This is a genomic window from Thalassospira sp. (assembly GCF_048059015.1).
Classification (GTDB): Bacteria; Pseudomonadota; Alphaproteobacteria; order Rhodospirillales; family Thalassospiraceae; genus Thalassospira.
On sequence record NZ_JBLLNT010000002.1, the window covers coordinates 400,748 to 602,500 of the forward strand.

166 protein-coding genes, 1 tRNA gene, 2 pseudogenes and 1 riboswitch (1 of these 170 running past the window's edge) are annotated in these 201,753 nt (G+C 53.6%); of the genes and pseudogenes, 111 read left to right on the forward strand and 58 right to left on the reverse strand.

The window, feature by feature from the left end; genetic code table 11:
- The 8 genes from ACMZ66_RS02580 to ACMZ66_RS02615 form a co-directional block, all read right to left on the reverse strand.
- Window positions 1-109, reverse strand: partial view of an alpha-E domain-containing protein gene (locus tag ACMZ66_RS02580; RefSeq protein ID WP_416934123.1) — the start only. Its footprint begins 839 nt before the window's first position; the window shows 109 of its 948 coding nt (coding positions 1-109); it begins with the start codon at window positions 107-109; its stop codon lies beyond the left edge, outside the window.
- Between the two features lie 17 nt (window positions 110-126).
- Window positions 127-1,530: a circularly permuted type 2 ATP-grasp protein gene (locus ACMZ66_RS02585; protein ID WP_416934125.1), complete on the reverse strand. Its 1,404-nt coding sequence runs from the start codon at window positions 1,528-1,530 to the stop codon at window positions 127-129.
- 176 nt (window positions 1,531-1,706) lie between these two features.
- Window positions 1,707-2,468 (reverse strand): precorrin-4 C(11)-methyltransferase, encoded by a 762-nt coding sequence (gene cobM, locus ACMZ66_RS02590; protein ID WP_416934127.1) that lies wholly within the window; start codon window positions 2,466-2,468, stop codon window positions 1,707-1,709.
- Window positions 2,468-4,417, reverse strand: coding sequence for a precorrin-3B C(17)-methyltransferase (gene cobJ, locus ACMZ66_RS02595; RefSeq protein ID WP_416934129.1), 1,950 nt, complete (start codon window positions 4,415-4,417; stop codon window positions 2,468-2,470). Before cobJ ends, cobM begins: the two co-directional genes overlap by 1 nt.
- A complete protein-coding gene (cobI, locus tag ACMZ66_RS02600) occupies window positions 4,414-5,151 on the reverse strand; it encodes a precorrin-2 C(20)-methyltransferase (protein WP_416934131.1) in 738 nt (245 codons plus the stop codon). The genes cobJ and cobI overlap by 4 nt, the downstream gene beginning before the upstream one ends.
- The gene (cbiE, locus tag ACMZ66_RS02605; RefSeq protein ID WP_416934133.1) at window positions 5,148-6,401 is read right to left on the reverse strand and encodes a precorrin-6y C5,15-methyltransferase (decarboxylating) subunit CbiE; all 1,254 of its coding nucleotides are present in this window, start codon (window positions 6,399-6,401) and stop codon (window positions 5,148-5,150) included. The genes cobI and cbiE overlap by 4 nt, the downstream gene beginning before the upstream one ends.
- A complete protein-coding gene (locus ACMZ66_RS02610; RefSeq protein WP_416934135.1) occupies window positions 6,398-7,081 on the reverse strand; it encodes a precorrin-8X methylmutase in 684 nt (227 codons plus the stop codon). The genes cbiE and ACMZ66_RS02610 overlap by 4 nt, the downstream gene beginning before the upstream one ends.
- Window positions 7,082-7,114: 33 nt before the next feature.
- Window positions 7,115-8,167 carry a sirohydrochlorin chelatase gene (locus ACMZ66_RS02615; protein ID WP_416934137.1) on the reverse strand — a complete coding sequence of 351 codons (1,053 nt, stop codon included), beginning with the start codon at window positions 8,165-8,167 and terminating at the stop codon, window positions 7,115-7,117.
- A 385-nt stretch (window positions 8,168-8,552) separates the two neighbouring features.
- Between ACMZ66_RS02615 and cbiB the strand changes: the two genes are divergently transcribed.
- On the forward strand, window positions 8,553-9,608 hold the full coding sequence (gene cbiB, locus ACMZ66_RS02620; RefSeq protein ID WP_416934139.1) for an adenosylcobinamide-phosphate synthase CbiB: 1,056 nt from the start codon (window positions 8,553-8,555) through the stop codon (window positions 9,606-9,608).
- Entirely contained in the window at window positions 9,605-10,225 is a 621-nt protein-coding gene (locus tag ACMZ66_RS02625; RefSeq protein WP_416934141.1) for a nucleotidyltransferase family protein, read from the forward strand. The genes cbiB and ACMZ66_RS02625 overlap by 4 nt, the downstream gene beginning before the upstream one ends.
- A 17-nt stretch (window positions 10,226-10,242) precedes the next feature.
- Here ACMZ66_RS02625 and rfaE1 read toward each other — a convergent pair whose 3' ends face one another.
- On the reverse strand, window positions 10,243-11,715 hold the full coding sequence (gene rfaE1 / locus ACMZ66_RS02630) for a D-glycero-beta-D-manno-heptose-7-phosphate kinase (protein WP_416934143.1): 1,473 nt from the start codon (window positions 11,713-11,715) through the stop codon (window positions 10,243-10,245).
- 58 nt (window positions 11,716-11,773) lie between these two features.
- Window positions 11,774-12,358, reverse strand: a complete 585-nt coding sequence (locus tag ACMZ66_RS02635) for a D-sedoheptulose 7-phosphate isomerase (protein ID WP_416934145.1) — start codon at window positions 12,356-12,358, stop codon at window positions 11,774-11,776.
- A gap of 340 nt (window positions 12,359-12,698) precedes the next feature.
- Between ACMZ66_RS02635 and ACMZ66_RS02640 the strand changes: the two genes are divergently transcribed.
- Window positions 12,699-13,928 carry a hypothetical protein gene (locus tag ACMZ66_RS02640; RefSeq protein WP_416934147.1) on the forward strand — a complete coding sequence of 410 codons (1,230 nt, stop codon included), beginning with the start codon at window positions 12,699-12,701 and terminating at the stop codon, window positions 13,926-13,928.
- A 46-nt stretch (window positions 13,929-13,974) separates the two neighbouring features.
- On the opposite strand, the gene cobT is transcribed toward ACMZ66_RS02640, so the two are convergent.
- Complete coding sequence (gene cobT / locus ACMZ66_RS02645; protein ID WP_416934602.1) at window positions 13,975-15,003, reverse strand: nicotinate-nucleotide--dimethylbenzimidazole phosphoribosyltransferase; 1,029 nt, start codon at window positions 15,001-15,003, stop codon at window positions 13,975-13,977.
- 252 nt (window positions 15,004-15,255) lie between these two features.
- Here cobT and cobS point away from each other — a divergent pair, with 252 nt between their 5' ends.
- Together cobS and ACMZ66_RS02655 are read left to right on the forward strand one after the other, a co-directional pair.
- Window positions 15,256-16,089 carry an adenosylcobinamide-GDP ribazoletransferase gene (gene cobS, locus ACMZ66_RS02650; RefSeq protein WP_416934149.1) on the forward strand — a complete coding sequence of 278 codons (834 nt, stop codon included), beginning with the start codon at window positions 15,256-15,258 and terminating at the stop codon, window positions 16,087-16,089.
- Window positions 16,090-16,161: 72 nt separating this feature from the next.
- Window positions 16,162-16,773, forward strand: coding sequence for a histidine phosphatase family protein (locus ACMZ66_RS02655; RefSeq protein ID WP_416934150.1), 612 nt, complete (start codon window positions 16,162-16,164; stop codon window positions 16,771-16,773).
- A gap of 94 nt (window positions 16,774-16,867) precedes the next feature.
- On the opposite strand, the gene ACMZ66_RS02660 is transcribed toward ACMZ66_RS02655, so the two are convergent.
- Complete coding sequence (locus tag ACMZ66_RS02660) at window positions 16,868-17,542, reverse strand: hypothetical protein (RefSeq protein ID WP_416934152.1); 675 nt, start codon at window positions 17,540-17,542, stop codon at window positions 16,868-16,870.
- 238 nt (window positions 17,543-17,780) lie between these two features.
- Window positions 17,781-17,976: riboswitch (cobalamin riboswitch) on the forward strand.
- A gap of 56 nt (window positions 17,977-18,032) precedes the next feature.
- On the opposite strand from ACMZ66_RS02660, the gene cobU reads away from it, so the two are divergent.
- The 9 genes from cobU to ACMZ66_RS02705 all read left to right on the forward strand — a co-directional run bounded on the left by cobU (window position 18,033) and on the right by ACMZ66_RS02705 (window position 29,325).
- Window positions 18,033-18,560, forward strand: coding sequence for a bifunctional adenosylcobinamide kinase/adenosylcobinamide-phosphate guanylyltransferase (gene cobU, locus ACMZ66_RS02665; protein ID WP_416934154.1), 528 nt, complete (start codon window positions 18,033-18,035; stop codon window positions 18,558-18,560).
- Window positions 18,561-18,594: 34 nt separating this feature from the next.
- Window positions 18,595-19,635 carry a cobalamin biosynthesis protein CobW gene (cobW, locus tag ACMZ66_RS02670; protein WP_416934156.1) on the forward strand — a complete coding sequence of 347 codons (1,041 nt, stop codon included), beginning with the start codon at window positions 18,595-18,597 and terminating at the stop codon, window positions 19,633-19,635.
- A gap of 99 nt (window positions 19,636-19,734) precedes the next feature.
- On the forward strand, window positions 19,735-23,505 hold the full coding sequence (gene cobN, locus ACMZ66_RS02675; RefSeq protein ID WP_416934158.1) for a cobaltochelatase subunit CobN: 3,771 nt from the start codon (window positions 19,735-19,737) through the stop codon (window positions 23,503-23,505).
- A gap of 179 nt (window positions 23,506-23,684) precedes the next feature.
- Window positions 23,685-24,383 carry a hypothetical protein gene (locus ACMZ66_RS02680; RefSeq protein WP_416934160.1) on the forward strand — a complete coding sequence of 233 codons (699 nt, stop codon included), beginning with the start codon at window positions 23,685-23,687 and terminating at the stop codon, window positions 24,381-24,383.
- A gap of 150 nt (window positions 24,384-24,533) precedes the next feature.
- Window positions 24,534-25,346 carry an endo alpha-1,4 polygalactosaminidase gene (locus tag ACMZ66_RS02685; protein WP_416934162.1) on the forward strand — a complete coding sequence of 271 codons (813 nt, stop codon included), beginning with the start codon at window positions 24,534-24,536 and terminating at the stop codon, window positions 25,344-25,346.
- A 53-nt stretch (window positions 25,347-25,399) separates the two neighbouring features.
- On the forward strand, window positions 25,400-26,026 hold the full coding sequence (gene cobO, locus ACMZ66_RS02690; RefSeq protein WP_416934164.1) for a cob(I)yrinic acid a,c-diamide adenosyltransferase: 627 nt from the start codon (window positions 25,400-25,402) through the stop codon (window positions 26,024-26,026).
- Window positions 26,027-26,088: 62 nt separating this feature from the next.
- Window positions 26,089-27,624, forward strand: coding sequence for a cobyric acid synthase (locus ACMZ66_RS02695; protein ID WP_416934166.1), 1,536 nt, complete (start codon window positions 26,089-26,091; stop codon window positions 27,622-27,624).
- Between the two features lie 217 nt (window positions 27,625-27,841).
- The gene (locus ACMZ66_RS02700; protein ID WP_416934168.1) at window positions 27,842-28,516 is read left to right on the forward strand and encodes a glutathione S-transferase family protein; all 675 of its coding nucleotides are present in this window, start codon (window positions 27,842-27,844) and stop codon (window positions 28,514-28,516) included.
- On the forward strand, window positions 28,513-29,325 hold the full coding sequence (locus ACMZ66_RS02705; protein ID WP_416934170.1) for a class I SAM-dependent methyltransferase: 813 nt from the start codon (window positions 28,513-28,515) through the stop codon (window positions 29,323-29,325). Before ACMZ66_RS02700 ends, ACMZ66_RS02705 begins: the two co-directional genes overlap by 4 nt.
- A gap of 43 nt (window positions 29,326-29,368) precedes the next feature.
- Here ACMZ66_RS02705 and ACMZ66_RS02710 read toward each other — a convergent pair whose 3' ends face one another.
- Window positions 29,369-30,451 carry a substrate-binding domain-containing protein gene (locus tag ACMZ66_RS02710; protein ID WP_416934172.1) on the reverse strand — a complete coding sequence of 361 codons (1,083 nt, stop codon included), beginning with the start codon at window positions 30,449-30,451 and terminating at the stop codon, window positions 29,369-29,371.
- Window positions 30,452-30,485: 34 nt separating this feature from the next.
- The gene (locus ACMZ66_RS02715) at window positions 30,486-31,310 is read right to left on the reverse strand and encodes a tetratricopeptide repeat protein (RefSeq protein ID WP_416934174.1); all 825 of its coding nucleotides are present in this window, start codon (window positions 31,308-31,310) and stop codon (window positions 30,486-30,488) included.
- A 234-nt stretch (window positions 31,311-31,544) separates the two neighbouring features.
- On the opposite strand from ACMZ66_RS02715, the gene ACMZ66_RS02720 reads away from it, so the two are divergent.
- Both ACMZ66_RS02720 and ACMZ66_RS02725 read left to right on the forward strand, forming a co-directional pair.
- On the forward strand, window positions 31,545-32,450 hold the full coding sequence (locus ACMZ66_RS02720) for an SDR family oxidoreductase (RefSeq protein ID WP_416934176.1): 906 nt from the start codon (window positions 31,545-31,547) through the stop codon (window positions 32,448-32,450).
- A 215-nt stretch (window positions 32,451-32,665) separates the two neighbouring features.
- On the forward strand, window positions 32,666-33,673 hold the full coding sequence (locus ACMZ66_RS02725; protein ID WP_416934178.1) for a complex I NDUFA9 subunit family protein: 1,008 nt from the start codon (window positions 32,666-32,668) through the stop codon (window positions 33,671-33,673).
- 79 nt (window positions 33,674-33,752) lie between these two features.
- On the opposite strand, the gene ACMZ66_RS02730 is transcribed toward ACMZ66_RS02725, so the two are convergent.
- From ACMZ66_RS02730 to ACMZ66_RS02740, 3 genes are all read right to left on the reverse strand, one after another.
- Window positions 33,753-35,900 (reverse strand): methyl-accepting chemotaxis protein, encoded by a 2,148-nt coding sequence (locus tag ACMZ66_RS02730; protein WP_416934180.1) that lies wholly within the window; start codon window positions 35,898-35,900, stop codon window positions 33,753-33,755.
- A gap of 152 nt (window positions 35,901-36,052) precedes the next feature.
- Window positions 36,053-36,838: a cobalt-precorrin-6A reductase gene (locus ACMZ66_RS02735; protein ID WP_416934182.1), complete on the reverse strand. Its 786-nt coding sequence runs from the start codon at window positions 36,836-36,838 to the stop codon at window positions 36,053-36,055.
- 74 nt (window positions 36,839-36,912) lie between these two features.
- Complete coding sequence (locus tag ACMZ66_RS02740) at window positions 36,913-38,034, reverse strand: cobalt-precorrin-5B (C(1))-methyltransferase (protein WP_416934184.1); 1,122 nt, start codon at window positions 38,032-38,034, stop codon at window positions 36,913-36,915.
- 248 nt (window positions 38,035-38,282) lie between these two features.
- On the opposite strand from ACMZ66_RS02740, the gene cobA reads away from it, so the two are divergent.
- The 7 genes from cobA (at window position 38,283) to ACMZ66_RS02775 (ending at window position 45,870) form a co-directional block, all read left to right on the forward strand.
- Window positions 38,283-39,146: a uroporphyrinogen-III C-methyltransferase gene (gene cobA / locus ACMZ66_RS02745; protein WP_416934186.1), complete on the forward strand. Its 864-nt coding sequence runs from the start codon at window positions 38,283-38,285 to the stop codon at window positions 39,144-39,146.
- A 116-nt stretch (window positions 39,147-39,262) separates the two neighbouring features.
- Complete coding sequence (locus tag ACMZ66_RS02750) at window positions 39,263-40,039, forward strand: sulfite exporter TauE/SafE family protein (protein ID WP_416934188.1); 777 nt, start codon at window positions 39,263-39,265, stop codon at window positions 40,037-40,039.
- Window positions 40,040-40,214: 175 nt separating this feature from the next.
- A complete protein-coding gene (locus tag ACMZ66_RS02755; RefSeq protein ID WP_416934189.1) occupies window positions 40,215-40,829 on the forward strand; it encodes an SCO family protein in 615 nt (204 codons plus the stop codon).
- 78 nt (window positions 40,830-40,907) lie between these two features.
- Window positions 40,908-42,242, forward strand: a complete 1,335-nt coding sequence (locus tag ACMZ66_RS02760; RefSeq protein ID WP_416934191.1) for a cobyrinate a,c-diamide synthase — start codon at window positions 40,908-40,910, stop codon at window positions 42,240-42,242.
- A gap of 88 nt (window positions 42,243-42,330) precedes the next feature.
- On the forward strand, window positions 42,331-42,795 hold the full coding sequence (locus tag ACMZ66_RS02765) for a YcgN family cysteine cluster protein (RefSeq protein ID WP_416934193.1): 465 nt from the start codon (window positions 42,331-42,333) through the stop codon (window positions 42,793-42,795).
- Window positions 42,796-43,426: 631 nt separating this feature from the next.
- Complete coding sequence (locus ACMZ66_RS02770) at window positions 43,427-44,917, forward strand: PAS domain S-box protein (protein ID WP_416934195.1); 1,491 nt, start codon at window positions 43,427-43,429, stop codon at window positions 44,915-44,917.
- Window positions 44,918-45,117: 200 nt separating this feature from the next.
- Window positions 45,118-45,870: an MBL fold metallo-hydrolase gene (locus ACMZ66_RS02775; RefSeq protein ID WP_416934197.1), complete on the forward strand. Its 753-nt coding sequence runs from the start codon at window positions 45,118-45,120 to the stop codon at window positions 45,868-45,870.
- A 21-nt stretch (window positions 45,871-45,891) separates the two neighbouring features.
- Here the strand turns inward: ACMZ66_RS02775 and ACMZ66_RS02780 are convergent, their stop codons facing one another.
- The 4 genes from ACMZ66_RS02780 to ACMZ66_RS02795 all read right to left on the reverse strand — a co-directional run bounded on the left by ACMZ66_RS02780 (window position 45,892) and on the right by ACMZ66_RS02795 (window position 49,481).
- Entirely contained in the window at window positions 45,892-46,629 is a 738-nt protein-coding gene (locus ACMZ66_RS02780) for an alpha/beta fold hydrolase (RefSeq protein WP_416934604.1), read from the reverse strand.
- A 173-nt stretch (window positions 46,630-46,802) separates the two neighbouring features.
- On the reverse strand, window positions 46,803-47,069 hold the full coding sequence (locus ACMZ66_RS02785) for a DUF1150 family protein (protein WP_416934199.1): 267 nt from the start codon (window positions 47,067-47,069) through the stop codon (window positions 46,803-46,805).
- A 16-nt stretch (window positions 47,070-47,085) separates the two neighbouring features.
- Entirely contained in the window at window positions 47,086-47,562 is a 477-nt protein-coding gene (locus ACMZ66_RS02790; RefSeq protein WP_416934201.1) for an Hsp20 family protein, read from the reverse strand.
- A gap of 248 nt (window positions 47,563-47,810) precedes the next feature.
- Window positions 47,811-49,481 carry an adenylate/guanylate cyclase domain-containing protein gene (locus ACMZ66_RS02795; protein WP_416934202.1) on the reverse strand — a complete coding sequence of 557 codons (1,671 nt, stop codon included), beginning with the start codon at window positions 49,479-49,481 and terminating at the stop codon, window positions 47,811-47,813.
- Between the two features lie 133 nt (window positions 49,482-49,614).
- On the opposite strand from ACMZ66_RS02795, the gene ACMZ66_RS02800 reads away from it, so the two are divergent.
- On the forward strand, window positions 49,615-50,595 hold the full coding sequence (locus ACMZ66_RS02800) for a carbon-nitrogen hydrolase family protein (protein WP_416934204.1): 981 nt from the start codon (window positions 49,615-49,617) through the stop codon (window positions 50,593-50,595).
- A gap of 36 nt (window positions 50,596-50,631) precedes the next feature.
- Here the strand turns inward: ACMZ66_RS02800 and ACMZ66_RS02805 are convergent, their stop codons facing one another.
- From ACMZ66_RS02805 to ACMZ66_RS02815, 3 genes are all read right to left on the reverse strand, one after another.
- Window positions 50,632-51,357, reverse strand: coding sequence for a glutamine amidotransferase-related protein (locus ACMZ66_RS02805; protein WP_416934206.1), 726 nt, complete (start codon window positions 51,355-51,357; stop codon window positions 50,632-50,634).
- A 200-nt stretch (window positions 51,358-51,557) separates the two neighbouring features.
- The gene (locus ACMZ66_RS02810) at window positions 51,558-51,986 is read right to left on the reverse strand and encodes a DUF6691 family protein (RefSeq protein ID WP_416934208.1); all 429 of its coding nucleotides are present in this window, start codon (window positions 51,984-51,986) and stop codon (window positions 51,558-51,560) included.
- A complete protein-coding gene (locus ACMZ66_RS02815) occupies window positions 51,983-52,420 on the reverse strand; it encodes a YeeE/YedE family protein (RefSeq protein ID WP_416934210.1) in 438 nt (145 codons plus the stop codon). Before ACMZ66_RS02815 ends, ACMZ66_RS02810 begins: the two co-directional genes overlap by 4 nt.
- 350 nt (window positions 52,421-52,770) lie before the next feature.
- Here ACMZ66_RS02815 and ACMZ66_RS02820 point away from each other — a divergent pair, with 350 nt between their 5' ends.
- From ACMZ66_RS02820 to ACMZ66_RS02855, 8 genes are all read left to right on the forward strand, one after another.
- Window positions 52,771-53,871, forward strand: coding sequence for an ABC transporter substrate-binding protein (locus ACMZ66_RS02820; RefSeq protein WP_416934212.1), 1,101 nt, complete (start codon window positions 52,771-52,773; stop codon window positions 53,869-53,871).
- A gap of 12 nt (window positions 53,872-53,883) precedes the next feature.
- Window positions 53,884-54,927 carry a FecCD family ABC transporter permease gene (locus ACMZ66_RS02825; protein WP_416934214.1) on the forward strand — a complete coding sequence of 348 codons (1,044 nt, stop codon included), beginning with the start codon at window positions 53,884-53,886 and terminating at the stop codon, window positions 54,925-54,927.
- A 3-nt stretch (window positions 54,928-54,930) separates the two neighbouring features.
- The gene (locus ACMZ66_RS02830) at window positions 54,931-55,677 is read left to right on the forward strand and encodes an ABC transporter ATP-binding protein (RefSeq protein ID WP_416934216.1); all 747 of its coding nucleotides are present in this window, start codon (window positions 54,931-54,933) and stop codon (window positions 55,675-55,677) included.
- A gap of 29 nt (window positions 55,678-55,706) precedes the next feature.
- Window positions 55,707-56,360, forward strand: a complete 654-nt coding sequence (locus ACMZ66_RS02835; RefSeq protein WP_416934218.1) for a hypothetical protein — start codon at window positions 55,707-55,709, stop codon at window positions 56,358-56,360.
- Entirely contained in the window at window positions 56,357-57,010 is a 654-nt protein-coding gene (locus ACMZ66_RS02840; RefSeq protein ID WP_416934220.1) for a hypothetical protein, read from the forward strand. Before ACMZ66_RS02835 ends, ACMZ66_RS02840 begins: the two co-directional genes overlap by 4 nt.
- A gap of 146 nt (window positions 57,011-57,156) precedes the next feature.
- Window positions 57,157-58,131 carry a methyltransferase domain-containing protein gene (locus tag ACMZ66_RS02845; RefSeq protein ID WP_416934222.1) on the forward strand — a complete coding sequence of 325 codons (975 nt, stop codon included), beginning with the start codon at window positions 57,157-57,159 and terminating at the stop codon, window positions 58,129-58,131.
- 134 nt (window positions 58,132-58,265) lie between these two features.
- Entirely contained in the window at window positions 58,266-58,886 is a 621-nt protein-coding gene (locus tag ACMZ66_RS02850) for a hypothetical protein (protein ID WP_416934224.1), read from the forward strand.
- Window positions 58,886-59,242 (forward strand): VanZ family protein, encoded by a 357-nt coding sequence (locus ACMZ66_RS02855; protein ID WP_416934606.1) that lies wholly within the window; start codon window positions 58,886-58,888, stop codon window positions 59,240-59,242. Before ACMZ66_RS02850 ends, ACMZ66_RS02855 begins: the two co-directional genes overlap by 1 nt.
- A gap of 49 nt (window positions 59,243-59,291) precedes the next feature.
- Here ACMZ66_RS02855 and ACMZ66_RS02860 read toward each other — a convergent pair whose 3' ends face one another.
- The 3 genes from ACMZ66_RS02860 to ACMZ66_RS02870 all read right to left on the reverse strand — a co-directional run bounded on the left by ACMZ66_RS02860 (window position 59,292) and on the right by ACMZ66_RS02870 (window position 60,426).
- Window positions 59,292-59,756, reverse strand: coding sequence for a YtoQ family protein (locus tag ACMZ66_RS02860; RefSeq protein ID WP_416934226.1), 465 nt, complete (start codon window positions 59,754-59,756; stop codon window positions 59,292-59,294).
- A gap of 191 nt (window positions 59,757-59,947) precedes the next feature.
- A tRNA-Ala gene (locus ACMZ66_RS02865) sits at window positions 59,948-60,023 on the reverse strand.
- A 97-nt stretch (window positions 60,024-60,120) separates the two neighbouring features.
- The gene (locus ACMZ66_RS02870) at window positions 60,121-60,426 is read right to left on the reverse strand and encodes an FYDLN acid domain-containing protein (protein ID WP_416934228.1); all 306 of its coding nucleotides are present in this window, start codon (window positions 60,424-60,426) and stop codon (window positions 60,121-60,123) included.
- A 419-nt stretch (window positions 60,427-60,845) separates the two neighbouring features.
- On the opposite strand from ACMZ66_RS02870, the gene aroA reads away from it, so the two are divergent.
- From aroA to ACMZ66_RS02910, 8 genes are all read left to right on the forward strand, one after another.
- Window positions 60,846-62,189 carry a 3-phosphoshikimate 1-carboxyvinyltransferase gene (aroA, locus tag ACMZ66_RS02875; protein ID WP_416934229.1) on the forward strand — a complete coding sequence of 448 codons (1,344 nt, stop codon included), beginning with the start codon at window positions 60,846-60,848 and terminating at the stop codon, window positions 62,187-62,189.
- Between the two features lie 88 nt (window positions 62,190-62,277).
- Window positions 62,278-62,922 carry a (d)CMP kinase gene (cmk, locus tag ACMZ66_RS02880; RefSeq protein WP_416934231.1) on the forward strand — a complete coding sequence of 215 codons (645 nt, stop codon included), beginning with the start codon at window positions 62,278-62,280 and terminating at the stop codon, window positions 62,920-62,922.
- 235 nt (window positions 62,923-63,157) lie between these two features.
- Window positions 63,158-64,861, forward strand: coding sequence for a 30S ribosomal protein S1 (gene rpsA, locus ACMZ66_RS02885; RefSeq protein ID WP_416934233.1), 1,704 nt, complete (start codon window positions 63,158-63,160; stop codon window positions 64,859-64,861).
- Window positions 64,862-65,277: 416 nt separating this feature from the next.
- Complete coding sequence (gene sppA / locus ACMZ66_RS02890) at window positions 65,278-66,201, forward strand: signal peptide peptidase SppA (protein ID WP_416934235.1); 924 nt, start codon at window positions 65,278-65,280, stop codon at window positions 66,199-66,201.
- 71 nt (window positions 66,202-66,272) lie between these two features.
- Window positions 66,273-66,548 carry an integration host factor subunit beta gene (gene ihfB / locus ACMZ66_RS02895; protein WP_044830114.1) on the forward strand — a complete coding sequence of 92 codons (276 nt, stop codon included), beginning with the start codon at window positions 66,273-66,275 and terminating at the stop codon, window positions 66,546-66,548.
- A gap of 229 nt (window positions 66,549-66,777) precedes the next feature.
- Window positions 66,778-67,080 (forward strand): LapA family protein, encoded by a 303-nt coding sequence (locus tag ACMZ66_RS02900; protein WP_416934237.1) that lies wholly within the window; start codon window positions 66,778-66,780, stop codon window positions 67,078-67,080.
- 216 nt (window positions 67,081-67,296) lie between these two features.
- Window positions 67,297-68,019, forward strand: a complete 723-nt coding sequence (gene pyrF / locus ACMZ66_RS02905) for an orotidine-5'-phosphate decarboxylase (protein WP_416934239.1) — start codon at window positions 67,297-67,299, stop codon at window positions 68,017-68,019.
- A gap of 255 nt (window positions 68,020-68,274) precedes the next feature.
- A complete protein-coding gene (locus ACMZ66_RS02910; RefSeq protein ID WP_416934241.1) occupies window positions 68,275-69,483 on the forward strand; it encodes an MFS transporter in 1,209 nt (402 codons plus the stop codon).
- Window positions 69,484-69,567: 84 nt separating this feature from the next.
- On the opposite strand, the gene ACMZ66_RS02915 is transcribed toward ACMZ66_RS02910, so the two are convergent.
- A complete protein-coding gene (locus ACMZ66_RS02915) occupies window positions 69,568-70,371 on the reverse strand; it encodes a TSUP family transporter (RefSeq protein WP_416934243.1) in 804 nt (267 codons plus the stop codon).
- A 206-nt stretch (window positions 70,372-70,577) separates the two neighbouring features.
- Between ACMZ66_RS02915 and ACMZ66_RS02920 the strand changes: the two genes are divergently transcribed.
- The 9 genes and pseudogenes from ACMZ66_RS02920 (at window position 70,578) to ACMZ66_RS02960 (ending at window position 82,582) form a co-directional block, all read left to right on the forward strand.
- A complete protein-coding gene (locus tag ACMZ66_RS02920) occupies window positions 70,578-71,762 on the forward strand; it encodes a YHYH protein (protein WP_416934245.1) in 1,185 nt (394 codons plus the stop codon).
- 70 nt (window positions 71,763-71,832) lie between these two features.
- Window positions 71,833-72,673, forward strand: a pseudogene (gene mutM, locus ACMZ66_RS02925) (bifunctional DNA-formamidopyrimidine glycosylase/DNA-(apurinic or apyrimidinic site) lyase).
- A 153-nt stretch (window positions 72,674-72,826) separates the two neighbouring features.
- Window positions 72,827-73,603 (forward strand): enoyl-CoA hydratase, encoded by a 777-nt coding sequence (locus ACMZ66_RS02930; RefSeq protein ID WP_416934247.1) that lies wholly within the window; start codon window positions 72,827-72,829, stop codon window positions 73,601-73,603.
- A gap of 186 nt (window positions 73,604-73,789) precedes the next feature.
- The gene (gene rpsT, locus ACMZ66_RS02935) at window positions 73,790-74,050 is read left to right on the forward strand and encodes a 30S ribosomal protein S20 (RefSeq protein WP_416934249.1); all 261 of its coding nucleotides are present in this window, start codon (window positions 73,790-73,792) and stop codon (window positions 74,048-74,050) included.
- 413 nt (window positions 74,051-74,463) lie between these two features.
- Window positions 74,464-75,972, forward strand: coding sequence for a chromosomal replication initiator protein DnaA (gene dnaA, locus ACMZ66_RS02940; RefSeq protein WP_416934251.1), 1,509 nt, complete (start codon window positions 74,464-74,466; stop codon window positions 75,970-75,972).
- Between the two features lie 324 nt (window positions 75,973-76,296).
- The gene (gene dnaN / locus ACMZ66_RS02945) at window positions 76,297-77,415 is read left to right on the forward strand and encodes a DNA polymerase III subunit beta (protein WP_416934253.1); all 1,119 of its coding nucleotides are present in this window, start codon (window positions 76,297-76,299) and stop codon (window positions 77,413-77,415) included.
- A gap of 64 nt (window positions 77,416-77,479) precedes the next feature.
- Window positions 77,480-78,640 (forward strand): DNA replication/repair protein RecF, encoded by a 1,161-nt coding sequence (gene recF, locus ACMZ66_RS02950; RefSeq protein ID WP_416934608.1) that lies wholly within the window; start codon window positions 77,480-77,482, stop codon window positions 78,638-78,640.
- A 19-nt stretch (window positions 78,641-78,659) separates the two neighbouring features.
- The gene (gyrB, locus tag ACMZ66_RS02955; RefSeq protein WP_416934255.1) at window positions 78,660-81,116 is read left to right on the forward strand and encodes a DNA topoisomerase (ATP-hydrolyzing) subunit B; all 2,457 of its coding nucleotides are present in this window, start codon (window positions 78,660-78,662) and stop codon (window positions 81,114-81,116) included.
- Between the two features lie 359 nt (window positions 81,117-81,475).
- Entirely contained in the window at window positions 81,476-82,582 is a 1,107-nt protein-coding gene (locus ACMZ66_RS02960; RefSeq protein ID WP_416934257.1) for a Fic family protein, read from the forward strand.
- A 2-nt stretch (window positions 82,583-82,584) separates the two neighbouring features.
- On the opposite strand, the gene ACMZ66_RS02965 is transcribed toward ACMZ66_RS02960, so the two are convergent.
- A complete protein-coding gene (locus ACMZ66_RS02965; RefSeq protein ID WP_416934259.1) occupies window positions 82,585-83,721 on the reverse strand; it encodes a hypothetical protein in 1,137 nt (378 codons plus the stop codon).
- Between the two features lie 84 nt (window positions 83,722-83,805).
- Here ACMZ66_RS02965 and ACMZ66_RS02970 point away from each other — a divergent pair, with 84 nt between their 5' ends.
- From ACMZ66_RS02970 to ACMZ66_RS03035, 14 genes are all read left to right on the forward strand, one after another.
- Window positions 83,806-84,324, forward strand: coding sequence for a TnsA endonuclease N-terminal domain-containing protein (locus tag ACMZ66_RS02970; protein WP_416934261.1), 519 nt, complete (start codon window positions 83,806-83,808; stop codon window positions 84,322-84,324).
- Window positions 84,324-86,336, forward strand: coding sequence for a Mu transposase C-terminal domain-containing protein (locus ACMZ66_RS02975; RefSeq protein ID WP_416934263.1), 2,013 nt, complete (start codon window positions 84,324-84,326; stop codon window positions 86,334-86,336). The genes ACMZ66_RS02970 and ACMZ66_RS02975 overlap by 1 nt, the downstream gene beginning before the upstream one ends.
- On the forward strand, window positions 86,333-87,346 hold the full coding sequence (locus ACMZ66_RS02980; protein WP_416934265.1) for a TniB family NTP-binding protein: 1,014 nt from the start codon (window positions 86,333-86,335) through the stop codon (window positions 87,344-87,346). The genes ACMZ66_RS02975 and ACMZ66_RS02980 overlap by 4 nt, the downstream gene beginning before the upstream one ends.
- A 5-nt stretch (window positions 87,347-87,351) precedes the next feature.
- On the forward strand, window positions 87,352-89,217 hold the full coding sequence (locus ACMZ66_RS02985) for a helix-turn-helix domain-containing protein (protein ID WP_416934267.1): 1,866 nt from the start codon (window positions 87,352-87,354) through the stop codon (window positions 89,215-89,217).
- A 412-nt stretch (window positions 89,218-89,629) separates the two neighbouring features.
- Window positions 89,630-94,957: a DEAD/DEAH box helicase gene (locus tag ACMZ66_RS02990; protein WP_416934269.1), complete on the forward strand. Its 5,328-nt coding sequence runs from the start codon at window positions 89,630-89,632 to the stop codon at window positions 94,955-94,957.
- On the forward strand, window positions 94,954-95,571 hold the full coding sequence (locus tag ACMZ66_RS02995; protein ID WP_416934271.1) for a hypothetical protein: 618 nt from the start codon (window positions 94,954-94,956) through the stop codon (window positions 95,569-95,571). Before ACMZ66_RS02990 ends, ACMZ66_RS02995 begins: the two co-directional genes overlap by 4 nt.
- 454 nt (window positions 95,572-96,025) lie before the next feature.
- On the forward strand, window positions 96,026-97,363 hold the full coding sequence (locus ACMZ66_RS03000; protein WP_416934273.1) for an ABC transporter substrate-binding protein: 1,338 nt from the start codon (window positions 96,026-96,028) through the stop codon (window positions 97,361-97,363).
- Window positions 97,360-99,369: an ATP-binding protein gene (locus tag ACMZ66_RS03005; protein ID WP_416934275.1), complete on the forward strand. Its 2,010-nt coding sequence runs from the start codon at window positions 97,360-97,362 to the stop codon at window positions 99,367-99,369. The genes ACMZ66_RS03000 and ACMZ66_RS03005 overlap by 4 nt, the downstream gene beginning before the upstream one ends.
- Window positions 99,366-100,724, forward strand: coding sequence for a sigma-54-dependent transcriptional regulator (locus ACMZ66_RS03010; RefSeq protein WP_416934277.1), 1,359 nt, complete (start codon window positions 99,366-99,368; stop codon window positions 100,722-100,724). The genes ACMZ66_RS03005 and ACMZ66_RS03010 overlap by 4 nt, the downstream gene beginning before the upstream one ends.
- 205 nt (window positions 100,725-100,929) lie before the next feature.
- Entirely contained in the window at window positions 100,930-102,285 is a 1,356-nt protein-coding gene (locus tag ACMZ66_RS03015; protein ID WP_416934279.1) for an ABC transporter substrate-binding protein, read from the forward strand.
- 152 nt (window positions 102,286-102,437) lie between these two features.
- Window positions 102,438-104,165 (forward strand): ABC transporter permease, encoded by a 1,728-nt coding sequence (locus ACMZ66_RS03020; protein WP_416934281.1) that lies wholly within the window; start codon window positions 102,438-102,440, stop codon window positions 104,163-104,165.
- A complete protein-coding gene (locus ACMZ66_RS03025; RefSeq protein WP_416934283.1) occupies window positions 104,162-105,061 on the forward strand; it encodes an ABC transporter ATP-binding protein in 900 nt (299 codons plus the stop codon). The genes ACMZ66_RS03020 and ACMZ66_RS03025 overlap by 4 nt, the downstream gene beginning before the upstream one ends.
- 11 nt (window positions 105,062-105,072) lie before the next feature.
- Window positions 105,073-105,285 carry a TOBE domain-containing protein gene (locus ACMZ66_RS03030; RefSeq protein WP_416934610.1) on the forward strand — a complete coding sequence of 71 codons (213 nt, stop codon included), beginning with the start codon at window positions 105,073-105,075 and terminating at the stop codon, window positions 105,283-105,285.
- A 77-nt stretch (window positions 105,286-105,362) separates the two neighbouring features.
- Window positions 105,363-106,031: a histidine phosphatase family protein gene (locus ACMZ66_RS03035; protein WP_416934285.1), complete on the forward strand. Its 669-nt coding sequence runs from the start codon at window positions 105,363-105,365 to the stop codon at window positions 106,029-106,031.
- Window positions 106,032-106,100: 69 nt separating this feature from the next.
- Here the strand turns inward: ACMZ66_RS03035 and ACMZ66_RS03040 are convergent, their stop codons facing one another.
- The 3 genes from ACMZ66_RS03040 to ACMZ66_RS03050 form a co-directional block, all read right to left on the reverse strand.
- Complete coding sequence (locus ACMZ66_RS03040; protein WP_416934287.1) at window positions 106,101-107,036, reverse strand: pirin family protein; 936 nt, start codon at window positions 107,034-107,036, stop codon at window positions 106,101-106,103.
- Between the two features lie 149 nt (window positions 107,037-107,185).
- Window positions 107,186-108,394: a glycosyltransferase gene (locus tag ACMZ66_RS03045; protein ID WP_416934289.1), complete on the reverse strand. Its 1,209-nt coding sequence runs from the start codon at window positions 108,392-108,394 to the stop codon at window positions 107,186-107,188.
- The gene (locus ACMZ66_RS03050; protein WP_416934291.1) at window positions 108,391-108,891 is read right to left on the reverse strand and encodes a MarR family winged helix-turn-helix transcriptional regulator; all 501 of its coding nucleotides are present in this window, start codon (window positions 108,889-108,891) and stop codon (window positions 108,391-108,393) included. The genes ACMZ66_RS03045 and ACMZ66_RS03050 overlap by 4 nt, the downstream gene beginning before the upstream one ends.
- A gap of 328 nt (window positions 108,892-109,219) precedes the next feature.
- Between ACMZ66_RS03050 and ACMZ66_RS03055 the strand changes: the two genes are divergently transcribed.
- The 19 genes from ACMZ66_RS03055 (at window position 109,220) to ACMZ66_RS03145 (ending at window position 138,602) form a co-directional block, all read left to right on the forward strand.
- Window positions 109,220-111,034 (forward strand): type I secretion system permease/ATPase, encoded by a 1,815-nt coding sequence (locus ACMZ66_RS03055; RefSeq protein WP_416934293.1) that lies wholly within the window; start codon window positions 109,220-109,222, stop codon window positions 111,032-111,034.
- A complete protein-coding gene (locus ACMZ66_RS03060; RefSeq protein ID WP_416934295.1) occupies window positions 111,031-112,413 on the forward strand; it encodes an HlyD family type I secretion periplasmic adaptor subunit in 1,383 nt (460 codons plus the stop codon). The genes ACMZ66_RS03055 and ACMZ66_RS03060 overlap by 4 nt, the downstream gene beginning before the upstream one ends.
- A 334-nt stretch (window positions 112,414-112,747) precedes the next feature.
- Entirely contained in the window at window positions 112,748-113,542 is a 795-nt protein-coding gene (locus tag ACMZ66_RS03065) for a calcium-binding protein (protein ID WP_416934297.1), read from the forward strand.
- Window positions 113,543-113,612: 70 nt separating this feature from the next.
- Window positions 113,613-115,853, forward strand: a complete 2,241-nt coding sequence (locus ACMZ66_RS03070) for a glycosyltransferase family 2 protein (protein ID WP_416934299.1) — start codon at window positions 113,613-113,615, stop codon at window positions 115,851-115,853.
- Complete coding sequence (locus ACMZ66_RS03075; protein WP_416934301.1) at window positions 115,850-116,695, forward strand: class I SAM-dependent methyltransferase; 846 nt, start codon at window positions 115,850-115,852, stop codon at window positions 116,693-116,695. The genes ACMZ66_RS03070 and ACMZ66_RS03075 overlap by 4 nt, the downstream gene beginning before the upstream one ends.
- Window positions 116,692-117,954, forward strand: coding sequence for a glycosyltransferase family 4 protein (locus ACMZ66_RS03080; RefSeq protein ID WP_416934303.1), 1,263 nt, complete (start codon window positions 116,692-116,694; stop codon window positions 117,952-117,954). Before ACMZ66_RS03075 ends, ACMZ66_RS03080 begins: the two co-directional genes overlap by 4 nt.
- Window positions 117,955-117,974: 20 nt before the next feature.
- Window positions 117,975-118,760 carry a hypothetical protein gene (locus ACMZ66_RS03085; RefSeq protein WP_416934305.1) on the forward strand — a complete coding sequence of 262 codons (786 nt, stop codon included), beginning with the start codon at window positions 117,975-117,977 and terminating at the stop codon, window positions 118,758-118,760.
- Between the two features lie 67 nt (window positions 118,761-118,827).
- Entirely contained in the window at window positions 118,828-121,026 is a 2,199-nt protein-coding gene (locus tag ACMZ66_RS03090; protein WP_416934307.1) for a glycosyltransferase family 2 protein, read from the forward strand.
- On the forward strand, window positions 121,013-122,335 hold the full coding sequence (locus tag ACMZ66_RS03095; RefSeq protein WP_416934309.1) for a glycosyltransferase family 4 protein: 1,323 nt from the start codon (window positions 121,013-121,015) through the stop codon (window positions 122,333-122,335). The genes ACMZ66_RS03090 and ACMZ66_RS03095 overlap by 14 nt, the downstream gene beginning before the upstream one ends.
- Window positions 122,336-122,373: 38 nt before the next feature.
- Window positions 122,374-123,564 carry a polysaccharide pyruvyl transferase family protein gene (locus ACMZ66_RS03100; protein WP_416934311.1) on the forward strand — a complete coding sequence of 397 codons (1,191 nt, stop codon included), beginning with the start codon at window positions 122,374-122,376 and terminating at the stop codon, window positions 123,562-123,564.
- Between the two features lie 108 nt (window positions 123,565-123,672).
- The gene (gene galE, locus ACMZ66_RS03105) at window positions 123,673-124,668 is read left to right on the forward strand and encodes a UDP-glucose 4-epimerase GalE (protein WP_416934313.1); all 996 of its coding nucleotides are present in this window, start codon (window positions 123,673-123,675) and stop codon (window positions 124,666-124,668) included.
- A 98-nt stretch (window positions 124,669-124,766) separates the two neighbouring features.
- On the forward strand, window positions 124,767-125,513 hold the full coding sequence (locus ACMZ66_RS03110; RefSeq protein ID WP_416934315.1) for a polysaccharide pyruvyl transferase family protein: 747 nt from the start codon (window positions 124,767-124,769) through the stop codon (window positions 125,511-125,513).
- 21 nt (window positions 125,514-125,534) lie between these two features.
- On the forward strand, window positions 125,535-125,972 hold the full coding sequence (locus ACMZ66_RS03115) for a hypothetical protein (protein ID WP_416934317.1): 438 nt from the start codon (window positions 125,535-125,537) through the stop codon (window positions 125,970-125,972).
- A gap of 90 nt (window positions 125,973-126,062) precedes the next feature.
- Window positions 126,063-127,256, forward strand: coding sequence for a hypothetical protein (locus ACMZ66_RS03120; RefSeq protein WP_416934319.1), 1,194 nt, complete (start codon window positions 126,063-126,065; stop codon window positions 127,254-127,256).
- A gap of 5 nt (window positions 127,257-127,261) precedes the next feature.
- A complete protein-coding gene (gene rfbC / locus ACMZ66_RS03125; protein ID WP_416934320.1) occupies window positions 127,262-127,903 on the forward strand; it encodes a dTDP-4-dehydrorhamnose 3,5-epimerase in 642 nt (213 codons plus the stop codon).
- Between the two features lie 249 nt (window positions 127,904-128,152).
- Complete coding sequence (locus tag ACMZ66_RS03130) at window positions 128,153-130,357, forward strand: peptidase domain-containing ABC transporter (RefSeq protein WP_416934322.1); 2,205 nt, start codon at window positions 128,153-128,155, stop codon at window positions 130,355-130,357.
- On the forward strand, window positions 130,354-131,676 hold the full coding sequence (locus ACMZ66_RS03135; protein ID WP_416934324.1) for an HlyD family type I secretion periplasmic adaptor subunit: 1,323 nt from the start codon (window positions 130,354-130,356) through the stop codon (window positions 131,674-131,676). The genes ACMZ66_RS03130 and ACMZ66_RS03135 overlap by 4 nt, the downstream gene beginning before the upstream one ends.
- Before the next feature lie 65 nt (window positions 131,677-131,741).
- The gene (locus ACMZ66_RS03140) at window positions 131,742-132,239 is read left to right on the forward strand and encodes a hypothetical protein (RefSeq protein ID WP_416934326.1); all 498 of its coding nucleotides are present in this window, start codon (window positions 131,742-131,744) and stop codon (window positions 132,237-132,239) included.
- Window positions 132,240-132,512: 273 nt separating this feature from the next.
- On the forward strand, window positions 132,513-138,602 hold the full coding sequence (locus ACMZ66_RS03145) for a cadherin-like domain-containing protein (protein WP_416934328.1): 6,090 nt from the start codon (window positions 132,513-132,515) through the stop codon (window positions 138,600-138,602).
- Between the two features lie 81 nt (window positions 138,603-138,683).
- Here the strand turns inward: ACMZ66_RS03145 and ACMZ66_RS03150 are convergent, their stop codons facing one another.
- On the reverse strand, window positions 138,684-139,886 hold the full coding sequence (locus tag ACMZ66_RS03150) for an aminopeptidase P family protein (protein WP_416934331.1): 1,203 nt from the start codon (window positions 139,884-139,886) through the stop codon (window positions 138,684-138,686).
- Window positions 139,887-140,227: 341 nt separating this feature from the next.
- Here ACMZ66_RS03150 and ACMZ66_RS03155 point away from each other — a divergent pair, with 341 nt between their 5' ends.
- The 3 genes from ACMZ66_RS03155 to ACMZ66_RS03165 all read left to right on the forward strand — a co-directional run bounded on the left by ACMZ66_RS03155 (window position 140,228) and on the right by ACMZ66_RS03165 (window position 144,587).
- Window positions 140,228-141,553: a transglycosylase domain-containing protein gene (locus tag ACMZ66_RS03155; protein ID WP_416934333.1), complete on the forward strand. Its 1,326-nt coding sequence runs from the start codon at window positions 140,228-140,230 to the stop codon at window positions 141,551-141,553.
- Between the two features lie 9 nt (window positions 141,554-141,562).
- Window positions 141,563-142,144 (forward strand): hypothetical protein, encoded by a 582-nt coding sequence (locus ACMZ66_RS03160; protein ID WP_416934335.1) that lies wholly within the window; start codon window positions 141,563-141,565, stop codon window positions 142,142-142,144.
- Between the two features lie 439 nt (window positions 142,145-142,583).
- Window positions 142,584-144,587 carry a transglycosylase domain-containing protein gene (locus tag ACMZ66_RS03165; RefSeq protein ID WP_416934337.1) on the forward strand — a complete coding sequence of 668 codons (2,004 nt, stop codon included), beginning with the start codon at window positions 142,584-142,586 and terminating at the stop codon, window positions 144,585-144,587.
- Here the strand turns inward: ACMZ66_RS03165 and ACMZ66_RS03170 are convergent.
- Window positions 144,550-144,765, reverse strand: a complete 216-nt coding sequence (locus tag ACMZ66_RS03170; RefSeq protein ID WP_416934612.1) for a hypothetical protein — start codon at window positions 144,763-144,765, stop codon at window positions 144,550-144,552. The two genes, ACMZ66_RS03165 and ACMZ66_RS03170, sit on opposite strands and share 38 nt — an antisense overlap.
- On the opposite strand from ACMZ66_RS03170, the gene ACMZ66_RS03175 reads away from it, so the two are divergent.
- Window positions 144,670-144,888 (forward strand): hypothetical protein, encoded by a 219-nt coding sequence (locus tag ACMZ66_RS03175; protein WP_416934339.1) that lies wholly within the window; start codon window positions 144,670-144,672, stop codon window positions 144,886-144,888. The two genes, ACMZ66_RS03170 and ACMZ66_RS03175, sit on opposite strands and share 96 nt — an antisense overlap.
- A gap of 493 nt (window positions 144,889-145,381) precedes the next feature.
- On the forward strand, window positions 145,382-146,134 hold the full coding sequence (locus ACMZ66_RS03180) for a hypothetical protein (protein ID WP_416934341.1): 753 nt from the start codon (window positions 145,382-145,384) through the stop codon (window positions 146,132-146,134).
- Between the two features lie 470 nt (window positions 146,135-146,604).
- On the opposite strand, the gene argE is transcribed toward ACMZ66_RS03180, so the two are convergent.
- From argE to ACMZ66_RS03200, 4 genes are all read right to left on the reverse strand, one after another.
- Window positions 146,605-147,783, reverse strand: a complete 1,179-nt coding sequence (argE, locus tag ACMZ66_RS03185) for an acetylornithine deacetylase (protein WP_416934343.1) — start codon at window positions 147,781-147,783, stop codon at window positions 146,605-146,607.
- Window positions 147,784-148,072: 289 nt separating this feature from the next.
- Window positions 148,073-149,575, reverse strand: coding sequence for a tripartite tricarboxylate transporter permease (locus ACMZ66_RS03190; RefSeq protein ID WP_416934345.1), 1,503 nt, complete (start codon window positions 149,573-149,575; stop codon window positions 148,073-148,075).
- Between the two features lie 17 nt (window positions 149,576-149,592).
- On the reverse strand, window positions 149,593-150,132 hold the full coding sequence (locus ACMZ66_RS03195) for a tripartite tricarboxylate transporter TctB family protein (RefSeq protein ID WP_416934347.1): 540 nt from the start codon (window positions 150,130-150,132) through the stop codon (window positions 149,593-149,595).
- A 50-nt stretch (window positions 150,133-150,182) separates the two neighbouring features.
- On the reverse strand, window positions 150,183-151,172 hold the full coding sequence (locus tag ACMZ66_RS03200) for a Bug family tripartite tricarboxylate transporter substrate binding protein (protein WP_416934349.1): 990 nt from the start codon (window positions 151,170-151,172) through the stop codon (window positions 150,183-150,185).
- A 194-nt stretch (window positions 151,173-151,366) separates the two neighbouring features.
- On the opposite strand from ACMZ66_RS03200, the gene ACMZ66_RS03205 reads away from it, so the two are divergent.
- Window positions 151,367-152,272 (forward strand): LysR family transcriptional regulator, encoded by a 906-nt coding sequence (locus ACMZ66_RS03205; protein ID WP_416934351.1) that lies wholly within the window; start codon window positions 151,367-151,369, stop codon window positions 152,270-152,272.
- A 6-nt stretch (window positions 152,273-152,278) separates the two neighbouring features.
- Here the strand turns inward: ACMZ66_RS03205 and ACMZ66_RS03210 are convergent, their stop codons facing one another.
- Both ACMZ66_RS03210 and ACMZ66_RS03215 read right to left on the reverse strand, forming a co-directional pair.
- On the reverse strand, window positions 152,279-152,911 hold the full coding sequence (locus tag ACMZ66_RS03210; RefSeq protein WP_416934353.1) for a LysE family translocator: 633 nt from the start codon (window positions 152,909-152,911) through the stop codon (window positions 152,279-152,281).
- A 36-nt stretch (window positions 152,912-152,947) separates the two neighbouring features.
- On the reverse strand, window positions 152,948-153,664 hold the full coding sequence (locus ACMZ66_RS03215) for a M48 family metallopeptidase (RefSeq protein WP_416934355.1): 717 nt from the start codon (window positions 153,662-153,664) through the stop codon (window positions 152,948-152,950).
- 287 nt (window positions 153,665-153,951) lie between these two features.
- On the opposite strand from ACMZ66_RS03215, the gene ACMZ66_RS03220 reads away from it, so the two are divergent.
- A complete protein-coding gene (locus ACMZ66_RS03220) occupies window positions 153,952-155,172 on the forward strand; it encodes an argininosuccinate synthase (protein ID WP_416934357.1) in 1,221 nt (406 codons plus the stop codon).
- Window positions 155,173-155,519: 347 nt separating this feature from the next.
- On the forward strand, window positions 155,520-156,266 hold the full coding sequence (gene truA / locus ACMZ66_RS03225; protein ID WP_416934359.1) for a tRNA pseudouridine(38-40) synthase TruA: 747 nt from the start codon (window positions 155,520-155,522) through the stop codon (window positions 156,264-156,266).
- Here truA and ACMZ66_RS03230 read toward each other — a convergent pair.
- Entirely contained in the window at window positions 156,260-156,700 is a 441-nt protein-coding gene (locus ACMZ66_RS03230) for a MarR family winged helix-turn-helix transcriptional regulator (RefSeq protein WP_416934361.1), read from the reverse strand. The genes truA and ACMZ66_RS03230 overlap by 7 nt on opposite strands.
- A gap of 110 nt (window positions 156,701-156,810) precedes the next feature.
- On the opposite strand from ACMZ66_RS03230, the gene ACMZ66_RS03235 reads away from it, so the two are divergent.
- Both ACMZ66_RS03235 and ACMZ66_RS03240 read left to right on the forward strand, forming a co-directional pair.
- Window positions 156,811-157,281 carry a hypothetical protein gene (locus ACMZ66_RS03235; RefSeq protein WP_416934363.1) on the forward strand — a complete coding sequence of 157 codons (471 nt, stop codon included), beginning with the start codon at window positions 156,811-156,813 and terminating at the stop codon, window positions 157,279-157,281.
- Window positions 157,282-157,742: 461 nt separating this feature from the next.
- On the forward strand, window positions 157,743-159,446 hold the full coding sequence (locus ACMZ66_RS03240) for a methyl-accepting chemotaxis protein (protein ID WP_416934365.1): 1,704 nt from the start codon (window positions 157,743-157,745) through the stop codon (window positions 159,444-159,446).
- A 54-nt stretch (window positions 159,447-159,500) separates the two neighbouring features.
- Here the strand turns inward: ACMZ66_RS03240 and ACMZ66_RS03245 are convergent, their stop codons facing one another.
- The 4 genes from ACMZ66_RS03245 to ACMZ66_RS03260 form a co-directional block, all read right to left on the reverse strand.
- Window positions 159,501-160,226, reverse strand: a complete 726-nt coding sequence (locus tag ACMZ66_RS03245) for an LrgB family protein (RefSeq protein ID WP_416934367.1) — start codon at window positions 160,224-160,226, stop codon at window positions 159,501-159,503.
- The gene (locus ACMZ66_RS03250; protein ID WP_416934369.1) at window positions 160,223-160,591 is read right to left on the reverse strand and encodes a CidA/LrgA family protein; all 369 of its coding nucleotides are present in this window, start codon (window positions 160,589-160,591) and stop codon (window positions 160,223-160,225) included. Before ACMZ66_RS03250 ends, ACMZ66_RS03245 begins: the two co-directional genes overlap by 4 nt.
- Window positions 160,592-160,812: 221 nt before the next feature.
- Window positions 160,813-161,148 carry an arsenate reductase (glutaredoxin) gene (gene arsC / locus ACMZ66_RS03255; protein ID WP_416934371.1) on the reverse strand — a complete coding sequence of 112 codons (336 nt, stop codon included), beginning with the start codon at window positions 161,146-161,148 and terminating at the stop codon, window positions 160,813-160,815.
- A 58-nt stretch (window positions 161,149-161,206) separates the two neighbouring features.
- Window positions 161,207-161,914: a regulatory protein RecX gene (locus tag ACMZ66_RS03260; RefSeq protein ID WP_416934372.1), complete on the reverse strand. Its 708-nt coding sequence runs from the start codon at window positions 161,912-161,914 to the stop codon at window positions 161,207-161,209.
- A gap of 94 nt (window positions 161,915-162,008) precedes the next feature.
- Here ACMZ66_RS03260 and ACMZ66_RS03265 point away from each other — a divergent pair, with 94 nt between their 5' ends.
- The 5 genes from ACMZ66_RS03265 (at window position 162,009) to ACMZ66_RS03285 (ending at window position 167,032) form a co-directional block, all read left to right on the forward strand.
- Complete coding sequence (locus tag ACMZ66_RS03265) at window positions 162,009-162,818, forward strand: ABC transporter permease (protein WP_416934374.1); 810 nt, start codon at window positions 162,009-162,011, stop codon at window positions 162,816-162,818.
- Window positions 162,819-163,078: 260 nt separating this feature from the next.
- Window positions 163,079-164,236, forward strand: coding sequence for an aspartate aminotransferase family protein (locus ACMZ66_RS03270; protein ID WP_416934613.1), 1,158 nt, complete (start codon window positions 163,079-163,081; stop codon window positions 164,234-164,236).
- A gap of 23 nt (window positions 164,237-164,259) precedes the next feature.
- Complete coding sequence (gene argF / locus ACMZ66_RS03275) at window positions 164,260-165,177, forward strand: ornithine carbamoyltransferase (RefSeq protein WP_416934376.1); 918 nt, start codon at window positions 164,260-164,262, stop codon at window positions 165,175-165,177.
- A gap of 143 nt (window positions 165,178-165,320) precedes the next feature.
- Complete coding sequence (locus ACMZ66_RS03280; RefSeq protein ID WP_416934378.1) at window positions 165,321-166,292, forward strand: Hsp33 family molecular chaperone HslO; 972 nt, start codon at window positions 165,321-165,323, stop codon at window positions 166,290-166,292.
- A gap of 143 nt (window positions 166,293-166,435) precedes the next feature.
- Window positions 166,436-167,032 (forward strand): hypothetical protein, encoded by a 597-nt coding sequence (locus ACMZ66_RS03285; RefSeq protein WP_416934380.1) that lies wholly within the window; start codon window positions 166,436-166,438, stop codon window positions 167,030-167,032.
- A gap of 84 nt (window positions 167,033-167,116) precedes the next feature.
- Here the strand turns inward: ACMZ66_RS03285 and ACMZ66_RS03290 are convergent, their stop codons facing one another.
- The 5 genes from ACMZ66_RS03290 to acs all read right to left on the reverse strand — a co-directional run bounded on the left by ACMZ66_RS03290 (window position 167,117) and on the right by acs (window position 176,561).
- Window positions 167,117-167,971, reverse strand: a complete 855-nt coding sequence (locus ACMZ66_RS03290; protein WP_416934382.1) for a universal stress protein — start codon at window positions 167,969-167,971, stop codon at window positions 167,117-167,119.
- A 30-nt stretch (window positions 167,972-168,001) separates the two neighbouring features.
- Window positions 168,002-169,492 (reverse strand): SulP family inorganic anion transporter, encoded by a 1,491-nt coding sequence (locus tag ACMZ66_RS03295; protein WP_416934384.1) that lies wholly within the window; start codon window positions 169,490-169,492, stop codon window positions 168,002-168,004.
- A 319-nt stretch (window positions 169,493-169,811) separates the two neighbouring features.
- The gene (locus ACMZ66_RS03300; protein WP_416934387.1) at window positions 169,812-171,980 is read right to left on the reverse strand and encodes a methyl-accepting chemotaxis protein; all 2,169 of its coding nucleotides are present in this window, start codon (window positions 171,978-171,980) and stop codon (window positions 169,812-169,814) included.
- Window positions 171,981-172,259: 279 nt separating this feature from the next.
- Entirely contained in the window at window positions 172,260-174,425 is a 2,166-nt protein-coding gene (locus ACMZ66_RS03305; RefSeq protein ID WP_416934388.1) for a methyl-accepting chemotaxis protein, read from the reverse strand.
- Between the two features lie 192 nt (window positions 174,426-174,617).
- Window positions 174,618-176,561: an acetate--CoA ligase gene (gene acs, locus ACMZ66_RS03310; RefSeq protein ID WP_416934390.1), complete on the reverse strand. Its 1,944-nt coding sequence runs from the start codon at window positions 176,559-176,561 to the stop codon at window positions 174,618-174,620.
- A gap of 500 nt (window positions 176,562-177,061) precedes the next feature.
- On the opposite strand from acs, the gene rmuC reads away from it, so the two are divergent.
- Window positions 177,062-178,594: a DNA recombination protein RmuC gene (rmuC, locus tag ACMZ66_RS03315; RefSeq protein WP_416934392.1), complete on the forward strand. Its 1,533-nt coding sequence runs from the start codon at window positions 177,062-177,064 to the stop codon at window positions 178,592-178,594.
- Window positions 178,595-178,709: 115 nt separating this feature from the next.
- Window positions 178,710-179,228: a peptide deformylase gene (gene def / locus ACMZ66_RS03320; protein ID WP_416934394.1), complete on the forward strand. Its 519-nt coding sequence runs from the start codon at window positions 178,710-178,712 to the stop codon at window positions 179,226-179,228.
- A 161-nt stretch (window positions 179,229-179,389) separates the two neighbouring features.
- On the opposite strand, the gene ACMZ66_RS03325 is transcribed toward def, so the two are convergent.
- Window positions 179,390-180,307, reverse strand: coding sequence for a methyltransferase type 12 (locus ACMZ66_RS03325; protein WP_416934396.1), 918 nt, complete (start codon window positions 180,305-180,307; stop codon window positions 179,390-179,392).
- A gap of 29 nt (window positions 180,308-180,336) precedes the next feature.
- Here ACMZ66_RS03325 and fmt point away from each other — a divergent pair, with 29 nt between their 5' ends.
- The gene (fmt, locus tag ACMZ66_RS03330) at window positions 180,337-181,263 is read left to right on the forward strand and encodes a methionyl-tRNA formyltransferase (RefSeq protein ID WP_416934398.1); all 927 of its coding nucleotides are present in this window, start codon (window positions 180,337-180,339) and stop codon (window positions 181,261-181,263) included.
- Entirely contained in the window at window positions 181,263-181,817 is a 555-nt protein-coding gene (locus tag ACMZ66_RS03335) for a GNAT family N-acetyltransferase (RefSeq protein ID WP_416934400.1), read from the forward strand. The genes fmt and ACMZ66_RS03335 overlap by 1 nt, the downstream gene beginning before the upstream one ends.
- A 1-nt stretch (window position 181,818) precedes the next feature.
- On the opposite strand, the gene ACMZ66_RS03340 is transcribed toward ACMZ66_RS03335, so the two are convergent.
- Window positions 181,819-182,808, reverse strand: coding sequence for a LysR family transcriptional regulator (locus ACMZ66_RS03340; protein WP_416934402.1), 990 nt, complete (start codon window positions 182,806-182,808; stop codon window positions 181,819-181,821).
- 139 nt (window positions 182,809-182,947) lie between these two features.
- On the opposite strand from ACMZ66_RS03340, the gene ACMZ66_RS03345 reads away from it, so the two are divergent.
- Together ACMZ66_RS03345 and ACMZ66_RS03350 are read left to right on the forward strand one after the other, a co-directional pair.
- Window positions 182,948-183,130 carry a hypothetical protein gene (locus ACMZ66_RS03345; RefSeq protein WP_416934404.1) on the forward strand — a complete coding sequence of 61 codons (183 nt, stop codon included), beginning with the start codon at window positions 182,948-182,950 and terminating at the stop codon, window positions 183,128-183,130.
- Window positions 183,131-183,883: 753 nt separating this feature from the next.
- On the forward strand, window positions 183,884-184,267 hold the full coding sequence (locus ACMZ66_RS03350) for a hypothetical protein (protein WP_416934406.1): 384 nt from the start codon (window positions 183,884-183,886) through the stop codon (window positions 184,265-184,267).
- Between the two features lie 345 nt (window positions 184,268-184,612).
- On the opposite strand, the gene ACMZ66_RS03355 is transcribed toward ACMZ66_RS03350, so the two are convergent.
- From ACMZ66_RS03355 to ACMZ66_RS03380, 6 genes are all read right to left on the reverse strand, one after another.
- A complete protein-coding gene (locus ACMZ66_RS03355; protein ID WP_416934408.1) occupies window positions 184,613-185,899 on the reverse strand; it encodes an MFS transporter in 1,287 nt (428 codons plus the stop codon).
- 158 nt (window positions 185,900-186,057) lie between these two features.
- Window positions 186,058-188,073 (reverse strand): TRAP transporter permease, encoded by a 2,016-nt coding sequence (locus ACMZ66_RS03360; RefSeq protein ID WP_416934410.1) that lies wholly within the window; start codon window positions 188,071-188,073, stop codon window positions 186,058-186,060.
- A gap of 5 nt (window positions 188,074-188,078) precedes the next feature.
- Window positions 188,079-188,555 carry a DUF1850 domain-containing protein gene (locus ACMZ66_RS03365; protein ID WP_416934412.1) on the reverse strand — a complete coding sequence of 159 codons (477 nt, stop codon included), beginning with the start codon at window positions 188,553-188,555 and terminating at the stop codon, window positions 188,079-188,081.
- Window positions 188,556-188,581: 26 nt separating this feature from the next.
- A complete protein-coding gene (locus tag ACMZ66_RS03370; protein WP_416934414.1) occupies window positions 188,582-189,547 on the reverse strand; it encodes a TAXI family TRAP transporter solute-binding subunit in 966 nt (321 codons plus the stop codon).
- A 555-nt stretch (window positions 189,548-190,102) separates the two neighbouring features.
- Window positions 190,103-191,500: a sigma-54-dependent transcriptional regulator gene (locus ACMZ66_RS03375; RefSeq protein ID WP_416934416.1), complete on the reverse strand. Its 1,398-nt coding sequence runs from the start codon at window positions 191,498-191,500 to the stop codon at window positions 190,103-190,105.
- A gap of 2 nt (window positions 191,501-191,502) precedes the next feature.
- Window positions 191,503-193,269 carry an ATP-binding protein gene (locus tag ACMZ66_RS03380; protein ID WP_416934418.1) on the reverse strand — a complete coding sequence of 589 codons (1,767 nt, stop codon included), beginning with the start codon at window positions 193,267-193,269 and terminating at the stop codon, window positions 191,503-191,505.
- Window positions 193,270-193,524: 255 nt separating this feature from the next.
- On the opposite strand from ACMZ66_RS03380, the gene ACMZ66_RS03385 reads away from it, so the two are divergent.
- From ACMZ66_RS03385 to ahcY, 8 genes and pseudogenes are all read left to right on the forward strand, one after another.
- Complete coding sequence (locus ACMZ66_RS03385; protein WP_416934420.1) at window positions 193,525-194,241, forward strand: response regulator transcription factor; 717 nt, start codon at window positions 193,525-193,527, stop codon at window positions 194,239-194,241.
- 100 nt (window positions 194,242-194,341) lie between these two features.
- The gene (locus tag ACMZ66_RS03390) at window positions 194,342-195,991 is read left to right on the forward strand and encodes a stimulus-sensing domain-containing protein (RefSeq protein WP_416934422.1); all 1,650 of its coding nucleotides are present in this window, start codon (window positions 194,342-194,344) and stop codon (window positions 195,989-195,991) included.
- 56 nt (window positions 195,992-196,047) lie between these two features.
- Entirely contained in the window at window positions 196,048-196,530 is a 483-nt protein-coding gene (locus ACMZ66_RS03395) for an HPr kinase/phosphorylase (protein ID WP_416934424.1), read from the forward strand.
- A gap of 179 nt (window positions 196,531-196,709) precedes the next feature.
- Window positions 196,710-197,471: an RNase adapter RapZ gene (gene rapZ / locus ACMZ66_RS03400; protein WP_416934426.1), complete on the forward strand. Its 762-nt coding sequence runs from the start codon at window positions 196,710-196,712 to the stop codon at window positions 197,469-197,471.
- Between the two features lie 18 nt (window positions 197,472-197,489).
- Window positions 197,490-197,894, forward strand: a complete 405-nt coding sequence (locus ACMZ66_RS03405; protein WP_416934428.1) for a PTS sugar transporter subunit IIA — start codon at window positions 197,490-197,492, stop codon at window positions 197,892-197,894.
- Window positions 197,895-197,958: 64 nt separating this feature from the next.
- Window positions 197,959-198,234 (forward strand): HPr family phosphocarrier protein, encoded by a 276-nt coding sequence (locus tag ACMZ66_RS03410; RefSeq protein WP_416934430.1) that lies wholly within the window; start codon window positions 197,959-197,961, stop codon window positions 198,232-198,234.
- Between the two features lie 66 nt (window positions 198,235-198,300).
- On the forward strand, window positions 198,301-200,097 hold the full coding sequence (gene ptsP / locus ACMZ66_RS03415; protein WP_416934431.1) for a phosphoenolpyruvate--protein phosphotransferase: 1,797 nt from the start codon (window positions 198,301-198,303) through the stop codon (window positions 200,095-200,097).
- Between the two features lie 257 nt (window positions 200,098-200,354).
- Window positions 200,355-201,651, forward strand: a pseudogene (gene ahcY / locus ACMZ66_RS03420) (adenosylhomocysteinase).
- Window positions 201,652-201,753: the final 102 nt, after the last annotated feature.

The following is a 201,753-nucleotide window of genomic DNA, read 5'->3' on the forward strand; positions in this document are numbered from 1 at the left end:
CAGGCATCAGGGCCATGCGATAGCCCATCTCCATCAGGCGGGCCATGTTTTCGGCCCGTTCAACATATCTCGACAGCCAGAAAAGGTTGTCTGCAGTACGACTAAGCATCTCTCAACCCTTTCCTATCAATCACTCATGATCCAGGTGTCCTTGACCCCGCCGCCCTGCGACGAGTTCACGACAAGCGACCCTTCACGCATGGCAACACGCGTAAGCCCACCCGGTGTCAGGCGAACGTCATCGCCAACAAGACAGAATGGTCGGAAATCAACGTGGCGTGGCGCGATGCCGCTTTCAACGAAGGTCGGGCATGCCGAAAGTGCTAGCGTCGGCTGGGCGATGAAATCACCCGGATCGGCCTTGATGCGCTGAGCATAGGCGACCTGCTCTGCCTTGGTCGATGCCGGTCCAACCAGCATGCCATAGCCGCCAGAACCATGGACTTCCTTGACCACCAGCTCTCCCAGATGTTCGAGAACATATTTCAGATCATCAGGCTTGCCGCATTTCCAGGTTGGAACGTTGTTCAGGATCGGTTCCTGACCCAGATAGAAACGGATCATGTCGGGCACATAGGTATAAACCGCCTTGTCATCGGCGACACCGGCACCCGGGGCCGAGCAGATGGCAACGCCGCCTGACCGATACACATTCATCAGGCCCGGAACACCCAGAACCGAGTCAGATCGGAAACAAAGCGGATCGATATAGGCATCATCGATACGGCGATAAATCACATCCACCCGTGCAGGGCCGCGCGTGGTGCGCATATAGACGCGGTCCTTATCCACAAACAGGTCCTGACCTTCGACAAGCTCGACACCCATCTGATCAGCAAGGAAGGAATGTTCGTAATAGGCGCTGTTCATGGCACCAGGTGTGAGAACCACAATATTGGGTTCGCGGTCACATTTGGGCGGCGCGATGCTTTTGAGCGTCTTGAGAAGCATATCCGGATAGCTTTCGACCGGCTCAATCCGCAGGCTTCTGAAAAGCTCCGGGAACATGCGCATCATGATTTCGCGGTTCTCAAGCATGTATGAAACACCTGATGGCGTCCTGCAGTTATCTTCAAGAACATAGAAATCTTCGGGTCCGGTACGGACGATATCAACACCGACAATGTGGCTATAAACCTTGCGCGGTGGGTCAATGCCAATCACGGCTGGTTCGAACGCATCGTTCTTGAACACCAGATCGGCCGGGATGATACCCGCCTTGATGATTTCGGCATTGTGATAGACGTCGTACAGGAAGGTATTGAGTGCGCGGGCGCGCTGTTTGACACCGCGATCAAGTTTGCGCCATTCGGCTGCTGTGAAAATTCGGGGAATCAGATCGAAAGGAATAAGTCGTTCAGGGTCTCCGCCTTCGCCGTAGACGGCAAATGTAATTCCAATTTTGCGGAATAGTGTTTCGGCTTCAAGGCGCTTTTGTTCGAGGACCTCGGGGCCGCTTGCTTCCATCCAGTCAACCAGTGCGCGATAAGGTTCGCGTACCTGGTCGTCCATTCTCATCTCGTTGAACATGCATACTCCCCTTAATTACCCTTTGATTAAAGGCGTCCGTATAGGGGGTGGTCAAGGATGTTCACGGTTGAATTGGCAGATTTTTCAGCAAATTGCTGATCTGCTGAAAAAATAAACTTGGCGATAAGGTGGTTTGTACAAAAAACGGGCGGAGTTTGATCTCCGCCCGTTTTGAATTACGCCTTGGCCGGTCGCAGCACGTGGGTGTGATCGGCGGCATAAAGCCTAGAGTCGGTGAAATCCTTCCGTCCGAACACCTCGCCGACCATGATCAGGGCTGTCCGCGTGATACCACTTCCTTTGACCTTGGCGCGGATATCGCCAAGGGTGCCAAAGATATATTGCTGGTCTGGCCAGGTCGCACGATAGGCAATCACAACCGGGCAGTCTTCGCCGTAATGCGGCGTCAGATCACGCACCACATTGGCCAGATTGTTGATCGACAGATGCACTGCCAGCGTCGCACGCGATTTGCCAAGTTCGGCAAGGCTTTCGCCTTCTGGCATGCTTGAAGACCGCATGGCGGTCCGGGTCAGGATCACCGTCTGTGAAATGTCAGGCAGGGTCAGTTCCGCCCCGATTTCAGCTGCGGTCGCCGCATAGGCGGAAACACCAGGCGTGATGTCATAGGGAATGCCCAGATCATCCAGACGGCGGATCTGTTCGGCAACTGCGCCATAGATCGACGGATCACCCGAATGCACGCGGGCAACATCCTGGCCTTTGGCGTGGGCGGCCTCGATCTCGGCGATGATTTCTTCAAGGTTCATCGGGGCCGTATCGATCACGCGCGCACCTTCTGGCGCACTTGTGACGATTTCTTCGGGTACCAACGATCCGGCATAGAGGCAGACCGGGCATTTTTCGATCAGGCGCAGGCCGCGCACGGTGATTAGGTCCGGTGCGCCGGGACCGGCGCCAATGAAATGAACGGTCATTATTCTGCCCCGTCTTTTTTGGAGGTGTCGTTTTTGGTGGTGTCGGTGCTGCTGTGAACCGGGGCTTTCGCCGCATCCGGCCCCTTTTTGGCGTAGCCGCGCGGGGTGTAGACCCATTCGTTCTCGCCGCGCGTGATGTGGCGGCTGTTGCTTGATCCGACCAGAACCGTGGTCAGCATATCGACCATATCGACTTCTAGTTTCGAGAGCGGAACGACTGTGATTTCCTCATCCGGACGGCCAAGTTGGCGACCAAGAACAACTGGCGTATCTTCATTGCGATGTTCCAGCAGGATATCGCGCGCTTTGGCCAGCAAATCACGGCGACGCTTGGAGACCGGGTTATAGAACGCGATGACAAAGTCGCCTTCGGCGGCTGATTTCAGACGGCGCAGGATGTCTTCGCGCGGTGTCAAAAGGTCAGACAGCGAAATCGCACAGAAATCATGACCCAGCGGGGCACCAATGCGCGATGCAGCGGCCTGAAGGGCGGAAATACCCGGCGATACCTGAACTGCGACCCGGTTCCAGTCAGCGCGGTCTTCACGATCAAGCAATTCGAACACAAGTGTCGCCAGCGCGTAGATGCCTGCATCACCCGATCCGATCAGGGCAACGTCCTTGCCGGTTGCGGCCAGTTCCAGTGCATGACGAGCACGGGCCTCTTCGGCACCCAGATCGGAATGGTGGCAATCCTTGCCATCGATCAATGGGCCCAGAAGATCAAGATACATCTGATAGCCAACGATATCGGATGCGCGGCCAATGAGCGCGGTGGCCTCTGGGCTGCGCCAGCCAATCTGACCCGGACCAATGCCAACAATTGACAATCTGCCTTGTGCCTTGCCGATGGTTTCTGGCGTGATGTCATCTTGGGACAGGGCAATCGCACAGGTAGATTTCTTGGTCTTGTGCTTGGGCACGATCAGCTTGCCGTTTGGCCCGACCGTTGCCAATGCCGCACCCTCGGCCACCCCATGGCAGCCGGTTTCGGCAAAGACGACGTCTGATGGCGTGACCAAACGGTCTGCTTCGGCCTCAAGGGTTGGCGCATCAAAGAAGCGGGCCGGAACGCCCAAACGACGGGCAAGCTCATGCACGGCTGCTTCGTCGGCTTTAAGTTCGATCGAGCTCACACAGGCAATTGCCTTGGGGCTCAGGCACTGACCAGCAAGCGTTTCCATCACCAGATCATAAAGATCATCAACCGGGCAGCCCCGTTCGCAGCCAACACCCAGTGCCAGAACCGGCGGGTGATAGGTAATCGCTGTTTCGGCTGCGTCACTGATGGCGTCGTCATTTGCACCTTCGCGCGCGGTCGCCGTGATCAGAATGGTGCCGTCTTCAGATTGCGCAATGGCACTGTTGGTCAGCCATGCAGCGGACCCTGCTTCGATCTCAATCCGGGCCGTTGCGCCAGCCAATAGGGCGGCCGTCGCCGGTTTGACGGTGTCAGGCGTACCAAGTTTCCAGCCAGCTGGCGGCTCATCAAGTGCCAGACCCAGCATCGCATCACCCGGTGTGGTGATGGCGGCATTGCCACCAAGTCGTTCAGCCAGATCGCGTGCCAAACGGTTGCCACCATGATGCCCACCCAAAAGCGGGATGAAGTTATCGCCTGCTTCGTCAACGGCAATGACGGCTGCATCCTGCCACTTGCCAGCCAAAAGCGGCGCAAGGGCGCGGATCAGGATGCCAGCAGCACAGACACCAATGATGACATGGTCCGATGAGAAAGTTTGTTGCAGATGCGCAATGGTGTCGTCAAAGGCGACATCAACATCATTGATCGAAACGCGCGTGCGCAGGCCATGCACCGATGCGCCCTGAAGGCTCGATGCGATCTTGCGCGCAGTCGGAAGGGCGCGTTGCGTGAGGCAGATGACCGCAATCGGGGCAATCGGATTGGTCGGCAAGGCCGGGCTATCTTGGGTGTTCTGGGCGGTCATCGCCATGCGTCTCCGCGACGGTGGATCAGGATCATGGAAAAATACGGGGCCTTGGCGTCTTCTGGCAATTCACCAAGCGGCACCATCTTTTGGGTTTCAAGCGTCGCACGTTCGATATAGCGCGCCCGATCTGTCAGGCCGAGTTCGTTGATCACGCCGCGCACCTTTGCGAAATGACGACCCAGTTTGATGATGGCTGCAGCATCGGTTTTGGCCAACTGTTCACGCAGACGATCTGCATCAAGCGGGCCCGGAATGACTTGCAAAACATCGTTCTTGGCAGCCAGCGGTGCGCCAAGCTGCGCAGCACAGGCCATCATGGAACTGACGCCCGGAACGGTTTTGACCGGATATCCGGCTTCGGCCAGACGGCCAAACAGATACATGAAGCTGCCATAGAAGAACGGGTCGCCTTCGCACAGCACGGCAACGGTTTTTCCATCGGCCAGATGTTTGCCAATTTCGATGGCTGCCGCGTCATAGATCGGATCGGCGGGCTTGCCCATTTCGATGCGAATGGCAATTTCAATCCGGCCTTCGGGGATGTGCGGATCAACGATCTGACGGGCAAGGCTTACGCCATCTTCGAGCGCTGGATAGGCAATTACATCAGCCTTTTGGAGGATGTTATAGGCCTTTAGCGTGATCAGATCGGGTTCACCCGGCCCAATACCAAGACCATAGGCCGTTCCGGGAACCGGAAGGCGCTCTGCGGTCAATTCCGCACTGCTCATGCTTTAACTCCGAGGTAATGGGTCACCGGGGCCAAGTTGCTCCAGCCCTTGAAATTGCCGCGCGGCACCAGTCGGGAAACCGACAGGCGCGACAGGGTGCCACCCATTTTATTATAGAAACGTAACAATTTTTCTTCGCCTTCCAGCGTCACCGTATTGGCAACCAGCCGACCATGGATCGGCAGCAGTTCCCAACAGGCTTCGAGCAGGCCTTCATTGGTGATGCCCCCACCGATGAAAATCGCATCAGGCTTTGGCAGCCGATCCGCAAAGGAAAGCGCTTCTTCGATGGACTTCTGTTCGATGGCAAGGGTCGGGACGCCAAGACGAATGGCGTTTTTCTTGATCATCACGCAGCGTTCGGCATCGCGTTCAATCGCAACAGCACGTCCGCCCATGCGTTTCCATTCAATCGAAATTGATCCGCAACCCGCACCCAGATCCCAAAGCACACCGCCATCAAACGGGGCAAGTGACGCCAAAGTCTGCGCGCGGATTTCCGATTTCGTAATCATGCCATCATGAATGAACGCATCATCGGGAAGACCTGGCCCCTTTGGCAAAAGCTTGGCATTTGGCCCAGCTTCCAGATCAATCATGATCAGGTTCAATGGATCGACCGATTTGACATCGGGCATTGATGTTGCTGTGGACTGCCAGGTGCGTGCTGTTTGCGTCGTAATGCGTTCTTCCGGCCCGCCAAGACGTTCGCACACCGACATGCGGCTTTGATCAAATCCGGCTTCACACAGCATCACTGCGACCAGCGCCGGGGTTGAGCCATCAGCACTCAGCGCGATCAGTTTGCCATGTGGGCGCAGATGGGCGCGCAGCGTTTCGGGATCGCGGCCATGAAGCGTGATGACATCGCATTCGGCCAAGGGCCAACCAAGCCGTGATGCCGCCAATGAAATGCTTGATGGCGCCGGGATTGCGTATATCGGATCGGTTCCGAAATATTTAATCAGTGTGTTGCCCACGCCGAAATACATCGGATCACCACTGGCCAGAACCACCGGGTTCTTATCAAGGCAATCTTCGATCAGCGGCAGATTGGCCTCAAAAGGCGTAATCCATTTGTTTTGGGTGGCCGTGTTTGATCCGGGCAGCATCGCGATATGGCGGGTACCGCCAAAGATGATGCTGGCATTTTCAAGGATCTTTTGTGCCATTGGAGACAGGCCGTCATAGCCGTCTTCACCAATGCCAATCACCGTGATGCGTCCCTTGATCGGGGCCTGTTCGTTCATGATGCACCCCCGGATTTGCGATCACGCGTGCCATCGGGTGTGGTTTCATCATCACGTGCAAGCCTAGCCAATGCGTTGACTGTGGCAGCCGTAACCGCACTGCCGCCAAATCGACCACGCAGGGTGACGAACGGAATGCCGTTGGCATGTTCGATCAGGGCATCCTTGCTTTCAGCGGCCCCGACAAAGCCAACCGGCATACCGATAATGAGGGCAGGCTTCGCCAAGCGACCTTCATGGATGGCTTCGAGCAAATGGAACAGTGCCGTTGGCGCATTGCCGATGGAGATTATTGCACCTTCGATATGATCTTCCCATGCCTCAACCGCGGCGGCAGAGCGAGTGGTTTCCATACGGGCGGCGAGATCGTGGGTATTGCCGTCATTTAACGTGCAAAGAACCGCGTTTTCATTAGGAAGCAGGCGGCTGATGATGCCATGGCGCACCATCTCTGCGTCGCACAGGATTGGTTTTCCGGCGCGAAGGGCGTTGGAAGCTTTTGCGACAACATCACCGCCAAAGGCGATCTGATCGGCCATTTCGACCATGCCACATGCATGAATGATGCGCACGGCAACCGGGCGTTCGTCATCTGAAAAGCGCGCAAGGTTTGCCTCAGCCTCGATCGTGGCAAAGCTTTTGGCGTAGATTTCCTGCGGGTCACGCAGATAGTCAAACATTGCCGCGCCTTTCAGAGGGTCGGGGTCGACTGGTCAGGAACCGGTCGATTTGTTCGCATCGCCATGATCGTGGGAATGGCTGTGTCCATGGTCATGGCTGTGATCGTGACTATGACCGTGATCGTGGCTGTGGCCATGATGATGACCATGACCATGACCATGACCGTGGTGATGGTGGCCGTGGCTATGCCCGTGGCTGTGACCATCGGTGCCAATGCCCATCACATGATGGTGGTGGCCAACCTGCGGGGTGCCAACATCGCCTTCATAACCAATGATCTGCTCGCGATATTTGCACAGCTGACAGTTCATGTTGTTGTCGCCGGTATCGATCTCGGCGAGACGTTCGGCAAAGCTTTCAAGCACCATCGGATGGTCCTTGAGATAGCCTGCCTTGATGAACTCGACATCGCCAAATTCAGCGGCAACTTCGTCGGTATGGCTATAGATGCGGTCGATCAGAATGCCGGCAAACAGGAAATACGGGAAAACGACAACGCGCTTGTAACCAAGCTTCATCGCTTCGCGCAGGCCCGCATTGACGCGCGGATGTGCAACGCCGGAATAGCTGATTTCGGTACGGCCAAAGCCCATGCCTTCTTGCAGCATGCGTGCGACTTTATAGACGTTCGAATTGGCGTCCGGATCGTTCGTACCGCGCCCAACAACCATCAGAAGCGTGTCCTTGCGATCGATGCTGTCATCAATATCGGCAATGGCTTCTTCGATGCGGTCTTTTGCAGCCATCAGAAGTTTGGGATCAATCGCCAGATCGCGACCGAACAGAACTTCGATATCCGGGTTTTCATGGGCGAAGTTGTTCACTTCGCTCGGCAGGTCATTTTTGACGTGGCCAGCGGCGAACAACATACCCGGAAGGGCATATATCTTTTTGTGGCCAAGCGCTTTGAGTTTTTCAAAGCCATCACGCAGGATCGGGTGAGCAAATTCGAGAAAGCCGCTTTCGACATCATAGTCGGCCAGGTGGGTCTGTTTCATCGTTTCAACCATGGCGTTGAACTGTGAAACCGCGCGTTCATCGCGCGAACCGTGACCGCAAATCATTACTGCGCCTTTGGGGGACATAAAAGGCTGCTCCTTTGTCTCTCTCTGATGGTGTTCTTCGCAATACGCGATCTGCGCGATTGCGGTACCCGATGCCACCCCCGTTTTCACCGATTGGCCTGCGGAATGCAAGCGGCAGGTAACAGAAGATGTATCGCAGGTGGCGTGGGGGGCGAAAATACTACTTATTGTGGGCGTGATGCCGCCCGATATCGAAGATGTAGTGGCAGGTGAAGTATCCTTTGACGTGGGTTTTGACGCAAATTGCCATCAAATGCGGGCAAACGCGAACCGGGCTTTCTTATTGTATGATAAAAATAAAAATCGTATGAAGTCTTCTAGCAAAGCAATCACGCCATGGCAAATCGTCATGTGGGATTAGGGACTTATCCAAAGCCCGGTCATAGTGATTGACGCGCCTGACTTTGCCGCGCACATTGCGCCAATGGACCTGTCATTTGCTGAATTTCTGATCCCGGTATCTGGTTTTTCCGGACCGCTATTCACGATACTTGTGCTTGCACTGGTGTCCGATTGGGTGTTTGGCGATTTCCCGTGGCTGTTTTCGCGCATTGGCCACCCGGTGGTCTGGGTTGGCAATCTGATCAGCTGGTTTGAAAAACGCCTGAACCGCCCGGAACGCAGTCCCAAGGACCTGATCCTGCGCGGTGCTGTGACCAGCTTAGCTGTCATAATCACCGCAGGTCTGTTTGGTGCATTCGTCCAGTTCATTTCCAGTTTCGGCGAAATCTTCCTTTTCTTTGAGATATTGGTCGTTGCGGTTCTCATCGCGCAGAAAGGGCTTTATCAGCATGTCAAAGCGGTTTCTGTCGCGCTGAAAAAGGATGGTCTTGCGGGCGGGCGGTATGCCGTTTCGATGATTGTCGGCCGGGACCCGGACAAACTTGATGAAGCCGGGGTCAGCCGCGCTGCCATTGAAAGCTGTGCCGAGAACTTCTCGGATGGGGTGGTTGCCCCGCTATTTTGGTATGTGCTGGCAGGACCGATTGGCATTTGCGCCTATAAGGCGATCAACACCCTAGATTCCATGATTGGCCATCGAAGCGAACGTTATTTGTATTTCGGGCGCTTTGCTGCACGGCTTGATGACGTTGTGAACTTCATTCCCGCAAGGATTTCGGGCGGGGTAATCTGCCTTGCCGCATTTCTTGGCGCAAAAACGAATGGCAGGGCCGCATGGCATACGATGCTGGCGGACGCCAAGAAACACAAATCACCCAATGCCGGTTGGCAAGAGGCCGCCTTTGCAGGCGCGCTTGATTTCTCGCTGGCAGGGCCGCGCCAATACGGGGATGAGATCGTTGATGATCCCTATATCGGAACGGGTCGGCGGGACCTTGATGCTGCGGATATTGATCGCGCACTTCGGCTTTTTGGCTTGGCTTGCCTGATCAATGCTGCCTGGCCGATTATCCTCAAGCTTCTTTGGGTCGGGGCATGAGTATCGGGCAAAAGCCAAGTGAACTTGCCCATGGCGCGCTTTTTCTCGATCACGCCCTAAAGAATGCCTTTAACCGCGAAATCCTTGATCGGGCAGAAAATCTTGGCTTTTCGGACTGGTGGCTGGCGGCAGGGTGTCTTGCCCAAACGGTGTGGAATATCCAGTCTGGCCGTGCGTCGGAGCATGGCATTCTTGACTATGACCTATTTTATTTCGATCCCGATACGTCATGGGCGACGGAGGATAAGGTCATCTCAAAAGGCACTGAGTTATTTGCCGATTTGCCCGTCACGGTCGAAATTCGCAATCAGGCCCGTGTGCCGATCTGGTATCCGGAGAAATTCGGGATAGAGTATGGTGTTGTGGCGGCGGCCAGTGACGGTATTGACCGCTTTGCCTATCAAACAACGGCGGTCGGGGTGCGCAAGGTGGATGCTGGCAGCTCAATTGATGCCTACCGCATCTATGCACCGTTCGGCTTGGACGCATTGATCAATCAGCGCATCGTGCCAAATACCCGTTTACCCATTCGCAGGGTCTATGAGCAAAAGGTCGCTCGCTGGAAGGAGATTTGGCCGGAATTGGACGTCTTACCTTGGCCAGAAGGTGATCGGTAAAGGTCCGAAAAAACGACCTAGTCCTTGTCTTTATTCATCCGGGCAATGGTGGAGGTGGTTGAAAAGCCATCTTCAAGATTGGCCAGCACGACCTTGCCGCCATAGCCATGGACGATTTCGGCACCGACAACCTTATCAATGGTGTAATCGGCACCCTTGACCAGAATGTCAGGCTTGATCGCTTCAATCAGGTTGATAGGCGTGTCTTCACCAAAAATGACCACACCGCTGACAGTTTCAAGTGATCCCAGAACGGCTGCACGGGCGGCTTCGGACTGTACCGGGCGACTTTCACCCTTGAGCCTCTTGACAGATGCATCGGAATTAAGCCCGACAATCAGGCGATCGCAATTGCCACGTGCTTGTTTCAGAAGGCTCAAATGACCCGGATGCAAGAGATCAAAGCATCCATTGGTAAAGCCGACCTTATACCCCTTGCGGCGCCAGCGTTCTGCGCGATCCACCATGCGATCAAGCGGCATCAGTTTGGCCTCACCAATCATCAGGTCATGATGATGCAGGGCCGAAACCAGCTCGTCCGGATAAACAATCGCTGTGCCGATTTTGCCAACGACGATGCCCGCTGCAACATTTGCAATGCGCGCGGCATCAGCAAGGCTTGAGCCGGCGGCAATTGCGGATGCAAGGCAGGCAACAACCGTGTCACCAGCACCGGACACATCAAATACTTCGCGCGCTTCGGTCGGCAGATGGATTGCGTCACCATCCTTGGTAACAAGGGTCATGCCGTCCTGGCTGCGCGTAAGCAGCACATTGTCGATCCCGCATTCGGTAATGATCTTTGTCGCAGCCGCAATTGCATCTTCATCGCTATTGACCGCAATCCCGGTTGCGGCCTGTGCTTCGGCACGGTTTGGCGTAACCACCGTGGCACCGCGATAGATGCTGTAATCGCTTCCTTTTGGGTCGACGATCACTGGCTTGCCGGCTTTGCGTGCGGCTGTGATGGCCGCAGCAACAACATCGGCATGCAAAACACCCTTGCCGTAATCCGACAAGATGATGGCTTCTACGTCTGGGGCCAGTTGGCCCGCGAGTGCTGACAGGTTGCTTATGGTTGCTACTGCGATGTCTGAAGTGGTTTCGTTGTCAGATCGCAACAATTGTTGGCCGCTCGCGATATAGCGGGTTTTAATGGTGGTTGGACGGTTGCGTTCGGTCTGGATATAGGGCTCAACACCCTTGTCATTAGCGACATATTCCATGACTTCGCGACCTGGAAGATCATCACCCACCAGCGACAGGAACTGCACAGAAGCACCCAACGCAGTAGCGTTGCGCGTGACGTTACCCGCACCACCGAGCATCGCGCTTTCGCGTTCGACCCGAATGACCGGGATCGGTGCTTCGGGCGAGATGCGATTGACCGAACCATAGACAAACCGATCAAGCATGACATCGCCAATGCACAGGACTTTGGCGTTGGTAAGCTGTTCTACCTGTCGGGCCAGATGGCTGAGGTCAGTCATGGTATCTTGTCTTCGTTCTGTCGTTTGGTTCTGCAGTGATTGGGTAACTTGAGTGCGATTACTTCTTGGTCAGGCCAAGGGTATGTTCCAGCGCACCAACCAGCATCTGCCCGATCTGGATATGCATTTCCTGAATGCGCGCCGTGGTGTTGCTTGGAACAATCATCAGCGGATTACACAGATCGACCATGTCACCACCCGTCTTGCCAGTCCAGCCGGTTGCAATCAGGCCCATTTCCCTGGCTTTGGCCAAACCAAGATTGACGTTCTTGCTGTTGCCTGACGTTGAAATGCCAATCGCAACGTCATCAGGGTTGCCAAGCGCTTCGATCTGGCGCGAAAACAAATGATCAAAACCGAAATCATTGCCGATCGCGGTCAATGCGGAGCTATCCGTGGTCAATGCAATTGCTGGCAGGGCGCGGCGATCATGGATGTAGCGTACCGTGAACTCGGTTGCGATATGCTGTGCATCGGCTGCTGATCCACCATTACCGAAAAGCAGCAGCTTGTTGCCGTCATTGAGCGCGTCTGTGCAAATCTCGACCAGTTCAATGAACGCGTCACGGGTCGCTTCGCGGGTTTTGTTCACCAGATCAAGATGCTCGTCAAACTCGGCATCGAAAAAGGCTTTGATATCCATTACGCGTCCAAATCCTGCAGTAAGTCGTGTTTGCGGTGCGCTCTTATTGGTTGGGTGAGAAGGTAAAGTTAACGCCATTGGTTACCAAAACGCGTTTGCGTCGCCACATGTCGTTTATAACCCTGTCACTCAGATATGAAATCGGGCTGAAACTAGCAGCTTGGTTGGCGGAAAGCTACGACTTATCTTTTTCGCATCATGGGCAAAATCAGACATTTTCGCGTTTGGTTTCAATATGCATGAATGCTAAATACATAACCTGTTAATTGACAGTCGCTAAGATCTGGCGGACAGGGTTTCAGTCTGATTCCGATAAAACAATAATCTGGTCATTGCATTTATGTCTGATAGCACACTTCCATCGCCCGAAGCCTTCCTGGTCGACTATGTGCGACGCCTTGAGCGGCGCAAGGAAGGCGTTGGTGCGATCCATGTGCATTTCTCAAAGCTTATGGCCTTTAACCGCCGCGATCATCATATCCGTACGGCGATTGCAGCGTTCGAGGAAATCGTGCCGGAAGTCACCGGGCGTATCTTTACGCTGTCCAACCAGGATCTGATCTTCATCTTTGATGCGGCCGAGATGGATGAGGTTAATGCCGTCATCTTCCGTCTGAAATTCCTGTTTAACGATGATCCCTTGATCAGCGATAACAAGGATGAAAGCGGTGCACCGGCGAATTTCACCGACTATTTTGATGTCGGGCAGCAATATAAAGAATTCCTGCACCTCACCCAGTTACTTGTGCGCTCGAACGCCAATCGTCCGCGCGTGGTAAGCAAGGCTGCCGAACGTCATAATGACCATCCGGAATTTGGTGATGATCGGGCGCCGCTGACGCCAAAGATTTTGGGGCGTATTGATGAATCACTGCGTCGTGCGGATCTATCCAACCTGATGCGGCGTCAGGCGATCTGTGCCGTGGTTGGTGATGCCAACCCGACACCGGTTTTCCACGAGCTGTTCATTTCGATCAAGGATCTGCAGGAAACGCTTCTGCCGGATGTGAATGTTCTGTCAAACCGCTGGCTGTTCCAGCATCTGACCGAAATTCTGGATCGCCGCATGTTGTCGCTTCTGACACGCAGCAACGATGCTTCGGTGACCGGCTCGGTCAGTATTAACTTGAATGTCTCGACACTTCTGTCGCCGGACTTCCTGACGTTTGATAGCAACGTTAAAGCAGGTCAGCGCGGGACGATTGTTCTGGAGCTGCAAAAGATCGACATCTTTGCCGATCTTGGTGCGTTCTTCTTTGCCCGTGATTTCTGCCGTGATCGCGGTTATCGCATCTGTATTGATGGCATCAGCCACCTGTCGCTTCCCTATATCAACCGCAACAAGCTTGGCGTTGATATGATCAAGATGATCTGGGATCCAGAAATGGAGAATATGGTTGAAGAGCATCGCGATGCCATGCGTGCAGCAGTTGCTGAATCCGGTGATACCCGTGTGATCCTGTGCCGTTGTGATGATGAACGGGCGATCAAGTTCGGTCATTCGATCAATATCACCATGTTCCAGGGCCGCCATGTCGAGCAGCTGATGAACGAGCGAACAAAGAAATAGCGCCGGGGTTCCAGCGCTATTTCTTACTCATCAAAACTCTTCGCACTTATTCTTTGCCGTCAATCCCGGCTTTCTCGAAGGTTGCCATGCCGTTGTGGCATTCAGCCGCCGCACGCAAAAGCGGGATGGCAAGGGCTGCACCCGATCCTTCGCCAAGACGCATGCCAAAATTGATCAAAGCCTGCTTGCCAAGCTTTTCAATCAAGCGGCGATGGCCGGGTTCGGCCGAAACATGCCCTACAAGGCAATGATCTAGGGCGTCTGGTCGAATGGCGGCAAGGACCGCCGCCGCTGCACAAGAGACATATCCGTCCAGAAGAACCGGGACATTTGAAAAGCGTGCGGCAAGGATCGCACCGGCCATAGCAGCAAGTTCACGCCCACCAACACAGCGCAAAACATCAAGTCCGTCATGCATCTGGTTTTTGTGCAAGATGATGGCATCGCCAACCACACGGGTTTTACGTGACAGGGTATCGTCATCAATGCCGGTGCCCCGTCCGGTCCAATCTGCAGCATCGCCACCATAAAGCGCATGAGAAATGGCTGCGGCCGAGGTGGTGTTGCCAATCCCCATTTCACCGGGCACAAAAAGATCAATTCCCTTTTCAATCGCACTCATGCCAAAGGCCATGGCTTCCGCGCAGCCTTCGTCATCCATCGCCGGTTCCTGGGTGAAATCGTTGGTCGGGATCTCAAGGGCGACTTCCATCACGCGCAGTTCGGCATCAACCGATTTGCAGATCTGATTGATCGCAGCCCCGCCATTGATGAAGTTTTCCACCATCTGCTGGTTCACGCTGGCCGGAAAAGCGGAAACACCTTGCGCGACGACACCATGGCTTCCGGCAAAAACAGTTACACGCGGACGCGACATGCGCGGGCGTGATGTGCCTTGCCAGCCTGCAAGCCAAAGACTGAAATCCTCAAGCCGTCCCAAAGACCCGGCAGGTTTGGTCAAGGTCGGTTCGCGTTCAATGACAGCGGCCCGGGCCTGCGCATCAGCAGCCGGAAGTTCGGCAAGAAGTGCCCGGATCTCATCAAGGTTTTGCGGCGGGTGCTTGGGATTGAACATCATGGTCTCCGGCTGGCGGCAATTTGTGTAAGGCGTCTTCCGCTTGGCTTCTGAGGATGTTGGGATTAGGTTCACAAGCCAGTTTTATGGGACGTTCCACCGACAAACGCCGCCTGGGTCAATCAAGCATGGCGCAAATTCGGTGAGGTGTAGCAGAAAATCGGCCCCAAACTAGGCTCATGCGCAACAGATTGCCAGTTCGAAAATCGGAATTTGATGGTGTCCGAAGATCATAACCAAAACGAAACAAACATGCAAAGCTCAGATGAGCATACCAAAAATACGTCGGCAAATGTCGATGAAGGTGGGCGCTATACCTATGCGGATGCTTCGCTGATTTCCGATTTTTGGCGGGCTATGGTGCTGCTCAGCCGGGTGCCCGTCCTTGATATCGATGATTTCCGGTCGGTGATGATCGCGCGTTCCGTTTGGACCTGGCCGCTTGTGGGCCTGTTGTTGGCGGGGTTGGCTTTGCTGCCAGCCATGCTGGTGCATTACCTGACCGATAATGCCTTGATCTTTGCGATTTTTGCGGTTGCCGGAATGGTGCTTTTGACCGGATCGATGCATGAAGACGGCATGGCCGATTGTGCTGATGGGTTTGGCGGTGGTGTCGGACGTGCCCGCAAACTTGAGATCATGCGCGATAGCCATATCGGCACCTATGGCGTGGTTGCCCTGATCTTGTGTGTTGGCTTGCGTTTGGTTGTTCTCAATGGGGCGGCAAGCATAGGTCAGGCGGCGATTGCGTTTTTGATCATGGCGATTATGTCACGCGCGGCGATGCCGTTTGTCATGCGTATCTTGCAGCCAGCGCGCGATAATGGCTTGGGCAAAGGGGCTGGACGACCCGGATGGGTCCCGATCCTTGCCGGGATCGCGATTGCTGCGGGCCTGTGTGTTGTGCTGGGCGGTGTTTTTGTGACTTTGGCCGTGATGCTTGGGGCTGCCATTGCGATTGCCTTGGTTTCACTGGTGGCAAGGTGGCAGATCGGCGGGCAGACAGGTGATGTGTTGGGGGCGACCCAACTATGTGCAGAGCTTTTCATCGGCATTGCATTTATCGCCATGATGAATGTGCTGTGATGCTATGATGCGTACCTGACGTCGCACATATTTACAGTCGCGCGTTATGGGTTGGGCCGTTTCGAGGATACCATGAAAAAAGTTGAAACAACCCGCTGGTGGCTGGTCCGCCATGCCCCCGTGATCAATCCTGAAAAGCTGGTCTATGGCCGAAGCGACATGCCAGCGGACCTGTCTGATGAAAAAGCCCTGCGTGCGCTTGCCCGGCATCTGCCGCGCGATGCTGTTTGGGTCACAAGCCACCTTTCGCGAACCCTTGATACCGCGCTAAGGCTTCAGGAACTTTTTGACGAAGATGTCACGCCCCAACGCGAAACCGGATTTGCCGAACAGCATTTCGGCGCGTGGGAGCTTCAACACTGGAACGACCTTCCCAAAGGTGAAACCACCCAATTCTGGACCGATTTTGCCCGACAACATCCACCCAATGGTGAGAGTTTCTCGGACGTTGTCGAGCGGGTCGGACCGCTGTTTAGCCGCCTGAACCGATATTGGGCGGGGCGCGATATTGTCGCCGTTATTCACGGCGGAACCGTGCGCGCAATCATGGCCAATGCGCTCGGCTTGTCGCTTGAAACCGCACTTTCGTTTCATGTCGACACCCTTGGCCTGACGAAACTTGAATATATTGATGGCGTGGATGAGCCGGGCTGGCGTGTGACAGCTGTTAATCAGCGTTTCTGATTGCGGATCGGCAGAAATGAAAACAGCATCAAACCGGTTTGGCTTGATGCTGTTAAATGTTGGTGGCCAAAGTACTCAAAAAAGCACTTAAGCGTCAGGCTGATTTCAGTTCAGCATTGGCGCTGACATCTTCCTGCGCATGTTCCGCAAGATAGCGGTCAACCATATCGGCCGTAACATCATGCTTTTCGCAAATCGCTGCGATATCTTGCAGATAAGCTTCGTAATACGGCACCGGTCGGCTGCGCGATTTGTTGCGCAGTTTTGCGACATTCGGGAAATCTGCTGCAAAGGACGTGTTTTCAATCACCTGAATGACATTGTCATCGATGATGGCCGCCGACATGCCGCGATATGTTTTGCCACAGGCTGAAAGCATCTTGCTGGCTGTCGGCACAGATATCCCCGGCTGTGCTAAAAGCTCGTTGAGTTCTTCTTCGCCAAAATCGCGGATCGTCATCAAGGTGATGAGGGTCGGCAGGTCACGCACCAAAAGCGACAGGGCATTTACCCGGATACCACGTGAATGGGACCAGATGATTGTCGCGATCACGCCCTTGGACGGATCAAGCGCGAAGATATTGCGAACGTCCCGACGGGCGAGCGTAATGTCGTCCTCGGTTGCGTATTCTTCCAGAAAGTTTTGAAAAGACCGGTCGGATGTCGTCAGGCGATCCAGCAGACCAAGCCACATGTCCTTACGCGAAGAAGTGATCCAGGTTGGTGTTTTCAGCTTTCGGATTTTTGGTAGTTGAGCACTAATTGCCATCTGATCTTGCAAAATTCCAATTTACCCCAAGAGTTTAGCGCCACAGATTTCTGCGGCCGACCGGGTTATGATTGTTATGTTCCCGGCGATCACGCCCGATGGCAGAGCGTCCTGCACGAATTCAAGCGTGATAATATGATGTTCTCTTAAATGACCCGCCCTCTCAAGCAGGCAATTCTTACAAATACTGACCTTCCGGTTAGGGTGCAGTGGCCGAACGGAGAATGGCCTTTGGCTTGGCAAACAAACCTGATACGTTCGCCAGACCGTTCGGTGATGGGAAATCGGTGCGATGCCGATGCTGCCCCCGCAACTGTATCGGGTTGGGCAATCTGGGTTTTTGCGATCTTGCAGAACCAGCCACCGGGAAACCGGGAAGGCAGATTGCTTTCATGCCCGCAGCCAGGAAACCAGCCGAAGGTGTCACTGCGAAAGCATGGTGGCGACGCAATCGGGCCTCGGTGGGAGGCCATGGCGAGGAATGTATGGGATGACCCAAACGATACGGCCTGCCGGGACGCATTTGATCTTGGGCGGTGCCAGATCCGGCAAAAGCAGATTTGCCGAAGACATCATCAATCAGGCCGGCGGCGGCTTCTATATCGCGACCGGGCGTGCCTGGGACGATGAAATGGCCAACCGGATCGACCTTCACAAACAATCACGTGGCAATCATTGGCAGACGATTGAAGAACCGCTTGAGCTTTGCGCGGCACTTCGAACCTGCAACACATCTGATGGCAAACCCGTTCTGGTCGATTGCCTGACCTTGTGGCTGACCAATCTGATGCTTGAAGACCGCGATATCGACGCCGAATTCACAGCCCTGTGCGAGCTTGTGCCAACACTGGACATTCCCATCCTTCTGGTGTCAAACGAGGTCGGTTTTGGAATTGTGCCGGAAAACGCGATGGCGCGTACCTTTCGCGATCACGCCGGACGCCTGCATCAACGTATTGCCGCATTGGCCGACCGGGTGACTTTGGTCGTCGCGGGCATTCCGATGCAGGTCAAATAGTAACATAAAGAATTGAATTTTAAGGAATTTAGAGATGGCACAATTGGGTAAAATCCCGGCAACCGTCATTACCGGTTTTCTGGGTGCCGGCAAAACGACTATGATCCGCAACATGCTGGAAAACGCCAATGGCAAACGCATCGCGCTGATCATCAACGAATTTGGTGATCTGGGTGTCGACCGCGGGATCATCAATGGCTGCGGCATCGAAGGCTGTGCGGAGGATGATGTGGTTGAACTGGCAAATGGTTGCATCTGCTGTACGGTGGCTGATGACTTCCTGCCAACCATTCAGGGCCTGATTGACCGTGAAACACCGCCTGATCATATCGTTATCGAAACATCTGGCCTGGCGCTGCCAAAGCCGCTGGTGAAGGCGTTTAACTGGCCTGAAGTTCGCTCGCGCGTGACGGTGGACGGTGTTGTGGCCGTTCTGGATGGCGCGGCCCTTCGTGATGGCTTGTTTGCCCATGATCATCATGCGGTTCAGGCCCAGCGCGAAGCCGATGAGAACCTTGATCACGAAAGCCCGCTTGAAGAACTGTTCGAAGAACAGCTTCTGTGCGCGGATATGGTCGTTTTGAACAAGACTGACCTTCTGAGCGATGAAGAACGCATCAAGGTCGAGGCGGATATCCGTGCCGAGCTGAAAAAGCCGTCGGTCAAGATTATCGCAACCGAGCATTCCCGCGTGGAAAACGCCATTCTGCTGGGCCTTGGTGCCGCAGCCGAAGATGATCTTGATAGCCGCCCAAGCCATCATGACGATGGTCACGAGCATGATCACGACGATTTCGACAGCTTTGTTGTGTCGCTTGATGCGATCAATGACCCCGAAGCACTGGAAAAGCGTCTGGTCAATGTTGTGCGTGAATTTGACGTTCTGCGCATCAAGGGCTTTTTGGATGTTCCGGGCAAACCAATGCGCCATGTGGTCCAGGGGGTTGGCGAACGTTTCCAGCGTTACTTTGACCGTCCGTGGTCGGATGGTGAAAGCCGCCGTTCAGAACTGGTCGTCATTGGCCTGCATGGCATTGACCGCGATGCAATCGAAGCGGCCATCAAGGCTGCTTGATCGCCTGCGCGATATTTAATCTGGAAATACCAAGATACCGGGTGGCGTAGGTCATCCGGTATCTTTGACTTTGAACGCATTTAAAATACGGAACACCCGATGCATTTACTCGCAGCCCAGCCCGGTATGGTGACAGATGGCAGTGAGGCCGTCGATCTTGGCCAACAGCCAGGCGACGTGGTCATTCTGTCTGCTGCCGAGTCCGAGCTTGCTTGTCTGGCCGGCGCGCAGACGCGCCTTGTCGATGCATTTGGTGATGATGTTCCGTCCCTTCGTTTGGCAAGCCTGCTTCAGCTTGGCCACAACATGTCGGTCGATCTGTATGTTGATGATGTGCTGTGTGATGCCAAATTCATCATTGTTCGTATCCTTGGCGGGCGCGGATATTGGGATTATGGCATCGAACAATTGGTCAGCCTTGCGCGATCCAGGGACATCCCATTGATCTTGTTGCCAGGCGATGATCAACCCGATGCGGAGCTTCTGTCGCTTTCAACGCTTAAAGGGGCCGAATATCAGAAAATCTGGCGCTACCTGATCGAAGGTGGTCCGAAAAATTCCGAGAATTTACTTCGTCTTATATACGAAAAGTTAAATGAACAAGTTAACTGGAACTGGGCACCAGCGGCACCACTGGTAAAAGCCGGGGGCTATTGGCCGGGAAAATCGCAAGCCGGGCTTGATGAAATCCGTGCCAATTGGGTTGAAAATCAACCGGTTACACCTATTCTTTTCTACCGATCGCTTGTGCAGGCGGCCAATCTTGATGTGATTGACGCACTGGTTGAAGAACTTGTTTCTAATAAACTGAATCCGCTGCCAATTTTTGTCGCAAGCCTCAAAGACCCGGTCGCAAGTGCGCTGGTCAGTGACTGGTTGGCGGAAACCAAGGCGGACCTGATCCTTAATACCACGGGATTTGCGCTTTCTGTTCCGGGATCGCAACGATTTGACGGGCCATTTGACGTTGTCGATGTACCAGTTTTTCAGGTGGTCCTCTCGGGCGGGAGCGAGGAGGCTTGGCGCGATGGTGTGAACGGGTTGGCTGCGCGTGATATTGCGATGAATGTGGCATTGCCTGAGGTCGATGGTCGCATCCTGTCGCGCGCGGTTTCGTTCAAGGGATCAGCAGGTAAGGATGACCTGACCCAGATTGATCTGGTGAAATACATCCCCGTGCGCGATCGCGTTGCCTTTACGGCCAAGCTCGCGGCCAATTGGGTCAAGCTGCGTACCGGGAAAGCCGATGCGCGCAAGGTCGCGATGGTCATGGCGAACTATCCCAACAAGGATGCGCGCCTTGGCAATGGGGTCGGGCTTGATACGCCAGCAGGCATGATTGAAACCCTGCGTGCCATGCAGGCTGAGGGTTATCAGATTGAAAACCTGCCTGATGATGGCGATGCGCTGATTGCCGCGGTCAAGGCTGGACCGACCAATGATTTCAAATCGCTTACGGGGCGTGAAATCCGGGTCACCTTGTCATTGGCGGACTATCAAGTGGCATTCGCTGGCTTGCCGAAATCGATCCGAGATCAGGTGATGGATGCCTGGGGTGATCCAACATCCGATCCGTTCTATTTGCCTGATCAGGATGCCATAGCACTTGCGATCCTGCCGATGGGCAATGTGGTGGTCGGGTTGCAGCCTGCACGTGGCTATAATATTGACCCGCTTGAAAGCTATCATTCGCCCGATCTGGTGCCGCCGCATAACTATTTTGCATTCTATATCTGGCTGCGCCATGTGTTTGGCGTCGATGCGATCATTCATTTTGGCAAGCACGGCAATATGGAATGGTTGCCGGGCAAGTCATTGGCGCTTTCTGCGGATTGTTTCCCCGAGGCGGTCTTTGGCCCGACCCCGCATTTTTATCCCTTTATCGTCAATGACCCGGGTGAAGGCACACAAGCCAAACGCCGTGCGCAGGCCGTGATCCTTGATCACTTAACCCCGCCTTTGACCCGAGCTGAAAGCTATGGCCCGCTTAAGGACCTCGAAGCGCTGGTGGATGAATATTACGACGCGGCGGCGGTTGATCCCCGGCGTCTGGTTATCCTGAAACGCGATATTCTTGAGCTTGCCATTCGCATCGGCCTTGATCGTGATTGCGGGATTGAAGCGGGTGAAGACGAAGAAAGCGCACTTGCCAAACTTGATAACTATCTCTGTGAGCTGAAAGAACTTCAGATCCGTGATGGCCTGCACATCTTTGGCAAGGCCCCTGAGGGCGATCTTTTGACCGACCTTCTGGTCGCACTGGCACGTTTGCCGCGCGGATCGGACACGGGGCCAAAAGCATCACTGCATCGCGCGATTGCCAAGGACATTCTGGGCGATCCTGCGTTTGATCCGCTTGATTGCGCCTTTGCTGAATTCTGGCCGGGTACCAAGCCCGAAATACTGGCGCATTATGATGGCGAAGATATCGGACCTTGGCGGACCACAGGCGATACGGTTGAACGGATCGAGCTTCTTGCGCGTGATCTGGTCAACGGCACGGTTAAGGCAGATCCGGGGTGGGGCGCGGTTTGTGATGTTATTTCCGATATCGAAACAAATATACGGCCGGCTGTAACTGGCTGCGGACCGGCCGAGATTTCCGGTATTTTGCGTGGCCTTGCGGGCAAGTTTGTCGAACCCGGCCCGTCTGGTGCACCGACCCGTGGACGGCCCGATGTCCTGCCAACCGGGCGCAATTTCTATTCCGTGGATACCCGTACTGTACCGACCCCGGCTGCCTGGCAGTTGGGCTGGAAATCGGCCGAACTGCTGCTTGAGCGCCACGTTCAGGATCACGGTGAATGGCCCAGTGCACTCGGCTTGTCGGTATGGGGCACCAGTAATATGCGGACGGGCGGCGATGACATTGCCCAGGCCCTTGCCCTGATGGGTGTTCGCCCGACCTGGGATAGCGCATCGCGCCGCGTGACAGGGTTTGAAATCATGCCGGCATCGGTTTTGGGCCGACCGCGCGTTGATGTCACCTTGCGCATATCGGGTTTCTTCCGCGATGCGTTTCCGGGTCTGATTGATCTGTTTGATAGCGCGGTGCGCGCTGTGTCCGAGCAAAGTGACGAGCCCGCTGACATCAACCCGATCGCAGCCCGTGTGGCGGCAGAGGCGCAAAAGCTTCGCGAAAGCGGATTGGATGCCGATCAGGCAACCCGTCAGGCCGGTTTTCGTGTTTTTGGCTCCAAACCCGGTGCCTATGGTGCCGGTCTGCAGGCGATGATTGATGAAAAGCTTTGGGAAGATGAAGATGATCTTGCCGATGCTTACCTCGCCTGGGGTAGTTACGCCTATGGCAATGGGGCAGAGGGCACAGCGGCCCGTAATTTGTTTGAAACCCGCTTGTCGAAGGTCGATGCGATTGTCCATAACCAGGATAACCGCGAACATGACCTTCTGGATTCCGATGATTACTATCAATTCGAAGGCGGAATGACATCTGCGGTACGCAGTCTGTCGGGCAAACAGCCGATAGTTTATCACAGTGATCATTCCCGCCCGGAAAGCCCGAAAATCAGAACCCTTGAAGAAGAAATCGCCCGTGTCGTGCGGGCGCGCGTGGTAAACCCCAAATGGATCAAGGGGGTAATGCGCCACGGCTATAAGGGCGCGTTTGAAATCGCTGCAACGGTTGATTATCTGTTTGCCTTTGCCGCGACGGCGCGCTGTGTCGCGGATCACCATTTTGATCTGGTGTATGACGCCTACCTTGATGATGCTGAGGTGCGCGACTTTATCGAAAATCACAATCCCGACGCGCTGCGCGATATTCGCGATCGATTGCGTGAAGCGATTGAACGCGGCCTGTGGCAGCCACGGCGCAACAGTGTCGCCAATGATCTGATTGATAAGGTGTAGCTCCGCCATAAGGCATTTGATTCACAAGAATTTTACTGCGGGAACAAACGGGGGAGTTGAAACGTTACGTTTTCGCACCATATCTCAATTAACCAACTGTTAAGAAGTTGTGAGGGACGGGGCACACCTTTCAGATCACCTGCCGGGAAGCAGGGTGATCAAGAAGATAGGAGGCCGCGATGGAGAAGACCAACGTTCGTTTGCCTGACTATTTGCAAACTCCCTTGCCTGCCCACAAAGGGCACGCAGAGATAATCGACTTCCTGCTTTCTGATTGCGATACGCCAGACTGGCTCCGTACCGATTTGCACGGCGAAGGCCGCTATCGTCCGGCCCGCGGTGCCATTCGCGCCGTCCTTGGCGTGCGTGAACGCTTTAATGGCGTGCATCGCCCGGTCACATTCGAAGAGTTTCATGATGGCATGACCGAACTCGCCCATCATCTACCGGGTCCGGATCAAACCAAATTTGAAATTGATGCCAAGGTGCGGATTTACTGGCGCTATCTGCAAGGGGTCGAACGTCAGGTCTGGCGCACGGCCGTTTCGGTTGCCCATCTCGCCCTTGATCATTTCCCGGTGGTTCGCGAATTCAAGGCCCTGATCGAACAGGTCGTGATCAGCCGTGACTGGCTTGAACGCCGTCTTGAAGTCGTCGAGCAAAGCTTCCAAAACCCGATCAATGCAAGCAATGACGCCGTACGCACAGCGCTGATGCGATTGCGCCGGATGTCACCCGGTGATCGGCTGCAACTGTTTAACAAGGCCCGCATGCGTCGCCCGGAACTGCGCAATATTGATATGCGCGAACCCGATAAATGGGCCGATCTTGTCACCGGTGATCTTGGTCTGTCACCGCGTGAAAGTGCGACGCTTTAGATTTGAGTTAGTGGGTGGGGGTACCGCCGTTTGGCGGTGGAAAGTGCGGTCATTGGGCCGCACTTTTCTTTTGTGCGTTTAGCTGGTTGTGTTGCTTCCATCCGCCGGGCACTCTTGGGTCATCGCCCTTAGAAATCCGGAAGGCCCACGATGCCCCGCACCATCTATTTGTCTTTAATCCTTGCTTTGATGGCGGGTCTTTTTGCATTTGGCGCCCCTGCGGCCGCGCAATCATCAAGCCCGACGCCCGTGCCGAGCGGCCCGTTTCACTGGCAATTGCAGGGCGAGATCGCCTTAAGCCCTGAGATCCGCGTGGTGGGTGCGGATTTATTTGAAACATCGGTTGATCAGGTGGCTGCTTGGCGTGCAAAGGGCATCTATCCGATTTGCTATATCAATGTTGGCGCGGTGGAAGAATGGCGCGATGACTTTGATCGCTTTCCGAACTCCGTGATTGGCAATGCCTATTGGGGGTGGGACGGGGAATATTGGCTTGATATCAGTCGCTTTGATCAGTTTGCCGATCTGATGACGGCCCGTTTTGATCTTTGCCGCGAAAAGGGGTTTCTGGGTATTGAGCCCGATAACATCGATGCCTTTGAAGCCGATCAAAGCAACAAGACCACCGGGTTTGATATCAAAAGGGACGATCAATTGGCCTATCTTGAATGGCTGATTGATCAGGCCCACGACCGGGGCCTTGCCATTGCTCAAAAAAACGTGGCGGAGCTCGTTCCTGACTTGGTTGGGCGGATGGATTTTGCCTTGCTTGAATCAGCACATCGTTTGGGTTTCATGGATGATTTCGATCCCTATGTGGCATTGGGGAAACCCGTCTTTGCGGTCGAGTATGTGGAAGAGGGTGCAAATCGCCAAAGCTTCTGCCCGAATGCGAAAAGTCATGGCTTTCAGGGCGTAATTGCGCAGATTGAACTCGATAAAACTCCGCAAAACTGCCCTTGATCCGGGCACTGATTTCGCCGCATTGTAAGCGCGCACTTCAAAGGGAAGAAACAATGACCGATAAAAGCCAGCCAGACGTCGATATCAACGCGCGCCATGATGAAAAAATGAAGAAAATCAAGGCCGCGCGCGACAAAATGATGGCCCAGAAGATCGATAAAAAGGGCCTGATCATTGTCCATACCGGCAAAGGCAAGGGCAAGTCTTCCTCGGCCTTTGGCATGGCGATGCGCTGTGTTGGTCACGACATGAAGGTCGGTGTGGTTCAGTTCATCAAGGGCGGCTGGGAAACCGGCGAGGCCAAGCTTTTGAAAAAGTTCCCCGATCTGTGTGAATTCCACGCAATGGGGGCAGGCTTTACCTGGGAAACCCAAAACCGTGCACAGGATGTCGCACTGGCGCGCGAAGCCTGGAACAAGGCATTGGAAATGCTGCGTGATCCAAGCTATTCGATGGTGATCCTGGATGAGATCAACATCGTCCTGCGCTATGACTTCCTGCCACTTGATGACGTTTTGGATGCGCTTGCCAACAAGCTTCCCGATCAGCATGTGGTCCTGACCGGTCGTAATGCGCCCGATACCCTGATTGAGGCCGCCGATCTGGTAACAGAGATGACCATGATCAAGCACCCGTTCCGCGAACAGGGCATTAAGGCGCAGATTGGCGTTGAATTCTGATCGGCCAAGTTGCTGAATTTTCTCTGCATTTGCGCCGATGACATGAAAGTTTCGATAAAGAAATGAAGACGCAAGCCGTCCCCGCCCTGATGTTGCAAGGTACCGGATCGGATGTCGGTAAATCCTTGCTGGTGGCGGGGCTTTGCCGGGCCTTTTCCCGGCGCGGCTTGCGTGTGCGTCCGTTCAAACCGCAAAACATGTCAAACAACGCTGCCGTCACCGATGATGGCGGTGAAATTGGCCGTGCCCAGGCGCTTCAGGCGCGCGCAGCCGGTGTGCCGACATCGGTGCATATGAACCCGGTTTTGCTCAAACCCCAAAGTGATATCGGCGCGCAGGTGGTGGTTCAGGGCAAGGTCCTGACCAGTGCTAAGGCGCGCGATTATTACCGCCTGAAACGCGATCTTTTGCCCAAGGTGATCGATAGTTTTGAGGTGATGGCAGCGGATGCTGACCTTGTTCTGGTCGAAGGGGCCGGATCACCCGCCGAAGTGAACCTGCGTGCATCCGATATTGCCAATATGGGCTTTGCCGAGGCCGCCAAGGTCCCCGTCATTCTGGTCGGCGACATTGATCGTGGCGGGGTGATTGCATCGATTGTTGGTACGCATGCGCTTTTATCAGACGGCGACCGCACCTGGCTTAAGGGCTATGTGATCAACAAGTTTCGCGGTGATGTGTCGCTGTTTGAAACGGCAACCGATATCATTGAAAAGACCTGCGATCTTAAAAGTTACGGTATCGCAACATACTGGCCGGGCGCGCAAAAACTGCCGGCTGAAGATGGTGTCGCACTGGAAAAAGCCGGGAAATATCAACGCGCTGATCTGAATGGCGCGCGGGCAATTATTCGTATCGCCGTGCCCCATCTGCCGCGCATTGCCAACTTTGATGATCTGGACCCGCTTGCAGCCGAGGATGATGTCGAACTTCTGGTGATCAAGCCGGGTCAAGTGATCCCGGCCGATTGTGATCTTGTGCTGCTGCCCGGATCAAAATCGACCATGGCCGATCTTCGGTTCTTGAAGGAACAGGGCTGGGACATAGATATCATTGCCCATCATCGACGCGGCGGGCGCGTCATGGGCATTTGCGGTGGTTATCAGATGCTGGGTCGTGTGGTTCACGACCCGGACGGGGTTGAAGGTGAACCGGGTTCCGAGGTTGCTCTTGGCCTTTTGGATGTTGAAACCGTCATGGCCGGGAACAAGCACCTGTCCAAAATTGACGGTGCGACGATCAACCCGGCGGGTGATGGTTCGGCTTACCTTGCTGCGGATATTCCGGTAACCGGCTATGAGATACATATGGGCCGGACTGATGGGCCGGATCGGGCGCGAAGCTGGCTTGATCTGGAGGGCGCGCCTGATGGGGCGATCAGTTCAGATGGTCTTGTGATGGGGTGCTATTTGCATGGGCTGTTTGGCAGTGATGCGTTTCGTCACGCGTTTTTGGCGACGATCAGTTCATCAGACAGAACGGCGAACACCCAGTTCGAAGCCGGAGTCGACGCAGCCCTTGATGAATTGGCCGATCATCTGGAAGCCTGCCTTGATCTTGATGGCATGCTGGAGCTGGCAAAAAGCCGGGGAAAATAGGCCACCCTTAAGGTTTCTGACAGCATCGCTGGTCAAAATCATGAAAATTGGGTCGCAAACACGCAGAAACCCTTTACTTGGGGCCGGTTGCGTGGTTTGACAGATTTTGCAATTCCGGTCCTGAAACGAACCGCGTGAATTGCTGTTTTGCGATTGTTTGCAGCGATGCAGATCGTCTTTGCAAAACGTTCATCCTTGGTCGGGTATCCTCACGTTTATGCGTCAGTTACATCATTTTTGGCTTTCACCATTTTCGCGCAAAGTGCGCCTGGTTCTTGCCGAGAAAAAACTAGATTTCGAACTCAAAGCCGAACCCGTTTGGGAGCGCCGCGACGATTTCCTGCTGCTTAATCCGGCGGGCGAAGTCCCTGTTCTTGAAGAAGAAGGCGGGCTGGTTCTGTGTGACTCGACAGTCATTTGCGAGTATCTCGACGAAGTCTATCCTGATGAGCCGAAACTGTTTGGTGCTGACGCCAAAGAACGTGCTGAAATCCGCCGCCTTGTCGCCTGGTTTGATGGCAAATTTAACCGCGAAGTGACCGAACATTTGTTGGGTGAGAAGCTTTTGAAACGCTTCTTCTCGACCGGAACGCCAGATACCAAGGTGCTGCGCGCCGGGCGCACCAATGCGGCCTATCATCTTGATTATATCGGCTGGCTGTTTGAACGCCGGAACTGGTTGGCGGGCGATCATTTGACCATGGCCGATCTGGCTGCTGCCGCGCAAGTATCGGTGATCGACTATATGGGCGATATCAACTGGTCAAAGCATCCGCGCGCCAAGGATTGGTATATGCGGGTCAAAAGCCGTCCGTCGATGCGCGATATTCTGGCCGACCGTCAGGCAAGCTTCCCGCCGTCAAGCCATTATGCCGAGCTGGATTTTGAATGACGAATTCATCCATCTCAGATGAATTCTATCCAGAAGGCGGTTTGAATGCCGCAAGTTACGATCTCCGCGCCGTATTAGACCGCAAACTCTTTGACGACCCCATTCCGTTCTATACCCGGATTGCCAAAAGCCTGGCATCAGAGTTGGGCGTGCTGGAGCTCGGCTGTGGTACAGGGCGCATCAGTGCGGCGATTGCCGAGTTGGGTATTGCTGTCGAAGGGCTTGATTTATCGCCAGCAATGCTGGATCAGGCGCGTGCGAACCATCCCGACATCACCTGGCATTCGGGCAATATGTGCGACTTTGATCTGGGGCGGCAGTTTGACCTTGTGATCATTCCGTTTCGCGGACTTCAGGAAGTCACCGATGCAGCGGATCAACGCCGCGCGCTTGAACGGGCCTTTGCCCATCTAAAACCGGGCGGGGCAATTGCACTGGATCTGATGGATCCTGATTTGCGTTATTGTCTGCCTGAAGGCGATCCAGAGTCTGTTGAACTGCCAATCTTTCTAATGCCTGATGGTGTGGGAAAACCGGGCAGTCGCTTGCGGATTACCGCGATGGAACGCACCAACGATCCCCTGACCCAGCGGTTCAGCGAACATTGGCGGTTTGAGGAAATCGATCCAGACAACCATGTCATCCGGGCGGAGGATTCCTGGCATCACCTGCGCTGGATCCATCGCAGTGAAATGCGCCTAATGCTGGAGGTCTGCGGATTTGTTTCGATAACGGAATTTTCGGACTTTCAGGGAAATCCGCCAAAATATGCCAGCAATCAGGTCTGGATGGCAAAACGGCCGGACTGATGCCCGGCCCTTCTTGATTTGGTATGGGGTCTAAACCGATGGATCAGTTGCCAGCAAACTTTGCCGCCTGAGACATGGTCTCACCGCGCTCGTCCGTCGTAAGTGGCACAAGGCCGTTATCAGCAAGCAAACCTTCCTCGCCAATCACGGCTTCTGACACATAGGTCGAGACGAAATTGCCAAGCGATCTGACCAGCTGCTGGTGATCGTCTTTGACATAAAGATAAAGCGCACGTGACGCCGGATAGCTGCCATCAAGAATGGTTTCATAATCCGGGGCAACGCCATTGACCGGAATACCCTGAAGCTTTTCACGGTTCCGCTCAAGATTGTTAAAGCCCATCACGCCATAAGACGTGGGGTCTTTTTCAAGCTTGCTGATCACCAGACGGTCGTTTTCACCTGCTTCGATATAGGCACCATCTTCACGAATGGTGCGGCACAGAAGACGGAAGCTGTCCGGATCGGATGCCTCAAGACTTGCGATATCCGAGAAGGTCGCACAGCCCTGATCCATCAAAAGCTGCCCCATCAGATCGCGCGTACCTGAGGTCGGTGGCGGACCGTAAACGCGGATTTTGATATCGGGCAGGGTCGGATCAACATCGGACCATTTTTCATTCGGGTTTGGCACACTTGCACCATTGATCGGAATGGTACGCGCCAAGGCTAGATACAGCTGACGGGCGGTGATTTCCATCGACGGTGCCTGACGCGATCCCAAAAGAACGATACCGTCATAGCCGATTTTGATTTCGCTGATATTGCGGACCGAGTTCGCCGCACAGATCGCGGTTTCCGAACCGGTAATAGGACGCGAAGCATCAACGATATCCGGGTACTGTTCGCCAATACCACCGCAGAACAGCTTAAAGCCGCCGCCAGAACCGGTGCTTTCAACAACCGGGGCCGGTTCACCCGTGGTCTTGGCATAATGTTCCGCGACCTTGGTGGTCAGCGGGAAGATGGTCGATGAACCGACAATCCTGATCTGATCGCGTGCCTGTGCAGCAGTCGTGGCTGCAAACGCGATCGACGCGGCAATGGCAGTCAAGGCAAGCGTGCGACGCATATTGTCCCCCAAAAGGTATCCGGTCATGACCCGGTCAAAAATTCTACCGCTCATATACAAGGAAACTCGTCACAGCGAACCCAAAAATCTAATTCTGGTTCGTATTCGGAGCGGTGCGAACATCCATCTTTTCTATATTCGCTTTTGCCGCATCAGCGACAGGGGTTCCGTTTGAAAGTTCTATGACATTTAACCAGTCTTGGCGCGCAAGGTCCTTATCCCCGGCAATCTGATGAAGTTTTCCACGTTCAAACAGGGCTTGGGGGTTTTGCGGTTCCTGACCAAGTGCGTTTTCAATATCACTCATCGCCAGATCATAGCTTTCAAGCATCCGCCAGGCCGATGCCCGGTAAATCAGCACATCTGGCTGATTGGGCACCAGATCAAGTGCCTTGTTAAGATCATCAATCGCTTCCCAATATTCCCCAGCCAGTCCCAGCGCCATCGCACGGTCGACCCAAAGCTGCGGGTTATTGGGCACCAATTCCAAGGCCCGGCTTTGATCGCGCCAGGCAAATTCAAGATTGTTGGCCATCATCCAGGCTTGGCCTGCCTGGGCCAGCATCCCGGCGACAACGCCCGGATCGGCTTTGCTATCCTTGGCCAATGCATCAAGGCGTGTTGCGGCCTCTTCATATTTGCCAAGCGAAATCAGGGCGAACGCGACACAATGACGTGCCGGTTCCCCGCCCCCCATATCGCGCCAGGCAATCGCGCTTTCAAACCCGTCTTCGGGTTTAAGCTGGGCGAGCTTGATGCAGTCACGATATTGCTGGCTTTCTTCTGCTGTCATGCCGCCGTTGCTATCAGATTGGGCATAAACATGCGGTGCGGCCCAGATGCTGACGATCCCGGCAATAAACAGCGAGGATGAAACACGTTTGAGCTGCGAAAGACCGCGAAGTGGTGACATGGTGCATAAAGCTCCGTTTTGGGCAAATTCAATCGCGCAAGCATAGGGCTGTTTGGATCAAAACCACTATGCAAGATTGCGCATATCAGGGAACAAACATCATGAAAACGGCAAGATAATGATAGTTGTTCCCGTCTTTTTGGCTTGGCTCTAACCCAAAAGGCTTTGTCTGGGCGGAGCGTGCCCGCTACTGTGCGCAAAACGACCATCAGTTTTGCGATTAAAGGTGCCTTGATGACCAATAAGCTGTTCTGTTTCGGATTGGGGTTTTCTGCACGTCTGGTTGCCGACCAGCTTCGCGAAGAAGGCTGGAAAATTGCCGGGACCACCCGAACCGCTGAAAAGGCCAAACAGCTTGCCGCCGACGGGATCGAACCCTTTATCTTTTCCGATGATCAGCCAATTTCTGACATCAAGGCTGCCCTTGATGGTGTCACCCATGTTTTGATTTCCGCCCCGCCCGGTGGGTTGGGAGACCCGGTGATCCATCACCATGGCGGTGATCTTGCAATCCTGCCTGAGGGCACCTGGATCGGCTATTTGTCGACCACGGGCGTCTATGGCGACCGGCAGGGTGCGGATGTCACCGAAGATGATGAATTGCTGCCAAGTGGCAAACGCGGCCGTCGTCGGGTTGCTGCGGAAAAGGCATGGTTTGACCTTGGCCGTCGTCACGGGCTTTGTGTGCAAAGTTTACGACTGGCGGGTATTTATGGTCCGGGACGCAATGCGCTTGAAACCGTTCGCTCGGGCCGCGCACGCCGCATTGTCAAACCCGGTCAGGTCTTCTCGCGCATTCATGTCGAAGACATTGCTCAGACCGTGCTGGCATCGATCAAGCAGCCCAATTGCGGAGCTGCCTATAATGTTTGTGATGATGATGCCGCCCCGCCACAGGATGTGATTGCTCATGCCTGCGGGCTTCTTGGCATTGATCCGCCGCCCGAACAGGATTTTGACAGCGCAACGCTAAGTCCGATGGCGGCCAGCTTCTATGATGATAATAAACGCGTTTCAAATACCCGGATTAAAGAAGAACTGGGTGTTAAACTGCGCTATCCGGATTATCGCGCCGGTTTGATGGCGCTTTATGATGAAATCTTGGCCAAACTGGAGGCCAAAGACGAGATTGTTGAATAAAACCGCATTGTTGACGGCAAACACGCGTCGTATATAACCCAAGTGCCTGCGGACAATCATATCGTCTTCTGTTTGGGCACCATATGATTGTCCACAGGATAACATTCCGATCGGGTCGGTTTTACTTTGTGTATGCATCGACCCAAAGCGCACCAGATGCCAAATGGTCAGTCGGATAATTCCGCAGATTTCTGACCGGCAAGGAGAGAGCAAGCATGGATCGTCGTATCGTAACCGTCTTTGGCGGCACCGGATTTGTCGGACGTCACATCGTCAAGCGTCTGCTTGAGCGTGACTTTATCGTTCGCGTCCCGACCCGCAGTTTTGAACGCGTCAAGAAGCTCAAGCCGATGGGCTATCTTGGACAGGTCGTTCCGGTTCACTGCGATGTTCGCAACGAAGACAGCATCAAGGGCGCGATTGAGGGTTCCGAAGCTGTCATCAACCTGCTTGGCATTCTCTATGAGCGCGGCAGCAGCAACTTCCTGAACATCCATGTTAAGGCCGCCAAGCGCATTGCCGAAGAAGCCAAGGCCTGTGGTGTGAAGACCTTCCTGCAGATGTCGGCACTTGGTGTGGATAAAAACGCCTCGGCCAATTATGCGACCTCGAAACTGGCTGGTGAGAAAGCTGTTCGTGAAGTCTTCCCGAATGCCGTGATCTTCCGTCCGTCGGTGATCTTTGGCCCGAATGACAACTTCCTGAACAAATTCGCCACCATGGCGCGTTTCTCGCCGGCATTGCCGGTGGTTGGTGCACCGGGTCTTCCGAAAGTCGACCTTGGCGAAGGCAAGATTGATCTGCATGGCGAAGGTGGCCCGAAATTCCAGCCGGTCTATGTTGGCGATGTCGCAGATGCGTTTGTCACCGCCCTTGTTGAGGGTAAATCTGCTGGCAAGACCTATGAGTTGGGTGGGCCGGAAACCTATTCCTTCATGGCGCTTTTGCAGGACATGCTGCGCATCACCCGTCAGCGCGCCATCCTGATGCCGGTTCCGTTCTGGCTGGCGTCGATCAAGGCGTTCTTCCTGCAGTTCCTGCCGGTCCCGCCACTGACCCCTGATCAGGTGCGTTTGCTGAAATCCGATAACGTGGTTTCCGAAGGCTCTGACGGCTTTGCCGAACTTGGCATTACGCCCAACAGCCTGGAAGCCATTGCACCGTCCTACCTCAAACGGTTCTGCCCGCCGCGCAAATCCGGCGAGTTCCGTCGTTTCGTCTAAGACGATTACACGACCAGAAATGAAAAAAGCCCCGCCAATAAACCGGCGGGGCTTTGCAGTTGGGAATATCGAGATCGGATTAGCCAGCGCGCACGCGCGAGACAAAGCCATTGGCTTCGTCCTGAAGACGGTGCGCCTTGGTCAGAAGTTCTTCAGCCGTCGCGCGGGCATTGCCCGACAGGTGCTGAACGGCTTCGGCAGAACGCGATACTTCGGTCATGTTGTCTGACACATCACGTACACCGCGTGCCGCTTCTTCCGAACCACTAGCGATCTCGGCCGTGGCCGAACCTTGCTGACGCATGGCAGCGGCAATTGAACTTGAAATGGTATCAACTTCGCCAATTGTGTTGGCGATGGCAGAAATCATTTCAACGGCTGCGGCACTGACAGTGCGCATCTCGTCGATCTGCTGGCTGATATCTTCGGTTGCGCGCTGGGTCTGGGTCGCAAGGTTTTTGACCTCGTTGGCGACAACGGCAAAGCCCTTGCCGGCATCTCCGGCGCGTGCGGCCTCGATGGTTGCGTTCAGCGCAAGCAGGTTGGTCTGATCGGCAATCGAGTTGATCAGTTCGATCACTTCGCCAATCTTGACTGCAGTGTCAGACAGCTGACGTACGGTTTCATCGGAACGACGTGCTTCGTCCACAGCCGAACGTGAGACTTCCTCAGCTTTGGAAACCTGGCGTTCGATTTCCGCGATTGAGGCAGACAGTTCTTCGGTCGCAGACGAGACCGAACTGACATTTTCCGACGCATTATGGGATGCGTTACTCACATCGGTCGCGCGGTTCATGTTTTCACCGGCATTGGATGCCATGGTGTCGACCGCATCGCGCATTTCAGTGATCTGGGTCAGAAGATCGGTGACCAGTCCATTGACCGAGCTTTCAAAACCATCGGCCATTTCAAGAAGGGCGGCACGGCGATTTTGTTCGGCGCGTTCTTCGTTGGCCTTGTTCTGGGCACGAAGTTCTTCTGCCTCAAGCGCGTTTTCGCGGAAGGTTTCAACCGCACGCGCCATCGCGGCAATCTCGTCAGTTCCGGTATCGGAAACCGGGGTACGCAGATCACCATTGGTCAGACGACCCATCGCACCATTCAGCCCGATCAAACGTGCCAGCAAGTTACGCTGAACATAAAGCCAGATGATCAGGATGGAGATGATGATCGCAGCGGCAGCCACGGCAAGCATCACAGTTTCAGCAAAAGCGATGGTCTGGCTGACACCGTCACTGGCGTGATCGATCTTTACGCGCATTTCCGTAAGAAGCTGATCAGCGGTTTCACCAATGCCTTCGGCAATCGTGGTGGTCTGCGCCAAAAGGTCGGCCAGAACGGCTTGCTGTTCAAGTTCGTGCTGACGCAGCGAGAACAGGTTTTTAGCGCTTTGCGGATCAAGACCCGCCTGCAGAACTTTGAAGCTTTCCTCGGAGCGGGCCTTAAGATCTTCGACCGGGATTTCGGCGATGCTGCCCTGCATCTGGGTGACCACCGGACCAGTCCAGAATTTGATGCGATCAAGCGCATCAATATCCGCAGCCGAGGTCGAAAGACGTGCAAGATCAGGGATCTTAAGCGCAAGGGCACGCAATTCGGACATGCTTTGCGCGGTCAGGGCATCTTCATCAAGAAGCTTGTCGAGAAGATCAAACATCTCGCCACTTTTGTCGTCCTTGCCAACCAGGCTATAAAGCTCACCGGCATTGTTGGTGAGTTCCATATTCGCATTGGTTGAAAGCTCGCGCGCGCTGATTTCAATCGCGTTGGTTGCCTTGATAACGTCTTCCAAAAGGGTATCAAGTTCACCACGCGCGGTGAAAAGGGTGCGCATTGTGTCTTCAAGACGACGGATATTGACGATCATGTTGCCGGTCTGTGCCGAAAACTGATTAAGAATCGCACCATCAACATCAAGCGATGCCAGACGGGCGATATGATCGTTCATCTGGTTTTCAACGGATTCCAGCTTCGAGGTTGCCGCCACAACTTCGTCATGGTTGGTCGCGTTTGAAACCGCGCGCGCAATCCGGATGACGGCATCACTGCTGGTGTAAAGTTCCTGACCCGTGACAAGGGCCGGGATTGCTTCTGCAGTAACAACCTGTTGCTGGGATTCAGTCAGTCGAAAAGAAAACACCGCCAATGCGGCGGCACAAACAGCAAGTAAAGCGATGGGGACAATCGCCGCCATCAGCCTACCGCGCAAACCAATGTTGCCGGTCATGATATTCCCACTCACGAAATGTTTTTTGGATTTGTGGATCGGGCGCCGATTAAGGCTGGCGCCTTCCCCTACGGCTTTGTGCCGTATTGGCGCGCATTATTGTCCCAAACCGTGAATTGGTCGAGTCATGTCTGCATTGCAAAATTGCGAAGTTAGTTTTGATCGAGAAACTTTTGAACGCTTTTAAGTATAATATCGCGCGATGATGCCTGAACCACCGGTTCTCCGCCCGGGCGTTCGATCATGATCACCGGGAGTCCAAGGTTTCGCGCGGCTTCGATCTTGGGGTATGTTGCATCCCCGCCGCTGTTTTTACAAACAATCACATCGATCTCGTGACGTTCCAGAAGCTCGGTCTCGCTTTCAACACTGAACGGGCCGCGCGCAAACAGCCATTCGCCATGCGCTAGATCGAACGGATCGCGCGGCGCATCGACTGTGCGCACCAGAAGCCAAGTCTTTTCAAGCCCTTCAAAGGCATGCAGGTTCTTTGCCCCGCTTGCGATCAGCGCACGGGTGCCTTGGTTTGGCAAGATGGATGCCGCTTCTTCGATGGAATGCACGATGATCCAGTTATCGCCTTCGAGCTGTTCCCAGGCCGGGCGATGATATTGAATGCAGGGCATGGCAACCGCGTGACAGGCCTGCGCAATATTGCCAGAGATTTGCGTGGCATAAGGATGGGTCGCATCAATCACCAGATCGATCTGCTCGGAATTGAAATGGGCAATGATGCCTTCTGGTCCACCAAACCCGCCAATCCGAACAGGCACACCATCGGGAAGGCTCGGTGCACTGGTGCGTCCGGCGAGTGATAGCTGCAGGCGGATATCGCGGCCAAATTCATGCATCAGGTCTTCTGCGATCCGATTTGCGTCCCCGGTACCACCGAAAATAAGAATATGTTTCGGACGTTTGGCAGGCCGGGAAAGTGACATGGGCAGAGTACCTTGTTGCTTATTTGTGGATTCATTTGGATCGATTGGTCCGCTTCCGGTTCGGAAGCTCTGGTCTAGGTCGGGTTGACCGGTTTGAATTGGTCAAAATCACCATAGCCGTGACGGGCAACAATGATGCCTTCGCGATCCGAGATCACGACTTCAATCGCGCTGGCCCCGTCAAGGGTCGCGCGGGCAGCTTCACAGGCCTGTCGGGCAATGGTGTCTGATATGTCAACGTTCGCCGCCTGACAAAGTTCCAGAACCTGTTTGGCGGTATTGGCCGTGCGGGTCTGATCGCAAAGGGATGTATCACCACCACTTTGTCCGACGGTTTCCGCCAATTTGTCGAAATCGACCTGTGATCTGCTGCTATGCAGATCCAGATGGCCTTGGGCAAGTTTGACCAGTTTGGCAAAGCCACCCGATATGCTGACAAATTCCACCGGGTTCTTGCGCAGATATTTCAACATGCCACCGACAAAGTCGCCCATATCCAGAACGGCTTCTTCGGGCAGGCCATAAAATGCCCTGATGGCGGCTTCGGATGTTTTGCCTGTGGCGCCGGCGACGTGGCGGCGTCCGGTCGCGCGTGCAACATCGACACCGCGATGAATGGAATAAATCCACGCCGAACAGCTAAACGGAATGACGATCCCCGTGGTGCCCAGAACCGACAACCCGCCGACAATCCCCAGCCGCCCGTTCCAGGTTTTGGCGGCAATTTCCTGACCACCGGGGATGGAAATCTCGATCTCGACATCGGGCGTCGCACCAAACTGATCGCAAAGTTCGGTGATCTGGCCAACCATCATTTCGCGGGGCTTGGGATTAATCGCGGCTTCACCCGGTGGCAAGGGCAGACCCGGTTTGGTGATGGTTCCAACCCCGTCACCGGCATGAAACGTGATGCCCGATCCCGGTTTGCCGATACGCACGGTCGATATGATTTCAGCACCATGGGTGACATCGGGGTCATCACCCGCATCCTTGATCACGCTGGCCCGTGCCCAGCCATCGCCCAGTTCGGCCTTGATCAGCTTAAATGACGGGGTTTCCCCGCGCGGAAGGGTAATGGTGACCGGATCGGGAAAATCACCAGACAGCAACGCCTGCCACGCAGCACGGGTCGCAGCGGTGGCGCAGGCCCCCGTTGTCCATCCCTTGCGCAGTGGTCCGTCCGGTTTTCTAGCCATCAGTTGATTTTTTCCTGTCAATCCTTGGGGTCAGCCCCTAGACCCTACCTATGGTGCCGGAATTGATGGTGCAGCGCATTGATCAATGCCGGAAATGCAATTAAACATCATTTTAAATGTTGTTTATAAATTAATACTAAATAATCTCGGAAATATGTTGGACGTATCGTTTGATTGCTGTTTAACATATCCTCTTGATGCGGTCCTGCACAGATGGACCGAAATTCATGGAATAGAAGTAGCGTAAGATGACGAAGCTTGGTGTTGATTTCCCGGTATTTGAGCCGGGCTGGGTATGGCTTGTGGGTGCGGGGCCGGGTGATCCCGGTTTGCTGACACTTCATGCCGTCAACGCCATGCAGCAGGCCGACGTCGTTGTCTATGATGCGCTGGTCGATGATCGTATCCTGAACCTTCTGCGTCCCGATGCCGAACGTGTTTATGCTGGTAAACGCGGTGGTCGTCCGTCTTCCAAACAGACCGATATTTCCCTTCAGCTGGTTGAACTGGCGCAAAAGGGCCTTCGTGTGCTGCGACTTAAGGGCGGTGATCCGTTTGTCTTTGGCCGCGGTGGCGAAGAAGGCATGACACTGGTTGAACATAACGTTCCGTTCCGCGTTGTGCCCGGGATCACGGCGGGTATCGCCGGTGCGGCCTATGCCGGTATTCCAACCACGCATCGTGATTGCAATTCATCGGTGACCTTTGTGACGGGTCACGGTTCAAGCGGTGAAGTGCCCGATAACATCAATTGGGCGGCACTGGCCAAGGGGGCGCCGGTGCTGGTCATGTATATGGCGATGAAGCATCTGCGTCGGATTTCGTCTGAACTGATGGCCAATGGTCGCGCAGGTGATGAGCCGCTTGCCGTGATCAATCAGGCGACCACGCCAGATCAGGGCATTCTGATTACGACCCTTGAAAAGGCAGCTGATGATGTTGAACGTGCCGGTGTTGAACCGCCTGCGATCTGCATTCTTGGCAAGGTGGTTGGGTTGCGTGACCGGTTAAACTGGCTGTCACCGCAAGATGACGTCAAATCGGTTCGCAATGTGCCGTTTGAACAGGTTCTTGATCTGATTTCGACCCCGTCTGATCCGCTTAAAGACTGATTGCCCATAGAATTCAGGTAATTCGTAAAATCCCCCCAACGGATTGATATATATCGTTGTCCGTCTGATGCCTACTTGTCACAATTGCGCATATCGAGTTTGGCGCAAGTTGGGTCATGGACGAACAACAGATATTGATCCGCATCCTTGAAAGCGGCTGGGCGCAATGCGCAGAAATCCTGCAGGACGATGGCGGGGTGCTTTTGACTGCGCTGATCGCGGGACTGGTCGGAAGCGTCACCCATTGTGTCGGTATGTGCGGACCGTTTGTGATCTCGCAAGTGACCAGCCGCATGGAAAAACTCCCGCTTGAGAAAATGAGCGAGCTGCGCCGCCTGACCGGTGCGGCGTTGCTACCCTATCAGTTTGGCCGTCTGACGACCTATTGCCTGCTTGGGGTAATGGCGGGCTATTTTGCCGACAGCATTAGTGTGTTGGCGCAGACCTTCTGGGTCGGGCCGGTTTTGCTGGTTCTGGCGGGGCTGTTTTTCCTTATTTTCGGGGTGATGGGATTGATGCCGCATCTGGGTGGCTTGCTGCCATCTACAGGTAAATCACGCTGGTGGAACCGGGTATTTGGCAATCATCTGCGTCCACTTTTTGCTGCACCATTTGGTCTTCGTGGGTATGGGCTGGGCGTGATGTTGGGCTTCATCCCTTGCGGGTTGGTCTATGGGGCGCTGGTCATGGCTGCTGCCACCGGGGCGCCGTTAAATGGTGGAATGGTGATGGTTGTGTTTGGGCTCGGCACGGTTCCGATGCTGTTTGTGACCGGTTTTCTTGGCCAATATGCCGCCCAGCGATTTCGCAGCCTGATGGTGCCGGTTGGACGGGGTCTTATGATCGTTAATGGTTTGATCCTGTTTGCATTGGCTGCGCAGGCATTGATGTGATGGCTGTAAATTCGGGCTGGCGAAATCACCATGAAATCATTGAATTATGGCCCGGTGTGAGCTTTCCCACAGCCAGTGGTCTTGCATGATTGCCATGGGCATTTATAGTGCCCGTGCAGTTTGGAATACTTAAAGATCGGTCCGATCAGACCGGCGATGTAACGAGGTAGGACGCGTGAGCAAAAAGACGCTTCTGGCAATTCTGGCAATTGCATTGGTTCTGGGTATCGGTTTGACCTATCGCCTGATGATGATGGGAACTGAGGCCCAATCAACCGGTTCAGCTGCCATTGGCGGCCCGTTTGAGCTGGTCAATCAGGATGGTAAAACCGTCACCCAGGAAGACTTCAAGGGCAAATATATGCTGACCTATTTCGGCTATACCTTCTGTCCGGACGTCTGCCCGACCGAACTTCAGGTGATGGGCAATGCGCTTGATATTATGCCAGAAGACGTCGCTAACGAAATCACGCCGGTTTTCTTCACAGTTGATCCGGAACGCGACACGGTCGAAGCCATTGCCGAATATGTTCCTTATTTCCATGACCGCATGGTCGGCTTGACCGGTACGGTTGCCCAGACATCGGCAGCGGCAAAGGCATTTCGCGTCTATTACGCCAAATCCATCCCGGAAGGCGAGCCAGACAATACTGATTCCTACCTGATGGATCATTCGTCGTTTGTGTATCTGATGGATCGGGACGGCAAGTTCGTGCGTCATTTCAACTATGGCACCAGCCCCGAAGACATGGCCAAGGGTGTGGTTGAAGCGATCAAAAAGAACGACTGACCAAACAACTTCCCATAATGATATGCTTGGCCCGCAAAGACATATTTGCGGGCCATTTCGCATTGGAGACCCTGTCACATGACAGCAAGCTTACCGGGCATCATCATTGCCGCCCCATCATCAAACAGCGGCAAAACCGTTGTGACTTTGGCACTGCTGCGCGTACTGACGCGTAAAGGTCATACCATTGCTGCGGCCAAAACCGGTCCGGACTATATCGATCCGGCATTTCAGGCCGCGGCGTGCCGGGCAAACTGCATCAATCTTGATCCATGGGCAATGCGTGCTGATCAGATCACTGCACTCGCATCCGCACATGCAGATGGCAAAGAATTCCTGATGTGCGAAGGCGTGATGGGCCTGTTTGATGGGGCCGCCAATGGCAGCGGATCAACGGCCGATCTTGCGGCACAGACCGGATGGCCGGTGGTGCTGGTTGTTGATGTAAAGGGTCAGTCGGCATCGGCCGCAGCACTGATTTCGGGCTTTGCCAATTTCCGAGATGACATCAATGTCGCGGGCGTGATCCTTAATAAGGTTGGCAGCACGCGCCATAGCCAGATGATCATTGATGCTTGCAAGACACATCTACCGGACTTGCCAATCCTGGGGGCGGTGCGCCGCAGCGAAGATCTGATCTTGCCCGAACGCCATCTTGGTCTGGTGCAGGCGGGCGAACATCCCGAACTGGATGCTTTCCTTGATCGTGCAGCGGATATCGTGGCCGAGGATGTTGATCTGGATGCGTTGATTGCACTTGCTGATGGTCTTGACGCGCAATCCGACAAGAAGTCGGGTACAGATTTGGATGTCGCTTCGATCAAACCATTGGGGCAGCATATTGCCGTTGCCCGTGATGCGGCCTTTGCCTTTGCCTATCCACATGTTCTGGATGGCTGGCGCCGTGCCGGGGCGACGATTTCGTTCTTTTCTCCGCTGGCGGACGAAGCACCGGATCGTGATTGCGATGCGATCTATCTGCCTGGCGGATATCCGGAGCTGCATGCCGAGACGCTGGCAAATGCACAGACATTCAAGGCTGCCATGCGTGATGCCGCTGCGCGCGATGTCGTGATTTACGGCGAATGCGGTGGCTATATGACCCTTGGGCGTGAGCTGACCGATGGGGCAGGCAAAACCCATGAAATGCTGGGGCTTCTGCCATTGGTAACGAGCTTTGCCACCCGCAGGCTGCATCTTGGTTATCGTGAGGCGAAATTTGGCATGCCAACGGCGTTTGGACCGGCGGGCATGAAGATGCGCGGGCATGAGTTCCATTACGCAACCACGCTTTCCGAAGACGGCATGCCGTTCTGTCGCATGACAACGGCGACCGGTGCGGATTTGGGGCCAGCGGGTCTGGTCGAAGGCAGTGTGTTTGGGTCTTTCTTCCACATGATCGCGCAGAGTTGAATTTGCGCGATCAGTCGTGACTTCGCCTGATGCATGGACTGTCATTAAGCTGTATCATTCGAAAATGACGGCCCGAATGAGAGAGACCATGACAAAAGAAGACACCGTCCGCATGCCAACCGATCGTTATTGGGAAACCAAGAAACTTGCGGAAATGACGCAGGATGAATGGGAAGCTTTATGTGATGGTTGTGGCAAATGCTGCCTGCACAAGCTTCAGGACGAGGATGACGGCTTTGTCTATTACACCTCGGTTGCGTGTGTCATGCTTGATTGCGAGACTTGCCGTTGCAAGGACTATCCCAATCGCACCCAGCACGTCCCCGATTGTGTTCAGCTTTCCAAGGAAAATGTCGAAACCTTGACCTGGATGCCGTCGACCTGTGCTTATCGCCTGTTGGCCGAGGGTAAAGGTCTTCCTACTTGGCATCCGCTGATCACGGGAACACCTGATTCAACCTTTATGGCAGGCATGTCGGTGCGGGGTATGGCAATCCCCGAAGAGGAAGCTCATCCAGATCTGACACGTTACATTGTCAAATGGCCTGCCTGATAATCAGGCATGATCGGTTGCAATCACCTCACAGTGACATCCATGGCGCGAATCCATTAGTGATTTCATGCTATGCTAAAGTAGTGGATTGCGCGTGATTGGTTGTCTGGATCTTTTTTGCTGACTTGTCTTCAAAAAGTTTGGGGCTTTGATCCCGCCCTTTGAGTTCTATTTAAGTTGTTGTTATAAAAATTAGAAAAACGACATCGTTAGATTGTCATCAAGGTATAGAAACCTATCTATGGTTTCTTTTGGGCTGACCAAAATTCATTTCTGTTGAACTATTCCGAAGTATATGCTCTTACTGCTGATCGGTTACTCAGGGGGAGGGTAATTGATCAGATTGGTCTGTGTGCGCACGGGTCTGCTGTGGGACGGAGTGGAATAAGCGGCTGGCCAAGTCAGTTGTTTCGGCGGATTGATATGCATTTGGGCAGCGATAAGCTGTTGCATTATCCGTAGTGAAAGCTTCCGATACATTGTTCGAACAATTTCGGGCGATGGTTGCATGTTTCTTATGTGCGATCCGGTGAAGCTATTGCGAAACACGTGACTGGTGTGCCCTGTTCGCGCTCCTGCAACGTAACGGGCGACAAGAAGCGAGCCCCGTTCAGAGCGGAAAGGTTTCGAAGTGAATTTCAAGTTCTTTAGTGGCGACGCCGCAGCACGCAGTGAACAGCAAGTTACTGCAGCACTCGGTCGGTCAATGGCGCGCATCGAATTTGACGTATCGGGAAATATCCTGAGTGCGAACGAGAACTTTGAAAAAGTCATGGGCTACAGGGCTCGTGACATCATTGGCAAACATCATTCGATGTTCGTGCCAGAAGAAATCATGCATTCGGATGAATATAAAGGTTTCTGGAAGAAGCTTGGCAATGGCGAGTTTCTGAGCGGCGCGTTCCCGCGCAAACGCCGCGATGGTGGCTTGCTGTGGCTTGAAGCAACCTATAACCCGGTTGTCGATGCGAATGGCAAGGTCATCAAGATTGTTAAATTCGCCAGCGACATTACCGCGCGCCGGAACGATCGCGCGCTTTTGCAAAGCGTATTTGATGCGATCAGCGCATCGCAGGCCGTGATCGAGTTCGATCTTGAAGGCAAGATCCTGAATGCGAACAAGAATTTCCTGTCCGTGATGGGCTATGACCTCGACGAGATCAAGGGCAAGCATCACAGCCTATTTGTGCCGGAAAAGCAGCGCAACTCATCGGAATATCGCACCTTCTGGCAGAACCTTAATCAGGGGCGTTTCCAGGCGGGTCAGTTCCAGCGCGTTGGCAAGGGCGGCAAGGAAGTCTGGATTGAGGCGACCTATAACCCGGTTCTCGATGCTGTTGGCAATCCGATCAAGATCATCAAGTTCGCGACCGACATCACCGAACAGACCAAGCTTCTGATCAATCTGAAACAGATGATTGATGGCAACTTTGCCGAGATCGAAGGCAATATTGGTGTTCTCAATGACCGCACCAGCAGCAGCGTTGGTGCATCTGAAAACACCATGGATCTGACGCGCAATGTTGCGGCTAGCACCGAACAAATGGCGGCATCTATTGCCGAGATTTCGCACAGCATGGCGAAGTCGCAGACCGAAACCGAACGTGCCTTTGAGCAAACCAGCAACGCCAATGAAATGACCCAGCGCATGACCGGTGTGGTCGATGAAATGGGCAGCATCGTCGAAGTCATTCGTGACATTGCAGGTCAGATTAACTTGCTGGCCCTGAACGCGACGATCGAAAGTGCACGTGCAGGTGAAGCAGGCAAAGGCTTTGCCGTTGTCGCCAACGAGGTCAAAAACCTTGCCAATCAGGCCGCCCGTGCGACCGAGCAGATCTCTAATGAGATTGCGGGCATTCAGTCGATCTCGACCGAAGTTGCCGGTGCGCTTGAAGTCATTCGTCGTTCCGTTGAAACGGTGCGCGATGATGCAACCAGCATTTCAGCGGCTGTGACGCAGCAAACGGCAGTGACCGACAATGTATCGGTCAGCATGCGCGATATGGCGTTCTCGGTTGAAGAACTGACTCGAAACCTTGAAGCGATCCGCGCGACAACCGATACGGTTGCATCCTCGATGGTGAAAACCCGTCAGGCAGCAGAAGTTCTTGCCCGATAGGCATCATCTGCGATCACATAACTGATACAGAAAACGGGGCGGAAACAGGGGTTTCTGCCCCGTTTTTCTTTTATGACATTTTGAAGATGTTCCAAGGCTCCATTTCGGAACCGCTTGCTTTGCGCGCGGTGAAATCGCAAGAATAGCGCCCTTGATAAACAGGATATGGCGACAGAAGTGACAAACGGGGCAGTGGGGCAATGACGAACGATCATTTGCGCATTGATGTTCTGGGGGTGGGCGAGGCGTTCGACCCGAACTTTGAAAATTCGTCAGTTGTGGTGACGGCAGATGGTTATCATCTGCTGATCGATTGTGGTGCGACGGTTGCGGGCGTTTTGATGGGCAAGTTCCCCGACCCTGATGCGATCGACGCGATCTATTTCACCCATATGCATCCCGACCATGTTTTCGGATTGGTGCCGGTGATGCTCAATTGGCGCGATGATGGACGCTCCAAGCCACTTCACATCCTGTGCAGTCCGCAGCTGCGCACCCATCTGGAAAAGCTGATGGAGCTTGGCTTTACCGGGCTTGGTTCGGCATGGCCGTTTACCATCATCTGGCATTCGATTGCCGATACTGATCAGATCGGCCCGTTTGAATGCAAATTTGCGCGTTCTGATCATAGTGTGCAGAACCATGCGATCTTGCTGCGCTATGAGAATAAGGGATTTGCCTATTCAGGTGATGGCAATGTCACCGCCGATACCGCAGCACTGTTTACCGGTGCTGATTTGGTGTTTCAGGAAACCTATCTGACCCGCCATGACCCGCAGCATGCCGCACATTGCGATCTGGAAACCGTGCTAAAGCTGGCATCAGACATGCCAGGTGCGCGGTTTTGGCTCTATCACGTCAAACGCGACGCCAGGGCCGAGATGTCAAATATCATTCAGGGAAATGAACAAGTCCGTATGGCAGTACCCGGCGAAGTGATCGAAATTCGCTAACGCGTTTCGGGGACGACAGGTTCATTTGTTCTCGAGATAGGGCCGCAGGCAATGCAATACTTGCTGTGGAACTGTCAGGTGCGGCAGATGACCACGAGATTCGATGATATGTAGCTCGGCGTGTGGCAGATGGGCCTGAAGGTATTCACCCACGGCCACAGGAACGGCCAGATCGTTTCGGGGCTGCATGATCACGGTCGGAACCGTAATATCAGGCAAGATGCTGCGATAATCTGATTCAAATATAAATTTTGCAGTTTGCAAGGCCACGGGCATGGGCATTTCAAGCAAGCCTGCGGCAAATTCCAAAACAAAGTCCGGAAATTCATCGCCGACAATCATCGGCGCAAAACCGTTTGCCCAGTTCTTGTAGCTGCCTTCCATCGCGGCAAACAAACCACTGAGGTCATTTTGCTCGAAACCACCATGGTAGCCGTCATCATTCAAATATCGTGGTGACGGGGCAATCATGAAGATGTGGGTAAACAGATCAGGTCGTCTTTGCGCGGCTATCAGGGCGACCATGCCGCTAACCGAATGCGTCAGAATGTCGCATTTCTTGACACCCTGTTCGTCGATCAGCGCCAGCAAATCGTCTGCATAGGATGAAATGGATGTATGGCGCTCGGGATCGAAATTTTCGACCCGGTTTGGTCCGGCACCAGCCAAGTCATAGACAGCGACATCATAATGGTTGAGCAGATCAGGCAACAGCAATCGCCAACTGCGATGGTCTGTGCCAAAGCCGTGCGATAACACCAAAAGACGGGCGTCTTTGCGTTTTGCCGAGTTGGGGATGATGCGCCAGTTGTGCAGCGTTACGTGACTGACGGGTGCCTCAATAGGCGTAAAGTTGGTCAACCAGGGTTACCCCAAAGTGCAAACCGATGAGCCCGCAATGCCGGGCATCATCGGTTGGCGGATACAGGGAATTAGTGAACGGCGCGCGGCTCCATGTCGTGCTGGCGGATCGCCGCATCAGCAACTGCCTGGCTTTCAAAAGACGCAATATGGGTGCCGTCGGCGGTAAAGACGCCATAGACCAGCTCGTCGCTGTCTTCTTCATTGTTGGGGACCTGCCGGATATAGGCGAAGTCATGAATGCCCAACATCGCGAAATCAACATTCGACAACAGGCCGGTATCCTTCGGGGCACGCTGGGTGACTTTGGCGTCGTGGTTCGCTGTGCGGTTTGTCATTTTAACCACTCCTTGCTTAGGCAGTGCCGTCTTCGTCTTCGACCTTCATATCGATGGTACGTGACGGAACAGCTTTTTTCTTGTTCGAGCCAATCGCAATTTCACGCACGACAGGTTCTGGCAGAGGTCTGTTCAAATCGACATGAAGCAGGCCGTTATCCAGATGGGCTCCAACAACTTCGATGCCCTCGGCAAGGACAAAGGAGCGTTGGAACTGGCGCGACGCGATACCGCGGTGGATATAGACACGTTCGCTGTCGTCCTCGGAGTGTTTACCGCGAATGATCAGCTGGTTGTCTTCTGTGGTTACCGACAAATCTTCTTCGGCAAATCCGGCGACTGCGACGGTGATGCGCAGCTTGTTTTCACCGATCTGCTCGATGTTATAGGGCGGATAGCCTTCGGCCTTGGTTTTCGAAACCTGATCCAGAACGCGTTCGATCTGATCAAAACCTAAAAGCAGCGGGCTGTTAAACATAGAAATCCGTGACATTTGCAGCACCTCCTCCGTCAGAGCGAGTGTGATTGGTATTCAGACCCCACGCATCATGCGTTTCGGGCATCCGTTTGTTCGACCCGAACCCTTCGGCACCGAACGTTTCATCTATACGAATAAATGTGGTTTTCCGCGCGATAGTCAAGAGTTGCCTGCGCCCTTGGGCTTGAGATGCCGCTATCATGTTGCTCTGCAAAACTTATGCACAGGAAACCCACAGCTACCTTTGACCGGATTGGCACGAGTCACCGCTTGCGCTGTGTAAGATCGGGCATTTTATCAAGCGCGTAATAAGCAACCGTCTGATCCTTGCCACGCAGCGCCACTTCATGAAGAACCGCGTTTTCCGGCAAGGGAATCGGGCCAAGATCAAACAGACCCTTGGATATCACCAATGGCACGCCGTGCCCCTTTGTCTGGGCTTCCAGGCGGGCTGTTGTGTTGATCGTATCGCCAATCGCGCTGATATTTTCGCGGCCGGGTGGGCCCATTTCACCAACGATTGCCTTGCCCATATGCATGCCAATACCGATGCGCAGCTGATGGGGAAGTTCGGATTTCAGATGTTCATTTAGGCCTTCGATCCGGCGCAGCATTTCTGCCGCCCCTTCGAAGGCCTCAAGGATGGTGCGATCTGTATCCTCGGTCTCGTGACCATAAAGCGCCATCAGCCCATCACCGGTGAACTGGGCGTAATAACCCCCGGTGCTGCGAAGGGCCTCGGTCATTTCGGCAAAGAACTGGTTTAAGATGAACAGCACGTCATAGGGCATCTTACGTTCGCCAAGCTTGGTCGAATCGCGCAAGTCGATAAAGACGCAGACAACCTGTCTTTCACTGCCGGACAATCCCCCTGGTCGGCGGCCATCGCGTGCGGTGGCGTTCGGCGGCATCAGCGGAGCGACCGCCAGATCATTTTGTGGTCTAATCTGACAGGCAAGACGCATGCCGCGCGGGGCCTGAATGCTTTTAAGTGCTGCGGCCTCAATCTGGCCGGGTGGGGCAAGTTGATCCAGACCCGACCCGCAATGCATGCGGCATGTGGTGCAACGTCCATGACCACCACAGACTGACGCCATCGGAATGCCTGCATCGCGCAAGGCTTCAAGGGCGGTGGCACCGGGCGGCACACGCACCGATCGACCATTGGGCAGGCTTAGCATCGGACCACGTTTGACCCGATCAATCGTCTGGCGGATCTGGCGCACACCAAATGGCGCAAGGGCCAGTGCAATCGTCATGATGGTCAGTGGCGTTAGCGCATTTTCATAGAAGCTGATCGCTGCCTGATTGACGTCGGCGGCCTCAAGAACGCCAAACACATATTTGCGCCCACCTTCCTCGGTGCGGCGAATGATTTCGGCTGCGGCTGCGGCATAACCCGCCAAGGCCAATGTCGGGATCAGGATGGCAAAGGTGCCCAACGCATTGCGCCATTTTGGATAGAACGGTTTAACGCGCAGCCAGAAATGAATGCCGATGCAACCATGCGCCCAGACGACGATGACCGAGACTGCCTGCAAGAACCCCTGAAACGGAATAAATACCGCCAGATCAAGCAGGACGCGCTCATATTCCGATGACACATCAAAGCCAAGTTCGATCACGCGCGTTGCGATGATATGGCGAAACAGCAAAAACGGAATACACAGCCCTAGTATCATCTGTGCCCATTCCGAGGTGCGCAGGCGCAAGGTACGGCGACTGGTCAAACGTGCGGTGGCCAGCAGGAAATGGACAATCAGTGATACCAGCAACAAGATTTCAAGTGGTGGGAATTGCCAGATCTCGGTCGTGAATTCGCTGAAATCGCTCATCAGTTCGGGGGAGACGATCCCGGCCGAATGGTTCAGCAAATGGATCAGGACATAGGCGAACAGTGTCAGTCCTGAATACAGTCGCAAGCTCTGAATCATTGTGTTCCGCCACGTTGCTGAAAATCTGTTTGCTGCGAATTGGTTGCGTGCTTAAGTGATCGCGACTTCACCTAACGACCGCCCCATTATGATGTCCAATCATAAACAAGTTATGTCAGGAATAGCGCCCCAAATGTCACACGCAGTAAATCCCAGCCCCTCTAAAGATCAACTTAACGTCGCAATCGCGCAAATTGCCCCGGTCTGGCTTGATCAGAAGGCCACCATCTCGAAAATCAAGGATGCGATTTCTGATGCCGCGGGCCAAGGCGCGCAGTTGGTCGGCTTTGGCGAAACGCTATTGCCGGGATATCCGTTCTGGATCGAACGCACCGATGGTGCGCGGTTTAACGATCCCACCCAGAAGGAGCTCCATGCGCTATATCTGGATCAGGCGATTGTTATTGAACGCGGTGATCTTGATGAAGTTTGCGCATTGGTGCGTGATCATTCGATTGCAGTGTATCTTGGCATTTATGAACGGCCGATGGATCGCGGTGGTCACAGCGGGTTCTGTTCACTGGTTTATATCGATCCGACCGGCGTGATTGGATCAGTCCATCGCAAATTGATGCCGACTTATGAAGAGCGCCTGACATGGTCACCCGGTGATGGCAATGGTTTGCGAACCCATGCGCTTGGTGCTTTTCGCGTTGGTGGTCTGAATTGCTGGGAAAACTGGATGCCGCTTGCGCGCACAGCACTTTATGCCGATGGCGAGGATTTCCATTTCGCCTGCTGGCCGGGTGGCGAGCGCAACACACAGATCACGCCGTTTCTGGCCCAAGAAGGCCGATCCTATGTGATGTCGGTATCAGGTCTGATGCGGGTGTCAGATTTCCCGCAATCAACCCCGCATCTTGATCGCATTCTTGCCGGGAACGGGGATAACGAGTTCTTGGCCAATGGTGGGTCCTGTCTGGTGGCACCGGATGGCAGTTACGTGATCGAACCGATTGTCGGGATCGAAGCGGTTAAAACCGCGACCATTGATCATGGTCTTGTGCGTCGGGAACGGCAGAATTTCGATCCGGTCGGGCATTATTCCCGCCCGGATATCCTGAAACTTGAAATTGACCGCCGTCGTCAAACGGCGGGCCGCTTTGTCGATTGATTTGATCGACCGGGTTGCGCGCGCCTGACCTATGGGTCAGGCGGCGTTTTTGACGCGCTTTTTGGTCAGGAATTTCACAAGCGACGTTGCGAAATCAGTGCTCGAAATCGGGGTTTCAAGCGATTCGACCGCCGTTGCATAGACGTCATCCGGGAACAGATCGTGACGGAGTTCCAGCAATGCTTCCTCGTAAGGACGCATGAATTCCGGGTGCGGCTGGATTGATGCAGCATTATCGCCATATTGCAGACCGGCATAGGGGCAGAAATCCGAGCTTGCCCAGACGGTCGCACCTTCGGGCAGTTCAACAACCTGATCCTGATGCAGGGCATTGATGCGGATGGTGGACGGGGTTCCCGCCAGCCAGTCACTGTTGCCGGCCGAGACTGCATATTCATGAACGCCAACGCCCCAGCCCTTGTCGGACTTGACCACTTTGCCGCCAAGTGCTGTGGCAAGGATCTGATGGCCAAAGCAGATGCCAAATACTGGCTGACCGGCACCGACGGCTTCGCGCAGGAATTCCTGAAGGCGGATCATCCAGGGCGCATTTTCATAAACGCCGTGTTTGGAGCCCATGATCACCCAGCCATCTGCTTCATTGATTGATGCAGGGAACTCATCTTGCAAGACGGTCCAGCTTTCAAACTCAAGACTTGGGTCGACATCGCCAAGGAGTTTTTCCAACATCTTTGGATAGCTTTTAAACTCTTCGCGAAGTTCTTCCGGTGCGAGCCCCGGTTCAAGAATGCCGATCTTCATGCAGAGACCTTTATAGACTTCAATGTGGCGCTGTAGCTCAGTTATGGGATTTTAACGCCAAAAACAAGCCCGGTGCTGCGAGAATTCACGCGATTTTTGACCGGAAATGCGAAACCGCCCGGCGGAATGCACGGGCGGTTGCACGGTCTGCGATCCTTGGGGTGTGGGACTACAAGGTCGCAGGCCACTGACGGGTGGCGTCAGCTATTCCAGTGTAATGCGCGTGCACCAGCCATTCCGGCCAGCATCGCGACAACAAAAAGAACCGTATCGGTCTGCCCAAAGGCGAGGGCACTTAATGCCGGGCCCGGGCAATACCCGACCAGACCCCATCCGGTGCCAAACAAGACGCCCCCAAGGATCAGGCGACGGTTGATCGCCTTATTGGTCGGAAGGCTCATGTCGCCGCCGCAAACGGCCTGGCTGCGATTCTTTGCGAATTGAAAGATCGGCATGGCCACTGCAAGACCACCGCCCATGACAAAGGCAAGGCTCGGGTCCCAGCCGCCATCGGCAATAGCCCAGATATCAAGGAAGCCAAGGACTTTCTGCGGATCAATCATGCTTGAAATATAAAGGCCTGCACCAAACAGGGTGCCGCAAATCAGGGATACCAAAATACGCATCATGCAACTCCCAATAGATGGCGGGTAATCAGAACGGTGATGAACCCCGCAGCCATGAAGGAAAGAGTCGCAACAAGCGAACGCAGTGAGAAACGTGACAGGCCGCAAATGCCATGGCCGCTGGTGCAGCCACTGCCGATCGTCGTGCCGATGCCGACAAGTAAGCCTGCCGCAATGATGACCGGAAGCGGACTGGTTACGACACTTTGGGCTTCAATCGACGTGCCAGACATCAAAAGAAGTGGGCCAATGATCAGGCCAAGAACGAATGCGATGCGCTCGATCATTGCCGATCCGTCTTTGGATGGTGACAAAAGACCACCGACGATACCGCTGATACCGGCAATACGGCCATTGAGCAGCAGGTAAAGGCCAGAGGCCAAACCAATAAGTCCGCCGCCAATCAGGGCGGAAACGGGCGTGAAGTTTTCCATCATAAAATCCGTAGTGAGATGATTTATATTAATTTATGCGAATAAACTGAATTTATCAACGAAAATCGTAACTTGGTGGGTGGTTTCTTGTAAATCGGTGCCGATGTGGACCTGCGCCAATCTGGCGATCCTAACGACAATCAAAGCCGCAAGTGTTGGTATAAATGGGGTTGCGGGATTAATGCCAAGGGCAAGTTTAACATAAAATCCATGTATTAATATATTGCCATAATGGGTGTTACGATATTGTTCTCATTAATGCGAATAATTATCAAAATAATTTGCATATGCGTGATGTCGGTGTTACCCCAGTCCGGACTACTCAAAAGTGTGGTTTAGGGGGAATTTGAACCATGAAGATTATCTGGCAAGAAATTGCCCGCCGCAGCCTGCCGATGCTCATGGCGTGTGGTCTCACCGCCATCGGGTCTCAGGCGCTGGCCGCAGACGGTGCTGTCAGCTTTGTCGATCAGTCTGATCGCGAAGTGACGCTCGACAAACCGGCAGAACGCGTTGCAACCATCCCGATCCCGGCGGCTTCGATGTTTGTTTCCCTTGATGGTGGAACCGATCGACTGGCCGCAATGCATAAGCTTTCCAAATCTGCTTTGCTTGAAGGTGTTCTGGGGGATTTCTTCCCGCAGTCCAAAGACGTTCCAAGTGACATCGTCGGCGAGGGCTTTATGCCAAACATCGAAAGCCTGCTTTCGGTGAACCCGGATCTGGTGTTCCAGTGGGCCCATCGGGGCGATGACATCATTGCACCGATCACCAATGCGGGTCTTAAAGTCGCGACCTTCCGTTATGGGACCGAGGAACTTGCACGTGGCTGGATCACCACCATGGGTGCGGTTATCGGCAATCCGGAAAAGGCAGAGCGCCTGATTGCATGGCGTGATGAGGTGATGGCCAAGATCAAGGCCAAAACGGATGGGATTGCGGACGCAGACAAGCCGCGTACCCTTTACTTCCTGCGCTTTAACTCCGAGCTCAAGGTTGCTGGCGAAGGCGCTTATAACAGCTTCTATATCGATCTTGCCGGTGGTCAGAACCCTGCCCTTGATGGTCCGACCTGGCAGGTTGTTGGTCCGGAGCAGATCCTAGAATGGAATCCGGAAGTCATTCTGTTGAACGGCTTTGAAAGTGATCTCAGCCCGCAGGATGTCTATGACAACCCGCTTCTGGTTGATGTTGCTGCGGTGAAGAACAAGCGCGTCTATCGCGTGCCGCTTGGCGGTTACCGTTGGGATCCGCCCAACCAGGAAAGCCCGCTAATGTGGATGTGGCTGTCACAGGTTCTGCATCCGGACCTGTTTGATTGGGATCTGCGCGCCGAGATCAAATCCGCTTATGAATGGATCTATGGTCAGGTGCCGAGCGATGAACAGATCGATGGCATCTTGCGCGTATCGCAAAATGGTAGCGCCGCCAACTACACGCCCTTTGTGAATTAAGAGGACGTGCAGATGACCAGCACAGTCGCAACAGCAACAGATAACCGGTTGAACAACCAACCCGTCCTTTGGGGGGCCTTGGTGGCGGGGACGCTTATTCTGGCATTAGGATCACTGGCAATCGGTCGTTATGACGTGCCGATTGAAAACGTGATCGGCATTCTGGCGCATCATGTCTTACCGATTGACGCCGAATGGAAAAATGTCGAACAGCGCGTGGTTGAACTGATCCGGATTCCACGCATGTTGCAGGCTGTGCTGGTCGGTGCTGCCTTGGCCTTAAGCGGTGCCGCCCTTCAGGGTGCGTTCCGCAACCCGCTGGTCGGGCCGCAGATTGTCGGCGTGTCATCGGGTGCGGCCCTTGGCGGGGCGACAGCGATTTTCTTGTCGCTCGGGACTTTTGCCGTGGTTGGCAGCGCCTTTGTCGTTGGCGTTCTTGCCATGGTGATTGTCTATCTGATTGCCCGGACGGAGGGTCGGGCGCCAATCCTGATGCTGGTGCTTTCAGGTGTGATCGTAAGTGCGTTTTGCACATCCATGACGTCCCTTGTGACCTTTTTCGCCAATCCCGAAGATAGCCTCCCGGCGATTGTCTATTGGCTGATGGGAAGCTTTGCGACCGCAAGCTATGACAAGGTCGGGATCCTTTGCATTGCACTTTTGCTGGCCGGTGTGCCGCTTCTGGCGCTGCGGTTTCGCATTAATGTCCTGTCGCTTGGCGATGAAGAGGCCGAAGCCCTTGGCATCAAGGTCGAACGCACGCGCTGGATTGCTTTGCTGGCGATTGCAGGTCTTGTTGCAGCATCTGTTTCGGTCAGTGGCATTGTTGGATGGGTCGGGCTGGTCGTGCCGCATTTTGCTCGCATGTTGTTTGGCCCGGATCATCGGCTTGTGCTGCCGGCATCCATGATCATGGGGGCGGCCTACATGCTGTTTATCGACAATATTGCCCGCACCCTGACGGCATCGGAAATTCCGTTGGGGGTTCTAACCGCGATTGTTGGTGCGCCGGTCTTTGGCTGGTTGCTGCGCCGAACCCGTGCGCGGGGGTGGTAATCCATGATCTGTGTTGAAAAGCTTGGTTTCAAACACCGTCTGCGTCCCAACTGGATTTTCCGCGATCACAGCCTGACGGTGGATCGGGGCGAAGTCGTCGCCGTCATCGGACCAAATGGCCGGGGTAAAACCACCCTGATCAAGACGATCCTAGGTTTGCATAAACCGGTCGAAGGATCAGTGCGCTTTGACGGGACGGTTGGCTATGTGCCGCAGAATACAGAGGCATCCTTTCCCTATTCCGTGCGCGACATGGTGGTGATGGGCCGTGCGCGGCACGTCAAAACGTTCGGATCGCCCGGTCGTGATGACTATCAAAAGGCCGATGCAGCTTTGGAACGGCTTGGTGTCGATCGGTTTGCCAACCGCCCGGTGACCGAACTTTCCGGCGGCGAGCGGCAATTGGTTTTGATTGCCCGTGCGCTTGTATCTGATTGTCAGATCATGGTGCTGGATGAGCCGGCATCGGCGCTTGATTTCAGGAACCAGCAGACAATCCTGACAGTGTTGCGCGATCTGGCCCGTGAGGATGGGATGACGGTCCTGTTTACCACGCATATGCCGCAACATGCCCAGGTCATTGCCGATCAGGTTTTGTTGATGCGCGATGTTGATCGCTATGACTTTGGCCCGGTCGACACGGTGCTGAGCGAAGAAAACCTCTCAACCCTTTATGGCATCGATATCCGATCCATCGATTTTGATCATCAGGGCCGCAGTCAGCAGGCGGTTGTGCCGGTATTCGTCTAACCAGAAAGTCCTCAGACGGGAATATGAACGTGCGCACAGAAAAAGACATCCTCGTTGCCTGTATCGGCCCGGACAAGATGGCGCCATCGCTGGCAGATCGCGCAAAGTTCGCACCGGTCATTTTTGAACGTGTTGATCAATACGAGCTGCCTGATTGTGACCTGTCGCGCTTTGCTGCCCTGTCGATCTCAATTCATGCCGATCAACGTTTTCTGCTGTCGCAGAAGGAGCAGATAGCTGCTTACCTTGCTCGCGGTGGTGTGGTGCTTTGGAGCGGCCCGATGGCCTATCCCGTGATTGATGGCGTTGGGACGTTTGAACCGCGCCCGGCTCGAAACCTGACCGGTTTGACCGTGACAAGACTGGTAGACCACCCATTGTTCGAAAGCGTGACCGGCGAAGATTTGACCTTCCGCCGTGGTGTTGCCGGTTTTTGGGGCAGAGGGCATAACCCGGCACCGGATGGTGCGATTTTGCTGAATGGCCTTGATCGTGATCCAATGTCTGCCCCGGTCGACTGGATTTGGGACCGACCAGAAGGCGGAACCGTCATCAGCCATGCGGGCAATGACTTCCTGACATTTGCCCAAGCCGGGAATGGCACGACAGCTGATCATCTGGCCCCGAACTTTGCCAAGTGGCTGATCAGCCATGTACATGCCAAGCAGGAGGAGCGGGTATGAACCTCCAATCTGCAAATGTGACCCGCCCCAAGCTGATCGCCCTTGATGGTGGCACGGGGTATCACAAGGCAACATTTGATGATCCGAAGATTGCCCGGTACATTGATGAGGTGATCTATATCCGCGACTTCTGCGATGATGACCTTGTTGATGCGGCGGGCCTTATCATTCCCTGCCGTACCCCGCCCGAAGTTGTTGTCCCGCATACGGAACGCATTCTGGGATTCCTCAAACGCGGTGGCATGGTGGTTGCCATGGGCGATACCGGACAAAATCAGTGGCTTCCGGATGTGTCATTGACATCGGTTGAAACCAATTTCTGGTGGTGGCTGGAACCGGGATCAGATCTTGGTCTTGAGATCGCCGATCAAAGCCATGACATGTTTGCCGAAATGGGAAAATCAGATGTCAGTTGGCATCTGCATGGGCTTTTTGACGTGCCCGAAGGGGCAAAGTCGCTTGTGGATTACCGTGACGGGCGTTCGGTCCTTTATGAAGATACGCAAAATTATGCCGGGCATCTGATCGTGACATCGCTTGATCCGATGTATCATCACGGGGCCTATTTCATGCCGGCGACGACCCGGTTTTTATACGGCTTCATCCCATGGATTCGTCGTACGCTCGACGCCAAAGCCGCTTTGTCATGAGACAAAATGCTTCGCTGCTTGTAGTGCGCTGAAATAGCGATATCTTATCTGTCTTGCCAAAGTCCGAATTTCAGAGGATATAGCATTATCTTTGGTTGTGGTTTCGGCTTGCTTGCCAAACCCCCTTTTCGGATTTCTATACATAGATGAGCAAAGATCGGCTTTCGGCCAGTCGGCGTCTTGATGTCGCATTGGCGTTGGTGTCGCAGGGTGATTATGTTGCCGCGATTGATGTCGCGCGTGCAGCATTGGCGGCAGATGGCGAATGGGACGAAGCCCATTTCACCTTGGGCGACATTTTTGAACGCGCCGGTGAAACCGAAAACGCCGTCGAAGCTTTCCGTCAGTATCTGATCCTTGATCCGGTTGACCGCATGGGGGCGGAAGTCCGCTTGACCCTGCTAGGCGCAGCAGCGATGCGTGATCGCCTGCCGCCGGACTATGTCAAAGCCCTGTTTGATGATTATGCGCCGCGCTTTGAAATCAGTTTGCGCGATCGTCTGGCCTATCGCGGGCCGGAATTGCTGCTTGAAGCGGTACGTGCCCACCTTTCTTCTGCGACCGGCCCGGTTGAGGTACTTGATCTTGGCTGTGGAACCGGTTTGGTCGGCGAAGTCTTTGCCGGTTACTTTGAAGCAATTGATGGCATTGATCTGTCACCGCGCATGATCAACCGTGCGCGTGCCAAGGGCATGTATCGCACGCTTGTTGCTGGTGACATCACCGATATGCCCGCAGAAATCGGGAATGACTACAGCTTTGTTATTGCTGCAGATGTTCTGAATTATCTCGGCGACCTCGCCCCGGCCCTTCGTGCGGCACATGCGCGCATGAAGCCCGGTGGTTTGATGGCCTTTAGCCTTGAACATGGCGAGGCCTTCCCGTTCGATCTTGGCCCCGGCCAGCGTTTCCGCCATCACCAGCGCGCCATTTCTGAATGGCTTGTTGAATGCGGGTTTGAACTGATCTCGGACGAGCTGGGTGTGCTGCGTCAGGAAAAAGGCAATCCGGTCGAAGGCCGCATCATGGTTGCCCGTGCAACTGATGGCCTATCGCAGCTTGCGGGCAAACTTATCTCGCAAAGCGACCCGGACCAGGCATCTGGTCAGACCCTGCATTAAGGTTGATTGACCCAGAACGCTCTTTTGCTGAACAGAACAGTGACAGTGCGCATTGATTGTTCAGGTGAAATCGGGTTTTCTGTCTTTTTGCCGGGTGCTTGACGTGCCCGGGGTTTCCCGGAGAGACGCATCAGATGTTCGCCCAATGGCGCGAATCGCTTCAACATTTCATGGATTGGTTTCTGCGCAAACGTGCAGAGATGCGGTTCTTCTTTGCCAAATTGTTCACCGTTTTCATCCTGATCAATTTGGGATGTTACTGGTGGGCATTGCTGACAACCTATCCTCATCTGCTCAACACTTGGAAAGGTGACGAATATATCCTGATGGGGTTCCCTGTTGCCGTAATGGGGGCGATGTTTGATGCGCTATCATTTTATGTGACTGTCGAAATCATTCGCCGGGCATTGGTCAGCAAGGGCAACATTCAGTTTGTCAGTTATCTGAGTGTCGATATCCTGATCGCAATTGTTGCTACCTTCTGGGTGCTGTTTGCATTCGTTGCATCGGGTTGGTTGGTCTCTCAGTTTCTAGATCGTCCGGAAACGATGACCTATCGCACGGACCTCTATGAAGGGCGGTTTTGGAAGGCACTCCAAGATCCGTTTGCGCCCGATAATCTGCGCAATATTTACTTTGGCATGATGATGGGCGCTTCGGCCTTGTTGCCAACCCTTTATCACTTCGGCTTAGCACTATTTTCAGCCCTGCGCTGGGTATTCGGGCGCTTCAAAGTGGCAGGGTCGCAATCGTGATGGTTTGGTTCAAGCGCGCCGCAGCCGTCGGATTTTGGGGCCTGATCCTTGTGATCGGGTTTTTGTCGCTCCAGCCAATTGAAAATCTGCCCGATGTTCAAATCTGGGATAAGATCCAGCATCTTGTAGCCTATGGGGCATTGGCAGGTTGCGGGCTTGTTGCCTACCCTAACCGTCATTGGCAGGTGATTGGCTTTACCATTGCCTATGGGATCGGCATCGAGTTTGCCCAAGGAGTGGTTCCCGGGCGCTTTCCCAGTTTTGGCGATGCAGTGGCAAACACATTGGGGGCGGTTATCGCCCTTTTGGTGATGCGTGTTGGCTCGGTTCGGCGTCTGATCCAGTCGGCGCCTTAGAAAAGTCGGGGTCCAAATTAGATGAACTCAGACCCCGTTTTCACAGATATCAGGCCTTTGGCATATCGCCGCGAATGATATAGGCCAGTGCCTGCACGACTTGTTCTGGCTCGCGCGCGACACCATTGGCTGCACCATCGACTTCCTTAAGTGCATGGTCGTGTTCGGTCGGGTGCAGGGTGATATAGGGGATGCCAAGGGCGGCTGCGTAACCTGCATCAAAGGCAGCATTCCACTGTTTGTATTTTTCGCCAAATCGAATGACGGCAAGATCGGAGCCTGACAGCAGGGTTTTGGTGCGCATGGCGTTGAGTTGTGCACCTTTGCGGTCATGCCAGAACTTGTTTTCCTCAGCCCCGAAAACGGCAACGCCGCAATCATCGGAATCTTCATGCATGGTGATCGGTGCCACCAGTTCGACCGGAAGGCCCGCTTCTTTCACCCCGGCGGCGATACGTTCGCGCCAATCGCTATGAATTTCACCCGATAGATAGACGGTCCAGACCTTGGTCATGTTTCTTTCCCTGTTTGATCATATTGATGGGGCTCATTGCCCATCGTGACGGTTTGATTTTGCATGTTAGTGCAACATTGACCGTGCCTCTACCGGCTGAGGTGATTTTTGATCAATCGGAGGGGTTTCTGGTCTGGCGCAGAAAGGGGCCTAAACGACAAAACCCGTTGCCAAAGGCAACGGGTTTTGAATGGTGGAGCTGATCAGGATCGAACTGACGACCTCTACAATGCCATTGTAGCGCTCTCCCAACTGAGCTACAGCCCCACTTTGTCCGCGTCGCAGGTTTCCAAGGAAAGCTCTGCGGCGCGGCGCATATTTAGAAGGTTCACCAAATGTTGGCAAGACCTATTTTCAAAATTTCTTAGCGATCATCGTCGTCTGATTCGACATGCTCGTAGACTTCGCCAAGATCATCGTCGTCTTCGCCGAGATCCGAGGCATCCTCGAGAATATCATCGTCCAGATCGCTATCGACATCATCATCAAGATCGCTGACGTCATCGATGTCTTCGTCTTCTTCCGGTGCCGGTTTGGCAACCGCGGCTTTCTTGACCTTTGTCACGCCATCAGGTGTAGCGCATTTCGGGCAAACAACCGGGGTACGGTTCAGATCGTAATACTTGGTACCACAGGCGAGGCAGTGACGTTTCTTACCGCGTGCTGACATTACGGCAAATCCTCTTAATTACCGTTATCATCGAGAAGTAAAGACTGTTCGTCGCAAGGTGCTGCAAAGCAGCGCATGACGTGATGTCTGAAAGGCCCAATTGCCATCTTGTTGTCGCCTTGTCAAAAGGAAATTGATCGTTTTTTCCGTGAAGCGCCTATAGAGCGAAATCTTGGTCACATTTACGCAATTTTGACGGTGAAATCCCGGATCATATCCGCGCAGATTTCCGTAGCGAAAACCCGTGTCAAAATTTGGGTTCGATACTGGTGCATGACAACCGCTTGTGCTAGAGCAGGATGCGGCGATTGAAAGGCTCCTGAGCGCCTGAAACCACGGCTGCCCGTTGCGCACCCGCGTTGCGGCTTTTTCAATCGATCCGAATGTGATGAAAAACAGTTACTGACAGGTATGGCTCCATGAGTGCTTCGCAGACCAAACGCCCGCTTGCTTCGGCCAAATCAGGGCCGCTTACGGGCGATATCCGGGTTCCGGGTGACAAATCAATTTCCCATCGCTCCCTGATGTTTGGCGGTCTGGCAATCGGCACGACCAAGGTCACCGGTCTGCTTGAAGGCGAAGACGTTCTGGCAACTGCAGATGCCATGCGCAAACTTGGCGCGACCGTGACCCGCGATGATGATGGTACATGGCATGTTACCGGTGTTGGCGTTGGCGCCCTTCGTGAGCCTGATAGCGTGATTGACATGGGCAATGCCGGGACCGGCATCCGTCTGATGGCGGGCATCGTTGCCACCCACCCGATCACGACTTTCTTTACCGGTGATGCGTCGCTGTGCAAGCGGCCGATGGGCCGTGTTGCCGATCCGCTGTCAGAATTTGGTGCGCAATTCATCACCCGTGATCGTGGCCGTCCGCCGATGGCCGTGATCGGAACCGATGAAGCAAAGCCGATTACTTATACCCTGCCGATGGCATCGGCACAGGTGAAGTCTGCTGTGATGCTGGCGGGGCTGAATACGACCGGCACCACCACCGTGATCGAACCGAAGCCATCGCGTGACCATACCGAACGCATGCTGCGTCACTTTGGCGTCGATGTTGATGTGAAGGTCAATGACGATGGTGGTCGCACCGTCAGCCTGACCGGTCCTGCGGAAATGAAGGCTGCGGACATTGTTGTTCCGACCGATCCGAGCTCGGCCGCATTCCCGATGGTTGCTGCCCTGATCAATCCGGACTCCGAGGTGACCATCCGTGACGTATGCCTTAACCCGCTGCGTACCGGCCTAATCACCACCCTGATTGAAATGGGTGGCGATATCACGATCACCAACGAGCGCGAAGAAGCTGGCGAAACCATCGGTGATCTGATTGTCACGGGCAAAAATCGCCTGAAGGGCATCGTCGTTCCGGCTGAACGTGCGCCGTCGATGATCGATGAATATCCGGTTTTGGCAGTTGCCGCGGCCTATGCCGAAGGCGAAACCCGCATGTGTGATCTTGAAGAACTGCGTGTGAAGGAATCGGATCGTCTGGCAGCTGTTGCCGCCGGTCTTGAGGCCAATGGCGTTATTCACCGCATCGAAGGTGATGATCTGATCGTGACCGGTGGTGTCGTTCCGGGTGGCGGGATCGTTGAAACCCACCTTGATCACCGTATTGCAATGTCGTTCCTGGTTCTGGGTCTTGGCGCAGAAAAGCCGGTTGCGGTTGATGATGCGCATCCGATTGCGACAAGCTTCCCGAATTTTGAGTCATTGATGGGTGACATGGGTGCAAATTTTGCGCTGTATTACTGATCGATTCACCCCAATATATACTCAAGGGTCCTGAGCCCCAGATCAGGCCATCAAGGCTTGGTCTCAATATCAACAGGGAGCGAAGCATATGATCATCGCCATTGATGGGCCGGCTGCGTCCGGCAAGGGGACTTTGGCGCGTCGAGTCGCGGACGCAATGAACTATGCCTACCTTGATACCGGTCTTCTTTATCGTGCCACCGGTGCGAAAGTTTTGGCCGAAAATGCAGATCCTTCTGACGAAGTAGTTGCCGTGCGCGCGGCAGAAAATCTGAGCGCCAATGATCTTGGCGGCGAAGAACTTCGCAGCGAAGAAGTTGGGACTGCTGCCTCAAAAGTTGCAGCGATTCCAAAGGTTCGCGAGGTTTTGCTTGATTTCCAGCGCAGCCTTGCAACCACCCCGCCAGACGGTCGTCGCGGCGCTGTTCTGGATGGTCGTGATATTGGAACGGTCGTTTGCCCGCAGGCCCCGATCAAGTTTTATCTGACGGCAAGTGTGGAAGAACGTGCAAACCGTCGGTTCAAACAGTTGCAGGAAAAAAATCCCGCTGCTATATACGAGCGCGTTCTTAAAGAGCTTGAAGAACGGGATGCCCGAGACAGTGCCCGCGATGTTGCACCGCTCACCATGGCAAAAGACGCAATCCATATCGATACGGATCGTCTGAATGCCAATGCAGTGTTCGACGCAGTCATGGCACATATTCGCACCCACATGGGTGAGAATGACTGATCAAAAGGCGTTTTAACCGTCAGGCGAAGAACGATTCCGAGGTGCCGGCCACATGGTCAGTCCCTAAGGTGAACGACTTGTGCGTTCACCTTTTCGTCTATGGAAGATACGTCTTCAAAAAGCGTCCGGAATTGGACAGAGACTGACAAATTGCCGCGATTTTGCGGTTTTAAGACCACCGGACACAACCGGTTGGCCAGAATATAATGACGATACTCGAAAGGAAGTCTGGTTTATGACCATCGCTGATGAAGCACTATTCTCGACCGGCGAAGATTTTGCCGCTCTGCTTGCTGAAACCCTCGGTTCTGAAGACGAAGGTTTCGTTGGCCGCGTAATGACCGGTACGGTCGTTAAGAAAACTGACGACGACGCAATCGTCGATGTCGGCCTGAAATCCGAAGGCCGCGTTCCGCTTAAAGAATTTGGCGCAGGCGAAGTAAACATTGGCGACACCGTTGATGTTTATGTCGACCGCTATGAAAACAAAGATGGCCTGATCGTTCTGTCGCGCGAAAAAGCGCGCCGCGAAGAAGCATGGGTTGAGCTGGAAAAACAGTTCTCCGATGGCAAACGCGTTGACGGCACCATCTTTGGTCGCGTTAAAGGCGGCTTCACTGTTGACCTGTCGGGCGCTGTTGCGTTCCTTCCGGGTTCCCAGGTTGATATCCGTCCGGTTCGTGACGTAACCCCGCTGATGAACAACCCGCAGCCGTTCCAGATCCTGAAAATGGATCGTTCGCGCGGTAACATCGTGGTTTCGCGTCGTGCAGTTCTCGAAGAGACCCGTGCAGAACAGCGTGCTGAGCTGATCCAGAACCTCCAGGAAGGTCAGGTTCTTGACGGCGTTGTCAAAAACATCACCGATTACGGCGCGTTCGTCGATCTCGGCGGCGTTGATGGCCTGCTGCACGTTACCGACATCGCTTGGAAACGCATCAACCATCCGTCTGAAGCACTTCAGATCGGCCAGACTGTTAAAGTTCAGGTTATCCGCTTCAACAGCGAAACCCAGCGTATCTCGCTTGGCATGAAGCAGCTTGAAGCTGATCCGTGGGAAGGTGTTGAAGCCAAATACCCGGTCGGTTCGAAATTCGAAGGTCGTGTCACCAACATCACCGATTACGGCGCATTCGTCGAACTCGAAGCTGGTGTCGAAGGCCTGGTCCACGTTTCCGAAATGTCCTGGACCAAGAAAAACATCCACCCGGGCAAAATCGTTTCGACCTCGCAGGAAGTCGAAGTCATGGTGCTCGACGTCGATGCACAGAAGCGTCGTATCTCGCTTGGTCTCAAGCAGTGCACCTCGAACCCGTGGGATGCATTCCTTGCAGCTCACCCGGTCGAGTCCGAGATCGAAGGCGAAGTCAAGAACATTACCGAATTCGGTCTGTTCATTGGCCTTCTGGGAGGTATCGACGGTATGGCTCACCTCTCGGACCTGTCATGGGACCGCGCTGGTGAAGAAGTCATCAAAGAATACAAAAAAGGCGACATCGTCAAAGCCAAGGTTCTTGACGTTGACGTTGAAAAAGAACGCATCTCGCTCGGCATCAAACAGCTTGCTGGCGATCCGTTCAAAGAAGCAGTTACCGGTATCAAGCGTGGCGAGACCGTCACCTGCGAGATCACCGAAGTTAACGATGGCGGCATCGAAGTTGCTGTTGGCGACACCGAATTGAAAGGCTTCATCCGTAAAGCTGAGCTGGCGCGTGAGCGTTCTGAGCAGCGTCCGGAGCGCTTCGCAGTTGGTGAGAAAGTTGACGCACGCGTTACCGCAATCGACGCCAAAACCCGTAAAGTTTCCCTCTCTGTCAAAGCTCTTGAAGTTGCTGACGAGAAGAAAGCAATGGCGGATTACGGCTCTGCTGACAGCGGTGCATCGCTCGGCGATATCCTCGGCGAAGCTCTGCGCAAAAAGCAGGAAGGCGGCGAATAAGCCACCCTCCGAAGAAATACAATCTGCAAGCTTGCAGATTGACGAGACGGGTCGCGCATTGCGCGGCCCGTTTTCTTTTGCGCGGATCAAACGCGCTGATGGGTTGTCACTGCGTGTTTCCTTGGCCCGGATGCCCGTCATTTGACGACTGTTTGTCGTTGTGGGCGATGCTGCCTTATTAGCGGTGTCTGCTTGGGCTATGTCGCGGATATTGCAGGGCAATATTGTATATCATCGGCCTTTTTGCCCCGATTTCTCTGCGATCCTGAAAATTATCGCCCATTTTCGCGAAAATTTTGATTTTAAACGCTTTTTGTTCTTGCCTTCTGGTCCGAGAAAAACCATTTGAAAAGGCAGGTTTAAGGGCATAGCCCCGCCTAAGTATTTGATTGAACAATTATAACCGGGACACCTTGATGGCGCTTGATGCCGATATCCTGCTTGATCGACGCCGATTGAAGAAATCCGTCTTTCGCTGGCGTGTGATCGCAGTGATTGCTGTACTGGCCGTGATCGTTATTGGTCTGGCTGGCACAGGGATCAAGGACGGTGTCATGGGCGGTCTTGGCCCGAAAGTTGTCGAGATCAATATTGAAGGCGTGATTGCCGAGGACCCCTATCTGCTTGAGGCGCTTGAGGCGATCGAAGATGACAGTGACGTCGTGGGCGTGATTGTCCATATCAACAGCCCGGGCGGCACGATGGTCGGTGGCGAGACGCTGTTTGAAGCGCTGCGCCGGATTGGCGAAACCCGCCCGATCGTTGCTGAAATGGGTACTGTGGCCGCGTCTGGCGGGTATATGACGGCAATTGCCGCCGATCACATCATTGCGCGCCGTGGCACGATCACCGGATCCATCGGCGTGATCTTCCAGTCGATGAATTTTAACGGCACATTGGAAAAGCTTGGCGTCGAACCGCTGACAGTGAAAAGCGGTCCGCTTAAAGCAGCACCCAATCCGTTCGAACCCATTGATGATGCTGCAAAAACGGCCATGCAGGGCCTGATTTCCGACATGTTTGACGTGTTTGTTGGCATGGTTGCGGAACGCCGCGATATGCCCGTGGACGCCGTACGTACCTTGGCAGATGGCCGTGTCTTTACCGGACAGCAGGCACTTGCCAATGGATTGATTGATGAAATTGGAGGCCGTCGTGAAGCCTTACGCTGGCTTGAAGATAAAGCTGGTGTCACGCCGGAAGCGGACGTCGTGCCGCTTGAAATTGAGTACCCGGAGGACGATTTGATGAGTGCACTTCTTGAGGGGAACCTTGGAAAAGTGCTGTCATCTGAGGGGCTTAAACTTGACGGTTTGCTGGCTGTCTGGCAACCTGAGTAAGAGTTACCCAAACATATAATCTAATTCGCGGTTGAGTGAGACTATCAGCACGAACAGGATGGGGCCTGGAAATGACGAAATCAGAATTGATTGCCCGGCTTGCTGAAATGAATCCGCATCTCTATCAGCGAGACGTCGAACGGATTGTTGCAACGATCTTTGACGAAATCACCGACGCGCTTGCCCGTGGAGACCGGGTCGAGCTTCGCGGATTTGGTGCTTTCTCTGTCAAACAGCGCGATGCGCGTGTTGGTCGCAACCCGCGTACGGGTGACGCTGTCCCCGTTGGCGAGAAAAAAGTTCCCTATTTCAAAACCGGCAAACAGCTCCGCGAGCGTTTGAACTGATTTCCTCCGCGTGATGGATTTCTGACCGACAAGCAGGCTTTCGCCAGCCCAAAAAATTGTTTCTACGATGACGCCACCGGGTTTATCCCCGAACACGTGTCACGGGCGTCTTGGCTTTTGCCTGCTTCTTGCCCCATACTAACGGTCTGATTATCAAACGTGACCTGTTGTCTGATCACGGTATCGAGCAATTCGCCTCTGATGCCGGATCTGGCACAAGGAGCTAAGAATGCGCTTCCTTTACTGGATTATCTCTATACCGCTGGCCGTTCTGATCGCGGTATTTGCCGTTTCCAACCGTACTGCGGTGACCCTTTCCTTGTGGCCGCTGCCTTATGAAGTCGACCTGCCGCTGTTTTTGCCAATCATGGTGGCATTGCTTCTTGGTCTTGGGATCGGTTTTGCCTTTGAATGGATGCTTCAGGGCAAACATCGTCGCGCAGCACGGCGCATGGATAGCGAACTTAAACGCATCAAAACCGACGATAGCACACCCAAGGCCGACCAAAAGGCACTTGGCCATAGCGGCTGAAATACACTGCTTAAATTAAGGGCTCCTGATTCAGGGGCCCTTTTCATTTTCCGCAGATTATTGCTTTGATCGGTTTGCGCATGGGCCCATGCAGTTAGCCAAGGTGATTTGGCGTTGGCCTTTGTGGATAAATCGGCTAAGCCATGTCCGGTCCGCAGTCACACTGGATGTGACAAAGCAGGGCCATGACCCAATGCCAGCCCGCCGGAGGACATCATGACCCAGACCCTTTCCCCGAAAGACCGCATCTTTTGCGCAATTGATACCACTGACCTTGATCACGCGATCAAGCTGGCATCAAGCCTGTCTGGTGTTATTGGCGGGGCAAAGCTTGGCAAGGAGTTCTTTGCGGCCCACGGCCCGCAAGGGGTCAAGGCAGTTGCCAAGGCTGGCATGCCGATCTTCCTGGACGTCAAATATCACGATATCCCAAACACGGTTGCCGGTGCCATTCGTGCGGTTACCCCGATGGGTCTTAAGATCGTAAACGTCCATGCCTCTGGCGGGATCGAGATGATGAAGCGCGCCGGTGATGCCGCACGCGAAGCCGCCGACAAGGCAGGCGTTGAAGTGCCTTGGGTGATTGCGGTGACCATCCTGACCAGCATGGATCAGGGTGATCTTGATGATGTTGGCCTGAAAGGCCCGATTGAAGACCGTGTCGTGAAACTGGCAGAGCTTACCAAAAAGGCCGGTCTTGATGGCGTTGTCTGCTCGGCCAAGGAGATCACCCCGGTCCGTAACGCGCTTGGTGCTGATTTCAAACTGATCACACCGGGTATCCGTCCGGCCTGGGCGGCAAGCGATGATCAGAAACGTATTGTCACTCCTGCTGATGCGGTTGCTATGGGCAGTGACGTTCTGGTCATTGGTCGTCCGATTACCAAGGCAGACGATCCGGTCGAAGCAGCAAAACGGATCGTGTCCGAGCTTTCCTGATCAGACGACGCAGCGCACCAAACCTTGCGCCAAAGCTTTCAAACCCGACCGTTCTGACACGGTCGGGTTTTGCGTTTCTGGCCGGGTGCAAGCTTTGACGCGAATGCATACAGCCATGCAGATTTCGCGATGGTTTTATGGTCCTGATTATCTGAGAATTGAATCGTTTCAAAAATTGGTGCATGATGCCTATCTCGCACATGCACAAAACAAGGATCGTTTGAACCGGTCCTTGTTGCTCAGGACATTTCTGACATGACAGTTACCGCCACCAGCCGGGGTTTCCTCGGTAATTTCCCGATTCTGGCACTTGCGCTGGCATCTTTTGGCATCGGAACCACCGAGTTTGTCATCATGGGTCTTCTGCCGGATGTGGCACTTGATCTTGGTGTCAGTATTCCTGATGCCGGTTTGCTTGTGACGGGCTATGCGCTTGGCGTGACCTTTGGGGCACCGTTCCTTGCGATTGCAACTGCACGGATGGATCGCAGACGTGCGCTTTTGCTGCTGATCTCGATCTTTATTCTCGGCAACTTCCTGTGCGCGATTGCGCCTGATTATTGGCTTTTGATGGCGGCCCGTGTCGTGACTGCATTTTGCCATGGTGCGTTCTTTGGTCTTGGTGCGGTTGTTGCCGCAAACCTTGTTCCGGCCCATAAGCGGGTGCAGGCAATTGCCCTGATGTTTTCGGGCCTAACCCTTGCCAACGTGTTGGGTGTGCCGTTTGGCACCGCGCTTGGTCAGGAACTGGGATGGCGGTCGACCTTCTGGGCGGTAGTTGCGATTGGCGTTCTTGCCGCGATTGCGCTTTATCTCGCCCTGCCGCGCAAGATTGCCGCATCGACCGGTAGCCTGCTTGCCGAAGCCAAATCACTTGGCAAGGTACAGGTCCTGTTTGCCATGCTGATTTCCGTTCTGGCATCGGCCAGCATGTTTAGCGTCTTTACCTATATCACCCCGATGCTTCAGGAAATCACCGGCATTTCCCCGCGTCAAGTGACCTATGTCCTGCTTCTGTTCGGGGTTGGTTTGACAGTGGGCAACTATATCGGCGGTCGTCTGGGCGATTGGCGTCTGATGCCTGCGATCATCATCGCCTTTGTCATGCTGATCGTGATCCTGGCCCTGTTTACGGAAACCCTGACCTCGATCATTCCGGCTGTTATCACGGTGATGCTTTGGGGTGTTGTCGCTTTTGCCCTTGTCTCCCCGCTTCAAATGCGTGTGGTCAATGAGGCGTCCGAAGCCCCCAATCTTGCCTCAACCCTGAACCAGGGTGCGTTTAACCTTGGCAATGCCGGGGGGGCCTGGTTTGGCGGTTTGGCAATCACGCATGGCGTTTCCTATCAGCATATCCCCTGGCTTGGTGCCGGGATTGCGGTTCTGGCCTTGCTGTTTACGGTCTGGAGCCACCTGCTTGATCGCGGTGATGAAGTCTTTGCTCAAGGCGGTGCCAGCGCCTGATCGGTGATGCCGCGAAATATGAAATACAAAACCCGTCAGCCATTCGGTTGACGGGTTTTCTTTTGCCTTCAGGCAAGCGTCTTGTTAGCCGATCCAGTGACGGACCTGATCAAAAGTCTGGCTGATGGTTGATCCATATTGATCAATGATCAGCTTGATCGAGATGGCAATTGAGGTCACGACAAGAAGCGGTCGGACAAGGCGTGCGCCAACCTTCATCACCAGATGCGATCCGATCTGTGCACCAACCAGTGCACCAACCGCCATCACCCCGCCAATCACCCAAACGACTTCGCCGCCGGCAATAAACATCACAAGCGATGCGAAGTTTGATGTGAAGTTCAAAACCTTGGTGTGTGCGGTTGCCTTGGTCATGTTGAAGCCAAGCAGGGCGACAAAGGCGATCGAAAAGAACGATCCGGTACCCGGACCAAAGAAGCCATCATAAAACCCGATGCCAAATCCGGCGGTAAAGGCAAAGGTGCCTTTGCTGATCAGCTGATGCGCATCAAGATCACCAACGCGTGGTGAAAACAGGAAGTAAAGCGCAATCAGGATCAAAAGACCCGGCAAGATCGTCATTAGGATGCCCGGATCAAGCATCTGCACCAAGACAGTACCAACTGCTGATCCGGCAAATGTCAGGACGATCGCCAAGACCATGTCACGCGGATGCACGTGACCCTTGCGGATAAAGTTCAGCGATGCGGTGAAACTGCCAAAACTTCCCTGAAGCTTGTTGGTGGCAAGTGCTTGCGCCGGGGTGAGACCCGCCCAAAGCAGGGCCGGAATGGTGATCAATCCGCCGCCGCCGGCAATGGCATCAATGCAGGCAGCAATGGCAGCTACCGCAAACAGGATCAATAAGAAATCAATTCCAAATTCCATGGGGTGGCTTTCATGGGTTTGGAAACCGCAAAGGTGGGGCAACGCGGTTTCAGTTTATATCGGCAGACAGATCGGATGGGCCGGACTGCCAGATCAATAGAATGTCGACATCATATTGCTTTGGCATAGCGCGTCCAGTCGAAGATGTGCCGCAACGCGCATGCGTGTTATGTTGTTGATCAAGGGACATATTCGGGGGAAGACGCATGCATGTGCTGTTTGTTGTGCTGGCATTGGTTTTATGGGGGCCGCCAGAAGCAAAGGCCCATGAGATCAAGACATGTAAATGTGATGAGGGTTGCTACACCGACGAGGTCAGCAATCTTGTTTGCAATCGTGACAAGGCGCGATTTTCCGCCAATGGTCTTCCCGATCCATCCCATCCGGTCATGACCGGTATTACCGCGAGTAATCAGCAATTTCCCGCCGCACATGATTTTGATTTTGAAATCATCCTGAACCCGACTTTGGCGGCAAAACCGACCCCGACCGAAGCAGGCCCGGCTGGTGTTGCGATCAATGGCGTGCCGATCTTTGATCCATCAACCCAGGGGCCGGTCAATGCCGCCACGGGCAAACGCCCGAGTGCCGCCGAAGCAGGCGAGCTTGATGAATGTGGTGGTCATGCCGGGCGTGGTGATGATTACCATTACCACATTGCGCCGAAATGCCTGATTGATGACCTTGGCAATCAGTGGGTCGATATCGACAAGAAGCCGGTTGGCTATGCCATGGATGGATTTCCGATCCTGGCGCTGGGCTGGTTTGATCCGGCTAATTCGGTCGAAGCCCTGCTTGATGCCTGCCGCGGCATGAAGGATGACAAGGGATCGTATTTCTACAATGTCGAAACCAAGCCGAGCTGGGATGTGTTGAATTGCCTGTCGGGCACACCGCGCGGCTTTGCCAAGGATCGCTGGACCCCGCGCAAGGATCGCACCGGGGCCGAAATTGTTGGATTGCCAATTCCTTTTGAAATCACATCAAGCAGTGCGGCTGCCTATGGCAATGATATGTGCCGGGTCATGACCGGTACTTTGCGCGGGGAACAGTTGCTGCAAACCAACGGCACGACCAAACGCATCAATGCCGAAGATGGCGCACTGTTTTATTGCAATCAGGCTTGTTATGGCCTGTTCTTTGAGGCGGATCGGAAATCGAACATTCGCGGTCGGGCGATCTATTACGATTACATCACCGATGGTTGCCCGTCCGGGTTCAATGCCGCATCGATTTCAACCTTTGCCCCCTACGAAGGACCTGCTCAAACCCGCAAGGGTCCCGCAGGAACCGGCAAGGGCGGACCCGGTGCCGGTCCAGGTGGCGGGGGAAATGGCGGTCCGGGCAATGGCCCGCCCCCAAACCCGAACGGTCCGCCACCGCGCAGTTGAAATTGATCCTTATTTTGCAGGGCAATCTGGTCTAGAAAGTGGAACGCATTCCTTTAGATGAGTTCCAGATATGCCTGAATTGCCTGAGGTCGAAACAGTTACCCGTGGTCTGACCCCCGTAATGGAAGGTCATATTGTGGATCATGTGGTGCAGCGCCGCCCGAATTTGCGGTTCCCGTTTCCAGACGGGTTTGTCGACCGAATGGCGGGACGTCGCATCAATCAGCTGACACGTCGGGCTAAATACATTCTGGGTCATCTTGATGATGGTCAGGTTTTGCTGATCCATCTGGGCATGTCCGGGCGCATGACCATCCATAATGATCCGGCTGTACCCGTTCCCGCACCTGAAAAGCACGATCACGTTGATTTCGTCATGCAGGGCGGGGCCGTTGTGCGGTTCAATGACCCAAGACGCTTTGGCGTGATTACCCTGATCGAAGCGGGCGAAGTTGCCAGCCACAAGATGCTGGCAGACATTGGTCCGGAACCGCTTGGCAATGCTTTTAATGCCGCGGTTTTGGCCGAGGGAAATCGCACGTCGCGCAAGCCCGATCAAAACCGTTTTGTTGGATCAGAAACTGGTTGCGGGTCTTGGCAATATATATGTCTGCGAAGCTCTGTTCCGGTCTGGTATTGCGCCCGATCGCCTGGCCAAGGACCTTAAGGCGGGCGAGATTGATCGACTGTATCGCGAGATTCGACTGGTTCTTGAAGATGCTATTGCGGCGGGCGGATCCAGCCTGAAGGACTATCGCCAAAGCAATGGCGAGCTTGGCTATTTCCAGCACAATTTCCGTGTCTATGGGCGCGAGGGCGAGGCCTGTGTGGCGGATGGTTGCGAAACCACCATTGAACGCATCGTTCAGGGCGGGCGTTCGACCTTCTTCTGCCCGACCTGCCAGAAATAGGCTGTGCGCCGCCAAGTTTGAGGTGGATTACCTTGGCTGTTACACGGTTGGTTGCGGGTCGTGGTTAAAATCGGTAAAACAGTATCAAAATATGGTTTCACGCAAATCGACCCGGTTTTCCATCGGGTTTGATGCGAAAAAAGGATCACACGCATGTCATACGAGAACATCATCGCCGAGAAGAAAGGCAATGTCGGGCTTATCACGCTCAATCGTCCCCAGGCGCTCAATGCGCTTTGCGAAGCACTGATTAATGATATCGGCGCGGCACTTGATGATTTCGAAACTGATGAAAACATCCGTGCGATTGTCATTACCGGATCGGAACGGGCCTTTGCGGCCGGGGCCGACATCAAGGAAATGGCCGACTACGACTATATGGATGTCTATAAGAACGACTTCATCACCAAAGGCTGGACCCGTGTGGCAAGCTGCCGCAAGCCGACCGTTGCCGCGGTCGCTGGATTCGCATTGGGTGGCGGCTGTGAAATGGCGATGATGTGCGACATCATGATTGCGGCAGACACCGCAAAGTTCGGTCAGCCGGAAATCACCATCGGTACCATACCCGGTGCGGGCGGTACCCAACGCCTGACGCGCGCGGTCGGCAAGGCCAAGGCAATGGAAATGTGCCTGACCGGTCGCATGATGGATGCCGAAGAAGCCGAGCGTTCCGGACTGGTGGCGCGAATCGTCCCGGCCAACTCGCTTTTGGATGAAGCCATGAAATTGGCGGAAAAGATCGCCTCCTTCTCGGGCCCGGTATCAATGAAGGTGAAGGAATCGGTCAACAAGGCCTATGAAATGACCCTGACCGAAGGCCTGATGTTTGAGCGTCGCGAGTTCCATTCGACCTTTGCACTCGAAGATCGGGCAGAAGGCATGAAAGCCTTCGCAGAAAAGAGAAAAGCTGATTTCAAGCACCGCTGATTGTGTGCTGATCGAGTTTAGTTGACCCCTGATTCCACCGATGCATATCTGCGTTGCAGCTCAATTAAGTCCTGACCCGCAGAAAATGAGGCATTCGGGCGGCATCGGGGGTTGACGAGGGTTTCGGACAGAGCTATAAGCCGCGCTCCGAATTACGTAACATTTGTTTTAAGAGACAGGTTCGCAATGGCTCACCATAAATCGGCCAAGAAGCGCATTCGCCGCAACGCCGCCCGTGCAGAAGTCAACGGTGCACGTATCGGTCGCATTCGTACCTTCGTTAAGAAGGTCGAGGCTGCGCTGAACGTTGGCGACAAAGATGCTGCTCTGGCTGCGATGAAAATCGCCGAGCCGGAAATGGCGCGCGGCGCACAGCTTGGCGTTCTGCACAAGAACACCGTAGCTCGCAAGGTTTCGCGTCTGACCGCTCGTATCAAAGCGATCTAATTTATCCCTTATGGGATGGCAAGTCGAAGGCCGCACCTTTGGTGCGGCCTTTTCGCTGCCCGGATTCCGGAGAATCACCTTTTGTTCTTTGATTCCGCGGGTGCAAGAAACCGCAGAAAATAAGGACCGTTTTGGTGCCGAAATCCTTTTAACGTTCTGTTAAAGATCGCCTTGCCTGATGTGGGTCGCATCAGTACAGTGTTTGGACTTCTCTGACCGCGCAAAGCGGTCCGTGACGAAGAACCAAAAAAACAAAAGGCGCGAGTACGCTTCCAAGATTTTGCGGAAGACCAGCGTGTTGATCACCAAGGTGACCAACGCGATAAAGTACTATTTTGTCTTTTGCAGTCTTGATTGTGTTGAGTTTGGGATAGCGGGGAAAGGTTCTTACAGTGCAGCACGCCGTGAGGGGAATGCAATCTACACTCGGTCAGGGGATGCCGGGTGAGCAGCAGGCAGCACTTGATGATCATGTCGTAGCAACTTGGCAAGTCGTTCGCGAAAAGCTGCGCGCCGAATTTGGCGCAACGGCATATCGCTATTGGCTTGAACCAGTTGCCTTGATCGGTGTTGAAGCCGGTGTTGCCCGTCTGGGTGCGCCGACCCGCGCTATGCGTGATTGGGTCACCCAGCACTATCTCGACCGTATCCAGGCCTTTTGGCACGCCGAAGACGCCAATGTTCATTTCGTAGAGATCAACATCATCTCCGTTTCGAGCGGTTCGGCTGCTTCTGCAACCAGCTCGGCTGCCCCAGCCGCAAATTCCCAGAGCGCTCATCCGTCCCAAGCCAAGCCGAGTTCCAAATCTGCGTCAGCTGAACATATCGCTGTTGCCGAAGCACCGTGCCAGCCGCAGGCATCGGGCCGCACTGCCATTGCCAGCATGTCTGATGATGGCATTTCCGCTGCCCTTGATCCGCGCTACACCTTTGATAACTTCGTGATCGGCAAACCGAACGAGTTTGCCTATGCCGCGGCACGCCGCTTGGCAGAGGCCGAATCGGTTCCGTTCAACCCGTTGTTCCTGTATGGCGGTGTTGGTCTTGGTAAAACCCACCTGATGCATGCGATTGCCTGGCATATCCGCCGAACCCAGCCGCACCGCACGGTGATTTACCTGTCGGCCGAAAAGTTCATGTATCGCTTCATTCGTGCGCTGCGCGACAAGAACACGGTTGATTTCAAGGATCAGTTCCGTTCGGTCGATGTTCTGATGGTCGATGATGTTCAGTTTATCTCGGGCAAGGATTCGACCCAGGAAGAATTCTTCCACACCTTCAATGCGTTGGTTGATCAGGGCCGTCAGATCATTGTCTCGGCCGATAAGTCGCCATCCGATCTTGAAGACATCGAAGAACGCCTGCGGTCGCGCCTGGGATCGGGCCTTGTGGCTGATATCCACGCAACCACCTATGAGCTGCGTCTTGGTATTCTCGAATCCAAGGCGGAGCGTCAGGGTGTTGAACTTCCGCAGCGTGTGATGGAATTCCTCGCTCACAAGATCACGGCCAATGTCCGTGAGCTTGAAGGCGCGCTTAACCGTGTGATTGCGCATTCGCAGCTGGTCGGTCGCGAGATCAGCCTTGAGATGGTTCAGGACGTCCTGCATGACGTTCTGCGCGCATCCGAACGCCGTGTGTCGATCGAAGAAATCCAGAAACGCGTGGCCGAGCATTTCAACATCAAGGTCTCGGACATGCATTCCGCCCGCCGTGCGCGCGCAGTTGCCCGTCCGCGTCAGGTGGCGATGTATCTGTCAAAACAGCTGACGACACATTCCCTGCCGGAAATTGGTCGCAAGTTTGGCGGGCGTGATCACACCACGGTCATGCATGCGGTGCGCAAAATCGAAGAACTGCACAGCTCCGATCCATCGCTTTCCGAAGACATCGATCTTCTGCGCCGGATGCTTGAAGGCTGATCTGATCGGTCTTTCGGTCGGGTAAATCTTATCGGGAATCCGCTAGTTCATTCGGCGGATTCCAGGTTGGTTTTGGCGCAAATTTCCCCCTGAAATGCATCAACAAAACCGCAAGTCGCGCAGGCTGCGCGGCTTTGCGCGTTTTTGGCGTGATTTGGTGTGGCAACTCCTTTTATTTGCTTGGGTTTAAGCCGTAAAAATCCTTCGGTTTCGTGGCATGCATGTTATAATGCGCGTTCCTCACCCGGAAGGGTGGGGGTCAGGTGAGAAAACTGATTAAAAAACAATTTGTTAAACGAATACTGACAGACGGATAGGACGGGCATGAAGCTGACCATCGAACGCGCGGCGCTGTTGAAATCGCTGACCCATGTTCAAAGTGTCGTTGAACGACGCAACACCATTCCAATTCTGTCCAATATTTTGCTCCGGGCAGAGAATGACCGCCTCTCGCTGACGGCAACGGACATGGATCTTGAAGTCATCGAGACCACCACGGCCGAAGTCTCCGAGGCAGGTGCAACCACCACGCCGGCTCACACCCTTTACGAGATCGTCCGTAAGCTTCCGGATGGCTCCCAGGTGCAGATCGCACTGGAACCGGGTGCAGGTCGTCTGACGCTTTCTGCGGGTCGTTCGAAGTTTAATCTGGCGGTTCTGCCGGTTGATGATTTCCCGGTTATGTCCGGTGGTGATCTTCCGGTCAGCTTCGGTCTTGCTGCTGCAGAACTGCGCGGCCTGATTGATCGTGCGGAATTCGCGATCTCGACCGAAGAAACCCGTTATTACCTCAACGGTATTTATTTCCATGCGACCGACGCTGAAGGCACAAAAATCCTTCGCGCTGTTGCGACCGACGGCCACCGTCTGGCGCGCGTCGAAGCGCCGCTTCCAGATGGTGCGGAAAACATGCCGGGCGTTATCGTTCCGCGCAAAACCATCGGCGAGTTGCGCAAGTTGATTGATGAAACCGGCGAAGCGGTTGATATCACCCTTTCGGATACCAAGATTCGCTTTGGCTTTGGCAATGCAGTTCTGACCTCGAAGCTGATCGATGGTACCTTCCCGGATTACGAACGCGTGATTCCGTCGGGCAATGACAAGACCCTTGATATCGAGTGCAAGGGATTTGCCGATGCGGTTGATCGTGTCTCTGCGATCTCGATTGAAAAATCACGTGCGGTCAAAGTGGTCCTGTCGGGCAATACCCTGACGCTTTCGGCATCCAGCCCGGAACACGGCACCGCGTCCGAGGAACTTGAAATCAATTACGATGCCGAAGATATCGAAATCGGCTTTAACTCGCGCTATCTGCTCGACATTGCCAAGCAGGTTAAGGGCGATACCCTGAACCTTCTGATGTCGGACGGATCAAGCCCGACCATTCTGCGCGATACCGATGACCTTTCGGCATTGTACGTTCTGATGCCGATGCGTGTTTGACGGTAAGCACGATCAAGCTGTGGCTGCTCTTGCCAATAACCTCATGCCAAAAGACGGGGCGTCGATGACAAACCGTCTTGCAGTTTCCCGTATCCAGCTCAGTGAATTTCGCTGTTACGAAAGCTTGCGGCTGTCGTTAAGCAGCGCCCCTGTGGTTCTTACCGGGCCAAATGGCGCCGGGAAAACCAACCTGCTCGAGGCGGTCTCGCTTCTGGCACCAGGCGGCGGGTTGCGTCGGGCAAAGCTTGGTGAAATTGCGCGCAATACGCCAGCAAAACCGAATGGCACACCACGTGCCTGGGCGGTTTCGGCTGAACTTGAAACACCTGATGGTGCCTTTCAGGTTGGAAGTGGCCTTGACCCAGCTGCCCTTGAACAGGGGCGTGAACGCCGTGCGGTCCGAATTGACGGGCAGGCGCAACGCGGTCAGGCGGCCTTGGGAAGGGTATGTGCAGCCGTTTGGTTGACACCGCAAATGGATCGACTGTTTTTGGATGGTCCATCGGCACGCAGGCGCTTTTTGGATCGACTGGTTTACGGCCTTGATCCCGATCACAGCAGCCGCGTTGCCGCCTACGAGCATTCCTTGCGCTCGCGCGCCAAGCTGCTCAAGGAAGGCAAGGGCGATGATAAATGGCTCGCCTCGATCGAAGATTCGATGGTGCGTCATGGCATTGCTGTTGCGGTTGCGCGCGCGGAATTGCTGGCGCGGCTGAGCCGTGCAGGAACAATGGCCATCGGGCCATTTCCGGCCGCGCGTCTTGCGCTTGCCGGTGACCTTGAAGAATGGCTGGAAACCTGTCCGGCGATCGAGGTCGAAGACAGAATGCGGGCTGCATTGCGTGATGGACGAAAACGCGATGCGACCTATGGCGGGGCAGTGGTTGGTCCGCAACGCAGCGATTTGCTGGTTTGGCACGATGCAAAGGGCCAGTCGGCAGATCAATGTTCCACCGGGGAACAGAAGGCGTTGTTGCTGTCGATCATCATGGCCAATACCCGCCTGCAAACAAAGGCACGCGGGGCTGGCCCGCTGCTGTTGCTTGACGAGGTGGTTGCGCATCTGGATGCAGAACGTCGCAAACACCTGTTTGACGAAATCGTGGCGCTTGGTGTCCAGGCCTGGATGACAGGTACGGACCGGGCGCTGTTTGAAGGTTTGGACGGTCGTGCGCAATTCTTCCGCGTGGAAGATGCCACATTGTCCCTGGAAACCACTCCGTGAATGCCGAGGTTGTGACGCTATGACCAACGAAACAGAAACTCCGAACACCGCCGAACCGGCGCAGGAGTACGGTGCAGAATCGATCAAGGTTCTCAAAGGCCTTGAAGCGGTCCGCAAACGTCCGGGCATGTATATCGGTGACACCGATGACGGAACCGGTTTGCACCACATGATCTATGAAGTCGTCGATAACGCGATCGACGAAGCGCTGGCCGGTCATTGCGACACGGTTTGGGTGCAGCTTAACGGCGACGGTTCGGCAACGATCCGCGATAACGGCCGTGGCATTCCGACCGACATGCACAAGGAAGAAGGCGTTTCCGCCGCCGAGGTCATCATGACCCAGCTGCATGCTGGCGGTAAGTTCGACCAGAACTCCTATAAGGTTTCCGGTGGTCTGCACGGCGTGGGTGTTTCGGTGGTGAACGCGCTCTCGACCCTGCTGAAACTGCGCATCTGGCGGAATGGCAAAGAACACTACATGGAGTTCTCCGGTGGTGATGCGATCAAGCCGCTCGAAGTTGTCGGCGATGCGCCGCTTACGGCCGATGGCACGCCGCTTTCGGGTACCGAAGTCACCTTCTATCCGGATGGAGAAATCTTTACCCAGCTCGAATTTGACCTGGCAACGCTTGAGCACCGCTTGCGTGAACTGGCCTTCCTGAACTCGGGCGTGATTCTGACGCTGCGCGACGAACGCCATGGCGAACCGGTTGAAACCAAGCTTCATTACGAAGGCGGTATTCGCGCCTTTGTCGAATATCTCGACCGTAACAAGGCACGCCAGATCGAAGAATCGATCAGCATCGAAGGCGAAAAAGACGGCATCACCGTTGAAGTTGCGCTTCAGTGGAACGACAGTTACCACGAACAGACCCTTTGCTTTACCAACAACATCCCGCAGCGTGATGGTGGGACGCATATGGCTGGCTTCCGCGCCGCCCTGACGCGTCAGATCAACAACTACGCGCAGGAAAGCGGTATCGCCAAAAAGGAAAAGGTTGCTCTTTCCGGTGATGACGCCCGTGAAGGCCTGTCATGCGTGATTTCGGTCAAGGTTCCCGATCCGAAATTCTCATCTCAGACCAAGGACAAACTGGTTTCGTCCGAAGTCCGTCCGGTTGTTGAAAACATCGTCAATGACAAGCTTGCCCAGTGGCTTGAAGAACACCCGGCCGATGCGCGCAAGATCGTCACCAAGGTGGTCGAAGCCGCATCCGCCCGTGAAGCGGCCCGTAAGGCGCGCGAACTGACGCGCCGTAAAGGTGCGCTTGATATCTCGTCCCTTCCGGGCAAGCTTGCCGATTGTCAGGAACGCGATGCGTCCAAAGCCGAACTGTTCATCGTGGAGGGTGATTCCGCAGGTGGTTCGGCCAAACAGGGTCGTGAACGTGGTTTCCAGGCGATCCTGCCGCTGCGTGGTAAGATCCTGAACGTCGAACGCGCGCGGTTCGATAAGATGCTCTCAAGCCAGGAAATCGGTACTCTGATCACGGCGATGGGGACCGGTATTGGTCGCGATGATTTCAACATCGAAAAGGCCCGCTACCACAAAATCATCATCATGACTGACGCCGACGTCGATGGTGCGCATATCCGAACCCTGCTTCTGACCTTCTTCTATCGTCAGATGCCCGAACTGGTCGAACGTGGCTATCTCTATATCGCGCAGCCGCCGCTCTATCGTGCAAAGCGCGGGAACTCGGTCCAGTACCTCAAAGACGACCGCGAGATGGAACAATACCTGACCGCGCAGGGCACCGAAGAAGCCGTTCTCACCCTTGCCGGTGGTCAGCAGCTTGCGGGCCCAGATCTGGTGCGTGTGGTTGAACTGTCGCGTAAGGCCAAAGGCCTTTTGGCACCGCTTTCCATCAAATTGCCGATCTCGGTTCTTGAACAGGCAACCCTTGCTGGCGCGCTGAACCCGGCATTGCTTGATGACGATGCAAAACGTCTTGAAGCAGCCCAGACGCTTGCCCAGCATCTTGATAGCCTTGAAGAAGATTTTGATCGCGGCTGGCATGGTGAAGCAACGCTTGATGAGATTGTTCTATGGCGCATGCTGCGCGGCGTTGAGCAGCGTCACGTGATTGATGGCAACATCCTGCGTTCGGCCGAGGCCCGCGCGATTGCCGGTATCCTTGGTGAACTGCGCGAGCTGTTTGAAAAAGGTGCGGAATTCGTTGCCAAGGACAAGACCTGGAAGATCAATGGTCCGGTCGATCTGGTCAACGCGGTCATGGAATTTGGCCGTCGCGGCATTTCTGTTCAGCGCTATAAAGGTCTGGGCGAAATGAACCCGGATCAGCTTTGGGAAACCACGCTGGACCCGAATGTGCGTTCGCTCCTGCAGGTTAAAGTCAATCATGCGGACGAGGCCGAAGAAGTCTTCTCGACCCTGATGGGTGACGTGGTTGAACCACGCCGCGACTTCATTCAGTCCAACGCGCTGAAGGTTGCGAACCTCGACGTTTAAGTATTCGCTCATTGTGTGAATTAACTCATAAAATTGGAAACGCGACGCATAATTTTAGAATCTGTGACGCATAAAATTAGAACGAGCGGAGCAAGTTCAAGTGAATGCTATGAATTCGCTCTGCTCGTACTTAACCGCTGAGATTTGTTGCATCTGGGCGTCTGGTTAAGTTAAAATCTCTCCAACAACACCCCCCACGCTTAGCCTGCAGTTCTTAGGAACTCAGTGATGCGCCTCTTGGGGGGTTATTTTTTGCCAAAATCGCGAGTTGTTTTGGGTTTTGCCTCTTCCATGAAATTTATTCACGTCATAATGTGAGCCGAATACGGTGATTAATCGGCTCACGAGGGGGTATTGTGATGGGCAAATGGAACTGGCAGCATGGCGACTGGCCCAACTTCACTTGGGACAGGCAGCAGATCCAGGCTCGCTTACCCTCTGTTTGTCATAAGCAGGGATACGTGGCAGGATTGGTCAACTCCCTGAACTGCACCCAAGCCTTAATCACCAAAGCACTCACTGAGAACATTGTTGCGTCTTTTACAATTGAGGGTGAGCGCCTCGATGCAAATGTTGTAACCGATGAAATCGAGCGCGGCTTTGATCAAACCATCTCTCCCGAAAAAGCCAAGAGTGTCGGTCTCCTAGAGGCAAACGCTGCTGCTTTGATATCAAACGTTTTTGATGAGCCGTCTGAAGGCCTTACTCGGCATCGGTTAGGGGTGTGGCAGCGCTGCATGTTCGAGAGGACGTACTCATCGACTCAAATCGGGCAGCCTGCAACATGGCGAACCGAAGATATCAACGTGGTTTCTGGTGGAAGCGGCGACCGGAGAATTCATTTCGAAGCTCCTGACGCATCACGCGTCGCAATTGAGATGGAAACATTCCTTACCTGGTTCGCTTCTAGCCGAGAAGCCAAAGAAATAGACCCTGTCTCACGTGCAGCTTTGGCACATTTGTGGTTCGTGACCGTGCATCCGTTCGATGACGGCAATGGCAGGAGCTCACGCGCTGTTGCTGATTTGGCACTGTTTCAGTCAGACAAAAATGCTGTCTTGTACCCAATGGCTCCTTACATTTTAGCCGACCGTGAGAACTATTACCGAGTGCTGCAGCGAACTCAGTCTTCCGGTTTGGACATAACGAAATGGATGGTTTGGTTTTTCAAAACTTTGGAAAATGCGCTCGATGGCGCAATAACGAGATTAAGCTGGAGTGTTGAAGCGAATAGCCTTGTGGCGATGCAGCCAGAAAATCGGCTTTCGACGCAACAAGTTAGAATTCTTGTGAAGATGCATGATGATCCGGATCAAACTGTCATAAGTGCATCACAATATGCTGCAATTAATAACGTCAGTAAGGCGACGGCTACACGTCACCTTACCGATCTAGTAGCCAAAGGCTATTTGCGTGTCTGTGGCGGAGGCGGGCGTTCCAGACGATACTGTTTGGCGAGCGTCTAGGCCTACACCATCCCGAAATCAGGAATGCCTTGGCGCATGATCTCGCGAAGGGTCAGAGAATAGCGGGATGGTCGGTTATCACCTTTAGGTCGACGGAGAACGCGAATGTCGCTGCTCCTCTCATCGACTTCGATGATGCCAACCTGATCAATCCCAAGAACATCGGTTGCGATGATAATATCTTCAGTTGACCATCGGAACGAGCTGGATCGGCAAAGCCATACATGCCGGAAAAAGCTGGAACGGTAGTCTATGTCTGACAAAAGGTTCTGGAATCCCAGCTTGTTTTTTAAAGGTGACCCGGTCAAGAACATGAAGCCGTCAACCAATTGCAGGGCGCCGTCTTCACTACAGCGAATTCCAACTGCATCAATGCTGACAAACTCGAATTCATACTTCTTGAAATAGATGCTGACATCCTCGCCCCCATACAATTGGGACTTGTGTTCATCAATCAATGCGAGTGCCTCTTTCCGGTGGAAGAAGCTTCTCGGCATTACGAACGGTGTGGATGACGACGACGAGTGCCTTCGGTTTGTTACTTCGCTGAGGATTTCTTTGATGCGAGTAACCGGGACGCGCTCGTTCCGCATCTTACCCAACAGTTCGATTGCAACATCTGCGTCAGCGCTGTGTATGCGCGCAAACAATTCAGCCGAGTGAAAATGACCCAGGACATCAAGCAAGTCATTTGGCTCGGCTGATTGCGGACCGAGAACTTCTTTCAATCTCGTCTTTTCCCGTTCAGCAATTGTAGTGCAGCGAATCAGCGTTGAGCGCATTCGTTGCAAGGCATTCCGGGTGTAGGCAGTTTTCTTTGCAAGCATCTCCCAGAACTGCTCTTTATTCGCAGCATATTGTTTGCCGACCGGCGTTTTTTCGATTTGGTTGATGATTGATGCGATCTGCGTCCACGGCATCCGACGGCCTCGGGCATCATCCAGTTCTTCAAGCAATTCATCGAAGGAATGAGCATTCATTGCAGAGTGTTTTCCATGCTTTAAAGTTCTTTCAATAACCAATAGCAGAAATTTTTTGATTGTGCAAAGTTGATTCGAGTCATAATATGCCACGAAGCATAACGTGGATTGTGAATGATGTTTGATCTCCATGCACAAAGAAGCCGCAAGATTGTCCATAGGACAACACATCGCGTCGTTGGACGCTCGCCAAGTTTAAAATCCAATCGGGTCGTCCACTGGGAATCCCAGTTGGAACGAGACATGATCCGATTGCTGGAGTTTGATCCGGCCGTTCTCTCATATCGGGAGCAACCTGAACCGCTGACGTATTACGAGGGTGGTAGAAAGCGTAAATACACTCCCGATTTTATTGCGGAAATGATCTCTGGCGTAACTGTGTTCGAAGTGAAGCCCAGTGATCAAGCCAACACCAGCCCACTAAGAGAGCGCCTCTTGGCTTTCAAAAAGCAGTATGCTGAGCAAGGCATAAGCTATCTCGTTATGACAGACCGAGAAATTCGAAAGGAGCCGCGCCTTTCAAATGTCATCAAGCTCTTACGCTACCAGAGAGAAATCGTCAGTGCTGAAAACAAGGATATCATCTTTGACGCTGTAGGCAGTGACGGTCAGACGCTGGGTGGATTGCAGCTGTATGTTCATAAGCAAGGCGTGCAGGTAACCCAGATATATGCACTCATTTCCCAAGGCATCCTTACCATTGATATCAACCAACCGATCAATGATCCCGATGCTCCGATCTATTTACGGAGTGCCTCATAATGGTCGCAGTCCGCATAGGCTTGGGTACTGAAATCTCAGTAGGTGAAACGATCTACGCCGTTCGTAGATGTTTGCACGGGGACATTCTGCAGCTTGAAGCCGAACACGATGGACATCTGGTGAAGTTACCAAGAACGGACTTGGCGTCATCCGTTGTCAATGGTGAGGCGTCGATCCTTGTTGGCGATCGCAATAAAATGATCGCTAAACAGCAAGATCTGAGTGCACTTACAGAGAAAGAGCAGGATGAACTTCGTCGACGATTAACTTACGTGAAATTGGTCGAAAAGCCGCAAGTTGTCGCCAGCGGTGTGGCTTTGATGAAAGCAAGTATTGAGCTTGGTTCAAGGCAACTCGGTGACCCAAAACCACCCTCCGTCGCAACCCTTTACAATTGGTGCAAGCTTTATCGACGATCAGGCGGAGATGCTGCATCGTTGGTACCGCAGTCAAAACATCGGGGAAACAGGAAACGGCGCTTTGGTCCTGAAGTCCTGGAAGTTCTTCAGAGCGTCATAAACGAGCGTTTCCTGGTTACCTCTAGACCCAGACCAACAGATGTTTATTCCGCTGTTGTGGTTGAGATTAACCGTTTGAATGCTCGTCGTTCACGTTTTGATCAACTGGCGGTCCCGACCCTTCGAACACTCTATCGTGAAATCGATAAACTCGAGCCCTACACCTTTCTCAAGGGACGGTATGGCAAATACATTGCTGAAAAGGAAACGCGACACGTGGGACAAGGTGCATTTTCTTCTCGTCCGCTTGAACGGGTCGAGATTGACCATACTTTGCTTGATATCATCGTATATGACCCTGAATTAGACATACCTCTGGGGCGACCGACGCTTACAATCGTCATTGATCATTTCTCGCGATTGCCACTTGGTTTTTACCTTGGCTTCGAGGCTCCAAGCACAGCCAGCGTCATGATGGCTCTTCGTAGTGCTATTGGCACCAAGGAATGGGTCAACGAGAAATATCCGGACATCGACGGAACATGGCCCTGTTACGGTGTACCTGAAATGTTGGTCACGGATAACGGCCCGGAGTTCCATTCCAAAGATCTGGAAGTAGCGTGCGCTCAGCTTGGGATTACCATCCAGCACAACAAAGTAAAGTCTCCATGGACAAAAGGTGTTGTGGAGCGAATTTTTGGCGAGATTAACCGATCTTTGTTGTGTGACGCTCCGGGCAAGACATTTCACAACAAGGACGCTCGTTCCGAGAATGATGCGGTTGGAGAGGCGAGTGTTCCTGTCGCAGTTCTTGAGCATGTGCTGTGCAAATGGATTGTCGAAGTTCATGCGAAACAAATGCACAGCGGTATTCAGGCGATACCGATGGAGCGATGGGTGGATGGTGTTGAGGATTATCCGCCAAGGCTCATTTCGGACCACGAGGACCTGAATGTCCTTCTTTCTTGCTTCAGAGAGGTTCGGAAAATTCATCCCAAAGGGATCGTCATCGAAGGCATTTGGTACAATTCCAGAAGGCTGACCGAGCTACGCAACAGCTCTCCGAAAGCTCTTCATGTGGATATGAAGCTTGACCCAACGAACCTGAGCAAAATCCACGTCCGAGATCCTCGGAACAATAACTATTTCGAAGTCCCGGCCCTTGATCAAAATTACACAGCAGGCTTGGGACTATGGCCGCACAAAATCTTGCGGAAACATCTGAGAGCGCTTGGATCACGTCAAGTCGATGTCTTGGAAAGAGCGACGGCGAAGGAACAAATTCATGCACTAATCCACGAAACGTCCAAGACGAAGAAGAGAAAGCGGACGACCAATGCAAAAATTGCACGCTTCCTGGAATCGTCAGGGATGGTGCTCAAGCAGGACAATGCTGAGATAACCAGTTTGGTCGAGCCAGAGGCGTCATATGAAATTTCCTTCGAACCGTTCTCGCCCAATGAAAACGAAGGGACTTGTGACGAATTTACCGAAGAAGACGACCTTCTTGCAGATGGCATGCTCAGAATTCAATCTGCTGGAAGGGATGAATGATGAACAGCTCAGTTGATCCAGCGAAGCTAACCGGAATCAAACAGGTCATGGATGATGTGCTCATTCGTCATCGCTCTTTTAAAACAGCGTTAGCACGCCTTGATGAATGTATGCAGTCTTTTACCGGATACGGTGAGCCGGTCTGTATGCTTCTTCATGGCCCTGCTGGCGTTGGAAAGTCGACGGTCGCGAAAGCCTTTTTGGCCGAGAATAATCCCTATGACGCTGATGACCGAAGGGTAATTCCAGTGCTGAATGCCGTTATCCCGGTGCCGGCAACCATGAAAAACATGGCGACTGAGCTTCTTGATAAGCTGGGGGATCCACTTTCAGACCGTGGCACACTTGAGCAACGCACCAAGAGGCTTCGCAAGCTCTTGAGCGAATGCAGAACCAAGCTGATTATATTGGATGAATTCCAGCATTTTATCGATCGGAAAAGTGATCGGGTCATTCTTGATGTTTCTGACTGGCTAAAGAATTTGATCTCCAACACATCAATCCCGGTGGTGTTGGTCGGGCTGCCATATTCGTTGAGTGTATTGTCTGCCAACGAACAATTGATGCGTCGCTTCAGCTACCAAACGGAGTTGTCGCCGTTTGATTGGGAAGACAAAGCAGACCGTTCTGAGTTCACAAAGATCCTAAACGCCATTGATGGCAAATTGGCTTCGGTCTTGGGGGGAAACAGTAACCTGAAGGACCAGAATGTCCGTTGCCATGCGGCGACAAAGGGCCTGATCTCACTGTTGATCAAGCTGATTTATGGTGCTGCTTATGAGGCAACCAAAGCTGGAGGCACCTCAATTACGCAACAGCACCTGGCGCAGGCCTTCAGGGCGCGCTTGGTGCCTGATCGGAAGGTACCTAATCCATTCCTTGATTCTTGGAAGGGTCAGAAAATAGACCCCCTTCCAGAAAGCCGTCACTTGCACATTGAGGGCTGCATAGCATCACTTCAACCAGTCTCGCGAAGCATGAAACTCAACGACACACTCTCAGCGCGGTGATTTGAATGAATTCCAACATTTCTTTACTGGTTCGACCGAAACCGGAACCTTCTGAGAGCTTTCGAGGCTTCTTGCTTCGTGTGTCATCAGCAAATGGTTATCATAACACTGGCTGGATGCTCAGATCGCTTGGGATCACGCCGCGTGCCGTATTACCCAAAGAAGATGTTGAGAGGCTGGCGCAGGCAATCGATGTTCCGCAGCGTGCGCTGTTTGAAAGGCAAAACAAGATTGTCGAACCGCGATGGACGCGTGTAGGTCACCATGATGTGCACATTTGCACCATCGAAAGGCGTTCATTTCGCTGCTGCCCTCAATGTATGCAAGACAATCCTCACCACCAGGTACTTTGGGACCTTAAACCTCTGACGGTATGTCCGAAACATCGCACCTATTTGATTGAGCGTTGCACGGAATGTGCTCGTCGTATCAGTTGGGGGCGTGAAAGTCTTACTCACTGCGATTGTGGTAAAGATTTAAGAACACTCAAATCCCGGTCAGCTCCGCCGCAAACGGTCGATTTCTGCAGATTGTTGGAAAAGCGATTTTGGGCGATATCAGCAGATAAAGCATGCGGTGTTCACCCTGAATTGCAGAAGTTGGATTTCACCGATCTCTTAAATTATGCGATGTTTCTTGCCGCTTACATTTCTGGTCGCGGTCGTGGAACAGGTCGTCAGTTGTTTTACAATCTGACATCAGATGCTTCGCATGAGGTTTTTGACCGGGTAGCCATCATTCTCTCTGACTGGCCGAACGCTTTTCATCATCTGCTTGACGATGTGCGGCAGTTTGCGGGCGCAGAACTTGAAAAACGTGTTGGTCTCGAAGCCGAGTTTAGGTCTCTCTATAAAAACCTGTTTCGCAACCAGCGTGAAGTCGAGCACCTGAACCTAATCCGGTCCGAGTTTGCCAACTACATTCAAAAGGAATGGTTCTCTGGATTTGTTGTGCCGACCAGTAAGCGGATGGGCGAAGAGTGGGTGCAAGATCAGTCTTTCGTTACTTTGGCGGAGGCTTCACGCCGACTTGGTATTCATCCAACTATCCTGAGACGAGATATTGCCGCGGGAATTCTGGTTGCAACCACCCGAGAGATGCAAAGCAGGTGTCTGCGTGTCTTGGAAGTCTCGGAGATTGAGCGTTACCGAAACGCGCGAGAGAACCTGCTGGGAACCGATGATGCTCAGGAACTGCTCGGAGTTTCCAAGCACCCACTCATGAAATTAGTGAACGCAGGCCTGATCAAAGCTGTCAAAGGGCCAAAGGTTGATAGTTCACAGCACTGGGCATTCAAGAAACAGGACATCGATGAATTAATTGCATCTTTGGCAAAGCAAGCGACCTATCGTCAGTTCACAGATGAGCCTGTGACTTTTACCAAAGCGCTGCGCCGTTGTACCGCCAAGGGGCTTTGTATCGTTGATCTGATCCAGGGAGTGCTCGGTGGAGAGTTGAAAGCGCTGAAGCGCTCGACACAAGTCATCAATCTCAAAGATCTGTTCTTTAATGACGCAGACTTCAGAGCCTTTCTTTACAATGAGAAACGGACGATCAAATGGGCCGTTACCATTCGTGAAGCGTCAAGGATGCTTGGGCTAAATGAAGAAGCAGCACGTGATCTCGTGCATAAGGGGTTCCTCGAAACAATCTCCGTCCCGGTAGATGGCCGTCTTCGCAGACAAGTTTCATTAGATGCGATTGAGCGGTTTAAGTCGACTTACGTTTCAGCTTCCTGTTTAGCCGCAAATAAGAATACTTCGGCAAGAACTGTCGTCGCCCAACTGCGGGAATTAGGGACCAACCCTGTTACCGGGCCAGCGATTGACGGAAGTCGTCAATACTTCTTCAGACGATCCGCTTCTGCATAAGACGATAGCTTTAGTGGATCGGTTGTGAGCGGAACCGACGCGAATTAATTGACTCTTCTTCAGTATGTGGCCAGTCTGATGACTGTGACGCAACGACAGTAGTGGTTGCCCACTTTCCGAAGCCCGCGCATGTCGCGGGCTTTCGTGCTTTCAGAATCTGTGCGTTTCAAGATATATGACAATGTTCCTAGTACCGGTTAAGTCGGACTTCCATCAGCGCCTAAATCGGTGATTCCTTCGCTCAGATTGAGTGAAGGAAAATTAAGTAACCTCATCATATCAAATCTATTGAGATGGTGATTCTGGAGCCATACAAGATAATTAGAGCGCAGACGCAAAGCCATGTTTGTAACTTCGAAGGCTAAGCGTGTATGGTGAATGAATACAATTTAGGCTATCGCCGGTGGAGAAGATGCAACTTCAAGATTTATTCGACTTGTACCGTGATACCGCTCGTACTGAGCGTGAAAAAGGCGACTATTTTGAGCGCTTGGTTCGCATCTTCCTAGAAAACGATGACATCCAAAAGCAATATTACTCCGAGGTCGTTCCCTACGCCGACTGGGCAAAGGCTCAAGGGTGGAAGGGTACTGATAGCGGTATCGATTTGGTGGCAACACTCTCGGATGGTTCCGGTTATGCAGCTATCCAGTGCAAGTTCTATGTGGCGGATCACGTCATCCAGAAGCCGAATATCGATAGCTTTATCTCCGCAGCATCTAACGAGCTTTTTTCGCGCCTGATTATCGCAGATACATCTCAAAAGGACTTTGGGAAAAATGCGAAAGAGACACTCGATAAGGTGTCAAAGGATTGGAACCGTATAGGCATCAACGAGTTGATGGCCAGTCGTATTGATTGGAGCCAATTCCTGCGAAACGGTGAAATCAGTCTAACAGATAAGAAGAACCCAAAAGATCACCAGCGCGAAGCCCTCAAAGCAGTCTTGGACGGGCTCAAAGAGGATGATCGCGGCAAACTAATCATGGCTTGCGGCACCGGTAAAACATTTACTGGCCTCATGATTGCCGAGAAAATTGGGGGTCCAGGAAAGCGTGTGCTTTTCATGGTCCCGTCGCTGGCTCTGATGTCTCAGACGGTGCGTGAATGGAAGAATGATTGCTCGGTCGATTTTACGGCTTTTTCAGCTTGTTCAGACATTAAAGTTGGTCGTAAAGCCGATGCTGACAGTCTCGATCTAAATGTTCATGATCTGGCATTTCCCGCCACGACTGATCCGCAGAGGCTCGCGCGCCAAGTAAATGACGCCAGTGCGGAGAAAATGACCGTCGTTTTCTCGACATATCATTCTATTGATGTTCTGACGCGTGCCCAGAAAACATTCGACCTACCGGAATTTGATCTGGTCATTTGCGATGAAGCGCATCGGACGACCGGTGTGACGCTAAAGGATGAAGATGACAGTAACTTTGTCCGTATCCACAACAATGACTATGTAGCCGCCAAAAAGCGCCTCTATATGACAGCGACACCCCGCATTTTCGGGGATGCAGCGCGGCGAAAAGCAGATGAGCATGACGCCGAACTGGCGTCTATGGATGATGAGACGAAATTCGGCAAAGACCTCTTTCATCGCGGCTTCGGTTGGGCGGTCGAAAACGACCTGCTGACCGATTACAAGGTTGTTGTTTTGGCCGTAGACGAAGGCTTGATTTCGACAACTATCCAAAATCGTCTCAAGGATGGTGCAGAGCTTACTCTTGATGACGCGACAAAAATCATTGGTTGCTATAAAGCGCTGACCAAATCGGATATGGCCGCGGATTTGGATTTTGATCCGAAGCCTATGAAGCGTGCACTCGCATTCTGTCAGACGATTGCCAAATCCAAAATCATTGAAGACGAGTTCGCGCAAGTCGTTGAGGAATATGCAAGTAATGAACAGATAGATAGTCCGTTTGGCCTGAACACTGAGGTCCGGCATATCGATGGTAGCTATAATGCCAGTGCACGTGAAGAGATGCTCAATTGGCTCAAAAATGATGCGGGTGATGATACTTGCCGTATATTGACCAATGCCAAGGTGCTCTCAGAAGGTGTTGATGTGCCTGCTCTTGACGCCATTATGTTTATGCACCCGCGCAAAAGCCAAATTGACGTCGTTCAATCCGTTGGGCGTGTCATGCGCAAAGACCCCAGCGGGCAAAAGAAGCTTGGCTATGTGATCCTGCCGGTTGCTATTCCGCCAAACACCAAACCAGAGGAAGCATTAAACGATAATGAGCGTTACAAGGTCGTCTGGCAAATCCTGAATGCTCTGCGTGCCCACGACGAACGTCTCGACGCTCGAATCAACCAAGCAAAAATTGGCGAGGATATCAGCGACAAGGTTGCGTTTTTGAGGGTTTCCTCTGAGACAGAATTAAAAGAGCTCACTGCTGTCGTTGATGACTTTGCTACGACCAAGAACCGTGATGGCAAAGGGAAAGCTGAAATCGGCAAACAGGGCCTTGAGCGTCGTCCGGGTGATGATCCTGTTCAAGGTGAGTTGGTCTTTGATGAATTCACCCGTGCCATCATGGCCAAGATCGTTGAAAAATGTGGAACCCGCGAATACTGGGATACTTGGGCCAAGGACATCGCCAAGATTGCCCAAACCCACATTACACGCATAACAACGATTGTTGCCAAGGAAGGGCCAGAGCGCAAAGCGTTCCTCGCCTTCCTTGAGGAACTGCAGGACGATCTGAACCCCGAAATTTCTGAGATCGCGGCAATCGAGATGCTGGCACAGCATCTCATTACCAAACCGGTCTTTGATGCGCTTTTCAAAGGTAGCCGGTTTACAAAGGAAAATCCGGTGTCTCGCGCGATGGAGACTGTTCTCGGCCAACTCCACGAACACAATCTGGAAAAAGAATCTGACAGTCTTGCAAAGTTCTATGCCAGTGTGGAGCGACGCGCAGCGGATGTAAAAACTGCGCATGGCCGCCAGACTCTGATCACCGAACTATATGACAAGTTTTTCCGCACGGCCTTTCCCGTTCTTACCGCGCGGCTTGGTATCGTATACACCCCGGTCGAAGTGGTGGATTTTATCATCCATTCAGTCAATGACGTACTCAAGGCTCAGTTTGGCCAGACTCTGGGTTCCAAGGGTGTTCATATCCTGGATCCCTTCACCGGCACCGGTACCTTCATTACCCGCCTGCTGCAATCGGGTCTGATCGCGCCCGACGAGTTGGAGCATAAATACAAGCACGAGATCCACGCCAACGAGATTGTTCTTCTGGCCTATTACATTGCCGCTGTGAATATCGAGACTGTTTATCACGAACTGGCTTTTGGCTCGTTAACCGCGAACGCCCCCTATGACCCGTTTGAGGGAATTCTGCTGACAGATACGTTCCAGATGTATGAGCAGGAACGCGATATGGTCGCTAATCTCCTGCCTGATAACTCGGAGCGTCGAACTAAACAGAAAGCGCTGGATATCCGCGTCATCATCGGCAATCCGCCATATTCGGCAGGGCAGTCCAGTGCCAATGATAATGCAGCCAACATCATTTATCCTCAATTGGACGCAGCGATCCGAGATAGCTATGTGGCAAATTCAAACGCTACTTTGAGCACGAAACTATACGACAGCTATATCCGTGCATTCCGCTGGGCCTCGGATCGGATCGGTGATGCTGGCGTTATGGCTTATGTGACCAATGCAGGATGGATTGATGGGAACTCCGCCGATGGGATGCGCAAATGTCTCGCCGAAGAGTTCAGCGATCTGTATGTCTTTCATCTGCGCGGAAACCAACGTACATCAGGCGAAACCTCACGCAAGGAAGGCGGAAAAATATTCGGATCGGGAAGCCGTGCACCGATTGCAATATCAGTGTTAGTAAAGAATCCAGATGCCACCGAGCATGGACGCATCCTCTTTCACGATATTGGCGACTATCTCAACCAGAAGCAAAAGCTGGCGATTATCCGGGACTTCGGTTCTGTTGAGGGCATTGCTATGGCCAAAGGCTGGAAAGAAATAACGCCTGACGAGAATAATGACTGGCTGGATCAGGCTGACTTTTCCTTCGAAAACTATGTTCAGATAGGGAATAAGAAAAAGGAGAACGGAGAGTTAGTTCTATTTGGTCTTTACTCTTTAGGTGTTTCGACCAACCGTGATGCTTGGTGCTTTAATGCATCAAAAGATCGGCTTTCATCCAATATCGCGAGAATGGTTGATTTCTATAACTCTGAGGTGACACGCTTCCAAAACATGGGTGGCGGTATAGCTCCTGATCAGTTTGTTACTTTGGACACAAAGAAAATTAGTTGGACAAGAGGATTGAGAAATCTCCTCAGTAGAAAAAGGCTGCTTAGTTTTTCAGAAGATCAGATTGTTGAGGCAGTTTATCGCCCATTTGAGAAATCGTGGCTCTACTTTGATCGGCAGATCATTGAAATGATTCTACAAAATCCCAAGTTCTTTCCATCGCCGGAAGTTGAAAATAGGATCATAAGCATAAAGGGCAATTGGCGTGGTGACGGTCAATTTGCATTGATGACCGACGCAATTTTGTGCAGCCAGCCAGACGGTGGCGCTCAGTGCTTCCCTCTATATCTATATGACGGCACCCAACCAGATGAGGGGCTCTTCGCCTCCTCAGGCGATCAGGAAAGTTGTTTCAGCCGCCGAGAGGCGGTCACTGATGAAGGCCTCTCGCATTTTCAAGCCGCCTATCCAGGCAAGGCTATCAGCAAAGAGGACTTGTTCTACTACATCTACGGCCTTATGCACTCACCCGACTACCGCGAGCGGTTCAAGAACAACCTCGCCAAACAGCTCCCTAGGATTCCAGCTGTGAAATCCTTTGCCGATTTCGCCGCCTTCCGTGATGCAGGTCGCGTACTTGGCGAGCTGCATGTGAATTTCGAGACAGTGGCACCTTACATGGTGACCTTCAAGGAAGGCGATCACCGTCTGATTCCCGAGGCTGAAGCCGAGCCGAAAAAATTCTATCGTGTTAAAAAGATGAAGTTTGGCGGCAAGGGCAAAGACAAGGACCGCACGACCGTCATCTACAATGAAAACATCACCATGCAGAACATTCCTCTGAAGGCCTATGACTATGTGGTCAACGGGAAGCCGGCTTTGGAATGGGTGATGGAACGCCAGGTTGTAAAAACTGATAAGGCAAGTGGGATTGTTAATGACGCCAATGATTATGCGAATGAAACTGTCGAGGACCCCGCCTATCCTTTGAAGCTGTTCCAGCGCGTTATTGCTGTCAGCCTTGAAACAATGAAGATTGTGAATGGTTTACCGAGTCTTGATATTGGTGACGACGAAGCTAGCAGTAAAGCCTTCGGGACCATTGATGAGCTTAAACAGGGTATCAGAACACATTGGGGTGAAGCAGACGCAGCAGTAGTTGCGATACGAATCATTGATGAGTTGAGTTCAAGGAAGCGACCGGAAGGCGATATCCTTACGGTCAGCGATATTCTTGAGATGCTGCAATCAAAAGAGCTCTCAGACGATATCATTGCCGCCCTGTCTATTCTTGCTCAATCCGAGTTTGCCGTCTTCAGCTCTGGCGGTGTGCTCGTCGATGAAGGTGGAAAACGTCACAGGCTTTCGCCAGAAGACTTCCAGGAGGTCCTCGACCGCGACACTGTCGTCCATCCGACAACCCGGGAGCAGCTCAAAGAAGCTTCAAAGCGGGTCGTACCGCTATTTGACTTAACGGCTGATATCTTCGGAGGCACAGTTCAATGAGCGAGATGACCATCAATGATCTGCGAGTTCTCTATTCGGGAACTCCTCAGGGAGCTCACTTGGATTTTGTTTTAGCTCAGAACCATCCTGCGAGAGTCACTGCCCTGCAAAAAAGTGTCGACTTTGCGTGCAATTATCTCGAGCAAGACAAGCATAAAAACCAAAAACTTGATGAAGATCAGCTTAGTTTGCAGATTTGCGCAATGCTGAGGATGGCAGGTTTTCAGGTGGCGCATGACAGAGATTTAGGTGGTCACCCCGACGTTGTTGTTGAAGGGAAGGATCTTTTCTTGTGGCTCGCTGAGGCCAAGAAGCACAGCAGTTATGAATGGCTCAATAAGGGGTTCAATCAGCTTTCAGCGCGCTATTCCACAGGCGTGCATGGGCAAGATCATGGTGAGATTCTTGTTTACTGTTATGTAAAAGATGCCAAGGCTATGCTTGCAAAGTGGCGCGATGAACTAAAGGGGAAGAACCCAAAAGTTACTACAGAAGACTCGCCATGCGGAAACCCGCTTCTGTTCTGCTCTAAACATAAACATGGCTCATCAGGTATGGATTTCCATGTAAGGCACAAAGCAATTGCACTCTACTGGGATCCGAAAGACAAATGACGTATAAAGCCAGAAGATCATAGGAGTGCCGTTCCTGATGTATTTCTATAAGCGCCTGATATAAAAGTTATTTTTACGGTTCTGAGAAATTCCAACGTTATTTGTCGTTTGATTTCAGCTTTATGTGTCAGAATTCCTCCAAATCACGGCTCTTTGGCTGTTTTCCATTCCAGTTTTATGCGTCAATTCACACATTGCGAACAGATACTTCATTTTGGAACCATGGCTGCGAGAAATTGCAGCCATGGTTTTTTATGAATATGGACGAATACCCAAGTTCAGCGACCCGTGCTTCAACACGGAAGCGTCAAAAAAGGTCGCCATGAAGCGGCTTCGTGAATAGTATCTGTTTGTCGGTTGGGTTTTACCCCGACCGTAAAATATAAAAACAAATACCAATTCGGGAGGCGCGGACAGCAGGCCCAATAGCCGCTATTCCGCGAAAAATAACGCAATGCGTTTGTGGCCAGCGATTTCGTCGCGCGTTGTGGTCCGACTGGTTGCCGGTATCGTGGCATTCGCGACTTACGGCAAGGCGGATGCGTGCGAACTGAGCATTCTGACGTCCTATCCGTCGTCATTTTACAAGCCGTTCATTGACCTTTTTGTCCAGCAAACGGGTACAATAGACGTATGTGTTCAGAACAAAAACACCATCGGCCTGATTTCCCATGTGCGCGAAAGTCGCCGACCGGTTCCTGATATTGTCTGGGCAAGTTCCCCCGTCGCATTCGAGCTTCTTGATCAGCACGGTGCCTTGGCCAAGTTTCCCCAAAAGGTATCCAAGCCGCTTGGAGTCAGTGGTATTCAGCCCGATGCTCCTGATGGATCACGGTTTGGTTTCGCACTTTCGACGATTGGTGTGATGTCAGAAGCTGAACAGCCGTTCGGAAATGGGCAATTCGAAATAGCTGATCTGGCGTCGCCACAATATTACGGTCTGCTCGGTATGAGCTCTCCGTCACGCAGTGGTACGACCCATCTTTTTGTCGAAAGCTTGTTACAGCAATACGGATGGAATGATGGTTGGGCATTGTTGTCGCAAATTGGTGGCAACTTGGCGACCGTCACTGCGCGCAGTTTTGGTGTGCGAGACGGCGTGGCGCGCAAACGGTTCCCTTACGGCATCGGGATTGATTTTTTGGCGCAGTCTGAATCGCAAGCCGGTGATGCCTTGTCGTTTCAATCATTTTCGCCAAGTTGGTATTTCCCGGCCAGTGTTGCGGTGACCGGGTTGGGTGCCCAAAATGCCAAATCCCTTGAATTCGTAGACTTTTTGCGTGGTGATCCTGCCCAGAAATTGCTGCTTCAGCCTGAGATCAAGCGTATTCCGATAGATCCAAGTCTATGGCCGCGGGCCGGATTTTCCCCGTCTGAAAACAGTCCTGCGCAGGGGCTTGATCTGAAATTGGCGGCACGTCGTATGGCGGTGGTTAATGCGCTTTATGATGACATGATCACGCACCGCTTGCTTGAACTCAGGAAGCTTTGGCAATCACTGCGTAGACTGGAAGCCTCCCCGGTCATAACCCAATCTGATGCGACGAGACCGTTGTTAAATGCCGTTCGGGATGCGCTCGAAGCGGTCCCTGTTGCCGCCTTCATGGCAAACGAGCACAGCTTTGAACGCGTATTTTCCGATGTCATTCCATCCGAAAATACTGTGGTTGGCAGGCTCCGGGTGCAAGACAGTTGGTCTAATGATTTCAGTCAGCGTTTCAAATCGGCCCGAGAGTTGATTGCGCGAATGGACTCGTTTCAAAGTCACCTTGATACGGGTGCTGTGAAATGAATTGGCGTCCGAGCAGTCTGAAATCCAAGCTGACTTTGTCGATCATCGTTATCGCCAGTGTCTCTGTCATGGCAACGGTGATTTCCAATCTGACCCTGGGCGGGGTCAGCCAGACGGTGGGCGACCTTGCATCGGAGAACCTTTCGGTTACGGCAACAAGTGCCCGTTTTGCCGAAATTGGCCAAGAGATCAGGGTTGATACCCCGCGTTTGGGAAGTGCCAATACCCAGTACGGTCGGCAAGAAGCTCTGAACAGCTTGGAAGGCCATTTCAGAGACCTGAAACAACTGAGTGACGAGCTTTCGATCTATGCGCCGGAGCTGACAGAAAAACTGACTGGCTTGCTTGATGCGCTGATGGGGAATGTCGAAAAACTTGATGCCAATGTCGCTGGCAGATTTACCATGCGAGACGATCTTGGCCGGCAAGTCTCAAGGATTAACAGGCTGCATAGCGACTTCTTGCTCGAAGTTGATCCCTTGCTGATTGACGCAAATTTTAACGTAACATCGGCTATTGATCGCAGCTTTGCTATCCCAGGGCAGGAAATACCGGCCGATGCTGTCGTCAATGAAGTTCGCTTCACCGAGGCTCTTGGCCGTTTGCATGCCGCCTGTAACCTGATTGTCGGTTTAATGTTGCGCGCTGTAGGTGAAGATGATTTCGGCGCGATTGAACAACTTCGGTTGCGTCTTTTGGAGAGCATTTCCGAGGCCAACGAAAATCTGCCTGCCTTGCAGCAAAACAGTAGTTCCATCACCCTGCTTCAGATTTGGCGTGAAATTGCGTCCTATGGGGACAGTCCACGTGACTTGCTCGAATTGAAGCTACGCGAAACAGCTTTACGCCGTCAGAATACCCAGCTTCAGAATGAAAGCGCCGTATTGCTCGAGGCCTTGGGCGGGCTTGTCGCCGATACCGTGCGTGAAAGTGGTCAGCGCACCGAAAACGTATCGCGCCAGATCAAACAGGAAGTGCGTAACGGGCAATTATTCGGGGTTTTGGCCGGTCTTGCCACTGTTGTGTTGCTGATCCTTTTTTCGGTGTTTTTTGTGCGCGGACAGTTGTTGCAACGATTGATGCGTGTCTTGTCTTCGATGCAGATCATTGCAGATGGTAATTTTGCGCACCGGGTTCTGGTCGATGGCAAAGACGAGATCGGGCAACTTGCTGATGCAGTGCGATTGTTCCGTCACAAGTCCCAGCAGCTCGAAACGCATGCCGAGGCCCTTCAGGGAACAAACAGCGAGTTGCGTCACGAAATCGCCCTGCGTCGTCAAGCCGAACAGGATTTGCGGGAAACTCAGGCAGAACTCCTGCAGGCAGCGAAATTGGCCGCGTTGGGACAGTTATCTGCAAGCATCGCCCATGAATTCAATCAGCCATTGGCTGCCCTTAGTTCCTATAACCACAATGCTGAACTCTATCTTGAGCGCGGCGAGATCGAAAAATGCCGCGAGAAACTGGTAGATATCGACAGGTTGGTAAAACGTCTCTCAAAGACGTCCAACCATCTGAAAAGCTTTGCGCGCCGTCCGCAAGAAGCCGTCACACGCCATAATGCGGTCGAGGTTCTTGAAAACGCATTGTCGCTTTTTGATGAACGTGTGACGCGCGACAATATCAAGGTTGCACGCGACTATCCAGATGGACCGGTTTATGTCCTTACCGACCCGGCAAAGCTTGAACAGGTGTTGGTAAATCTGATCAGTAACGCGATTGACGCGGTGGAAAGCCGGGATGATCCGGTCCTGCATCTGGTGATCAGCGAAACTGACCGCCGAGCGATCATTTCAGTGGCTGATAATGGCACCGGATTTGCTCAGGAAGTCAGTGACAAACTGTTCGAACCCTTCTTTACAACCAAACCACCAGGCAAGGGGTTAGGTCTTGGATTGTCGATCTCGTTCAATATTATTCGTGACCTTGGCGGCCGCTTGCAAGTCCTGCCGCAAGCCGGTGATCAGGGTGGGACGACCGCAACTGTGGAGCTGTTTAAAACGTGACCGATAACAGTGTAAAACCACCAGTCCTGTTGATTGATGATGAAGCTGAAATTCGTCGTGCATGGGAAGAGACCCTGCATCTGAATGACTTCACGCCATACTCCTTTGAAGACGGGGCGGCGGCAATTGCGACCCTTGCTGCTAATTGGCCAGGCGTGGTTCTGACCGATTTGCGGATGCCGGGTCTGGACGGTTTTGGTGTACTTGATGCTGTCAAACGTATTGATCCAAAGATCCCGGTTATCATTGTAACTGGCCACGGTGATATTCCGATGGCGACCAAGGCCGTCAAAGCCGGGGCTTATGATTTCATCGAGAAGCCGGCAGACCCGGATACATTGCTTGCCGTTATGGCGCGCGCAGCTGAACTGCGCAGATTGGTTCTGGAAAACCGGCGCCTTAGCCAAAGCAGTTCAGACGGCTATAAAATCGAAAACCACATTATGGGCAATCACCCAAAGATCGAACGGCTACGGGCGCAGATTGCCGTCGTGGCCGGGGCGGATGTAAATACTGTGATCTATGGGGAAACCGGCACCGGCAAGGAGCTTGTTGCCCGTGCACTACATGAGTTGGGGCCGCGTAAGGATGGACCGTTCATCGCGATTAACTGTGGTGCTCTGAACGAAAATCTTATTGCCAGCGAATTGTTTGGTCATGAAACCGGGGCATTTACCGGTGCAGACCGCCGCAGAATCGGTAAGCTTGAACAGGCTAGTGGCGGGACCCTTTTCCTTGATGAAATCGAAAGCATGCCCTTAGGTCAGCAAACTCAGCTGTTGCGTGCTTTACAAGGTCAGGTAATTGAACGACTTGGCGGAAAATCCCAAATCACGATTGATGTACGGGTCGTTGCTGCTGCCAAGGAAGATCTGGAACTGGCGTCCGAAGAAATGCGGTTCCGCGCCGACCTTTATTATCGGCTGGCAGTTGCATCCCTGACCATTCCGTCCCTGCGTGATCGCGGCGATGACATTGCACTATTGTTTGTGCATTACGTTACGAAGGCCTGTCGCAAACATGGTTTGACGATCCCGGAAATCAGCGAAATCAATCTTGATGATTTACGTGGAAAGCCTTGGCCGGGAAATGTGCGTGAACTTGTAAATGCGGCAGAACGTTATGCCTTGCAGCTGGAAAATGCTGGAATGGCCGCGGATCAGTGTGATGCGGCCGTCATGTCATTGCCAGACCAGATAGATGCGTTTGAGAAAAAGGTAATCGTATCCGCAATGCGACGTTGCCGTGGCCGTGTTCAGGAAACGGCCGATTACCTGTCGATCCCACGCAAGAAACTGTATCTGCGGATGCAGCACCATAATATCGATAAGCAAGCCTTTTCAGGCGGTGAATGATGGGTCGTTCGTGACACGTGATTTTTCACATATGTGTCAAAATTGACCCAATTCATTTTGTAATGCATGTCTGTATTTTCTAGTTATTGTTTTTATTTCAGTTAGTTAGTCAGGTTTCTCCTGATGCTGCCTTCTGGCACATGCGTTGCTCTTGTTTGGTTGCCGATCTTCGTCGGTCAATGAACAACCAAATAGGGAGGAACCAGTGTCCAAATTGGTTCAAAAGACTTTGCGTCATCTGGGGACAGGTGTTGCAATTGCGGCAATGCTTGCAACTGCGAGCGCACATGCTGCTGACGACAAGCTTGTGATTGTTACGTCCTTCCCGTCTGATCTGACGGACGTTTTCAAAAACGCCTTCATGAAGGAAAACCCTTCGATTTCTGTCGAGGTCGTCAATAAAAGTACGTCGTCTGGCGTGAAATACCTGATTGAAACGGCACAGAACAACCAGTCGGATATCTTCTGGGCATCAGCACCGGACGCGTTTGAAGTGCTGAAAGAAAACAGTCTTCTTGCGAAATACGAATCAGCCGTTGGCGGCGTTGCCAGCGAACTGAACGGTTATCCGATCAATGATCCGGATGGTTATTATTCCGGCTTCGCTTTGTCGGGTTATGGCTTCATGTGGAACGAACGTTACATGGATGCCTATAAACTTCCCGAGCCGACCGAATGGGAAGATTTGGCAAAGCCTGTTTATCACGGCCATGTTGGTATCTCTGCACCGTCGCGTTCCGGTACCACGCACCTGACCATTGAAACCATCCTTCAGGGTGAAGGTTGGGAAAAGGGATGGCAGACCATCCGTGATATTTCCGGCAATGCCAAGACCATCACCGAGCGCAGCTTTGGTGTCCCGGACGGGGTGAATAGCGGTTCATTTGGCATCGGTATTGTTATCGACTTCTTTGGTTTCTCGTCGATGGCATCGGGCTTCCCGGTTGATTTCCGCTATCCGAGTGTTACCGCACTTGTTCCGGCCAATATTGGTGTGATCAACAATGCTCCAAACAGCGCACCGGCACAGAAATTCATCGATTTCCTGATGTCGGAAACCGGTCAGGGCCTGTTGTTTGATCCGAAAATCATGCGTCTTCCGGTCAATCAGAGCGTTTATGCAAACGCACCCAAAGGTCTGCCGAACCCGTTTGATGGCAGCATCAAATCAGAAGTGCAGTTTGATACTGCGGTTTCGCAGGCTCGCTATAACGTTGTGAACTCGCTGTTTGACGTCATGGTTACCTATCGTCTGGAAGACCTGCGTGCTGCAGTGGTCGCGATTCAGGAAGCCGAAGCCGCACTGGCCGAGGGTGGTTCTGAAAATGCTGAAGCAACCAAGCTGATCACCGAAGCCAAAGCACTTCTTCATACCTTGCCGATCGATGAAGCCAAGGCAAATGATCCTGAATTTGCCGCGATCTTCAAAACCAAACGCAAGAAGAAGACCGACAAGGTCGAAGGCCGTCAGGCAGAAATCGAACAGGAATGGGATAACCAGATCGTTCAGAACTACCAGAAAGCAGCCGAACTCGCGAATACGGCACGCTTCATGTTCTGAGCTGCATTGACCTCCCTGGTATCATGTAATGTCACCTCGCAGCCGCTGGGGGTATGCGCGGGGCTTACATGATGCTCACCCTCCCTGCCAGAGAAACTCATCGCACGTTCCTCTCTGGCAGGGGCCTAATTTCCCGACATTGGAGAATATTCATGTCCTCCGCCGCTATTGCGCGACCGGTGCGTTTTTCTTCGCTTGGTCCATACATGGTCGCTGGGATTGTTGTCCTGTTCCTTGGGGCATTTCTTCTGGTGCCGGTCCTGAAGGTTATTCAGGTGGCATTCCAGGACCCCGCCAGCGGTTCTTTGACGCTGGTAAACTTCCAGGACTTCTTTAACAGTTCGCTTTTCCGCCAGTCCTTCTTCAACTCGGTCTATGTGTCGGGTATGTCCGTCGTGTTCGCGTCGGCATTTGCGCTACCGTTGGCCTATTTCACGACCCGTTTCAATTTCTCGGGTTCGGTGATTATCCAGACGCTTGCCTTCGTGCCCCTTATCATGCCGCCCTTCATCGGTGCGGTCGCCATGCAGTTGCTGTTTGGATCGAATGGCAGTGTCAATTTGTTGCTACGCGACTGGTTCGGGTTCGACATTCCCTTCATGGAAGGTCTGAATGGCGTCATCTTTGTGCAGTCCATTCACTATTTCCCGTTCATCCTGATCAACCTTAGCGCCAGCCTTCAGAACATCGACCGTTCGATGGAAGAGGCAGGCCAGATGCTGGGTTCAAGCGGCTTTCGTCTTTTCCGCCGCATCGTTTTCCCGCTGGCCATGCCCGGCTATATCGCCGGTGCGTCGCTTGTATTCGTCAAGGTATTTGACGATCTGGGAACACCGCTACTGCTCAACGTCAACACCATGCTGGCACCCCAGGCTTATTTGCGTATTTCGTCGATCGGTATCTCCGATCCGATGGGCTATGTGATTTCTTGTATCCTGATCGTCTTCTCGGTCTTTGCGATGTGGGTGGCATTCCTCGGGATGCGCGGCAAAGATTATTCCACCACGCAAAAAGGTGGCGGGGGGCTGTCAAAACGTGATCTTCGTTCGCACGAAGCGATCCTTTGCTATGTCGTGATCTTCTCGATCCTTGGTATTGTTTTGGCACCTCATCTGGGCTTGCTGTTGCTGTCCTTCGGGTCTGTCTGGTCCTTTAGCGTCCTGCCCGACAGCTTTACCACCAGCCATTATGGTACGGCCTTTACGTCTGCTTGGACCTTTATCAAAAACACGCTGATTTATGCCGGTCTTGCCGGGGTTATCGATATCGTCCTTGGCACAGCCATCGCCTATGTGGTGATGCGCACCAATGTGATTGGCCGTAAGTGGCTTGATTACCTGGCCGTGTCGGCCCTTGCCGTTCCGGGCGTTGTGCTTGGTATTGGTTATTTACGTGTGTTCTATGGCGTGAATATGCCTTTCACCGATCAACCGATGGCAACCTGGTGGGGGATCATTGTCATTGCCCTTGCCGTTCGTCGCCTTCCATACGCACTGCGTTCCTGTACAGCAGCCTTGCAGCAGGTTTCCCCATCTCTTGAAGAGGCATCCGAGAACCTTGGTGCGTCGAAATTTCGCACCGTGCGGCGCATCGTCGTGCCCTTGATGGCAAGCGGTCTGGTGGCAGGGTTTGTAACCAGTTTCTCGACAGCAGCCGTCGAACTGTCGGCAACCATCATGCTTGTCTCGACCGAAAATGATGCACCGTTGGCCTACGGTCTGTACCTGTTCATGCAATCTGCTGCCGGGCGTGGTCCGGGGGCGGCACTTGGCGTGATGGCCGTCATTATCGTCGGTCTGGCTACGTATCTTTCACATCGAATGGTTGATCGTGCGCGTCAGCAGCGCAGCAGCATGGAACGAGCGGAGGGCTCAGCATGACCATCACAACCAATCTTTCCAATAATCGTCGCGCGGAGGCCGACACCATGACGACCATGCAAACAACGCCGGTTCAGATCGATATTGAAAACCTCTCTCTATCCTTCGGCGATACCGAGGTTCTCAAAGGGGTAAACCTGGCCATTCGTCCGGGCGAGTTCTTTGCTTTCCTGGGTCCGTCAGGATCAGGAAAATCAACGCTTCTTCGGGCAATCGCAGGGTTTGGTCCGACCCCGAAAGGTCAAATCAAGCTTGACGGCCAGGACATTGTCGGGTCAGTGCCCTGGCAGCGAAATGTTGGCATGGTGTTTCAGAGCTATGCGCTCTGGCCGCATATGACTGTTGCCAAGAACGTTGCTTTTGGTCTTGAAGAACGCAAAGTGCCGGCATCGGAGATCGCACCGAAAGTGCGTGCCGCTCTAGAACTGGTGGGCATGGGCGACTATGCAGAACGGTTTCCGTCGCAACTTTCTGGTGGCCAGCAGCAGCGCGTTGCGCTGGCGCGCACAATCGTGGTTGAACCACGCGTCTTGTTGCTCGATGAGCCCCTTTCAAATCTGGACGCGAATTTGCGTGTTCAGATGCGTCAGGACTTGCTCAAACTGCAGCGCCGTCTGGGGATTACGACCATTTTCGTGACCCATGACCAGGAAGAGGCGAACACAATCTGTGACCGCATTGCAGTGATGGCCGATGGTGTTGTTCAGCAGATTGGTCGTCCAGACGAAGTTTATGACAACCCGGCAAACAGCTTTGTCGCCAAATTCCTTGGTACGGCAAATATCCTTGATGGGAAGGTCGTAAAGGAAGGCCAGGGCGTGCGTTTCGACTGTGGCGAGAGTTCAGGATTCCCGTTGCACAGGAAGAACAGGCGGGAACTGCAAGGCTGGTTGTAAGGCCGGAAAGTATCGAGTTTTGTGCCGAAACCTCAGACGAGACAGTCGTTGGTTCTGTTGTTTCCGCAGAGTTTCTTGGTGGCATGGTGCGGTATGCGGTTGATGTCGGGGGTCAGCAGCTTCTTGTTGATCAGCGACATACACGTGGCAAAAAACGCATGGAGAAAGGGGCGAAAGTGGCCTTGAAACTTGATCCCGAGCAGGCGGTTTTGATCCGCGATTAACTTTGCCACCGGGCTGCGCCGAATGTGGAGTGACATTTGGTGCAGCCCGGTTTCTCTGACGCTATGAGTTCGACATAATGAAAAAAAGCCATCCGACCATTTTGCTGATCCGTCATGGTGAAACGCAATGGAACGTTGAAGGTCGCCTGCAAGGGTGGCAAGACGCACCCCTGACATTGAACGGGTTTCGGCAAATCTGCGCCGTGGGCGAGAACTTGCGTAAGATCCACGGTGATCTGCGTAATGAAGGCGACATCGCTTACCACACCAGTACACTTGGTCGCGCACGTCAGACCGCTTCCATTCTTGCAGACATGTGGGCTGGCCGGTTTGACAAATTTGATGCCGACAGTGCGTTGGTAGAACGCAGTTATGGTGCGTGGGAAGGTCTGTCACTTGCCGAAGTGGCGAAACATCGCGCTGAAGAATTCGCGCTTCATCAGAATGATCCATGGAACTATCAGGTGCCAGGCGGCGAGTCTAAATCGCAGGTTTTGTTGCGCATCAAAACTTGGTTGAACGATCTCTCAATTAACAAAACCCATGTTGTCGTTACCCACAGTGGCTGTTTTCGCTTGATTCGCGGGTTGTACGCCGGGGCATCTCGGGAAGAGATGGATTGCTACCGCGAGCCCCAAACAACATCCTATCTGCTTCGGTCCGGCAAAAGCATCGAACTTACAATGCCAGAGATTTTGACCGAACAATTCAAGTTGAACGGCAATGCTCTCACGGTTCACATCTGATTCCGAACGCATGGGAAAAGGGCCAGAAGGCGCAATCAAAATCGCCTATGACCCTTTGAATATCGGGGTTTATTCCGGCAACGGAATAAACTCGTCCCGGTCATCGGGTGGTAAATCAAACTGGCCTTTGCCCCAATTGCCCGCGCGCCATTCTTCTTTGGCGGCATCAATACGCTCCTGGGATGATGCGACAAAGTTCCACCAGATATAGCGCGGGCCGTTAAAGGTTGCTCCGCCCAAGATCATCAAGCGCGCACCGGTTTCACCCGCTGCAATCGTGATCTTGTCACCCGGGCGGAAGACCATCATTTGTGCGGGGCCATATTCCTGACCCGCGACCGAGATTGATCCTTCAACAATGTAAATCCCGCGATCTTCATGATCATCTGGTAGTGGCAGGCGTTTGCCAGCGTCAAGCATCACATCAGCATAAAACGTTTCTGACATCATCTTGGCCGGGGCGACCATGCCATAGGCATTGCCAAGAATAAGCCGGACCGAAACGCCGTTATCTTCAAGGACCGGCAGGGTTTCCTTGCCGTGATGTTCAAAGCTCGGCGCGACATCTTCGAATTCTTCGGGAAGGGCGATCCAGGTTTGAATGCCAAACAGGCTGCTGGGGCCTTGGCGAGCTGCGGCAGAAGTTCGCTCGGAATGGGTGACACCGCGCCCGGCCACCATCCAGTTCAACTCGCCCGGGCGAATGACTTGATCGGCACCGGTGCTGTCCTTGTGATGAAAATCGCCCTGATACAGATAGGTGACCGTGCCAAGACCGATATGCGGATGCGGGCGGACATCAACGCCTTTTCCCGTCAAAAGCTCTGCCGGGCCCGCCTGATCAAAGAAGATGAATGGCCCGACCATCTGGCGTTTGGGTGCGGGCAATGCACGCCGCACCTCAAACCCGCCAAGATCACGTGCGCGCGGCACAATCAGGGTCTCGATTGCATCCATTCCAACATCATCGGGGCATCCGGGGTCGATCGAAGGGTTCCAGCTCATCCGTTTTTCCTTTTATCGGGCAGTCGATGGCAAAATCACGACGGCCTTACGGTGTTGCTTGTCGTTCAGTATCCGGGATCGAAGGTCATCAAATATGTAAATCTGTTGATATAAAACGATAACACGCAATGACCTGCCCATCTACCCAATCAGGCGGCGCGACCCTTTCCACGTGCCATACGCTCAAGCAAGCTGGTTTGCCGATCAAGGCACAGCCGAAGATCAAAGTGATTAAGGATGGTTTTACGCCCCTGTTCGCGTAAGGGGATCAGCGCGTCACGGTTCTCAAGGCAGAATGCCATCTTGGCGGCGAGTGCATCCGCATCCCAGAAATCGGTGAGGAACCCGTTATGCCGATCACGAATGATGTCATGGCAAGGCCCGGTGTCAGATGCGATCACCGGTGCACCACATGCCATGGCCTCAAGCACCGACCATGACAGCACGAACGGATATGTCAGATAAATATGCGTAGAGCTGATTTGATACAGCCGGATCAATTGATCATGTGGGATCTGTCCCAGAAAATGGATTCGTGATGGATCGATCTGCGTTTCGGCCATCATGACATCGCGCCAGGTTTGGCCATCCGTGCGCGGTTGGCCGTAACTGACGCCATCACCGCCTGCAATGACGATTTGGGCGTTGGGATGCTGTTGGCAAAGCTTTGCCGCTGCCCGCATAAAGGTTGGAAACCCGCGATAGGGTTCCAGATCGCGCGCGACATAGGTGATCACTTGATCGTTGGCGGTGAGTACCTGGCCGTCTGGCAGGGTCAGGCTGGCTTGCGGGTTGGGTTGGCATCGATGGGTGTCGATCCCGTCATGGCAAACGCCGATCTTGGCGTGATAGGCCGCCGGGAAGGCGGATTTCTGCCATCGGGTCGGGCTGATCGCCGCATCAAGTTGATCAAGGGTGGCCAGCTGTGCCGCATTTCGCAGGCGAAGCTGAGTGCGCTTGGCGAGTGTAACGTCTTCATCAGGTGCAAAGCCGACGTCACGGCCGGTCGCGTGATAATAATGTTCGCAATATCCGATCAAGGGTGTGTTGGGCAAAACATCGCGGGCAAACATCATGCTGCCCCAGCCAATATGGCCATAAACGATGTCAGGTGTGCCTTCTTCACGCACAAGGCTATCAAGCGTTTTGGCAGCTTTTAGTCCAACATCCTGATGATATTGGGCAAAGGGCATGGCCGGTGGCGGTGGGGTGACAGCTTGGCGCAGCGTTCGGATGCCGGGCAGTAGCACATTCATGGCTTCGCACAGAAACGATACCTGCCATCCGGCATTCGCCAGATGACAGGCAAGATGTACAAACTGTCCCGGTCCATGACGATGAACAAGGACAATCTTCATCGGCGGTTTCGGGCCTCCTGAACGGCGATGGCGCCGTTGATCGGAATGCCACCGTAACGCAGGGTTTGCGTCCAGAATTCTTCCAGCCTGCGTAAAGTGCGCAAAGCTGTTTCCATTTCCTGCTGGTCTTCAAGATTGCTGGTCAGGGCTTCGTGATATTCCTCGTGGAATTCATGTAATGCCTGACAAAGTTCATGGCCCTTTGCTGTTAGTTTCAGGCGTGCAGATCGCCTGTCGCGTGCCATGACCTGTCGTTCGACATAGCCAGATTCAGCAAGCTGTTTAAGATTGTAAGACGCGTTTGAGCCCATGTAATGGCCGCGATCCAAAAGGTCACGTACCGAGAGTTCATCTTCGCCGATGGTAAAAAGCAGCGCCACTTGCGCCGGGCTGATGTCATCCTTTCCGAGTCGGATAAGATCTACCCGTAACAAATCCGCAAACCGCCGATATATCCGTTCGACGGTATTTGCCAGTTCAAGATGAGTGACGGTCATAAGTTTCGATCCGTTATCTGGTCCCAAGCGAGAGTTGATGCCAAGGTGGGTTTGCCTAGACACAATTTTCGTGTTGGGGAAGATAACAAGACGTTGTTCTTGAACGATTTTTCCGAACGCCTCTTTCTTCCCGCAGTTTTGCTCGTTCTTCAGAAGTAATTCCAAAGTATTTTTATTTTTGAATTACTTCCATTGTTAATGTTTTTACATTGTCTAATCGTCAACATGAGATCGACATATTTGATTTTATTGTAGAGCATCATGTCATCGCAACTATGTGATTAGATTGCGGAAAAACTATGACTTTTGCTTAATTGGATGATTTTCGATGCAATTTCGCCGCAAAAAGCTGGCAAAACCGGTGGATTTGCCTGTGAATTCGACCGTGAATTCGAAAGAAGCCCGGCCCGAACTTGATGCAAGATCGGTCATTCGCGAGGCCCGCTTTACGTTCGTGCGCGGGCTCGGATGGGCCGGTGTCATGAGCGGCTTCATCAATATCCTTCAACTTACCGTGCCGCTGTTCATGCTTCAGGTGCATGACCGCGTGATCAACAGTCAAAGCACCGATACCCTGCTGTTGCTTCTGGTGATCGCGGTCTGTGCGATCATTCTGTATGGCATCCTTGATTTCGTGCGCGCGCTTGTCTTTCAGGAAATGGCAAAGTCGCTTTTGCGCCGGTTGAACCTGCCTGCAATTTCGGCAGCCATGCGTGTGGCACTTGAAAAAGGATCGCTGCACGGCACCCAGGTCCTGCGCGACCTTTCTGATCTGCGCAACTTCATCACCGGCACCACCATCGCCGCCCCGCTTGAAGCGATCTGGTCGCCGATCTTCCTGTTCGTGATGTTTGCGTTGCATCCCTATTACGGCATTGCCGGGCTGGTGGCGGTTCTGACCCTGATCGGGCTGAGCTTGCTGGGGGATCTGATGATACGCCAGGTCACCAAAGAAGGAACGGACGCCAATCTTCGCAATATCGGTGATATCGGATCGACGGTTTCAAACGCCGAAGTGATCGAGGCAATGGGCATGATGCCAGCCCTCGCCCTGCGCTGGCGTCAGGCACAAATCCACGCCAGCGAGTTGCTTGATGTCGGTAATATCCGCAGCAAGGGGATGTATTCCGTCACCCGGTCCGCTCGTTTTGGCATGCAGATCATTGTGCTGGCGATGGGGGCATACCTTGTGATCAAGGGTGAAACGACTCCGGGTGCGATGATCGGCGGGACCGTGATTATGGGTCGGTTGTTGCTGCCGTTTGATAATGTCACCCGCGATTGGCGGGCATGGGTCGGGGCGTTTTCGTCTTGGAAACGCATCCGCCTGATGCTTGAAGAAAGTCAGTCGGAACGTGAAATCAAGCCCACCCCGCGCTCCGAAGGACCGCTGATTGTCGATAATCTGGTTTATGCCGCACCGGGATCAAATGTACCGGTTCTGCGCGGCATCAGTTTCGAGCTCGCACCGGGTGACATCCTTGGCGTTGTCGGGCCATCGGCTGCGGGTAAATCGACCTTGTCACGGTTGCTGGTAGGGGCGTCGAAGCCCAATAACGGTGGCGTCTATCTTGATGGGCATAGTGCCTATCTGTGGGAACGCGGATCATTTGGCGACATGGTTGGCTATTTGCCACAATCGGTATCGCTTTTGAATGGCACCATACGCGACAATATCAGCCGCATGCGCGATGCAAATCCCCGCAAGGTGATCGAAGCCGCCCGTGCCGCGGGCGTTCATGAAATGATCGGGCGATTGCCACTCGGCTATGACACGCCGATTGGTGCTGGCCGACATACCCTGTCTGGCGGGCAGCAACAACGCATTGCGCTTGCGCGTGCGCTTTACGGCTGGCCAAGGCTTCTGGTTCTTGATGAACCCAACGCCAATCTGGATGCGGAGGGTGAGGCATCCCTGATCAGGGCTGTGCGTCAAGCGGCTGATTCTGGTGCCATGGTGGTTCTGATCGCGCACCGTCAAAGCATCATGCAATACGCGACCAAGCTTCTGGTCATGCAGGAAGGACGGGTTAAGCAGTTCGGGGAACGCACCGATGTGATCCGCAATCTGTCCAATGAAAATGACGACATCAAAAGTCTGCCTTCGGTCAAACGTAAGCAGGAAAACGGAGGTGCGGCATGACCCGTATCATTAACCTTGATGAAGGCGGTGTCGCGATCCCGCACGAAGAACCGCAGGTCGCCTGGCATCAGATCCTGTCTGAAGAACGCGAAGCATCGCGCCAAAGTCTGCGCAAACCGATCATGGCTGGGCTTGCTGTGATTATTCTGGGATTTGGCAGTTTTCTGACCTGGGCGTTTACCGCCGAGCTTGATAGTGCCGCTGTGGCGACCGGTTCGGTGATTGTCGATTCGAAAAAGAAGGTCGTTAACCACTTTGAAGGCGGCATCCTCAAAAAGCTTCTGGTCGAGGAGGGGGATAAAGTCACCACCGGTCAGGTGTTGGCGCTTCTCGACGGCACACGTAGCGAGTCGGAAATTGGCCAGTTACGCGGCGAGCGCTATGGCTTGATGGCCAAGCTTGCGCGATTGCGCGCTGAACAGCGTGGTCAGCAAAATATCGCCTTCTCGCAGGAATTGCTGGCAAGCGAGGAAGACTATGTTGCCGATATCCTAGCCGACGAGGAGCGTCTGTTTGGCAAACGCAACGAGGTCTATACAGCCAAACGTGACGCACAGGCCAAGCAGATCGAACAGTTCGAAGCCGAAGCACAGGCATTGGATTCCCAGATCAATGCCCGCACCCGGCAGGAAAAGCTGGTTGCCGAACAACTTCAAGGGATTCGCCAACTCGCCGACAAGGGCTTTGCCACAAGGACACAGTTGGTCGAGGTGGAAAATAACTGGTCAGATCTTGTCGGGGATATGGGCGAGTTCAAAGCCCAGAAAGCAGCAGCCCAGCAGCAAAAAGCCGAAGCCGAAATCAATTTGGCATCCATTGAAATGGAATGGCAAAGCGATATCGCGACCGAGATTCAGGAAGCGCAGCTTGCACTGAATGATGTTACCCAGCGTCTGCGCGCCAGCAGTGATGTTCTTGACCGGCTTGAGGTCAAGGCACCACAGGCCGGAACGGTTGCCAATATTCAGATCAGAACGCCCGGCGGGGTGATCAGCCCGGCCGAACCAATCATGGATATCATCCCCGAAGACGAACCGTTGGTGATTGAAGCCAGGATTAACCGGCAGGATATCGACTCGGTCCAGGTCGGATCAAAGGCGCAAATTCGTCTGACGGCCTATAGCCAGCGGCGATTGGCCCCTTTGAACGGTGAAGTGCGCTATGTCGCGGCCGACCAAACCGTAGATGAACAGCGCGATTCATCCTATTACATCGTGCGCGCCGCCATCGATCCGGCCGAGCTCGCAAAATATGACGATATTCATCTGCGGCCCGGCATGCCCGCCAACATTCTTGTTCTGAAAACACCGCGCAAGGCCATCGATTATCTGATCGATCCGATTGTTCAGAGCATGGATAAAGCCTTCCGCGAAGAGTGATTCCTCCCCCGCGTGATGCGGAACCAACTAAGGGTCGATCCCGGTTTTCTGCCGGATTGCCCCTTTTCTTTTCAAGTATAGATCAAATTTTGAAGTAAATAATAAGTAAAATAAAAACAGTATTATCTTAATATATGTAATGAATATCAAATTAGGTCATAATGTTGACAAAATAAAATCACAACAATACCCTCCAATGCATAAGTAAAAAAATGTAGGGTTTTCTGAGTGGCCGTTATCCGCGGGACTCAGAAGGTCCCGAGGGAACGGCCATCCTCTCGCGAGGGAAACATCCCCGCGATGTCAATAATGTTGGGACACGAAGGAGGATTACATGGCAACTCTCGAAGGCGGCGCCTTTGATGATGCGCTTCTCGGATCTCGTTTCAGTGACGTCATCTTTGGACGTGGCGGAGACGATACACTTTTCGGACAAGGTAATGACGACGTGCTGTTTGGCGAAGAAGGCGATGATGCCTTGTTCGGCGGATCGGGCGACGATGTTGCGCTTGGTGGCGAAGGTGATGATGTCCTGTTCGGTGGATCGGGTGACGATGCACTGATCGGGGGCGGCGGCAGCGACCTGATGATAGGTGGCTCCGGTGAAGACGTTCTGTCAGGCGGTGCGGATTCCGACACCCTGCTTGGCGGCGCGCATAATGACGTTCTCGACGGTGGATCAGGCAGTGATGTTCTGATCGGCGGTGCAGGTGACGATATCGTTTTCGGCGGTGGCGGAGACGATGTCATGCTTGGCGGTTCTGGAGACGATGTTCTTCAGGGCGGCGAGGGTGATGACCTTATGCTTGGCGGTTCCGGGGACGATGTCCTTCAAGGTGGCGCTGGCGATGACATCATGTCTGGTGGTTCTGGTGGGGACACGTTCGTGTTCTCTGGCGGCGGCGGCAACGACGTCGTTCTGGATTTCCAGGCTGGTGACGACATGCTTTCCATTAGCAGCAACATCAATGACACCGGCATCGCAAGTGCCGATGACGTGGCTGCCCGTGCAACGCAAGTCGGTGCCAACACTGTCATCGATCTTGGCAATGGGGATTCCATTACCCTTAACAATATCGATGCCGAAGACGTACAGGACGATCCGGATAGCTTCTTTAGCGTCCAGTAATCCAATGGCGGCGTCCGCAGCTTTTGCTGCGGGCGACCCGTCCTGATCTTCAAGTTAGCGAAAGATTGTCATGCTTGAATTTGCCTCGTCCGATGCAGTGCGGACGACCGGCGAAGCGCCCGGTGTTTGCCTGCTCAACCCTGATACATTGTTGTTAAGCTGGGATATGCCCACCCGTCTGTGGGAAGTTCCAAGGCTTGAAACGATTGATGGTGCTGCGATTTCGCCGCAGGCCACATTGCGTCTGCCCCTTGACGGGGGCGGGACCCGGTTGCTGCGCGTCATCCGCCGTCCCAAGGACGAACCGATCACGATTCTGGCCGAGGCCGGAACGATGGGGCGCAAGGACGAGATCACTATCGACCCGGATGGCGATTTCGAATTCGCCAGTGCTGCGACACTTCTAAACGGTGTTACGCCGGCTGGTCGTTTGTCACTGGTCTCAACCCTTTTGGGGGTGTGGGCCAGCATGTTCCGCCTGCGTCTTTCCAAAAGCTACAACAGTTTCCTCCTTCAACTGGTTGCCGAAATTGTCGAGCGCCCGAAACGCGCAAAGGCGGTGGCAAAGCTATCTGACGACAAGATGCTGCTGGCGGCTGCCCTGCCGGATGCCATTCACGATATCGAGGCGGTGTTTATCGTCGCCCCGTCGGGTTTCAAACGCCTGACACAGCTTCCCCATATCAGCCAAACCGGCGCGCGCGGCCAAAATCTGGCCTACATGATTGCCGACCGCCCGAGCACCCCATCGGGTGCCTATCTGGTGGTGACCGGTGTGCGCACCCTTGCGGTTCGCCATCTTCCCGATGTTTCGGCCTTGCCGTCGCTTGCCCGTTGGTGGCAGACGCAGGGCAAATCGGATGCGGATTTGCGCGAATATATCATTAGTGCGTTGGCTCGATCCGATATGAAGGCCAGCAAGGCCGCGATTGAATTCCAACTTCGCTGCCCGCTGTCCAGTCAGCGGGTCTCGGGCGGCGCCTCGCTTCCAAGTGGCGAGGTCGATCTTGCCGTTACGACGGCGCGCGGCACCCTGATTGGCGGGTGGTATCGCGATCCGGTCGATATGATTGCCGGGATTGATCTTCTTGATAGCAATGGCATTGCCCATCCGTTTGGCGATGGTTTCTATCGCTATCAGGGCAATGTTCAGGATGATGGTCGCACGGTTCCGGCTACGGGTTTTGTCGGCTTCTATCAGGATATTCAAAGTCCGGTCCCGATCCTTCAGCCGCGCAGTGTGATGCGCCTTAAATCCGGCAATCGTCATTTGATGGTGCCACCCGCCCAGCCGATTGATCCGGCCGAGGCCCGGGCACGCATCCTGCGTGCTGTCCCGCCGCAACATCTGACGGCCGATATCATTGAAAACTGTCTGGCACCGGTGATTGGCGATCTGCAACAAAAGCTGATTGCATCGGCCAAGGTCGATCGGGTCATTGATCTGGGCACCCAGCATGATGACCCGGATGTTTCGATCATTGTTCCGCTTTATCGCGTGCTTGGTTTCTTGCGTGCGCAGGTCGGTGCCTTTGCCTGTGAGCCCTGGGTCGCGCAAAACTGCGAAGTAATCTTTGTGCTGGATTCCCCGGAACAGGCCGAAGAATGCGAACATCTTTTGCGTGGTTTGCACATCCTTTATGGCATGCCGATGCGTTTGGTCGTGATGACGCGCAATGGCGGCTATGCACGTGCATGCAATGCCGGTGCGGAAAATGCGCGTGGTCATCTTTTGGCGATGCTGAATTCCGATGTGATCCCCCATACACCGGGCTGGGCGCTTGGTCTGGCCAAGAAAATCGGTGGTCAGGATGAAGTGGCCGCTGTCGGGCCAAAACTTCTGTTTGAAGACGGCTCGATCCAGCATGCGGGCATGTATTTTGCCAAAAACGAAACCGGCAAATGGCTGAATTACCATTACCACAAGGGCATGCCCGATCAGTTCCGCGCAGCGAACGTCGAACGGTCGGTTCCGGGTATTACAGGTGCCTGCATGATGATCCATCGCGATGCCTTCAACGAGGTTGATGGCTTTAGCGAGGATTATGTCATTGGCGATTACGAAGACAGTGATCTGTGCCTGAAATTCCGTCAGGCCGACTTTGACATCAAATATGTGCCTGATGTCAGCCTCTATCATTTTGAGCGCAAATCAATCTCGACCCATGTCGATTACATGCGCGGTGTGGCGGCTGAATATAACGCCTGGCTGCATGCGTCGCGGTGGCGGGACGCGCTTGAAGACCTTCATGAAAACGGCTTGCCGACCAAAGGCAGTGCAAAAAATTCCAAATCCGGAGCAGCAGCATGAGCCAGGTTCTTGCCCTGTCTGAACATCAGCATCCAGCCAAACCGGCCATGGATGACAAACAGCTCAATTGGCTGTGCGACAGCATCATTTCCAACCGGTTCCTGCCGGTCCCGCCACAAGAAGACGTTTTTGTCGGCGATGGCGATTACCGTGCGATCGGGGCCGAATTCCTTGGTCATTTCGTGCGCATGGGTGGACTGCACCCGACCGAAGACGTTCTTGATATCGGTTGCGGGATTGGCCGGATTGCCGTGCCTTTGACCCAGTATCTCGATACCGATATGGCCAAATATTGCGGACTTGATCCGGTTGCCAGCGGCATTGACTGGTGCAAGCGCGCCATCACCCCGGTCTATCCCAATTTCCGTTTCGAAAGTCGCGACGTCAGGAATGAACTTTACAATCCTGAGGGCGCGATTAACGGGCGCAGCATGCGGTTGCCTTTCCAGGACGGAACATTTGATTTCACCGCAATGATCTCTGTGGCAACCCACCTGCCACCTGATGAAATCAATACCTATTGTTCCGAGGTGTTCCGTGTGCTGCGCCCCGGCGGCCGGCTGTTCATGACGGCCTTCGTCATTCGCGAAGAAGACCAGACCTCCAAACCGGATCGTGATGCACGCCTGACCGGGTTCGAAAAAGCCGAAGGCAAACCATGCTGGCATCTGCAGGGTGAAAACCCGATGGCAGCCGTTGGCTTCGATGATGCCTTTATCGATGGGGCCCTGACATCAGCCGGGTTTGAAATCCAGACCAAAAGCTATGGCAATTGGCGCGGAGGAGATCGCCCGCATTACCAGGATTTCCTGATCGCCCATAAACCGCGGAGGGGCGTATGAATCCCCGGATAATGGTGCTTGCGCACAATCACCCCGATCTGCATCCGGGCGGGACCGAAATTTTCGCCCATGATCTGTTCCACGCCTATAAGCGCGCGGAATGTGATGCCCTGTTTGTCGCGGCAACCAATGACGTGCACCGCGAACGGCGCCCGGGCACCAGTTTTCAGGCCATCAATGAAGCTGGTGATGAAATGCTGTTCTGGGCCGGGCATTTTGATCGCTTCAATATGTCGCAGACCGATCTTTATGCGGTCGCCCCGGACTTTGCCCGCTTGCTCAAAAGCTGGGACCCGGATGTGGTGCATATCCATCATCTGGTGCTGTGGGGCATCGAATTGCCCATGTTGATCCGGCGCGTCTTGCCTCATTGCAAGATCGTCATGACGCTGCACGATTATTATCAAATTTGCCCGAATGACGGGTTGATGATCCATCGTGATACGCGCACGCGCTACACCAAACCCGATGCGATCGGGCGTCTTTGTGGTGTTGATGGATTTACCCCGGATCAGCATTCCATGCGTTCGGTGAATTTGCGGAACCATCTGCGTGTGGTCGATCAATTTATCTCGCCAAGCGCATTTCTTAAGGATCGATACGTCGATTGGGGCGTAGATGCCGAAAAAATTACGGTAATCAACAATGGTCGTCCGCATGTTGCCGCCGCCCCGCGCCGGGATATGGGGGCGGGTATGCCAAATGTGTTTGGCTATTTCGGCAATCTCAATCCGTGGAAGGGGTCTGACGTTCTGCTGAAAGCCGCCCGGATATTGAGCGACGACAATGTCGATTTCGACCTGCGCATCCATGGCGAGGTTCTGTATCAGACCGAACATTTCACAAGCCAGATGGCCGAACTGTTTGAAAGCAGCGGAACACAAGTACATCGCATGGGTGCCTATCAGCGTGATGATATCCGCGATCTGATGGCGCGTGTCGATTGGGTGGTGGTGCCGTCTATCTGGTGGGAAAACGCCCCGCTTGTCATTCAGGAAGCCTTCCAGCACGGCCGCCCCGTCATTACCAGTGGCATTGGCGGCATGGCGGAAATGGTGCGCGATGGCCATGACGGCATTCACGTCCGGCCCGATGATCCGGCCGACCTTGCGCGCGTCATGAAGGACTGCGCGTCCAATCCCAAACTTTGGAAAAAATTGTCCGGGCATGTCCGCGCCCCTGCGGTGATTGACGATGTCGCCAACGAACATCTGACGATGTTCCGCCGGATGGTTCGCCCCGATTTCGTTGCGGCCTGATACCAAACCAGGAGGCCATTATGGCACTTGCTGAAAAACAGACGCTTGACGATCAGACCCCGTCCACAAAGGACAGCACCGTTCTTGCCAAGGACGCAGAAACCGTTGCGCCAACCCTTGAAGGCCGGGTTGATGCGATTGACCAGAACCGCTTGTTTGGCTGGGTCTGGTCACCGCAACAGCCCGATGCCCGGATTGAGGTCATCGTACGCCTGAACGGTCACGCATTGCTGCGCACCAAGGCCGAAAGCGAACGTGTCGATCTGCGCCGTAACGGCATTGGCGATGGCAAACACGCGTTTGAGGTTGAACTCCCTGATGCCGCATTGGCAAGTGTTACCGATGTCACGGTATGCGCTGTCATGCCCGGTTCGAAAGAAGAGATCGATCTTCGCATTCCATCGCAAAGCGAACAGGAAGCCCAAACCGCGATGAACGCGCCGCTGGGCAAGATCCTTGATCGTTTGGACCGACTTCTGGCCGCCCAGCACATCTTGCAAAACGGTCAGCGCGAAGCCGCCAAACGACTGGTCAGCGCATCCAAACGTATGGACGAACTGGCTTCTGCCGATGACGGCATCGAAGCCGGCGTGAAGCTGGTGCGCACCGGACAAGAAGAACTGTCCAGTCGTGTCGATGAACTCGAAGTGTTTCTGGTGCGGTTTGACAAGTCGCTGGGTGGATTTGACGAACGCCTGTCTGTCCTGACTGCACGTCACAAGAACGATCTGAAAGCCCCGCTTTTATTCCTGTCCGGTCTGGTCGGTGTAACCGTCGGGTTGGCGATTGGCGCGATGGTTTGGTGAGCAGTCCCTTGATGAAAAACAACGTCGCACATTTGATCAATGCCGAAGGACCCAAGGAGGCACGCACGTGAACGATCAACATCATGGAATGCCCCTTGATGGCAGAACCGTTGTTGCCGCGCTGGTCGATGACAGTCTGGCACTGATGGTGGGTGTCGGGAACGCATTCCCGGCCACCATGGATATCTATTTGAATAACCAGTCTGATGCCAAGGTTCAGGCATCTGTGATTGGCTGGCGTCGGCATGATGCGGATGTCGATAATGCATATGGTTTTGTTGCACTGCTGCCGATGAAGGATGTCTCGCAACGACGTTTGAAAACGGCCCTGTTTCATGGTGCAGGAAAGCCACGCGAATACCGGATTGAAAACCGTCAGCAGCGTATTGAATCCATCTTGTCCGCTGTTGCAGATCAATCCGGTCCCGCCTTTGCCACCGTAATTGACGGTGTGGTCGAAGCCCTTCTGGCCGGTGATCCCGACAAGAAACGCCTGCGCAAGGTCACTGCCCTTGTCCAAAGTGCTGCGCGCAGCAATGGCTTCATCGAAGTACTGGGCGGGCTTGAAGAAGGCGATGTCTATATCCAGGGCTGGTCCAGCGACTTTCCGGTCGGGCGTACCCGCGTGATCGCAATGGGCGAAAACCCGGCCTTGGTCGAACTGACATCGGCTGATTTCAAACGCGACGATCTGGGTGACGAAGCATCGGGTGTCACTGGCCTTATGATGGGTGACAAGCCTATCAATCCGGAAAAGCTTAAACGCGTTTATTTCCGCGGTCGCGAAGCCTGGTATTCGATCGAGGTATATCAACAGCGCGTTCTTGTCGCACCGCCCGATGTGCCTGCCCATATCCGATCGGTTCTGGACCGCGTCCGGGCACCGGAAAATATCCTGAGCCAACTGCAAATGGCCGCACATCGTTTTGATGGGCGTGACACGGTGTCTGAGCTCGATCGTCCTATTCGGATCGGCATTGATTTCGCACTTCTGATCGAAGGAAGCGGGGTTCTGGTTTCAGGCTGGATGTTGGATCCCGATCGCGGGGTTGAGGATGTCTCGCTTCGGGTCGGGGGTGAGGTTGTTCGCATTGATGATCGCTGGACGCGTCAATCGCGTGCCGATGTCACCGCGGCCTTTGCACAAGACCCAATGTTTTCCGGCCTTAATCCGGCGCGCAATAACCACGGCTTCCTTGTGTTTTGTCCGCTTGATGAAACGCCATCATCTGATCAGGTGATGTATCTGGAATTGGGCATCCGCGATGCGTTTCCGGCCTACTGCCCGCTTAATCCAACCCGATCCTCTGCCCGCCAGGCATTGTCGCGCGTTTTGCCATCGCTTGATCCGCGCTCGGTCACCGCATCAAACAGCATCGAAAAGCAATTTGGCCCGATGTTACAGGGCATGAGTGCCCAAAGCCCCTATGCAGTCGATGTCCATGATGTCGGTGCATTTGATGAAGACGCACCGGTTGCCCTGGTGGTCGGTGTCGATGACACGATCAATGATATCGGGGTGACGATTGCGCTTCTGGGGCTTGATCCGGCGACCCGGCATCTGCCGATTATCATTGCTGGTCCGGTCGAAAGTTTCGATCAGGTCGGAAGCGATATCCTGCGACTTGCAGCCTTTTACAAGCTTAACACCCGCATCGTCTTTGCCGAGGGTGTTGAGGATTTCTGTGACGCGCTGGAAGTCGGGGTGGCGGCAACCAATTCCGAAACCGTCGGGCTGGTGTCGGCCCATATCCTGCCGCGCGGTGACGGCTGGTTTGATCAGCTTTATGCAGCGTATCGCAAGCGCGGCGGGAAGGCATTGGTATCCCCGACCATTCTGTTTGAAGACGATTCTGTGCGTTGGGCAGGAACCTGGATCGATGGTGATGCCAAGTCAGGTCAGTATCTGTCAGACCGCTATGTCGGTTATCCCTGTGCGGTTCTTGACGGGGCCGAACCCAGCGAGGTTACCGCAGGTACAATCGAATGCGCCATTCTGCCGCGCAAGGCGTTTGATGATATTGGCGGCTTTACACGCGGCTATATCGGCCCGGCTGAAAAAAGCCTCGACCTTGCGCTGAAGCTGCGCATGGCGGGGACGCCATCCTACTGGATCCCCGATGTCGAAGTACTGGGCAGCGAACAATCCATAAGCAAAGCCCCTGCCTGGGAGGAACTATCCAATCGTCTTGACCGCTGGGCGTTTGATCGCCGCTGGTCATTGGTCGTTTCAAACTTGCGGAGCCACAACAATGCCGTCGACTGATTTACGCGTCCTCGTTATTTCGCACGGCCATCCCAGCATCTCGCTGGGCGGGGCCGAAGTGGCCTCCTACAACCTGCATAAAGGGTTGAACAAACTTGACGGGGTCGAAAGCTTTTATCTCGCCCGTGTTGGCAATCCCGTGCCGCGTCACGGCGCCTCGGCCCTGATGAGCCTGCGGCAAAAGGAAAACGAAATCCTTTATCACGCGGAAAACTATGATCACTTCCTGCTGTCCAACGGCAGCACGGATGAAATTGATCGCGATTTCCTGCGCTTTGTGAAGGATTACGAACCCGATGTCGTGCATTTCCACCACTATCTCGGGCTTGGGCTCGAAACCATCTATGCCATTCGCGAAGCCCTGCCCGAAACCGCGATTTTCTTTACTTTCCACGAGTTTTTGACGATCTGCCACAATCACGGGCAGATGATCAAAAGCGGCGGAACCAAGCTGTGCAACCGGGCCAGCCCGATTGATTGCAATGGCTGTTTCCCCAATATCTCGCCAGCCTCGTTCCTGCGGCGTGAACGCTTTATCAAGGCGATGCTCGAACTGGCCGATCACTATGTCTCGCCCAGTGAATTTCTCGCCAACCGCTTCATTGACTGGGGCATGAAGGCCGAAAAGATGTCGGTGATCGAAAACGGTCTCGACATCAATGAACGGGCCAAGGATCGCCCGCTTTCCAAAACCCAGCCGCGCCGGTCGCGCTTTGCCTTTTTCGGGCAGCTCACGATGTTCAAGGGCGCTGACATCCTTCTCGATGCGGTCGGGCGTGTGCCTGATGAAATCTGGGGCGATGATGCGCGGCTGATGATCTTTGGCGGCAACCTTGATCGCCAACCCAGGGAATATCAGGACAAGGTCCATGACCTGATCGAAAAGGCCGGCGAACGTGTCCGCTTTTACGGGGCCTATCAGAATACCGAAATGCCCAAGCTGATGGAACTCGCCGACTGGACGATCATTCCCTCAATCTGGTGGGAAAATTCGCCGGTCGTGATCCAGGAAGCCTTCTTCCACGGGCGTCCGATGATCTGTTCCAACATTGGCGGCATGGCCGAAAAAATCACCGACGGTGTGAATGGTCTGCATTTCCGGGTCGGAAGTGCCGAAGACCTTGCGGATCGGATGATCGAAGTTCTCAGCGACAACAAGATCTGGGATCGGATGCGCGAGGGAATCCCGCGCGTGACGACCTATGAAGAATGCGCAGAGCAACATCTTGCGCAGTATCGGGAGGTTCTGAAAACGCGCCTGCTGTCTGCAAAGGCTGCCACGCAACACAGCGTGGCAAGCACGGCCTGAATTCGGAACAAAAACGTGATCAACCAAGGAGACACAAAATGGCGCGCGTTCTCGTAATGATCCCGTCGGGCGAAGTCTACGACCACGACTGCGTCCGGTGGTACAACTATCAGGATGTTCAAAAGAGCATCAATCACTATCACAATATCGGTGATGCCTTTGTCTTTGATTCATCCCTGAAACTGATGAATTACGACAAGCTTGGCGTTCTGCCGATTGCCGATCCCAAGATGGAAGATATCGACCGCCTTCGCGAGGAATATGACTATGTCTTCCTGCGCGGGTCGAACTACATCCATTCTGACATGGATTGGCGCAATACCATTGATGTTCTCAAACGTCTGAAGCTGCCCGTGTTGGGCTTTGGGATCGGTGCGCAGGCCCCGGTCAAAGGCAAGATCGAACTGTCTGAACAGACCAAAACGGTTCTGCGCATGATGGCAGATTCCACCACATCCATCGGTGTGCGTGGGGCCTATACCGCACAGGTTCTTTGGGATCTTGGCATCACCAATGCCCGTATTGTCGGCTGCCCGACGGCGTTCCGTCAGAACAATCCCGACATGCGCATCAAATTGCCATCCCTTGAAAGCGTGAAAAATGTTGGCATTACGCTGCGTCGTGAAGTGTCGCCAGCCTATGCGCAGGACATCAAACGATACCTCACCTTCCATCGTGATCTGGTCAAACATCTGGCCGGCCGGTTTGATGACATGACCCTGATGGCGCAGGGCGAGCCCGAAGAGAAAAAGCTCGTTTTCGGCAGCAACATCCAGCGCGAAGAAGCCATGCAGGCCCTTAAGAACAACGACTGGGTCAAGAACTGGTATCTTGATGACACGATGGAGCGTCTCTATCGCGAGAAGCTGTTCTATTCCGATGTCGTCTCGGATTACGAGGACCTTGTTCGCACCAAGGATTGCGTTCTGGGCTATCGCCTGCACGGCAATCTGATGGCGCTGTCAAACGGTGTTCCGTCGATCTATTTCACCTATGACAGCCGCACGGTTGAATTCGCCGAAACCTATCAGATCCCGTCTTATGACGTGTTCTCGTCCAAGGAGTTCGTGCTTGAGGATTACTGGAATCAGGATCTGTTCGACAAGTTCAACCGCGCCTGGTTCCAGACCTATCGCGAGATGGAACAGTTCCTGAGCGAAAACAATATCGACCACAAAATGGTCGATGTGATGAACGCCGATGCGCAACCCCAACGCAAGGTCGCGTGATCACATCCGGTGCTGCCGTCTGGCTGTTCCGGATGGAATGGTCGGGCGGCGGTGCCTCCGAAGATCAGCCTGAAGAGCAACAGGCAATATCAACAAGGAGACACGGCTATGACTGTACTTGTAACAGGTGGTGCAGGATATATCGGTAGTCACGCGGCACTGGCCCTTCTTGATGGCGGACGCAATGTCGTCGTGCTTGATAATCTCAGCCAAGGCCACCGTTGGGCAGTGCCAACCGGTGCGGCCTTCGTTGAGGGCGATTGTGGTGACTATGATCTGGTGCGCCGCGTAGTTGCTGAACATGATGTGACAGCGATCATGCATTTTGCCGGATCGATCATTGTTCCGGACTCGGTCATCTACCCGCTTGAATATTACTACAACAACACGGTCAATTCGCGCGCATTGGCGCAGGCGGCTGTCGATAGCGGGATCAAGCATTTCATCTTCTCCTCGACCGCGGGTGTGTATGGCGAACCGATATCGACCCCGATTGACGAGGATTTCGCGCTTAAGCCGATTTCGCCCTATGGCACATCAAAAATGATGACCGAAAAGATGCTGGCGGATGCGGCCGTGGCCCATGATCTGCGCTATGTCGCCCTTCGGTACTTTAATGTGGCCGGTGCGGACCCCAAAGGCCGGTCTGGCCAGACATCGCGCAAGGCGACCCATCTGATCAAAATCGCCAGCCAAACCGCAACCGGTGCCCGTCCGCAAATGGCGATTTATGGCGAAGATTACGAAACACCCGATGGCACCTGCATTCGCGATTACATCCATGTCTCCGACCTCGCCAACGCCCATGTGCTTGCCCTTGAATATCTTGAGCGCGGTGGTGAAAGCGACGTGATGAATTGTGGTTATGGCCGTGGTTTCTCGGTCCGTGAAGTGATCGGTGCGGTCAAAAAGGTGTCGGGCGTTGATTTCGATGTCGACCTGGCCGAACGCCGCCCGGGTGATCCTGCGGCCCTTGTGGCTGGTGCGGATCGTATCCGTGAAAAGCTTGGTTGGGTTCCTAAGCATGATGATCTTGAAGCCATCGTGCGCCATGCCCTTGATTGGGAAGAAAGCCTGAAATCACGTGAAGTCAGCGCAGCCTGATCCAGCTTTAACCTGACCACTGACCTGCAAATTTCGACACGAGCAACGGTTCGCAAAAGTCAGCAAATGACACGAACCGCATAAGCAGGAGATAACTTATGAAACAGGAACTTCCCACCGGGGGGCGGAAGCCCCGTATTGGTGTGCTGATGCCCGCCGGCCGTATCGATGGCAATCTGGGTGTTGTAACCCACACCTATAATGATCCGGAAAAAGCAAAGACCTTGTTCACCAACATCGGTGACTGCTTTGTCTATGATTCTTCACTGAGAATTCTGGATTATTCCGAATTATTTCCGATCTATGTTCCATCGGACGGGAAAATTTCGGAAACACAGATCGAAAAGATCAATCAGCTCGATTACATCTTTTTGCGCGGATCGAACTACATCAACACCAATGGCCAATGGGACCCGATTACCGCGGTTCTTGAAAAGACCAATGTGCCGGTGATTGCCTTTGGCATTGGCGTACAGGTGCCCGACAATTCCGACGAATATGTCAATGCATCGACCAAACGGTTCCTGCAACTGGTTGCAGATCGTTCCGCATCGATTGGCGTACGCGGTAATCTGTCGAAAAAGGCGCTGAACTCGATCGGTATCAAGAATGTCCGCATTTTTGGCTGCCCGACCACGTTTCGTCATTGCAAACCGGAATTGAAACTGCGCCGGGTGGATGCTGCTTCGATCAAGAAGCTTGGCTTTACCCTGCGCCGCAAGACGCATGGTTTCCAAACCCAGCAACGCTTCATGTTGCGCACATTGGCCGAACGTTATGACACGGAAATCCTTTGTGCCGGTGAACTTGAAGAAAAGCAGATCTATTACGCCCGCTCCAAATAGGTCGCACATGACGATCAGATCATGGATGCGGCGATCGAAAAGCTGACCGCAGAAAAGTGGATCTATGGTCCGATGGACCCGTTACTTGCGCTTTATAAATCCTCGCTTTCCGTATTTGAAAGTGTTGCGGATTTTGAACGTGCTGAGCAGTGCCTTGATGCAGTCACGGGATATCGTCTGCATGGCAACTTGCTGGCCTTGGCCAATGAAGTCCCGGCCCTTTATGTCACCTATGACACGCGGACCCGCGAATTCGTCAAAACGCTGGGTATCCCGTATGTCGATGGTCGCTATATGGACAAGTTCTCGTTCGAAGAAGCTTGGGACAACGCCGATTTCGACCTGTTCGAACAGACCTATCAGCGGCGTTTTGGCGATCTGAAAAAGTTCCTTGAAGAAAACAGCATGGCGCACCGCCTGGGCACTACCCCGGCCCCTTATGTCGCAGAGGCGGCGTGACATTGCTGGTTGGTGCGTGGCGATTTCCCCAGTGACGCCACGCACCAAACTTTTTCATTCGATATTGTCCAATTTTGGCGGATGGAAGTTTTGCAAAAGCTGCCCTTTTCAAAGTGTGTGATTGGCCTTTCGGCATTCGTCTTCGGACTGTCGATTGGTACTGTGCTTGGCTGGAAACCCGATGCAAACGCGACCGAGGTCACAGTTTCGGGTCCGGAAACCGTCCTGTTTGACAGTGACGTTTCGGGGTGTGATCACCATCACCTGCCAGATTCACCTGCGCGCGCCTTTCGCAATGATCGCGGCCAGATGGTGATGTTTGCACCCAATTTCCAGAACCGCGCCTTTGTCGGTTATGGCTTTAACAGCCTGAAACCCGACTGCAACAGCCGGTTCAAGGCCGCTGGCAAATCCGTCCCCGAATTGCTTGATGACCGCACCTGGCTTCAGGCGATCTATACGCGCGATGGACGCGATGTTTATGCGCTGGGCAGTGCCAGTTTTATGCCCTACCGCCATGATATGCCCTGCGAAGGGCGCACCACGCGTACCGATTGCTGGATCAACGGGCTTGTGACCCTGAAATCAAGTGATGGGGGTAAAAGCTTTGAATATCTTGGCAATCCACCGCATCACGCGCCGTTCCCGCCGCCCCAACCCTATCGCGATGATCGCAAACGCGCGCCAAGCTATGTGACGGTCACCAACATCATTTCCTGGCAGAACCACTATTACGCCATCGTCTGGCGACGGGCGGACAATTGGGAAAATTCGCGCAATTGTCTGGTGCGCGCGCCAATGGATAATCCGAAACGCTGGGATGTCTGGAACGGGACCACGTTTGAACAGGCCGCCACCCTGACCGATCAAGGCTGGTCGGTACGTGAAACCGAATGCGCACGCGTGAGCCCGTTTGGTGTTTCATCCATCCGTGGGCTTGTGCGTGACGAAGCAACGAACAGTTTCATCACGGTCTATCTGCACCGCATCCGCAAAAAGGGTGAGCCTGACGTAGCCGGGTTCTTCTATTCGACCTCCAAGGACCTGACAAACTGGTCGGAGCCGAAGCTTTTATATCAGCAGCCGCTTCAGCCGGATGCGCAGGAAGGCGAAAGCTTCTCGGCCTATCCATCCATCATCGATGAAGACAGCACAGATCGTTTGTTTGGCACAGTTGATGACAATGCCAGCCTGATTTTCGTGCGACTTGTGCCCAAACCCTACAAGGATAAATGGCGTGTGCCGCGCCAATTGATCCGTGTTCCGATTTCCATCAAGGAGTAACGCACATGCCTGTGGAATTTGACGAATTTGATATCGAAGGTCCGGTTCTGTTTGTGCCCAACCGGCACCGCGACAAGCGTGGCGTCTTTGCCGAAACATTCCGCTATGACGATTTCCGCGAAGTGGTTGGCGATGTCGATCTGGTGCAGGAAAACCAGTCAATCAGCACGCCGATCAACACCATCCGCGGCCTTCATTTCCAAAGAAGCCCCTATGCCCAGGGCAAGCTGATCCGGGTCACACAGGGTGCGATCCTTGACGTTGCGGTCGATATCCGTCCGCGATCGGCCACCTTTGGCCAACATATCAAGATCGAGCTGAGCGCAGATAACTGGTACCAGCTCTGGATCCCCGAAGGCTTCGCGCATGGCTTCAAAACACTGCGCCCCGACACCCATGTGATGCACAAGGCATCGAACTATTGCAGCCCCGAACATGACCATGGCATCGCCTGGGACGATCCGGAACTGAATATCGACTGGCAACTTTATGGCCAGCAAGCGGTGGTCTCGGACAAGGACCGCAACCATCCGCGTTTGGCTGATCTCGATTGTGAGCTACTTGGAGGGCGTGTCTTAAGTCATCTTCCAGCCAGTTCCCGAAAAAGTCGTGTCATTTTAGATCACCATCATGCTGCGATTCAGTGACATCAGAGGTGAAAACCTACTATCCGTTTGGAGTTCCAGAGGTTGATCTCTTCAGTGGGCTTCGGCCGTAAAAGTAACCTAACAAGCTGAAGTAACTTGAATTGTACAACATGCTGAAGTTGTAATTATTGTTTCCCCCGCTTTTGAGTAGGTTGATTTGTACGTAACGCTGTTCTAGCTTTCCCCAAAATATAAAAGACGTGCTTGGGGGAGCCTTGGAAAACCATTTGGTTGGGGCTCTTGCACGCGATGAGCAAACAGAAAACACCTGATCCGCAGACGGAATCCGGGATATTTGCACTGGCCAATGGCCTTGCTGTTCTTGGACTTTCGGGGGAAGCAGATCAGATAAAACATGAGTCGGGTGGCGCTGAAAGGCCGCTCGAACCCTCAGACATTATTCGTTGTGCCAAGAAATTGGGCGCAAAGGCGAAGCTTGTCGTGCTTTCCGGGAAAGGTCTGGAAAGTGCACCGGTGCCGTTTATCGCACGCGGTGTTGATGGCGTTTATTTTCTTGTTGCGCAGCGCAATGAGGATGGTGGCTTCGTTATTGGCTGCTTCGGTGAACAAAAACCTCGAGTAGGGACGAGTTCAGAGCTTCAGCAGCTCTGCACAGGCGAAGCAATTTTACTCGGGCGTGCACGCGTAAAAGGCGGCTCGGCAGACGTGAAACCGGCACCATTTGGCTGGTTATGGTTTTTGCCTTTCCTTAAAAAATATCGGGCATCGCTTTCTCATGCGATGGCAGCATCCCTTTTTATTCAAGTATTTGCACTGATCACCCCACTATTTGTCATGGCGATCATTGATAAGGTTTTAAGTGCCGGCAACATGTCGACGCTTGATGTTCTGATCATTGGTCTTGTTGCAATTGCTGTGTTTGATCTCGTGATAGGCGGGTTGCGGCAATATGTGTTCTCTCTGACAACGAACAAGATTGATGCAGAACTTGGCGCGAGTGTCTTCCGTCACCTGACACGTTTGCCGATGGCATATTTCGCAAGTCGGCGGGTGGGTGATACTGCAGCTAGGGTCAAAGAGCTTGAAACAATCCGAAGCTTCCTTACCGGATCAGCACTGACCGCCTTTGTTGATTTCGGATTTACGTTTGTCTTCCTGTTTGTGATGTTCGGGTTTGCACCGATCCTGGCAACGATCGTTGTCGGGTTCCTGGTGGCAATTCTTGCGATCTATGGGTTAATCGGTCCCTTTATCAAAGATCGCCTGATGGCGCGTTTTCAGGATGGCGCAGACTCCCAATCGCTCTTGGTCGAAGCTGTTTCGGGCATGGAGACAGTCAAGGCACTGGGTATTGAACCGCAGATACAGCGTCAGTGGGAAGAGCAGATTGCTGCAAGAACTGAGTCTTCCTACGCAGCAGATAAAATAAGCACCTATACCCAGCAGGCAGCAGGCTTCCTCAACAAGGTATTGATTGCATTGACGCTTTGGCTTGGTGCCAGCATGGTTATCGACGGTGGTCTCACTGCGGGGCAGTTGATTGCCTTTAATATGCTGGTCGGTCGCGTTACCGCACCTGCAATGCGCATCGCCCAGCTCCTTCAACAGTTGGCGCAAACTAAAGTGGCGCTAAGGCGGGTTGCAGATATTGTTGATGCACCAACTGAGCCTTCCCGGACCTCCGGCGGATCAAGCCTTCCGAAGCTGAACGGACATGTTCGGTTTGATCATGTGACGTTCCGTTATCAGGCGGACGGAGCTAAAATCCTTGATGATGTTTCCTTTGATGTAAAGGCCGGTCAGGTGATCGGGCTTGTTGGTGTCTCTGGCGCGGGCAAGACGACGTTGCTACGCCTTCTACAGCGTTTCTATCCTGTGGAGGGCGGTCGCATACTTGTCGACGGTATGGATATTAGTGCTGCGGACCCGGCATGGCTGCGTCGACAGATCGGTGCGGTCCTTCAGGACAACTTCCTGTTTAACCGAACCGTGCGCGAAAACATTGCAATCGGCCGTCCCGGTCTGCCCATTGAATATGTTGTTCACGCGGCAAAACTTGCAAATGCCCATGAATTCATCGTTCAACTGCCCGAGGCATATGACACGGTGATTGGTGAACGTGGCGCACTGCTTTCAGGTGGTCAAAAACAGCGTCTTGCGTTGGCACGTGCATTGGTCACCAATCCGGCAATATTGCTGTTAGATGAAGCCACAAGTTCACTTGATAGCGCGTCGGAAAAGGCCATTCAGGATCGCATGCAAACGATTGCAAAGGGGCGTACGGTCTTCATTGCAGCCCACCGGCTTTCAACACTTTACCATGCGGACCGGATATTGGTTCTTGATAACGGACGGCTTGTCGAAGCCGGTTCGCATCAGGACCTGCTCAAAGCGGGCGGTGCTTATGCACGGATGCATGCCATTCAGGCCGGATTGGGTAAGCAAACGCCGAACGTGAATATTCATACCGCAACCCGGGAGGCCGCAGAATGATCAAGCAGGATCACAGCGCCTTCATGCCTGGCATCCTTGAAGTGACAGAACGTGCACCCAACCCGGTAGCATGGGTCTTGCCCGTTGTTTTGATGGTCTTGTTTATGGTGGCTGCTCTTTGGGCTTGGATGTCGGAAGTCGCAATCGTCAGCCCGACCCAAGGTACTTTGGTTCCAACCGGCAAGGTCAAAATCATCCAGCCGTTTGAGATCGGGGTGGTCCGCGCGATCAATGTTCGTGATGGGCAACGGGTCAAGGCAGGTGACCAACTCATCGTACTTGACGGCACGGACAGCACAGCAGACCTGACAAGAATTGAACAGGATCTTGCCAGCACTAGCTTGAAGCTTGCGCGGCTAAATGCCCTTCTTGAGGATATCAGCAATCCCGCCGCTCATTTTCTGCCACCAGCAGAGGCATCAGAACGTCAGGCAATTGCCGAGTTCGATGCCATGATTGGGCAGGCGCGTGCGCAGCAACAACGTGTTGAGGCACTCGAACAAGAAATGCTGCAGCTTCGTGCTGTTCGTGATGGCATTACTGTCTCGATTGATCGGGTCGATGCTATCTTGCCACTCATCACCGAGCGGGTCGAAGGACGTCGATCGCTCGCTTCTGACGGTTATGCAACCCGGACTTCATTGCTTGAGCTGGAACAGGAATTGGTCGAGCGTCAGCAGGAACGCCGTCAATTACAGTTTGATCTGCAAAAGGCCAATGCAGACATCGCTATGGCGCGTGAACGGTTACAAAGCACTGTGGCCGATTTCGAAGAGGCGCTGTTTGACGAACGTGCCCAGCTTGATCAGGATCACGGCTCCCTTACGCAGGAACGTATCAAGGCCGAACGCCGCCGCGATCAGCAAGTATTGCGTGCGCCGATTGATGGCGTGGTGCAGGAATTGGCGGTGAACACAGTCGGGGGTGTTGTAGAAGCGGCCCAAACCCTGATGAAGATTGTTCCAGACGACAGCAAATTGGTTGCTGAAGTCAAACTTGCCAATCGTGATGCGGGATTTGTTGATATTGGCCAGAAGACACGGATTAAAGTCGAAACGTTTGAATTTACCAAGTTCGGTGCGATTGACGGGACAGTGATTGATGTTTCACCGGATGCAGTCGTCGATGAACAAATGGGCCCGGTTTATTTGGCTAAGGTGGAGTTGGCGCAGCAATACTTGACCGTGCGTGGTCGAGAAGCTCCGTTGCAGCCCGGCATGACGGTGACGGCGGATATTCAAACAGGGGAGCGCCGTTTGCTGGAGTATGTTCTTGGGCCGATGTTGCGCTATCGCGATGAGAGTTTGCGTGAGAGGTAGCAACATAATCAGACGATGTGCGGATGAATATATTTTGAGAGTGTAATGAAATGAAGCTTCTGTATATGGCTGCCTTTCTTTTGGGGTGGATGAGCGCGGGACCTGTTGCGTCCAAGGTTTACTACGTGGATTTAGAAGGAAATATTTCCGAAAAAGAAAAGATATTGGTTTCGGACAAAGAGCCAATAGATGTGGTTTCTATACTTGATATCGGCACAAATACGTCTGAGATAGAAAAAATAAATAAAAAATACATTGATAATTTTAATTTTATTAACCCTGGTGATGTTGTTCCAGTATATGCAGTTGTTTTTTCTCTAAATGGAAGTGATGGAATTGTATCTTCTATGTCATCTTCTGGTAGATTGACAAATAAAATATTCTACGAAGGGAATTATGTTAAGGATAACAGTGATTGTTTAATTAGAGTTATACATGATGATAGTAAGAAACTGCAATCGTTCAATATGTTTGTATTTGATGGAAATTACAAATCATATGAATTGTGTTTAAGTGAGTTCTATCATGAATTTAGAAGTTTTCATTATAATGAGTATGACTGATTTTAATACTTATTTTGGATAAAACTTTGTTTCTGTAGTGTTGTTTCCACTTTTTGTTTTGAAGAGAGTGTTATGGCAGGATCATTTACTTCAGGTGATAGTCATCGTGGTGAGAAAAGCTACCAAGATAGAGACAGGTCAGCTTCTCGTTCGTCGCATAACGCTTCTTCTGACAATGGAAACGGAGATTCTAGCTCTTCGGCTCCTACACAAGTTTCAGTCGGTGTCGAACAAGCTACTGATGTCGATGTGCAGAAATCTGCAGACGTGGCTTTGTCTGTTTCATCAAATATCTCAGATATGGCCAGCAGGCTTGATATGCCGGGGGCAGGGTGGATTGGTGAGGGGATCGACTTTAAGCAGAGAGTTGACAACGTTGTAAACTCGCCTGAGCAGAACAAAGCCCGAGAAGCTTGGGGGGAGGCAGCGGACAAGATCGCCGACACTGTTGCTATGGGCTTCGGAGCGGCTGTAGGAGGTGTTGCCTTTGGTGCCGCGACCGGTGGGAATCCGGTTGCAGCGGCGGTTGGTGCAGTGGCAACCGCCGAAGCGTTCGGCAATTACAATGGGGACTGGGCAAAAGATTACGGTAGAAATTTATACGATGGCTATCAGGACTTCAAGGCACGGGCTGCAGAATATGTTGGTGAAGTAGACCAAGAAATTCTTGACGGTATGCGAACTGCTCCGCCAGTAATCCTCGACCTTTCAAACGATGATTTTCAACTTATTGATTTGTCGGACAGTGCTGCGTTCTTTGATTATGATTCAGACCAGTATTTGGAAAACGTCGGCTGGGTTGCTGGTGATGACGGCATCCTGTCAATCGACCTCAATGGATCAGGAACCATCGACGATGCCTCTGAGTTCGTTTTTGCCGGTGAAACGGAAGCTGAAGATACTGACCTCGAAGCGCTAGCCGAGCTATATGACAGCAATGGCGATGGCGTTTTGAATGCCGAGGATGAAGCATGGGCAGACTTTCGAGTTTGGCAGGATTGGAACGGTGACGGCCAATCTCAGGAAGGTGAAGTCAGTACTCTTGAAGAACTCAATATCACTGAAGTCGGCCTGGTTTCTGATGGCGTTGAAGAGGAAATTGCCGGAAACACTGTCCATGGTCGCGCGACTTTCACCCGCGAAGATGGGACCACGGGCGATGTAGGCGATGTATCCTTCAGGGCATCGACTTATGGCTATCGCGAGACCGAGGACGGAATCGAAATTGGCGATGGCAACGCTTTCGTCGTTGAAAGTGATAGCTCTCAAGATCGAGATCTTGCGAATACTGAATATGATGGTCTGATCACCGGGGCGGGTGACGATACGCTTTCAAACAGTTCGGGCAAAGATGGCTATCTATCATCCGGGGCAGGCAATGACATCCTGATTGGTGGCGATGGTGACGAATGGCTGTCTGGCGGCGACGGTGCGGATACCATTAATGCCGGTGCCGGTCACGACATCCTGTTTGTTGATGCAGACGACAGTTTTGATGGTGGCGATGGCTTTGATGTTGTTCTTGGCCAGGGGGAAGGTGATCTTTCCATTGATCTTGGAGCGACAAACACCGAGGCAGTGTATGGTGCCGGTGGCAATGATGACCTTCGTGCCGGCGATGCTCAACATATCGTCATTGACGGTGGTGCCGGGGATGATCAGATCACTGGTGGAACCGGGAATGATTTGCTATCGGGCGGTGAAGGTGCCGATACCCTGCGCGGTGGTGCCGGGGATGATACGCTGGTCGTTGATGAAAACGACGATTTCAATGGCGGCGCCGGGCAGGATCGCGTCATTTTCATGGGCGATGCGGACCTTGATATCAACATAACCGACTATGAGATTGAAATCTTCAACTCTGGTGGTGGCGATGACATCATCCGAACTGATCAAACCCACGAAGCAGCCATTGATGGCGGTGAAGGTAATGATACGATCTTTGGTGGTTGGGGGGATGACTGGCTAAGTGGTGGTCATGGTGATGACACCCTGCAAGGTGGTTATGGGGATGATACCTATATCTACAAACGCGGTGATGGTAATGACACCATCCATGACTACTCTCATAACACGCGTACAGATAAGCTTTATGACCTTTATTCCGATGGCAGCAAACGTAACTACCGTACACGCGTAGTTGATATCCATGAAGATGCTGGTGATGACCGGATCGTCTTTGGCGCAGATATTTTGCCGTCAGACATCGTCATTGAGCGGGATGGCAATAACCTTGTGATCGGGGTCCGGTCCGGCCCGGATGATGATCGCGATATTTCCGAACTAGAAGACCGGATCGTAATCCAGAACGGCATGGATGCGCGCGATACGGTCGAGGGCCTCGTTTTTGCCGATGGAACCGTTGGGACCATCAATTTGCAAACGCTGGGCGTTGAATATTCCGTTCTGCGTTCGGATGCCGAGGACGGCGATCTAGCTGAGCCGACGGTTGATCCGATTGCAGCCCTTTCGCAAAATGCCGGCTTTGCCGGGGAGCAGACCGAGCTTGATGAGCTTGGCGATCCGGATGAAGTCAGGGACAAACGAACCCAGCGACAAAACGCAATAAACGCGTCCCAAAACCAATCGGTCCAGGCAGCAGAAGTGATGCTTCTGGCATCTATTGGTGTCGCGGCAGGTGCGGCCGTTAATCCCGCATTGGCAGAAGAGAATGATGGGCCGCTTGGGTTCGGTGGCAACGATCCATTGGATGAAACCGAAGAAGCTGACGACACCAATGTTACCGGATCATCTTCAAGCTTTGATGAAACATACGTCACTTACGCAGAAAATAGCGAAGCGTCTGATGGTGAAGAAGCTTCGCCATCACCTGATCCATTGAGCTTCAATCCTGCTCTGCTTGGCGAGGGGGAAGGTGCGCTTGCAAATGAACCTTCCTCCGGGGCAGGTTCAGACCCAACATTATCAGAAACAGGCGACGGTCAGCCAAGCAATCAAAGTGGTGGTGAACTTTCGCTGTCATCAGAGGATGCCGTCGCAGATATCGATGGGACAGATCAAACAGAAGCCAGCAGTGCTGATGAAGAAGAAACTTCTGAGACAGAGTTTGATGACGGACCAGTATTTGATGATGCGGTTTGGAAACGTGCTCAGGTAACCGGGACAGCTGGCGATGATGTTCTTTACGCAGATTACGCCAGCCAGTTTGGTTGGGCCGTCGGTGGCGCGGGCAAAGATACCTTGGTTATGCGTGTCGGCGCGCCGTCAAGTTTTGATCTGGCGGCTCATGGCTTTGAGGTAGTTTCAGGATCAGCAGAGGCAGACAGGCTAATCTCTTCTGGTTCTGAGGATGTTACGCTGTACGGCAATGCAGGAAATGACATCCTTACCGGTGGTAGCGGCAATGATGTTCTTGCCGGTGGCAATGGTGCGGATGTTCTTGATGGCGGAGATGGGATCGATACCGCCTTTTATGGTGCATCATCCGCGGGTGTTGAGATCGACCTTGGCGCCGGAAGTGCTACGGGCGGCGAAGCAACCAGCGATGTGATCCGCAATATCGAAAATGTGATTGGCAGTTCGCATGATGATGTTCTGAACGGCGATGCTGGCGCCAACGTTTTGTCCGGGCTGTCAGGCAATGACATTATTGATGGTGCTGATGGGGATGACGTCATTTCTGGTGGGGCAGGTGCCGACACGCTATCGGGTGGGGCTGGAACCGACACACTTGATTATTCTGCGTCATCAAGTGCTGTCACAATAGATCTTCTTACTGGTACCGGCTCTGCCGGGGATGCCGACGGTGATCAGGTCGATGGTTTCGAAGTTGTCCTTGGCAGTGCCTTGGGCGATACCATTTCCGGGGCAAACGGGAATGAACTTCTTGATGGCGGTGCTGGCGATGATGTGCTGCATGGCAATGATGGAAATGACGACCTTTTGGGTGGTGCTGGTGATGATACCCTTGATGGTGGTGCCGGATCAGACGCCCTTGATGGTGGGACCGGTTTTGATATCGCGAGTTATGCCAATGCAAGCTCGGGCGTTGCTGCAAGTCTTGCGACAAAGTCCGGTACCGGTGGCGACGCAAGTGGTGACACATACACGTCAATCGAAGGCCTTGTTGGCAGTGCCCATGCCGACACACTCACTGGTGATCAAAATGCCAACCGCATCGAGGGCGGGGCAGGCAATGATCACATCTTCGCAGGTGCCGGTGCTGACGTTGTAAGTGCGGGTGACGGCAATGACAGCATAACCGGCGGTGAAGGTGCCGACACCATCGATGGTGGAACCGGTACCGATGTTCTAGATTATTCGTCTTCAACGGCGGCAGTCCTTATCGATTTGGTGAATGGAAGCGGAACCGGTGGTATTGCCGACGGCGATATTATTACCGGTGTTGAGAACATCATTGGCACTGACTTCGATGACGTCATGAAGGGTGATGACGCCGACAACGTTTTCAAAGGCGGTACAGGTAGTGACACCTTCTTTGGCGGCGAGGGGAACGATACGCTCGTCGTCGATGGCGATTTCACGGACTACGAGCTTGTTCATGGTGATGATGGAACTTCGACCCTAATCGGTACTGACGGGACAGATATTCTTCATGACATGGAGAATATCGTTATCGGTGGAAACACGTTCCGTGCCGATCAAAACAACAGTCCGGGCTTTTTCGGAACCAAAGAAGTCACGACAGATGAAGACGCAATTACATTAATCAGCAAGGCATCCCTTCTATCCGGATTTTATGATCTGGAAGGTGACAGCTTTGATCTGACAGCTGTTTCCGGTGCTTCGCACGGCACCGTATCGATTGTCGGGGATGACGTGCGGTTCGTGCCCGATGCCAACTATCATGGCGATGCCGGTTTCACCTTCACGGTAACTGACGCCGAAGGAAACGCGCGCGAGCAGTATGTTGATCTGACCATCAACTCGGTTAATGACGCACCAACAGCATACCTGTCTGGAAACCGGATGGTGGCATCCGACGTTGATGGCGATGCACTGAGCTACAGCATCGTCAGTCGATCAGGCGGAACCAGTGCTAGCATTGATGGTAACGGTAATTTCAGTTATTCGGCCTCCGGGTATGGAACCTTCAGTTTCACCATGCGAGCAAGCGATGGGAACGGAGCCTATGTCGATAAGGGCTTCTCGTTTACCCGCCAGGCACCTCCGCCGCCGCCAGACAATGGTGGTAACAACAACGACCGGGATCACGATGGTGGATCTTCTGGAGGTTCATCTGGCGGATCGTCGGGTGGGGGGAGTTCTGGTGGTGATGTAGGTTGTTTCGTCGCGGGCACACCTGTGCTTATGGCAAATGGCCGGACCAAACCTATTGAGGACGTCGAAGTCGGTGACATGGTGATGGCATTTGACGGCTTTGGTGTCTTGGAGCCGCGCGCTGTCCTGACTCTGATCCGTGCTCAGAACAAAGAAGTCGTCGAAGTTAATGGTATCAAGTCGACATTTAATCATCCTTTCCTGACGGAAGAAGGACACTTCAAGGTTGCTGCCCAGCTCTCCATGTTTGATCGACTGGTCAATGCGGAAGGCGAACTCGTTAGAATTGAGAGCATCGTTAATCGCGGTGAACGCGCCAACGTCTTTAATTTTGAAGTCGAAGAACACCATACCTACGTCGCTGGTGGTTACCGGGTACATAACTGGAAACCAGTTATCGTTGATCTGAATGGCAATGGTGTCGAGTTCATGGGGGCCTCGGTTTCTACAGCAAGATTCGATGTTGATGGTGACGGCAACCTGGAGCGAACAGCATGGGTCGCGTCAAATGACGGATTGCTTGTCTTCGATCATGATCAAGACGGAAAAATCACAAATGTGGATGAAGTTGCTTTGTCGATGTATGGCGAAGAAGGGGCAACTGATCTTGAAGGTTTGGCACACGGTTTTGATAGCAATCGGGATGGGGTCTTCGATCAGCAGGATACTGAGTGGTCGAAATTCTCCATCTGGCAGGACATCAATAGTGACGGTGTCAGCGATGATGGCGAGGTTAAAACTCTCGACGAGATTGGCATAGCTTCCATCAATCTTTCCAAGGACAACAACACGTTGAATGAAGACGGCGTTGAAGTGTTTGGCTACGGCAGCTTTACTTGGAAAGACGGAACTAGTGGAGAGTTGGCAGACACAGCATTTGCTGCATCAACAGAGAATTTTTGGGATCTGGATACTGCAAATGTAGAAACAACCATCTCAACGGATGCAGTAACTGAGGCGCAAAGCCCGCAAGGACAAATGGCTGAACTTTTGGTTATGTATTCAACGAGCGGTTTCCAACCGAGTTCCCCAAACCCGAATCCTGGTAATCAAGACATCGTCGATGACGACTATCTCAACTTACTCTCGGCGAGTGGTTAGTTTTCTACAAAACAACTTCGAACCGGAGCTGGGTTAGGCAGCGTAAACCCAGTTCCGGTTGATTATACTTCGTGCAGTTGACTAGCCGATCACATTGAATTCCGGCCCATACGGATAGCCTGTGATGTTCTCGTTCCCGGTTTCGGTAATGACGAGGATGTCATGTTCGCGGTAGCCGCCTGCACTGGGTTGGTTTTCCGGGATGGTCAACATCGGTTCCATGCTGATCACCATGCCTGGTTCAAGGACGGTGTCGATGTCTTCGCGAAGCTCAAGCCCTGCTTCGCGACCGTAATAGTGCGACAGAACGCCAAAGCTGTGGCCATAGCCGAATGTGCGATACTGCAGCAAATCCCGCTCGGCAAAGAAGTCATTGATCTTGTGCGTGACCTCGGCACAGGACACACCCGGTTTTAAAAGCGACATGCCAAATTCATGCGCGCCAACATTGGCATCCCAAATCTTGCGGCTGGCATCATCGACTTCGCCGACGAAAAGCGTGCGTTCAAGGGCCGTGTAATAGCCTGAAATCATCGGGAAGGTGTTGAGCGACAAGATATCACCGCGTTGAAGCCTGCGCGCGGTGACCGGGTTGTGCGCACCATCGGTATTGATGCCCGACTGGAACCAGACCCAGGTATCGCGATATTCGGCATCGGGGAACCGTTTGGCGATCTCAAGCTCCATCGCATCCCGCCCTGCCATGGCGACATCAATCTCGCGCACACCTTCCCTGATCGCATCGCGGATGGCGTAGCCGCCAACATCGGCCACGTTGGCCCCGGCGCGGATCAGTTCGATCTCGGCAGGTGATTTATGCATGCGCTGACGCATGGTTGCAGGCGCAATATCAAGGCTGCGTTCTGGTGCCAGAAACTCGTCGAGCAGTGCCTTTTGCACAAGATTGATATGGTCACCTTCAAAACCGATCACCTTGCCGGTTCCGGTGACGGAGCGAATGGCGCGCCAGTAATTGTTTCGCTGCCAGTCGGTATAGGTGATGTTATCACCATGGCAGCGGCGCCAGGGTTGGGCGGCATCAATACCGGCACTGATCGTGACACTTTCCGATGGCGTGACAACAAGCGCATAGGGCCTGCCAAACGCGCAATACAGAAAGCCTGAATAATAGGCGATGTTATGCATCGATGAGAAAACGCAGGCCTCAACCCCGCTTTGCGCCATGCTGGCACGGAGCTTGGTCAGGCGCGTATCATATTCCGCCGCCGCAAACGGCAGAACGCGGTCACCTTGATGGAAACGGTAAAATTCTGGGCGATCCATTCGCAAAATCCTCTTCAACGCGATTGCCGCGAAAGGGGACTGGAACCTCCCCCTGTCATGGCAATGACAAAGCAAGATCCCGGCGTTCAGGATATGTGTGATGATGGGTGGGGCGCGAATTTTCGCTGGCGACGCCATCGCCTGCCCTGTCGCCAATATCAACAACGATCCGCGTGCTTGGCAAGCACAATCTCAAAGCAGATTAAAGCCACGGGTAGGCAACCCAATGGTTCCTATGCGTTCGTATGAATAATCGGCTGCGTTAAAGCATTTTCTTAACAGCTTGGCGTTTTACTGTTGGGGAACAATATAAAATACGAGCATCAAACGGAATTTTGGGCGTGGCAGAAGAAGACGACGAAAAGCAAAGCGGCGGACAATCCGCTGCCCAGTCGGCGATGAAACGCATTGCCGAGAAAGAACTTCGCTCGATCCGGCGGCGTATCCGGCGTCGGCGCGCGTTGATTATTGGCTTTTTCGTGTCGATTACGGCACTGGGTCTGTTTGGCATCACCTACTCGATCAAGTCGAACCTTGATCTTAGCCGCAATATGATCCGAAGCCCGGAAATCCGTATCCTTGGCTATGATGGTGCCATGCTTGAAACCATCAAGGGTCATTATAGTCAGGATGTCTCGCTAACGACCTTGCCCGAACGTGTTCAGAACGTTTTCGTCGCGGCGGCGGACCCGACTTTTTATGATCATAATGGTGTTTCGGGCGAAGACTTTGCCCGGATCTTTACCGGTCGCGAAGGATCGGGATCGACCATCACCATGAAGGTTGCGCGCAGTTTCTTTAAGGAGAAAAGCAACAGTGCGGGGCGCCATTTCCAGGAATTCCTGGTGGCCCTGTGGCTGGAATGGAGCTTCAACAAAAAGACGATTCTTCGAAGCTATCTGGAACGAAGCTATGTCGGGCGCGGCATTTTTGGCATCACAGCGGCCGCCCGCATCTGGTATGGCAGCCCGTCTGAACGCATGAGCCTGCATCAGGCAGCCGTTCTTGCCGCAGCCATGAGCGATCCGGAAAAGTTCAATCCGCTGTTTTATCCGCGCGAAACCGCCGAGGAAGCCAACCGCATCCTCGGAAAGCTTGGCCAATATAAGTTCATTGAGCCAGACCGTGTTTCGGCCCTGACCCTGATCGAGCCAAAGCTTGATGTGCAGTATGACGAAAATGTCCTATCGGGCTATGTCGTTGACATGGTGCTTGAAGAAGTCGCCGATATTGTCGGCTACAGCAGCCGCGACATTGATGTCGTCACCAGCATCGACTGGAAGGTTCAAAACCTTGCGCAGGAAATCGTGCCCGAGGTCGCAGCACATCGTGTGATCCCGCGTGGGGCCGACCAAGTCGCCATGATTTCCATCAGCCCGGAAGGCCGCATTCGCGCCCTGATCGGTGGGGCGGATTACACCCCGTTCCAACGCAACCGGGTCACGGAAATGCGCCATCCGGCGGGCCGTATGCTTAAAATCGCGACCTATTACTACGCGCTGAATGAAAACAGCGACCCGGCCCAGTGGGTGCGCGATAACCGTATGGCTGTTGGCGGTTGGCGGCCGATCAATCCGGACCATGATTATATGGGGCAAACGTCACTGCGTGAGGCATTTGTACGTGACGTAAACACTGTTCCGGCCAATTTGGCCGATCATTACTGACTTTTGAATGTGCGTGAATATGCGCGTAATATTGGCATCACAAGTCCGCTTTCGACCGATATTCGCACCGTGGTCGGGCTTGATCCGGTAACGATTAGCGACATCGCTGCCATTCATGCCCTGCCGCAAAATTCGGGTAAACCGCCGATGATCACACTGATCAATTCGGTACGTTATACCGATGCGCCAAACGCGCCGCTTCTTTATCAACGTGTTGACCCTGTTCAGGAAAAACGCCTGACCGATGAGGCCATTCAGGGATCGTATGTTCTGTTTTCCAGTGTGACGGACCCGGAAGTGCGTCTTGACCGGCCGTTTGCCGGTTATGGAACCGATGCCGGTGGCGGCACAGATGCATGGTATGCCGGGTTCACATCCGATCTGATCACGGTGGTCTGGGCGGGCAATGATGAACGGCGTAGAATGGATGTCAGAGGCGAGGTAGAACTTGCGTCTTTGTGGCGGTTATTTATGCTTGATGCACACGATGGCTTGCCCATCCGTTCGATGGTGCGCGCATCTTCGCAACGACGGCGCGACAGCGATGGTGTTACAGACCTGTGGAAAATGGGTCTCAGCGATAATAATTGATAAAATCGTCGCAAAGCGGGGAGACGGGGGACTCCCTCCTCGGTTGGGACATTAGGGTCAGGATCTATTAATTTGATTTGAATGGCAGAATTTATATTTGTGAAATCCAAGGAAAAGCCCGCCGAGCGGGTTGGTATCCCGCTCAAGGGGTTTGACGTCGGAGTTTGCAAATATAAATTCTGTCCTTCTGATCGGTCAGATTTGCACGGGCTACTTTGTCGCAAAACCTTGAAAGATAGAAATCTTCCGGCGGTCTTGCTTCGCATATCCGCACAAGTCTGAGCGACCATTCGAACCAAATTAGTAGACCCTGACCCTTAGATATTTAATCGCCGGATCATGCGGCGCGCTCATCTGTCTGAAACGGGTTAGGGGTAGCTCGTTTCAAGATGGCTGGGCATGTGTGACGTGTGCCCGGTCCAGACCGATAGGTGCTTTGGTGGCGCAAAGAGAATTCAAACGGCGCACAAGTGTGCGCAAGGGATCAACCGGATCCAAAACCAAGAAAAAACGCGTCAGTAGCGCGGGTAAGCGCAAGGGCAGTTTGTTCGCGCGCTTTGGCGACATGATCCCGGGGCCAGAGGCAATTGCCAAATTCATCGTGCTGAGTACGATCTGGGTCACCGTTCTTGGCGGTGGTGTGATTGCCTATTACGGCTATGGGCTGCCGGAAAAGGTTAATTTCGACGTTGCCAGTGAACGTAAACCATCGATCCGCGTGATCAGCATTGATGGCATGACCCTTGCCACCTATGGCAACCGTTATGGCAATCCGGTCGAGGTGCGCGATCTGCCTGAACATGTCGCGCAAGCATTTGTCTCGATTGAAGATCGCCGGTTCTACGATCATTTCGGCATTGATGTGGTCGGCATCCTACGTGCAGCATGGGCCAACCTGACGGCGGGTCGCATCACCGAAGGTGGCAGCACCATCACCCAGCAGCTTGCCAAGAACCTGTTCCTCTCACCGGAACGCAGCTTTGGCCGTAAGATCGAAGAAGTTCTTTTGGCGATATGGCTGGAATTCAAGTTCGACAAGCAACAAATCCTGTCGCTGTATCTCAACCGCATCTATTTCGGGTCGGGTCTGTATGGCATTGATGCCGCATCCCGGCATTATTTCGGCACCGACCCGCGTCGTCTGCGCCTGTATGAGGCGGCAGTTCTGGCGGGCCTGCCAAAGGCACCCAGCCGCTATAACCCGATGGTCGATCCGGTCAAATCCGCCGAGCGTGCCAATATCGTTCTTGATGCCATGGCATCGACCGGCGCGCTGACAAACGCGCGTGCCGATCGTGCCAAACAATATCGTGTCCGTACCGCCCGTGCGGCACAGACCGGGCCGGGTGTGCGGTATTTCTCCGACTGGGTACTTGATCGGGTGCGTGATTATGTCGGCTATGTCGATCAGGATCTTTTGGTCTACACCACCCTTGATTCCCGTCTTCAGGAAATTGCCGAGTTCAATCTTGAACGTGCGCTTGAAAGCAACGGGGCAAAGGAAAAACACGTGACGCAGGCATCGCTTCTGGCGATGACCCCTGATGGGGCAGTTCGTGCGATGGTCGGTGGCAGGGATTACTTTGAAAGCCAGTATAACCGAGTGACCCAGGCCCGCCGTCAACCGGGCTCGGTCTTTAAGCTGTTTGTCTATTTGGCTGCTTTGGATAAAAGCCTCGGCTCCAATGACTGGATGCGCGATGTGCCCATCGTCATTGATGGTTGGGAGCCGCGTAACTTTGACCGTCAACATCACGGCACCATGTCGATCCGTGATGCGGTGGCAACGTCCAACAACTCGATCGCGGTTCAGATGGCGATGGAAGTTGGCCTTGATGCCGTGATCCAGAAGGCGCGTACCATGGGTGTATCGTCTGAACTCAAAGCAGAACCAAGTCTGGCGCTTGGCACCAGCGAAGTCTCGATGCTTGAGCTCACCGGGGCCTATGCGATTGTCGCCAATGGCGGTTTTGCCGTTTTCCCGCACGCAGTCAGCAAGATCGTCGGCAAGGGTGGCGAGGTTCTTTATGAACGAACCGATGATTTCCCGACCCGCTTGATGAACCCGCTTCATGCCGGCGAAATGAACAACATGCTGGCTGCTGTTGTCGCCAAAGGAACCGGGCGTGATGCCATCATTGACCGCCCATCGGCGGGCAAGACCGGCACCACGTCGGAATATCGTGATGCATGGTTCATTGGCTACACTGCTGATCTGGTTGCAGGTGTCTGGATGGGCAATGATGATGGAAGCCCGATGGATGAAGTCACCGGTGGTGGCCTTCCGGCCAATTTGTGGCATGACTTCATGTTGCACGCCCATCAGAACATCCCGGTCCGATCGCTTGGCAAGGCCGCCTTGGCACGTTCCAAGAAAGTTGGCGAGGATGATAGCTGGCGTGACTTCACCGCGGGCTATAGTTCCGGCAATAAGAAGCAGTAATAAGCTTTTCAGCGCTTAGAATTTGCAGCAGGCAGCCATTGGTTGCCGTACCGCCGCCAATTGTCGTGGTCAGCATCGTGCTGTGCGGAACAGTAAAGTCGGGATCAAACGGGCCGTTTTCTTCAAAGTCACGGGCCTTTTCGGCAATCAGATTGATCGCGCGCGTCGCATATTCGATGGCATTGACGTGATTGGGTGCGAACTCCAGGTGTCCTACATGGACGAAATCTATCCGGTCGAGGTTTACGGCATCGGTTACAAGCCGGTCTACGATTCGGAAAACCTCAAACCGCGCAGCTAGCCGCGGATACGAGAAAAAAGGGCGGGGATGATCCCCGCCCTTTTCATTTGTGGTGTCTTGTCCTGAAATATGTTGACACTTACAGGAGTTGAAGATGTCGACATATTTCAGGACAAGACACCCCTAAGCGACTCACCTTCTTAAGCTGATAATGAGCTGTTGAAGCAGGAAATTGACCGGTGGATCGAGGATTACGACGAGAGCCACCAACAGAGCTGGCCAAAATGCAATTTACCAAAGTATTTTCGACGAGCTCGGTTATATATTTTCTTGTGTGCGAGCGAAACTGGCGCCACTTCAACAGCCCTCTTCGGTCATCCAAAAACGATTGTGCACGGAGGACCCATTCGATGGTGGAAGATCAAAGCTCATTTTCTTGTTCTATTGAATTGAAGAGACACTATACAGGTTTGCGGGTCGCTTCGACCTCACATAACAATTAATTGTATTTAAATGAACTTTTCGGAAACCTGTAAAACAGGGAGTTGAGCCATTGAAAAGCCTCCTCACAAAAAACACCGCATCTTTGGTTTTGACTATGAGCGTTGTTTTAGCCACAAACTTGGCCAATGCCGAGCCCCAATATAGCACCACAGCCTTGTCAGCATATAGTGGCACTGTAGAAAACAGCATGGAACGGGAGATTCCCCTGGGCGATGCAGTGATCCAACGATCAATTGTCAGTGTTGAAGGACGAAAGGGCGTTGAACATCATCATATTCAGCTGACACCGCCGTCGCCAAAATATCATCATGTTATTTTTGTCGGCGGCAAAGGGGATCTAAAATGTCACCCGGGCAGTGAAGAAGCCACAAAAGGCATGGGCACGGGTATCAATTTTGTCCTGCGTACTCGGCTGGACTATGCCGCAAACGGGGGTAATGTTGTCATGTTTTGCGCTCCGTCTGACCGATGGGGCGAAAAGACAAATCGGAACTGGCTGACAGGAAGGGGCAAGAATAATGATTACCGCGTATCCTCGGAATTTGAAGAGGATTTCCGTCTTCTTGCCGCTTATCTGAAACAACAACATGATCTGCCAATTGTTGTGAATGGCACCTCTTCCGGAGCCCGTGCCGCCGCCTGGTTGGCGATGAAAACGCCCGAGCTCGTCGATTTACTGATCATGTCCGCCCCTGCTTTAAAAGGGCACGAATGGGAGCCGGTCAATTTCCTGGAAGGTGGCGCAGAAACCATCAATCAGCCGAACTCTTGTCTTAGTGAACAAGTCCGATCGGTGCGATAAAACTCCGCCAAAACATGCCAAACAATTCCATGATATGATCGCATCGGAATCAAAATCCTTTGTCGAATTTGACAGCAATGAAAAGCATCCCGGCAAATTCGGCGAAGCTTGCAGGCCATTGAGTCAACACGGTTTCTATGGCCTTGAAACACAGTCTGTATCGACTACCGTTGCCTTTATTGAAGACAATCTCTGATTCGTTCTTACTTTGGCATAGCCGCTCGATGGGGGCGCGAAAAAAGGGGACAGATTTATTTTTCCTTATTTCCGCTAAGACAAAAAAAGACCGGCATCGATAATCGAGCCGGTCTTCAAGTTTGGTTTGCTTGGCCACACTACTTGGGGGAGATGTGGCCAGGGAGTTTCTCACCTATCGGAATGCCCACCGCGCAGAGCCAGAGTGGGGGAGACAATCTGCGCTAAGGTAAACCGATTGATGCTGTGGGTGACGCAGCGTCTCGGTGAGAGTATCAGGCAGCAACTGCCTGATCTGTGAGCGCCTCAAGGAATTCCAGGCATTCCTCAAGTTGCGAAATCTCGATAAATTCGTTGGGCTTATGGGCCTGTTTGATACTGCCCGGTCCGCAAATGATTGACGGGATATTGCCCTGCTTTTCAAACACGCCGCCTTCTGATCCGTATGACACCTTGCCCGAAATTTCCGGGATGATGTTGCGCACAAGCTCAAATGCGGGCGCATCGGTGCAATCGCCCATGCCGGGATAGGAAAATATCTTTTCCCAGCTAAATCCTGTCTCCTCGGCCTTGGCCTTCATTTCCGCATCAAGGGTGTCCATCACGGTGGTGCGGATTTCCTCGATCACGGCTTCGGCGTCATGGTCGGGCAAGTGGCGGATTTCAAAGGTGAATTCGCAATAATCCGGGGTGACGTTGGTTGCCGTACCGCCGCCGATTGTCGTGGTCAGCATCGTGCTGTGCGGAACAGTAAAGTCCTGATCAAACGGCCCGTTTTCCTCGAACTCGCGGGCTTTTTCGGCAATCAGGTTGATCGCGCGCGTCGCATATTCGATGGCATTGACGTGATTGGGTGCGAACGAGCTGTGACCTGCTGTGCCGGTCACGCCAACCCGCATGGAATATTTGCCCTTCTGGCCGTTAATGACCTTCATGTCGGTCGGCTCGCCAATCACCGCCAGTCGCGGGGGCGTGTCCATGGCCGCCAAATGATCGACCATCGATCCGACACCGATGCAGCCAACCTCTTCGTCATAGGACAGGCAAAGATGGAACGGGATCGCAAGATCGCGTTTCACCAGATCCGGGATCATGGCAAGCACGCAGGCCGAAAAGCCCTTCATGTCGGCTGAGCCGCGACCAAACAGCTTTCCATCACGCTCGGTCAGCTCAAACGCCGGGCTAATCCAGGTGGTTTCAAGGGCGGGAACAACATCGGTATGGCCCGACAATGCGATGCCCGGCACCCCTTTGGGGCCAATGGTTGCCAAAAGGTTGGCTTTTTCACCCGTTTCATCGTGGAACAGGGTGCTTTCAATGCCATATTGCGCCAAATAGTCGCGGACAAAATGGATCAGACCGAGATTCGAGTTTTTGCTCGTGGTGTCAAACGCGACCAGCTTGCCAAGCAGATCAATGGCATTGTGCAGGCGTGACATATTTGGTTTGGACATTTTAAAAGCATGTTCCATTTAATTTACCGCATTTTGTTTGTTTTTGGCGTGTGGTTTTGCAAGGCACAGCGTGCAGGGCGATGCGGCGCATCGTTCAAACGGTGTAACGCCGCGAAACGCCGCCAAAATCAAACCCTTCGGGCCGGGACAGTCTTCTGCCCCGCAGCGTCAAAACCCTTGACCGTAGCCCCGCTACGCTCGGCGGGTCTTTTCCTTGCCGGACAGAAGACTGCCTCCGGCAAAATGATGTGAATTAAGTGGAGCATGCTTTAACTTCTCGTTTCTCGGATCAGGAAGCGCTTGATGCATTTGCATCGCGCTTTTCGCGCCATTTCTTCCATTCACGGCGAATGGTCAAAACAACGAACAGAACAGTCAGGGCAAAGAAGCCCCATGAAATCCATGACTGGAAGAAGACACCAAGATCACCGCGCGAAATCGCAAGCGAGCGACGCATATTGTCTTCAAACATCGGGCCAAGGATAAAGGCGATCAGGAAGGGCGCAGCCGGGATGTTCAGCAGCATCATGGCAAAGCCAACCACGCCCATCACCAGTAGGACCGTGACATCAAACGGGCTCGCCCCGATCGAATAGATGCCATAGACGCACAGGATCAAAATGCAGGGCAAAAGCAGTGTCTGGGGAATGCGCGAGATTTTGGTAAAGGCCCCTGCCGTCACCTTGCCCGCGATAAACAGGAAGACGGAGCTAAACAGGATGCCGATAAACAGGGAATAGACCTCGCCCAGATTGTTCTGGAACAGAAGCGGCCCCGGTGTCAGGCCGTGGATCATGAAGGCACCCAACATCACGCCCGTGATCACATCGCCCGGCACACCAAGGGCCAGAAGCGGGATCATGGTCGCGCCGCAGGCACCATTGTTCGCAGACTCAGACGCAGCCACACCTTCAATCTCGCCCTCGCCAAACCGGTCGCCGTTTTTCGACGTGCGGCGGGCTTCGCTATATGAAAAGAACGCAGCCGTTGAAGGACCAATACCCGGAATGGCGCCAAGGATCACGCCAATGATCGACCCACGGAAGATCGATTTGATCGACCCGCGAAACTCCGACAATGACAGGCGGTTATCACCAAGTTTCAGCGCGACATTGTTTTCTTCCGGGCGGAAGACGATCATTTTGATCAGCTCAGGCAGGGCAAACAGTCCGATCAGAACCGGCACCATGCCAAGACCTGATTTCATGTCCTCTGAAAGGGCAAAGCGATACGAGCCGTAAATATCTTCGCCAACAGTCGCCAGAAGAAGACCAAGGCAGGCGGAAATAATCCCCAGAACCAGTGATCTGCCGGAAATACTTGCGACAATTGTCAGCGAAAAGGCCATCAGCATGAAAAATTCCGGCGGACCAACGCGCAGGGCAAATGTCGCCAGCGGAATGGCGAGGAAGAACAACGAGATGTTGGAGATGAAATCGCCAATGCAGCTTGAAACCAGCGCCATGTTAAGCGCCTTGCCACCCTTGCCAGCACGGGCAAGCGGATAGCCATCCAGAACCGTGCAGGCAGCCGATGCGGTGCCCGGTGTCTTGATCAGAATGGCCGAGATGGATCCGCCATAGGTCGAGCCTTTATAAAGCGCAACCAGAAGAAGGATGCTGGTGACCGGCGGCAGATAAAACGTAAAAGGCAGTGCCAGTGTCACGGCCATGGTCCCGGTCATGCCAGGGATGGCACCAATAATCACACCGCCCCAAATCCCGGCAAACATGGCCAAAAAGTTCGGTAACGTCGCGACTGCCTGAAAGGCATAAAGCAATTCATTCCACATAACGATGGGGCTTTCGATCAGATCAGGGTTACGAGGTCAGAAGTGCCGACAGCGCTTTGGGAAAGCAGCAGGCCTTCGGGAAACGGCGTGTGGGTAACTTCGGTAAACAGGATGTAGAGCAGGACCGGGAAAATGATCGAAAGGGCGATCATCCAGAACTTGCGTTCAAAATTGCCGGTCATGACAAACAGAATGGCAAGCAACAGGACAGTGGCCGGGACAAAGCCGATCAGAGGCATGCCATAGACAAAACCAACAAACAGGACCATCAGGCTAACAAATCGGCCAATCATAACCTTGTTTTGAGTGATATGGGCACCAAGCCCGGTGACCTGATTGCGGCTGGCTTCACGCATTTTCGGGAATGCCAGAACAACGGCCAGAACACCCATGACCAGGCCGATAATGGCCACCACGCGCGGCCACATATCAGGCGGCGGGGCGAAGCCTGGAATGAAAGACGGAACCTTCACATAGATCGGGATCAGAACGAACAGGACGATGGCAAAGAATGCCGTTGCGACCAGTCCGGCGTAAAAATCGCGATTTTGGTTCATGGTTCCGTCTCGCATTAGATGTCTTGGACTAGAGAACGCGGGGGCGTTTCTTATTCGATGTAGCCGAACTTCTTGGCCATGCCGTTGTAAAGCTCGAACTGGCTTTTGACGTAAGCAGACGGGTCTTCATCACCAATGACCGAAGTCGAACCACGCTTGGCAGCAAGGTCAAGCCAGGTTGCGTCTTTGGCGACATTGCCCAGAACGTCGGTCCATTTGGCAACAACATCGTCCGGAAGACCTTTGGGCGCGTAAAGACCGCTCCAGCCGCCAACCTGACCAGCCTGGGCATAGCCAAGTTCCTTTGCGGTCGGGACGTCAGGCAGGGTCGCCATGCGTTTTGGCGAATAGACCATCAGCGGACGCATTTTACCGGCTTCGATGTGGGGCATCAGGGAGCCAGCGGCAATCGCCAGGAAGTCAACGTGACCGCCAAGAAGAGCTGCGGCCAAAGCAGAGCCGCCTTTGTATGGCACGAGGGTGGAAGCGGTCAGCGGATCAAGACCAATGTCAGACAGCAGCGCCTGAACCGTAAAGCCGTCAATCGCGGTGGGGCCGGATGCGGCGTAGGTGGTTGCACCGTCGCTGTCTTTGATTTTCGCAATCAGATCGTCAATGGTCTGGATGTCGGAATTGGCATTAACCGCCAGAATCATCGGGGTTGATTCCAGAATGCCAAGGAAGGTGTAGTCGTCCCAGCCAACCGGGCTGTCAGCATAAACCGCCGGATAAAGCGCCATACCAACACGCGACAGAAGCAGGGTGTAACCATCTGCCTTCTGTTCGGTTACAAAGCGCGCACCATTCATGCCGCCATTGCCGGTCTTGTTAACAACAACAACCGGCTGGCCGTCGGTGTAGCTGCGTGCGGTTTCAGCAAGCGCGCGGCCTGCCAGATCCGATGCGCCACCTGCGCCATAAGGCACAACAAGGGTGATCGCTTTTTCAGGATAGGCATCAGCCTGTGCAGTCGAAATCATGGTGGTTGTCGCAAGGATGGCAGCAGCTAGGCCGGCTGCTTTTTTAAGCTGACGAAACATTTTCATGTCTCCCTGGGTGGTGGTGGCAGGATTGCCCTGAGCTGTGACGTATTTTGCTCTGTCTTTTGTTTTTCTGGCTTCATGCATAGACAAACTATAACTGGTGACGCAAAAAATTAATTTCAGTATAACTAATTTACATACTGAACTGCGTTCACGACGCAGCCATCACCAAACTACCCCGGAGCCCCGATATGAACCTGCGCGAGCTTGAAAGCTTCAATGCCTTTATGACCTATGGGTCTGTTACCAAGGCCGCACAGGCGATGAATATCAGCCAGCCGATGGTCAGCCGGTTGCTCAATAATTTCGAAAAATCCGTCGGGTTTGAGCTGTTTAATCGTAAACGCAATCAGCTGACCGCAACGAGCGAGGCACAGCAGTTTCACGCCACCGTCTTGCGATCGCTTAATGCCTTTCGCGAGGTCGAAACACAGGCCCGTGCCATCGCCAATGATCAGTTGGGATCAATCCGTATCGCCGCTCAGCCGATCTATGTTGATACTTATCTTCTCGACGTGATTGCCAAATTCAAACGCGCCCATCCCAAGGTATCTGTCAGCATCACTGATACTGGGCTGGAAGGGATGCTTGATATGATCTCGACCCGGGAATGCGATCTGGGGATCGGCATCACCCTTGATCTGCAGGACCCCAATGTTCTGGTTACCCCGCTCGCACAGTCGCGCGCGGTCTGCCTGATGCCAAAGGGGCATCGATTGGCAGCATTTGAGACAATTGATATCGACCTTCTGCGGGGCGAAGATTTTGTCGAACTTTCCATCGGATCGCCCCTGCGCACCAAGATCGACTACATCTTTCAGATCGCCGGTTGGCCGCGCAAAATCGCGGTGGAGGGCCGAACGGTACGAACCGTCTCGCGCCTGGTTGAACGCAATGTCGGCATTGCAGTGACCGACCCGTTCGCAGCCCTTTTGGTCGATGGCAAAAAGGTGGTTGCCCGAACGCTCACCCCCACCATTGAATGGGACGTGGCCCTGTTCACGGCGACCCGTGAACTCAGTGCTGTGGAAAAAAGCTTCCTTGCCTTCCTTCGGGCAGAGCTTCCGAGCCTGCGCAAAAGCGGGTGCGTGATCTAGGCAGGATTACGCCCGGCGATCAAAGGCCAGCTTGGCGGCGAGTCCCAGAAATACACAGCCCGTGAAAATCTGAAACGCGCGTGCAATCCGGGCGGAGCGTGACAGGAACTGCCCAAGCTTTCCGGCGAAACTGCCAACAAGGCAGTTAATGATTGTCCCGCCGACATTCAGGATCAGCCCGAAAATCAGAAACTGAACCAAAACCGATCCGCGCGACGCATCAACAAACTGCGGAATGAAGGCCAGCACAAAGACGATGATTTTGGGGTTCAGTAAATTAACCACAATCCCGTCGCGCCATGCCTTGATCGCGGTCGACCGTTTGGTATTGGCAGGGCTTAAATCCTGATCTTTCGATCTGAAGGCCGCAATCGCCAACCACACCAGATAGGCAATGCCCGCCCAACGTAGAACTTCAAGTGCCACCGGATGGGCGGCAACAAGGGCCGCCAGCCCAAGACCTGCCAACAGGGTATGGATCATCGCACCCGTGGCGATGCCAAGGCTTGCGGCATTGCCAGCGCGCGGGCCTGACTTGATGCCCTGTCCCAGACAAAACAGCATGTCATTGCCCGGCGTCATATTCAGCGCCAAAGCGGTGGGGATGAAGATCGCCAGTGTTTCAATCGGGATCAGCACGGGTGGGGCTCCATGACAGAGTGATCTTTGGGGTAGTTACGTGCCTGCACCATAACGATGCAGGCCGGCCCCGTTCTTTTTCAGCCAATGTTGCTGCTTTTTTGACGGGCCATAAAGTTCCTCGACCACGGCCCAGAACCGCGCCGAATGGTTCAGTTCCTGAAGGTGGGCGACTTCGTGGGCGACCACGTAATCCAGCACATCCTCAGGGGCAAGAACGAGTTGCCAGCTAAAGGACAGATTGCCGTTCGATGAACAGCTGCCCCAGCGCGTACGCGTATCTTTCAGTGATATGCGATTGACCTTCTTACCAATTTGTTCGGCATAGGCGTGCGCCCGTGGGGCGATTTCAAGCTTGGCCTGCTTTTTCAGAAAATCCGTCACGCGCCGGTTGGTATATTCCGGTAAACCAGACACCCAGATCACACCGGCCTCGGCCCAAACCCCGCGTTTCGCATCGGGGACGGCGCGGATGGCGTGGTCATGGCCCATGAAGGGAATCCACGCGCCGGGCATGAATTGCACCCGGTCCGGCAGGCGGTTCATATGGGCTGCAACCCAGTCGCCATGCTGATGCAGCATCGAGATTGCTGTTTTGCGCGATACCCCGTTGGGCACGACAATTTCCACACCGTCAAAGGCCGGATCGATCCGCAGTTTGAGTCGCGACGCGCGCGCACTGGGCCGCAACCGGACAGGCAGCGGGCCGATTTTGGGCAGATCGATCTCGGTTTCTTCGGTATTCTTGAGCATTCGGCGCGGATTTTTCCAAAAGCTTGGCAAAAAGTGGTGTCTTTTTGTGCCTTTTTGGAGCCAAGCCCATCTTGGGTCTTGCCCCTCAGTAGTGTTTTCCTATACTCCGCGCTCAAGGTCTAGGGCTCTTTGCGCAAGCTGCCCTGCAATTTGCGCAAAGAGCCGTCGAATGGTTCTGTGGGCCGTTCGGGACTGAACATAGCGACAATGTCGCATAGACAACAGGGATGGACGGGCCGATCAAGCCGCACCCTGCATTACATCGGAAGAAGAAAGGCGTCACTCCCATGAGCGATCAGGTCAAAAAGGTCGTCCTTGCCTATTCAGGCGGTCTGGATACCTCCATCATCCTGAAATGGCTTCGCGAAGAATATAACTGCGAAGTCGTGACCTTCACCGCCGACCTCGGCCAGGGCGAAGAGCTGGAACCGGCCCGTAAAAAGGCAGAGATGTTTGGCGTCAAACAGATCTTCATCGACGATCTGCGCGAAGAATTCGTCCGCGACTTCGTCTTCCCGATGTTCCGCGCAAATGCCCATTACGAAGGTGTTTACCTCCTGGGTACCTCGATCGCGCGTCCGCTGATCGCCAAGCGCCAGATCGAAATCGCCGAAGAAGTCGGTGCAGATGCCGTTTCCCACGGTGCCACCGGCAAAGGCAACGACCAGGTCCGTTTCGAGCTGGGCTATTATGCCCTTAAGCCGAACGTCAAGGTGATTGCGCCGTGGCGTGAATGGAAGCTGAATTCGCGTACGGCTTTGCTGAACTTTGCCCGCGAACACCAGATTCCGATTTCGGCGGACAAGCTTGGTGGTGACGAGCCGCCCTATTCGACCGATGCGAACCTTCTGCACATTTCCTATGAAGGCAAGGCGCTGGAAGATCCGTGGGTCAAGCCGGACGAAAAAATGTTCGAGCGCACCGTATCGCCGCAGAACGCACCCGATGCAATCACCACGATCGAAATCGAGTTCGAACAGGGCAACCCGGTTGCGATCAATGGGGAACGCCTGAGCCCGGCCACTTTGCTGACCAAACTGAACGAAGTTGCCGGCAAGAACGGCATCGGTCGTCTTGATCTGGTCGAAAACCGTTATGTCGGCATGAAATCGCGCGGTGTTTACGAAACCCCGGGCGGCACCATCCTGGCGGTGGCACACCGTGCAATGGAAAGCATCACCCTTGATCGTAACGCAGGTCACCTCAAGGACGAGCTGATGCCGCGTTATGCCGAGATGATCTATAACGGTTACTGGTGGTCGCCGGAACGTCAGGCCCTGCAGCGCCTGATCGACGAAACCCAGCGTACCGTGAACGGCGTTGTGCGCCTTGACCTTTACAAAGGCAACGTCACCGTCACCGGCCGTAAGTCGCCGAACTCGATCTACTCCGAAGAGCATGTCACGTTCGAAGCCGACACCGTCTATAACCAGCGCGATGCAGAAGGCTTCATCAAATTGAACGCCCTTCGTCTGCGTCTTGGTTTTGACCGCGACGGTCTGAAGTAAGTTTCCGCAAGCAATTGTGGACAAGCAAGCGAGGGGCATTTTTGCCCCTCGTTTTCGTTTGAAAGCCCGGTTATAAAGCCGGGGTCTTAACTCGTTCAGATAGTTGCACCGGCAACTTTTATGTCAGCGGAATACGAGGAAAAGCTCGAAGAGCGGGATGGTGCCCCGGTCGAGAGGTTTGAGGATGTAGTACGCTGACATAAAAGCTGTCCTTTGGATCAAACAGAATTGCACGGGCTGCTGTGTCGCGAAATCTTGCAAGATGCTAATCTTCCTGCGATTTCGCTCCTAGCATCCGCACAATTCTGAATGACCGGTACAATTATCTGAACGAGTTAAGACCCCGCATGCAGCGCTATAAATGTACCGTCGAATATGACGGCCGCCCTTATCACGGTTGGCAGTATCAGGACGAAGTCATTTCGGTTCAGAAGGTCTTTGAGATCGCGATCGAAAAATTCGTCGGTGAATTTGTGCGCGTCTATGTTTCGGGCCGGACCGATGCGGGTGTTCATGCGCTGGGGCAGGTGGTGCATTTCGATCTGCCGAAATATTACCCGGCGGACGCGGTGATGAACGCGATCAACCATCACCTCAAACCCGATCCGGTGGCGATCACAAGTTGCGAGGAAGTCACCGAGGACTTCCATGCGCGCTTCTCGTCAAAGAAGCGCTACTACATGTATCGCATCATCAATCGACGTGCGCCGTTGACGATCGAGGCCGGATTGGCCTGGGGCATCTATAAGCCGCTTGATGTTGATGCGATGAATGAAGCTGCCCAGCATCTGATCGGCACCTTTGATTTCACGACCTTCCGTGCGACCGAATGTCAGGCCAAAAGCCCGATCAAGACGCTCGAAAAGCTTGAAGTCGTGCGCAGCAAGGACAACCCGCTTGAAATCCGGGTCTATACCGAAAGCCGGTCCTTCCTGCATCATCAGGTCCGCAACATGGTCGGAACACTGGTTCTGGTCGGCAAGGGCAACTGGAAACCGATTGACGTTAAAACCGCCCTTGAAGCCGCCGACCGCCGCGCAGGCGGCCCGACCGCACCGGCAGACGGGCTTTATTTCGTTAAGGTCGACTATTGATCGCCTGATCGGCTCAATGCAGCTGTAACCTTGCCCAGCGCATCCAAAAACACCCGCTGTTCAAGGGTGTTCAGACCGGAAAGTGCCGTTTCATTGACCTGATTGACGATGGTCTGAATGTCCTTTGCCTTGGCCCGTGCATCCGCACTCAGGCGGATATGGGTGATGCGGCGATCTTCGCTATCCCTTTCGCGCTCAATCAATCCATCACGTTCCATGCGGTTTAAGGTCGCGGCCATGGTCGGTTGTTCTATCCCGGCATCAAGGGCAAGCTGCTTTTGCGTGCGTGCACTTCCGTCAGCCAAGGCAAAGAACACCGGCAAATAGCCGCTGCTCATGCCCATGGGTTTAAGTTTCTGATCAATGGCGCGCGCAAACAGGCGTGCCGCCCAGTTGGTCATATAGCCAGCAGATTTTGTCCGGGTTAATGGCATGGGTGTCCTGCAACTCGATAAAGGAATACATAGCTTGCTATGTAATATATAGCATGCTATTTAAATACGCGTGGCGCCACATCGCAATCACTGTTTGAAAAGAGATTTCGATGTCACCGAAAACCAAAACTGCTTTACGCAATCTGCACCGCGTAAGCGGCGGGATTGCATTTGTCCTGATCGCGTCTTTCTGGCTTTCAACCATCGTGGTTGAGCTGACCGGTTCAACCGATCAGATCGTCACGGTCAAAACCGCAATTGCCTGGGGTTTGATCGCCCTCATACCTGCGTTGGTCGCAACGGGTGCGTCCGGTTTCAATCTTGCGCGCGGGCATATTGCCGGAATTCTGGCGGTAAAATTGCGCCGGATGAAGCTCATTGCAGCAAACGGCATTCTGGTGCTGGCCCCATCCGCCATTGGATTGGCGATACTCGCAAATGCTGGTCGGATGGATGGGATATTCATCACCCTTCAGGCGATTGAGCTGATTGCCGGTGTCGTGAACCTGACCCTGATCGGGCTGAATATCCGCGATGGTCTGCGCATGCGGCGCACAACCACCGCACGGCTGCCGGTTTGACAAGCGCGAAATTATCGGCGTAGCCGGCTGACCCGCCAAACACTTGTTACAGCAATCACGAAGTATCGCGTTTCACGTCGCAATGTCTTTGTCGACGGCAAGCGGAGTTGTTTTCGGCTGGCCTTTCGACTCACTGCAGCTGGCCGGATGCGTCATTCGTGTAATTTGAGGTTCCTGACATGGGCATCATTCTTAAATAACCATACTATATAATAGTAATTTCTAATGTTAATCAAGTATCTGAAATAATAGAACTAAAATGGATGCAATGCACCCATTTCGCCCAAATTCTCGTGAGGACTTCTACTCTAACAGATAAATACCTATACGAAAGTCGATCAGGTGATATTCTACCTCTTACCGGGGTCTAAAACCGGGCGCTGCTTTCCTGGTTGCACGATCCACACCAATAACAAGTTCGACTGAAATCTTTTCGGTCACAGGGTGAATGGAGTGAGCGTATGTCAAAAAGCTTGAACTTGAAGGTGGCACTTGCCGCCGTGGCCATCCTGATCGGCGGCATTCTGCTTCTTGGTATTTTGATCATGCAGCGCATCGACGACAAAGTCGCAAGCGATAGCCTCGAGTCCCAAAAGCTTAATCTGCGCGTAGCTGCATTGCTGCTGCAGGATGCTTATCCCGATTTCAAAATGCGGATTGGCAAGGACGGCGAAACCACCAATTTGGTGATGCCCGAAATTCCTGATCTTGGATCGCACGAACTGATTGATCGTATCGGGACTGCAACCGGTCAGACGGCGACAGTGTTTGCCTATGTCCCGGCGGAAAAAGATTTCGTGCGTGTCTCGACCAACATTATCAAACCCGATGGCACGCGCGCGGTTGGTACAATGTTGGGTCAGGCAAGTGCCGCCTATGCGCCGATCATGGCAGGTAACACATTCCGTGGTGAAGCGGTCATTCTCGGTACTGAATACGTCACCCAGTATTCCCCGATCAAAAGCCCAAGCGGCGATACACTTGGTATTCTGTATGTCGGGATCAAAAAGGCAGAAGTCGCAGCAGTCGCCGGTGAAATCGAAGCCCGGATTGCAATCGTTGGTGTGATCGTAGCCGTTATATCCGCGCTTTTGATGTTCCTTTTGCTGCGTTGGCAGCTGGGCCCGCTGCGTGAAATCGGGCATACGATTTCGCGGTTTGTTGAACGTGATTTCAATCAGGAAGTTGCCTTCACAGAACGCAGGGATGAGGTCGGGGTGATCGCCAATGGATTGCTGCGTTGGCGCGAAACAGCCGAAAAGATTAGCGAAGCAGAAGAAGCCCGTGTCGCAGCAGAAAACCGCGCGGAAAAAGGACGAAGCGAACAACGCAACCGTCTTGCCGTTGAGCTTGAACAATCGATTGGCGAGATCATGACGCTCGTGCGTAAGTCCGCAGGTGGCATGCGCACGTCTACCGAAAAGATGCGTAAATCGGCCAATCATTCTGCCACGCAAAGTGAAAAAGTCTCTGGTGCCGCAAATGAATCGGCCCATTCCGTTCAGCGTGTTGCCGCCGCAACCGAAGAATTGTCCGCATCCATCAGTGCGATTGGCGGACAGGTTCAAGATTCGACATCCATCGCAGAAGCTGCTGTTGGCGAAGCATCGCGGGCCAATGAAATGGTTGGCGGCTTGGCCGAAGCGGCAGAACGGATCGGCGAAGTGGTAAGCCTGATTAACGATATCGCAGCTCAGACCAACCTGCTGGCTCTGAACGCAACAATTGAAGCTGCCCGTGCAGGGGAAGCAGGCAAAGGCTTTGCCGTCGTTGCCCAAGAGGTCAAAAATCTGGCCAATCAGACCTCAAAAGCAACCGATGAGATTGCCCAGCAAATTGGCGCGATTCAGGATGAAACCAAGCTCACGGTCGACGCCATCGAGAAGGTCACACATACCATTTCCTCAATCAGCGAAATCGCGACCGGTATTTCATCGGCTGTTAGTCAGCAGAATTCTGCGGTTAATGAAATTGCCAACAGTGCAGCGGTTGCGTCTTCGGGGTCGAACGAAGTGGTTGGCAACATCAATGAAATCCACGAAGCGGCGGTTGATAGTGGTGCCGCTGCCAGCGAACTTGATGAAAATGTCGGCGTGTTGGCAAAACAAATCGACACTTTGCAGGACACGGTATCGCGCTTTGTCACTCAGCTTCGCGCAGGCTAAGACACGCGGCATATCGCAAACCAAGAAGGGTGGGCTTATGCCCACCCTTTTTGATTATCCAAATATCCAGTGCCACAAAAACGGGATTGTGACAGCGGTCGCCATGGTGTTCAGCCCCATGGCAAGGCCCGAAAAAGCACCCGCCGTATCATTGACCTGAAAGGCACGTGCGGTGCCAACCCCATGCGCAGCAACGCCCATGGCAAAACCACGTGCGCGCCAATCGCGGACGCGGGCCAAATTCATCACAGCCGTTCCCAAAGTCGCACCGACAATGCCGGTGGCAATCACGCAGACCGCGGTCAGGGCGGGGACACCACCGATATTCTCAGCAATCCCCATGGCGACAGGGGTGGTGACCGATTTCGGCGCCAGTGACGCCAGTGTTTCCGGACTTGCACCAAGGACCCAGGCCAAAACAACCGTGCTGGCCGACGCGACAAGCGATCCAAACAGAAGCCCCAAGACAATTACCGGCAAAGCACGCTTAAGCGTTTCGGTCTGGCGAAACAGTGGCACCGCAAGTGCGACGGTGGCCGGGCCCAACAGGAAGTGCACGAACTGCGCCCCTTCGAAATAGGTCGCATAGGGGGTGCCGGTCAGCTTGAGCAACATGGCAATCAGGGCAATGGCGATCACGACAGGATTACAAAGCGGATTGCGGTCGCTTTTTTGATACAGCCAAAAGCCGACGGCATAGGCAACAAGGGTAATGGTGAGACCTGTAAGCGGTTTGGCAGACAGGTAAACCCAAAGCTGGGTGATATCGGTCTCGTTCATTGCGCGTCCTCCGCCGTCTGATCGGATTTGGCTTTTGGCAGCAATTTCGACATCAGGACGGCGGTCAGCACCATGGTCAGAAGGGTGGAAACGACAAGGGCCGCTGCAATCGGCAACCAGTCACCTTTCAGACGATCAATCTGGGTAACAACCCCCACGCCAGCGGGCACAAACAGCAACGAGAAATGCAGCAAAAGGTTGTCTGCCGCATCTGTCAGTACCTTGGGCGGTTTGCGTTTGATCAGAAGACCAAAGAACAACAATACCAGCCCGATCACCGGGCCAGGTACCGGCAGATCAAACAGCTCGGACACGACTTCGCCAAAAAGCTGACAGACAAGAATCAGGGCAAATGCAGCAATCATGAACAACCCCCCACAGGTGTTTTGATTTTGGATTTATATCCAGCTGTCATAATGCCTGTTGGGGTGTTCGACTTTTATTAATAACGAAAAACGCCCGTGCCGATGTGGCACAGGCGTTTGAAAATGCGGTGCTTTAGGCCAGATGGGTTCCCGCCTGCGCGGGAACGACGGGTGTTGGGGTGTCGTCATGCCCGCGACGGCGGGCATCCATGCATCAGGGGTTAGAGAATTTCGAGAACATTTTCCGGCGGGCGACCCAGAACGGCCTTGTCGCCATTAACCACAATCGGGCGTTCAATGGCGCGCGGATGCGCACACAGCGCTTCGATCAGATCGTTGCCGCGCAGACCATCAATGCCTTCTTCCTTGGCTTCTTTTTTGCGCAGGATGTCTTCGGGCTGCATGCCAAGCATCTCAAGAATGCCGGAAAGTTCCTGCGGGGTGGGCGGGGTGTCGAGATAGGAGATCACGTCTGGCGTGATGCCTTTTTCTTCGATCAGGGCCAGGGTCTGGCGTGATTTCGAACAGCGTGGATTGTGATAGATGCGGACCATCATGGTTGGGTCTCCGGATCAGAATGGGTTTGGTTCTTGATAGCGGTCTTTGCGGACGCAATCAAATCCCGTCAATCATCGACAGCAGATATTCAAGTTCTTCGATGTCGCTATTGATGATGCGGGTGGCCGTGTCATAGCCAAATCCCTGACGGGCGAGGGCGGCCATATCCTTGTCGCGCTTTTCATCGCGGATGTCGGGTCTGCGCCATGGGCCAAGACGACGACGTCTGGCATAGGCGGCAGCGGCTGCAATATTGGGATCGGTTCCGCGCACTTCTTCATAAGCGGCCTCTTGGGCTTCGGCCTTAAGATGGGCGATCGCCTGATCGATTTGATCTGCTGCGATACCACGTGCAGACAGATCAGCCGCGATCACACGCATTGCCTTGCCCTTGCGCAGAAGCGACCGTGCACGGCCCTTGGCATAGGCATCATCATTAATGAAACCGGCCTTTTCACAGGCGGACAAGACCGAATTCATCCAGGAAACGGCTTCTTCCGGATCGGTGCCATATTCTGCAACCGATAGCCTGATTTTGCCGCGCATCAGCTTTTCCAACCGGGCGCGCGAGGCGGCAAATCGTTCGAGATACCAGGTTGCATAATTCATTAAATAGTCACGGGTGACTTTGCGCGGGCGTTTTGGTTCGCGCTTTTGATCCTTGGCGTTTTTGGCCTTGTTGCTGGCAAAGCTGGCGTTTCCGGCGGGCTTTTTTTGCGCGCCAGACGCTACTGTTTCCGGGCTTTGACGCTGTTTCTCGATCATATCAGCCGTAATGAATGAATACGCACCCTTGCAAGGATGCCCCCACTCTCCCTATTTTACGCGCAATTGTCTGCATTTTTCCGAAGGAAATTCCATGAATGAGTTAGAGCGGCCCGTTCTTGCCCCACGTCCGATGGGGGCGGTGAACTGGCTCGGTCTTTGGACGCTTTATGCCAAAGAAGTCCGTCGGTTTTTGAATGTGCATCTGCAAACCGTGGGTGCACCGGTTGTTACCAGTCTTTTGTTCCTGGCTGTTTTCCTGCTGGCCCTTGGTCGTGCGGTTGAAACGGTTAATGGTATTGCGTTTGCCACCTTCCTTGCACCGGGTCTTGTGATGATGACCATGGTGCAGAACGCATTTGCCAATACTTCAAGCTCGATCATGATTGCCAAGGTTCAGGGCAATATTGTTGATGTTCTGATGCCGCCGCTTTCACCGGGTGAAATGGTGGCCGGTTTTGCCATGGGTGCGGTGACGCGTGGTATCTTCGTTGGTGTTGCAACCGCCGTTGCCATGGCGTTTTTCGTTGATATCAGCATCCATAATATCTGGGCGATCCTGTATTTCGGCATTTCGGCATCCTTGATGCTTGCGCTTTTGGGGATTGCTGGCGGTGTCTGGGCTGAGAAGTTCGACCATATCGCGGTTGTCACCAACTTCATCGTCACCCCTTTGTCGTTCCTGTCGGGTACCTTTTACAGTGCCGACAGCCTGCCCGAAGCAGGGCAGATTCTGGTGCATTTCAACCCGTTCTTCTACATGATTGACGGGTTCCGTTATGGCTTCACCGGGATTTCGGACGGCACGATCATGACCGGTGTGATTGTCCTGGCGGTGGTCAATGCCGTGCTTTGGGTGCTTTGCTATCGCATGATCAAAAGCGGCTATAAGCTTAAAGCTTAGGAAATCGGGGCTTAAACGGGCCGAAATCGGCGCGTTTGCGCAAAAAGATATCAAAAGGACGGCATTCAAAAGCGGATGCTGTCCTTTTTTATTTCCGTTATCATTTGGTTATCACCGGTCTAAGGGGTTTTTGGGACGTTGACAGGGGTAAGGAATTCTTGATACTCCCCGGCTTCCCGGTATTCTGCCGGTGCTGACCAAGTGGTCAAGAATGTGTGTTTTTACCCGAAATAAGGAATAAAGAAGTGATTACTCCCGTCATGCCGACCTATGCGCGGGCCGATTTGGCCTTTGAGAAAGGTGAAGGACCTTATCTCTATGCGCAGGACGGCCGACGATTTCTTGATTTCGGGTCCGGTATTGCTGTGAACACGCTGGGTCATTCGCACCCGCATCTGGTGGCAAAACTTTCTGAGCAGGTTGGTAAGCTTTGGCATACCTCGAACCTGTATCAGATGCCTGGTCAGGTAAAACTGGCCGAGCGGCTTGTTGCCAATACCTTTGCCGATACGGTGTTTTTCTGTAACTCGGGTGCCGAAGCCAACGAGGCCGGCATCAAGATGCTGCGTCGTTATCAGCATGTGTCGGGCAATCCGGAAAAGAACCGTATCCTTGTTGCGACCAACGCGTTCCACGGCCGTACCCTTGGTACGCTGACTGCTGGGTATAGCGAAAAATACCGTGAAGGCTTCGGCCCGATGCCCGATGGCTTTGACCGTGTGGCGTTTGGTAACCTCAATGAATTGCGCAATGCGATCACGCCCAATACCGGCGGGATTATCCTTGAACCCATTCAGGGTGAAGGCGGCATTTGCCGTGCACCGGAAGGGTATCTTGAGGGCGTGCGCAAGGCAGCCGACGAGTTCGGCATGCTGGTCATGTTTGACGAAGTTCAGACCGGGATTGGCCGCACAGGCAAACTGTTTGCCTATCAGTGGTCGGACATGGTGCCGGACATCATTTCATCGGCCAAGGGACTTGGCGGTGGCTTCCCGATTGGTGCCCTACTTGCCAATGAAAAGGCGGCATCGGCGTTTTCACCGGGCATGCATGGCACGACCTTTGGCGGGAACCAGCTTGCGACCGCTGCGGCCAATGCGGTGCTGGATGAGGTTCTGAAACCCGGTTTCATGGACAATGTTCTGGAAATGAGCCGCCTGATTGTTGATGGCCTTGAGGTGATTGCACGCAAGCATCCGGGCTTTATTGAAGAAGTTCGTGGCATGGGCCTGTTGTTGGGCATGAAGACTGTGCCGACCAATGGTGATGTCGTCGCCAAGCTGCGTGAGCTGAACCTTTTGACGGTTCCCGCTGGCGATAATGTGGTGCGCCTGTTGCCGCCGCTCAACATCACAAAATCCCATGCCGACGAGGCGCTTGCTGCCATTGAAGCGGCCGCCGTAGCCCTGACCAAATAAGGGCGAGGAAGGAAGACTAACCAATGACTGATATTCGCCATTTTCTTGATCTCGACAAACTTCCGTCGGGAACACTCAAAGATATTCTTGCCCTTGGCGACTCCGAAAAGGCGGGCAATGCCCCGTTCGGGAACAAGCCGCTTGCAGGCAAGACCCTTGCACTGATCTTTGAAAAACCGTCGACCCGTACGCGCGTTTCGTTTGAAGTCGGTATGCGCCAGCTGGGCGGCGATGTTGTGATCCTTGATTTGGACAGTAGCCAGCTTGGCCGTGGTGAAACCATTGCCGATACCGCACGCGTTTTGTCGCGCTTTGTCGATGCGATCATGATCCGTACGACCGATGAATTGAAACTGCTTGAACTGGCACAATATGCCACTGTTCCCGTCATCAATGGCCTGACCGATCAAAGCCATCCGTGCCAGATCATGGCCGATCTGATGACGATCAAGGAACATAAGGGCAAGCTTGAAGGCCTAAAATTCGCGTGGATCGGCGATGGGAATAACGTTTCCGCATCGTTTATCCATGCGTCGCCGAAATTCGGCTTCTCGCTTGATATGGCGTGCCCGGCCGGTTACCGCCCCAATCAGGGCCTGATTGAAACCGCCAATGCCGAAGGCGGCAACGTTCGTATGACCGATATGGACAGTGCCCTTGCCGATGCGGATGTGGTTGTGACCGATTGCTGGGTTTCCATGGGTGACAAGGATTATGACGCCCGGATGGAGGCACTTGCCCCGTATCAGATCAATGCCAAAACCATGGCACAGGCCAAAAGCGATGCGATCTTCATGCATTGCCTGCCGGCCCACCGGAACGAAGAAGTCACCGACGAAGTGATTGATGGTCCGCAGTCCGTGGTGTTTGACGAAGCGGAAAACCGTCTGCATGCGCAGAAAGGGGTTCTGCTATACTGCTTTAACGGCTTGCCTTCCTGAGTTTTCAGGCTAAATAAGGCGTATCGAATGTGAAGGGCGGCGTTTGCCGCCCTTTGCTATGCATGACGTGGCTATTGAAGCACCTCGACACACGGGGTTGGTATTGTTATACGGCCCCAAACGCAAAACACCGGAATACGCACATGCAGATTGCTGTCGATTTTTGCCAGCCCTTCACGCTGGACCATTCCAATATCCGTGGCCGCTTTACGCGCCTTGGCCCGACGGTGCAGACCATCATTGGTCAGCACAATTATCCGCCGCTTGCCAACCACCTGTTGGGCGAGATGGTCGGGCTTGCCGTTCTGCTGTCATCTGCCCTGAAATATGACGGGCTTTTCACGCTTCAGACCTCGTCTGACGGTCCGATCGGCATGCTGGTCGTTGATGTCGACAGTGATGGCAATATCCGCGCTTGCCTGCGCGTTGATGAAGAACGCTTAAGCGCATTGATTGCAGCCGAAGAAGGCGGCGAAGAAGCCCTTCGTGGTCAGGTTCTTAAACTGATGGGGCGTGGGCATATTGCCTTTACGGTCGATCAGGGTGACGAGCATGAGCGTTATCAGGGTATTGTGTCGCTTGAAGGCGAGACCCTGTCGCAATGTGCCGAAGCCTATTTCCGTCAGTCCGAACAGCTTGAAACCTCGTTCAAGCTTGAAGTTCATCGTGGTGAAAGCGATGCGGATTGGTGGGTTGGTGGTCTGTTCCTGCAGAAAATGCCGGTTAGTGCCTCTGGCGATGCCGCAACGCCCGAAGAAGCCGAAAAGGTTTCCGAAGACTGGAACCGTTCGACCATCCTGATGGCCAGTGCCACCGAGAACGAGCTTGTTGATATTTCGCTTCCGGCGAATGATCTGATCTGGCGTCTGTTCCATGACGAAGAACCGCGTGTGTACGAGCAAGCGAACCTTCAGTTTAAATGCCGTTGCTCGCGCGAAAAGATCGAAGGCGCGCTTGTGACCTATCCGCTCGACGAGCTTCTGTCGATGCGTGAAGACGACACCGGCGAAGTTGGCGTTTCCTGTCAGTTCTGCAACACGCGCTATGGCTTTAACGAAGCTGATCTGCGCGCGCTCAAGGCGTCTGACGAAGACAGCCCGGAACAGGCTTCTTAAAAAGATTACAGGGCGTTACGCCGTCATAGGCTTGCCTTAATCATCTTGCAACGTCACCATGGCTATAAACGCCGTGGTGGCGTTTTTTGTTTGTCACTTTTGTTGATGTTTTGAAGTTCTGCGAGGCAGGGGAGTTTGACGTCATGAAGCTATTGTCCATCAACGGTTTGCGCACTTTGGTTGCGGGTGCTGCATTGGCGCTTATGGCGGCCTGCACAAGCGCACCTGTTGCGACCTATCCCGATGTGACATGGCGTCATCTGCCATCGATTGTTTTTGCTGCGGGTCCGATCGAAAAAGTTGGCGCTTGGAACAATGCGCCTGATGGTTCGATCGCATCTGATCTGCCATTCAGCTTGGGTCAGATGGCAATGAACTGGCCAGATGATCGTATCCAGACGGCGGGTACCAGCGACATGCTGCGCTATTCCGTGACCGAAGCATCGATCACGTCAAACGCGCTTAAGACCACCAAGGGCATCAAGGGCGTCTTTACCGATGATCAGTCCGACAAGATCGACCTGGTGGTTGCCGCCAAGCTTGAGCTGATGGATGCCAATGGCATTCAGAAAGGCGAAGTACAGGCAATGGCATCGCGGTCGCGCACCCTTTCGGAATTGATGTCGGTGTCCGAGCGCGAAAAGGCGATCTATGACGAAACCGCGACCCTTTTGTTGGATCTGGATCGCGAGCTGGAACGTCAGATCAACGCCAACCTTGGACGTTTCCTGGTACGCTAAGCGACCAATTTGCATTTATCATACAAAAGCCCGGCAGGATGACTGCCGGGCTTTTTATTTGTTTGATGAATGTATTTTCCGGGATCAGCGGAACATCATCACCGGCACGTGGCAGGAACGCACCATTTCGGTCGTGGTGCTGCCAATGATCAGGTTGCGGATGCGCGAATGGCCATAGGCACCCATGACCAGAAGGTCGATATTATCTGCTTCAATCCGGTCCTTGATCACGTCTTCCGGCTCGCCCGAGGCAAAGCCAGCATCAACGTCGTAACCTGCCTTGCGCAGGATGGCGGCGGCTTCATCGAGCTTTTCCTGAAGGCTGTCGGTTGATTTGCCGACGGTCAGAAGTGTGCAGGGCATGCCGGTGAAAAGCTTGCCCGATGCGATATGGCGCACGGCCTTCATCGCACTTTCACCACCATCAAAGGCGATCAGGAACTTGTTGATCGGCTTGAAGGCGCGCGATGCGACCATCACCGGTTTGGTGGCTGCACGGACAACGCGTTCAAGGTTTGAGCCCAGATGCAGTTTGGCAAAATCGGCAGCTTCGCCGCGCTTGCCCACCAGGATCAGATCAGCCTCACCTTCAAACTCGGTAATGCCTTCGACCAGATCACCGTGACGAAGCTTGGTGCCGACAGATTTAAGGCCCGCTTCTTCAAGGCCGGTTTTGGCTTCTTCAAGCAGCAGGCGACCGCGTTTCAGTTCGAGCTTGTTTTTCTGCTCGTCAAGATCAGCCAATTCCTTGAGAAGGGCCGTGCGTGCGCCAAGCTTGAGACTGCCGCTAAGATCAGCTGGTTCGGAGCCAACACCACGGCGGCCCAGCACATGCATCAGATCAACCGATGCATCGGTGCGTTCCGCCACCCAGCGGGTCAGGTCGCAAACGCTTTGCGAATAGCCCGATCCGTCAATCAGTGCGATCAGATGTGTCATTGATCGTTCCCCTTTTCCCTAGACCGGGTCTTAGTGACCCATCAGGCGTTCAAGTGCGCCCGGCTTATCGTGGATGGCCAGTTTATCGACAATTGTCTCGCTGGCTTCATTGAGACCGATCAATTCGACCTCTGCCCCTTCACGACGGAATTTGAGCACGACCATATCAAGCGCTGCAACACTTGAAATGTCCCAAATATGCGCGTGGCTGACATCAATGGTCACTTTATCAAGGGCTTCGCGGAAATCGAATGCCTTGGTGAAGTCTTCGACCGACGCAAAGAAGATCTGACCGCGCACGTCATAGGTACGGTGCGTGCCATCATCGGAAAGCGTGCTGGTGATGCGGAAAATCTGCGCAATCTTCCAGGCAAAGAAAATGCCTGACAGCAAAACGCCAACCAGAACACCAATCGCCAGGTTGTGCGAGCCAACCACGGTGATGACAGTTGCCAGCATCACGATTGATGAGCTGCGCGGATGTTCTTTGAGGTTCTTGATCGACGACCAGCTAAAGGTACCGACTGAAACCATGATCATGATGGCAACAAGGGCCGCCATCGGAATGATCGCAACCAGATCACCCAGAACAACGATCAGGATCAAAAGGAAGATACCAGCAAGGAAGGTCGACAAACGGCAACGACCGCCCGATTTCACGTTGATCACGGACTGACCGATCATCGCACAACCGGCCATGCCGCCGATGAAACCGGTAAAGAAGTTGGCAATGCCCTGACCATAGCATTCACGCGTACGGTTCGACGTCGTGTCAGTCAGATCATCAACGATCTGTGCGGTCATGAGACTTTCGAGAAGACCAACCGCTGCGACCGCGGCAGAATACGGCAGAATGATCAGGAAGGTATCAAGGTTCAGCGGCACATCAGGCATATAGATCGCCGGGAAGGCATCAGGCAATGCGCCCATATCGCCAACGGTGCGAAGGTCCGCATCGATAAACAGCGAAATCACGGTCAGAACGACGATACAAATCAGCGGCGACGGGATGATCTTGGTGATGCGCGGGAACAGGTAAATGATACCAAGACCGCCTGCGACCATCACATAGGTCATGTTCGACACACCGATCAGTTCAGGCAACTGTGCCATAAAGATCAGAATGGCCAGCGCATTCACGAAACCGGTCATGACGGATTTGGAGACAAAGCGCATCAAATTGCCAAGGCGAAGTGCACCGGCCAGCATCTGGATCACACCGGCCAAAACGGTCGCAGCCAGCAGATAATCGAGACCATATTCGCGAACAAGCGATCCCATCAAAACCGCGGTTGCGGCCGTTGCTGCCGAAATCATGCCCGGACGACCGCCAAAGATTGCGGTAATCACGGCAATCGAGAAGGAGGCATAAAGACCGACCTTCGGGTCAACACCGGCAATGATGGAGAAGGCAATGGCCTCCGGGATCAGGGCAAGTGCCACCACAAGGCCCGAAAGCACATCACAGCGGATGTTGCCAAGCCACTCAGCCCGCAAGCGCGGAAGAAAATCGCTGTTCACAGAAAGTCTCCGTATCCGTAAGCCCGCTTTGATCTCGGGGCTGTCCCCGGCGCAGGAAATGTCATCAGGTGGTCTATTTTCCCGTCAGCCCAATATGCTGGCGACAGGGGTCCCCAAACCATCCTTGTCGTTGCTGCGTCGCAGCAGGCTGTACCTATACCAATTTGTGAATTGGCACAACCGCGCGGCTTCATCGCATGGTGCATGGTCACCTTGCGATCTTGCATGGGGCTGAGCGAAATTGGCCTTCAGACAAGACAAAGGACCGTTCGATTGCTCAAACGGTCCTTTGCGCTCCCACTCCCGGACGAATTTGCTTTTATGCAGACTTTTGTTCGTCGTCCTGGATCGTATCGAGGAATTCATCAATTTCGCGGCGGAGATGATCAGACTGTGCACGCAGGGCGTCTGCTGCGCTGATGACATCGGCAGTTGCGGTTTCACTGCGACCGGCTGCCTTGCTGACGCCACCGATATTGTGCGTCACACGGTCGGTGCCATCGGCGGTTTGTTGGGTGTTGCGCGCGATTTCCTGGGTAGCGGCACCTTGTTCCTCGACCGATGAGGCAATGGTGGTGGTGATATTGTTGATATCGGAAATCACGGTGGTGATGTTTTTCATCGCATCAACGGTTTCTTTGGTCGCGCGCTGAATGCTGATGATCTGTTCGCCGATTTCATCGGTTGCCTTGCCGGTCTGGTTGGCAAGTGTTTTGACCTCGTTGGCGACCACGGCGAAGCCTTTGCCAGCATCACCGGCACGGGCAGCCTCGATCGTGGCGTTGAGTGCCAGAAGGTTGGTCTGGGTCGCGATATCGTTGATCAGGGTAACGACTTCGCCAATGCGATCCGCACTATCGGCCAGACCCTGTACCAGTTTGTCACTCAGCTCGGTCTGGCGGACCGCATCACGGGCGATTTCGCTGGACCGTTGAACCTGTGAGCTGATCTCAAGGATCGAGGATGACAGTTCCTCGGCCGCGCCAGCGACTGTATTGACGTTTGAAGATGCCTGTTCGGCGGCTTCGACGACATTGTTGGTTAGATCATTGGTTTCCGTGACCGCTTCTGACATGACATTGGCCGCGCCATGCATGGTTTCCGATGCGGTTTGTACAGCTGCCAATGCGGCATCCGACTTGCGGCGGAAATTGATCACGGCATTGCGGACTTCTTCGGCACGGGCCAATTTGCGTGCACTTTCTTCTTCGCGTTCACGTGTCATGCGCGCACTTTCGCGCAGGCCCAACTGGAATTCCTTTAGCGCCTTCATGATCCGGCCAACGGCATTGGTCGAGTTATCGTCGGGGATATTGGCATCAAGCTCACCCTTGGCGAGCTGTTCCATCAGAACAACCGCCTGTGTCAGCGGGGCGGTGATGCCACGACCAAGCGATACGCCAATGAAGATGGCAACCGCGGCAATGGTGACAAGGATCGCCAGTGCCCAGTTACGAAGCGTATAGACCGGTCCATAAATCTCGTCTGCGGCGACTTCGGCAACGATGGCCCATGTGGTGGTATCAAAGGTCAGCGGAACAGATGAAGACAACATCTGCATACCGCGATAACCATCAATATCCGTCGTCAGGTCTTGATTGTTTAGCGCTGCTTCGACCGTCGGGCTTTCAACCTTTTGGGTCAGGATGGTGGATTCGGTGCTGAATTTCGAATCGTTCCGCATCAGATGATCCGCGCCGACAATGTAGGTCTCGCCGGTTTCACCCATGCCTTCAGAACGCTGCATGACATTGTTGATGCGCTCGATCGGCATCTGAAACGCAATCACACCGACGACAGATGATCCGGCTTCGTCATAGATCGGAGCAGCAATGAAGCTTGCCGGGGCACCGTGGCTTGGCGCATAGGGTTCGAAATCTTCAAACGTGATTTCGTCATGTTTGCCCTTGAGCGCTGCTCGATAGACCTTGCCCAACCCTGAGTCCGCATATTTGCCGTTCACAAGGTTGGTGGCGTAATCGAGTTCCTTGAACACAGTGTAAACAAGGTTGCCCTTGGTATCGAACAGGAAGATGTCGTAATAGCCGCGCTCAAGCAGAAGCTTGCGCAGGAACGGGTGATACTGGCCGTGGATGTCGGAATAGGTCGAGCCATCCTTGGCGGCCATCAGTTTATCTTGTTCACCGGTCGGGAAGCTGTTGTCGTTGATATAGAGATCCTGCAACTTGGCTTCAGGATTAGATCCCAACTCATCCCAAGCAAAACCAAACAGTTTCAGGGCTTGCCGAATGGCAGGGTTATTTGATTGGATGACGATGTCTTCTCGGATGAATTCCAGATAGTCGGCCATCTCGCTGCCACGCGCATCGGCAAGCGCATGGAGTTTGGCAGATGCTTCTGCATCCAATGCGCGACTGGCGATCAGATAACTCGACAATGCGGTAATCGCCGTTGCCGAGATTGCGATGATTGCAATCACAACCGGAATGACCCGCCGTAGCGACATTTTTGCGAGGAACCCGAACATAACCCATCTCCCAAGACATAAACCTACCCTTTAGTATCGTATATATTGATTTAGGTATAGGTTATTCAACCTTTTTAACTACTCTTTAGAATAGTATTTTAGGTTGAGTATCTTGGTGAGCCCCGAGTTCTCCACAAAATCAGGTGTTTATAGAATCATTCAAAAACAAGCGTTCCAAATGACTTGGTCGTCAATCTGGCCGCAATTGAGGAAAAAGCGGGTTATAATCGAAAGCCAAAACTACGCATAAGCCGGGATTCGGCCCGTTGGTATAGGCCATCAGGCTGCATTTGCATCTTCAAGTTGAATGGCGCGGAGGAACTGGTCAATCTCGACCCGGAGGTTTTCGGCCTGCAAGGAAACCTCGCGCGCGGCATCGGTGACGTCACGGGTTGCGGTTTCACTTTTACCCGCTGCCGAACTTACACCATTGATGCTGCCAAGGACTTCTTCGGTCCCTTGCGCGGTGTCTTGCGCGCGCAGGGCAATGTTGCTGGTGGCTTCGCCCTGTTGAGTGACGGCACTGGCGACGGTGTTTGAAATTGCGTTGATTTCATTGATCACCTCGGAAATGGCCTGCATGGCTTCAACCGATTCCTGGGTGGCTTCCTGAATGGCGAGAATCTGTTCGCTGATTTCGCCGGTCGCACGGCTGGTTTGCGAGGCTAGATTTTTGACTTCATTGGCGACCACAGCAAAGCCCTTGCCTGCTTCGCCCGCACGGGCGGCCTCAATCGTGGCATTGAGCGCCAGAAGATTGGTTTGGGATGCGATGTCGCTGATCAGTGTGATGACTTCACCGATCTTGTGCGTGCTTTCCGACAGGCTTTGCACCAGACGGTTGCTGTGTTCGGTGCGGGTCACAGCACCTTGGGCGATTTGGCTTGAAGTGCGGACATGATCCCCAATTTCCTCAACTGACGAGGATAGCTGTGCTGCGGCACTGGCAACTGAATTGATGTTATCTGCTGCACGTTCAACGATGCTGACAACACCCGTGGCAAGGCGGGTGGTATCAGATACGGCACCTGACATCACGGTTGCGGTGTTGTCCATCGAACCTGATGCATGGGCAAGGGATCGGACAACTTCGTTTGCCCGGCTGCGGAATGTTTCGACCGCGCGGGCAACGGCGGCAGCACGGGCAAGCTTTTGCTGATTTTCTTCTTCACGCTGGCGGGTCAGTCGATCATTTTCCAGAAGGCTTTGTTTGAAATTGCCAAGTGCCTGCATGATGCGGCCAATCGCATTCTGGCTTTGCGCCGCTGGTATGGCGGTATCAAGTTTGCCTGCAGCAAGCTGTTCCATCATGCGCACGGCATCGGTCAGCGGACGGGTGATGCCGCGTCCCAATGACCAGCCAACGATGATGGCAACCATGGCAACGATCACCAAAATCAGAAGTGATGCGTTGCGGATATTAAGGGTTGGGGCAAACACCTCATCGGCGGAAACAGTTGCCAGCAAAGCAAAACGGGTGCCGAGTATATCAAGCGGAGCAAAGGCGGATACCACCATCTTGCCGTCAAAGTCATCGACACTCATGGTGCCGGTTTCACCCGCAAGCGCACGATCAACCGGGGCAGCACGGATTTCACGCACCAGACTGGTCGCATCTTCCATCAGGCGGGTGTCATTACGCATCAGACCGTCGGTACCGACAAGGAACGTGTCACCGGTTTCACCAAGCCCCTGACTGCCTTGCAGGACCGCGTTGATGCGGTCAACCGGGATGCGCACCGCCATCACACCGATCAAGCTGGCACCGGTGTCATCATAAACCGGGGCAGCCATGAAAGCCGATGGCTGATCATTGGCAGGGGCATAGGATGTGAAATCGATAAAGGAAACTGCACCCGGATTGGCTTTGCTGGCCGCCGCAAACGCCTGTCCAAGACCGGAACTGGCATAGTTTTCATTGGTCAGGTTGATCGAGAAATCATTGGTTTTCGCAACGCTATAAAGAACACTTCCTTGCGCATTGATCAGATAGATATCGCCATAGGAACGTTCACGGCGCAACTGGCGCAGCCATGGGTGATATTGTTTGTGGATATCGGAATAGGTCGATCCATCGGGCGCCTGATCGAGCATATCTCGCTCTGCCGGATCATTCGGGTTCTGCGCGATATAAAGGTTATGCAGGGTTTCCATCGCACCACCGCCAAGGTCCGACCAGGCAAAATCAAAGATCGTAATCGATTGGCGCAAGGCCGGGCTTGAAGATTGCAGCACCAGATCCTGGGCGATGGATTTGAAATAGCCGTCCAGTTCGCTTTGTCGGGCGCTTACGAGTGCTGAAAGCTTGTCGGTCGCACTGCTGTTAAGGGCATCGCGCGCAATCAGATAGCTTGAAAGCGCGGTGGTTGCCGCAGCCAAAATGGCCAGAATCGCGATCGTGGTCGGGATGACACGGCGCAATGACATCGAAGCAAGGATCGACACGGCTACCCTCCGGGCGGAATTTCGGAATGAGTGTTTCATAACCGAGTACCCGATATTTCCGATCCGGCGAATTCACTAAATGGTGTGCTACTTGTGAGATGTCCTAATGAACAGAAAAAGGCCCCTGCGTGATACAGGGGCCTTTTTGGGATATCGTTATCGCGATGATGTTTTCAACGCCGCCATAACCGCTTAGCGGTTCTGGCGGTTATCGATCAGATCATCGACCACGCCCGGATCGGCGAGCGTCGAGGTATCGCCAAGCTGGTCATATTCGTTCGCGGCAATCTTGCGCAGGATACGGCGCATGATTTTGCCCGAACGGGTTTTCGGCAGACCCGGGGACCACTGAATGAAGTCCGGGCTTGCGATCGGGCCGATTTCCTTACGAACCCATTTGACCAGTTCGGTGCGAAGCTCGTCAGTCGGTTCTTCACCGGCATTGAGCGTCACATAGGCATAGATGCCCTGACCCTTGATGTCGTGCGGAACGCCAACGACGGCGGCTTCGGCAACCTTCGGATGGGCGACAAGTGCGCTTTCGACTTCGGCCGTACCCATACGGTGACCGGATACGTTGATCACGTCATCAACACGTCCCGTGATCCAGTAATAGCCATCGTCGTCACGACGGGCACCGTCACCGGTGGTGTAGACATTGGCAAAGGTGCTGAAATAGGTCTGGATGAAGCGTTCGTGGTCGCCATAGACCGTACGCATCTGACCGGGCCAGCTGTCCTTGATCACAAGGTTGCCATCGGTTGCACCGGTCAGTTCCTTGCCTTCGTTATCAAGCAGGGCCGGTTGAACACCAAAGAACGGAAGCGTTGCCGAACCCGGTTTCAGGTCGGTCGCGCCTGGAAGCGGCGTAATCAGGATGCCGCCGGTTTCGGTCTGCCACCAGGTATCAACAATCGGGCAAGACCGATTGCCGACATGCTCATGATACCATTCCCAGGCTTCCGGGTTGATCGGCTCACCCACGGAACCAAGGATACGCAACGAGGACAGATCAGCCTTTTTGACCCATTCTTCGCCTTCACGCATCAGCGCGCGGATCGCGGTCGGAGCGGTGTAGAAAATGTTGACCTTGTGCTTCTCACAGACCTGCCAGAAGCGCGATGCGTCCGGATAGCTCGGTACACCTTCAAACATCAGCGTCGTGGCACCATTCGCCAGCGGACCATACACGATGTAGCTGTGACCGGTGACCCAGCCCACATCGGCCGTGCACCAGTAGATATCGCCTTCGTGGTAATCAAAGACATATTGATGGGTCATGGATGCGTAGACGAGGTAACCGCCAGACGTATGCAGAACGCCTTTCGGCTTGCCGGTCGAGCCCGAGGTATAAAGAACGAAAAGCGGGTCTTCGGCATTAACTTCGGTCGGCGAGCAGTCGCTCGAAGCTGCTGCGCACACTTCGTGGTACCAGACGTCGCGCGTATCGTTCCAGGCGACATCCTTGCCGGTGCGCTTGACGACGACCATTTTCTCAACCGATTTCACGCCCGGATGGGAAAGGGCTTCGTCCGCATTGCGTTTGAGCGGAACGGCACGGCCACCACGCAGGCCTTCGTCCGAGGTGATGACGACTTTCGCGCCGCAATCTTCAACGCGGCCCGCAAGGGCTTCTGGCGAGAAGCCACCAAACACGATGGAATGGATTGCACCGATGCGAGCACAGGCCAGCATGGCAACAGCGGCTTCGGGGATCATCGGAAGATAAATGACAACGCGATCACCCTTGCCAACGCCCATCGATTTCAGCGCATTGGCGAAACGGCAGGTGCGCTCATGCAGGTCGCGATAGGTGATGTGTTCGGAAACGCTCGGATCATCGCCTTCAAAGATGATGGCGGTCTGATCGCCGCGCTTTTCAAGGTGACGGTCAAGGCAGTTGGCCGCAACGTTCAGCGTGCCGTCTTCATACCATTTGATGTAAAGGTCTTTGGCGTCATAGCTGACGTTTTTGACTTTGCTGTATGGCTTGATCCAGTCAATGCGTTTGCCATGTTCGCCCCAGAAGCCGTCCGGGTCCTCGACCGACTGTTTGTACATGGCATCGTATTTCGACTTGTCGATCAGGGCGCCCTTTGCGATGTCGCCGGGTACGGGATAAACGTTCGCAGACATATGTGGCCTCTTGTTCGTTTCCTGTGGTCTGTGTGTTCACATCAAGCACCTGCCCGCTTTGAAGTAGGTGTCAGTGTCGATGCGATATTCTGGTGCGGATCAGTGACCGGAACGCCGATGCGGTTGCCATGACGTAGCGTCAATTGCGAGTGGCAATACCAGTCCTGTCGCTTGCGCCCTATGCTAGTGCGCAGAAGATATTCAGGGAATACAACTTAAGACGGGGGGCGGGCGCACGCCGATTTGCGTGCCGTCCCAATGATTTGGGATCAGTTTTCATTATCAAATTGATCCCGATGGGGATGTTTTGTGCCGGAATGGCAGCTGGATTCTCGTGGGGCCTGAATATCTTGTTGAAATATAGAACAAAATTCGACCTGCGCCAGTCAAGCGCGAACAAGATTTTTGCGCATCTGCCGTAAAATTCCCGCTGTTCGGTTCTGGATTTGATGGAACAAAACAGATACAAAGAAGTCAGACAACGAACAAACGGTGGGACAATGGATCCGATTTCTTTGGCCGCAGGTGCGCTGACGGCCTCTGTCGTGGCACTGGCTTTTTGCATCATGATGGTCAAACGCATCAAGGATGCCGCCGAAAGCGAGACAGAGTCGCGTACCGCATTGCTGGCATCCCAGCTTGAACAGACCGAAGCAACCCGGCGTGATCTGGCGTCGGAATTGGCGCAAACGCGCGACAAGCTCTCGGAAAGTTCGGAAAAACGGGCCATTGCCGAAACCACAGCCAATCGCGTCCCGGTTCTTGAGGCCGAGATGAAGGAGCTTCGCACCGCCCTTGATCATTGGCGCGAAAAGGGCTCCGAGCTTGAAACAGCCCTTGAAAAAGAACGCGAAGCCGCGGCCGAAAAGCTTGCCATGCTAGAAGATGCGAAAACCAAGCTTCTTGATAGTTTCAAGGCGCTGTCGTCTGATGCGCTTAAGGTCAATAACGACGAGTTCATGAAGCTTGCGCGTGAAAACTTCTCGCGCCTTCAGGAAGGGGCGAAGGGTGATCTTGAAAAACGTCAGCAGGCAATTGATGGCCTTGTAAAACCCATCAAGGAACGTCTTGAGGCTTTTGATACAAAGGTTAATGAACTTGAAAAAAACCGCAAGGAAGCCTACGGCGAATTGCGCGAACAGGTTGGAACCCTTGTGCAGTCCCAGACGCGTTTGTCCAAAGAAACCCAAACGCTGAGCTCGGCCCTTCGTGCCAGTTCATCGGTTTCGGGCAAATGGGGTGAGCTTCAGCTTAAACGCATTGTCGAGCTTGCCGGGATGCTCAAGCATTGTGACTTTGACGAGCAGGTGCATTTCAATACCGATGAAGGCATTCAAAAGCCCGACATGGTCATCCATCTGCCGGGGGGTAAAAACATCGTCGTCGATGCCAAGGCGCCGACATCAGCCTATCTTGAGGCGATTGACGAAAAATATGACGATGAACGCCGCGAAGCCTTGATGGCGACCTATGTTACCAATGTGCGCAAGGTGATCACGGATCTGTCGAAGAAATCCTATTGGAAGTCGGTAGACAGCCCGGAATTCGTTGTGTTGTTCCTGCCAGGTGAAAGCTTCTTCTCGGCTGCCCTGGAACGTGACCCGCGCCTGATTGAAGACAGCTTCCGCGATGGGGTGATCCTTGCAACGCCAACCACGTTGTTGGGTCTTCTTAAGGCGGTGGCATATGGCTGGCGGCAGGAAGCATTGGCCGAAAGTGCACGCGACATCAGCGAAATCGGTCAGCAGTTGTTTGATCGTTTGGGCACGCTTGCCAAGAACTTTTCTGCGATGGGCAAGTCGCTTGAAAGCACGGTCAAGAATTACAATAAGACGCTGGGAACCCTTGAGGGATCGGTTCTGGTTTCAGCCAGAAAGCTTAAGGAAAAACATATCGTTGCCGATGATCGCATGATCGAGGAACCCGCACCGTCGGAAACCCATGTGCGTGACATCACCAAGATGGAACTGCTTGCCGGGCCAGAGGAGACGGACGAAGAAGCCGCACGCCCAACGGGGACCGAGCATGGCTGATATCGGGGCCGTTCACGGCAGTTTGCTTGACTTGGCGTGACGGAAACCTTATCTCGAAGCGCGAAATTCGTTATAATCATCTACCGAAATTAGTTCGAAACCGGATTACAGACCCATGGCCCTGCGCGAGATTCTTATCGTTCCCGACCCCCGCCTGAAAAAGGAGTGTGAGCCGGTCGCGGAAGTAAATGATGAGATCAGAGAGCTTCTTGATGACATGCTTGAAACCATGTATGCCGCACCGGGCATTGGCCTGGCCGCGCCGCAGATCGGTGTGATGAAGCGTGTGGTCGTCATGGATGTGTCTGACGACAAGGACAAACCGGAACCGATCAAACTGATCAACCCGGAGATCATCTGGGAATCCGAGGATACCTCGGTCTATCAGGAAGGCTGCCTGTCGATCCCGGAGCAATATGCCGATGTCGAACGCCCGGCCGAAGTGGGCCTGCGCTACTTGGATGAAAATGGCAAGGAGCATGAGATCGAAGCAGATGGCCTGCTTGCGACCTGCATCCAGCATGAACTTGACCATCTTGATGGTATTTTGTTCACCGATTATCTGAGCGCGCTTAAGCGCAACATGATCATGAAAAAAGTCCAGAAGCTGCAGAAGACCAAAAAGTCTGCCTGATTGCTTCGCAGTGATTTCTGATCACGTTTAAGGGCCGGTTATCCGGCCCTTTTATTTTGCCCTGATGGTGGTCTCATCCATTCCGACGATCCAGCCTTCGCGCTCAAGGATGGACGCACGACGCGGCAGGTTCTCGGCATGCTTGCCCGCAGCAATCCTGATCAAACCAAAATCCCGATCAATGCGTCAAATGCATCATCCTTGCCATGTGCGCGATCAATACCGTCTTGGATGACGTAGCGGACCTCATCAGCAATTTCGATCCCGGTATTGTCAGGGTGTTCCAAAAGAAACCTGATCGCATCCGCGCGACTGGATTGTGATGATTTAGTCAACTTACTTAGTCCCAGCCATCCATATATTTCACCGGGATATGTTTCGATCAGGGTGACGCCAGACTGGCTGGCGCAAGCCGCAAGATCACCGGAATAGGGCCAGATGTTAAAACCATCACGGAAACCGGGCAGGATCAGGTTTTGCAAACCATGCAGCATTGCCTTGCCGACCTGATTGGCGCCCAATGTCCAGAATGGCGGGCAGGCGGCCGTGCGGGCATGGGTTGGCAATTCGCAGCGGCGGTGCAGGTCGCCAAAGGTCGATAGGCCCAATGCCTGGATAAGATGATCGCGTTTTACGCTGCCCTTTTTGCCGGATGATTTCGGGTAAAAGGGGCGTTGATGTGTGATTTCTTCAGGTAAACGGCAGACATCAAAGAAATCTTGCCATGCATCGGTGCTGAGAAGCCCCAACAGGACATTGAAGTCTTTAACATTCGCGCCATCAAACCAAGTGGATGCAAAGCCGATCGGCATATCAAGGCCAAGCCAGACTTTTTGTGTCCTTCCCAATTCACGAAGTGAAGCCCGAAAGGCATCGAGTTCTCCAACTGGCTCAATTGCGTTGATCTGCCAGCCGTGACCCGTCCGGTTGGCCTTGGCAACCCAACGGCCTTTGGCCGACATGCTCCAATCGGCATGCCAGATGATATCGACGGGGTATTTGCGTGTTTGGGTGCAGGCTTGGCTTGTCATTTCGACAAGATAGCGCCAAATTGCCGCCTGTTGATCGAAAAATGCCACCACACCAGATGCTGAACGGACGTGACGATATGACCAAATTGCGCATTGCCTTTATGGGAACCCCGGATTTTGCCCTTGTCGCGCTTAAGGACCTGGTGGCAGCCGGTCATGACGTTGTGTGTGTTTATTCCCAACCGCCGCGTCCTGCAGGCCGCGGGCATAAGGAAACGCCAAGCCCGGTGCATGCCTGGGCCGCAGACCGAGGCATTGAAGTCCGCCATCCGGTGTCGTTGAAATCTGATGAAGAAAAGCAGGCCTTTGCCGATCTTGATCTGGATGTTGCGGTGGTGGCGGCCTATGGCCTGATCCTGCCAAAGGCGATCCTTGATGCGCCGAAATATGGCTGCCTGAACATTCATGCGTCCCTTCTGCCGCGCTGGCGCGGGGCAGCGCCAATCCAGCGCGCGATTTTGGCCGGTGATGCAGCAACCGGTGTGACGATCATGCAGATGGATGTCGGGCTTGATACCGGTGACATGCTGTTGATTGGTGAGCTGCCGATTACGGCTGAGACCTATGCCAATGCCCTGCATGATGATCTGGCGGCATTGGGCGGCGAGATGATCGTTGAGGCGCTCGATAAGCTCCCAAAAGGTGAGCTCACCGCGACCAAACAGCCAGAAGATGGCGTGACCTATGCCGCGAAGTTGGAGCGTGCTGAAGCCAAGCTTGATTTCGCGGATGACGCCAAAGCGCTGGAGTGCAAAATTCGCGCCTTTACCCCATGGCCGGGTGCTTATTTCGAACTGGGCAAGGAACGGATCAAGGTACAGGCTGCCGAGGTTATTGATCAGTCCGGCCCGGTTGGTGAGATTCTTGATGATGCATTGACGATTGGTTGCGGCAAAGCGGCCCTGCGCCCAACCCGTATTCAGCGCCCCGGTAAGTCGGTAATGGATACCGATGCAGTTCTGCGCGGCTATGACAAGCTTGCCAAGGGCGTGGTGCTGGGCTGATGACCGAGATCGTCGCAAAGCAGTTGAATAGCAAATCAACGGATTTAACGATCCGCCCGGCCTTTAACAGTGATGGCGATGGTATTGCCGATCTGATCGAAGGTGTGTTTGCCGAATATGACGGCTGCGTTTTTGACCGTGCGGGCGAGTTCCCGGAACTAGATGCCATTGTTGATGACTTCAAGGCAGCTGACGGCCGGATTTGGGTCGCTACTGATGCCGAAGGTCACATCCTTGGATGCTTTGGGATCAAATACGATCTGACGATTAATGAGGCGGAGCTTCATAAAGTCTATCTGCATCGCGACACGCGCGGACGCGGCATTGCCCAGCGAATGATGGCCAAGGCACTTGCCTGGTTGGGGCAGACCCACGGCGATTGCAAAACCGTAATGCTGTGGACTGATACACGGTTTGAAGCTGGTCATCGCTTCTATGAAAAATGCGGCTTCGCCCGGACCGGGGAAAGCCGCATTCTTGATGATCTCAGCCAGTCTTCGGAATATCAGTTCCGAATGGATTTTGCCGCTTATCAAAAGGCGCTTCAGTTCTAGGTTACGAAGCACTTTCCGGTGTCTGGGCCGGTGTCGAGGCCGGTGCCGCAGCATCGGTATTACGACGAACTGCACGCGCGTCGCGGAAGCCAAGCTCCCATGGCGGGACCGGGGTGAACTTTTCAGCCAGGAAGTCAACAAAGGCACGGACCTTTGGCGACAGGTGACGCTTATGCGGATACACCGCCGAAATCCATGCCTGATCATGGACATATTCGGTCAGAACCGGGGTCAGGCGCCCGGTGCGGATATCTTCATGCACCAGATATTCGGCCAGTCGCGCCATGCCAAGCCCGGCCAGAACGGCTTCGTGGAGCACGTCACCGTCATTGGCGGAGAATGAACCCTGCGCGCGGAACGACACATGGCCATCGGGCGTTTCAAAGTGCCAGTCGTTGAAGCTTTCGCGAGATGACAGATGCAGACAGTTATGGTTTTCAAGATCCTGGGGCTTGCGCGGGATACCATTCTTTTCAAGATATTCCGGCGATGCCACGATCATGCGGCGGTTGACGGCATATTTACGCGCGATCAGCGATGAGTCTTCAAGCGCGGACAGGCGAATGGCAAGGTCATAGCCATCGTTGACCAGGTCGGTGAATTTATCATCAAGGGTCAGCTCAATTCGCACATCTGGATAACGTGCCAGGAATTCCGGGATCAGCGGCACCACCTGCATTTTGGTGAAGGCGACCGATGCGTTGATGCGAAGCGTACCACGGGGTGCAGCATAAAGCTGGGTGACGACTTCTTCGGCTTCTTCGATCTCGTTCAGGATCGTGCGCGCACGTTCATAAAAGGCACGGCCTTCTTCGGTCAGGCTGAGCTGCCGGGTGGTGCGCATCAAAAGGCGCGCGCCAAGGCGATCTTCCAGACGCGAAATGTATTTCGAAACGGCAGAAGGCGACAGGCGCATTGTCCGTGCAGCGGCAGAGAAGCTTCCTTCTTCTACAGCATGGACAAAGATTTCCATTTCCGCAGCGCGATCCATATCTCAGGCTTCCTATTTATGACAATCATTCACAAGTAATGTGCATATTGAGGTAATTCTCTTTCCCCGTAAAGAAAATTAGATTGAGTTCATCGAGAGCGACATGGGTCGCAACCAAAGAAATTTGAAGGAGGTCATCATGGCCACTTACGAAGAAATCACCACCCGTTACATCTCCACCACCGAAATCGAAGCTGGTGTACGTAAAGGTCAGCAGCTCCGCGCTGAGTTCGTAGGTTCCTTCTTCCGCAACCTGTTCAAAGGTTCGGACAAGGCATCCGAGATCAAGCATCCGGCTGGCACCGTTGGCGGTGCTGCCTAATTGACTACCCCTGCGGTCGAGCGCTGATTGATTTCCTCCCCAAGAGGCGCTCCTGCAGGATTTGATAGAGTTTTCTATCTAGCGTCTTCCTCCCTATTTGACGCTGTTTTCCCGACTGGCCCGGTCACCTTTGTGATCCGGGCCATTTTTTTGTTCAGGTTCACGGCGGGATACTAGTCCCTCCGAGGCTACCACTCTCCAAAAATTATCATTTAATATCAATGTCGTATTTTGAAAGTATCTCGCGGTCAGGCTAGGCCGTGGGGCGAAATCGGCAATGTGATCTGTCTCTGGATTGTTTTTCTTGTTCGGCTTGATACCATCTGGGCTGGGTTTGATGTAGGTGTCTCGTAAAGGGGGCGGCAAATAAAGAAACGTACATGTATTTGAGTAATACGACAGGTAAAATGGTCGAATATTTGCAAAAATGATTAATAAGATCGGATTTTGGTTATGTGGTGGGAATTATGGAATGAGTCTAGGTGAGTGAAATGAGTTATTTATTTTCGATTTTTATATTTATATTTTTGATTGTTTGGCCGGTGAGGCTTAGATATGGGAAGTTGAGGCATTTTTATGTTTCTCTTTTTTTTGTTTTTTGTTTTAGGTGGGGACTTTCTAGCTAAATTAATTATTATGAGTTATTATTGTAACACGTCGGATTTTCCTTCCAATATTTTCAATTCCCCGTCTCCGTCTTCAATAGTTTTGAGAAGGGTAGGCGAGAAGTGCGACGAAAATTGCTGGAACATCTTGCGCTCAGGCGTTGGAGCGGTGTTTCAAGCGAAGATGCGCGATTCTAAATTAGTTTGGGTATCCTATAGCTTGGCAAAAGATGGGAGCGTTGAGGCGAAAGAGAATTTGGCTTTCTTTGATAAGCCTTTTACATATATTTTGGAAAAAACTAATTTTTATAGCAATGAATACAAAGTTATAAATGAATTTTTTAGTATAAGATCGCATGATTTCTTCGTGAATGAAAATAATACAGAGTCCGTTGTTTTTTATTCTCAAAAGATATTTTCTGCTTATAGCGGATGGTGGAGGGATTTTATTTCATATTCTCTTCCTTTTCCAGATATTTCAGTTGATAAGTGTATTCCTTTCCCAGCTTCTTGGCGGTTTAACATCGATTAATAATGAATGGGCTAAAATATGTCAGTTTCAGAAGTTAGTGCATTTGGGGAAATGGGGACGGATTTGTTTATTGAGAAACTATATTTTGCGTAATGTCGTTTCATAATCCGATAGTGTCCTAAAAAAGTGGACTGTTAACTTATCTGCAGCGTTGAGCTTGCGGCACAACTCAAAAACACCCGACGATAGAAAGCAAGACCAAGTGATTGTGGGCTGTAGCATCATTGACGTCCTGTGGAGTGGGACACTCTGCAGCTAACATACCGATATGTATAGGGTCTAAATGTTAAGGGTCTGGGCATAAACTCATCGTTTTTATTGATGAAATTCAATTAATGTTTGCCACTAATGGCTTTCCTTGAGCGCAATATTGGGCGGTATATAAAAGCCTGGTCGTTCCGAGAACCACGAGCCAAAACTCACCAAGGCGGATGCAACCAGTGTAATGACGAGCATCATCGCAATTGAAATGTCAGCAGCAAACATCCAGCCATAAATCGCCGGTCCCATCGCTGATGCCAGAACCATCACAGCGGTAAGCGTGCTGCGCACAGCCCCGATTTCATCAAGCGGGACCAGTTCAGGGATGATGGCGGTGCGAAGTGTGGTGGCAAATCCGACCGTAATCCCGACCAGACCCATATAGATCAGGATGGCGAAGGGTTCGTTGGACATGCTCAACACCACGATGCCAAACATCATCGGGATCAGATGCCAGGGGAACAGACGGCGCGCGGTATGTTTGTCAATCAACGGGCCGCTACCAAAGGCGCCAAGCACCGATGTGATGGCAAAGACCGTGAAGCCCGCAGCAAACCAGCCAAGCTCAATCCCTTTGTGGGTCGATATCGCACCTTGATGGAAAAACAGCGCGGTCATGATCAGTGGTGGTGCGGCCAGCATCGGCAGGCAGAACCAGACATAAAGCGATCGGAACAGGCGCGGGTGATCGCTTTGGGGTGCATCATCAAGCACATTGTCATTATCGGCCTGCATGGAAGTGGAGTCGGGTTTTGCCAACTCGCCCGATTTTTTCGGGACCGCACGGAATTTCTGATCAGAGCGGATCAACCAGATCGCAAGCGGGATCAAAACGACAACAATAAACACCGCCGACCCGCCATAGGTGTAGCGCCAGCCAAAGACCGCAATCAGGGGCAAAAGGGTGGCGGGCATGATGGCTTCGGCCAGTGGAAAGCCAAAACTTGCCACGGCAAGTGCACGACCGCGGTTCTTTGTGAAATAGCGGGCAATGCCGGTCATGCTGACATGGCTCATCAAGCCTTGCCCGGCCAGGCGCAAGATAAACAGGGCTGCGATTAGCATCCAGACATTGCTGGCAACCGCAATCATCGCGCAGCCAAGGGCGAGCAAGCCCATGGTCGCCAAGCTATAAGACAGAATATCGACCTTATCGATCCAGCGACCAACGACGGTCAGGCAGAGTGCGCTGCCAATCGTAATACCGGCATAGATATTGGCAAACTCGGTTTCATTGAGCGCAAGACTTGCGGAGATAAAGGGCACAAACAGCGCGACCAGAAAAGTCTGACCGAACGAGGAGCCGAAACTATGCAACGCGCCAAAGGCAAGCGGCCTTGGTGCTTGGCGCAACAGATGAAGGAACTGCATGGGAATCCACGAATCCAGAGTTGAATGGCGCGGGGAATTGTATCGATTCAATTCAGGATGGTCTACTGCCCCATAGAATAGGCAAGCAATTCAGATCAAAGAAAAAGGCCCGCAACAGAAATGCTGCGGGCCTTTGAAAAGATTTGTTGGATCAAGCCTTAGCTTGCAGCAGTTGCCGGTGTCGGGCCGTTCTTTTTGCCCTGCCACCAGTTAAGCGCAAGCACCAGCAACAGAACCACGGTACCGGCAATCTCGGCGGTGATGTCTGGATAGAAGACACCAATTGTTGCTGGGACAATCAGGATACGCGAAACGATATCCATCGGCGCGAACAGGAATCCTTCAAGGGCCGCAGCAAACGCCACAAGACAGAGGATCGCGGTAAAGCCGGTCCACAGAACGATCTGGATTGAACCACCTTCGATGATTTCGGGATTGAACACCATGAAGGCCGGGATCAGATAGAGACCCTTGGCAAATTTCCAGGCCTGAATACTGGTTTCCATGGGGCTGGCATTGGCAATCGCCGCCCCGGCAAACCCGGCCAAGGCAATAGGCGGTGTGACATTACTATCCTGCGAGTACCAGAACACAACCAGATGGGCGATCAGAAGCGGAATGCCGAACTCGTTCGACAGCGCCGGGCCAACCAGCACGATCAGAACGATATAGGATGCCGTTACCGGCAGGCCCATACCGAGGATCAGGCTTGCGATCAGCACCAGAATAAGTGCCAGAACAATGTTGCCGCCCGAGAATGCGATCATCATCGACGAGAATTTCAGGCCCAGACCGGTCACGCCAACGACGCCAACAATGATACCGGCAACCGCACAGGCCATCGAAACGGCAACGGCGTTTTTGGCACCAAGTTCAAGGGCGGCAATCGTGATCGCGATGCCCTTTTTGATTGCTTGTATCAGGCCATCATGTGTCGGTTTTTCACCATTCTGCGGTGCGACGATAAAGAACCACAAAGCATATCGGAGTGCGGCCACAGCCATCACAGACAGGATTGCCCAGAAGCCAACGCGCATCGGCGAGATATTGAGCACAAGCAGATAAATCAGGATGCCAAGCGGCAGGATGAACTGCCAGCCTTCCTTGAGAACCTGACGCCAATCCGGCAGTTCCGAGACCGGCATGCCGCGCATGCCCTGTTTCAGTGCAACGATATGCACAAACAGGTAGACAGTGCCGAGATACAGGATCGCTGGGAAGATCGACACCATGACAATGTCGAGATACGGCACCTGGGTATATTCGGAAATCAGGAACGCACCAGCACCCATCAGCGGCGGGGTGATCTGACCGCCGGTCGAGGCAGCTGCCTCAACACCGCCAGCCTGTGCCGGGCGATAGCCCAGTTTCTTCATCAGCGGAATGGTGAAGGCACCTGTGGTCACGACGTTTGCAATGGCCGAACCACTGATCGATCCCATACCGGCAGATGCCAGAACAGCAGCCTTGGCCGGGCCACCGGGTTTTTTGCCCGTTGCGGCATAGGCCATGTCGATGAAGAACTTGCCTGCACCGGTGACTTCAAGGAAGGCACCAAACAGAACGAACATGAAGATGTAGGTCGCAGCAACACCCATCGGCAGGCCATATATGCCTTCCTGGCCAAGGTAAAGTTGCCCGACCAGTCGATCAACGCTGTTGCCGCGATGAGACAGAATGCCAGGAAGCCATTCGCCAATCCATGGCAGAGCGCCGCGCGGACCGGACAAGGCATAAAGAATAGCAATGATGCCAATCACGGTCATGCCAAGGCCAACTGCACGGCGGCTGGCCTCCAGCACGGTAACGGTCGCGATGATGCCGATGATCAGATCCGCGTCGCTCCAGAAACCGGCACGGTTGATGATCTCGTCGAGATAGAAGGAAAGATAGAAACCTGTGGTAAAGGCGCCGGCCAAAAAGCCGATATCAATCAGCCAGCCAAGGGGGCCACGCTTCTTGTTGCTGCCAAATACCGGGAACATCAGGAAGGCCAGGACCATCACAAAGGCAAGATGGATACTGCGCTGATAGAACAGTCCAAGCGGTTCGATCCCCGCGCCATACATCTGGAAGAGCGATAGTGCGACTGCAACAATCGATATCGCCCACACAACCATTTTCGGCTGTGGCAATCTGTCCGCCATGGACGGAATCGGTGCCGGTTCAGACATGAAACTTATTCCCCGGTATCAAGGCGGATGGTGACACGTGTGTGTTCAGCCATCTTTGAAAGGTTTATTTCGTCACTGTCGGTGACGATACGGTGATTGACCGCAAGGCTTCCGACGCGCAGGACATAGGCATTGCCGCGCACGGGCTCATCAATATCTTCGATCCAGTATCCGCCGCCTTCTGCGCTGGTTAAAATTCCCCGGCCCGGATAATGGCCAAGGCCTGCGGCAAAGTCGGGCTGATACGCACGATGGAGAACCATCTTGCCCAGATCGTCTACATAGCAATCGATCACGCCATCGCCGGTAACTGAATGGTTCCAGTAAAGACACCAGCCTGTCTGGCGTGGGACTTCGGTTCGGGCCAGAAGCGTCCCGTCAGCGCCAATCACCTCAAGATGATCAACAACAGTTCCGGGTTTCGTTTCCATCTGGCTGGCGGGACCAGCACAGGCCGTAACCGAGAGAAGAAGGGCGGCCAATAAAGGCCGCCCAAGCTTTGATAAAATCATTTGACCAGTTTCGGCGGGATCGGGAAACCGGTTTCTTCGTAGTAACGAAGCGCACCCGGATGCATCGGAATCGGGGTGGAGTTCAGCGCGAAGTCAACGGTGGTGTCGTTGGCTGCCGGGTGGATGGCGATCAGCTCGTCGACCTTTTCAAACAGGGTCTTGGTGATCTGATAAGCCAGTTCCTCGTCCATTTCTTCGTTCACGAACAGAACGTTCGGGGTCGAAATGGTGTTTACCGGTGCTTCAACGCCTTCATAGATGCCTTTACGCAGGGCATACGGTGCGAAGGTCGGCTCAGCATCAAGAGCAGCAAGGATTTCCTCGTCGGTCAGCGCGATCAGCTTGATGTCGCGGGTGGTTGCGAGGTTGAGGATCGAGCTGGTGGGCGGGCCAACGCTCCAGAAGCCGGCATCGATGTCGCCATCGCGGAGCGCATCTGCGGTTTCGTTGAAGTTCAGGCGCTGTTCTTCGATGTCATCATAGGTGATGCCATTTGCAGCAAGCAGGGTCTGAGCGGAAACTTCGGTACCCGAACCCGGTGCACCAACAGAAACGCGCTTGCCTTTAAGGTCGGCAAGGCCGTTGATGCCGCTGTCGGCCATGGTGACGATCTGAACGGCGTTCGGATAGATCGAAGCCAGTGCACGAACGTTATCAAGGGTACGGCCTTCGAATTTACCGGTGCCGGTGTAACCAGCATAAACGGTATCAGCCAGACCGATTGCAATGTCACTTTCACCACGAGCGATCAGGCCCATGTTTTCGACAGATGCGCCGGTAACTTCAGCAACGGCGCTGGAGCCATCGATGTATTTCGTGATCAGTTCCGCAAGGCCACCGCCATACGGATAATAAGTGCCACCGGTACCGCCGGTCGCAATTGAAAGCTGCTGTGCCGACGCAGGTGCGGCGGTCAGCATCATGGCTGCGGCTGCTGCACAAAGCAGAGTACGTAGCTTCATGGTAGTCCTCCCTAGGGTTAACATTCGGTACGTCCAGATAGTCAAAGATCGTTCAAGAAATTGGATCTTCACGTTCTTTATCGGCCAATAAACATGGCCTGTTATTCTTGGATTTCATACGTGGCACCGTCTGTTTGCTGACATGATCGCACGCGGCGTGGCAGCTTTCGGCACCTGTCAGGCGCATTGCAAACGGGCAATGCTCAGCCGACAGATCGATGAAATCTTATGGGAAAGATGATTTTCAAAACAGCCCTTTTGCACAGTCCGAATTGGACAGGCTGTTATTCTTCCTCCCGATATTTTTTAGCATTTTATCATTTTGGGATTTTGAATTGCAATGAGTATGCCAAAGCTAAAATAAAAATAGTCCTTTAAAATCATATATTTATTTGGCCGCAATTCGTTAAATCGGCATAATCTTGCCGATTTGCCAATTTTCGTCGGCGGAATCTTGCCGATTGCGCGCGAATTGCTGCAGGTGCGTCATGGGCATTAAGGGAAATTGACGCACCACTGGCGTCAGAAGGCCGAATCAGATTTGAATTCGGGCTGTCAGACTGACTTGCCGCGCCGGATGTTCAACTTTTTCATTTTCTCGTTCAGCGTCCTGCGCGGGATATCAAGTTCTTCCATCACCGATTTGACATTGCCGTCATGACGATCAAGCGCATCGCGGATGATGCGTTCTTCGAAATCGCGCAACTGATCGGCCAAGGCAAGATCATTGCTGGCCGATCCGGTTGTGTCAAAACCACCCTTAAACAGGCGTTTGAACCGTTCCTCGGGACTTCCGACCAACAGAACATAGCGTTCGGCCATGTTTTTAAGTTCGCGCACATTGCCCGACCATTCATGGGACTTGAGTTGCCCGGTCAGGGCGGGTGTTACGCGTTCATAGGGGCGTTCAAACCGCTCGGCCGCACGTTCGGCAAAGATATCAAACAGCAATGCCACATCTTCCTTGCGATCGCGCAAGGGCGCGATGGCAAGTTCGAATGTGTTGATACGAAACAGAAGGTCTTCGCGGAAATTGCGCGCGGCGACCGCCTCGGTCAGGTCTTCGTTGCTGGCACAGATCAGGCGGAAATCGACCTTTACCGGGGCGTTGGAACCAACCCGGACAACTTCGCGCTGTTCAATCACACGCAGCAATTTGGCCTGCAGTGCAAGCGGCATGCTTGAGATCTCATCAAGGAAAAGCGTTCCGCCAATCGCATGTTCGATCCAGCCGATGCGTTGAACAACAGCACCGGTGAATGATCCCTTTTCATGCCCAAATAGCTCGCTTTCGGCGGTGTTTTCCGGGATGGCGGCACAGTTTACCGCAACGAATTTCTCGTCACGCCGGTCGCTTAGATCATGGATGGCGCGCGCCACCAGTTCCTTGCCCGTCCCGGTTTCGCCAGAAATCAAAACCGGGACTTCGGTTGGGGCGATATTGGCGATTTCGTCCTTCAGTGCACGCATCGGCGGGCTGTTGCCGATCAGGCGGCTATCAAGGCTGCCGCGATTACTGATCTGGCGGCGCAGATTGCGGTTTTCGATGACAAGGCGGCGCTTTTCAATCGCACGTTCGAGGCTTTCGACAATGTCCTTTGGCTCGAACGGTTTTTCAACGAAATCATAGGCGCCGCTTTTCATGGCTTCGACTGCCATCGGCACATCGCCATGTCCGGTCATGAGAATGACGGGGATATCGGGATCGGCCGACAGGATCGATCGGGTAAAGGTGATACCATCAAGCTTGGGCATCTTAACGTCGGTCAGGATCACACCGGTAAAGCTTGGATTGATGTCGCGAAGTGCTTCGCGGGCATCTTCATAGACCGTGACATCAAAGTCCGACAGTTCCAGCCATTGCGACAGCGCCATGCGCATCGCTTCGTCATCATCAACAATGACGATATGCGGTTTAAGGTCGGGCTCGTTGGTCTGGTGGGTCGATGTCACGGTTAGGCGTCCTTTAACAACGGCAGACGAACTTCAAAACAGGCACCACCTGTTTCGGTGTTATAGGCTTTTATGCTGCCACCGAAGTCGCGCACAATGCCATAAGTCACCGAAAGACCCAACCCGACACCCTGACCCGGATCCTTGGTGGTAAAGAATGGATCAAACAAAAGGGCGAGGGTTTCGTCATTCATGCCAGGTCCCGTGTCGGTGATATACATGATCACGTCATCCTGTTTCGATGACAGGTCGATGCGGATGCGTTTGACCGAACTGTTTTCCATTGCATCAAGCGCGTTGCGGATGATGTTGACGCAAATCTGTTCAATCCGAACCAGATCGGCATGGACGATCAGCGGATCGGCGGGTTCATGACGTTCAAGCGTGCAGTCTTCTTGTTGAAGCTGCGGGCTTAGCAATTGAAGGGCGTTATCAAGGGCGATCTTCAGATCAACTGGTTCAAGTACGCCGGTCGATTTGCGCGAGAAGGTCTTAAGCTGCCCGGTGATTGCGCCCATGCGTTCGGTCAGCGATGAAATCTGGCCGATATTTTGTTCAAGCTGTTCGGTCTTGCCGCGTTCGAGCATCAGTTTCGCACTGGCGCAGAATGTTCTGATCGCGGTAATCGGCTGATTGATTTCATGGGCGATGGCGGCTGACATCTGACCAAGGGCGGCAAGTTTTCCGGCCTGTACCAGTTCGTTTTGCGTGCCGCGCAATTCGTCTTCGGTTTTGCGGCGTTCGGTGATTTCCTGTTCAAGGCGGGTATTAAGTGCCTGAATACGTTCGAGTTCACGCGCTTCGCGTTGGGACGCCAGTTTGAGCTCACGTTCGCGCAGGAACAGGATGACAAGAATGATCATGCCCCCGCCAATGATGGCAATCAGCATCACTGCACCCTGACGGTCCGTCACCTGATCCATAGAGGTCAGGTAAAATATGCGCCAGTCGCTGCCGCGGATCGGTTTGCTGTCAAACAGGAAGCGCTGTGCGTTGATCGTGGCGATACCTGATCCCTTGGCGAGCTGTTGGCCGACATTAAGAGATGTCAGTTCCTTGCCGGGATATTGGCGGTTCTGAACAATGCGGGCACGATCAAAATCAGACAGGGGCGAAAGGGTTCTGTATTTCCAGTCACCGCGACTGGTCAGCGTGATGACGCCATCAGAATCGATAACAAACACCGTCTCACCACCGTCCTGCCAGTTCTTTTCCAGCTCATCGAGTTCCAGTTTGACGACAACGACGCCAATGACTGCGCCACCGCGACGGATCGGGTTGGAAATGAAAAGCCCTGCGCGCCCGGTTGTGACACCGATGCCAAAAAAGAAGCCTTCTTCGCCTGATATGGATTGGCGGAAATAGGGGCGGAAACTGTAATCCTCGCCAACGAAGCTATCAGTTGTGTTCCAGTTACTCGACGCGACTGTGATCCCGGTGCGATCCAAAACATAAAGGGCAGCCGCACCCGAACGGTCATTGACCCGTTCAAGATAGACATTGGCGGTTTGCGGATCATCAACGCCCAGTATAGCGTCGATCACCTGATGATGGCGGGCAACGACATAAGGCAGATACCGATACCGGTCGACCGCGGCGCGGAGCGAGCTGTCATAAAGGGCCAGTCGCGCCTGTCCGGTATCCTGAAGTTCGCGGATGGTCAGATTTCCGGTCGAGCTGACAGCGCCCCAGATCACAATGGCTGCGATCAGGGTGCCTGCAAAGATCAGGCTGCCGCGGCTGAATTTGCTTAACCAGTAGAAAATCACGACCTCCGTCGGGCAGGGATCATTTTCAAATGCCCGGCGTTATGGGCAGATGGGCTTATGCCCAGGAATGGTGATTGTTATTTGTCGCGCGGGCGCAAAGTCAACATATACAGCAATTCCGGCATTCGTCAGGGTGCTGTATTCGACAAGCCTTAATTATGCCGCAAGTGGTTATTTTTTCGCCACATTGGGATGTAAAAGGTATAGTCACCAAACGAATGAGCAATTTGTATCTGTCCAGATGAAGAGGTCCAGGTGAGTAAGATCGCACTTGTTGATGACGACCGTAATATCCTGACGTCGGTTTCCATGGCGTTGGAAGAAGAAGGATATGAGGTCCTGACATATTCTGATGGTTCAGAGGCGCTTCACGCGATCACCAAAGAAGAGCCGGACCTTGCCGTTCTTGATATCAAGATGCCGCGCATGGACGGATTGGAACTTTTGACCCATCTGCGCAAGAAGACTGAAATGCCGGTCATCTTCCTGACATCCAAGGATGACGAGGTTGATGAGCTGACCGGTCTACGTCTTGGCGCGGATGACTATATCAAGAAACCGTTTTCCCAGCGTTTGCTGATTGAACGTATCCGTACCTTGCTGCGCCGGTCGGAAATCCTGCGCGCGGGCGGTGTGCGTCCGAACGGATCGGATGACGTTCTTCAGCGTGGTGATCTGGTTCTCGACCCGTCGCGTCATATGTGCAGCTGGAAAGGTCAGCATGTGAACCTGACCGTGACCGAGTTCCTGTTGATCCAGGCGCTGGCAAAGCATCCGGGCCACGTGAAAAACCGTGACCAGCTGATTGATGCGGCATATGGCGAACATATCTATGTCGATGACCGTACAATCGACAGCCATATCAAGCGTCTGCGCAAAAAGTTCCGCGAGACCGACAAGGAATTCAAGGAAATCGAAACCCTGTATGGTGTCGGATATCGCTATCGCAACTCTGCCACTGTGGCAGGTTGATCCTAAGGATTGTTATGTGCCGGAAATCGTGTGTTGCCATGCTTTCCGGCACAGTTTCTTTTGCAGGTCTGATGGTGCCAGACCAGTTTTGCAGGTTTGAATGAGCGATCTAAGTGCCGGCGAGCACGACCAGACAGCTGTCCAGTCCGAAACAAGGACAGCGCGAATAGAGGAACGTCACGGGCTCTTATCCCCACTGACCTGGCGCATTCTGGCTGTGAATGCGCTGGCTTTGTTCGTGCTGGTCGCAGGTATTTTGTATCTGGGCCGCTATAAGCAGGAACTCATTCATTCCGAGCTTGAAGCCATGGCCGTTCAGGCCGAAATGTATGCCGCCGCCCTTTCGACATCTGCGGTCAGCTCCGACGATGACGCCAGCAACCGGGTGAAGCTTGAAGTCGCGCGCGAAATGGTGCGCCGTCTTGTCGGCATCACAGGCGCACGCACACGGCTTTTTGCCACCAACGGCAAACTGATGGCCGATAGCCGCAATATCCAGTCCTTTGGCGCCGGGACCATTCAGGCCGAAGAACTTCCCGCACCCGGCGATGAAGATGCCTTTGCCGATATCATGCGCAAGCTGACCGACGGGGTCTTGACCCTGTTTGAAGGCGAACAGCCCCTGCCACTTTATGTCGACCCACCCGTGGCCAGTGCCGCCGATTACCCGGAAGTCCGAGCCGCACTCGCGGGTTATTCGCGCGGGGTGGTCCGTGTTGACAGTCAGGGGCGTCGTATTTTGTCGGTCTCGGTCCCGGTTGCACGGTTCAAGCAGGTTCTGGCATCGGTGATGCTGACCAAAAATGGTGATGCGATTGAAAATGCGCTTCATGCCGTGCGGCTTGATATCCTGAAAATCTTTGTCTTTGCCTTTGGCATTACGGTTCTTTTGTCGATCTATCTGGCTGGTGTGATCACCCGCCCGCTCAACCGTCTGGCCCGTGCGGCCGAGCGTGTCCGTCGCAGCAAAAACCGCCAATTCGCCATCCCTGATCTATCTGATCGCCGCGACGAAATTGGTGATCTGTCGACCACCTTACGCGATATGACCGAAACGCTTTGGGATCGAATGGATGCGATTGAACGATTTGCCGCCGATGTGGCGCACGAGATCAAAAACCCTCTGACATCGCTTCGATCCGCGGTGGAAACGGCGACCCGCCTTAAAGACCCTGAACGCCAACGCCGCCTGATGGAAATCATTGCCGAAGACGTTCAGCGACTGGATCGCCTGATCAGTGATATTTCCGATTATTCGCGTATGGATGCAGAACTTTCGCGTGCCGAAAGCGAGGAAGTTGATCTTGGCGTTCTGCTGCAAACATTGGGCGAGCTTTATAATGCCGACGTTGATGGCCCGCGCATTCGCGTGACTGTGCCCGAAGGATTGCTTGTCCCCGCCCTTGAAAGCCGTTTGACGCAGGTGTTTAGAAACCTGATTTCAAACGCGATTACATTCACACCTGAAGGCGGTGAAGTGCGCGTCAATGCATGGCGTGACAAGAACTGGGCTGCGATCACGATTGAAGATGACGGGCCAGGCATCCCGCCGGGCAAGGAAGAGGCGATCTTTAACCGCTTCTATACCGAGCGCCCCGCGACCGAGAAGTTTGGTCAGCATTCCGGTCTTGGTCTTTCGATTTCCAAGCGGATTATCTCGGCCCACAATGGTCAGCTTTCAGCACGGAATCGCGAGCTGAATGGCCAGATCAAGGGTGCTGTCTTTACCATTCGTCTGCCACTCGACTAGTTTTTGCGGCGCAAAACCGCCAATCTCTTATTCGTTAGACTAGGTTGCGGCGTTTGGTGTTTGACAGCGCAGTGATTGGCAAGCATCGTTTTTCCATTATGTCTCAACTTCACGCAAACTGTGTTCAGATCGGTGCCCATGGGGTGCTGCTTCGCGGACCATCCGGCTCAGGCAAATCCAGCCTTTCCTTGCGTCTGGTGCATGCCGGTGCGTTTCTGATTTCCGATGATCGTACAGACCTTGTTGCGCGCGACGGATGCCTTGTCGCCAGCGCACCCAAAACGATTGCCGGAATGTGCGAAGTGCGCGGCATCGGCATCGTGCGGGGCTTGGCAAGTCATTTAGAATGCAAGGTACGGGTTCTGATTGATCTCGAAGTCGACGAAAGTGTGATCGAGCGCATGCCAGAACAAGTATCTGAAGAGATTTGTGGTATCGCCATTCCACGATGGACATTATGTTCATCGGATCCGGCGATTGAGGCAAAGATATCCGTTGCCCTTGCGCTGGCGACCGGTGAAATGCGACTTAAATCCTAGGAATTGGTTTTGCAGAAAACTCCCGTCACATCGTCTGATGAACAGAGCAAGGCTCTTGGCGCTTTTGATGGCAAAAGCGGACTGGTGCTGGTGACCGGCGTTTCCGGCGCCGGGCGCACGACAACCTTGAAATTCTTGAAGATTTCGGCTTTGATGCGGTCGATAACCTGCCCCTTCGGATGCTTTCAGCCCTGGTGCCAAGCGATTGCCGCCCGGAACAACCCATTGCGATTGGCCTAGATATCCGTACCCGTGATTTTGGCGTGGATCAGTTTGTCGAAATTGTCGACCGGCTGCGTCATCAGACCGGCATGGATCCGTTGATGATCTATGTTGATGCGGATACGGCAGTTCTGCAGCGTCGCTTTACCGAAACGCGCCGTCCCCATCCGCTTAGCCATGATCGCCCGCTTGTGGATGCGATCGAGCATGAAAAACGCCTGATGGCGCCGATTGCGGCGACGGCGGACATGCGGATCGACACATCGCGCATGAAATCAGCAGAGCTTCGCAAGATCCTTCAGGACCAATTTGATATTGGCGAAACCGAAGGCATGGCGATCTTTGTCAAAAGCTTTTCGTTCCGACAGGGCGTCCCGGCAGAAGCCGATCTGGTTTTTGACGTTCGCTTTCTGCGCAACCCGCATTATGATCCCGAGCTTCGTCTGATGACCGGGCTTAATGCGGCTGTTGGGCGATACATAGAAGAAGACCCGGACTTCTCCGGGTTTGTGACCCGCCTAAAAGCAATGTTGGAGCCGATTTTGCCGCGCTATGCGCAAGAAGGTAAAAGCTATCTGACCATTGCGATTGGATGTACGGGTGGTCAACATCGTTCGGTTTATATCGCACGGATACTCAATGACTGGATTGCTGATCTGGGATATGACACACATCTCAGTCATCGTGACAAGCCGGACGAACCGACTTCGGGGGAGTGATAAAATGGAGAAAACTGCATGATCGGGATGGTGCTGGTCACCCATGGCGATCTCGCGAAAGAGTTCGTATCTGCCTTGCAGCATGTCGTAGGCGAGCAGGAAAATGTCGCTTCGGTCTGTATCGGACCCGATGACGACATGGAACAACGCCGCTCGGACATTCTTGCCAGCGTCGAAAAAGTCGACAGCGGCAAAGGTGTGGTATTGCTGACCGACATGTTCGGCGGGACGCCCTCCAATCTGGCGATTTCCATCATGGAACAGGCAAATGTTGAAGTTATCGCAGGGGTAAATTTACCTTTGTTGATCAAACTGGCATCTGTGCGCATCGATGGCACATTGGCTGAAACGGTCAATGCGGCCCAGGATGCAGGACGTAAATATATCAACGTTGCATCGCGGCTTCTCAGCGGCGAGGAATAAGTCTGCAACAATAAAAAGATGGCCGGATGCGCGGGGACGAAGCGTCCGGCTGGCGGGGACATAGATGGCGCAGAAGGAAAAACGCATTTTAACAATCAGTAACCAGCGCGGATTGCACGCGCGGGCGGCTGCAAAATTTGTTAAACTGGCGGGCGAATTTGAATCCAGCATCATGGTGCGCAATCGCGGGACCGAGGTATCTGGTGTGTCGATCATGGGGCTGATGATGCTTGCCGCATCAATTGGCACCGAGATCGAGGTTGAGGCAACCGGACCCGACGCCACCAAGGCAATTGATGCCCTAAATGAACTTGTCGATGCCAAGTTCGACGAAGAATAAGAACGTCTATCCAAACAAGACGTCTGACTTTCGGGAAAACAACAAGAACAGGTCCTGATCCCAGGTTTGCAAGTTCCGCCAAAAAACCAAACCGTAACCGATGAGCATGTAACAGGCGTCCGCCGGGTTATCACCGGGTTGGGCGCATCGGGCGGTATCGTGATCGGGCGGGCTTTTGTTCTGGATCGGCAATATATCCAGGTCAGCCGCAAACCCGTTGCCGAGGATGCGGTTCAGGCAGAATGCAAACGCCTGCATGGCGGCGTTGCCGAAAGCATCGATCAGCTCAAACGACTAAAATCTCAATCCAGCACAACCGAAAGTGCCGCGTCCGAGGAACTTGGCTTCCTGATGGATGCCTATATCCATATGCTGACGGAGTCACGCTTGGTGCGTGGGGCGGAAGAATTGATTGTCTCGCGCAAGCTCAATGCGGTGCATGCGGTCAGCGAAGTGATTGATGCCATCGCCAATCAGTTTTCGGGCATGGATGATCGCTATATCGCTGCACGTGCGACCGATATCCGCGAAGTCGGTCTTCGTCTGATGCGCTGCCTGATGGGGGAAACCGATCGGGCAGTGGATAAGGCGCCCAAGGGTGCGATCCTGATTGCCGAAGATGTCAGCCCGGCCGATATGGCGCGCTTCGCATCTGGCGAATTGGCCGCCTTCGTCACCGCACTTGGTGGGGCAGAAGGACACACCGCCATCATGGCAAGATCGCTTGGTATCCCCGCGGTACTGGGGGCGGCTGACATCATTCGCGGTGTTTCGGGTGGTGATCAGATCATTGTCGATGGTGGCCGGGGCGAAGTCATCCTGTCACCGACCGAAGATGATATTGAACATTACACACAACGCCGGGCTGATTGGCTGGCGGCGCGCGATAAACTGGCATCCCTTCGTGATGTGCCATCGGCCACGCGCGACGGTGTTGATATTGATCTTCATGCCAATATCGAACTGCCGATCGAACTCTCTGCCGCCCTTGAAAATGGTGCGACCGGGATCGGGCTTTTGCGCAGTGAATTCATGTTCATGAACAAGGATTACCTGCCAGACGAGGACGAGCAATATGAAGAGCTCGCCGATATCGTCAAACGCATGGATGGCAGGCCGGTCACGATCCGTACCCTTGATATTGGCGGTGAAAAGCTTGCGGTGGCCCTGCAAAATGAAATGGGCTCCGGGCCAAACCCGGCATTGGGATTGCGCGGCATTCGATTGTCGCTCCGCAAGCCCGAGCTGCTTGAAGCACAGTTTGCGGCGATCTTGCGCGCATCCTTGCATGGGCCGATCCGGGTTCTGATCCCGATGGTGGTGGGTGTGCATGAAATGACCCGGTCGCGCCAGATCTACGAAGCGGTGGCCAAACGCCTGCGCCGCGATGGCCATTCGATCCCGGAAACGCTGCCGCCCTTGGGTGCCATGATTGAAATTCCGGCGGCGGCCCTGGCGATTGATACGCTGGCGCGCGAATGTGATTTCTTTGCTATTGGCACCAACGATTTGACGCAATATACCCTGGCGATTGACCGTACCGATGATCAGGTCGCAGGGCTTTATGATCCGCTTCATCCTGCGGTACTGCGTCTGATCCGCGATGTGATCCGGGTGGCGGGCGAACGCGACATCCCGATCAGTGTCTGTGGCGAGATGGCCGGTGATCCGCGCTATGTGCCGCTTTTCATCGGCTTTGGCCTGCGCAATCTGTCGATGTCACCGGTTAATCTTCTGCTGGTTAAGCAACGGCTGCGGCGTCTTGATACTCGTAATTCCCAACATCAGGCCAACCGCGTGATGGAGCAATGGGATTCTGCGCGCATCGCCATGATGCTTGATGATTTCAACGATCTCGCCTGATCGGGCGACTTTTCACCCTTCACATGGATTTACAGCATCGTGCCGGTTTCGGCGTGATTTCAGGGCTTTGCAGCGCTGGAGAACCCATGGTGCTGTTTGGTCGTGAAAATTACACAAGAAAAGACTTGAAATCGATATAAAGAAATCTTTATATGTCTTCCATCGCGGTCAGGGATTGGGCCGCAACAGAATTTATCGGCGTATCGGCAGGGTCAAACCCGGGGCGGATGCGCCATTCCTGTTTGATTGGAGACGACATGTCGAACTTTACCGATTACAAGGTCGCTGACATTTCGCTGGCCGCTTGGGGCCGCAAGGAAATCGCGATTGCCGAAACCGAAATGCCGGGCCTGATGGCGCTGCGTGAAGAATATGGTGCGGCACAGCCGCTTGCTGGCGCACGCATCGTCGGTTGCCTGCACATGACCATTCAGACCGCAGTTCTGATCGAAACCCTGACTGCCCTTGGTGCAGAAGTTCGCTGGTCGTCTTGCAACATCTTCTCGACCCAGGATCAGGCTGCTGCGGCAATCGCTGCTGCTGAAATCCCGGTCTTCGCTTGGAAAGGCGAAACCGAGGAAGAATTCTGGTGGTGCATCGAGCAGACCATCTCTGGTCCGAACGGCTGGAAGCCGAACCTGATCCTTGATGATGGCGGCGACGTTACCCAGCTGATCCACGAAAAATACCCGGAACTTCTTGAAGACATCAAAGGTCTGTCGGAAGAAACCACCACCGGTGTTCACCGCCTTTATGAAATGGCGAAAAAAGGCACCCTTAAGGTTCCGGCAATCAACGTCAATGACTCGGTCACCAAGTCGAAATTCGACAACCTTTATGGCTGCCGTAAGTCCCTGGTCGATGGCATCAAGCGCGCAACCGACGTGATGGTTGCTGGTAAGATCGCTGTTGTTGCTGGCTTCGGTGACGTGGGCAAAGGCTCTGCTGCTTCGATGCGCAGCCAAGGTGCACGCGTTCTCGTAACCGAGATCGATCCGATCTGCGCATTGCAGGCCGCGATGGAAGGTTACGAAGTCACCACGATGGAAGACGCTGCTCCGGTTGGCGACATCTTCGTCACCACCACGGGTAACATCGACATCATCACGCTTGACCACATGCGTGCGATGAAAGACCGCGCAATTGTTTGCAACATCGGTCACTTCGAATTCCGAAATCCAGATCGGCTCGCTGCGTAACTACAAGTGGGACAACGTTAAGCCGCAGGTCGACGAAGTCGAATTCCCGGATGGCAAACGTCTGATCGTTCTGGCCGAAGGCCGTCTGGTCAACCTTGGTTGCGCAACCGGTCACCCGAGCTTCGTGATGTCGGCGTCCTTCACCAACCAGGTGCTGGCACAGATCGAACTGTGGAAGAACTTTGCGAACTACGAAAACAAGGTTTACGTCCTGCCGAAACACCTTGATGAAAAAGTTGCAGCTCTGCACCTCGATCGTCTTGGCGTTAAGCTGACCAAACTGTCGTCCGAACAGGCCGATTATATTGGTGTTCCGCAGGCTGGTCCGTTCAAGCCGGATCACTACCGCTACTAATTGGCTTTTGCCAATTACGGTCACTGGGGTTCTCTATATAGATAGAGGCCAATAGTGCCTAAAGATCTCAAAACAGCCCGAAGGGAGACCTTCGGGCTGTTT

Excerpts from the sequence above, each read along its gene's own strand:
- ACMZ66_RS02870 (WP_416934228.1), bottom strand. The coding sequence starts at position 60,426 with ATGTCAGCACGCGGTAAGAAACGTCACTGCCTCGCCTGTGGTACCAAG.
- ACMZ66_RS02965 (WP_416934259.1), bottom strand. The coding sequence starts at position 83,721 with ATGGACAATCTTGCGGCTTCTTTGTGCATGGAGATCAAACATCATTCA.
- ACMZ66_RS02680 (WP_416934160.1), top strand. The coding sequence starts at position 23,685 with ATGGAGAAGACCAACGTTCGTTTGCCTGACTATTTGCAAACTCCCTTG.
- ACMZ66_RS02930 (WP_416934247.1), top strand. The coding sequence starts at position 72,827 with ATGTCATACGAGAACATCATCGCCGAGAAGAAAGGCAATGTCGGGCTT.
- ACMZ66_RS03080 (WP_416934303.1), top strand. The coding sequence starts at position 116,692 with ATGAATCCCCGGATAATGGTGCTTGCGCACAATCACCCCGATCTGCAT.
- sppA (WP_416934235.1), top strand. The coding sequence starts at position 65,278 with ATGGCGCTTGATGCCGATATCCTGCTTGATCGACGCCGATTGAAGAAA.
- rfaE1 (WP_416934143.1), bottom strand. The coding sequence starts at position 11,715 with ATGACTGACCTCAGCCATCTGGCCCGACAGGTAGAACAGCTTACCAAC.
- ACMZ66_RS02710 (WP_416934172.1), bottom strand. The coding sequence starts at position 30,451 with ATGAGCGGTAGAATTTTTGACCGGGTCATGACCGGATACCTTTTGGGG.
- cobN (WP_416934158.1), top strand. The coding sequence starts at position 19,735 with ATGCATTTACTCGCAGCCCAGCCCGGTATGGTGACAGATGGCAGTGAG.
- ACMZ66_RS02915 (WP_416934243.1), bottom strand. The coding sequence starts at position 70,371 with ATGGAATTTGGAATTGATTTCTTATTGATCCTGTTTGCGGTAGCTGCC.
- def (WP_416934394.1), top strand. The coding sequence starts at position 178,710 with ATGGCCCTGCGCGAGATTCTTATCGTTCCCGACCCCCGCCTGAAAAAG.
- cobU (WP_416934154.1), top strand. The coding sequence starts at position 18,033 with ATGACCCAAACGATACGGCCTGCCGGGACGCATTTGATCTTGGGCGGT.
- ACMZ66_RS02760 (WP_416934191.1), top strand. The coding sequence starts at position 40,908 with ATGACAGCAAGCTTACCGGGCATCATCATTGCCGCCCCATCATCAAAC.
- ACMZ66_RS02920 (WP_416934245.1), top strand. The coding sequence starts at position 70,578 with ATGCATGTGCTGTTTGTTGTGCTGGCATTGGTTTTATGGGGGCCGCCA.
- ACMZ66_RS03035 (WP_416934285.1), top strand. The coding sequence starts at position 105,363 with ATGAAAAAAAGCCATCCGACCATTTTGCTGATCCGTCATGGTGAAACG.
- ACMZ66_RS02900 (WP_416934237.1), top strand. The coding sequence starts at position 66,778 with ATGCGCTTCCTTTACTGGATTATCTCTATACCGCTGGCCGTTCTGATC.
- ACMZ66_RS02640 (WP_416934147.1), top strand. The coding sequence starts at position 12,699 with ATGTCTGATAGCACACTTCCATCGCCCGAAGCCTTCCTGGTCGACTAT.
- ACMZ66_RS02970 (WP_416934261.1), top strand. The coding sequence starts at position 83,806 with ATGATCCGATTGCTGGAGTTTGATCCGGCCGTTCTCTCATATCGGGAG.
- ACMZ66_RS02695 (WP_416934166.1), top strand. The coding sequence starts at position 26,089 with ATGAAGACGCAAGCCGTCCCCGCCCTGATGTTGCAAGGTACCGGATCG.
- ACMZ66_RS02660 (WP_416934152.1), bottom strand. The coding sequence starts at position 17,542 with ATGGCAATTAGTGCTCAACTACCAAAAATCCGAAAGCTGAAAACACCA.
- ACMZ66_RS02990 (WP_416934269.1), top strand. The coding sequence starts at position 89,630 with ATGCAACTTCAAGATTTATTCGACTTGTACCGTGATACCGCTCGTACT.
- ACMZ66_RS02625 (WP_416934141.1), top strand. The coding sequence starts at position 9,605 with ATGAGTATCGGGCAAAAGCCAAGTGAACTTGCCCATGGCGCGCTTTTT.
- cobS (WP_416934149.1), top strand. The coding sequence starts at position 15,256 with ATGCAAAGCTCAGATGAGCATACCAAAAATACGTCGGCAAATGTCGAT.
- ACMZ66_RS02980 (WP_416934265.1), top strand. The coding sequence starts at position 86,333 with ATGATGAACAGCTCAGTTGATCCAGCGAAGCTAACCGGAATCAAACAG.
- recF (WP_416934608.1), top strand. The coding sequence starts at position 77,480 with ATGACAAACCGTCTTGCAGTTTCCCGTATCCAGCTCAGTGAATTTCGC.
- cmk (WP_416934231.1), top strand. The coding sequence starts at position 62,278 with ATGATCATCGCCATTGATGGGCCGGCTGCGTCCGGCAAGGGGACTTTG.
- ACMZ66_RS02635 (WP_416934145.1), bottom strand. The coding sequence starts at position 12,358 with ATGGATATCAAAGCCTTTTTCGATGCCGAGTTTGACGAGCATCTTGAT.
- ACMZ66_RS03135 (WP_416934324.1), top strand. The coding sequence starts at position 130,354 with ATGATCAAGCAGGATCACAGCGCCTTCATGCCTGGCATCCTTGAAGTG.
- rmuC (WP_416934392.1), top strand. The coding sequence starts at position 177,062 with ATGGATCCGATTTCTTTGGCCGCAGGTGCGCTGACGGCCTCTGTCGTG.
- pyrF (WP_416934239.1), top strand. The coding sequence starts at position 67,297 with ATGACCCAGACCCTTTCCCCGAAAGACCGCATCTTTTGCGCAATTGAT.
- ACMZ66_RS03130 (WP_416934322.1), top strand. The coding sequence starts at position 128,153 with ATGAGCAAACAGAAAACACCTGATCCGCAGACGGAATCCGGGATATTT.
- ACMZ66_RS02795 (WP_416934202.1), bottom strand. The coding sequence starts at position 49,481 with ATGATTCAGAGCTTGCGACTGTATTCAGGACTGACACTGTTCGCCTAT.
- dnaN (WP_416934253.1), top strand. The coding sequence starts at position 76,297 with ATGAAGCTGACCATCGAACGCGCGGCGCTGTTGAAATCGCTGACCCAT.
- ACMZ66_RS03390 (WP_416934422.1), top strand. The coding sequence starts at position 194,342 with ATGAGCGATCTAAGTGCCGGCGAGCACGACCAGACAGCTGTCCAGTCC.
- ACMZ66_RS03240 (WP_416934365.1), top strand. The coding sequence starts at position 157,743 with ATGTCAAAAAGCTTGAACTTGAAGGTGGCACTTGCCGCCGTGGCCATC.
- cobI (WP_416934131.1), bottom strand. The coding sequence starts at position 5,151 with ATGAGCAGTGCGGAATTGACCGCAGAGCGCCTTCCGGTTCCCGGAACG.
- ACMZ66_RS02845 (WP_416934222.1), top strand. The coding sequence starts at position 57,157 with ATGAGCAAAGATCGGCTTTCGGCCAGTCGGCGTCTTGATGTCGCATTG.
- ACMZ66_RS03045 (WP_416934289.1), bottom strand. The coding sequence starts at position 108,394 with ATGAAGATTGTCCTTGTTCATCGTCATGGACCGGGACAGTTTGTACAT.
- ACMZ66_RS02615 (WP_416934137.1), bottom strand. The coding sequence starts at position 8,167 with ATGTCCCCCAAAGGCGCAGTAATGATTTGCGGTCACGGTTCGCGCGAT.
- ACMZ66_RS03110 (WP_416934315.1), top strand. The coding sequence starts at position 124,767 with ATGAAACAGGAACTTCCCACCGGGGGGCGGAAGCCCCGTATTGGTGTG.
- ACMZ66_RS02830 (WP_416934216.1), top strand. The coding sequence starts at position 54,931 with ATGATCTGTGTTGAAAAGCTTGGTTTCAAACACCGTCTGCGTCCCAAC.
- ACMZ66_RS03215 (WP_416934355.1), bottom strand. The coding sequence starts at position 153,664 with ATGCTCAAGAATACCGAAGAAACCGAGATCGATCTGCCCAAAATCGGC.
- galE (WP_416934313.1), top strand. The coding sequence starts at position 123,673 with ATGACTGTACTTGTAACAGGTGGTGCAGGATATATCGGTAGTCACGCG.
- ACMZ66_RS02985 (WP_416934267.1), top strand. The coding sequence starts at position 87,352 with ATGAATTCCAACATTTCTTTACTGGTTCGACCGAAACCGGAACCTTCT.
- ACMZ66_RS03335 (WP_416934400.1), top strand. The coding sequence starts at position 181,263 with ATGACCGAGATCGTCGCAAAGCAGTTGAATAGCAAATCAACGGATTTA.
- cobO (WP_416934164.1), top strand. The coding sequence starts at position 25,400 with ATGACCGATAAAAGCCAGCCAGACGTCGATATCAACGCGCGCCATGAT.
- ACMZ66_RS03360 (WP_416934410.1), bottom strand. The coding sequence starts at position 188,073 with ATGTCTGAACCGGCACCGATTCCGTCCATGGCGGACAGATTGCCACAG.
- ACMZ66_RS03115 (WP_416934317.1), top strand. The coding sequence starts at position 125,535 with ATGGATGCGGCGATCGAAAAGCTGACCGCAGAAAAGTGGATCTATGGT.
- ACMZ66_RS02740 (WP_416934184.1), bottom strand. The coding sequence starts at position 38,034 with ATGGCTAGAAAACCGGACGGACCACTGCGCAAGGGATGGACAACGGGG.
- ACMZ66_RS03000 (WP_416934273.1), top strand. The coding sequence starts at position 96,026 with ATGCGTTTGTGGCCAGCGATTTCGTCGCGCGTTGTGGTCCGACTGGTT.
- ACMZ66_RS03060 (WP_416934295.1), top strand. The coding sequence starts at position 111,031 with ATGACCCGTATCATTAACCTTGATGAAGGCGGTGTCGCGATCCCGCAC.
- ACMZ66_RS02960 (WP_416934257.1), top strand. The coding sequence starts at position 81,476 with ATGGGCAAATGGAACTGGCAGCATGGCGACTGGCCCAACTTCACTTGG.
- ACMZ66_RS03265 (WP_416934374.1), top strand. The coding sequence starts at position 162,009 with ATGAATGAGTTAGAGCGGCCCGTTCTTGCCCCACGTCCGATGGGGGCG.
- ACMZ66_RS03340 (WP_416934402.1), bottom strand. The coding sequence starts at position 182,808 with ATGGATCGCGCTGCGGAAATGGAAATCTTTGTCCATGCTGTAGAAGAA.
- ACMZ66_RS02685 (WP_416934162.1), top strand. The coding sequence starts at position 24,534 with ATGCCCCGCACCATCTATTTGTCTTTAATCCTTGCTTTGATGGCGGGT.
- ACMZ66_RS02825 (WP_416934214.1), top strand. The coding sequence starts at position 53,884 with ATGACCAGCACAGTCGCAACAGCAACAGATAACCGGTTGAACAACCAA.
- ACMZ66_RS03095 (WP_416934309.1), top strand. The coding sequence starts at position 121,013 with ATGCCGTCGACTGATTTACGCGTCCTCGTTATTTCGCACGGCCATCCC.
- ACMZ66_RS02705 (WP_416934170.1), top strand. The coding sequence starts at position 28,513 with ATGACGAATTCATCCATCTCAGATGAATTCTATCCAGAAGGCGGTTTG.
- rapZ (WP_416934426.1), top strand. The coding sequence starts at position 196,710 with ATGCTTTCAGCCCTGGTGCCAAGCGATTGCCGCCCGGAACAACCCATT.
- ACMZ66_RS03260 (WP_416934372.1), bottom strand. The coding sequence starts at position 161,914 with ATGATCGAGAAACAGCGTCAAAGCCCGGAAACAGTAGCGTCTGGCGCG.
- ACMZ66_RS03085 (WP_416934305.1), top strand. The coding sequence starts at position 117,975 with ATGGCACTTGCTGAAAAACAGACGCTTGACGATCAGACCCCGTCCACA.
- ACMZ66_RS02775 (WP_416934197.1), top strand. The coding sequence starts at position 45,118 with ATGACGAACGATCATTTGCGCATTGATGTTCTGGGGGTGGGCGAGGCG.
- fmt (WP_416934398.1), top strand. The coding sequence starts at position 180,337 with ATGACCAAATTGCGCATTGCCTTTATGGGAACCCCGGATTTTGCCCTT.
- ACMZ66_RS02820 (WP_416934212.1), top strand. The coding sequence starts at position 52,771 with ATGAAGATTATCTGGCAAGAAATTGCCCGCCGCAGCCTGCCGATGCTC.
- arsC (WP_416934371.1), bottom strand. The coding sequence starts at position 161,148 with ATGATGGTCCGCATCTATCACAATCCACGCTGTTCGAAATCACGCCAG.
- ACMZ66_RS03150 (WP_416934331.1), bottom strand. The coding sequence starts at position 139,886 with ATGGATCGCCCAGAATTTTACCGTTTCCATCAAGGTGACCGCGTTCTG.
- ACMZ66_RS03250 (WP_416934369.1), bottom strand. The coding sequence starts at position 160,591 with ATGATTGCTGCATTTGCCCTGATTCTTGTCTGTCAGCTTTTTGGCGAA.
- ACMZ66_RS03245 (WP_416934367.1), bottom strand. The coding sequence starts at position 160,226 with ATGAACGAGACCGATATCACCCAGCTTTGGGTTTACCTGTCTGCCAAA.
- ACMZ66_RS02785 (WP_416934199.1), bottom strand. The coding sequence starts at position 47,069 with ATGACAAACCGCACAGCGAACCACGACGCCAAAGTCACCCAGCGTGCC.
- ACMZ66_RS02975 (WP_416934263.1), top strand. The coding sequence starts at position 84,324 with ATGGTCGCAGTCCGCATAGGCTTGGGTACTGAAATCTCAGTAGGTGAA.
- ACMZ66_RS02860 (WP_416934226.1), bottom strand. The coding sequence starts at position 59,756 with ATGACCAAGGTCTGGACCGTCTATCTATCGGGTGAAATTCATAGCGAT.
- ACMZ66_RS03040 (WP_416934287.1), bottom strand. The coding sequence starts at position 107,036 with ATGAGCTGGAACCCTTCGATCGACCCCGGATGCCCCGATGATGTTGGA.
- cobA (WP_416934186.1), top strand. The coding sequence starts at position 38,283 with ATGACGAAGCTTGGTGTTGATTTCCCGGTATTTGAGCCGGGCTGGGTA.
- ACMZ66_RS02790 (WP_416934201.1), bottom strand. The coding sequence starts at position 47,562 with ATGTCACGGATTTCTATGTTTAACAGCCCGCTGCTTTTAGGTTTTGAT.
- ACMZ66_RS02765 (WP_416934193.1), top strand. The coding sequence starts at position 42,331 with ATGACAAAAGAAGACACCGTCCGCATGCCAACCGATCGTTATTGGGAA.
- ACMZ66_RS02995 (WP_416934271.1), top strand. The coding sequence starts at position 94,954 with ATGAGCGAGATGACCATCAATGATCTGCGAGTTCTCTATTCGGGAACT.
- rpsA (WP_416934233.1), top strand. The coding sequence starts at position 63,158 with ATGACCATCGCTGATGAAGCACTATTCTCGACCGGCGAAGATTTTGCC.
- ACMZ66_RS03020 (WP_416934281.1), top strand. The coding sequence starts at position 102,438 with ATGTCCTCCGCCGCTATTGCGCGACCGGTGCGTTTTTCTTCGCTTGGT.
- ACMZ66_RS03370 (WP_416934414.1), bottom strand. The coding sequence starts at position 189,547 with ATGAAGCTACGTACTCTGCTTTGTGCAGCAGCCGCAGCCATGATGCTG.
- ACMZ66_RS03050 (WP_416934291.1), bottom strand. The coding sequence starts at position 108,891 with ATGACCGTCACTCATCTTGAACTGGCAAATACCGTCGAACGGATATAT.
- ACMZ66_RS02815 (WP_416934210.1), bottom strand. The coding sequence starts at position 52,420 with ATGATGGAAAACTTCACGCCCGTTTCCGCCCTGATTGGCGGCGGACTT.
- argF (WP_416934376.1), top strand. The coding sequence starts at position 164,260 with ATGACTGATATTCGCCATTTTCTTGATCTCGACAAACTTCCGTCGGGA.
- ACMZ66_RS02730 (WP_416934180.1), bottom strand. The coding sequence starts at position 35,900 with ATGACCGGCAACATTGGTTTGCGCGGTAGGCTGATGGCGGCGATTGTC.
- ACMZ66_RS03285 (WP_416934380.1), top strand. The coding sequence starts at position 166,436 with ATGAAGCTATTGTCCATCAACGGTTTGCGCACTTTGGTTGCGGGTGCT.
- ACMZ66_RS03205 (WP_416934351.1), top strand. The coding sequence starts at position 151,367 with ATGAACCTGCGCGAGCTTGAAAGCTTCAATGCCTTTATGACCTATGGG.
- ACMZ66_RS02655 (WP_416934150.1), top strand. The coding sequence starts at position 16,162 with ATGAAAAAAGTTGAAACAACCCGCTGGTGGCTGGTCCGCCATGCCCCC.
- truA (WP_416934359.1), top strand. The coding sequence starts at position 155,520 with ATGCAGCGCTATAAATGTACCGTCGAATATGACGGCCGCCCTTATCAC.
- ACMZ66_RS02735 (WP_416934182.1), bottom strand. The coding sequence starts at position 36,838 with ATGTCACTTTCCCGGCCTGCCAAACGTCCGAAACATATTCTTATTTTC.
- ACMZ66_RS02700 (WP_416934168.1), top strand. The coding sequence starts at position 27,842 with ATGCGTCAGTTACATCATTTTTGGCTTTCACCATTTTCGCGCAAAGTG.
- ACMZ66_RS03200 (WP_416934349.1), bottom strand. The coding sequence starts at position 151,172 with ATGTTTCGTCAGCTTAAAAAAGCAGCCGGCCTAGCTGCTGCCATCCTT.
- dnaA (WP_416934251.1), top strand. The coding sequence starts at position 74,464 with ATGCAATCTACACTCGGTCAGGGGATGCCGGGTGAGCAGCAGGCAGCA.
- ACMZ66_RS02725 (WP_416934178.1), top strand. The coding sequence starts at position 32,666 with ATGGATCGTCGTATCGTAACCGTCTTTGGCGGCACCGGATTTGTCGGA.
- ACMZ66_RS03300 (WP_416934387.1), bottom strand. The coding sequence starts at position 171,980 with ATGTTCGGGTTCCTCGCAAAAATGTCGCTACGGCGGGTCATTCCGGTT.
- cobT (WP_416934602.1), bottom strand. The coding sequence starts at position 15,003 with ATGTTCAATCCCAAGCACCCGCCGCAAAACCTTGATGAGATCCGGGCA.
- ACMZ66_RS03345 (WP_416934404.1), top strand. The coding sequence starts at position 182,948 with ATGGCCACTTACGAAGAAATCACCACCCGTTACATCTCCACCACCGAA.
- ACMZ66_RS03355 (WP_416934408.1), bottom strand. The coding sequence starts at position 185,899 with ATGCAGTTCCTTCATCTGTTGCGCCAAGCACCAAGGCCGCTTGCCTTT.
- ACMZ66_RS03065 (WP_416934297.1), top strand. The coding sequence starts at position 112,748 with ATGGCAACTCTCGAAGGCGGCGCCTTTGATGATGCGCTTCTCGGATCT.
- aroA (WP_416934229.1), top strand. The coding sequence starts at position 60,846 with ATGAGTGCTTCGCAGACCAAACGCCCGCTTGCTTCGGCCAAATCAGGG.
- ACMZ66_RS02840 (WP_416934220.1), top strand. The coding sequence starts at position 56,357 with ATGAACCTCCAATCTGCAAATGTGACCCGCCCCAAGCTGATCGCCCTT.
- ACMZ66_RS02585 (WP_416934125.1), bottom strand. The coding sequence starts at position 1,530 with ATGTTCAACGAGATGAGAATGGACGACCAGGTACGCGAACCTTATCGC.
- ACMZ66_RS03270 (WP_416934613.1), top strand. The coding sequence starts at position 163,079 with ATGCCGACCTATGCGCGGGCCGATTTGGCCTTTGAGAAAGGTGAAGGA.
- ACMZ66_RS02720 (WP_416934176.1), top strand. The coding sequence starts at position 31,545 with ATGACCAATAAGCTGTTCTGTTTCGGATTGGGGTTTTCTGCACGTCTG.
- ACMZ66_RS02750 (WP_416934188.1), top strand. The coding sequence starts at position 39,263 with ATGGACGAACAACAGATATTGATCCGCATCCTTGAAAGCGGCTGGGCG.
- ACMZ66_RS02805 (WP_416934206.1), bottom strand. The coding sequence starts at position 51,357 with ATGAAGATCGGCATTCTTGAACCGGGGCTCGCACCGGAAGAACTTCGC.
- ihfB (WP_044830114.1), top strand. The coding sequence starts at position 66,273 with ATGACGAAATCAGAATTGATTGCCCGGCTTGCTGAAATGAATCCGCAT.
- ACMZ66_RS03025 (WP_416934283.1), top strand. The coding sequence starts at position 104,162 with ATGACCATCACAACCAATCTTTCCAATAATCGTCGCGCGGAGGCCGAC.
- cobW (WP_416934156.1), top strand. The coding sequence starts at position 18,595 with ATGGCACAATTGGGTAAAATCCCGGCAACCGTCATTACCGGTTTTCTG.
- ACMZ66_RS03410 (WP_416934430.1), top strand. The coding sequence starts at position 197,959 with ATGGCGCAGAAGGAAAAACGCATTTTAACAATCAGTAACCAGCGCGGA.
- ACMZ66_RS03055 (WP_416934293.1), top strand. The coding sequence starts at position 109,220 with ATGCAATTTCGCCGCAAAAAGCTGGCAAAACCGGTGGATTTGCCTGTG.
- ACMZ66_RS03070 (WP_416934299.1), top strand. The coding sequence starts at position 113,613 with ATGCTTGAATTTGCCTCGTCCGATGCAGTGCGGACGACCGGCGAAGCG.
- rfbC (WP_416934320.1), top strand. The coding sequence starts at position 127,262 with ATGCCTGTGGAATTTGACGAATTTGATATCGAAGGTCCGGTTCTGTTT.
- ACMZ66_RS03230 (WP_416934361.1), bottom strand. The coding sequence starts at position 156,700 with ATGCCATTAACCCGGACAAAATCTGCTGGCTATATGACCAACTGGGCG.
- rpsT (WP_416934249.1), top strand. The coding sequence starts at position 73,790 with ATGGCTCACCATAAATCGGCCAAGAAGCGCATTCGCCGCAACGCCGCC.
- ACMZ66_RS03235 (WP_416934363.1), top strand. The coding sequence starts at position 156,811 with ATGTCACCGAAAACCAAAACTGCTTTACGCAATCTGCACCGCGTAAGC.
- ACMZ66_RS03100 (WP_416934311.1), top strand. The coding sequence starts at position 122,374 with ATGGCGCGCGTTCTCGTAATGATCCCGTCGGGCGAAGTCTACGACCAC.
- ACMZ66_RS03195 (WP_416934347.1), bottom strand. The coding sequence starts at position 150,132 with ATGAACCAAAATCGCGATTTTTACGCCGGACTGGTCGCAACGGCATTC.
- ACMZ66_RS03075 (WP_416934301.1), top strand. The coding sequence starts at position 115,850 with ATGAGCCAGGTTCTTGCCCTGTCTGAACATCAGCATCCAGCCAAACCG.
- ACMZ66_RS02850 (WP_416934224.1), top strand. The coding sequence starts at position 58,266 with ATGTTCGCCCAATGGCGCGAATCGCTTCAACATTTCATGGATTGGTTT.
- ACMZ66_RS03405 (WP_416934428.1), top strand. The coding sequence starts at position 197,490 with ATGATCGGGATGGTGCTGGTCACCCATGGCGATCTCGCGAAAGAGTTC.
- ACMZ66_RS03190 (WP_416934345.1), bottom strand. The coding sequence starts at position 149,575 with ATGTGGAATGAATTGCTTTATGCCTTTCAGGCAGTCGCGACGTTACCG.
- ACMZ66_RS02610 (WP_416934135.1), bottom strand. The coding sequence starts at position 7,081 with ATGTTTGACTATCTGCGTGACCCGCAGGAAATCTACGCCAAAAGCTTT.
- gyrB (WP_416934255.1), top strand. The coding sequence starts at position 78,660 with ATGACCAACGAAACAGAAACTCCGAACACCGCCGAACCGGCGCAGGAG.
- ACMZ66_RS02855 (WP_416934606.1), top strand. The coding sequence starts at position 58,886 with ATGGTTTGGTTCAAGCGCGCCGCAGCCGTCGGATTTTGGGGCCTGATC.
- cobJ (WP_416934129.1), bottom strand. The coding sequence starts at position 4,417 with ATGACCGCCCAGAACACCCAAGATAGCCCGGCCTTGCCGACCAATCCG.
- argE (WP_416934343.1), bottom strand. The coding sequence starts at position 147,783 with ATGTCCAAACCAAATATGTCACGCCTGCACAATGCCATTGATCTGCTT.
- cobM (WP_416934127.1), bottom strand. The coding sequence starts at position 2,468 with ATGACCGTTCATTTCATTGGCGCCGGTCCCGGCGCACCGGACCTAATC.
- ACMZ66_RS03140 (WP_416934326.1), top strand. The coding sequence starts at position 131,742 with ATGGCTGCCTTTCTTTTGGGGTGGATGAGCGCGGGACCTGTTGCGTCC.
- acs (WP_416934390.1), bottom strand. The coding sequence starts at position 176,561 with ATGTCTGCGAACGTTTATCCCGTACCCGGCGACATCGCAAAGGGCGCC.
- ACMZ66_RS03290 (WP_416934382.1), bottom strand. The coding sequence starts at position 167,971 with ATGACACATCTGATCGCACTGATTGACGGATCGGGCTATTCGCAAAGC.
- cbiE (WP_416934133.1), bottom strand. The coding sequence starts at position 6,401 with ATGAACGAACAGGCCCCGATCAAGGGACGCATCACGGTGATTGGCATT.
- ACMZ66_RS03280 (WP_416934378.1), top strand. The coding sequence starts at position 165,321 with ATGCAGATTGCTGTCGATTTTTGCCAGCCCTTCACGCTGGACCATTCC.
- ACMZ66_RS03220 (WP_416934357.1), top strand. The coding sequence starts at position 153,952 with ATGAGCGATCAGGTCAAAAAGGTCGTCCTTGCCTATTCAGGCGGTCTG.
- ACMZ66_RS02800 (WP_416934204.1), top strand. The coding sequence starts at position 49,615 with ATGTCACACGCAGTAAATCCCAGCCCCTCTAAAGATCAACTTAACGTC.
- ACMZ66_RS02910 (WP_416934241.1), top strand. The coding sequence starts at position 68,275 with ATGACAGTTACCGCCACCAGCCGGGGTTTCCTCGGTAATTTCCCGATT.
- ACMZ66_RS02715 (WP_416934174.1), bottom strand. The coding sequence starts at position 31,310 with ATGTCACCACTTCGCGGTCTTTCGCAGCTCAAACGTGTTTCATCCTCG.
- ACMZ66_RS03005 (WP_416934275.1), top strand. The coding sequence starts at position 97,360 with ATGAATTGGCGTCCGAGCAGTCTGAAATCCAAGCTGACTTTGTCGATC.
- ACMZ66_RS02810 (WP_416934208.1), bottom strand. The coding sequence starts at position 51,986 with ATGATGCGTATTTTGGTATCCCTGATTTGCGGCACCCTGTTTGGTGCA.